174 protein-coding genes, 3 tRNA genes and 5 pseudogenes (1 of these 182 cut by a window edge) are annotated in these 188,555 nt (G+C 72.7%); 99 read left to right on the forward strand and 83 right to left on the reverse strand.

Annotated features, from left to right (window positions below; translation table 11 throughout):
- A protein-coding gene (locus tag ACFOX0_RS04920; RefSeq protein WP_377542294.1) for a trypsin-like peptidase domain-containing protein crosses the window boundary here: on the reverse strand, nt 1-511 show its beginning. Its footprint begins 941 nt before the window's first position; only the first 511 of its 1,452 coding nucleotides appear in the window; its start codon is at nt 509-511; its stop codon lies beyond the left edge, outside the window.
- 231 nt (nt 512-742) lie between these two features.
- Here ACFOX0_RS04920 and ACFOX0_RS04925 point away from each other — a divergent pair, with 231 nt between their 5' ends.
- The 3 genes from ACFOX0_RS04925 (at nt 743) to ACFOX0_RS04935 (ending at nt 2,967) form a co-directional block, all read left to right on the forward strand.
- Entirely contained in the window at nt 743-1,024 is a 282-nt protein-coding gene (locus ACFOX0_RS04925) for a DUF5522 domain-containing protein (RefSeq protein WP_377542296.1), read from the forward strand.
- 11 nt (nt 1,025-1,035) lie between these two features.
- Nucleotides 1,036-2,223, forward strand: coding sequence for an L-2-hydroxyglutarate oxidase (gene lhgO, locus ACFOX0_RS04930; protein WP_377542297.1), 1,188 nt, complete (start codon nt 1,036-1,038; stop codon nt 2,221-2,223).
- Nucleotides 2,224-2,412: 189 nt separating this feature from the next.
- Nucleotides 2,413-2,967 carry a hypothetical protein gene (locus ACFOX0_RS04935; RefSeq protein ID WP_377542299.1) on the forward strand — a complete coding sequence of 185 codons (555 nt, stop codon included), beginning with the start codon at nt 2,413-2,415 and terminating at the stop codon, nt 2,965-2,967.
- A gap of 33 nt (nt 2,968-3,000) precedes the next feature.
- On the opposite strand, the gene ACFOX0_RS04940 is transcribed toward ACFOX0_RS04935, so the two are convergent.
- Complete coding sequence (locus ACFOX0_RS04940; protein ID WP_377542301.1) at nt 3,001-3,687, reverse strand: metal-dependent transcriptional regulator; 687 nt, start codon at nt 3,685-3,687, stop codon at nt 3,001-3,003.
- 174 nt (nt 3,688-3,861) lie between these two features.
- Here ACFOX0_RS04940 and ACFOX0_RS04945 point away from each other — a divergent pair, with 174 nt between their 5' ends.
- The 3 genes from ACFOX0_RS04945 to ACFOX0_RS04955 all read left to right on the forward strand — a co-directional run bounded on the left by ACFOX0_RS04945 (nt 3,862) and on the right by ACFOX0_RS04955 (nt 8,765).
- Nucleotides 3,862-4,746, forward strand: coding sequence for a sulfurtransferase (locus ACFOX0_RS04945; protein ID WP_377542303.1), 885 nt, complete (start codon nt 3,862-3,864; stop codon nt 4,744-4,746).
- Between the two features lie 39 nt (nt 4,747-4,785).
- Nucleotides 4,786-5,967 (forward strand): acetoin utilization protein AcuC, encoded by a 1,182-nt coding sequence (locus tag ACFOX0_RS04950; RefSeq protein ID WP_377542304.1) that lies wholly within the window; start codon nt 4,786-4,788, stop codon nt 5,965-5,967.
- A 134-nt stretch (nt 5,968-6,101) separates the two neighbouring features.
- Nucleotides 6,102-8,765: a bifunctional acetate--CoA ligase family protein/GNAT family N-acetyltransferase gene (locus tag ACFOX0_RS04955; protein WP_377542530.1), complete on the forward strand. Its 2,664-nt coding sequence runs from the start codon at nt 6,102-6,104 to the stop codon at nt 8,763-8,765.
- Between the two features lie 25 nt (nt 8,766-8,790).
- Here the strand turns inward: ACFOX0_RS04955 and ACFOX0_RS04960 are convergent.
- Nucleotides 8,791-8,952, reverse strand: a pseudogene (locus ACFOX0_RS04960) (hypothetical protein); the annotation flags it as partial.
- Nucleotides 8,953-8,994: 42 nt separating this feature from the next.
- Nucleotides 8,995-10,020: an RNA polymerase sigma factor SigB gene (gene sigB / locus ACFOX0_RS04965; protein ID WP_377542306.1), complete on the reverse strand. Its 1,026-nt coding sequence runs from the start codon at nt 10,018-10,020 to the stop codon at nt 8,995-8,997.
- Nucleotides 10,021-10,295: 275 nt separating this feature from the next.
- On the opposite strand from sigB, the gene ACFOX0_RS04970 reads away from it, so the two are divergent.
- Nucleotides 10,296-11,081, forward strand: a complete 786-nt coding sequence (locus ACFOX0_RS04970; RefSeq protein WP_377542307.1) for a sporulation protein — start codon at nt 10,296-10,298, stop codon at nt 11,079-11,081.
- Nucleotides 11,082-11,113: 32 nt separating this feature from the next.
- Here ACFOX0_RS04970 and dtd read toward each other — a convergent pair whose 3' ends face one another.
- Nucleotides 11,114-11,536, reverse strand: a complete 423-nt coding sequence (dtd, locus tag ACFOX0_RS04975) for a D-aminoacyl-tRNA deacylase (RefSeq protein WP_377542309.1) — start codon at nt 11,534-11,536, stop codon at nt 11,114-11,116.
- A gap of 7 nt (nt 11,537-11,543) precedes the next feature.
- Nucleotides 11,544-13,028, reverse strand: a complete 1,485-nt coding sequence (locus tag ACFOX0_RS04980) for a DUF7782 domain-containing protein (RefSeq protein ID WP_377542311.1) — start codon at nt 13,026-13,028, stop codon at nt 11,544-11,546.
- A gap of 678 nt (nt 13,029-13,706) precedes the next feature.
- Between ACFOX0_RS04980 and ACFOX0_RS04985 the strand changes: the two genes are divergently transcribed.
- Entirely contained in the window at nt 13,707-14,279 is a 573-nt protein-coding gene (locus ACFOX0_RS04985; protein ID WP_377542312.1) for an HhH-GPD-type base excision DNA repair protein, read from the forward strand.
- A gap of 9 nt (nt 14,280-14,288) precedes the next feature.
- On the opposite strand, the gene ACFOX0_RS04990 is transcribed toward ACFOX0_RS04985, so the two are convergent.
- The gene (locus ACFOX0_RS04990; protein WP_377542314.1) at nt 14,289-14,603 is read right to left on the reverse strand and encodes a hypothetical protein; all 315 of its coding nucleotides are present in this window, start codon (nt 14,601-14,603) and stop codon (nt 14,289-14,291) included.
- A 10-nt stretch (nt 14,604-14,613) separates the two neighbouring features.
- Nucleotides 14,614-14,901, reverse strand: coding sequence for a hypothetical protein (locus ACFOX0_RS04995; protein ID WP_377542316.1), 288 nt, complete (start codon nt 14,899-14,901; stop codon nt 14,614-14,616).
- Nucleotides 14,902-15,013: 112 nt separating this feature from the next.
- Here ACFOX0_RS04995 and ACFOX0_RS05000 point away from each other — a divergent pair, with 112 nt between their 5' ends.
- Nucleotides 15,014-15,382, forward strand: a complete 369-nt coding sequence (locus ACFOX0_RS05000; RefSeq protein WP_377542318.1) for a DUF3099 domain-containing protein — start codon at nt 15,014-15,016, stop codon at nt 15,380-15,382.
- A gap of 85 nt (nt 15,383-15,467) precedes the next feature.
- Here ACFOX0_RS05000 and ACFOX0_RS05005 read toward each other — a convergent pair whose 3' ends face one another.
- Both ACFOX0_RS05005 and ACFOX0_RS05010 read right to left on the reverse strand, forming a co-directional pair.
- Complete coding sequence (locus tag ACFOX0_RS05005; RefSeq protein ID WP_377542319.1) at nt 15,468-16,421, reverse strand: carbohydrate kinase family protein; 954 nt, start codon at nt 16,419-16,421, stop codon at nt 15,468-15,470.
- Complete coding sequence (locus tag ACFOX0_RS05010; protein ID WP_377542321.1) at nt 16,418-17,389, reverse strand: pseudouridine-5'-phosphate glycosidase; 972 nt, start codon at nt 17,387-17,389, stop codon at nt 16,418-16,420. The genes ACFOX0_RS05005 and ACFOX0_RS05010 overlap by 4 nt, the downstream gene beginning before the upstream one ends.
- 101 nt (nt 17,390-17,490) lie before the next feature.
- Here ACFOX0_RS05010 and ACFOX0_RS05015 point away from each other — a divergent pair, with 101 nt between their 5' ends.
- The 3 genes from ACFOX0_RS05015 to ACFOX0_RS05025 all read left to right on the forward strand — a co-directional run bounded on the left by ACFOX0_RS05015 (nt 17,491) and on the right by ACFOX0_RS05025 (nt 20,438).
- Complete coding sequence (locus ACFOX0_RS05015; RefSeq protein WP_377542322.1) at nt 17,491-17,709, forward strand: DUF3039 domain-containing protein; 219 nt, start codon at nt 17,491-17,493, stop codon at nt 17,707-17,709.
- Nucleotides 17,710-17,748: 39 nt separating this feature from the next.
- Nucleotides 17,749-18,474, forward strand: coding sequence for a trimeric intracellular cation channel family protein (locus ACFOX0_RS05020; RefSeq protein WP_377542324.1), 726 nt, complete (start codon nt 17,749-17,751; stop codon nt 18,472-18,474).
- A 242-nt stretch (nt 18,475-18,716) separates the two neighbouring features.
- On the forward strand, nt 18,717-20,438 hold the full coding sequence (locus ACFOX0_RS05025) for a DEAD/DEAH box helicase (RefSeq protein WP_377542531.1): 1,722 nt from the start codon (nt 18,717-18,719) through the stop codon (nt 20,436-20,438).
- Nucleotides 20,439-20,517: 79 nt separating this feature from the next.
- Here the strand turns inward: ACFOX0_RS05025 and ACFOX0_RS05030 are convergent, their stop codons facing one another.
- A complete protein-coding gene (locus ACFOX0_RS05030; RefSeq protein ID WP_377542325.1) occupies nt 20,518-20,751 on the reverse strand; it encodes a DUF7455 domain-containing protein in 234 nt (77 codons plus the stop codon).
- Nucleotides 20,752-20,996: 245 nt separating this feature from the next.
- Nucleotides 20,997-22,583: an RNA polymerase sigma factor gene (locus tag ACFOX0_RS05035; protein ID WP_377542327.1), complete on the reverse strand. Its 1,587-nt coding sequence runs from the start codon at nt 22,581-22,583 to the stop codon at nt 20,997-20,999.
- Nucleotides 22,584-22,869: 286 nt separating this feature from the next.
- Here ACFOX0_RS05035 and ACFOX0_RS05040 point away from each other — a divergent pair, with 286 nt between their 5' ends.
- Complete coding sequence (locus ACFOX0_RS05040; protein WP_377542328.1) at nt 22,870-23,688, forward strand: inositol monophosphatase family protein; 819 nt, start codon at nt 22,870-22,872, stop codon at nt 23,686-23,688.
- 17 nt (nt 23,689-23,705) lie between these two features.
- Here the strand turns inward: ACFOX0_RS05040 and ACFOX0_RS05045 are convergent, their stop codons facing one another.
- Entirely contained in the window at nt 23,706-24,236 is a 531-nt protein-coding gene (locus ACFOX0_RS05045; RefSeq protein ID WP_377542329.1) for a LytR C-terminal domain-containing protein, read from the reverse strand.
- A gap of 420 nt (nt 24,237-24,656) precedes the next feature.
- On the opposite strand from ACFOX0_RS05045, the gene ACFOX0_RS05050 reads away from it, so the two are divergent.
- Both ACFOX0_RS05050 and ACFOX0_RS05055 read left to right on the forward strand, forming a co-directional pair.
- Nucleotides 24,657-24,953, forward strand: coding sequence for a DUF4193 domain-containing protein (locus ACFOX0_RS05050; protein ID WP_222953469.1), 297 nt, complete (start codon nt 24,657-24,659; stop codon nt 24,951-24,953).
- A 131-nt stretch (nt 24,954-25,084) separates the two neighbouring features.
- Complete coding sequence (locus ACFOX0_RS05055; RefSeq protein WP_377542331.1) at nt 25,085-25,912, forward strand: hypothetical protein; 828 nt, start codon at nt 25,085-25,087, stop codon at nt 25,910-25,912.
- Nucleotides 25,913-25,951: 39 nt separating this feature from the next.
- Here ACFOX0_RS05055 and ACFOX0_RS05060 read toward each other — a convergent pair whose 3' ends face one another.
- On the reverse strand, nt 25,952-26,452 hold the full coding sequence (locus ACFOX0_RS05060) for a DUF3093 domain-containing protein (protein WP_377542532.1): 501 nt from the start codon (nt 26,450-26,452) through the stop codon (nt 25,952-25,954).
- A 126-nt stretch (nt 26,453-26,578) separates the two neighbouring features.
- Here ACFOX0_RS05060 and dut point away from each other — a divergent pair, with 126 nt between their 5' ends.
- The 4 genes from dut (at nt 26,579) to ACFOX0_RS05080 (ending at nt 29,069) form a co-directional block, all read left to right on the forward strand.
- Nucleotides 26,579-27,085: a dUTP diphosphatase gene (dut, locus tag ACFOX0_RS05065; RefSeq protein WP_377542333.1), complete on the forward strand. Its 507-nt coding sequence runs from the start codon at nt 26,579-26,581 to the stop codon at nt 27,083-27,085.
- Nucleotides 27,082-27,819, forward strand: coding sequence for a DUF3710 domain-containing protein (locus ACFOX0_RS05070; RefSeq protein ID WP_377542334.1), 738 nt, complete (start codon nt 27,082-27,084; stop codon nt 27,817-27,819). Before dut ends, ACFOX0_RS05070 begins: the two co-directional genes overlap by 4 nt.
- Nucleotides 27,820-27,960: 141 nt before the next feature.
- The gene (locus tag ACFOX0_RS05075; RefSeq protein ID WP_377542335.1) at nt 27,961-28,341 is read left to right on the forward strand and encodes an OB-fold nucleic acid binding domain-containing protein; all 381 of its coding nucleotides are present in this window, start codon (nt 27,961-27,963) and stop codon (nt 28,339-28,341) included.
- Nucleotides 28,342-28,385: 44 nt separating this feature from the next.
- Nucleotides 28,386-29,069 carry a DUF3159 domain-containing protein gene (locus ACFOX0_RS05080; RefSeq protein WP_377542336.1) on the forward strand — a complete coding sequence of 228 codons (684 nt, stop codon included), beginning with the start codon at nt 28,386-28,388 and terminating at the stop codon, nt 29,067-29,069.
- Between the two features lie 107 nt (nt 29,070-29,176).
- Here the strand turns inward: ACFOX0_RS05080 and ACFOX0_RS05085 are convergent, their stop codons facing one another.
- Both ACFOX0_RS05085 and ACFOX0_RS05090 read right to left on the reverse strand, forming a co-directional pair.
- The gene (locus ACFOX0_RS05085; protein ID WP_377542338.1) at nt 29,177-29,875 is read right to left on the reverse strand and encodes a potassium channel family protein; all 699 of its coding nucleotides are present in this window, start codon (nt 29,873-29,875) and stop codon (nt 29,177-29,179) included.
- Nucleotides 29,872-30,537 carry a potassium channel family protein gene (locus ACFOX0_RS05090; protein WP_377542340.1) on the reverse strand — a complete coding sequence of 222 codons (666 nt, stop codon included), beginning with the start codon at nt 30,535-30,537 and terminating at the stop codon, nt 29,872-29,874. The genes ACFOX0_RS05085 and ACFOX0_RS05090 overlap by 4 nt, the downstream gene beginning before the upstream one ends.
- A gap of 171 nt (nt 30,538-30,708) precedes the next feature.
- Between ACFOX0_RS05090 and ACFOX0_RS05095 the strand changes: the two genes are divergently transcribed.
- The 3 genes from ACFOX0_RS05095 (at nt 30,709) to dxs (ending at nt 36,324) form a co-directional block, all read left to right on the forward strand.
- Nucleotides 30,709-32,808, forward strand: a complete 2,100-nt coding sequence (locus ACFOX0_RS05095) for an APC family permease (RefSeq protein WP_377542341.1) — start codon at nt 30,709-30,711, stop codon at nt 32,806-32,808.
- A gap of 80 nt (nt 32,809-32,888) precedes the next feature.
- On the forward strand, nt 32,889-34,133 hold the full coding sequence (locus tag ACFOX0_RS05100; protein ID WP_377542343.1) for a class I SAM-dependent RNA methyltransferase: 1,245 nt from the start codon (nt 32,889-32,891) through the stop codon (nt 34,131-34,133).
- 220 nt (nt 34,134-34,353) lie between these two features.
- Nucleotides 34,354-36,324, forward strand: coding sequence for a 1-deoxy-D-xylulose-5-phosphate synthase (gene dxs, locus ACFOX0_RS05105; RefSeq protein ID WP_377542344.1), 1,971 nt, complete (start codon nt 34,354-34,356; stop codon nt 36,322-36,324).
- A gap of 117 nt (nt 36,325-36,441) precedes the next feature.
- On the opposite strand, the gene ACFOX0_RS05110 is transcribed toward dxs, so the two are convergent.
- Nucleotides 36,442-37,632, reverse strand: coding sequence for a hypothetical protein (locus tag ACFOX0_RS05110; RefSeq protein ID WP_377542345.1), 1,191 nt, complete (start codon nt 37,630-37,632; stop codon nt 36,442-36,444).
- A 315-nt stretch (nt 37,633-37,947) separates the two neighbouring features.
- Between ACFOX0_RS05110 and ACFOX0_RS05115 the strand changes: the two genes are divergently transcribed.
- Both ACFOX0_RS05115 and ACFOX0_RS05120 read left to right on the forward strand, forming a co-directional pair.
- On the forward strand, nt 37,948-39,768 hold the full coding sequence (locus tag ACFOX0_RS05115; RefSeq protein ID WP_377542533.1) for a hypothetical protein: 1,821 nt from the start codon (nt 37,948-37,950) through the stop codon (nt 39,766-39,768).
- A complete protein-coding gene (locus ACFOX0_RS05120; protein WP_377542346.1) occupies nt 39,768-41,663 on the forward strand; it encodes a hypothetical protein in 1,896 nt (631 codons plus the stop codon). The genes ACFOX0_RS05115 and ACFOX0_RS05120 overlap by 1 nt, the downstream gene beginning before the upstream one ends.
- Before the next feature lie 20 nt (nt 41,664-41,683).
- On the opposite strand, the gene ACFOX0_RS05125 is transcribed toward ACFOX0_RS05120, so the two are convergent.
- Nucleotides 41,684-43,489 carry a hypothetical protein gene (locus ACFOX0_RS05125; RefSeq protein WP_377542347.1) on the reverse strand — a complete coding sequence of 602 codons (1,806 nt, stop codon included), beginning with the start codon at nt 43,487-43,489 and terminating at the stop codon, nt 41,684-41,686.
- Nucleotides 43,490-43,602: 113 nt separating this feature from the next.
- Between ACFOX0_RS05125 and ACFOX0_RS05130 the strand changes: the two genes are divergently transcribed.
- On the forward strand, nt 43,603-44,922 hold the full coding sequence (locus ACFOX0_RS05130) for an outer membrane protein assembly factor BamB family protein (RefSeq protein ID WP_377542348.1): 1,320 nt from the start codon (nt 43,603-43,605) through the stop codon (nt 44,920-44,922).
- 11 nt (nt 44,923-44,933) lie between these two features.
- Here the strand turns inward: ACFOX0_RS05130 and ACFOX0_RS05135 are convergent, their stop codons facing one another.
- Entirely contained in the window at nt 44,934-46,163 is a 1,230-nt protein-coding gene (locus ACFOX0_RS05135; RefSeq protein WP_377542350.1) for a C39 family peptidase, read from the reverse strand.
- A gap of 170 nt (nt 46,164-46,333) precedes the next feature.
- Between ACFOX0_RS05135 and ACFOX0_RS05140 the strand changes: the two genes are divergently transcribed.
- Together ACFOX0_RS05140 and ACFOX0_RS05145 are read left to right on the forward strand one after the other, a co-directional pair.
- Entirely contained in the window at nt 46,334-47,020 is a 687-nt protein-coding gene (locus ACFOX0_RS05140; RefSeq protein WP_377542351.1) for a response regulator transcription factor, read from the forward strand.
- Nucleotides 47,017-48,171: pseudogene (locus tag ACFOX0_RS05145) on the forward strand (sensor histidine kinase); the annotation flags it as partial. The gene ACFOX0_RS05140 and the pseudogene ACFOX0_RS05145, both read left to right, overlap by 4 nt.
- A 119-nt stretch (nt 48,172-48,290) precedes the next feature.
- Here ACFOX0_RS05145 and ACFOX0_RS05150 read toward each other — a convergent pair.
- Both ACFOX0_RS05150 and ACFOX0_RS05155 read right to left on the reverse strand, forming a co-directional pair.
- Entirely contained in the window at nt 48,291-49,307 is a 1,017-nt protein-coding gene (locus ACFOX0_RS05150; RefSeq protein WP_377542352.1) for a DUF2637 domain-containing protein, read from the reverse strand.
- Between the two features lie 268 nt (nt 49,308-49,575).
- Nucleotides 49,576-49,989 (reverse strand): winged helix-turn-helix transcriptional regulator, encoded by a 414-nt coding sequence (locus tag ACFOX0_RS05155; protein ID WP_377542353.1) that lies wholly within the window; start codon nt 49,987-49,989, stop codon nt 49,576-49,578.
- Between the two features lie 83 nt (nt 49,990-50,072).
- On the opposite strand from ACFOX0_RS05155, the gene ACFOX0_RS05160 reads away from it, so the two are divergent.
- Nucleotides 50,073-50,897 carry an NAD(P)H-binding protein gene (locus ACFOX0_RS05160; RefSeq protein ID WP_377542354.1) on the forward strand — a complete coding sequence of 275 codons (825 nt, stop codon included), beginning with the start codon at nt 50,073-50,075 and terminating at the stop codon, nt 50,895-50,897.
- Between the two features lie 70 nt (nt 50,898-50,967).
- Here the strand turns inward: ACFOX0_RS05160 and ACFOX0_RS05165 are convergent, their stop codons facing one another.
- The 3 genes from ACFOX0_RS05165 to ACFOX0_RS05175 all read right to left on the reverse strand — a co-directional run bounded on the left by ACFOX0_RS05165 (nt 50,968) and on the right by ACFOX0_RS05175 (nt 55,358).
- Nucleotides 50,968-51,906 (reverse strand): hypothetical protein, encoded by a 939-nt coding sequence (locus tag ACFOX0_RS05165; protein WP_377542355.1) that lies wholly within the window; start codon nt 51,904-51,906, stop codon nt 50,968-50,970.
- Nucleotides 51,907-52,050: 144 nt separating this feature from the next.
- Nucleotides 52,051-54,150: a 3-hydroxyacyl-CoA dehydrogenase NAD-binding domain-containing protein gene (locus tag ACFOX0_RS05170; protein ID WP_377542356.1), complete on the reverse strand. Its 2,100-nt coding sequence runs from the start codon at nt 54,148-54,150 to the stop codon at nt 52,051-52,053.
- Nucleotides 54,147-55,358 carry a thiolase family protein gene (locus ACFOX0_RS05175; protein WP_377542358.1) on the reverse strand — a complete coding sequence of 404 codons (1,212 nt, stop codon included), beginning with the start codon at nt 55,356-55,358 and terminating at the stop codon, nt 54,147-54,149. The genes ACFOX0_RS05170 and ACFOX0_RS05175 overlap by 4 nt, the downstream gene beginning before the upstream one ends.
- Before the next feature lie 163 nt (nt 55,359-55,521).
- Here ACFOX0_RS05175 and galE point away from each other — a divergent pair, with 163 nt between their 5' ends.
- Nucleotides 55,522-56,523 carry a UDP-glucose 4-epimerase GalE gene (gene galE / locus ACFOX0_RS05180; protein WP_377542359.1) on the forward strand — a complete coding sequence of 334 codons (1,002 nt, stop codon included), beginning with the start codon at nt 55,522-55,524 and terminating at the stop codon, nt 56,521-56,523.
- Nucleotides 56,524-56,543: 20 nt separating this feature from the next.
- On the opposite strand, the gene ACFOX0_RS05185 is transcribed toward galE, so the two are convergent.
- The gene (locus tag ACFOX0_RS05185) at nt 56,544-57,863 is read right to left on the reverse strand and encodes a ribonuclease D (RefSeq protein ID WP_377542361.1); all 1,320 of its coding nucleotides are present in this window, start codon (nt 57,861-57,863) and stop codon (nt 56,544-56,546) included.
- Nucleotides 57,864-58,688: 825 nt separating this feature from the next.
- On the opposite strand from ACFOX0_RS05185, the gene ACFOX0_RS05190 reads away from it, so the two are divergent.
- Together ACFOX0_RS05190 and ACFOX0_RS05195 are read left to right on the forward strand one after the other, a co-directional pair.
- Nucleotides 58,689-59,450, forward strand: coding sequence for a S1C family serine protease (locus ACFOX0_RS05190; RefSeq protein WP_377542363.1), 762 nt, complete (start codon nt 58,689-58,691; stop codon nt 59,448-59,450).
- A gap of 47 nt (nt 59,451-59,497) precedes the next feature.
- A complete protein-coding gene (locus ACFOX0_RS05195; RefSeq protein WP_377542364.1) occupies nt 59,498-60,061 on the forward strand; it encodes a hypothetical protein in 564 nt (187 codons plus the stop codon).
- Between the two features lie 21 nt (nt 60,062-60,082).
- Here ACFOX0_RS05195 and ACFOX0_RS05200 read toward each other — a convergent pair whose 3' ends face one another.
- Entirely contained in the window at nt 60,083-60,655 is a 573-nt protein-coding gene (locus ACFOX0_RS05200; RefSeq protein WP_377542365.1) for a DUF3000 domain-containing protein, read from the reverse strand.
- Nucleotides 60,656-60,787: 132 nt separating this feature from the next.
- On the opposite strand from ACFOX0_RS05200, the gene hemE reads away from it, so the two are divergent.
- From hemE to hemQ, 3 genes are read left to right on the forward strand one after another with little or no spacing between them, the layout of a single operon-like run.
- Nucleotides 60,788-61,873 carry a uroporphyrinogen decarboxylase gene (gene hemE / locus ACFOX0_RS05205; protein WP_377542367.1) on the forward strand — a complete coding sequence of 362 codons (1,086 nt, stop codon included), beginning with the start codon at nt 60,788-60,790 and terminating at the stop codon, nt 61,871-61,873.
- 2 nt (nt 61,874-61,875) lie between these two features.
- Nucleotides 61,876-63,288: a protoporphyrinogen oxidase gene (hemG, locus tag ACFOX0_RS05210; protein WP_377542368.1), complete on the forward strand. Its 1,413-nt coding sequence runs from the start codon at nt 61,876-61,878 to the stop codon at nt 63,286-63,288.
- Nucleotides 63,285-63,986, forward strand: coding sequence for a hydrogen peroxide-dependent heme synthase (gene hemQ, locus ACFOX0_RS05215; RefSeq protein WP_377542369.1), 702 nt, complete (start codon nt 63,285-63,287; stop codon nt 63,984-63,986). Before hemG ends, hemQ begins: the two co-directional genes overlap by 4 nt.
- 128 nt (nt 63,987-64,114) lie before the next feature.
- Here hemQ and ACFOX0_RS05220 read toward each other — a convergent pair whose 3' ends face one another.
- From ACFOX0_RS05220 to msrB, 3 genes are all read right to left on the reverse strand, one after another.
- Entirely contained in the window at nt 64,115-64,624 is a 510-nt protein-coding gene (locus ACFOX0_RS05220; RefSeq protein ID WP_377542370.1) for a GNAT family N-acetyltransferase, read from the reverse strand.
- A gap of 118 nt (nt 64,625-64,742) precedes the next feature.
- Nucleotides 64,743-65,003 (reverse strand): Prokaryotic metallothionein, encoded by a 261-nt coding sequence (locus tag ACFOX0_RS05225; RefSeq protein ID WP_377542372.1) that lies wholly within the window; start codon nt 65,001-65,003, stop codon nt 64,743-64,745.
- Between the two features lie 114 nt (nt 65,004-65,117).
- A complete protein-coding gene (gene msrB, locus ACFOX0_RS05230; protein WP_377542374.1) occupies nt 65,118-65,531 on the reverse strand; it encodes a peptide-methionine (R)-S-oxide reductase MsrB in 414 nt (137 codons plus the stop codon).
- A gap of 151 nt (nt 65,532-65,682) precedes the next feature.
- Between msrB and ACFOX0_RS05235 the strand changes: the two genes are divergently transcribed.
- The 8 genes from ACFOX0_RS05235 (at nt 65,683) to ACFOX0_RS05270 (ending at nt 77,052) form a co-directional block, all read left to right on the forward strand.
- Complete coding sequence (locus ACFOX0_RS05235) at nt 65,683-66,237, forward strand: hypothetical protein (protein ID WP_377542376.1); 555 nt, start codon at nt 65,683-65,685, stop codon at nt 66,235-66,237.
- Nucleotides 66,238-66,274: 37 nt separating this feature from the next.
- Complete coding sequence (gene ligD, locus ACFOX0_RS05240; protein ID WP_377542378.1) at nt 66,275-67,318, forward strand: non-homologous end-joining DNA ligase; 1,044 nt, start codon at nt 66,275-66,277, stop codon at nt 67,316-67,318.
- An 86-nt stretch (nt 67,319-67,404) separates the two neighbouring features.
- A complete protein-coding gene (locus ACFOX0_RS05245; protein WP_377542379.1) occupies nt 67,405-68,004 on the forward strand; it encodes a SigE family RNA polymerase sigma factor in 600 nt (199 codons plus the stop codon).
- On the forward strand, nt 67,997-69,313 hold the full coding sequence (locus ACFOX0_RS05250) for a hypothetical protein (protein ID WP_377542381.1): 1,317 nt from the start codon (nt 67,997-67,999) through the stop codon (nt 69,311-69,313). Before ACFOX0_RS05245 ends, ACFOX0_RS05250 begins: the two co-directional genes overlap by 8 nt.
- Before the next feature lie 142 nt (nt 69,314-69,455).
- Nucleotides 69,456-72,677 (forward strand): FtsX-like permease family protein, encoded by a 3,222-nt coding sequence (locus ACFOX0_RS05255; protein ID WP_377542383.1) that lies wholly within the window; start codon nt 69,456-69,458, stop codon nt 72,675-72,677.
- Nucleotides 72,674-75,361 (forward strand): hypothetical protein, encoded by a 2,688-nt coding sequence (locus tag ACFOX0_RS05260; RefSeq protein ID WP_377542384.1) that lies wholly within the window; start codon nt 72,674-72,676, stop codon nt 75,359-75,361. Before ACFOX0_RS05255 ends, ACFOX0_RS05260 begins: the two co-directional genes overlap by 4 nt.
- Nucleotide 75,362: 1 nt before the next feature.
- Nucleotides 75,363-76,343, forward strand: coding sequence for an ATP-binding cassette domain-containing protein (locus tag ACFOX0_RS05265; RefSeq protein WP_377542385.1), 981 nt, complete (start codon nt 75,363-75,365; stop codon nt 76,341-76,343).
- The gene (locus ACFOX0_RS05270; protein ID WP_377542386.1) at nt 76,336-77,052 is read left to right on the forward strand and encodes an ABC transporter ATP-binding protein; all 717 of its coding nucleotides are present in this window, start codon (nt 76,336-76,338) and stop codon (nt 77,050-77,052) included. Before ACFOX0_RS05265 ends, ACFOX0_RS05270 begins: the two co-directional genes overlap by 8 nt.
- A gap of 50 nt (nt 77,053-77,102) precedes the next feature.
- Here ACFOX0_RS05270 and ACFOX0_RS05275 read toward each other — a convergent pair whose 3' ends face one another.
- The gene (locus tag ACFOX0_RS05275; RefSeq protein WP_377542388.1) at nt 77,103-77,546 is read right to left on the reverse strand and encodes a GNAT family N-acetyltransferase; all 444 of its coding nucleotides are present in this window, start codon (nt 77,544-77,546) and stop codon (nt 77,103-77,105) included.
- Between the two features lie 23 nt (nt 77,547-77,569).
- Nucleotides 77,570-79,174, reverse strand: coding sequence for an alpha/beta hydrolase (locus ACFOX0_RS05280; protein ID WP_377542389.1), 1,605 nt, complete (start codon nt 79,172-79,174; stop codon nt 77,570-77,572).
- 136 nt (nt 79,175-79,310) lie between these two features.
- On the opposite strand from ACFOX0_RS05280, the gene ACFOX0_RS05285 reads away from it, so the two are divergent.
- Complete coding sequence (locus ACFOX0_RS05285; protein ID WP_377542390.1) at nt 79,311-80,378, forward strand: ATP-dependent DNA ligase; 1,068 nt, start codon at nt 79,311-79,313, stop codon at nt 80,376-80,378.
- 185 nt (nt 80,379-80,563) lie between these two features.
- On the opposite strand, the gene ACFOX0_RS05290 is transcribed toward ACFOX0_RS05285, so the two are convergent.
- From ACFOX0_RS05290 to ACFOX0_RS05340, 11 genes are all read right to left on the reverse strand, one after another.
- Nucleotides 80,564-81,478 (reverse strand): DNA-3-methyladenine glycosylase family protein, encoded by a 915-nt coding sequence (locus ACFOX0_RS05290; protein ID WP_377542392.1) that lies wholly within the window; start codon nt 81,476-81,478, stop codon nt 80,564-80,566.
- Nucleotides 81,479-81,622: 144 nt separating this feature from the next.
- On the reverse strand, nt 81,623-82,849 hold the full coding sequence (locus tag ACFOX0_RS05295) for a hypothetical protein (RefSeq protein WP_377542393.1): 1,227 nt from the start codon (nt 82,847-82,849) through the stop codon (nt 81,623-81,625).
- A 53-nt stretch (nt 82,850-82,902) separates the two neighbouring features.
- Complete coding sequence (locus tag ACFOX0_RS05300) at nt 82,903-83,772, reverse strand: DUF4142 domain-containing protein (RefSeq protein ID WP_377542394.1); 870 nt, start codon at nt 83,770-83,772, stop codon at nt 82,903-82,905.
- 637 nt (nt 83,773-84,409) lie between these two features.
- On the reverse strand, nt 84,410-85,066 hold the full coding sequence (locus ACFOX0_RS05305) for a hypothetical protein (RefSeq protein ID WP_377542395.1): 657 nt from the start codon (nt 85,064-85,066) through the stop codon (nt 84,410-84,412).
- Nucleotides 85,067-85,285: 219 nt separating this feature from the next.
- Complete coding sequence (locus ACFOX0_RS05310) at nt 85,286-86,077, reverse strand: RNA polymerase subunit sigma (RefSeq protein ID WP_377542397.1); 792 nt, start codon at nt 86,075-86,077, stop codon at nt 85,286-85,288.
- Complete coding sequence (locus tag ACFOX0_RS05315) at nt 86,074-86,631, reverse strand: sigma-70 family RNA polymerase sigma factor (RefSeq protein WP_377542398.1); 558 nt, start codon at nt 86,629-86,631, stop codon at nt 86,074-86,076. The genes ACFOX0_RS05310 and ACFOX0_RS05315 overlap by 4 nt, the downstream gene beginning before the upstream one ends.
- A gap of 210 nt (nt 86,632-86,841) precedes the next feature.
- Nucleotides 86,842-87,699, reverse strand: a complete 858-nt coding sequence (locus ACFOX0_RS05320; protein WP_377542399.1) for a spermidine synthase — start codon at nt 87,697-87,699, stop codon at nt 86,842-86,844.
- Between the two features lie 14 nt (nt 87,700-87,713).
- Nucleotides 87,714-88,709 carry a hypothetical protein gene (locus tag ACFOX0_RS05325; protein WP_377542534.1) on the reverse strand — a complete coding sequence of 332 codons (996 nt, stop codon included), beginning with the start codon at nt 88,707-88,709 and terminating at the stop codon, nt 87,714-87,716.
- Between the two features lie 5 nt (nt 88,710-88,714).
- On the reverse strand, nt 88,715-91,204 hold the full coding sequence (locus ACFOX0_RS05330; protein WP_377542400.1) for an AAA family ATPase: 2,490 nt from the start codon (nt 91,202-91,204) through the stop codon (nt 88,715-88,717).
- Nucleotides 91,204-92,349 (reverse strand): exonuclease SbcCD subunit D, encoded by a 1,146-nt coding sequence (locus tag ACFOX0_RS05335; RefSeq protein WP_377542535.1) that lies wholly within the window; start codon nt 92,347-92,349, stop codon nt 91,204-91,206. The genes ACFOX0_RS05330 and ACFOX0_RS05335 overlap by 1 nt, the downstream gene beginning before the upstream one ends.
- 11 nt (nt 92,350-92,360) lie before the next feature.
- Nucleotides 92,361-94,121 carry an ATP-binding protein gene (locus ACFOX0_RS05340; protein WP_377542401.1) on the reverse strand — a complete coding sequence of 587 codons (1,761 nt, stop codon included), beginning with the start codon at nt 94,119-94,121 and terminating at the stop codon, nt 92,361-92,363.
- Between the two features lie 234 nt (nt 94,122-94,355).
- On the opposite strand from ACFOX0_RS05340, the gene ACFOX0_RS05345 reads away from it, so the two are divergent.
- The gene (locus ACFOX0_RS05345) at nt 94,356-94,598 is read left to right on the forward strand and encodes a hypothetical protein (RefSeq protein ID WP_377542402.1); all 243 of its coding nucleotides are present in this window, start codon (nt 94,356-94,358) and stop codon (nt 94,596-94,598) included.
- Complete coding sequence (locus tag ACFOX0_RS05350) at nt 94,595-94,915, forward strand: type II toxin-antitoxin system PemK/MazF family toxin (RefSeq protein WP_377542403.1); 321 nt, start codon at nt 94,595-94,597, stop codon at nt 94,913-94,915. Before ACFOX0_RS05345 ends, ACFOX0_RS05350 begins: the two co-directional genes overlap by 4 nt.
- Nucleotides 94,916-94,994: 79 nt before the next feature.
- Here the strand turns inward: ACFOX0_RS05350 and ACFOX0_RS05355 are convergent, their stop codons facing one another.
- Both ACFOX0_RS05355 and ACFOX0_RS05360 read right to left on the reverse strand, forming a co-directional pair.
- Entirely contained in the window at nt 94,995-96,308 is a 1,314-nt protein-coding gene (locus ACFOX0_RS05355; RefSeq protein ID WP_377542404.1) for a helix-turn-helix domain-containing protein, read from the reverse strand.
- Nucleotides 96,305-96,448, reverse strand: a complete 144-nt coding sequence (locus tag ACFOX0_RS05360; RefSeq protein ID WP_377542405.1) for a hypothetical protein — start codon at nt 96,446-96,448, stop codon at nt 96,305-96,307. Before ACFOX0_RS05360 ends, ACFOX0_RS05355 begins: the two co-directional genes overlap by 4 nt.
- Nucleotides 96,449-96,749: 301 nt before the next feature.
- Here ACFOX0_RS05360 and ACFOX0_RS05365 point away from each other — a divergent pair, with 301 nt between their 5' ends.
- On the forward strand, nt 96,750-99,860 hold the full coding sequence (locus tag ACFOX0_RS05365) for an orotidine 5'-phosphate decarboxylase / HUMPS family protein (protein ID WP_377542406.1): 3,111 nt from the start codon (nt 96,750-96,752) through the stop codon (nt 99,858-99,860).
- Nucleotides 99,857-100,336, forward strand: a complete 480-nt coding sequence (locus tag ACFOX0_RS05370; RefSeq protein ID WP_377542408.1) for a GNAT family N-acetyltransferase — start codon at nt 99,857-99,859, stop codon at nt 100,334-100,336. The genes ACFOX0_RS05365 and ACFOX0_RS05370 overlap by 4 nt, the downstream gene beginning before the upstream one ends.
- Here the strand turns inward: ACFOX0_RS05370 and ACFOX0_RS05375 are convergent.
- The 3 genes and pseudogenes from ACFOX0_RS05375 to ACFOX0_RS05385 form a co-directional block, all read right to left on the reverse strand.
- Nucleotides 100,333-100,596: pseudogene (locus ACFOX0_RS05375) on the reverse strand (helix-turn-helix domain-containing protein); the annotation flags it as partial. The gene ACFOX0_RS05370 and the pseudogene ACFOX0_RS05375 overlap by 4 nt on opposite strands.
- Nucleotides 100,597-100,796: 200 nt before the next feature.
- Nucleotides 100,797-101,738 carry a MerR family transcriptional regulator gene (locus ACFOX0_RS05380; protein WP_377542409.1) on the reverse strand — a complete coding sequence of 314 codons (942 nt, stop codon included), beginning with the start codon at nt 101,736-101,738 and terminating at the stop codon, nt 100,797-100,799.
- Nucleotides 101,739-101,875: 137 nt separating this feature from the next.
- On the reverse strand, nt 101,876-103,024 hold the full coding sequence (locus ACFOX0_RS05385; protein WP_377542410.1) for an epoxide hydrolase family protein: 1,149 nt from the start codon (nt 103,022-103,024) through the stop codon (nt 101,876-101,878).
- 185 nt (nt 103,025-103,209) lie between these two features.
- Here ACFOX0_RS05385 and ACFOX0_RS05390 point away from each other — a divergent pair, with 185 nt between their 5' ends.
- From ACFOX0_RS05390 to ACFOX0_RS05415, 6 genes are all read left to right on the forward strand, one after another.
- The gene (locus tag ACFOX0_RS05390; RefSeq protein WP_377542536.1) at nt 103,210-103,968 is read left to right on the forward strand and encodes a YaaA family protein; all 759 of its coding nucleotides are present in this window, start codon (nt 103,210-103,212) and stop codon (nt 103,966-103,968) included.
- A 106-nt stretch (nt 103,969-104,074) separates the two neighbouring features.
- Entirely contained in the window at nt 104,075-104,473 is a 399-nt protein-coding gene (locus ACFOX0_RS05395) for a GntR family transcriptional regulator (protein WP_377542411.1), read from the forward strand.
- A 28-nt stretch (nt 104,474-104,501) separates the two neighbouring features.
- The gene (locus ACFOX0_RS05400) at nt 104,502-105,395 is read left to right on the forward strand and encodes an ABC transporter ATP-binding protein (protein WP_377542412.1); all 894 of its coding nucleotides are present in this window, start codon (nt 104,502-104,504) and stop codon (nt 105,393-105,395) included.
- On the forward strand, nt 105,392-106,384 hold the full coding sequence (locus tag ACFOX0_RS05405) for a transporter (RefSeq protein ID WP_377542413.1): 993 nt from the start codon (nt 105,392-105,394) through the stop codon (nt 106,382-106,384). Before ACFOX0_RS05400 ends, ACFOX0_RS05405 begins: the two co-directional genes overlap by 4 nt.
- 190 nt (nt 106,385-106,574) lie before the next feature.
- Complete coding sequence (locus ACFOX0_RS05410) at nt 106,575-108,263, forward strand: hypothetical protein (RefSeq protein ID WP_377542414.1); 1,689 nt, start codon at nt 106,575-106,577, stop codon at nt 108,261-108,263.
- Between the two features lie 258 nt (nt 108,264-108,521).
- Nucleotides 108,522-109,868 carry a BtrH N-terminal domain-containing protein gene (locus tag ACFOX0_RS05415; protein WP_377542415.1) on the forward strand — a complete coding sequence of 449 codons (1,347 nt, stop codon included), beginning with the start codon at nt 108,522-108,524 and terminating at the stop codon, nt 109,866-109,868.
- Between the two features lie 6 nt (nt 109,869-109,874).
- Here the strand turns inward: ACFOX0_RS05415 and ACFOX0_RS05420 are convergent, their stop codons facing one another.
- On the reverse strand, nt 109,875-110,648 hold the full coding sequence (locus ACFOX0_RS05420) for a pyrimidine reductase family protein (protein WP_377542416.1): 774 nt from the start codon (nt 110,646-110,648) through the stop codon (nt 109,875-109,877).
- Between the two features lie 147 nt (nt 110,649-110,795).
- On the opposite strand from ACFOX0_RS05420, the gene ACFOX0_RS05425 reads away from it, so the two are divergent.
- The 6 genes from ACFOX0_RS05425 (at nt 110,796) to ACFOX0_RS05450 (ending at nt 117,446) form a co-directional block, all read left to right on the forward strand.
- Complete coding sequence (locus tag ACFOX0_RS05425) at nt 110,796-111,341, forward strand: plasmid pRiA4b ORF-3 family protein (protein ID WP_377542418.1); 546 nt, start codon at nt 110,796-110,798, stop codon at nt 111,339-111,341.
- Nucleotides 111,342-111,583: 242 nt separating this feature from the next.
- Entirely contained in the window at nt 111,584-112,888 is a 1,305-nt protein-coding gene (locus ACFOX0_RS05430; protein ID WP_377542419.1) for an ABC transporter substrate-binding protein, read from the forward strand.
- A 110-nt stretch (nt 112,889-112,998) separates the two neighbouring features.
- A complete protein-coding gene (locus tag ACFOX0_RS05435) occupies nt 112,999-113,979 on the forward strand; it encodes a carbohydrate ABC transporter permease (protein ID WP_377542420.1) in 981 nt (326 codons plus the stop codon).
- A complete protein-coding gene (locus ACFOX0_RS05440; protein ID WP_377542421.1) occupies nt 113,976-114,884 on the forward strand; it encodes a carbohydrate ABC transporter permease in 909 nt (302 codons plus the stop codon). Before ACFOX0_RS05435 ends, ACFOX0_RS05440 begins: the two co-directional genes overlap by 4 nt.
- Entirely contained in the window at nt 114,881-116,314 is a 1,434-nt protein-coding gene (locus tag ACFOX0_RS05445) for a GH1 family beta-glucosidase (protein ID WP_377542422.1), read from the forward strand. The genes ACFOX0_RS05440 and ACFOX0_RS05445 overlap by 4 nt, the downstream gene beginning before the upstream one ends.
- A gap of 85 nt (nt 116,315-116,399) precedes the next feature.
- Nucleotides 116,400-117,446: a LacI family DNA-binding transcriptional regulator gene (locus tag ACFOX0_RS05450; RefSeq protein ID WP_377542423.1), complete on the forward strand. Its 1,047-nt coding sequence runs from the start codon at nt 116,400-116,402 to the stop codon at nt 117,444-117,446.
- A gap of 6 nt (nt 117,447-117,452) precedes the next feature.
- On the opposite strand, the gene ACFOX0_RS05455 is transcribed toward ACFOX0_RS05450, so the two are convergent.
- On the reverse strand, nt 117,453-118,664 hold the full coding sequence (locus ACFOX0_RS05455) for an acyl-CoA dehydrogenase family protein (RefSeq protein ID WP_377542424.1): 1,212 nt from the start codon (nt 118,662-118,664) through the stop codon (nt 117,453-117,455).
- A 15-nt stretch (nt 118,665-118,679) separates the two neighbouring features.
- On the reverse strand, nt 118,680-119,837 hold the full coding sequence (locus ACFOX0_RS05460) for a phosphotransferase family protein (RefSeq protein WP_377542425.1): 1,158 nt from the start codon (nt 119,835-119,837) through the stop codon (nt 118,680-118,682).
- A gap of 202 nt (nt 119,838-120,039) precedes the next feature.
- Here ACFOX0_RS05460 and ACFOX0_RS05465 point away from each other — a divergent pair, with 202 nt between their 5' ends.
- From ACFOX0_RS05465 to ACFOX0_RS05475, 3 genes are all read left to right on the forward strand, one after another.
- The gene (locus ACFOX0_RS05465; RefSeq protein WP_377542426.1) at nt 120,040-120,771 is read left to right on the forward strand and encodes an amino acid-binding protein; all 732 of its coding nucleotides are present in this window, start codon (nt 120,040-120,042) and stop codon (nt 120,769-120,771) included.
- 287 nt (nt 120,772-121,058) lie between these two features.
- Nucleotides 121,059-122,147 (forward strand): GNAT family N-acetyltransferase, encoded by a 1,089-nt coding sequence (locus ACFOX0_RS05470; RefSeq protein WP_377542427.1) that lies wholly within the window; start codon nt 121,059-121,061, stop codon nt 122,145-122,147.
- A gap of 328 nt (nt 122,148-122,475) precedes the next feature.
- Nucleotides 122,476-123,933, forward strand: coding sequence for an HNH endonuclease signature motif containing protein (locus ACFOX0_RS05475; RefSeq protein ID WP_377542428.1), 1,458 nt, complete (start codon nt 122,476-122,478; stop codon nt 123,931-123,933).
- 152 nt (nt 123,934-124,085) lie between these two features.
- Here ACFOX0_RS05475 and ACFOX0_RS05480 read toward each other — a convergent pair whose 3' ends face one another.
- Both ACFOX0_RS05480 and ACFOX0_RS05485 read right to left on the reverse strand, forming a co-directional pair.
- A complete protein-coding gene (locus tag ACFOX0_RS05480; RefSeq protein ID WP_377542429.1) occupies nt 124,086-124,838 on the reverse strand; it encodes an SDR family NAD(P)-dependent oxidoreductase in 753 nt (250 codons plus the stop codon).
- A 125-nt stretch (nt 124,839-124,963) separates the two neighbouring features.
- A complete protein-coding gene (locus ACFOX0_RS05485) occupies nt 124,964-125,413 on the reverse strand; it encodes a VOC family protein (protein ID WP_377542431.1) in 450 nt (149 codons plus the stop codon).
- A 50-nt stretch (nt 125,414-125,463) separates the two neighbouring features.
- Between ACFOX0_RS05485 and ACFOX0_RS05490 the strand changes: the two genes are divergently transcribed.
- Nucleotides 125,464-126,246: an alpha/beta fold hydrolase gene (locus ACFOX0_RS05490; RefSeq protein WP_377542432.1), complete on the forward strand. Its 783-nt coding sequence runs from the start codon at nt 125,464-125,466 to the stop codon at nt 126,244-126,246.
- Nucleotides 126,247-126,324: 78 nt separating this feature from the next.
- The gene (locus ACFOX0_RS05495) at nt 126,325-126,603 is read left to right on the forward strand and encodes a D-Ala-D-Ala carboxypeptidase family metallohydrolase (RefSeq protein ID WP_377542537.1); all 279 of its coding nucleotides are present in this window, start codon (nt 126,325-126,327) and stop codon (nt 126,601-126,603) included.
- A 61-nt stretch (nt 126,604-126,664) separates the two neighbouring features.
- On the opposite strand, the gene ACFOX0_RS05500 is transcribed toward ACFOX0_RS05495, so the two are convergent.
- Complete coding sequence (locus ACFOX0_RS05500; RefSeq protein ID WP_377542433.1) at nt 126,665-126,988, reverse strand: hypothetical protein; 324 nt, start codon at nt 126,986-126,988, stop codon at nt 126,665-126,667.
- Nucleotides 126,989-127,132: 144 nt separating this feature from the next.
- Here ACFOX0_RS05500 and ACFOX0_RS05505 point away from each other — a divergent pair, with 144 nt between their 5' ends.
- Nucleotides 127,133-129,571 carry a glycoside hydrolase family 9 protein gene (locus ACFOX0_RS05505; protein WP_377542435.1) on the forward strand — a complete coding sequence of 813 codons (2,439 nt, stop codon included), beginning with the start codon at nt 127,133-127,135 and terminating at the stop codon, nt 129,569-129,571.
- Nucleotides 129,572-129,641: 70 nt separating this feature from the next.
- On the opposite strand, the gene ACFOX0_RS05510 is transcribed toward ACFOX0_RS05505, so the two are convergent.
- Complete coding sequence (locus ACFOX0_RS05510; RefSeq protein WP_377542436.1) at nt 129,642-130,313, reverse strand: pyridoxamine 5'-phosphate oxidase family protein; 672 nt, start codon at nt 130,311-130,313, stop codon at nt 129,642-129,644.
- Nucleotides 130,314-130,479: 166 nt separating this feature from the next.
- Nucleotides 130,480-132,168, reverse strand: a complete 1,689-nt coding sequence (locus tag ACFOX0_RS05515) for a dienelactone hydrolase family protein (RefSeq protein ID WP_377542437.1) — start codon at nt 132,166-132,168, stop codon at nt 130,480-130,482.
- Nucleotides 132,169-132,491: 323 nt separating this feature from the next.
- Between ACFOX0_RS05515 and ACFOX0_RS05520 the strand changes: the two genes are divergently transcribed.
- On the forward strand, nt 132,492-132,917 hold the full coding sequence (locus ACFOX0_RS05520; protein WP_377542438.1) for a hypothetical protein: 426 nt from the start codon (nt 132,492-132,494) through the stop codon (nt 132,915-132,917).
- Nucleotides 132,918-133,020: 103 nt separating this feature from the next.
- Here the strand turns inward: ACFOX0_RS05520 and bsaP are convergent, their stop codons facing one another.
- The gene (gene bsaP / locus ACFOX0_RS05525; protein ID WP_377542440.1) at nt 133,021-133,248 is read right to left on the reverse strand and encodes a biotin synthase auxiliary protein BsaP; all 228 of its coding nucleotides are present in this window, start codon (nt 133,246-133,248) and stop codon (nt 133,021-133,023) included.
- A 75-nt stretch (nt 133,249-133,323) separates the two neighbouring features.
- The gene (gene bioB, locus ACFOX0_RS05530) at nt 133,324-134,319 is read right to left on the reverse strand and encodes a biotin synthase BioB (protein ID WP_377542441.1); all 996 of its coding nucleotides are present in this window, start codon (nt 134,317-134,319) and stop codon (nt 133,324-133,326) included.
- Between the two features lie 57 nt (nt 134,320-134,376).
- On the opposite strand from bioB, the gene ACFOX0_RS05535 reads away from it, so the two are divergent.
- From ACFOX0_RS05535 to ACFOX0_RS05550, 4 genes are all read left to right on the forward strand, one after another.
- Nucleotides 134,377-135,513 (forward strand): 8-amino-7-oxononanoate synthase, encoded by a 1,137-nt coding sequence (locus ACFOX0_RS05535; protein ID WP_377542538.1) that lies wholly within the window; start codon nt 134,377-134,379, stop codon nt 135,511-135,513.
- Nucleotides 135,514-135,644: 131 nt separating this feature from the next.
- Nucleotides 135,645-136,349, forward strand: coding sequence for a dethiobiotin synthase (gene bioD / locus ACFOX0_RS05540; protein WP_377542539.1), 705 nt, complete (start codon nt 135,645-135,647; stop codon nt 136,347-136,349).
- A 66-nt stretch (nt 136,350-136,415) separates the two neighbouring features.
- Complete coding sequence (locus tag ACFOX0_RS05545; protein ID WP_377542442.1) at nt 136,416-138,188, forward strand: sensor histidine kinase; 1,773 nt, start codon at nt 136,416-136,418, stop codon at nt 138,186-138,188.
- Nucleotides 138,185-138,841 (forward strand): response regulator transcription factor, encoded by a 657-nt coding sequence (locus ACFOX0_RS05550; RefSeq protein WP_377542443.1) that lies wholly within the window; start codon nt 138,185-138,187, stop codon nt 138,839-138,841. The genes ACFOX0_RS05545 and ACFOX0_RS05550 overlap by 4 nt, the downstream gene beginning before the upstream one ends.
- 48 nt (nt 138,842-138,889) lie before the next feature.
- Here the strand turns inward: ACFOX0_RS05550 and ACFOX0_RS05555 are convergent, their stop codons facing one another.
- The 3 genes from ACFOX0_RS05555 to ACFOX0_RS05565 all read right to left on the reverse strand — a co-directional run bounded on the left by ACFOX0_RS05555 (nt 138,890) and on the right by ACFOX0_RS05565 (nt 142,036).
- On the reverse strand, nt 138,890-140,044 hold the full coding sequence (locus ACFOX0_RS05555; protein ID WP_377542444.1) for an alpha/beta hydrolase family protein: 1,155 nt from the start codon (nt 140,042-140,044) through the stop codon (nt 138,890-138,892).
- 104 nt (nt 140,045-140,148) lie between these two features.
- Nucleotides 140,149-141,333, reverse strand: coding sequence for a cytochrome P450 (locus tag ACFOX0_RS05560; protein ID WP_377542445.1), 1,185 nt, complete (start codon nt 141,331-141,333; stop codon nt 140,149-140,151).
- A gap of 10 nt (nt 141,334-141,343) precedes the next feature.
- A complete protein-coding gene (locus tag ACFOX0_RS05565) occupies nt 141,344-142,036 on the reverse strand; it encodes a class I SAM-dependent methyltransferase (RefSeq protein ID WP_377542446.1) in 693 nt (230 codons plus the stop codon).
- Nucleotides 142,037-142,217: 181 nt separating this feature from the next.
- Between ACFOX0_RS05565 and ACFOX0_RS05570 the strand changes: the two genes are divergently transcribed.
- On the forward strand, nt 142,218-143,087 hold the full coding sequence (locus ACFOX0_RS05570; RefSeq protein WP_377542447.1) for a hypothetical protein: 870 nt from the start codon (nt 142,218-142,220) through the stop codon (nt 143,085-143,087).
- 145 nt (nt 143,088-143,232) lie between these two features.
- On the forward strand, nt 143,233-144,396 hold the full coding sequence (locus ACFOX0_RS05575) for an alkane 1-monooxygenase (RefSeq protein WP_377542448.1): 1,164 nt from the start codon (nt 143,233-143,235) through the stop codon (nt 144,394-144,396).
- Here the strand turns inward: ACFOX0_RS05575 and ACFOX0_RS05580 are convergent.
- A complete protein-coding gene (locus ACFOX0_RS05580) occupies nt 144,376-145,020 on the reverse strand; it encodes a TIGR03086 family metal-binding protein (RefSeq protein WP_377542449.1) in 645 nt (214 codons plus the stop codon). The two genes, ACFOX0_RS05575 and ACFOX0_RS05580, sit on opposite strands and share 21 nt — an antisense overlap.
- Nucleotides 145,021-145,104: 84 nt before the next feature.
- A complete protein-coding gene (locus ACFOX0_RS05585; protein ID WP_377542450.1) occupies nt 145,105-145,707 on the reverse strand; it encodes a TetR/AcrR family transcriptional regulator in 603 nt (200 codons plus the stop codon).
- 369 nt (nt 145,708-146,076) lie between these two features.
- Between ACFOX0_RS05585 and ACFOX0_RS05590 the strand changes: the two genes are divergently transcribed.
- From ACFOX0_RS05590 to ACFOX0_RS05600, 3 genes are all read left to right on the forward strand, one after another.
- A tRNA-Gly gene (locus ACFOX0_RS05590) sits at nt 146,077-146,149 on the forward strand.
- Between the two features lie 34 nt (nt 146,150-146,183).
- Nucleotides 146,184-146,254: transfer RNA gene (locus ACFOX0_RS05595), tRNA-Cys, on the forward strand.
- 14 nt (nt 146,255-146,268) lie between these two features.
- Nucleotides 146,269-146,343: transfer RNA gene (locus ACFOX0_RS05600), tRNA-Val, on the forward strand.
- Between the two features lie 511 nt (nt 146,344-146,854).
- On the opposite strand, the gene ACFOX0_RS05605 is transcribed toward ACFOX0_RS05600, so the two are convergent.
- Entirely contained in the window at nt 146,855-147,847 is a 993-nt protein-coding gene (locus tag ACFOX0_RS05605; RefSeq protein WP_377542451.1) for an ABC transporter permease subunit, read from the reverse strand.
- Nucleotides 147,844-148,680, reverse strand: a complete 837-nt coding sequence (locus tag ACFOX0_RS05610; protein WP_377542452.1) for an ABC transporter ATP-binding protein — start codon at nt 148,678-148,680, stop codon at nt 147,844-147,846. The genes ACFOX0_RS05605 and ACFOX0_RS05610 overlap by 4 nt, the downstream gene beginning before the upstream one ends.
- A gap of 114 nt (nt 148,681-148,794) precedes the next feature.
- Here ACFOX0_RS05610 and ACFOX0_RS05615 point away from each other — a divergent pair, with 114 nt between their 5' ends.
- Nucleotides 148,795-149,448 carry a response regulator transcription factor gene (locus ACFOX0_RS05615; RefSeq protein ID WP_377542453.1) on the forward strand — a complete coding sequence of 218 codons (654 nt, stop codon included), beginning with the start codon at nt 148,795-148,797 and terminating at the stop codon, nt 149,446-149,448.
- A 1-nt stretch (nt 149,449) separates the two neighbouring features.
- Nucleotides 149,450-150,547, forward strand: coding sequence for a sensor histidine kinase (locus tag ACFOX0_RS05620; RefSeq protein WP_377542454.1), 1,098 nt, complete (start codon nt 149,450-149,452; stop codon nt 150,545-150,547).
- A 134-nt stretch (nt 150,548-150,681) separates the two neighbouring features.
- Here the strand turns inward: ACFOX0_RS05620 and ACFOX0_RS05625 are convergent, their stop codons facing one another.
- Nucleotides 150,682-151,428, reverse strand: coding sequence for a hypothetical protein (locus ACFOX0_RS05625; RefSeq protein ID WP_377542455.1), 747 nt, complete (start codon nt 151,426-151,428; stop codon nt 150,682-150,684).
- An 878-nt stretch (nt 151,429-152,306) separates the two neighbouring features.
- Here ACFOX0_RS05625 and ACFOX0_RS05630 point away from each other — a divergent pair.
- The 3 genes from ACFOX0_RS05630 to ACFOX0_RS05640 are packed head-to-tail and all read left to right on the forward strand — an operon-like array spanning nt 152,307 to nt 154,722.
- A complete protein-coding gene (locus ACFOX0_RS05630) occupies nt 152,307-153,308 on the forward strand; it encodes an NAD-dependent epimerase/dehydratase family protein (protein ID WP_377542456.1) in 1,002 nt (333 codons plus the stop codon).
- Nucleotides 153,309-153,348: 40 nt separating this feature from the next.
- On the forward strand, nt 153,349-154,107 hold the full coding sequence (locus tag ACFOX0_RS05635) for an enoyl-CoA hydratase/isomerase family protein (RefSeq protein WP_377542457.1): 759 nt from the start codon (nt 153,349-153,351) through the stop codon (nt 154,105-154,107).
- Nucleotides 154,108-154,116: 9 nt separating this feature from the next.
- Nucleotides 154,117-154,722, forward strand: a complete 606-nt coding sequence (locus tag ACFOX0_RS05640) for a TetR/AcrR family transcriptional regulator (RefSeq protein WP_377542458.1) — start codon at nt 154,117-154,119, stop codon at nt 154,720-154,722.
- A gap of 91 nt (nt 154,723-154,813) precedes the next feature.
- Here ACFOX0_RS05640 and ACFOX0_RS05645 read toward each other — a convergent pair whose 3' ends face one another.
- Complete coding sequence (locus tag ACFOX0_RS05645) at nt 154,814-155,965, reverse strand: FAD-dependent oxidoreductase (protein ID WP_377542459.1); 1,152 nt, start codon at nt 155,963-155,965, stop codon at nt 154,814-154,816.
- 216 nt (nt 155,966-156,181) lie between these two features.
- Between ACFOX0_RS05645 and ACFOX0_RS05650 the strand changes: the two are divergent.
- The 6 genes and pseudogenes from ACFOX0_RS05650 to ACFOX0_RS05675 all read left to right on the forward strand — a co-directional run.
- A pseudogene (locus tag ACFOX0_RS05650) lies at nt 156,182-156,316 on the forward strand (LacI family DNA-binding transcriptional regulator); the annotation flags it as partial.
- A 36-nt stretch (nt 156,317-156,352) separates the two neighbouring features.
- On the forward strand, nt 156,353-157,237 hold the full coding sequence (locus ACFOX0_RS05655) for a substrate-binding domain-containing protein (protein WP_377542540.1): 885 nt from the start codon (nt 156,353-156,355) through the stop codon (nt 157,235-157,237).
- A gap of 17 nt (nt 157,238-157,254) precedes the next feature.
- Complete coding sequence (locus ACFOX0_RS05660; RefSeq protein ID WP_377542461.1) at nt 157,255-158,178, forward strand: arylamine N-acetyltransferase family protein; 924 nt, start codon at nt 157,255-157,257, stop codon at nt 158,176-158,178.
- Nucleotides 158,171-158,734: an NADPH-dependent FMN reductase gene (locus ACFOX0_RS05665; RefSeq protein WP_377542462.1), complete on the forward strand. Its 564-nt coding sequence runs from the start codon at nt 158,171-158,173 to the stop codon at nt 158,732-158,734. The genes ACFOX0_RS05660 and ACFOX0_RS05665 overlap by 8 nt, the downstream gene beginning before the upstream one ends.
- A 24-nt stretch (nt 158,735-158,758) precedes the next feature.
- Nucleotides 158,759-159,475, forward strand: coding sequence for a GNAT family N-acetyltransferase (locus ACFOX0_RS05670; RefSeq protein WP_377542463.1), 717 nt, complete (start codon nt 158,759-158,761; stop codon nt 159,473-159,475).
- Nucleotides 159,472-159,588 (forward strand): annotated as a pseudogene (locus ACFOX0_RS05675) (VOC family protein); the annotation flags it as partial. The gene ACFOX0_RS05670 and the pseudogene ACFOX0_RS05675, both read left to right, overlap by 4 nt.
- 132 nt (nt 159,589-159,720) lie before the next feature.
- Here the strand turns inward: ACFOX0_RS05675 and ACFOX0_RS05680 are convergent.
- Nucleotides 159,721-160,731 carry a peptidoglycan-binding domain-containing protein gene (locus ACFOX0_RS05680; protein ID WP_377542464.1) on the reverse strand — a complete coding sequence of 337 codons (1,011 nt, stop codon included), beginning with the start codon at nt 160,729-160,731 and terminating at the stop codon, nt 159,721-159,723.
- Nucleotides 160,732-160,887: 156 nt separating this feature from the next.
- Nucleotides 160,888-161,148: an Imm21 family immunity protein gene (locus tag ACFOX0_RS05685; protein WP_377542465.1), complete on the reverse strand. Its 261-nt coding sequence runs from the start codon at nt 161,146-161,148 to the stop codon at nt 160,888-160,890.
- 30 nt (nt 161,149-161,178) lie between these two features.
- Between ACFOX0_RS05685 and ACFOX0_RS05690 the strand changes: the two genes are divergently transcribed.
- From ACFOX0_RS05690 to ACFOX0_RS05705, 4 genes are read left to right on the forward strand one after another with little or no spacing between them, the layout of a single operon-like run.
- Entirely contained in the window at nt 161,179-161,589 is a 411-nt protein-coding gene (locus tag ACFOX0_RS05690; RefSeq protein WP_377542466.1) for a GntR family transcriptional regulator, read from the forward strand.
- A complete protein-coding gene (locus ACFOX0_RS05695) occupies nt 161,586-162,491 on the forward strand; it encodes an ABC transporter ATP-binding protein (protein ID WP_377542468.1) in 906 nt (301 codons plus the stop codon). Before ACFOX0_RS05690 ends, ACFOX0_RS05695 begins: the two co-directional genes overlap by 4 nt.
- On the forward strand, nt 162,488-163,108 hold the full coding sequence (locus ACFOX0_RS05700; RefSeq protein WP_377542469.1) for an ABC-2 transporter permease: 621 nt from the start codon (nt 162,488-162,490) through the stop codon (nt 163,106-163,108). Before ACFOX0_RS05695 ends, ACFOX0_RS05700 begins: the two co-directional genes overlap by 4 nt.
- A 1-nt stretch (nt 163,109) precedes the next feature.
- Nucleotides 163,110-164,663: a glycosyltransferase family 39 protein gene (locus ACFOX0_RS05705; RefSeq protein ID WP_377542470.1), complete on the forward strand. Its 1,554-nt coding sequence runs from the start codon at nt 163,110-163,112 to the stop codon at nt 164,661-164,663.
- A 293-nt stretch (nt 164,664-164,956) separates the two neighbouring features.
- On the opposite strand, the gene ACFOX0_RS05710 is transcribed toward ACFOX0_RS05705, so the two are convergent.
- Nucleotides 164,957-165,649: a helix-turn-helix transcriptional regulator gene (locus ACFOX0_RS05710; protein WP_377542471.1), complete on the reverse strand. Its 693-nt coding sequence runs from the start codon at nt 165,647-165,649 to the stop codon at nt 164,957-164,959.
- Between the two features lie 99 nt (nt 165,650-165,748).
- Between ACFOX0_RS05710 and ACFOX0_RS05715 the strand changes: the two genes are divergently transcribed.
- Both ACFOX0_RS05715 and tal read left to right on the forward strand, forming a co-directional pair.
- Nucleotides 165,749-166,192, forward strand: coding sequence for a hypothetical protein (locus tag ACFOX0_RS05715; RefSeq protein ID WP_377542472.1), 444 nt, complete (start codon nt 165,749-165,751; stop codon nt 166,190-166,192).
- 124 nt (nt 166,193-166,316) lie between these two features.
- Entirely contained in the window at nt 166,317-167,423 is a 1,107-nt protein-coding gene (gene tal / locus ACFOX0_RS05720; RefSeq protein ID WP_377542474.1) for a transaldolase, read from the forward strand.
- Between the two features lie 322 nt (nt 167,424-167,745).
- Here the strand turns inward: tal and ACFOX0_RS05725 are convergent, their stop codons facing one another.
- Nucleotides 167,746-168,375, reverse strand: coding sequence for a DUF2249 domain-containing protein (locus ACFOX0_RS05725; RefSeq protein ID WP_377542475.1), 630 nt, complete (start codon nt 168,373-168,375; stop codon nt 167,746-167,748).
- A gap of 80 nt (nt 168,376-168,455) precedes the next feature.
- On the opposite strand from ACFOX0_RS05725, the gene ACFOX0_RS05730 reads away from it, so the two are divergent.
- From ACFOX0_RS05730 to ACFOX0_RS05740, 3 genes are read left to right on the forward strand one after another with little or no spacing between them, the layout of a single operon-like run.
- Nucleotides 168,456-169,268 (forward strand): helix-turn-helix transcriptional regulator, encoded by an 813-nt coding sequence (locus tag ACFOX0_RS05730; protein WP_377542477.1) that lies wholly within the window; start codon nt 168,456-168,458, stop codon nt 169,266-169,268.
- On the forward strand, nt 169,268-169,606 hold the full coding sequence (locus ACFOX0_RS05735) for a cupin domain-containing protein (RefSeq protein ID WP_377542479.1): 339 nt from the start codon (nt 169,268-169,270) through the stop codon (nt 169,604-169,606). Before ACFOX0_RS05730 ends, ACFOX0_RS05735 begins: the two co-directional genes overlap by 1 nt.
- Nucleotides 169,603-170,169: a hypothetical protein gene (locus ACFOX0_RS05740; protein WP_377542481.1), complete on the forward strand. Its 567-nt coding sequence runs from the start codon at nt 169,603-169,605 to the stop codon at nt 170,167-170,169. Before ACFOX0_RS05735 ends, ACFOX0_RS05740 begins: the two co-directional genes overlap by 4 nt.
- 157 nt (nt 170,170-170,326) lie before the next feature.
- On the opposite strand, the gene aceE is transcribed toward ACFOX0_RS05740, so the two are convergent.
- The 3 genes from aceE to ACFOX0_RS05755 are packed head-to-tail and all read right to left on the reverse strand — an operon-like array spanning nt 170,327 to nt 174,313.
- The gene (gene aceE, locus ACFOX0_RS05745) at nt 170,327-173,077 is read right to left on the reverse strand and encodes a pyruvate dehydrogenase (acetyl-transferring), homodimeric type (RefSeq protein ID WP_377542482.1); all 2,751 of its coding nucleotides are present in this window, start codon (nt 173,075-173,077) and stop codon (nt 170,327-170,329) included.
- Nucleotides 173,078-173,123: 46 nt separating this feature from the next.
- The gene (locus tag ACFOX0_RS05750; protein ID WP_377542483.1) at nt 173,124-173,555 is read right to left on the reverse strand and encodes a hypothetical protein; all 432 of its coding nucleotides are present in this window, start codon (nt 173,553-173,555) and stop codon (nt 173,124-173,126) included.
- 20 nt (nt 173,556-173,575) lie between these two features.
- A complete protein-coding gene (locus ACFOX0_RS05755; protein WP_377542485.1) occupies nt 173,576-174,313 on the reverse strand; it encodes a helix-turn-helix transcriptional regulator in 738 nt (245 codons plus the stop codon).
- A 76-nt stretch (nt 174,314-174,389) separates the two neighbouring features.
- On the opposite strand from ACFOX0_RS05755, the gene fdxA reads away from it, so the two are divergent.
- On the forward strand, nt 174,390-174,731 hold the full coding sequence (fdxA, locus tag ACFOX0_RS05760; RefSeq protein ID WP_377542486.1) for a ferredoxin: 342 nt from the start codon (nt 174,390-174,392) through the stop codon (nt 174,729-174,731).
- Nucleotides 174,732-174,796: 65 nt separating this feature from the next.
- Here the strand turns inward: fdxA and ACFOX0_RS05765 are convergent, their stop codons facing one another.
- From ACFOX0_RS05765 to ACFOX0_RS05775, 3 genes are all read right to left on the reverse strand, one after another.
- On the reverse strand, nt 174,797-175,663 hold the full coding sequence (locus ACFOX0_RS05765; protein ID WP_377542487.1) for an MHYT domain-containing protein: 867 nt from the start codon (nt 175,661-175,663) through the stop codon (nt 174,797-174,799).
- Between the two features lie 174 nt (nt 175,664-175,837).
- Complete coding sequence (locus ACFOX0_RS05770) at nt 175,838-176,779, reverse strand: TIGR01777 family oxidoreductase (RefSeq protein ID WP_377542489.1); 942 nt, start codon at nt 176,777-176,779, stop codon at nt 175,838-175,840.
- Between the two features lie 151 nt (nt 176,780-176,930).
- Entirely contained in the window at nt 176,931-177,467 is a 537-nt protein-coding gene (locus ACFOX0_RS05775; protein ID WP_377542490.1) for an RICIN domain-containing protein, read from the reverse strand.
- A 199-nt stretch (nt 177,468-177,666) separates the two neighbouring features.
- Here ACFOX0_RS05775 and ACFOX0_RS05780 point away from each other — a divergent pair, with 199 nt between their 5' ends.
- Entirely contained in the window at nt 177,667-178,071 is a 405-nt protein-coding gene (locus ACFOX0_RS05780) for a hypothetical protein (protein WP_377542492.1), read from the forward strand.
- A 23-nt stretch (nt 178,072-178,094) separates the two neighbouring features.
- Here ACFOX0_RS05780 and ACFOX0_RS05785 read toward each other — a convergent pair whose 3' ends face one another.
- Complete coding sequence (locus ACFOX0_RS05785) at nt 178,095-178,718, reverse strand: pyridoxamine 5'-phosphate oxidase family protein (RefSeq protein WP_377542494.1); 624 nt, start codon at nt 178,716-178,718, stop codon at nt 178,095-178,097.
- Between the two features lie 130 nt (nt 178,719-178,848).
- Between ACFOX0_RS05785 and ACFOX0_RS05790 the strand changes: the two genes are divergently transcribed.
- Nucleotides 178,849-180,012 (forward strand): glycoside hydrolase family 3 N-terminal domain-containing protein, encoded by a 1,164-nt coding sequence (locus ACFOX0_RS05790; protein ID WP_377542496.1) that lies wholly within the window; start codon nt 178,849-178,851, stop codon nt 180,010-180,012.
- Between the two features lie 5 nt (nt 180,013-180,017).
- Here the strand turns inward: ACFOX0_RS05790 and ACFOX0_RS05795 are convergent, their stop codons facing one another.
- From ACFOX0_RS05795 to ACFOX0_RS05810, 4 genes are all read right to left on the reverse strand, one after another.
- Nucleotides 180,018-181,358, reverse strand: coding sequence for a vWA domain-containing protein (locus tag ACFOX0_RS05795; protein ID WP_377542497.1), 1,341 nt, complete (start codon nt 181,356-181,358; stop codon nt 180,018-180,020).
- A complete protein-coding gene (locus tag ACFOX0_RS05800; RefSeq protein WP_377542498.1) occupies nt 181,355-182,692 on the reverse strand; it encodes an AAA family ATPase in 1,338 nt (445 codons plus the stop codon). Before ACFOX0_RS05800 ends, ACFOX0_RS05795 begins: the two co-directional genes overlap by 4 nt.
- A 192-nt stretch (nt 182,693-182,884) precedes the next feature.
- Nucleotides 182,885-184,450: a hypothetical protein gene (locus ACFOX0_RS05805; protein ID WP_377542499.1), complete on the reverse strand. Its 1,566-nt coding sequence runs from the start codon at nt 184,448-184,450 to the stop codon at nt 182,885-182,887.
- Between the two features lie 128 nt (nt 184,451-184,578).
- Nucleotides 184,579-185,160 carry a hypothetical protein gene (locus ACFOX0_RS05810; protein ID WP_377542500.1) on the reverse strand — a complete coding sequence of 194 codons (582 nt, stop codon included), beginning with the start codon at nt 185,158-185,160 and terminating at the stop codon, nt 184,579-184,581.
- 135 nt (nt 185,161-185,295) lie between these two features.
- Here ACFOX0_RS05810 and ACFOX0_RS05815 point away from each other — a divergent pair, with 135 nt between their 5' ends.
- Nucleotides 185,296-185,586: a hypothetical protein gene (locus tag ACFOX0_RS05815; RefSeq protein WP_377542501.1), complete on the forward strand. Its 291-nt coding sequence runs from the start codon at nt 185,296-185,298 to the stop codon at nt 185,584-185,586.
- 152 nt (nt 185,587-185,738) lie between these two features.
- Here ACFOX0_RS05815 and ACFOX0_RS05820 read toward each other — a convergent pair whose 3' ends face one another.
- Nucleotides 185,739-188,126 carry a M28 family peptidase gene (locus ACFOX0_RS05820; protein ID WP_377542502.1) on the reverse strand — a complete coding sequence of 796 codons (2,388 nt, stop codon included), beginning with the start codon at nt 188,124-188,126 and terminating at the stop codon, nt 185,739-185,741.
- A gap of 184 nt (nt 188,127-188,310) precedes the next feature.
- Entirely contained in the window at nt 188,311-188,481 is a 171-nt protein-coding gene (locus ACFOX0_RS05825) for a type II toxin-antitoxin system Phd/YefM family antitoxin (RefSeq protein ID WP_377542503.1), read from the reverse strand.
- Nucleotides 188,482-188,555 lie beyond the last annotated feature (74 nt).

The following is a 188,555-nucleotide window of genomic DNA, read 5'->3' on the forward strand; positions in this document are numbered from 1 at the left end:
CGGTCTGGCCGGCCGTCGCGACGTTGAGTTGGCCGCGCAGCGTCGCCTCCGGCTGGGTCCCGGGCTGTTCACCGGTGAAGTCGGCCGTCTTCATCAGGCCGTCGACGAAGCCGTTGAGTTGTCCCTCGGTGAGCTGGCCCTTGTCGACCCTGGCCCGACCGACGCTGTAGAAGGTCATCAGGCGGACGACGTCGTGGGAGGGCTGCACGCACACGCCGGTGGTCAGCACCTGCCCGTCTGGGTTGACGACGAAACCGCTGCACCGCCGGGAGACGACCTTCGTCCCGGCCTCCAACGGCCGCCCGGAGGCCTTGTCGCGGATGACGCCCTTGTAGGTGACCTCGAGGAAGACCAGGGCGGGACTCGCGACTGCCTGCGCCCGTTCGTCCACCCCGTACGTCGGAACGGCGGCCCCGGCGCCGGTCGGGGCCAGCAGGATCGGACCGGGCAGGGTCGCGAGCGCCAGCAGCGACGCGCCGAGTCGACGTCGCAGTGCTCGGCGAAGGGGCATGTCTATCTCCGAGGGGCGACAGGGGTGACGTGAGCAATGTTCGCCCTGCATTGTAGGCGTACGGCGCGAGTCCTCCTCGCCTCCGGTCGTCGGCCGACCGGCGTCGATGGCCGGCCCCACGGTGGTTGTCGGGCCGGTGGTGACGGTCGGTGCCCGGGCGGGGGCGACGTGTCGGATCCACGTCGGCGCCGGACCACGGCCGCGCCGGCAAGAGCGGTAGGGTCGGCCGGGATGGACGAGGAACGCGGGCGACGACTGCCCCTGGCGGACCGCCCGTTGGACCGGCCGGATCCGTCCCGGCTGGCGCCGGACCATCCGGGCCGGGACGGCATCCTGGCCGCCCACGCCGAGGCGTTGGCGGCCGGCCTCGCCGGCTATCCGGACCCGGAGACCGGCCTGTTCGTGTTGACCGCGGGTTTCCTGGCCCGGCGGGGCACCTGCTGCGGCCGCGGCTGCCGGCATTGTCCGTACGTCGACAGCGCGCCGGACGGGGATCGACCGCCGGCCGGGTAGCGTCGGGAGCCATGGCGACGAGGTACGTGGTGGTCGGCGGCGGCATCATCGGGCTGGCCACCGCACAGTGGATCACCGTGACCCGGCCGGACGCCGAGGTGACCGTGCTGGAGAAGGAGTCCCGGCTCGCCGCGCACCAGACCGGCCACAACTCCGGGGTGATCCACGCGGGCGTCTACTACCGGCCGGGCAGCCTGAAGGCGCGGCTCTGCACCGCCGGGAACCGGTCCATGGTGGACTTCTGCACCGAGCACGGCATCCCGGTCGACGTGTGCGGGAAGCTGATCGTGGCCACCGACCAGGCGGAGCTGCCCCGGCTGCGGGCGTTGCACGAGCGGGCGGTCGCCAACGGCCTGCCGGTGCGGATGATCGGCCCCGACGAGACCGCCGGATACGAGCCGGCGGTCGCCTGCGTCGGGGCGCTCCGGGTGGCCTCCACCGCCATCGTGGACTTCACCGCCGTCTGCGCCACCCTGGCCCGACTGGCCGAGCGGGCCGGGGCGCGGATCAGGCTCGGTGTCCGGGTGACCGGGATCCGCGCCACCGGTCGTACCCAGGTGGTCGACACCACGGACGGGGAGGTGCCGGCGGACGTGCTGGTCAACTGTGCCGGGCTGCACGCCGACCGGGTGGCCCGGCTGGCCGGGGTCCGCCCACCGGCGCGGATCGTCCCGTTCCGCGGCGAGTACTACGAGCTGCGCCGCGACCGACGGGACCTGATCAGGGGCCTGGTCTACCCGGTGCCCGACCCACGGTTCCCGTTCCTCGGTGTGCACCTGACCCGGATGATCGACGGGAGCGTGCACGCCGGACCCAACGCGGTGCTGGCGCTGGCCCGGGAGGGCTACTCGTGGGGCCGGATCGACCCGCGGGACGTCGCCGGACTGGTCGGCTACCCCGGACTGTGGCGGCTCGCCGGCCGGCACCTGGGCTACGGACTGACCGAGGTACGCCGTTCGCTGTCGAAGCGGAGGTTCACCGCCTCGCTGGCCCGGCTGGTGCCGGGGCTGACCGAGGACGACCTGGTGCCCACCCACGCCGGCGTCCGGGCGCAGGCGATCGCCCGGGACGGTTCGCTGGTCGACGATTTCCTGATCGTGCGGAACGACCGCCAGGTGCACGTGCTCAACGCCCCGTCGCCGGCGGCCACCAGCTCGCTGGAGATCGCCCGGCACGTGGTCGCCCAGTTGCCGACCTGACGCCGGAGCGGTGGGTCCCCTCGGTCACGGCGAGGCCGCGAGCCGGTCACGGCGAAGCCGCGAGCGGGCCGTGCGAACGGATCCGGTTCCCGGGGGGTTCCGCCGGCGGCGGCGAAGCCGTACGGTTTCCGACGGATTCACCGGCCGACCGGGCCGGGCGACCGGGCCGGGCGACCGGGAGGTGGCGTCGTGCGTGGGCAGCTCTGCCTGATCGGTGCCGGACTGCTGCTGGTGTCGTTGTCCGGATGCGACAAGGACGCCGCCGCCTCCACCCCGATCGCCGACCCGGCGCCGGCCGTCGTCGAGATCCCCGCCCGGGCGGCCGGTGGTGCCTGCCGGCTGCTGGACTTCGCGGTGGTCGAGCAGCACACCGGCACCCGGTTCGACGTGGCGGCGGCCAGCGAGTCGGCCGGTTCGCAGAGTTGCGTACTGCGGACCGAGGACGAGCCGCAGCCGGCGCTCATGCTGGCGGTGACCCGGACCGCGGTGGACGCGTCGATCTACCGGACCAGCGTGGTGCCGAAGGGTGCGACGACCGTCTCCGGGCTCGGCAAGGCGGCCTACCGGACCGTCCCGAAGCCGGCCGCGGGGCGCGGTGTCGGCGTCGAGATCGGTTGGCTGGCCGCCGGCGGGCGAATGGTCTGCCTGCGTTTCACGTTCCCGGCGGGCCGGGACGAGGCGGCCGACGGATTCGCCCCGAAGTTGCTCGCGCTGGCGAAGCAGGTCGACGCGCAGCCGGCCTGAGGGGGTGCGGTGCCGCGCCCCGGGGTGCCGGTGTCAGTGCGTGGCGACGAACACCCGGGAGGCGACCTCGCGGGGCAGGCGGATGCGGTCACCGGACCGGTCGATGGTCACTCCGTCGCGTTCCTGTGCCACGGTGACGGTCGCACCCGGATCCACCCCGGCGGCGTGCAGTTGCCGCAGCACCGCGGCGTCGGTCTGCACGCTCTCGCAGATGCGTCGCACCACGACCTGCCCGGCGAGCCCGGGGAAGGCGAGGTTGCGCTCGCCGTCGCCGGGCGCCTCGGCCGGCGGCCGATCCGGGTCGCCGAACGCCTCCAACCCCGGGATCAGGTTGCCGTAGGGCGAACGGGTGGGCCGGTTGAGCAGGTCGTAGACCTTCTTCTCGACCGCGTCGCTCATCACGTGCTCCCACCGGCAGGCCTCCTCGTGGGCCTCCTCGTACGGCATGCCGATGACATTGACCAGGAGCAGCTCGGCGAGCCGGTGCTTGCGCATCACCGAGACGGCGTGCGCCCGGCCCAGCGCGGTCAGCTGCAGGGACCGGTCGCCCTCGACGGTGAGCAGGCCGTCCCGCTCCATCCGGGCCACCGTCTGACTCACGGTCGGGCCGCTCTGCCGCAACCGCTCGGCGATCCGGGCCCGCAGCGGCGGCACGCCCTCCTCCTCCAACTCGAGGACGGTGCGCAGGTACATCTCGGTGGTGTCAACTAAGTCATTCATCGCTATCTCTGCCTGCGCGCTGGTGGTCGCGTGCTCGGTGATCTTGACGCTGGCGGGCCTCCTGGCTGTCAATGTTACCTTGCGCCACCGACATCGGGTCCGGGCCGGACGCGGACGGCGGGCGCGCACCCGGGAGGGTTCAGGCGGCGGAGGTTCGTGGTGTTGACTGACACCATGTCCGTACCTGGTGATCTGTTGATCTCGGTGTCGGCCCTGGCCGCCCGGCTGGCGGCGCCGGCCGCCGCGTCCGGCGGGGCCGGCGCCGGTGGTACGCCCGCGCCGACGGTGCTCGACGTGCGGTGGCGGCTGGCCGGGCCGCCCGGCCGGGACGACTACCTGGTCGGGCACGTCCCCGGCGCGGTCTTCGTCGACCTGGACACCGACCTCTGCGGCGCACCCGGAGCGGCCGGTCGGCATCCGTTGCCCGAGCCGGCGGCGTTGCAGCGGGCGCTGCGCGCGGCCGGGGTCCGGGACGGGCACCCGGTCGTGGTCTACGACGGCGGTGACGGGACGGCCGCGGCGCGGGCCTGGTGGACGCTGCGCTGGGCCGGCCACCGGGCGGTGTGGGTCCTCGACGGCGGCTTCCCGGCCTGGCGCGACGCCGGGCACCCGATCTCCACCCGGCCGCCGGACCCGGAACCGGGGGACGTCACGGTCCGGCCGGGCGCGCTGCCGGTGCTCGACGCCGCCGCGGCGGCCGCCCTCGCCGCCGGGGACGGCGTCCTGCTCGACGTCCGCGCGGCGCCGCGCTACCGCGGCGAGACCGAGCCGGTCGACCCGGTCGCCGGGCACATCCCGGGCGCGGTCAACCTGCCCGCGCCCGGCCACCTCGACCGCGCGGGCCACTACCTCACCCCGGACGGACTGCGGGCCCGGTTCGCCGAGGCCGGCGTCGCCGACGGGGTACGGGTCGGCGCGTACTGCGGGTCCGGGGTGACGGCCGCCCAGGCGGTGCTGGCGCTGCACCTGGCCGGCCGTCCGGACGCCGCCCTGTACGTCGGCTCGTGGAGCGACTGGATCGCCGACCCCGACCGGCCCACCGAACCCCCGCGCGGCTGAGCCCGGCGTACGGTCGGCCGGTCGTGCGAGGATGGCGCCATGTCGGACGGCACGGTCGTGGTGTGGGACGAGGCACTCCTGGCGTACGACCTGGGTGAGCACCCGCTGGACCCGGTCCGGGTGGAACTCACCCTGGCGCTCGCCCGGGAGCTGGGCGTGCTCGACCGGTCCACGGTGCGGATGGTCACCCCGACCCCGGCCGACGACGCGACCCTGACCCGGGTGCACCGGCCGGACTACCTCGCGGCGGTCCGCGCGGCCGGCACCGACCCCTTCTTCACCGGCCACGGGCTGGGCACCGCGGACAACCCGGTCTTCGTAGGGATGCACGATTCCAGCGCGCTGATCGCCGGCGCCAGCGTGGCGGCCGCCGAGGCGGTCTGGCGGGGCGAGGCGCGGCGGGCCGTCAACGTGGCCGGCGGCCTGCACCACGCGATGCCGGACCGGGCGTCCGGGTTCTGCGTCTACAACGACCCGGCGGTGGCCATCGCCCGGCTGCTGGACCTGGGCGCCGAGCGGGTGGCGTACGTCGACGTCGACGTGCACCACGGCGACGGCGTGCAGCAGGTCTTCTACGACGACCCGCGGGTGCTCACGGTGAGCCTGCACGAGACCCCGCTGGCGCTCTTCCCGGGCACCGGGTTCCCGGACGAGACCGGTGGTCCGGGCGCCGAGGGCAGCGCGGTCAACCTGCCCCTGCCGCCGGGCACCGGCGACGCGGGCTGGCTGCGGGCCTTCCACGCCACCGTGCCGTCGCTGATCCGGGCGTTCCGCCCGCAGATCCTGGTCAGCCAGTGCGGCGCGGACGCCCACCGGCTCGACCCGCTCGCCGACCTGCGGTTGTCCGTCGACTGTCAGCGGGCCGGCTACCTCGCCCTGCGGGCGCTCGCCGACGAGGTGTGCGACGGTCGGTGGGTGGCCACCGGCGGTGGCGGGTACGCGCTGGTGGAGGTCGTGCCGCGGGCCTGGACGCACCTGCTCGCGGTGGCCACCGGTGAGCCGCTGGACCCGGCCACGCTCACCCCGCCCGGGTGGCGTGCCCTGGCCAAGGAACGCCGGCCGGACCGGAACGTGCCGTTGCGGATGACGGACCAGGCCGACGTGACGTACCAGCCGTGGCAGCCGTCCGGCGAGCCGGACGCGGTGGACCGGGCGATCGCGGCGACCCGCAAGGCGGTCTTCCCGATGCACGGCCTCGATCCGCACGATCCCCGCGACTGATCGTGGCCGGCGACGACGGGTCCTCCCCGGACGGCCGTGCCCCGGACGGTCCCGGCCGGTCCGCCGCCGGTGCGCCGGCACCGCCCGGCGGCCCCGGCAGGTCGCCCGCCGGTCCCGACCGGTCGGCGGACGTCCTGCTGAGCGACGGCGGCACGGTCCATCTGCGACAGATCCGGCCGCAGGACGCGCCGGCCATCGTGGCGATGCACTCCCGCTTCTCCGAACGCACCCGCTACCTGCGGTACTTCTCGCCGTACCCGCGGATCCCGGAGCGCGACCTGGCCCGGTTCGTCACCGTCGACCACCACGACCGGGAGGCGTTCGTGGTGCTCTCCGGTGACCGGATCATCGCCGTCGGCCGGTACGAGCGGCTCGGCCCGACCGCACCGGACGCCGAGGTGGCGTTCGTGGTGGAGGACGCGCACCAGGGCCGGGGGATCGGACCGGTGCTGCTGGAGCACCTCGCCGACGCGGCCCGGCAGGAGGGCCTGACCGGTTTCGTGGCCGAGGTACTACCCGCCAACGGCGCGATGCTGCGGGTCTTCGCCGAGTTCGGCTACCAGGTGCAGCGGCAGTACGCCGACGGCGTCGTGCACCTGACCTTCCCGATCGCACCGACCGAGCGGTCGCTGGCCGTGCAGTGGCGCCGGGAGCAGCGCACCGAGGCGCGGTCGATCGCCCGCCTGCTGGCGCCCCGCGCGGTGGCCGTCTACGGTGCCAGCGCGACCGGCCACGGCGTCGGGGCGGCGCTCCTCGGCCACCTGCGCGACGGCGGGTTCACCGGCGGCATCGTGCCGGTGCATCCGAGCGCCGCCTGGGTGGCCGGCCTGCCGGCGTACCCGTCGGCGGGCGACGCCGGACTGCCGGTCGACCTGGCGGTGGTGGCGGTGCCGCCGGACGCGGTGCCGGCGGCGCTGCACGACGCGGCCGGTGCCGGCGCGCACGGCCTGGTGGTGGTGTCGGCCGGATTCGCCGAGACGGGGCCGGCGGGTGCCGCGGCGCAACGGGACCTGGTCCGGGCCGCCCACGCGGCAGGGATGCGGGTGGTCGGGCCGAACTGCCTGGGCATCGCCAACACCGACGGCTCGGTCCGGCTCAACGCGTCGCTGGCGCCGCGGCTGCCCGGTCAGGGGCGGGTCGGCTTCTTCAGCCAGTCCGGCGCCTTCGGGGTGGCCCTGCTCGCCGAGGCGCAGCGGCGCGGGCTCGGGTTGTCCAGTTTCGTCTCGGCCGGGAACCGGGCCGACGTGTCCGGCAACGACCTGCTGCAGTACTGGCAGGACGACCCGGCCACCGACGTGATCCTGCTCTACCTGGAGACCTTCGGTAATCCCCGCAAGTTCGCCCGGCTCGCCCGGCGGATCGGCCGGACCAAGCCGGTGGTGGCGCTCGCCGCACCGAACCGGCCCGGCGATCCGGCTGCCGTCCGACACCATCCGGCCCCGGTCGGCGGACCGGCGCCCGACGGCGCACCCGCCGACGTCGCCGGGGGATTCCCTGGCGCCACCGAGGGAACGCCCGCCCTCGGTGGCGGCGTCGGTGCCGCTGCCGACTGGCCGGCCGGGCCGGACGAGGCGGCGCTGACCGGGTTGTTCGCCCACTCCGGGGTGATCCGGGTGGACACCGTGACCGAACTGTTCGACGTCGGGGTGCTGCTGGCCAACCAGCCGCTGCCGGCCGGACGTCGGGTCGGCGTGGTCGGCAACTCGTCCGCGCTGGTGGGCCTGGCGGCCACCGCCTGCGCCACCCGAGGGCTGACGGTGGCCGAGGGTTACCCGGTGGACGTCGGCAGCGCCGCCACCGCGCACCGGTTCGGCGACGCGCTCGCCGACGCGGCCGTCGACGAGCGGGTGGACGCGCTGGTGGTGGCGGTCACCCCGCCGTTGCCGGGGCAGTTGGTCGCCGAGGACGCCGACTTCACCTCGGCCCTGGCCAGGGTCGCGTTGGCCGGGGACAAGCCGACCGTCGCCACCTTCCCGGCCGGTGGCCTGCCCCCGGGCGTGCCGGCGTACCCGTCGGTGGAGGAGGCGGTCCGCGCGCTCGGCCGGGTGGCCGGGTACGCCGAGTGGCTGCGCCGGCCACCGGGCGACGTCCCGCCGCTGGCCGACGTGGACCCGGCCGCCGCGCGAACGGTGGCCACCGGCACCGGCCCGGAGCCGGCCGGCCGGCTGCTGCGGGCGTACGGCGTACCGGTGTCGCGGTCGGTCCGGGTCGACTCCGTTCCGGCGGCCCTGGCGGCGGCCCGCGAGCTGGGCTTCCCGGTCGCGGTCAAGGCGGCCCGGGAGGGCCTGCGGCACCGCCTCGATCTCGGCGCGGTCCGTCTCGACCTGGCCGACGAGGCGGCCGTGCGCCGGGCGTACACCGAGGTGACCGGGCCGTTCGGCGCGGACGTGCTGGTGCAGTCGATGGTCGCGCCCGGGGTCGCCTGCGTGGTCGAGATGGTGTCGGATCCGACGTTCGGCCCGGTGCTCGGCTTCGGGCTGGGCGGGGTGGCCACCGAACTGCTCGGCGATCGCGCCTGGCGGCCGGTCCCGCTGACCGACCGGGACGCCGCCGCGCTGGTCGACGGTCCACGGGCGGCACCGCTGCTGCACGGGTACCGGGGCGCCGAACCGGTCGACCGGCCTGCCCTGGTCGACCTGCTGCTGCGGGTGAGCCGGCTGGTCGACGAGCATCCCGAGGTGGCGGCGTTGAGCCTGAACCCGGTGCTGGTCCGCCCGCGTGGCCTGTCGGTGCTGCACGCCACGGCGCGGGTGGCCGCCGGTGCCGCCCGCCCGGACACCGGTCCGCGCCGGCTGTAGACCGACCGACCGACCGACCGGCCAGTCAGCCGGTGCCGGTGCCCAGCAGGCGCAGCGCGATCCGGTTACCGGCGGCCAGCAGGGCGAAGACGGCCCCGGCCACCGGGTGTCCGGTGAGCACGAGCGCGGCGGTGGCCGCGCCGAACACCACCACCCACTCGGGCAGCAGCCGCAACGGGCCCCGGCGGCGCGGGTGGCGCCGGCGGGGCCCGGTGACGACCGGTGCGGGTCAGCTCGCGTACGCCTCCAGCCGCTGCGAACGGGTCGGCTGCCGCAGCTTGGTCAGCGTGACCTTCTCGATCTGTCGGATCCGCTCCCGGGACAGGCCGAACTCGCGACCCACCTCGTCCAGGGTGCGCTGCCGGCCGTCGTCGAGGCCGAAGCGCAGCCGGATCACCGCCTGCTCGCGCTGGGAGAGGGTGCTCAGCACGATCTCCACGTCGTTGCGCAGCAGACCGTTCGAGGCGGTGTCGGCGGCCTGCGCGTGCGGGTCCGCCGCGGCGACGAAGTCGCTTAGCGCGCTCTCGCCGTCCTCACCGACGGCCTGGTCCAGGCTCACCGGCTCGCGGTCGTACGAGAGCAGCTCGATGATCTGGAACTCCGGGACGCCGAGCGCCTGCGCCACCTCGCCGACGGTGGGCTCCCGGCCGAGCGTGGTGGCCAGGTCCCGACGGGCCCGGACCATCCGGTTGACCTGCTCGACCACGTGCACCGGGATGCGGATGGTGCGGGCCTGGTCGGCCATGGCCCGGGTGATGGCCTGGCGGATCCACCAGGTGGCGTAGGTGGAGAACTTGTAACCCTTGGCGTAGTCGAACTTCTCGACCGCCCGGATCAGGCCGAGGTTGCCCTCCTGGATCAGGTCCAGGAACGCCATGCCGCGGCCCGTGTAGCGCTTGGCGATGCTGACCACGAGGCGCAGGTTGGCCTCCAGCAGGTGGTCCTTGGCGGCCCGGCCCTGGCCGGCGACGATCTCCAGGTCCCGACGCAGCGCCGGCGGAACCGTCGGGTCGGTGGCGAGCTTCTCCTCGGCGAAGAGGCCGGCCTCGATCTGCTTGGCGAGGACCACCTCCTGCACGGCGGTGAGCAGCTTGGTGCGGCCGATGCCGTTCAGGTACGCGCGGACCAGATCGGCCGAGACCCCCCGCTCGTCGATCGCGTCCAGGTCGGGCGCGTTCTCGCCGGTGCCGGCGAGCGCCTCGTTATCGGATCCGGCCGCGCTGCGACCGGCCGGTTCGTATGCGGTGCGGACCATCTGTACTACCACTTTCAGTCGCCTCCCCGCGTCGACAAGTGGCGCGTCACCAACCGCGCAGGTGCGGCTGATGACAAGAGCTTGCTCGATCGGGCGTTAAGCGGAGGTGAGGCCGGGTTCAACACGGCGTCAAGTCGGCGAATGCCACGTCATTTGCTGCTTATCACCCACAATGTCCTGCAGGCCGGCCCGCCGGTGGCGTCCGGTCCGGGAAGACCGGCGGCGGACGGGCGGAGGAGCCGGCGACGCCGGCCGGCCCGGGAAGGGAGGCGGACGTGGTCTTCAGGCGGATGCTGTGGGCGATGGGCGCCGACGGCCCCGCCGTGGCCACCACCGTCGACGATGCCACCTGCCGGCCAGGTGGCCGGTTGGCCGGTCGGGTCCGGATGGTCGGCGGCGACCACCCGGTCGACATCTCCTACCTCGCGGTTGGCCTGCTGACCCGGGTCGCGGTGGTGACCGGGGACAGCGAGTACGACGCCACCGAGGAGTTCCACCGGGAGCGGGTGGCCGGTCCGCTCCGGCTGGCCGCCGGCGAGCGGCGGGAGTTCGCGTTCGGCCTCGCCGTGCCGCACCAGACGCCGCTGACCCGGATCCGCGACCGGCCGCTGCCCGGCGTGACCCTGGGCCTGCGTACCGAACTGGCGGTGGCCCGGGCGGTGGACGAGAGCGAGCTGGAACCGGTGACCGTGCTGCCGACACCGGAGCAGGAGCAGATCCTCGCCGCCCTGTGGCGGCTCGGCTTCCGGTTCGCCGGGGCGACCGTCGAGCGCGGGCACCTCTACGGCGTACGGCAGGAGGTGCCGTTCCACCAGGAGTTCGAGTTCGTCCCGCCGGACCGGTACGGCCCGGGCGTGCACCGGCTCGACCTGACCTTCGTGGCCGGTCCGGAGCGGCTGGAGCTGTTGCTGGAGATCGACAGGCGGGGTGGCGTCCTCACCGGCGGGCGGGACGGGTTCGACCGGCTCACCGTCGACCGCGCCACCGCGGCCGGGATCGACTGGTCAGCCCGGCTCGACGACTGGGTACGCCGGGCGGTCGACCGCCGCGACCGGTCCTGACCGGGCCCGGTTCACCAGGTCGAGCGACCGGTTCACAGGTCGAGCAGGACGGTCCGGGGGCCCACGTTGACGCTCTCCACCAGCATGTGGGCCCGGAACCGGCCGGTCCGCACCGTCGCGCCACGTGCCCGCAGGGCCTCGGCGAAGGCGGTGACCAGCGGCTCGGCCACCTCGGCCGGGGCGGCCGCGGTCCAACTCGGCCGGCGCCCTTTGCGCGCGTCCCCGTACAGGGTGAACTGGCTGACCACCAGCACCGGCGCGCCGACGTCGGCGGCCGACCGCTCGCCGTCCAGGATGCGCAGCTCGTGCACCTTGCGGGCCATCGTCGCCGCGGTGGCCGGAGTGTCCGCGTGGGTCACCCCGAGCAGCACCAGCAGGCCGTCGGAGATCGCGCCCACCACCTCGTCGTCCACCGTCACGCTGGCCCGCCCGACGGTCTGCACCACGGCCCGCATCTCCGCCTCAGCCCGCCACGGGCGTGATCAGGCCGCGTTCCACCAGGTGCGCGACGATCGGTCCGGCCGCCTCGGCGAGTTCGCTCTCCGGTACGTCGTGGGCCAGCGCGAGTACGGCCAACTGGTCCCGCAGCGGCACCCGCCCGTCGCAACCGCCGACCAGGGCCAGCACCAGCGGGTCCACCTCCTCGGACCAGCGCAGCCCGTGCGGCATCTCCAGGACCTGCCGGTCCACCGCCCAGCCCTCCGCACCCATGGTCGCCTCCTGGCGCAGGCGCAGGTCGTCCGCGGCCCGGTAGCGGGCGCCCAACAGCCCTGCCGGATCCCGGTCACGCAGCCAGTCCTGCCGGTCGAACCAGGCGCCGATCTGCTCGCCCATCGGGTGTTGGACCGACTGCCGAAGGTCCTCCACCCGGACCACCGGGTCGTCGCGTCCGGCCCGGCGCAGGTTGATGACGCCGAACCCGACCGCCTCCACCTTGTGCGCGTCGAACCAGTCCAGCCACGCCTCGACGCGCCCCGGGTCGGTGGCCTCGCTGGCGTCGGCCAGCCACAGGTTGACGTACGCCATCGGGTCGGCCACCTCGCGCTGGACGACCCAGGCGTCCAACCCGGTGCCGGCGAACCAGCCGGCCACCCGCTCGCCCCAGTCCTCGCCCGCGACGTGCAGCCAGTTCGCCAGGTACTGCATGGTGCCGTCCTCGGTCAGCAGGCCGGGCGCGGCGGCGGCCAACTCGGCGGCGATGCCGTCGCCCACCCGGCCGGAGTCCCGGTAGCTGTGCGTGGTGGTGCCCGGCCCGACCACGAACGGCGGGTTGCTCACCACCAGGTCGAACCGGCGCCCGGCGACCGGCGCGACCAGATCACCGCGGAGCAGCTCCCAGCTCTGACCGCTGAGCGCCGCGGTGGTGGCCGCGAACCGCAGCGACCGCTCGGACAGGTCCGTGGCGGTGACCGCGTCGGCGTGGGTGGCCAGGTGCAGCGCCTGTACGCCCGAGCCGGTGCCCAGGTCCAGCGCGGTGCCCACCGGCCGCCGGACGGTGGCGTTGATCAGGGTGCTGGTCGCCCCGCCCACGCCCAGCACGTGGTCGGCCGCCAGCGGCCGGCCGGGCCGGGAGCCGCCCGGTACGTCGGCGAGCACCCACCATTCGTCCCCGTACGGTTCCAGGTCGACGCCCTGGCGCAGGCCGTCACCGTGCCGTTCGACCAGGCCGGCGGCGAGCGCCTCGGCCAGCGGCAGCGGGGCCAACGCGGCGGCGACGGCGGCTTCCGGCTCGGTCTGCTCGCAGATGAACAACCGGATCAACGTGGCCAGCGGGTCGCGGTCCGCGGTGACCCGCAGCGCGGCCCGGTAGTCGTTGCGGGCCACCCCGCCGGTCGCCTGCACACCGAGCCGCGCGGCGATGCCGTTGGAGGTGTAGCCGGCGCCGGTCAGGGCGGCGCGCAGTTGGTCGACCCCGGCGGGGGAGAGCAACATCTCAGGTTGGTCCACCCTGCCATCCTGCCCTGGCCGCCCGGGCCGCCGGCCGGCGCCCGGTGGGATGCCGCACCAACGGGTCAGGCCGGCCGCCGACCGAGCGGTCGGCCGCACCAACCGACGAACCGCTCGCTCACCTCTGGCGGGCCGGTCACCACCGTGGGAAATCGGATGGTGGCAGGGACCGGTCGACCGGCAGGGCGGTGAGTTTCCGACACGGCAGCGGATTTCCGCAGCTGCAGATCCGGCGCAGCTTCAAATTGCGGAAGGTCCATCGCGGGCGATGCGCGATCGCGAGTTCTATCGCGAGTCTTGCGAATTCCGGTCCCCGGTCGCCGGCAGTCACTGTCCACCCTCCCCCATGCGTGTGTGTCCGGTCCGGGCGCGGTTGGCGGTGCCCGGCCCGTGTGGGAGTGGCTGCCTGCCAGGGCCGGCGCCGGCCCGAATACAGAATGCGATGACATAGACCGGCGGCACAATGATATTGCGCTATTCAGTTCGTCGGAATTCTGGCTGAACGAGCCTCTTTCATTTCAACCGTTTTGCATGGTGCAAGATGCGTTCCGCGAAGGGAGAAAAGGGGATTGCGCAATTGGCCCGCGAGCTTGTCGTTCACCGCCGCGCTCCGGTACGCGCCGCACCCGACCGGCCGGTCGCCGACCGGTCGGCCGCCGGTTCGGGCAGGATGGGCCCATGCTCTCGCTGCCCATCGACGCCGAGGCGAACGCCCTGCTGGCCAGGGATCCGCTCGCCGTGCTGATCGGTCTGACCCTGGACCAACAGGTCACCATGGAGAAGGCGTTCACCTCGCCGTACGTGTTGGCGCGGCGGCTCGGCCACGAACCTACCGCCGGTGAACTGGCCGGCTTCGACCTCGACGAGCTGATCGGGATCTTCGCCACCCCGCCCGCGCTGCACCGGTTCCCCAAGGCGATGGCGGCCCGGGTGCGGGACGTGTGCCGGGCGCTCGTCGACGGGTACGGCGGCGATCCGGAAGCGCTCTGGTCCGGTGTCGCCGACGGGTCCGAGCTGCTGAACCGGATCCTGGCGTTGCCCGGATTCGGTCGGCAGAAGGCCCAGATCCTGGTGGCGCTGCTGGGCAAGCGGTACGGCGTGCGACCGCCCGGTTGGCGCGAGGCCGCCGGCGGGTACGGCGACGAGGACGCGTACCGGTCGGTGGCCGACGTCGTCGACGAGGAGTCGTTGGCCCGGGTGCGGGCCTACAAGAAGCAGCTGAAGGCCGAGGCGAAGGCCGCCGGCGGGTAGCTGCGGCGCTCAGGCGGCGGTGGGGTGGGCCAGCGCGGCCAATGCCCGTCGTACGTCCGCCAGCGACACGGTGGCCGACTCGTCCAGGTCGGCGAGTCCCGCCTCGATCCACTGCCGCATGAGCGTGGTCACCCCGATCCCGCGCGCCTCGGCGGCGGCCCGCACCCGGTCGTAGGTGTCCACCGGTAGCCGTACCGAGCGACTCACCATCGGCACGTCGGTGTCCGGCGTGGGCAGCTCGGCCGGCCGGGCGTTGTCGATCAGGTCCGCCAGGTCGTCCCCACCGGAGTGGAACCGCTTCGCCGCGTCGTGTCGGTTCACCATCACCACCGCCTCATCGTCGCCAACCCCGCAGCGCCTCCTCGTAGCGCTTGGACTCGCTGTCGCTGAGATCGCGTGCGGAGAGGATGTCCCAGTCGTTGTCGCCGTGGTCGGCCTCGGCGAGCAGGATCGCCAGCCGGCGGCCCGGTCCGGTCGCCGCGTAGACGACCATCACGTCGTCGCCGAGATGCCGGATGATCCGGCGGCCCGCGTGCAGGGCCTGCCAGACTTCCCCGGGTGTGACGTCGTAGACCCGCAGGTTGCCCAACGCCTCGTCGGTGAAGCTGAACCTGCTGCCCACAGGGGGCAGCGTACCACGTACGTAACACGCAGGCCCGGCGGTCCGCGGGCCGGGGCCCGTCGGTACGTGTCGGAAAAGTGGGAGGATGGACGGGCATCCCCGAGGAGGCTCCGTGGTGAAGCAACCGGCGTACCGGCCCATTCTGATCACCGACGCCGCACGCAGCCAGAACGACCAGTTGCACAGCCGACAGGTGCGTTACGTCGTGATGATGGGCATCCGGGCGGTCTGCCTGATCGCCGGCGCGGTCCTGGTCAGCTTCAAGGCACCGATGCTGTGGCTGTGGCTGCCGTTGTGCCTGATCGGCATGGTCCTCATCCCGTGGCTCGCGGTGCTGCTGGCCAACGACCGGCCGCCCAAGGAGGAGCACCGGTTGGCCAACCGGCTGAAACGGCAGCATCGGGACGACACGCCGGCCCGGACGTTGACCGCCGAGGAACGCCCGCACCCCACGCACCCCACCATCGACGCGGAGCCCTGACCGCGGATCCACCGCCCGGGACGACCGGTCCCGGCACGCCGCCCCACCGCCGCCCACGCGGCGGCCCGCCAGGCCGCGCCGCGACTCACGCGTGCGGCCCGGCAGGCCACGCCACCGGGGCCGCGCCTGCGGCGCCCCGGCCGGTCGGCGGGCGGGCGCCGACCAGGGCGACCGCCGTCGCGCCCAGCTCACCGGCCCGGTCCAGGGCCGCCCGCGGGTCCGCACCGGCGGTCCAGGCCGCCAGCAACCCGGCGGCGAAGGCGTCCCCCGCCCCGGTCACGTCGACCACCGTCCCGGAACGCCCCGGGGCCACGGTCACCGCACCGTCCGGGTCGGCCCAGACCGCACCCTCGGGGCCGCGTTTGACCACCGCGTGCCGCACCCCGCCGGCCAACCGCCGGGCCCGGTCCACCGGGTCCGGCCCGTCGGCCAGCACCTCGGCCTCGTCCGCGTTCGCGACCAGCAGGTCGACGTCGCGTACCCAGTCCAGGAACGCCGCCGGTCCGACCTGCCGCAGCGGCGCCGCGGAGGCCGCGTCGACGCTGGTGGTGAGCCCGCGCCCGCGCGCCACGGCCAGCGCCCGCAGGCCGGCGTCGCGCGACCCGGCGTCCAACAACGTGTACGCGGACAGGTGCAGGTGGGTCGCGTCCGGCGCCCCGGCCACGGCGGCCTCGACGTGCGCCCCGGTCAGCCGGAGGTTCGCACCCCGCTCGCTGATCATCGTCCGCTCGCCGTCGCCGGCGAGCACGATCACCGTGCCGGTGACCGCGGCGGCCACCCGGTGGACCGCGCAGTGCACGCCCGCGGCGGCCAGCTCGGCCACCCGGACCCGGCCGGCCACGTCGTCGCCGACCGCACCGACCAGGGTCACCGGGGCGCCCAGCCGGGCCAGCCAGGCGGCGGTGTTGGCCGCCTGCCCGCCACCGGTCAGCCGGATGTCGGCCCGGGTGTCCGAGCCGGTGACCAGCGGACCGGCCAGCACCGCCAGTACGTCGGTGACGACGTCGCCGACCACGACGATCCGGGACGCCCCGGTCACCCGTCGGCCCGTCCGGTCCGGTGCCGGCCGTGATCCGGGCCGCCCTCGCCGGCGGTGGTGGTGGCGGCCACCGCTATCCGGGCCGCCAGGGCGGCGTTGCGCAGGATGATCCGGACGTTGACCGCGAGGCTGGCGCCCGCGGTGGCGGAGTGGAAGTGGGCGAGCAGGAACGGGGTCACCGCCTTGCCGGTCACCCCCTCGCGGTCCAGCCGGGCCAGCCCGTCGGCCAGGGTGCGGTCGTGCAGTTCCGGGTCGAGCTGCTCGTCCGGCGGCAGCGGGTTGGCCACGATCACCGCGCCGGAGTGCACGCCCTGGCCGGCCCGGGCGGCCAGGGTGGTGGCCACCTGTTCCGGTGAGTCCACCGACCAGTCCAGCTCGAAGCCGCTGTCGGTGATGAAGAAGCCGGGGAACCGGCGGGTGCGGTACCCGACCACGGTGACGCCGAGCGTCTCCAGCCGTTCCAGGGTGGCGCCGGTGTCCAGGATCGACTTCACCCCGGCGCAGACCACCGCGATCGGGGTACGGGCCAGGGTGACCAGGTCGGCGGACTCGTCGAAGGTCTGCGCCGCCTCGCGGTGCACCCCGCCGAGCCCGCCGGTGGCGAACACGCCGATCCCGGCGGCGGCGGCCACCGCGCTGGTCGCCGCCACCGTGGTCGCGCCGTCGGCGCCGCGGGCGGCGGCCACGGCCAGGTCGCGCACCGAGAGCTTGACCACCGTGTCGCTGGTCGCCAGGCGGGTCAACTGATCGTCGTCCAACCCGACGACGATGTCGCCGGCCACCATCCCGATGGTGGCCGGCACCGCTCCGTTGTTCCGGACGGCCCGTTCGATCTCCCGGGCCACCCGCAGGTTGTCCGGGCGGGGCAGCCCGTGCGAGACGATGGTGCTCTCGCAGGCCACCACGGGCCGGCCGGTCCGCAGGGCGGCGGCCACCTCGGCGCCGTACCGGATCTGGAAATCACTCATGATCACCACCGTACGGCCCGGGCGGTCCGGCCTGAAGTGGACCGCTTGCCGGTGACCTGTCAAAATCGGGGTTGCGGGGTCATTTTGGAGGTGTACGACAGGTGAGCACTGAGGTTCTCGAGCGTCCGGAGCTGAAGGATGCCGACACCGGGCCGGAGATGTTCCACTACGTCCGGAAAGAGAAGATCGCCGAGAGTGCGGTCATGGGAACCTTCGTGATCGCGCTCTGCGGCGAGACGTTCCCGGTCACCAAGGCGGCCAAGCCGGGCTCCCCGGTCTGCCCGAAGTGCAAGGAGATCTACGACTCGATGAAGGACTGACCCGGGCCGTCGTACCCGTCGTCCGCATAGCCTTTCCGGGTGCCCACCTCCACCGCCCTGCTCGTGGCCGACCTGACCGGCGTCGCGGTCTTCGCCGCGTCCGGCGCCTCGGCCGGGGTGGCCAAGCGGCTCGACCTGTTCGGTGTGGTCTTCGTCGGGTTCGTCGCCGCGCTCGGCGGCGGCATCTTCCGCGACCTGGTGATCAACGCCGCGCCGCCGCTGGCCTTCGCCGACTGGCGGTACGCGGCCACCGCCGCGGTCACCGCGGCGGCCGTGTTCTGGTTGCACCCGCAGCTCGCCCGGCTCCGTACGACGGTCCTGGTCCTGGACGCGGCCGGGCTCGGCCTGTTCACCGTCACCGGCACGGTCGCCGCGCTGGCGGCCGGGGTCCCGGCGGTCGGCGCCTGCCTGATCGGGATGCTCACCGGCATCGGCGGAGGCCTGGGTCGGGATCTGCTCACCGGCCAGATCCCGGTGGTGCTGCGCAGCGAGATCTACGCGCTGGCGGCGCTGGCCGGCGCGATCGTGGTCGCCGCGCTGGACCGGACCGGTTTCGCCGGGCCGGCCCCGCTGATCGGTGCCGCGGTGCTGGTTTTCGGGATCCGCCTGGTGGCGCTGCGGCGCCGCTGGTCCGCCCCGGTGGCCACCGACCGGCCGCTGCCGGAGCGGACCCAGCGGCAGCGGGCCCGCCGCCGACTGGCCCTGCGCCAGCGGTCGCCGCACCGGCGCGCGTTCACCGGCCGGCCAACGGACCCGACCGGGTGACGGACCAGATCCGGTCGGCGGATCCGGCCGGGGCCGCGGACCAGGGCCGGCCGGCGGTCCAGGCCGGCCGGCGGCAGGAAGTGTGACCAGCGGCGCGGTGGTGTCGCCTGGGGCGGCTGGGGAGTCCTGGTTATGCTGGGACGGCCTTCGCGCTCCACCCGGTCGCGGAGGCGTTTTCGTGGCCGGTGCTTCCCGCCCGGCCGCCCGGCCCACAATCCCCCGTGGCGAGGAGGCGTGACCCGTTGGTTGCCCGGCCGTCCCCGACGGAGTCCTTCCCGCCGCTGCGGGCCTGGCAGCGGCGGGCTCTGGTGGAGTACCTACGCCGCCGGTCCGACGACTTCATGGCGGTCGCCACACCGGGCGCCGGCAAGACGACCTTCGCCCTGCGGATCGCCGCCGAACTGCTCGCCGACGGTACGGTCGACGCGGTCACCGTGGTGGCGCCGACCGAGCACCTGAAGCACCAGTGGGCGACCGCCGCCGCCCGGGTCGGTATCCAGCTGGACGCGGCGTTCCGCAATGCCGACGTGCACTCGTCCGCCGACTTCCACGGCGCGGTGCTCACCTACGCGCAGGTGGGGATGGCGCCGCAGGTGCACCGGCGGCGCACGATGACCCGGCGGACGATGGTGATCCTCGACGAGATCCACCACGCCGGCGACTCGCGGTCCTGGGGCGACGGGGTCAAGGCGGCCTTCGAGCCCGCCGTACGGCGGCTGATGCTGACCGGCACGCCGTTCCGGTCCGACGACAACCCGATCCCGTTCGTCACCTACGAGCGGGGCGGGGACGGCCTGCAACGGTCCCGGGCCGACTCGGTCTACGGGTACGCCGACGCGCTGGCCGACGGGGTGGTCCGCCCGGTGATCTTCCTCGCCTACTCGGGGGAGACCCGGTGGCGGACCCGGGCCGGCGACGAGTTGGCCGCGCGGCTCGGTGAGCCGATGACCCAGGACCTGATCGGCCAGGCCTGGCGTACCGCGCTGGACCCGGCCGGCGACTGGATGCCACAGGTGCTGCGGGCGGCCGACGCGCGGTTGCAGACCAAGCGGGCCGGCGGGATGTCCGACGCCGGTGGGCTGGTGATCGCCAGCGACCAGCAGGCGGCCCGGTCGTACGCCCGCCTGATCGAGCGGCTGACCGGCGAGAAGGCAGTGGTGGTGCTCTCCGACGACGCGGGCGCCTCGGACCGGATCGCCGCGTTCGCCGCCTCCGACCAGCGTTGGCTGGTCGCCGTCCGGATGGTCTCCGAGGGGGTGGACATCCCGCGGCTGGCGGTGGGCGTCTACGCCACCAGCGCCTCGACGCCGCTGTTCTTCGCCCAGGCGATCGGCCGGTTCGTCCGGGCCCGCCGGCCGGGGGAGACCGCCTCGGTGTTCCTGCCCAGCGTTCCGCACCTGCTCGGGCTGGCCAGCGAGATGGAGGCCGAGCGGGACCACGTGCTCGGCGCGCCGAAGAAGGACGACGGCTTCGACGACGAGCTGCTGGAACGCGCCCAGCGCACCGAGGACGCCAGCGGAGAACTGGAGAAGCGGTTCGAGGCCCTGTCGGCCACCGCCGAACTCGACCAGGTGATCTTCGACGGGGCGTCGTTCGGTACCGGCGCTCAGGCCGGCACCCCGGAGGAGGAGGAATACCTGGGGCTGCCCGGTCTGCTCACTGCCGAGCAGGTGGCGGCGCTGCTGAACAAGCGGCAGGCCGAGCAGTTGGCCGCCCAGCGGCGGCGCAGCCAGCGGCCCGAGCAGCCGGCGGTGCCCGCCCAGAGTCGGCCGCTGAGCGCCGCGGAGCGGCGGATCGCCCTGCGCCGGCAGTTGAACGCTCTGGTGGCCGCCCACCACCACCGGACCAACCTGCCGCACGGCAAGATCCACGCCGAGCTGCGCCGGCTCTGCGGCGGTCCGCCCAGTGCGCAGGCCACCATCGAGCAGCTCGAAGAGCGGATCGCGACCATTCAGAGCTTCTGAACCGCGACCGGTCGGCCGATACGCGTCGACCGGGGACACCCGCTGGGTGCCCCCGGTCGATAACGTGGTGGTACGGAGATCAGTTCGCCATCAGTTCGGCGCCCCGCCACTCGAACTCCGGATCGGTCGCGTATCGGACCGTGATCTTGACCAGGTCCTCGGCGTACTTGTTCGCGTGATGTCCACAGAACACCAGCTCGCTCCCACCCGCGAGGGTGATCCGGAGCTTGCCGGCGGCGTTGCAGCGGTCGCACCGTTCATCGGCGGCTGGGGGAGCCACCGTCTCGGGCGGCGGCGTGAGGGTCGGGGTCATCGCCTTCCTCCTCTGGTCGTCACCGATGAACACTCTCTTCGGTCGTTGCTCACCTATCGTGCAACACCCCGGGTGGGTGCGGCCTTCCCAGTGTGCCCTCGGGGGACCGAGGTCACACGTCGTGGAAACAGTGTGCCGTGTCGCCGGGGTGCTCCGTCAATGATCACACCCGAGGAACCCACTGATCAACACCAACTGCTGTACGACCGGTGACGGCGGCAGTACGACCGGTTGAGCGCCGAACCTCAGTCCAGGTAGTCCCGCAGCACCTGGGAGCGGGACGGATGGCGCAACTTGGACATGGTCTTGGACTCGATCTGTCGGATCCGTTCCCTGGTCACGCCGTAGACCTGGCCGATCTCGTCGAGCGTGCGGGGCTGACCGTCGGTCAGGCCGAACCGGAGCCGGACCACGCCGGCCTCCCGCTCCGAGAGGGTCTGCAGGACCTGCTGCAACTGGTCCTGCAGCAGCGAGAACGACACCGCGTCGACCGCCACGACGGCCTCGGAGTCCTCGATGAAGTCGCCGAGCTGGCTGTCCCCTTCGTCACCAATGGTCTGATCAAGCGAAATGGGTTCCCGAGCGTACTGCTGGATCTCCAGCACCTTCTCGGGTGTGATGTCCATCTCCTTGGCCAGTTCCTCCGGGGTGGGCTCACGACCCAGGTCCTGGAGCAGCTCACGCTGTATCCGGCCGAGCTTGTTGATCACTTCGACCATGTGCACCGGGATGCGGATGGTGCGGGCCTGGTCGGCCATGGCCCGGGTGATGGCCTGGCGGATCCACCAGGTGGCGTAGGTGGAGAACTTGTAACCCTTGGTGTAGTCGAACTTTTCGACCGCCCGGATCAGGCCGAGGTTGCCCTCCTGGATCAGGTCCAGGAACGCCATGCCGCGGCCCGTGTAGCGCTTGGCCAGCGAGACCACCAACCGCAGGTTGGCCTCCAGCAGGTGGTTCTTGGCCCGCTCGCCGTCGCGGGAGATCCACAGCAGGTCCCGGACCATGTCCCGGACCAGCTTCTCCTCGCCGTCCTCGGCGGCCCGCAGCCGCTCGGCGGCGTAGAGGCCCGCCTCGATCCGCTTGGCCAGCTCCACCTCCTGCTCGGCGTTGAGCAGCGGGACCTTGCCGATCTGCTTGAGGTACGCCCGGACCGAGTCCGCGGAGGCGGTCAGCTCGGCGTCCCGACGCGCCTGCTTGAGCGCCTCGGACTCCTCGTCGTCCCACTCGAAGTCGTTGTCGGTGGCGGAACTCGCGGCGTCCGCCGCGGCCGCCTGCGCCAGCTCGGCCGGCTCCTCGACGACGACATCCTCGATCTCGTTGGCGAGCTCCTCCGGGTCGATCTCGCCCTCGGCGGCCTTGCCCTTGGCGTCGGGCTTGGCCGGCGCGGCGGCGGCCTTGGCGGCCTTGGTCGCCTTGGCGGGCGCCGGAGCGGTCTTCGCGGCGACGGCACCACCCCCGGCGGCCGCCTTGCGGGCGGGAGCCTTGGGCGCGGCGGCGGGAGTGGCCGGCTCGTCCGCGGCGGCCGCCTGCTTCGGTGCCGGCGGGGCCACCTTCTTGGTCGCCTTGGCGGTGGTCGCCCGGGAGGCGGGGGTGGCCGATCGGGCGGCGGCGACCCGGCGGCGGGTGCTCGCCGAACCGTCGACCACGACCGTGACGCCCGCGTCGGACAGCGCGCGCAAGATCTTCTTGGCCTGGGCCGGGGTCACCTCAGCGGACTCGACGGTGCGCGCGAGCTCGGCCGACGTGAGCTGGCCGCCGGCGTTCTGCGCGTGGGCGATCAGGGTGTCGGTGAGCGAGCGGACGTCGGCGCCGGTGTGGCGGGGTTCTGTCACGAATGACCTTCCGGAGGCGAGGAACGATCAGGCCGGTGCAGCCAGCGCAGCATTCGGCAACGACCCGGTCCGATGTGGTTGAGGCGCCCCCCGCGCTCCGCCCGGCCGGTGTCCGGCGGTAGGTGGCGCAAGGGTAGGGATGAATTGTAACGCCGTCTGCGGCGATCATCCCGCGCCCACGCCAGAAGGGCGGCTGGGGGCCGCCGACTTTTAGCTTATGTGCGTTTTGCAAGGATGGTAGCCGGGCCGGGGCACCCCGGACCGCGGGTGTGGGAAAGGGGACACCATGGGGGCCGGATTTCCGGACGAACTGCTGGCGATCGCCGTCGACCTGGCCCGGCGGGCGGCCGACACCGCCGCCCGGATGCGCGCGGCGGGGGTGTCCGCGGTGGCCACCAAGTCCACCGCCACCGACGTGGTCACCGCGGCGGACCGGGCCGTCGAGCGGGAGATCGTCGAGACCTTGCACCGGATCCGGCCGCAGGACACCGTGCTGGGCGAGGAGTACGGCACCGGGGGCGCCGGGGCCGCGACCGGTCCGGACCCGGTGCGGTGGATCGTCGATCCGATCGACGGCACGGTGAACTACCTCTACGGGCTGCCGCACTACGCGGTCTCGATCGCCGCCGAGGTGGCCGGTGTCGTGGTCGCCGGGGTGGTCCGCAACCCGGCGACCGGGGACGAATGGACGGCCGTCCGCGGCGGCGGGGCGTACCGGGACGGCCGCCGGCTGACCGGCTCCACCGAGACCGACCTGCGCCAGGCGCTGGTCGGCACCGGATTCGGCTACGACCCGGCCCGGCGGGCGCACCAGGCGGCGGTCCTCGCCGGGCTGATCACGCAGGTACGGGACATCCGCCGGTTCGGCGCCGCCGCGATCGACCTCTGCCTGGCCGCGGAGGGCGCCGTCGACGTCTGCTACGAGAAGGGCCTGAACGCCTGGGACCACGCGGCGGGCGGACTGATCGCCAGCGAGGCGGGCCTGCGGGTCGAGGGACTGGACGGGCGGCCGGCCGGTCCGGACCTGTTGATCGCCGCGCCGCCGGCCCTGTTCGGCCCGCTGCACGAGCGGCTGGCCCGGCTGAACGCGGCGGGCGGCCCGTGACGGCCGGCCCACCGGTCTCAGCGCTTGGCGTTGGCCGCGCAGGCGCCGGGCGGCAGCGGCGGGCTGCCCAGCTCGGTCAGCGACTGGTTGACCTCGGTGGAGGTGGCCAGTTGTTGGAACTTCGGCCCGATCACCACGTCGACCACGTCGTCCTTGCGCTGCGGGTTGTACTCGGTCCGCGCGTTGTCGAGGAAGTACGCCCGCATCAGGTGCGCCGCGCCGACCGCCTGAGGGCCGTACCGCAGCACCGCGACGCCCTCGATGCCCTTCTTGTCGACGGCCGTTTTGACCACCTTGAACTTCCGGTTGCCGAAGTTGGTGGCGACGGAGTCCGCGAGCCCCTGGGTCTTCGTCGCGTTGTAGACGGCGATCTTCACGTTCTGCGGCTCGGGCAGGGCGATGTTGGCCCGGACCTCGCCGTTCTGGCATGCCCCCGGGGCCTTGTCGCTGCTCTGCGTATCCCGGACCAGGGCGACGACGATGAACACCAGGGCGAGCACCGTCAGCGCGCCGACGACGACGAGTGCCCGCACCCGCGCAAAGCTCATCTGTTGGCTCCCCCGTGGAAGATGATGGCGACCACCAGCGGGCAGGGGGCGACCGGCTCGCTGGCTACCGAGTATTCCGCTGAGGCTAGCGGTTGTCCGCCACTGTGTGGAAACCGCCGGTCGCTGCGGCGTGCCGGTCGCCTCCGGCGATGCCGGACCCCTATCTTCGTGTCGCCTGAGTCACATTGGGAACAACTTCGGGGGCATGGGCGTACAAGCATGCGGCGAGGGCGGTATACATGCCTCGCCAATAGGGGGGTAAGGTACCGCGCTCGCCGGGGGGTTTGTTTCGCGGCCGCTGCGGCCGGAACGGCGTGCCGGGGTCGGCCAGCGGAAAGAAGACCGGCCAGCGGGAACCGAAACAGCGTCGTCCGGCGTTACAACCGGCAGCGACCATATCGACATGGGAGAGTGAAACCGATGGCCACCGACTACGACGCCCCGCGTCGAGACGAGGTCGACCTCGGCGAGGACAGCCTGGAAGAGCTCAAGGCCCGGCGGGTCGACTCACAGTCGGGCGCCGTGGACGTCGACGAGGCCGAAGTCGCCGAGAGCTTCGAGCTGCCCGGTGCCGACCTGGCCGACGAGGAACTGACCGTCAAGGTGCTACCGATGCAGCAGGACGAGTTCCGCTGCGCCCGTTGCTTCCTGGTGCACCACCGCAGCCAGCTGGCCGCGGAACGCAACGGTGAGCTGATCTGCCGCGAGTGCGTCTGACGGCGGGAATCCGGGTCCGGTGACCTCGCTCGCCGAGGTCGCCGGGTTCGACGTGCGCGGGCGGCGGACAGCTGCTTGACTCGATCCGGTTCGCTGTGGCAGAGGGAGCGGACCTGGTTGGAGGAGCCGACATGAGTCACCCTGACCGCGCACCGGACGATTCGTCCATCCGCCCGGAACCGGCCGGGGACCGACCCGACCCGGCCGCCACCGTGGCACCCGTCGGCGACGACCTGGCCGCCACCGTCGCCGCCCTGTCCGCCGACGAGATCGTGCCGGCGCAGCGCCGGCGACTGCTCGGCAAGCTGGTCGGTGAGCTGCGCACCCGAGGTACGGGTGACCTGTTCAAGCCCCGGGCGGCACTGCGCTGGCTCACCGAGGCGGTGAGCGACATCGCCCCGTACGTACCCATCCGCGACCACGAGACGCTGCGCCGGCACCACGGCGGCCTCGACGGCGACGCGTTGGCCGAGCGGCTGATCCGGAACGCGGCCCGGGCCACCGCGGGGATCGGCGCGGCGGGTGGCGGGGTGGCCGCCGTCGAGTGGACGGTGACCCCCACCCTGCTGACCGCGCCGGTGCTGCTGGCCGCCGAGACGGTGGCGGTGGTCGCCATCGAGCTGAAGCTGCTCGGCGAGCTGCACGAGGTGTACGACACGCCGGTGCCGGGCATCGGCGGACAACGGGCGATGGCCCTGATCCATGTCTGGTCCAGCCAGCGGGGGGTCAACCCGATGCTGCCCGGGGCCGGGGTGGGTGCGGTGCTCGGCACCGCGGCCCGCCGCGAGTTGCGGGAGCGGCTGCTGCGCCGGTTCGGTCGCAACCTGACCACCCTGGGGCCGTTCCTCACCGGCGCCGCGGTGGCCAGTTTTCTCAACCGGCGGGTGACCCGCAGCCTCGGCGAACGGGTCTGCGAGGACCTGCGCGCCGCCCGGCGCAGGGCGATCAGCGACGACTGACCGGTCGATCGGGCCGGGCCGGTCGACCGGGACCGCGACTCAGGCCCGGTGCGCCGGACCGGCACCGTCCCGGGCGGCCAGGATCGCCGCCGCCAGCCGGACCGGGTGCCGGGTGCTGACCACCCAGTACGGTGTCGGGTCGGCCGGGTCGTCGAGCACCACCTGCACCGCGCCGGCCACCCAGGGCCGCTGGACCACGAACGCCAACGGGTCGGCGCCCACGCCGAGCACCTCGCGCCGGCCGGACGCGTCGAGCGCGACGGCGTCCGCGACGAACCGGACCGGGAGCCGGGCGTCGTCGACCAGCAACTCGCCGTCCCGGACCGCGAGCCGGATCCGGCCCAGCCACCACAGCGCGACGACCGCGAGCGGGAACAGCACCGCGTACGGCAGCCAGGCGCGCAGGCCGGTCGCGCCCAACCACACCTCGGTCGCCAGCAGACCGGCCGTCCCGACCCCGGCCAGCCACAGCCACCAGGGCAGGGTCAGCCGTTCGGTGTAGCCCGGATCGGGCCGGGTGACCACGGATTCGGATCGTATCGGCGCCACGGTGCGAGGGTACGGCCCGATCGGCCGCCGCCACCCGGCAGGATGGGAGGGTGCCGTGCGATGCCCGGCCGGTGCGCGCTGCCCGGCCGGCGTGGTGCGCCAGTCCCGACGGAAGGCATGAGCGTGAACCAGTCCGTACCCGTACCCGTGCGTCAGCTCGACCCGGACCTGCCGCCGCCCGCGTACGCCCACCCGGGTGACGCCGGGGCGGACCTGGTCGCCGCCGAGGAGGTGGAGATCCCGCCGGGCGGCCGGGCGCTGGTCCGTACCGGGGTGGCGCTCGCCCTGCCGGACGGGTACGTCGGTCTGGTCCACCCCCGGTCCGGTCTCGCCGCCAGGCTGGGTGTGACGGTGCTCAACGCGCCCGGTACGGTCGACGCCGGCTACCGTGGCGAAATTCTGGTCAATTTGATCAACCACGACGGGTCGAGCCCGGCGAAGATCTCCCGTGGGGACCGGATCGCTCAGCTCGTCGTGCAGCGGGTGGAACGGGCCCGGTTCCACCTCGTCACCGAGCTGCCGGCATCCCCGCGCGGGGCCGGCGGCCACGGGTCGACGGGCGGCCACGCGGGGCTTGTCCCGCGGCACGGTGCGAGCGACGAGAGCGAAGAGGTGGCAAAGTGATCTTCAAGGGACGTCGTAGTTCCGGGCGGCACGCCCGCGACGGGCGCCCGGTCGACGGTGCGACCGGGGACCTCGACGCGTCGTCCGAGGCGGACACGCCCGAGCGCGGTCCGTACGACATCTCCGCGGCGCCCGACGGCGTGCAGCGGCTCGACCTGGGCAGCCTGCACATCCCGGCGGTGGACGGGGTCGAGGTCCGGGTGCAGGCGGACCCGGACGGGACGATCCAGCAGGTCGTCCTGGTCCACGGCGAGAACGCGCTGCAGCTCGGCGCCTTCGCCGCGCCCCGCACCGAGGGCATCTGGGGTGAGGTCCGCGACGAGATCCGCGCCTCGCTGGTCGAGCAGGGCGCCACCGCCCGGGAGACCGACGGTGACTACGGCACCGAGCTGTGGGCCCGGGTGAACACCCCGGACGGTCCGGCCGACCTGCGCTTCGTCGGCGTCGACGGGCCGCGGTGGATGGTCCGCGCCCTGTACCAGGGGCGGGCCGCGACCGACCCGGCCGCAGCCGGGCCGCTCGCCGAGGTGCTCGACGGTCTGGTGGTCGACCGGGGCCAGGAGGCCAAGCCGGTCCGCGAGGCGCTGCCACTGCGGCTGCCCCGCGAGGTGGCCGAGCAGGCGGTCCGGGACAACGCCGACGGTGACGGCGGGGGAGCGGTCAACGGGACGCCCCCGGGTCAGCAGCACCCGTACCGCGCCCAGCCGGCGCCCGGCCAGGGCGGCCGGGGCTGAGCTGGCCGGGCGCCGGCTGGGCGCCGGCTGGGCGTGCCGCCGTCGATGCCCTCGGCGGCGTACGCTGTGGGGACGACCGCGGGGGTTCGGGCCGAACGGTCGCGGCGTGGACGCCGCGTCGAGGAGGGTGACACGGAGGTCATGGCGACCGACGAGAGCCGGGTGTCGGTCCGCCGCTTCCTGAAGCGGCTGACCGCCAGCGAGGCCGAGATCGAGGCGCAGGAGCTGCGCCGGGAGAGCGACGAGGCCGGTGGCACCCCGGCCGGCATGTGCCTGCGGGGGGAGTTGGTGTCGATCTCCGGCCGGCTGCGCACGGTGGTCTACACGCCGCGCACCAACCTGCCGACGCTGGAGGCCGACCTGTACGACGGCAGCGACGTGGTGACGCTGGTCTGGCTCGGCCGCCGGCACATCACCGGAGTCGAGCCGGGCCGGCAGCTGACCGTCCGGGGCCGGTTGGCGGTCCGGGACGCCCGCAAGGTCATCTACAACCCGTACTACGAGTTGGAGCCGCCCCGGTGACGGCGGGGACGGCCGACCGGGATCGCCGAACGGAAGACGTGCCGATGACGCCTGGACAACCGCCGACGGTCGAGACGGGCAGCACGCCCGACGACGAGGCGCCGCTGCCCACCCTGGCCGAGCAGATGGCCGAGCAACTCGGCGGCTGGCGCGGGATGCTCGAGTCGAGCATCCCGGTCCTGGTCTTCGTGGTGGTGAACGTCGTCACCGAGCTGCGGCCCGCGGTGCTGGCGTCGGTCGGCGTGGCGGTGGCGATCGCCGTCGGCCGCCTGGTCCAGCGCCGACCGGTCCGGCACGCGGTGAACGGCCTGGTCGGCGTGGGCATCGGCGCGTTCATCGCCTGGCGGTCCGGCGACGACCGGGACTTCTACCTGCCGGGCATCCTGTACGGCATCGGCTACGGCCTGGTGCTGCTGCTGTCCGCGCTGGTCCGGCAGCCACTGGTGGGTTGGATCTGGTCGGTGATCGTGGCCGGCGGCCGCGCCGAGTGGCGGCACGACCCGCGACTGGTCCGCACCTTCACCTGGCTCACCGTGCTGTGGGGAGTGGTCTGGCTGGCCAAGGTGGGTGTGCAGGCCGCGCTCTACCTCGCCGACATGGGCACCGCGCTGGGCATCGCCCGACTGGCACTGGGCTACCCGCCGTACGCGCTGCTGTTGCTGATCACCGTGTGGACGGTGCGCCGGGTCACCCGGTCGCCGGACGTCGCCGATCCGGCGATCGGCTGAGGCAACCGCCCGACCCGGCGGGTCGGGTGACCCGCCGCGCCGAAGCCGAGGCCGGCCGGGGAAACCGGTGACCCGCCGGCCGGACGGACCGGCTCCGCGATGGGTCGTCAGCCCCGGGTCCGGTCCTGCTGCCCGGTGTTCTTCGCGCCGAGGATGACCTCCCGCACCGACTCCTCCACGTCGGTCGTGCAGACGAAGATCAGCTCGTCGCCGGCCTCCAGCGGGTCGTCCGGACTCGGCGCCAGCACCCGCTTGCCGCGCAGGATCGCCACCAGGGCCGAGTCGCGCGGCAACGGCACCGCCCGGACCGGCTGTCCGACGTACGGGGCGGACGGCGGCAGGGTGATCTCGACCAGGTTGGCCTCGCCCTGCCGGAACGTCATCAGCCGGACCAGGTCGCCGACCGTGACCGCCTCCTCGACCAGGGCCGCCATCACCCGCGGCTTGCTGACCGCCACGTCGACGCCCCACTGGTCGTTGAACAGCCACTCGTTCTCGGCCCGGTTGACCCGGGCCACCACCCGGCCCACCGCGAACTCGGTCTTGGCCAGCAGCGACACCACCAGGTTGACCTTGTCGTCCCCGGTCGCGGCCACCACCACGTCGCAGCTGGCGACGTCGGCCTCCTCCAGGCTGGTCAGCTCGCAGGCGTCGGCGAGGACCCAGTCCGCGGCGGGCACCCGCTCCGGGCGCAGCATCTTCGGCTGCCGTTCGATCAGCATCACCTGGTGGCCGTTCTCGATCAGCTCCTGGGCGATCGACCGGCCGACGTTGCCGGCTCCGGCGATGGCGATCCGCATCGTCACTCCCCACCTTCCGGTGACGTGCCGGCGACCCGGGTCACCGCGTCCGCGATGTCGTCGGTGACCAGCATGAACAGTTGGTCACCCTCCTGCAGTACGGCGCCGGCGGTGGGCAGCGTCCCGATGCCGAACCGGGTCAGGTAGGCGGCCCGGGCCCCGGCCGCGTCCTCCAACGCGCGCAGCGGACGGCCGATCCAGCCGTCGTGCACCGGCACCTCGATGATCGACACGGTGCTGGTCGGGTCGCGGAAGATCTCCAGGTTCCCCTCCGGCACCAGGTGCCGGACGATCCGGTCGGCGGTCCACCGCACGGTGGCCACGGTCGGGATGCCCAACCGTTCGTAGACCTGCGCCCGGCGCGGGTCGTAGATGCGGGCCGCGACCCGGGAGACGCCGAACGTCTCCCGGGCCAGCCGGGCCGAGATGATGTTGGAGTTGTCCCCGCTGGAGACCGCGGCGAAGGCGTCCGCCCGTTCGATGCCGGCCTGGCGCAGCACGTCGCCGTCGAAGCCGGCGCCGGTGACGGTGATCCCGCCGAAGTCGGGACCGAGGCGCCGGAAGGCGTCCGCGTCCTGGTCGACGACCGCGACCGAGTGCCCGCGGGACTCGAGGTTGTGTGCCAGGGTCGAGCCGACCCGGCCACATCCCATGATCACGATGTGCACGGAGGTTCCTTCCGGAGGGACCGCTGACCCCCGGGCGCCGGGTGGTCGTCACCTAGAGCCTGCCATGCGCGGGCCCCCCGGTGCCGCCCGACGGTACCGCGCCGGTCGCCCTCGGGAGTGATCAGCCTCCCGGCCGCGCGGCCGGGCGACCCGGCCGTACCCTTGGCGCTTGTGGCAAGTCCCACCTCACTGCTGAAGCGATTGCTGGTCGGTCGTCCGTTCCGGTCCGATCGCCTTCAGCACACCCTGCTGTCGAAGCGGATCGCGCTGCCGGTGTTCGCCTCCGACGCGCTCTCCAGTGTCGCGTACGCGCCGGACGAGATTCTGCTGACCCTCTCCATCGCGGGTGCCTCGGCGTTCCTGTTCTCGCCCTGGGTGGCGCTCGCCGTGGTGGTGGTGATGCTCACCGTGGTCGCCAGCTACCGACAGAACGTGCACGCCTACCCGTCCGGCGGTGGCGACTACGAGGTGGCGACGGTCAACCTCGGTCCGCGGTTCGGGGTGGGGGTGGCCAGCGCGCTGCTGGTCGACTACATCCTCACCGTGGCGGTCTCCACCAGTTCCGGGGTGGCCAACCTGGGTTCGGTGCTGCCCTGGGTGGCCGAGCACAAGGTCGGGGTGGCGCTCACGGCGGTGGCCCTGCTGACCGCCGCCAACCTGCGTGGCCTGCGGGAGTCGGGTACGGCCTTCGCCATCCCCACCTACGGGTTCATGATCGTGATCCTCGGGATGATCGTCACCGGGCTGATCCGGATCTTCGTGCTCGGCGACCACCTGTTGGCACCGAGCGCCGGCCTGGAGATCCGCGCCGAGCACAACGTCACCGGCGCCGCCCTGGTGTTCCTGCTACTACGGACGTTCTCGTCCGGGTGCGCCGCGCTGACCGGCGTGGAGGCGATCTCGAACGGGGTGCCGGCCTTCAAGCCGCCGAAGAGCCGCAACGCCGCCACCACCCTGCTGCTGCTCGGCGTCGTCGCGATCAGCATGCTGGTCGGCATCGTCACGCTGGCCCGGCTCACCCACCTGCAGTTCGTGGAGAGCAGCGCCCAGATCGTCGACGGACCGGCGGGCTACGTCCAGAAGACGGTCACGACCCAGCTCGGCGAGACCGTCTTCGGCTCCGGTTCGGTGCTGCTCTACGTGGTCGCCGGTATGACGGCGCTGATCCTGTTCCTCGCCGCGAACACGGCGTTCAACGGTTTCCCGGTGCTCGGGTCGATCCTCGCCCAGGACCGCTACCTGCCTCGGCAACTGCACACCCGCGGCGACCGGTTGGCCTTCTCGAACGGAATCGTCGCGCTGGCCGTCTTCGCCGGCGTGCTGATCGTGGCCTACCAGGCCGAGGTGACCCGGCTGGTGAACCTCTACATCGTCGGCGTCTTCGTCTCGTTCACCCTGTCCCAGGCGGGCATGATCCGGCACTGGAACCGGCTGCTGCGGTCCGAGCGGGACGCCGGGACGCGCAGCCGAATGATCCGGTCCCGGGCGATCAACGCGTTCGGCATGGTGCTCACCGGGGTGGTGCTGGTGATCGTGCTGATCACCAAGTTCGCGCTGGGTGCCTGGATCGCGATCGTCGCCATGGGCATCGCGTACGCGCTGATGCTGGGCATCCGCCGGCACTACGACACGGTGGCCCGGGAACTCGCCCCGGCCGACGAGGGCCGGCCCGTGCTGCCCGCCCGTAACCACGCGATCGTGCTGGTCAGCAAGGTGCACCAGCCGACCATGCGGGCCATCGCGTACGCCACGGCGACCCGGCCGGACACGCTGACCGCGGTGACCGTGAACGTGGACGAGAAGGACACCCGCAAGCTGCAGCAGGAATGGGAACGGCGGGGGATCCCGGTGCCGCTGACCGTGGTCGACTCGCCGTACCGGGAGATCACCCGGCCGATCCTGGACTTCGTGGCCTCGGCCCGCCGGAACTCGCCCCGGGACGTGGTCACGGTCTTCATCCCCGAGTACGTGGTCGGCAAGTGGTGGGAGAACCTGTTGCACAACCAGAGCGCGCTGCGGCTGAAGGGACGGCTGCTGTTCGAGCCGGGGGTGATGGTCACCAGCGTGCCCTGGCAGCTCGAGTCGACCGCCACCAAGAACCTGGACCGGTTCGACGCCACGCTGACCCGCGGCCCGGCCCGCGGCCCGCGCGGCGCCATGCTCGGCGGCCTGCTCGCGCCGCCGCCGCCGACGCCGGAGCAGATCCGGAAGCAGGCCGGCGTGGACGCCGCCACCGGCGACGCCGACGACCAGCCGGCGTCGGACCGATGAGCCGCCCGGAACCGGCCGGCGCCGGGTCGACGAGCGCCGGGTTGCCGAGCGCCGGGTCGACGAGCGCCAGGTCGGCGAGCGTGGCGGAGACCGCCGCGGGCGCGATCCCCGGCGAGGCGGACCGGGTCGAGCTGACCGTGGGAGCGGTGGCGCACGGCGGGCACTGCGTCGCCCGGCTGGACGGCCAGGTGGTGTTCGTCCGGCACGCGCTGCCCGGCGAACGGGTGGTGGCCGAGATCACCGAGGTGCACCGGGGCTTCCTGCGGGCCGACGCGATCGAGATCGTCGAACCGGCCGCCGACCGGGTCACCCCGCCCTGCCCGTACGCCGGCCCGGACCGGTGCGGCGGGTGCGACCTGCAGCACGTCGCGCCGGCCGCCCAGCTGGACTGGAAGACCGCCGTGCTGCGCGAGCAGTTGCTCCGGCTCGGCGGGCTCATCGCCGAGGAGGTCGACCGGCTCGACGTACGGGTGACGGCCCTGCCCGGCGGGCCGCTGGGCTGGCGGTCCCGGGTCCGCTACGCGGTCGACGCGGCCGGCCGGCCCGGGCTGCTCAAGCACCGGTCGCACGAGGTGGTGCCGATCGACCGCTGCCTGATCGCCGTCCCGGCCCTCCAGGAGCTGCCGGTGCTGCCGCCGGCCGGCCCGCGCTGGCCGGAGGCCGACGCGGTGGAGACGGTCGCCTCGACCGGCGGCGACGTCACCGTACGGACCGTCACCGGTGCGGGGACGACGACCGTACGGGGTCCGGAAACCGTCCGTGAGGTGGCCGCCGGCCGACAGTGGCGGCTGCCCGCCGACACCTTCTGGCAGGTGCACCCGGCGGCCGCGGACGCCCTGGTCCGGACGGTGCTGGAGCTGCTCGAACCGGCCCCGGGGGAGTCCGCCTGGGACCTGTACGGCGGGGCCGGCCTGTTCGCGGCGGCGCTGGCCGCCCGGGTCGGCACCGGCAGCCGGATCACCCTCGTCGAGTCGGCGCCGGCGGGCGTGGCCGCGGCCCGGGACAACCTGCGCGACCTGCCCCAGGTGGAGGTGGTGGCGGCCCGGGTGGAGACCGCCCTGGCCCGCCGGCGGATCACCGGTCCGGTCGACCTGGTGGTGCTGGACCCGCCGCGTACCGGCGCCGGCCGGGACGTCACCCGGGCGGTGGCCGGCTCCGGCGCCCGGGCGGTCGGGTACGTGGCCTGCGACCCGGCGGCCTTCGCCCGGGACGTGCGGACCTTCCGCGAGTGCGGCTGGCGGCTGGCGGCCGTCCGCGGGCACGACCTGTTCCCGATGACCCAGCACGTGGAGTGCGTCGGCCTGCTGGTCCCGTCGGCCCGGTGAAGCCGGTGCGCCGGGCCCCGCGACGGCGTCCGGCGGCCCGGTGAAGCCGGTGCGCCGGGCACCGCGACGGGGGCCGGCGGGTGGGCGCCGGGAACCCGCCCGCCGGCCGGCCCGGCCGCCGGTTCCCTGGCCGGACGGCCTGCCGAGGGTTGTGCGAGGTTGGTGAAGATCGGCCGAGCCCCGGCTGCGGGCGCGGGCAACCCGGATAGACTCTGCGGTCATGAGTGTTGAAGAGGATTCGGCTATCGACGGTCCGCTGCTCGGTACGGTCCGCGGCCCCCGGGACGTCAAGCGGATGAACGCCGGGCAACTGCAGATCCTCGGCGCGGAGATCCGCGACTTCCTGGTCGCGAAGGTCTCCCGCACCGGCGGCCACCTCGGGCCCAACCTCGGAGTCGTCGAACTCACACTGGCCATGCACCGGGTGTTCGACTCCCCCCGGGACCGGTTCCTGTTCGACACCGGGCACCAGGCGTACGTGCACAAGATGATCACCGGTCGGCAGGAGGGCTTCGACTCGCTGCGCCAGCGCGGCGGCCTGTCCGGCTACCCCAGCCAGGCCGAGAGCGAGCACGACCTGATCGAGAACTCGCACGCCTCGACCGCGCTCTCCTACGCCGACGGCCTGGCCAAGGCGTACGCCCTGCGCGGCGAGCAGCGCAGCGTGGTGGCGGTCGTCGGTGACGGCGCGCTCACCGGGGGGATGTGCTGGGAGGCGCTCAACAACATCGCCACCGCCGGCAACCCGCTGGTCATCGTGGTCAACGACAACGGCCGGTCGTACGCGCCGACCATCGGCGGGCTGGCCGACCACCTCTCCTCGCTGCGGCTCAATCCCGGCTACGAGAAGGTCCTCGACGTGGTCAAGGACGCCCTCGGGTCGACCCCGCTGGTCGGCCGGCCGATGTACGAGGTGCTGCACGCGGTCAAGAAGGGCATCAAGGACGCGGTCGCCCCGCAGGCCATGTTCGAGGACCTGGGCATCAAGTACGTCGGCCCGGTCGACGGGCACGACCTGGAGGCCGTCGAGTCCGCCCTGCGCGCCGCCAAGAACTTCGGCGGCCCGGTGATCGTGCACGCGGTCACCCGGAAGGGCTACGGCTACCGGCCGGCCGAGGAGGACGAGGCCGACTGCCTGCACGGACCGGGCGGTGCGTTCGACGCCGAGACCGGCAAGCTGCTGGCCGCCCCCTCGGTGAAGTGGACGCACGTCTTCTCCGACGAGCTGGTCAAGATCGCCGACGAGCGGCCGGACGTGGTCGGGATCACCGCCGCGATGGCCGAGCCCACCGGCATCGCCGCGCTGGCCCGTAAGCATCCGAAGCGGGTCTACGACGTCGGCATCGCCGAGCAGCACGCCGCGACCTCGGCCGCCGGCCTGGCGCTCGGCGGGCTGCACCCGGTGGTGGCGGTCTACGCGACGTTCCTCAACCGCGCCTTCGACCAGGTGCTGCTCGACGTGGCCATGCACAAGCTGCCGGTCACCTTCGTGCTGGACCGGGCCGGCGTCACCGGACCGGACGGACCGAGCCACTACGGCATCTGGGACATGTCCGTCTTCGGCGCCGTACCCGGTCTGCGGATCGCGGCGCCCCGGGACGCCGCCACCCTGCGCGAGGAGTTGCGCGAGGCGATCGCGGTCGACGACGGGCCGACCATCGTCCGGTTCCCGACCGGCTCGGTGGCCGCCGACCTGCCGGCGGTCCGTCGGGTCGGCCCGGTGGACGTGCTGGCCGAGTCGGCGCGGACCGACGTGCTGCTGGTGGCGGTCGGCGCGTTCGGGCAGCTCGGCATGGAGGTGGCCAACCGGGTCGCCGAGCAGGGCTACGGCGTGACCGTGGTCGACCCGCGCTGGGTCCGGCCGGTCCCGGCCGAACTGGTCGAACTCGCCGCCGAGCACCGGCTGGTGGTCACCGTCGAGGACGGCGTACGCACCGGCGGGGTCGGTGACGCGGTGGCCAAGGCGATCCGCGACGCGGACCTGCGGGTCCCGCTGCGCGACCTCGGCGTGCCGGCGGCCTGGCACCCGCACGGCACCCGGGCGCAGATCCTGGCCGACCTGGGACTGACCGCGCAGGACGTGGCCCGGGACATCACCGGCTGGGTCTCCCGGCTCGACGAGGAGCCGATCGAGCAGGTCCGGCTGACCGTCGACGACGACCGCGCCCGGCGCGGCTCCCGACAGAGCTGAACCCGCGAACCTGTCGACGCCCGCGCCGGGCCACCCCTGGAGGGGGGTACGCCCGGCACGGGCGTCGTGTCGGTGGGCCGGCGTGGTCCGGTCGGCGCCGGGCCGGCGTGGTCCGCCTCAGCGCTCCTGGTCGACCGAGCGGAAGTACGTCTTGTCCGGCGTGGCCAGGCTGATCGTCTGAGTGGGGTCCGGCTTGTGGATCACCACGAGGCCGGGCCGGTCGATCACCGGCGTGGTGCCGGGCGGCAGCGACAGGTCGCTGTCCGGTGCGGGCCGCCAGACCAGCACCGCGTACGCCTGGCCGCCGACCGTCAGCTGGTAGACCTGGAGCATGTTGACCCGGTCCGTCCGGGACATCAGCGGGGCCGCCCCGGGTGCCCGCAGCACCACCGCGGTCATCACCCCGGACTCGGTGCGCCAGGTGAGCTCGCTCAGCTCGGCCGCCGGTGCCGCGCCCAGCGTCACCGTGCCCAGTTCCCGGGCGGCGACCCGGTCGATGGGCCAGGACGCGGGCGGCATGCCCGGCGCGAGCTTGCCGACGATGCGCCGGTCGATGCTGCCGAACGGCCCGTCGTCGCCGGCCAGCGCGCAGGTGTCCAGCCCGGCCAGCGCCTTCGTGGCGGTGTTGGCGTCGTCGCCGACCAGCGGGTAGCGCGGATCCCGGGTGCCGGTGCCGAGGTCGACCACCCGCTGCGCCGGCACGCCCTGTGGCAGCGACGTGGTGGCCCGCAGCGACGCGGTCAGCGTGACGGGCGAGCAGGCCGGTACGGCCACCGGCCCGGTCAGCCCGTCGGTGACCGGCAACGGCTGCCCGGTCGGGCCGAGCAGCCGGTCCACCCGGGCCGAGGTCAGGTAGTGCCGCCCGTCGGCCAGTTGGACCGGCAGCACGTCGGAGTAGACGAGGTAACCCGGGTCGGTGTACTCGGTCGCGTGGACGACCCGCAGGTCAGTGCCCTGACCGGCGAGTTGCAGCAGCCAGGACGCCCCGTTGCCGGGCACGTCGGCGGCGACCAGGGCCAGCCGGGAACCACCCGCCTCACCGAGCCAGAGGATCCCGGAGGCCGGCAGGTAGGCCCGGTCGTCGACCGGGGTGCGCCACTGCCCGACGACCCGGCCGACCGCCGCGGTCGCTTGTGGATCCGCCGCCAGCCCGCCCCGCGCCGGCCAGACCCTCAGTTGGCCGTCCAGGGTGTCGTACCCGGCCCGGATCGTCGCCGGCTGCTGCTGGGGGATCTTGCCGCAGCCGCCGACGAGCACCGCCAGCACCAGCGCCGCGCCGAGCAGGCCACGACGGCCGTTCGAACCCACGTCTGTGCCCCCTGCTCTCTGCCCGGCTCCTCGCCGCCCGGCGCTGCGGAAGCCACATCGTACGCAATTCGCGCCGGATGGCGGGCGGCGCCTCGGTAAGCTCCCGGTATGGTGCGACCGCACGACCACGCGCGGAGCGGTGATTCCGGCCCCCGACCGGTGCTCGGGTAGACTCCGCCGACTGTGACGCCTGCCGAGCCCCGTCTCGAAACCACGTCGGACCCGAAGGAACCCGGGTCCCGCGGGTCCGTGGCCATCGACGGAAGGACGACGCAGGTGTCGGTGGCCGAGCCGGCCGACGAGCCGACCGGGCGGATCCTCGACGAGCCGGCCGAGCCGGACCGCCGACCCGCCGAGCCGGCCACCGCGGCCGACGGGCCGGCGCCGCGTCCCCGCCGCTGGCCCACCCGACGCCGGGACCTGACCGTCCTCGGCTGCTTCCTGCTCGCCGCCGTCTGGGTGACCAGCCAGATCTGGCTGAACCCGGCCGGCCGGGTGGCCCGGCTCTACAGCAGCGACCCGGCCCAGGTGCAGTACTTCCTGGCGCACTCGGTGCGGGTGGTGCTGCACGGGGAGTTCCCGTTCTTCACCGACCGGTTGAACTACCCGGACGGCGTCAACCTGATGGCGAACACCGCGATCCTCGGGCTGGGCATCCCGATGGTGCCGGTGACCCTGCTGTTCGGGCCGGCCGTCTCGTTCGTGCTGCTGGTGACGCTGGCCCTGGCGGGGACCGCGTTCGCCTGGTACTGGGTGCTGTCCCGGCACGTGGTCCGGACCCCGTTCGCCGCCGTGGTGGGCGGCTGGTTCCTCGGCTTCTCACCGGCGATGCTGTCGCACGCCAACTGGCACCCGAACATCATTTCGCAGTTCCTCCTGCCGTTCATCGTCTGGCGGGTGATCATGTTGACCCGCTCCACCCGGCCGGTACGGGACGGCCTGGTGCTCGCCCTGCTGGTCACCTACCAGGCGTTCATCAACGAGGAGATCCTGCTGTTCACCGCGCTCGCCTGCGGTGTCTTCCTGATCGCCGTACTGGTCCAGGAGCCCGGCCGGTGGTCGGCGGCCTGGCGACCGGTGGGCGTCGGGGTGCTGGTCTGCGGGGTCGTCACGGCGGCGCTGCTGGCGTACCCGCTGTACACCCAGTTCGTCGGGCCGGGCGCCTACCACGGCCTGAGCGACACGGTGCGGAACTACGGCAACGACGTGGCCGCCTTCTTCAACCCCGGATCGGCGACGCTGGGTGGCAACGAGCGCGGCAACGCCGACCTGGCCCCGAACTACTCCGAGGAGAACGCGTTCTTCGGCTGGGGACTGATGCTGCTGTCCATCGGCATCGTCTGGTGGCTGCGCCGGGACCTGGTCGTCCGCGCGCTGGCCGCCACCGGGCTGTTCTTCGCCGTGCTGTCCCTCGGCGAGCAGGTGTCGTACTGGAACCGCGGCGCGGTCTGGGGTCCGTGGGACCTGCTGGTCCGGGCGCCGCTGCTGGACGCGGTGGTGCCGACCCGGTTCGGCCTGATCACGACCGTGACGATCGGTCTGCTGCTGGCCAAGGCCGTGGACCGGGCCTGGACCCTGCCGGTGGCCCGGCCGCGGACGGTCCGCCGGCTGGTCGCGGCCGGGCTGGCGGTCGCCCTGATCCCGATCTTCCCGGTCCCGCTGCGGGTGGGCTACCGGCCGGCGCCGCCGAAGTTCATCACCTCCGGCCAGTGGGAGCGCTACGTCCACGACGGCCAGACCGTGGTGCCGATCCCGGTGCCCGACATGGGACACACCAACGGGATGCGCTGGGCCGCGGTGACCGAGCTGAGCTTCCGGATCCCGGGCGGATACTTCCTGGCCCCGCGCAACGGCAACACCGGCGACCCGGGCCGGTTCGGCGGCCGGCCCAGCGGCGTGGGCGATCTGCTCGCCGACGTCGCGAGCACCGGCCGCAGCGGCACCCTGACCGATCGGGAACGCCGCCGCGCCCTGGACGAGCTGCGCTACTGGCGGGCGGCGATCCTGGTGCTGCCGCTCAAGGAACACAACGCCGAGGCGCTGCGGCGTACCGTCGAGCAGTTCGCCGGTCCGCCGCAACGGGTCTCCGACGTGTGGGTGTGGGACGTCCGGGCCCTCACCGGCGGCACGAGCTGATGGACGGGTCGGCCGCCGCCGACGCGCCGGCCACTCCGGTCGTACCCGGGAAGGCGCCCGCGCCGGACGACGCCCCGCCCGCGTCCGACGCCCCGCGCGGACCGACCGGGCCCGACGGGACCGACGGGACCGACGGGGTGTCCGACGGCGCCGGGGCGGGGCGGCGCCGGTGGGGCCGACCCGGGCCGGTCGACGTGCTGGTGCCGGCCGGGTACCTGCTGTTCGCCGTGCTGCTCAGCCACCGGCTCTGGTGGCAGCCGAACCGGATGGTCTACGCCGACAACGACCAGATGCTCTTCCAGTGGATGCTGGCCCGCGCGGCGCGGGCGGTCACCCACCTGGAGAATCCGCTCTACAGCGACCACCTGGGCGCGCCCGACGGGCTCAACCTGATGGCGAACACCTCGGTGCTCGGCCTGGGCATCCCGCTCGCGCCGGTCACCCTGGCCTTCGGGCCGCAGGTCACGTTCCTGGTGATCCTGGTCGGCTCGCTGGCCGGCACCGCGACCGCGTGGTACCTGTTCCTCGCCCGCCGGCTGGTCCGCTCCCGGGTCGCCGCCGCCCTCGGCGGGCTGTTCTGCGGGTTCGCGCCCGGCATGATCGCCCAGGCCTGCGGCCACCTGCACATGATCGCCCAGTTCCTGGTGCCGGTCATCCTCGCGGTGGTTTTCACCCCCGCCGCCGGGCGGCCGGTCCGCCGCGGCGTCCTGCTCGGCGTGCTGGTCGCCTACCAGGTGTTCATCGGCGAGGAGGTGCTGGTCTTCCTGGTGCTGGCGGCCGGCCTGTTCACCGTGGCGTACGCGGTCGCGGACCGGGCCGCCGCCCGTCGGTTGGCGGTGCCGTTCCTGGGCCGGCTCGGGGTCGGCGCGCTGACCGCGGGCGCGCTGTTGGCGTACCCGGTGTGGTTCCAGTTTTTCGGCCCGGGCCACTACCGCGGGCTGCCGTTCGAACCCAGCTCGTACGTGCTGGACCTCTCCTCGTTCAGCGCGATGGCCCGGATGTCGATCACCGGGCACGACGCCGTGCCGGGGCACCTGTCGCCGAACATGACCGAGGAGAACTCCTTCTTCGGGCTCGGCCTGCTCGTGCTCTGCGCGGTGGTGACGGTCTGGCTGTGGCGCCGGCCGATGGTCCGGGCGCTGGCGGTGTGCGGCGTGGTGTTCGCGGTGCTCTCGCTCGGCCCGCGGATCCGGTTCAACGGCCGGCTGACCGACTTGCCCGGCCCGTACCGGTTGGTGGCTGACCTGCCGCTGATCGACCTGGCGGTGCCGGCCCGGTTCCCGCTGGTCTGCGTCCCGGTCATCGCCGTCCTGTTGGCCCTGGCCACCGACCGGGTGGTGGCCCAGCCGCGCGGCGGGCCGGCGCCGGTCCGACTGCTCTGGACCGGGGCGCTGCTGGCCGCCCTGCTGCCGCTGCTGCCGACCCCCATCCGGGCGAAGCCGGTCTGGCCGGTGCCGGACTTCGTGGCCACCGGCGAGTGGCGGTCGTACGTCCCACCGGGCCGGACCCTGGTGCCGGTGCCGCCGATCTCCGGCAGTGAGGCCACCGTCGGGATGTACTGGTCGGCGCAGACCGGGCTGGCCTTCACCGCGCCCGGCGGTTACTTCATCGGCCCCCGGGGCGAGCGGGACCTCGCCGCCCGCTGGAGCTCGCCGGACCGGCCGACCTCGCTGCTGCTGGAACGGGCGGCCGGTACGGGCACCACCCAACCGGTCACCGACGCCGACCGCCGGCAGGCCGTCGAGGACCTGCGCCACTGGCGGGCCGCCATCGTCGTGCAGGGCGGCCTGACCTACGGCACCGCCGTCAAGGAGACCCTGGACGCGCTGCTCGGACCCGGTCGGATGATCTCCGGGGCCTGGGTCTGGGACGTCCGCCCGCTGGTCGACGGCTAGCCCACCAGCGTGGTCGACGGCTAGCTGACCAGCGAACGGACGTCCCAGAGCCAGACGTCGTCGACCCGCTGCGGCTGGCCCAGCAGACCGGTCACGGTGTCCCGCAGCAGCGCCTCCTGCGGGTGGGCGCCCAGCACCACCACCGAGGCCCGCCAGTACCTGAGGTCCTCCACCGCCTGCCGGCGGTTCTCGTCCGTGATCCGCGGCACCTGGTTCTTGTCCATCGCCGCGTAGACCAGGCCGCTGGTCGGTCGGGGGGCCGCGCCGAAGATCCCCTCGCCGGTCGGGCTGGGGCCGATGAAGTAGCCGCCCGGGACGGGGAACTCCTGCAGCGTCAGCGCGCTCCAGCGCAGCGTCGGCAGGCCGTGCACGTTGCTGGGGGTCGGCACCGGGACGAGGGTCCGACCGGCCGGCACGTACGGGCGCCAGCCGCCGGACATGATGAAGTGCGGCGGCAGGTCGACGTGCTCGGCGGGCAGCGGCCGGGGGAACAGCGGCAGCAGCGCGAGCGCGATCAGCGCGTACGCCGGGAACCGGAGCGCGGGCCGCGTCTCCGCGCGCAGCCTGGCCTGTTCCCAGGCCAGGGCGACCAGCACGCCGACCGCGCCGACCACGATCAGGCTGAGTCGGGTGGGCATCATCATCTCGACCAGCGGCAGGTCGTCCGAGAGGTAGTGCCACACGCCGTGCGCCCCGGTGTCCTCGGCGTTCAGCCGCACCTGCGGGCCGAGCGCGGCGAGGGTGAAGACCACCGCCAGCACCGTCGCGATCCGCGCGGCCAGCGACACCCGCCACAGCAGTACGGCCACCAGCAGCACCAGGATCACCAGTGGCCAGCCGAACCAGGTGTTCTGCTCGGTGAGCCCGATGGTCTTCTCCACCTCCGGGCTGCCCGCGACGGTGTCCCGGGCGAACGTGACGAAGGCGGCCAGGTCCTCGCCCCAGTTGTGGAACACCCCACCCTGCAGGCCGCGGTACGACTGCGGACCGTCGAACTGGAACCAGATCGGGTACGCCGCGAGCACCCCGGTCAGCGCGCCGCCCACCCCGAGGGAGAGCAGGAACCGGCGCGACCGGGCCACCGCGTCCGACCACCGCTGCACCGCGTACGCCAGCACCAGCACCAGGCAGGCCAGCGCGGTGAGCAGCAGCATCTCCTCGTTGATGAAGATCTGGTACGTCACCAGCAGGCCCAGCACCACGCCGTCGCGCCACCAACGCCGGTCGGGCAGGCCCAGCCGGGTCACCCGGGCCACGATCAGCGGCAGCAGGAAGTTGGAGGCGAAGTTGGGCTGACCGTTGGCGTGGTGGATGATCCCCGGCGCGAAGCCGAGGAACGCCCCGCCGACGAAGGCGGCCCCCCGCGAGCGGACCAGGTACCGGGACAGCACCCAGTACGAGGTGCCGGCGGTGGCCGCCAGCGCGGCACCCAGGTACAGCGTGTAGGACACCTGCGGGCCGAACAGCATGGTGATCGGCGCCATCGGCAGGGTGACACCCAACAGCGACGTGTTGGCGATCATGTTCACGCCGTTCGGCACGTTCTGCCGCAGGGTGAAGAGCGGGTTCTCCAGGTGGCGTACCGAGTAGGCGCCGTGCGCGAACAGCCACTCGAACCAGCTGTGGTCGGTCGGCAGGTGCGAGGAGACCCGGTGCTGGACGTCGACCCAGTAATTGGCGCACACGAAAACGCCCAACAGGACGTACGCTCCGATGGCCAGGAGGTCGGCGCGTGGGGGCGGGCGGAACCGCCCCCGGGTCCCGGGCTCGTCGGCGCCGGGGTCGGGGTCGGCGTCGGACTGATTTGTTACGACCGGTACAGCCACGACGCGCCATCGTACAGGCGGGCCGTTTCCGGCTTCCCGTACCGGGTGACCCGTCCCCTGCGGGGCTGACCCGGCCGCCAACCACACCGGCGCCGCGGGTCAGGAGGTGCGTGGTGACGATCATCGAGCTCGGCGAGGCGTACGGTGCGGAGCCGGTCGAGCCACCGCCGCCGGCGGTCCGCCGGCGTGGGCTGCGCCGGTGGGGCTCGGCCGCGGTGCTGGCGCTGCTGCTCGGCACCGTCGCGGGGGCGGCCCCCGCGCCCCGGCCGGTGCCGCTGGCCGGGATCGACGCTGCCCCCGGCGCGGCGATCGCGCTGGCCGAGGGCCGGCTGCTGGTGGTCGAGCCGCCCGGAGTCTCCGCCGAGCGGTCGACGACGGTGGCGGCCTACCGGCTGCCGGACGCCGCCCCGTTGTGGCGGACCACCCTCAGCCGCCCGTTGCCCGGCACCGTCCGGCTGGTCGGCATCACCCACGAGGTGGTGTTGGTCACCGCGGACCCACCGGTCAACTCGCCGTCGGGGGAGGCCGACGCGGTGGCGTTGACCGTCGGGACCGGTACGGAGACCTGGTGGGGGCCGCTGGGGGACGCGGCCTTCACCGCCGGTGGTGACCTCCTGCTGATGGACGGGGCGGACGGCGGTCTGCGGTTCCGGTCGGTGGCGGCACGGACCGGGGCCGAGCGGTGGTCGTACCGACTTCCGCCCGAGGCGATCTGGTCCGTGGGCGTCCGGCGCGATCGGGCCGTGGACCTGGTGGTGGGGCTGCCGTCCGGGCGGGTCGAGCGACGGTCGACCGACACCGGGGCGGTGCTGGCCGCCGCCGACCTGCCCCGGCCGGCGAGGGGGGAATCCGGGCCGAGCTGGGGGATCGAGGTGCTCGGGGACCTGCTGCTGGTGTCCGACGGCCGGGGCGGCCAGGCCGCGTACGGACTGGACCGGCTCGACCGGCGGTGGGAGCTCGACCTGTCGGGCAACGCCGGCGGGGGATGGCCGTCGGACTGCGGGCCGGTCATCTGCCTGGGGAGCCCGCCGCCGATCACGATCCGCGCCGTCGACCGGCGGACCGGTCGGCCGCTGTGGGAACTCGCGGACTGGCAGCCGTACTGGTCGGTGGGCGGCTACCTGATCGCCGCCCAGGAGACGCCCGGAGCGGGCGAACGGGGATCGAAGGCGGCGGTGGACGCCGGTTCGGGCCGGGTCACCAGCCGGCTGGACGGCTGGGACCTGCCGCAGCCCCCGGAGGGCGATTCCCGGCTGCTCGGCGTCCGCTACCTGCCGGACGGTGCCTGGCTGGCCGAGCTGGACCCGGCCACCGGCGCGAGCCGGCCGTTCGGCCTGCTGCGCGGCGCCTCCCGGGACTGCGTCCGCGGCCCGGGTGTGGTGGTCTGCCGCCGCTACGACGGCTCGATCGGCGTGTGGCGCCAACCCGCCTGACCGGGCCCGACCTACCAGTTGGCCTGTGCCGGGGCTGGCGGCAGCGGGGTGGTGCCGGGCCGGATCACGTACGCCAGGCCGCCCCGGGAGGACAGCCACACCGACTCGAACCGGGCCCGGTCCACCGCCTTGCGCACCGCCGCGTCGGCCGGCGACTTCGGGTCGTTCAGCACCGGATCGCCGGCCGGGGTGAAACCGACGAGCACCATCAGGTGCCCGGTGGTGTCGTAGTCCAGCCCCGGCACCTGACCCCTGCGGTAGGAGGCGGACACCACCAGCGGGATGCCGGCCGCGATGAACCGTTCCGCCTCGGCCAGCGAGCGCAGCCGGGTGACGAACGCGTCCAGCCCGTACCGGCCGGCGTAGGCGGTGTTGAACGACCAGTTGCCGGCTCCCGCGTAGGCGTAGTCGAAGCACTGCCGGGCGGCGTGGTCGACGCACGGGCGCGGGTCGTCCGGGCCGACCCAGGCGCACTCGTCGGGGCCCGGCCCGGTGCCCCAGTAGGCCAGCACCATCGCCGTCGAGGTCGGGCTGCACCAGGACCGGCCGCCGCCGTCCCAGCGCGGGTGGTGCCCGTCGTGCACGTCCTGGGAGAACGCCGGCACCGCCAGCGTCACCCCCCGCCCGGGGCGCGGGCCCCCGGTGCCGCCGTCGGGGCGGGTCCGCGCCGGCCCGGCCGGCGCCGCGCCGGGCGCCGCCGCGTCGCGGGAGGCCACCGCACCGATCGACCGCAACACCGGTACGTCCGCGCTGCCGACCGGCCGGTGCAGGGTGCACCGCAGCCACCACCCGCTCCACGGGCGGTCGGGTCGGGCGGTGAGGGTGTCGGCGTCCACCGAACCGTCGGCGTCGGCCTGCGCCGGCACCGTGGTACGCCGGATCACCGCGTCGTCGCCCGCCCACCGGGCCAGGGTGTACCACCCGGTCAGCGCGCCGGCCCCGGTACGCCCGCGCAGCTCGATCTCCACCCAACTGCCGCCCGGGGTGTCCGCCGTCCAGGACGGGATGACCTCGGTGGCGGCGAAGCCGGGGCGGACCTCGGGCGAGGTCCAGCTCGCCGACTCGTACCGGCCGGCCCGGCCGGTGTGCGGGTCGGTGTACATCCGCTCGGCGGTCGGCGCCGACATGGCCAGGCCGGCGGCGGTCGGCGCGCCGCCGCGCGTCGAGCCGGTGCCGAACTGCGCCGCCGTCCGGAAACCCCGGTAGGCGATGTCCGGTCCGGTCCGGGGATCGGCTCGCACGGCGGCTCCCTTCCGCGGGACGGGACGAGGGATGGCGGCGAGCTTTCCGTACCGGAAGGGTTTGCGCAACCGGCGGCCGGCCGGCCGGGGACCGGCGTTTGGCGGTCGCGACTAGGTTGTTCGTCAGGCACGGACGGTTGGCCGGCCGGCACGGACGCAGGGAGGCCGCGGTGCGGGTACTGGTGGTCGAGGACGAACGCAACCTGGCCGACGCGATCGCGCGCGGCCTGCGCCGGCGGGGGATGGCGGTGGACGTCGCCTACGACGGGTCCACCGGCCACGAGATGGCCTTCGTGACCCGGTACGACGTGGTGGTGCTGGACCGGGACCTGCCCGGCGTGCACGGTGACCAGATCTGCGCCGACCTGGTCTCCTCCGGAACCCTGACCCGGGTGCTGATGCTGACGGCGAGTGTCACGGTCGCCGACCGGGTGGAGGGGCTGCAGCTCGGCGCCGACGACTACCTGCCCAAGCCGTTCGCCTTCGACGAGCTGGTGGCCCGGGTGCAGGCCCTCGGCCGGCGGGCCACCCCGGCCGCGCCGCCGGTGCTGGCCGTGGCCGACCTGGTGGTGGACCCGGCCAAGCGCGTCGCCACCCGGGCGGCCGTGCCGCTGGACCTGACCCGCAAGGAGTTCGGCGTGCTGGAGGAGCTGCTCAAGGCCCGCGGCGCGGTGGTGTCCAGTGAGGAACTGCTGGAACGGGTCTGGGACGCCAACACCGACCCGTTCACGACCATCGTCCGGGTGACCCTGGTGACCCTGCGGCGGAAGCTGGGCGATCCGCCGCTGATCGAGACCGTGGTGGGCGCCGGCTACCGCATCCCGGACCCGTACCTGGCCGGTGAGGTGTCGGCGTGACCGTCTACCTGAGCAACCGGCGACCCCGGGTACGACCGACCCTGCGGTTGCGCCTCACCCTGCTCAACGGGGTGCTGCTGGTCGGCGCCGGCGCGATCCTGATCATGCTGGCCTGGCTGCTGGTCGACGACGCGCTGCGACCGGCCGACCAGTTGCGGGTCGGCACCACTGTGGAGTTGCAGGACGGCCGGACCCTGGACGCCCACCAGTGGCAGCGCCAGGTGGTCGACGCGGCCTCCCGGGAACTGCTGGCCAAGGGCATGGTGGCGCTGCTGGCGATCAGCGTGGTCGGGGTGGCCGGGGCGTACGCGGTGGCCGGCCGGGCGCTGCGCCCGCTGCACCAGGTGACGGCGACCGCCCGGCGGCTCGGCGAGGCCACCCTCGACCAGCGGATCCGCTACGCCGGCGCGGACGACGAGGTCGCCGAGCTGGCCGGCACGTTCGACGCCATGCTGGACCGGTTGGGCGAGGCCTTCGAGGCGCAGAAGCGGTTCGTCGCGAACGCGTCGCACGAGTTGCGTACCCCGCTGGCCGTGATGCGCACCGAGATCGACGTGACGATGGCCGACGACGAGGCGGACGTGACCGAGTACCGACGGATGGCCATCGTGGTGCGGGACGCCTCCGAGCGGGCCAACGGGCTGGTGGACGCCCTGCTGGTGCTGGCCCGCAGCGAGGCGCAGTCGGGCCGCCGGCTGAGCCGCAAGGTCCCGGTCGACCTGGCCGACTGCGCCACCACCGCGTTGTCCGCGATGGGCGGCGAGGTGAAGCGGCTCACCCTGAACGTCGACGATGCGCTGGATCCGGCACCGGTGGTGGGCGACCCGGGACTGCTGGAGCGACTGGCCGGCAATCTGGTGGAGAACGCGGTCCGTTACAACCACGGACACGGCCGGCTCTGGATACGCACCGGGTCCGGCCCGGACCACGCCTGGCTCACCGTCGGCAACACCGGCTTCGAGGTGGACCAGGCCGACGTACCGGGATTGTTCGAGCCGTTCCGCCGGGGCGGCCGGGAGCGGACCGGGGCCCGCGGTTCCGGGCTGGGGCTGTCCATCGTCCGGGCGGTCTGCGACGCGCACGGCGGCACGGTCAGCGCACTCGCCCAGCCGGGCGGCGGCCTGGAGGTCACCGTCACGCTGCCCGCCGCGCAGACCACCCCGGTCGCCGCGGGCACCGCCGCGGTGGCCGTCGTCGGCCCGGACCGGTCCACCGCGACCACGGACGCCGGTACGCCTTCCAGCCCCGGCTGACGAACCGGCGGGTGTCGTCAGGTGGTCAGCTGCGGCTGCTGGGCCTGGCGGCGGACCGCGCGGAGCCGGGAGATGGTGATGCCCAGTTCCTCGGCCACCTCCGCGTCGCTGGCGTGTGGCCGAGCCGCCTCGATGGCCGCCGCCAGCGCCGCCGTCTCGGCGACCGGCCGGCGTGGCCGGGCACCGGAAGGCTTGCCGCCACCGGTGACGACCGGCCGGCGGCCGATGGCGCCGGTGGGCCTGGCGGCGGGTTTGCGGCCGGCGGTGGCCGGCTTGCCCGCACGGGCGTCGGCGGATTTCCGGTCGGTGGCCGTCGCCCGTGGCGGCATCCGGTCCGAGTCGTCGTCGGACTCGGTGCCGGTGCCACCCTCCGCGGGGATGCCGGCACCGGTGGCGGCACCGGGCCCGGCGGGGACGTCGGCGCCGGTGGGGACGTCGGCGCCGGTGGGGACGTCGGCGCCGGTGGGGACGTCGGCGCCGGTGGGGACGTCGGCGCCGGCGGGGACGTCGGCGCCGGCGGGGACGTCGGCGCCGGTGGGGGTGCCTGCCGCCGTGGTGACCTCGGCGGGGAGGCCGGCCGCGGTGGCAGCGCCGGCGGCTCTGGCGTCGCGGGCGGCGCTGGCCTCGCGGGCGGCGGATTCGGCGGTGGAGATCCGGCCGCCCAACTCGACCAGGCAGATGCTGGCCACCACGATCAGCCCGTCGACCGACAGCGGGAGCAGGTAGGGGGAGGCACCGGTCTCACCGTACCGGGCCGCGACGCCGACCATGTGCCAGTAGGAGACCCAGGCGGCGATGCCGGCGATGGTCGCGGTGGCGGCCAGCCGGGTGAAGGCCAGCGACCGGCGGTGCACCGGCACCCGGGAGATCAGCTCGACGGTGAGCAGCAGGGCCAGCGGCGGCCAGGCCGCGATCGCCTGGCTGATCGGATTCTCCCGGGCGTGCAGGATGTTGGCGACCACCGACGCGGCGACCCCGAGAGCCAGGGTGAGGCGGACGGCCCAGCGGACACGTCGAAGCTGAGGGAGGTGCACCGGTCGCTCCTTGCGGTCGGTCGTTCCTTTCGGTCCCACGGGCCGGTCGGCCCGACAGTCGTCCGCCGCACGGCGGTGAGGCGGACCCGGCGACGTTACCAGGCATCGACCGGGCGGTATCCGTGCTCGTACCGTGCGTGACGGTCCGGCGACGTCCACCGTCCACGGACGGTTCACTGTCGACACCCGGCGGCGTGCGCACCGGCCGGAGGTCCGCCGGCAGCGGCGGATCGCAGGGGAGCACCGGGCCGGAAGCCGCTCCGTCCGGTCAGCGGATGCCGGCGCCGGGATGTTCCGCGTCCCATTCCCGACGTGCCCGGGCGATGACATCGCGGTGTTCGGCCGACCAGTCGGCGAGAGCCTTCACCAGGTGGGTGAGGCTGTGACCCACCGCCGTGAGCTCGTACTCGACCTGCGGCGGCACCGTCGGGTGCACGGTCCGGGTGACGATCCCGTCCCGCTCCAACCGACGCACGGTGAGCGTCAACATGCGCTGCGAGATACCCGGCGTGGCGCGCTGCAGTTGCCGGAAACGGCGTACGCCCCGGGCCAGTTCGACCACCACCAGGACCGACCACTTGTCCCCGATCCGGTCCAGCACCTCGCGGATCCCGCAGTCCTCGGTCGCGTCGCCGCACCTGACGACGGGTTCGGTGGTTACCGCCGTGTGCCCCACTGACATTGAAGTGCCTCCTTACCCCGTCCGGCGCGAACCCGCACGATGGTCCTGGTTACCGAAGAGAACCTACCGGAACGGATGACCTCATGATCCTGGTTACCGGGGCCGCGGGCGGCCTGGGCACGCTGATCGCCGAGCGGCTGGCCGACCGTGACGACACCGTCCTCGGGACGCGCGAACCATCGCGACTCGAGACCCCACTACCTGTCCGCCGGATCGACTTCGACGATCCCGACACGTTGGTCACCGGCTTTCAGGGCGTGGCCGTGCTGTTGATGATCTCGGCTGGCTACGGCGAGGACGACACCGTCATAGCCCGGCACGGGACCGCCCTCGACGCGGCCGAGCAGGCCGGTGTCAGGCATGTCGTCTACACGAGCCTGACCGCCGACGGCGATCACCTTCCCTATGCGCTGCCGCACCGCTGGACCGAGAGACGCCTGCGGCGCAGCGCCATGGACTGGACGATCCTGCGCAACGGTCTCTACGCCGAGTTGTTGGCCCGGCTGGCGGCGCCGTCCGAGGACGGGCGGATCACCGCTCCGCTCGGCGAGGGTCGGCTGGCGGCGGTGGCCCGCGCGGATCTGGCCGACGCCGCGGCGCGGGTGGTGGTGGACGCCGGCGCTCACGCGGGGCAGGTCTACGAACTCGTCGGTGAACAGGCCGTCGGGGGCGCCGACCTGGCCCGGGCCCACGGGCCGCACATCGCCTACGAGCCGGAGACACTCGCCCGGGTCCGTTCCCGCCTGGCCGCCACCGGCATCGAGCCGTTCCAGGTGCCGATGCTGGTAGGCACCTACTCCGCCATCGCCGCAGGATTCATGTCCCACACCGGTGGTGACCTGCGTCAATTACTGGACCGCGCCCCGCGCCCCACCCACCCGGTGCCCGACACCCTTGGTCGATCATGAAGTTGTTGTCGCGCCGCATCGTGACGGGCGACAAACAACTTCATGATCGACAGGGCTGGGTGGGAGCCGGTCAGGAGCGTTGTTCGACCTGGGCGCGGATCTGGTTGAACTCGGCCTGGGTCTGGTCGGCGGACCGGTAGTAGATGGCCACCACGCCGAGGCTGCCCTTGTCGGCCCAGATGCAGATGCCGACCTTGATGGATAACTCGACCTTGGCGTCACCGCACTTGGCCGTGCCGCCCAGCGGCCCGGGGTCGACCGTGGACATGGTGCCGATGACCAGCTTGGCGTTGCGCATGCCGGTGACGGCGTTGTCGATCTCCTTCGCCTCGTCGGCCACCGGGGCCGCCGCGGCTGCGATCATGACCAGGTCCTTGTCCGCCGGGTTGCCGTAGAAGGCGCCCACCGCGCTGTTGGCGCTGGGCACACTGCTCTTGATGCCGGCCGCCATCGCGTCGGCCGCCTCCTTCAGCCGCGCCTCGGTCACCTTGGGTCGGCTGCCCAGCTTTTCCGGCTCCACCACCCGGGTGTTCGCCGCGGCGTCCACGGCCGCCGCGTCGTCGCGCAGGACGAAGTAGGCGGTGGTGCCGCCTCCGGCGCAGAGCAGCAGCACCACCGCGAGCACGATCAGGACGACCTTGCCGGCGCCCGACTTCTTCGGCGGTGCCGGCACCGGGGCGCCCGGGTAGCCGGGATACGCCGCGCCGGGGGCGGGCTGCTGACCGTACGGCTGCTGACCGGGGGGAGCCTGGCCGGCGTACTGCGGCTGGCCGTACGGGTTCTGTTGGCCGTACGCCGGTTGGCCGGGGGTGGGCTGCTGCCCGTACTGCGGCTGGGCGTACGGGTCCTGGCCGTAGGGAGGCTGACCGCCGTACGCGGGTTGCTGACCGTACGGGTCCTGGCCGTAGCCGGGCTGGCCCGAGGTGGGCCCGCCGTACGGCTGACCCGGGTGGGGCGGTCCCGAGGGTTGCTGGCCGTAGGGCGGCCCGGAGTAAGGCGGCTGGGACATGACGACTCCAGAAATCGGGGTGATCGGGCGATCCTAGTGCGGCGGTACGTCACCCGTGATCCCGCCGGTCGACACCGCAAAGGGCTCCCGGTACACCTCGATCGGTGTACCGGGAGCCCTTCTCGATCAGAACCGGGGCGGTGGTCAGCCGGGCAGGCTGGCCGCGCCGCGGGGCAGGAAACGCCGGCCGGTGACCCGCTCGGCGGTGCCGGTGCGATCCAGGTACGGGGTCACCCCGCCCAGGTGGAACGGCCAACCGGCGCCGAGGATCATGCACAGGTCGATGTCCTGCGCCTCGGCCACCACGCCCTCGTCCAGCATCAGCCGGATCTCCTGCGCCAGTGCGTCCAGCGCGTTCTGGCGTACCTGTTCGGCGGTCAGCGGCCGGTCACCGACCACCAGCAGCTTGGCCACCTCGGGGTTGACCTGGTCGTCCACCACGATCGGCTGGCCGGCCTCGGCGATCCGCCGCAGGTTGTCGCTGACCGCGAAGCGGTCCGGGAAGGCGGCGTGCAGGGTGCCGCCGACGTGGTGCGCCACCGCCGGTCCGACCAGCTGGAGCAGGGCGAGCGGACGCATCGGCAGACCCAGCGGGTCGAGCGCGCTGTCGGCCACCTCCAGCGGGGTGCCGGCGTCCACCGCGGCGAAGATCTCGCCGAGGAACCGGGTGAGCAACCGGTTGACCACGAACGCCGGGGCGTCCTTCACCAGTACGCAGGACTTGCGCAGCTGCTTGCCGACCGCGAAGGCGGTGGCCAGCGTGGCGTCGTCGGTGCGCTCGCCGCGGACGATCTCCAGCAGCGGCAGCACCGCGACCGGGTTGAAGAAGTGGAAGCCGACCACCCGTTCCGGGTGTTCCAGGTCGGCCGCCATCGCGGTGACCGACAGCGACGAGGTGTTCGTCGCCAGCACCGCCTCCGGGGAGACGATCTTCTCCAGCTCGGCCCAGACCTGCTTCTTGACGTCCAGGTCCTCGAAGACCGCCTCGATGACGAAGTCGGCATCCGCGAACGAAGTGAGCTGGCCCGAATTCTCTGTGGCGAAAGCGTCTGCGGTTGTCGAGCCGGAGATCAGGCCGTACAGCTTGGCGGCCGTGCCCTTGTCCATCCGGCCCTTGGAGACGGCCTTCTCGATCTCGGTGTGCACGTAACCGACGCCCTTGTCGACCCGCGCCTGGTCCAGGTCGGTCATGACGACCGGGACCTGCAACCGGCGGGCGAACAGCAGGGCGAGCTGGCTGGCCATCAGGCCGGCGCCGACGATGCCCACCTTGGTGACGTCCCGGGCCAGGCCGGCGTTCGGCGCGCCGGCCGGCCGCTTGGCCCGCCGCTGCACCAGGTCGAAGGCGTACAGGCCGCTGCGCAGCTCCTCGCTGAACACCAGGTCGGCCAGGGCCTCGTCCTCGGCCGCGGTGCCGGTGGCGAAGTCCGCGTCCTTGGCCGTCTCCAGCAGGTCCAACGCCTTGTACGCCGCCGGTACCGCGCCGTGCAGCCGCTGGTCGAGGGTGGTCCGGGCGAAGTACAGCACGCCGGCCCACATGTCCTTGTCCACCTCGGGACGGGTCACGGTGATCTGGCCGCGGACCACGCCGGCCGCCCATTCCAGCGACCGTTCCAGGAAGTCCGCCGGCTCCAGCAGGACGTCCGCGATGCCCATCTCGGCGGCCTGCTTCGGCTTGAGCATCTTGTTCTGCATCAGCGGGTTCTGGATGATCACCTGGGTGGCCGCCGGGATGCCGATCAGGTTCGGCAGCAGCTGGGTGCCGCCCCAGCCGGGTACCAGGCCCAGCGACACCTCGGGCAGCGCCAGCGCCGCCGCGCCACCGGAGAGCGTCCGGTAGTGGCAGTGCAGCGCCAGTTCCAGGCCGCCACCCATGGCCGCGCCGTTGACGAACGCGAAGGTCGGCACCGCGCTGTCCTTGAGCCGGGCGAAGACCCGGTGGCCGAGCCGTCCGATCTCGACCGCCTGCGCGCGGTCCGGCAGCAGCGGCAGGCCGGTGATGTCCGCGCCGACGCAGAAGATGTACGGCTTGCCGGTCACCGCGACGAACGCCGGGTCGGCGGCGAGCGCCTCGGTGATCGCGGCGTCCAGGCTGGCCAGGCCCGCCGGGCCGAAGGTGTTCGGCTTCTTGTGGTCGAAGCCGTTGTCCAGCGTGATCAGCGCCGCCGGCCGGTCCAGTCCGGGTACGTCCACCATGCGCAGCAGCGCCCTGGTGACCACCTCGTTGGGGTTCGTGACGCTCACTTGTCGCCCTCCTGAGTGGTCGCGCCGCTCCAGTTGGGGTTCTCCCAGATGACGGTGCCGCCCATGCCGATGCCGATGCACATCGCGGTGATCCCGTAGCGCACCTCGGGGTGCTCGGCGAACTGGCGGGACAGCTGGGTCATCAGCCGTACGCCGGAGGAGGCGAGCGGGTGGCCGATGGCGATCGCGCCGCCCCACTGGTTGACCCGGGGGTCGTCGTCGGCGATGCCGAAGTGGTCGAGGAAGGCGAGCACCTGGACCGCGAACGCCTCGTTCAGCTCGAACAGGCCGATGTCGTCGATGGTCAGACCGGCGATCTTCAACGCCTTCTCGGTGGACGGGATCGGGCCGATCCCCATCACCTCCGGCTCGACGCCGACGAAGCCGTACGAGACCAGCCGCATGCCGATCGGCAGGCCCAGCTCGCGGGCGACGTCCTCGGCGGCCAGCAGGCTGGCGGTGGCACCGTCGTTCAGGCCGGCCGCGTTGCCCGCGGTCACCTTGCCGTGCGGGCGGAACGGGGTCTTCAGGGTGGCCAGCTTCTCCAGCGAGGTGTCCCGGGGCGCCTCGTCCACGGTGGCCAGACCCCAGCCGGTCTCCGGGTCGCGGACGGCCACCGGCACCAGGTCCGGCTGGAGCTTGCCGTTGGCGTACGCCTTGGCGGTCTTCTGCTGGGAGGCCAGCGCGAACGCGTCGGTGCGCTGCTTGCTGATGTGCGGCACCCGGTCGTGCAGGTTCTCCGCGGTGGCGCCCATCACCAGGGCCGACGGGTCGACCAGCTTCTCGGCCAGGATCCGCGGGTTCGGGTCGACGCCCTCGCCCATCGGGTGCCGGCCCATGTGCTCGACCCCGCCCGCGATGGCCACGTCGTAGGCGCCCATCGCGATGCCACCGGCGACCGAGGTGACGGCGGTCATCGCGCCGGCGCACATCCGGTCGATCGAGTAGCCGGGCACGGTCTTGGGCAGCCCGGCGAGCAGCGCCGCGGTCCGGCCGATGGTCAGGCCCTGGTCACCGATCTGGGTGGTGGCGGCGACGGCGACCTCGTCCACCCGCTCCGGTGGCAGCTGCGGGTTGCGTCGCAGCAGTTCACGGATGCAGCGGATGACCAGGTCGTCGGCGCGGGTGTTGGCGTACATGCCGCCCGCCTTGCCGAACGGGGTGCGGACGCCGTCGACGAAGACGACATCGCGTACTTCACGGGGCACTTGTGAGCCTCCTTGCCAGCTGGGCCGTCCCTCGGATGCTACTCGCCGGTAACTACCGATGGCGGCGCCGGGTGTGTGGTCCGGCCCACACCTGGCGGGCCGGGCGGTTCACCCCGGTCCGGTACGTTGAGCGCGGCGACAGTCGTACGGCGTGGAGGCGGGCGTGAAGGTACTGGTTGCGGGGGGCGCGGGCTTCATCGGGAGCACCGTGGTGTCGGCCTGCCTGGACGACGGGCTGGTCCCGGTGGTGCTGGACAACCTGTGCACCGGACGGGTCGAGTTCACCCGGGACCGGATCTTCTACCGCGGCGACATCGCCGACGGCGCGCTGCTCGACCGGATCTTCGCCGAGCACCCGGACATCGCCGCCGTGGTGCACGCCGCCGCGCTGATCGTGGTGCCCGACTCGGTGGCCGAACCGCTGCGGTACTACCGGGAGAACGTGGCCAAGTCGATCGACTTCATCGACCACGTGGTCCGCAACGGCTGCCGGCGCTACCTGTTCAGCTCCTCGGCCGCGATCTACCGGCCGGGCGAGGACTTCTCCGTCGACGAGACCTCCCCGGTCGAGCCGACCAGCCCGTACGCGCACACCAAGGCGATGCTGGAGCAGATCCTCGCCGACGCGAGCGTGGCCACCGGCCTGCGGGCGCTGTCGCTGCGCTACTTCAACCCGATCGGCGCCGACCCGCGGCTGCGCACCGGCCTGCAACTGCGCCGGCCCAGCCACGCCCTGGGCAAGATGATCAACGCCTACGTCGACGGCGAGGAGTTCCTGATCACCGGCGTGGACTGGCCGACCCGGGACGGCTCCGGCATCCGCGACTACGTGCACGTCTGGGACCTGGCCCGGGCGCACGTACAGGCCCTGCGCCGGTTCGACCGGATACTGCCGCCGGACGGCGACCGGACCCACCTGGCGGTCAACATCGGCACCGGCGACGGCACCACCGTGCGCGAGCTGGTCGCCGCGTTCAACACCGTCGCCGACCGGCCCCTGCGGGTACGCGAGACCGCGGCCCGCCCCGGCGACCAGGCCGGCAGCTACACCCGTACCGGCCGGTCGCGGGAACTGTTGGACTGGAAGCCGGAGCTGACCGTCGCCGACGGCATCCGCGACTCGCTGCGCTGGGCGGCCCGCCGCGACAGCGTGCTGACCGACTGACCGGCGGTCGGGCGGCCCGATCACTCCGGGGCGGGCAGCGCGGTGGCGAGTTCGGTCGCGATCAGACCGACCTGCCAGTCGCGGGCGCCGAGACCGCGCAGCGTCTCGGCCACCGTCTCCGGCGTGATCTCGTCCGGCGGCGTCCAGGCCAACCGGCGTACCGAGTCCGGGGTGATCAGGTTCTCCGGCGGCAGCGTGTGCGCCGCCGCGAGCCGGGTCACCACCTCCCGGCACCGGGCCAGCCGGGCCGCCGCCACCGGGTCGCGTTCCGCCCACCGGTGCGGCGGCGGCGGTCCCTCGACGGTCGGGCTCACCGGCAACGCGTCGTCCGGCAACTGCCGGGCCGCGTCCAGCGCCTCCAACCAGGTACGCGCGAGCCGGCGCACCGACCGGCCGCCGAAGCCGGGCAGGGTCAGCAGCGTCCGCTCGTCCTTCGGATCGAGTTCGGCGGCGGCCACGATAGCCGCGTCCGGCAGCACCCGGCCCGGGGCGGAGTCGCGGCGGGCGGCGATCGCGTCCCGCGCGTACCACAGGGCCCGGACCCGGGACTGCGCCCGCGCGCCGCGGACCCGGTGGATCCCGGAGGTACGCCGCCACGGATCGGGTCGCTGCCGGGGTGGCCGGGTGCCCCAGGCGATAAGGGCGGCGAACTCCTCGGCCGCCCACTCCTGCTTGCCCTGCCGTTCGAGCTCGGCGGCGAGCGAGTCCCGCAGCTGGTCGAGCAGCTCGACGTCCAACGCCGCGTAGGTCAGCCAGGACTCCGGCAGGGGTCGGCTGGACCAGTCGGCGGCCGAGTGATGCTTCTCCAGGGTGTAACCGAGTAGCTGTTCGGTCAGCGCGGCCAGGCCGACCCGTTCGAAACCGGCCAGCCGGGCGGCCAGTTCGGTGTCGAACAGCCGGCGCGGTCGTAGGCCCAGTTCGGCCAGGCAGGGCAGGTCCTGACTGGCCGCGTGCAGGACCCACTCGGCGTCGGCGATCGCCTCGTTCAGGGTGCTCAGGTCGGGCAGCGGCAGCGGGTCGATCAACGCCGTGCCGGCACCGGCCCGGCGTAGCTGCACCAGGTAGGCGCGCTGGCTGTAGCGGTAGCCGGAGGCCCGTTCGGCATCGATGGCCACGGGTCCGGTGCCCGCGGCGAAACGCGCCACGACCTCGGCGAGTCCGGCGGCGGTGGCGACGGGCTCGGGAGTGCCGTCGCGGGGGGCGAGGAGCGGAACGGGCCCGCCGGCAGTTGGGTCGGGCCCCACGTTCTCGGGCTCCGGCGCGGGCGCCGCAGCGGTGGATGGCTCGGCCCCTGCTCGGCGTTGCGCGGCCCGACGGCGCAGGGGTGGTTCGTCGGTCACCTGGGCAACCCTAGTTGTTCAACCAGCCGTAGCTCACACAGCCGGGGGTCGACGCGTCCATTCCGTTACCTGGTTGCCGCAATGGCGGGCTTCTGGGTCAATGTCCCCGTAGCCACCCCGGGGGCGACGAAAGTCCGGCCCAGCCGGTACCGTCCCTGCGGCTCGGCACCCGCGACCGGCGGTTGCCCGGTGGTGCGACGCTGAGTCGTACGTCTCACGGGGAGGGCGTTCGTCATGTCTTCGGGTTACCCGCCGCATCCCGGCCAGCCGTCCGGTCCGCCGGCGCCCCGGGCGCCCTGGGACGAGCCGACCGGCGTCGCGCAGCCGGCACCGCCGGCACCATCGGGCGGACCACGGCACAGTCAGGAGCCGGACGCCGGGCGGAGCGAACCGGCCGCCCCGCCGCCGGGTCCGATGCCGCCCCGCTTCGAGCCGCGACCGGCGCAACCCTGGCCGCCGGCCGAGCCCCAGCCGGCGCAGCCCCAAGCCCAGCCGGCGCAGCCCCAAACCCAGCCGGCGCCGTCCTGGTCCGGGCCGCAGCCTCAGCCGGCGCGTTCCTGGGCCGACGCGCAGCCCCAACCGGTGCCGCAGCCCCAGCCGGTGCCGTCGTGGCCCGGCGCGCAGCCCCAGCCTGTCCCGTCCTGGCCCGGCGGGCAGCCTCGGCCGGAGCAGCCTCCGCCCGGGCAGCACGCCCGGCCCGGGGCGCAGCCCTCGCCGGAACAGCCCGCGCCGGTTCCGACCGGCTCCGGTCTCCCGCAGGCGGGTCCGGTCGGACCCGGTTTCCCGCCGGCCGGGCCGGCCCGGACCGGCCGGCCCGGTTGGCCGGTGCTGACCGCGCTGGCGCTGGTCGGCGTCCTGTTGTTGGTCGCCGTGGTGCAGACGATCCAGCTCAACCGGTTGTCCGACCGGCTGGACCGGGCCGAGCGGCAGGTGGCGCAGGGCCAGCAGCGGGACGGCGAACGACTCGACGGGCTGACCGAGCGGGCCACCGCCCTGGAGAAGCAGGCCGGCACCGTGTTCAACCCCGAGGCGGTCGCCGCGGCGGTACTGCCCAGCGTGTTCCGGGTCCGGGCCGGCCAGTTCACCGGCACGGCCTTCGCCATCGGCAAGCCGGCCGACGGGGGCGGCACCAACCTGTTCACCAACTTCCACGTGGTCGAGTCGGTGTGGCAGGCCGGTGGTCGTCAGGTCGACCTGGAACGCACCGGCCAGCGGTTTCCGGCCACCATCGTCAAGGTCGACAAGGACAACGACGTGGCGCAGCTGCGGGCCACCGGCCGGTTCACCGGGCTCACCGCCGCCCCCACGGCCGTCAAGGCCGGTCAGCAGATCGTCGTGGTGGGCGCTCCGCTCGGCCTCGAGGACACCGTCACCACCGGTGTGGTCAGCGCCCTGCGCAAACCCGAGAAGGGATCCGGGCCGGCCGTGCAGTTCGACGCCCCGATCAACCCGGGCAACTCCGGCGGCCCGGTGATCAACGGCGCGAAGCAGGTGGTCGGCATCGCCACCGCCAAGGCCCGGGACGCCGAGGGCATCGGCCTGGCCGTACCGATCGGCGTCGCCTGCGACGGTTTCAAGATCTGCTGACCGGCACTCACCACACGACCGTCAACACCGTTCCACCTGGAGGAAGCGTGTCCTACCCACCCGCCGGGCCGCCCATTGGTCAGCCGGCACCGGCCTCCGCCCCGCCGTACCCGGCCCAGTACCCGACGGCACCCATGTCCGGCCCGCCGATGTCCGGCCCGTCGATGTCCGGACCGCCGATGTCCGGCCTGCCGTACGGCGGACCGTCGCCGGCTCCGGGCGGCGGCCGGAAGCTGCTGGTGCTGGCCCTGGTCGCCGGCCTGCTCCTGCTGGTCAGCGGCGTGATGACCACGCTCTACATCGGCACGGCGGGTGACCTGGAGCGGGCCGAGAAGGTGGCCTCCGAGCGGGCAGCCAAGATCGAAGTCAACGGTAAGGAGATCGACAGCCTCAAGCGGGACCTGGAGCAGGCCAACGACAAGCTGAAGGCGACCGAGCAGGACCTGACCGGCACGCAGAACGCCCGGGACGAGCAGCAGCGCCAGAAGGAGGTCATCGGCAAGTGCCTCGACCTGCTGACCAAGGCGCTCACCGCCAAGTCGAAGGCCGAGTTCGACAAGCTCGCCAAGGAGGGGGAGAAGGTCTGCGACGAGGCCGAGAAGTACGTCTGACCGGCGTCGGCCGGTGCCGCGTCAGGCGGCGCCGGCCGGTCGGTGCCGCGGCAGCGCGGTGACCCCGGGCGGGGGCAGGCCCGCCGTCGAGGCCAGCAGCGCGCACCAGGCCATCAGGTGCGGCGTCAGCTCGTCGGCCAGCGGGGTCCACGAGGCGCGCAGCTCGATGTCGCCGGCCGCCGGTGGTCCGGCCAGGTCGCCGAACCGGGTGGACATCGTCTGGGTCACCGTGCCGCCCAACGCCCGGTAGGTCGCGTCCTGGGCCTCCAGCGCGTCGGTCAGCCAGGTCCAGCCGACCCCGGGCAGCAGCGGATCGGCGGCCAGGTCGGCCTCCAACTCGGCGGTCACGTAGGTGACCAGCCGCAGTGTTCCCTCCCATGCCTCGTGCCCGTCCGGGTCGTGCAGCAGGATCAGCCGTCCGGTGGCGACGTCGTCACCGTCCCGCCACACGGTCGCGCTCAGCGCGAAGGCGTACGGGGCGAGCCGCTGCGGGGCGCCGACCTCCTCGAGTTGGATCTCGTCCCGGGGCGTCGCCGCGCGCAACCCGGCCACCGCGCGGGCGAAGGTCTCGGGTGGCGCGATCGGCGGAACCATGTCGGCAGCCTAAGCCGATCGGCGGGCGTGCGGCCGATCGGCGCGCCGGGGCGGGCCGTCCGGCTACCCGCCGGTTCACAAATCCCGACGGTGCCCGCCCGGGGACCGGCGCCGCGTGGCACGATGGCGCCGATGAGCACCACGACTACGGGCGGCGCAGCCCGCGACGCGAGCCCCGCACCGGACGGCGGGCCGGCCGATTCGCCGTTCGTCCGGGCCTGCCGGCGTGAGCCGGTGCCGCACACCCCGGTCTGGTTCATGCGCCAGGCCGGCCGGTCGCTGCCGGAGTACCGGGAACTCCGGGCCGGTGTGCCGATGCTGGAATCCTGCCGCCGCCCGGACCTGGTGACCGAGATCACCCTGCAACCGGTCCGCCGGCACGGCGTGGACGCCGCGATCCTGTTCAGCGACATCGTCGTCCCGGTCGCCGCGGCCGGCATCGACCTGGACATCGTGCCGGGAACCGGGCCGGTGGTCGCCGAGCCGATCAGGTCCGCCGCCGACGTCGAACGGCTGCGCCCGATCACCGTCGACGATGTCTCCTATGTGGACGAGGCGGTCCGGTCGTTGGTCGTCGAGCTGGGCGACACCCCGCTGATCGGGTTCGCCGGTGCCCCGTTCACGCTGGCCAGCTACCTGGTCGAGGGCGGCCCGTCCCGGACGCACGCCCGCACCAAGGCGCTGATGTACGGCGAGCCGGAGCTCTGGCACGCGCTCTGCGCCAGGCTGGCCGACATCGCCGGCGAGTTCCTCCGGGTGCAGGCGCGGGCCGGCGTGTCCGCGGTGCAGCTCTTCGACTCCTGGGCCGGCACGCTCTCCGAGGCCGACTACCGGCGGTACGTCCTGCCGCACTCGCTGGCCGTCCTGGAGGGGTTGGCCGACGCCGGAATCCCGCGGATCCACTTCGGGGTGGGCACCGCGGAACTGCTCGGCGTGCTCGGCGAGGCCGGCGCCGACGTGGTCGGCGTCGACTGGCGTACCCCGCTGGACGCGGCCACCGTCCGGATCGGGCCGGGCAAGGCGGTGCAGGGCAACCTGGACCCGTGCGTGCTGTTCGCGCCGTGGCCGGCGGTCGAGAAGGAGGTACGCCGGGTGCTGGCCGAGGGACTGGCCGCCCCGGGACACGTGTTCAACCTCGGGCACGGCGTGTTGCCGGAGACCGACCCGGAGGTGTTGACCCGGGTGGTCGAGCTGATCCACCAGGCGTCCGCCCGCTGACCATGCGGACCGGAGCGCGGATCGCCGTACTGGGTGGGGGCATCGCCGGCCTGGCCGCCGCCGTCCGGCTGGCCGACCGGGCGCCGGCCGGCACCTCGGTCACCGTCTACGAGCAGTCCGGTGCGCTCGGCGGCAAGCTGCGCACCGGCGAGGTGGCCGGCTCCCCGGTGGAGTTCGGCGCCGAGTCGTTCCTGGTCCGCGACCCGTCCGGCGGCGACTCCGCGGCCGTCGGGCTGGCCCGTCGGGTCGGGCTCGGCGACGCCCTGGCGCACCCGAGCACCGGCCAGGCCGCGATAGCGGTGGCCGGCGGGCTCCGGCCGATCCCCGGCGGGACGCTGGTGGGCGTACCCGGGGATCTGGACCGGGTGGCGACGGTGGCCACGCCTGCGCGCGACCGGGACACCGACGGCGGCCGGCCGTTGCTCGGCCCGGACGAGGACGTGGCGGTCGGCGCGCTGGTCCGGCGGCGGTTCGGCGACCAGGTCGTCGACCGGCTGGTCGACCCGATGCTCGGCGGCGTCTACGCCGGGCGGGCCGACCGGCTCTCGCTGGCCGCGACCATGCCGGCGCTGCACCGCGCGGCCCGCGTCGAACACACGCTGACCGGCGCGGTCCGGGCCGCGCAGGCCGCCGCCGCGCCGCGGACCCCCGGCGCGCCCGTGTTCGCCACCCCGGCCGGCGGGATGACCCGGCTGGTCGAGGCCGCGGCCCGGGCCAGCGGCGCGACGGTCCGGCTCGGCGCGACGGTACGCGAGATCGCGCCCACCCCGACCGGCTGGCGGCTGGTGGTCGGCCCGACCCGGGATCCGGAACTGGTCGAGGTCGACGCCGTGCTGCTGGCGGTGCCGGCCCGCCCGGCGGCCCGGCTGCTCGCCGGCGTGCACGCCGGTGTGGCCGACCGGGTCGGCGCGCTCGACTACGCCAGCGTCGCGCTGGTCACCCTCGCCCTGCCGGCGCCCGCCCTGCCGGCGCTCTCCGGTTTCCTGGTGCCGGCCGAGGCGGGCACCCTGGTCAAGGCGTCGACCTTCTTCACCACCAAGTGGGGTCACCTGCGCCGGGACGACGGCGTGGCGCTGGTCCGCGCCTCGGTCGGCCGGTACGGCGAGGAGCACCTGCTGCAGCGCCCCGACGAGGAGCTGACCGAGACCGTGCACCGGGAGTTGTCCGGCCTGCTCGGCGCGCGGCTGCCCGCCCCGCTGGCCGGTCACGTGCAGCGCTGGGGCGGCGCGCTGCCGCAGTACCCACCCGGTCACCTGGACCGGGTGGCCGCGGTGCGGGCCGCGCTGCGGGCCGCGCACCCGACGCTGGCCCTGGCCGGCGCCGGCTACGACGGGGTCGGCATCCCGGCCTGTGTCCGGTCCGGCGAGACGGCCGCCGAAGAGATCATCGAGAGTCTGGGAGGATCCGGGGCATGACGGAGCAGACCAACGCCGCGCGGCTGCGCGAGCTGAACGACACGATCCGGTACACCATGTGGTCGGTGTTCCGGGCGTGCAACGGGCTGCCCGCGCTGCGCGACGGCATCGCCGCCGAGGTCGAGTCGCTGTTCGAGGAGCTGTCCGGCAAGGACGTCACGGTGCGCGGCACGTACGACGTGTCCGGGCTGCGGGCCGACGCGGACATCATGATCTGGTGGCACTCGTCGTCCAGCGACGCGCTGCAGGAGGCGTACGGGCGGCTGCGCCGGACCCAGTTCGGCCGCAACCTCGCGCCGGTCTGGTCGCAGTTGGCGCTGCACCGGCCGGCCGAGTTCAACAAGAGCCACATCCCGGCCTTCCTGGCCGGCGAGCAGGCCCGCGACTACCTGTGCGTCTACCCGTTCGTCCGGTCCTACGAGTGGTACCTGCTGCCGGACGCCGAACGCCGGGAGATGCTGGCCGAACACGGCCGGCTGGCCCGTGGCTACCCGGACGTGCGGGCCAACACGGTGGCCTCGTTCGCGCTCGGCGACTACGAGTGGATGCTCGCGTTCGAGGCCGACGAGCTGCACCGGATCGTCGACCTGATGCGCGACCTGCGCGCCTCCGGGGCACGCCGGCACGTCCGCGAGGAGGTCCCCTTCTACACCGGCCGCCGCCGCTCGGTCGCCGAACTGATCAACGCCCTGCCGTGACCCGCTGACCCGCCCCGGCGGCATCCCGACCGCCGCCTCGCGGTTCCGGTCGGGGGCTGGGGAAACCCGGTGCTGCTGGGACGACACTGAGTTTCCCCAGCCCGCCGACCCGGCGGCGCGCGCCGTCGCTACCGGGCCGGTGGCCGGGGGTCGCGGCGCATGGGACGGTGCGGGATGCCGTCGTCGAGGTACTCGGCGCCGGTGACGACGAAGCCGTACCGGGCATAGAGGTCGACCAGGTGCGACTGCGCGTCGAGCACCACCGTCCGGTCGCCGACCAGGGTCAGCGCCTCGGTCAGCAACCGGTCGGCCAGTCCCGCGCCGCGCGCCGCGCTGGCGACCACCACCCGCCCGATCCGCGCCACACCCGGGTCCCCGTCCCCGAAGCCGGCGGCGCCGGCGTCTCCGGCACCGGGTGGATCGGTCAGGATGCGCAGGTAGCCGACCGGCTCACCGGCCCGGGCCAGCCACACGTGCCGGGTGCCCGGTTCCAGGTCCCGACCGTCGAGTTCCGGGTACGCGCACGCCTGCTCGACCACGAACACGTCGATCCGGAGCCGGATCAGGTCGTGCAGCGTACGGGTGTCCAGCTCGGCGAACGACGCGACGTGCAGGTCCAGCGGCGGGGGTGGCGGCATCCCGCGATGGTAGGGCCGCCCGGGTCGGGAAGATCCGTCGGGCGGCTCCCACCGGACGGCCGACCAGGGCGCCTTGCGGCGCAGGACCCGGTAGCTGGGCCCGGTGCCGGACGGCATCTCAGGCGGGGCGGGCGCCGACCGCGTCCCGGACCGCGGCGCCCTGCTCGCTGTCGGCGGAGCGGGCGCAGTGCGCGCAGCAGAAGAAGCGCCCGGACACCTCGACACCGTGCCCGACGATCCGGCACTGGCAGTGCTCGCAAATCGGGGCGAGCTTGTGGATCGCGCACTCGAACGAGTCGAAGACGTGCGTCTGGCCGCCGACGGTGTGCACCTCGAACGCCATCCAGTAGTCGTTACCGCAGACCTCACAGGTCGCCATCACAATCCCCCCGATCACCGATTCCTGTTGCCAGCTTGCCGGCATCGGGGGGACGGGACAACCGAAATGCCGGAAATGACGCCATTGGTGGTCAAAGCCGGCAGACCAGCGCGGTCAGCCGGCCTCGCGCGGGTCCAGCCGCAGGGAGACCGAGTTGACGCAGTGCCGGGTGTCCTTCGGAGTGAAGCCCTCGCCGTGGAAGACGTGCCCGAGGTGGCTGTCGCACCGGGCGCAGCGGATCTCGGTGCGGGCCATGCCCAGGCTGCGGTCCTCGATCTCGCGGACCGCGCCCGGGATCGCGTCGTCGAACGAGGGCCACCCGCAGTGGGATTGGAATTTGGTGTCGCTGCTGAACAGTTCGGCCCCGCAGGCCCGGCAGCGGTACGTACCGGGCGTCTTCGTGTCCACGTACTCGCCGGTGAACGGGCGCTCGGTGCCGGCCTCGCGGAGCACCCGGAACTCCTCCGGACTCAGCCGTACCCGCCACTCGTCCTCGGTGCGGGGCAGGTCGTTCGTCTCGTCAGCCACCCGCCCAGCCTACGTCGGCAGCGCCGACCGCCGGCCCGTTGTCGGCAGGCCGAGCCGGATCCGTTGTCGGCAGGCCGAGCCGGATCCGTTGTCGGCGGCGCCGACCGGCATGACGATGATTACCAATCGGCGACGGCGTCGTTGACAGGACATGCGGGCGGCCACCCGGCCGGAGGGTGAGTATCTCGGCAAACACCACACCGCGGTGCTGGCCAGCTACCGGCTGACCTGGGGACAGGCGCTGATCCGCGGGCTCGGCCCGGGGGTCGGCGCGGCGGTCGGTTCGCTGTCGGTGCTCGGCGTGCTGTGGCTGCTGCCGGGCCCGGTGGACGCGGTCGCCGGGACGACGTTCCGGCAGCATCCACCGTCCCCGCTCGCCTGGCTGGCGGTCGCCGTGCCGCTGGCGGCGGGGGCCGCGCTGACCGGGTTCGCCCGCTGGCACCGCAGCGCGGTGATCGACGAGATGGGCGTGCACGTCCGCCGCGGGCCGGACGGCTTCGCCCCGTGGCGCCAGGTCGTCGACGTCCGCGCCGAGCGCCGTCGCCGCCGTACCGTCGTGATGATCTATCTCGACGGCGACGCGGCGCTGCGGATGCGGGCGCCGTTCGACGGCGAGCTGCTCGGCCGCGATCCCCGGTTCGAGCAGAAGCTGTTCATGATCCGGCAGCTCTGGGAGACCCACCGGGACTGGAGCGTGCACGAGTAGGACACCGGGCCGGGGCCCGGTGCAATAGGGTCGCGGGATGGGTGGCAGCACGAAGGCCGGCGCCGTCGAGGTCGAGGTGGCCGGACACGCCGTACGACTGAGCAGCCCGGACCGGGTCATCTTCCCCGGTCGCGGCTTCACCAAGAAGGACGTCTTCGACTACTACCTGGCGGTCGGGGACGGCATCTTCCGGGCGCTGCGCGACCGGCCCACCACCCTGCAACGGTTCCCGGAGGGGATCGAGGGCGAGGCGTTCTTCCAGAAGCGGGTGCCGGCCCGGGGCGTACCGCCGTGGATCAGGACCGCGGAGATCAAGTTTCCGAGCGGCCGGACCGCCGACGAACTCTGCCCGGCGGACCTGGCGCACGTGGCCTGGGCCGCCCAGATGGGCACCATCGTCTTCCACCCCTGGCCGGTCCGCGGCGGCGACGTCGACCGCCCCGACGAGCTGCGGATCGACCTGGACCCGCAGCCGGGCACCGACTTCCACGACGCGGTGGCGGCGGCCGGCGAGGTACGGACCCTGCTGGACGAACTGGGCGCGACCGGCTGGCCGAAGACCTCCGGCGGTCGGGGCGTGCACGTCTACGTGCGGATCCACCCGAACTGGACGTTCACCGAGGTGCGCCGGTCGGCGATCGCCCTGGCCCGCGAGCTGGAGCGGCGCCGCCCCGACCTGGTCACCACCGCCTGGTGGAAGGAGGAACGCGGCCGGCACGTCTTCGTCGACTACAACCAGATGGCCCGGGACCGGACCATCGCCTGCGCCTACTCGCTGCGGGCCAACGGCCGGGCCACCGTCTCCACCCCGGTCACCTGGGACGAGTTGCCGGACGTGGAACCGGACGACTTCGACCTGCGTACCGTCCCGGCCCGGCTGGCCGAGCTCGGCGACCCGCACGCCGGGATCGACGACGCCCCCTGGGACATCACGCCGCTGCTGGAATGGGCCGACCGGGACGACCGGGCCGGCGCCGGTGGCGACCTGCCGTACCCGCCCGACCATCCCAAGATGCCCGGCGAGCCGAAGCGGGTGCAGCCGTCCAAGGACCGCGACCGCAAGGGCCGCGACACCGGGTAGGACCAACCCCCGTACCCCGCAATCTCCCGGCGTCCTCGTGCGTGGTCCATGACGTCCCCGTCCGGACGACGACGTCAGGAGCACCGATGCCCGAAGACCCGAGCCCGAGCGGTGACCCGCTCGACAGCGCGACCGGACCGCCCGGCATCGCCCGGCGGCCGCTCACCCCGGACACCTTCGCCGCCTTCTACCAGGCCAGCTACGGCCGGCTGTGCGGCCAGCTCTACGCCTACCTGGGCGACCCGGCCGAGGCCGAGGACATCGCCCAGGAGGCGCTGCTGCGCACCTGGCAGCGCTGGCGCCGGGTCAGCGCGTACGACGATCCGCTGTCCTGGGTCCGCCGGGTCGCGGTGAACCTGGCCAACAGCCGGTGGCGGCGGATCCAGGCCGGCGCCCGGGCGCTGCACCGGCACGGGCCCCGGGCGGCCCCGGTGCTGCTCGGGCCCGACCACGTGGCGCTGGTCGACGCGCTGCGTACCCTGCCCGAGCGGCAGCGCCTGGTGCTGGTGCTGCACTACCTGGCCGACCAGCCGGTGGCGGCCATCGCGGCCGAGCTGCGGGTGCCGAAGAACACCGTGCTGTCCTGGCTCAGCCGGGGTCGCGCCACGCTCGCCGACCGGCTGCGCGACGACGAACCGGAGCACGCCCGTACCGGCCCTACCGAGGGAGTGAACCGCCATGTCTGACCTGTCGCCCGACCCGGACCGGGACGAACTCGGCGGCCGCTTCGACGCGTACGCCTCGGCGGCCGTGCCGCAGTTCGCCGCGCCGCCGGTGGCCGACGTCGAACGGACCGGCCGGCGCCGCCGCCGGCGGCTGGCGACCCTGGGTACGGCGGGCGCGGTGACCGCGGTGCTGGTCGTCGCCGGGGTGGCCGGTCAGGGCCTGCTGCGCGGCCGACCGCAGGACGCCACCCCGGGTGCCCGCCCGTCGGCCACCGCCGCCCCGTCGCCGTCGTTCACGCCGTCGGACAGCGCGCTGGCTCGTACCGACCTGCGGAACGTGCTGGTCGACCTGCCGGCCTGGCCGACGGACCCGCCCCCGGCGGACCGGTGCCCGGCCGCCGGCGAGGTCCGGTTCGCCGGCGGCACCGCCACCGCCGGTGGCCTGCGGTACGGCGTCTCCGACGGGTTCGGCAAGGTCGGCGTGCCCCGCGACCAGCCGCTCACCGGCCGCCTGGCCGGCCTGCCCGACGAGGTGCGGGTGGTCCGCGTCTTCTGCCAGCCGGCCGCCCGGGAGGACATCGTGGTCGGTTCCGCCCTGCTGGCGGTGACCGCGCGGCCGGGCGGCGGCCTGCGCGGCCTGGCCTACCTGACCACCGAGCCGTTCGGCCGGCTCACCGGCACCGTCGTCAGCTTCGCGGACGGGCGACTGGTGCTCGACCTGCAACGGCTGGTGGGGTCCGTCCCGTACGCCCAGCGTCGCGAGTTCGGCTGGACCGCGGGCCGGCTCGGTCAGGTCGCCGGCCCGACCGCGCTGCCGAAGCGGCTGACCGTCGCGGACGCCGCCCCGCGCGACTGGGTCTACGACCTCACCGGGCTGGAACCCTCCACCGACCAGATCGCCTGCTACCCGTCGGACTCGGTGCGGCTGCGCGACGGGGTGGGCGACGTCCCCGGCTCGGCCGTCGGGCCGATCATCGACGGGCCGACCAGCACCGAATGCTCGGCCGGCACCGCCCGGCTGCTGCTGGACAGCTCCGGCACGGTGCCCGGGGCGGGTCCGGTCCGGTTCGTCACGGTCGCCGTCGAGATCGACGGCCGACTGCCGATGGTGGCCGCCTACGCCATGTACGACCGCGCCGGCAGCCTGGTCGTGCAACTGCTGGAGAACCGCCGGGTGGAGTCGGTCCGGCCGCCCACCGTCCAGCGGGTCACCGGCGATCAGCTGGAACTGTCGCTGACGACGGTGCGGGGCGAGCTGGGTTTCCGGTTCCGGTGGTCGACCGCGCCGGACGCCGGGCAACCGGCCCGGTCGTTCGTGAAGGTCTCCTGACGCGGTCGGCGGGTCGGGCCGACCCGACCCGCCGACCGCCGGACCCCCGCTGGTAACGATCAAGTAACGGGTGGCAACCTTTCTCCGCCCGGTCCGGGTTTCCTTGAGCGTTCGTCCCGACCGGGGCAGGGAGAGGTAGGTCATGAGGCTGGTCCTGAGAAGGGCGCGACAGGCGCGGGGCCTGCTGCTCGCCGCCGCGGTCGCCACCCTGGTGGCCACCGGCCTGGTGACCGGCCTGGCCCTGTACAACCGGCAGGCGGTCGCGGCCGGCCAGCGGGCCTTCGTGTCCTCGGCCCCGCCCGAGGAGCGCAGCCTGCTGGTCAGTGGTTCGGCCGGGCGTACCGAGGCGGACTTCGCCGGCCGGGACCGGGCGGTCCGGGACCGGTTCGCCGCCGGGCTGGGCGGCGTACCGGCCACCACCTCGGTCGCCCGGTACGGCACCGGCCGGCAGTTGACCGGCGACCTCGGTTCCGTCCCGGCCGGTACGGACGGCGTGTTCGCCGAGATGACCAGCCTGGCGGACCTGCCGGCGTACGCCGACCTGGTCGACGGCGCCTGGGCCACCCCGGGCGGCAGCCCGCTGCGGGTCACCCTGCCGGAGAAGGTCGCCACCATGCTGAAGGTCGCCGTCGGGGACCGGATCCCGATGCGGGACCGGGCCGCCCGACGCGACGGCGAGGTCGAGGTCACCGGCATCTGGCGCCCCCGGGACGTCGACGAGCCGTACTGGCGGCTGGCCCCGGGCGTCGGTGCCGTCGGCGGAAGCACCACCTCGTACGGGCCGTTCGTGTTGGCCGGGGCCGACTTCAGCCGTACCTTCGCCGGCACCGGAACCTCGGCGGCCTGGCTGGTCACGCCGGACCTGTCCGCCGCCGACTCGTCCCGACTGGGCCCGGTGCGGCAGGCCGCCGCGGACGCGGCGGCGCAGTTGCCGGAGGCGGCCGGCCTGGGCAGTTCGGCCACTGTCGTCTCGGGCATCGACCGGTTGACCGACCGGATGATCCGCGCCGACCTGGTCGGCCGGTCGGCGCTGCTCACCCCGATCCTGCTGGTCATCGTCCTCGGCGGGTACGCGCTGGTGCTGGTCGCGGCGCTGCTCAACGAGGACCGCCGGGCACAGACCGCGCTGCTGCGGGCCCGGGGGGCGGCCCGGGCGCAGATCGCCGGCCTGGCCGCCCGGGAGGCCGCCCTGGTCGTCGTGCCCAGCGTGGCGCTGGCCCCGCTGCTGGCCGGTCAGGCGCTGCGGCTGGTGGACGACGACGCGGGCAGCGGATCCGGGCTCGGCTGGCTGGTGGCCGGCGCCACCGCACTCGGTTGCCTGCTGGCCCTGCTCGGACCGGCGCTGCGCCGCGGCGGCACCTACGTGGCCGACCTGGCCGCCCGGTCCCGGCCGAACCGGTGGGCGGCGGCCCAGCGGGCCAGCGTCGACGTGGTGCTGGTCGGGCTGGCCGTGCTCGCCTGGACCCAGCTGCGCCAGTACTCCTCGCCGCTGTCCGGTGCCAACGGCGCGCTCGGCATCGACCCGCTGCTGGCCGCGGCGCCAACCCTGGGCGTACTGGCCGGCGCGGTGATCGCGCTGCGGGTGCTGCCGCCGGCCACCCGGTTCGTCGAGCGGTTCGTCGACCGCAAGCCCTGGACCGCCACCATGTTCGGGATGTGGCAGGCCGGCCGGCGCCCGCACGCCGGACCGGTGCTGCTGCTCGCGCTGGCCGTCGGCGCCGGCTCGCTGGCCTGGTCGCTGGTGGCCAGCTGGGAACGGTCGCACGTGGACCAGGCCAACCACCAGGTCGGCGCCGACCTGCGCCTGCGGGACACCGCCACGCCACCGGACCGGGCCACCCAGCTCGCCGCGCTGCCCGGGGTCCGGACCGTGCTGCCCGGCTGGCGGGACGACATCCGGCTCGGCACCGACAACCTGGAGGTCGGCGTGCTCGCGGTCGACGCCGCGGCCGGGGCCGACGTCCTGCGAATCGATCCCCGGCTGACCGACGGACCGCCCCGTGCACTGCTGGACCGGATGGTGGCCGCCCGCCCCGCTCCGGCCGGCGTGGAACTGCCGGCGGGCGTTCGCCGGCTCACCGGTTCGGTCCGTACCCCGGTGAGCGGCGCCAACGGGCCCCGGCCGGTCACCACGACCGCGCTGCTGGACCGGCCCGACGGGCACGTCCTGCGGGTTCCGCTGGCCACCACCGGCAACGACGGTGTCGCCCGGCGGTTCGCCGTCGACCTGCCGGACACCGCCGGGCGTCGGCTGCGGCTGATCGGCGTCGAGGTCGACGGCGGCGAGTCCAACCCGGCGTCGGGGAGCCCGATGACGTACCAGATCGAGCTGGCCGACCTGACGGCGACGCGGGCCGACGGCGCGGGCGAGCCGGTCGACCTCGGCTCCACCGACGCGTGGACGGCGCGGGCCGCCGTCGCGCAGGAGGACCGGTACGACCAGCGGCCGGCGGATCCGACCTCCGAGGTCACCGGCGGGGTGCTGCGGGCCAGCTTCTCGCTGCCGCCGATGCTGCCGGTCACCTACTTCGGGTACGCGCCGGCCACCGGCCGGTTCACCGCCCTGCGCAAGGCCTCGACCGAGCCGGTACCGGCGGTGGCCACCCCGCAGGTGCTGGCCGCGCTCGGCGCGCACGTCGGCGACACCACGCGACTGCAACTGTCCGGCGTGGCGATCGAGGTCAGACTGGTCGGCGAGTTGGCCTCGGTGCCGGGTAGCGACGACACGCCCGCGGCGGTGTTGCTGGACCTGCCCCCGGCCGCCGAGCAGGTGCTGCGGGACACCGGCACGGTCCGACCGGTGAACCAGTGGTGGCTGGCCACCGATCCGGACCGGCACGCCGAGGCGGCGGACGCCGCGACCCGGCTGTCCGGGGTGACGGTGCTCGACCGGCGGGCGGTCGCCGCGGCGGCCGCCCGGGACCCGTACTGGCTGGGGGCCCGGACCGGGCTCTTCGCCGCCACCGCCGGAGCGGTGCTGCTGGCCCTGGTCGGCCTCGGGGTGGACGTCTGGGCCACGGCCCGGCGGCGGGTCGGTGAGCTGGCCGTGCTGCACACCCTCGGCGCGTCGCCCCGGCTGCTGGCCCGGGCGCTGCTGGCCGAGCAGGCGTTCCTGGCCGGCCTCGGGGTGCTGGTCGGCCTGCTGGTGGGCGCCGGGGTCGGCGCCACCATGGCGCCGTTGGTGATCCTCACCCCGTCGGCGGACCGGCCGGTGCCGGCGCCGGACTTCGAACTGCCCTGGCTACCGGTCGGCGGGATCGCGGCCGGGTTGCTGCTGGTGGCGCTGATCCTCGGCGGCCTGGTGGCGACCACCATCCGACAACGGGTCGCCGTGGCCCAGCTGCGCATGGGCGGGGACCAATGAGCGCGATGAGCGGCGCGGTGCGCCGGATCCGGGCCTTCGCCGGCCAGTTCGCCCTGCTCGGCCTGCTGGCCCTGGTGGCCGCGCTGCTGCTGTCCGCCGCGCCCCGGCTGGCCTTCGGGTCGGCCGACCGCGGCCTGCGCGGCCAGATCGCCGCCCAGCCACCGGCGGTCCGGGACCTCAGCTACGAGGAGACGCCGACCCAGGTCCCCGGCTTCCCCTGGGTGGTCCGGCCCCAGCACCTCGACGGGCTGCTGGACGCGATGCCGTCGGCGGTGCGCGACGTGATCGGGGACGGCTGGTACGCGGCGCAGACCGGCACGGGCCGCGCCACCGGTGCCGGTCGGCCCGCGAACCCGCCGCTGGACCTGGTGCTGCGGGCGAGCACCGAGACCCGGGAGGCGGTCACCATGGTCGACGGCCGGTGGCCGTCCGACCAGGGTGCGCCGGACGGCTCGATCGAGGTGGCCGTGGCCGCCGACGTGGCGACGTCGGCCGGAGTACGCACCGGCATGCTGATGAACGTCAAGCCCAACGGATCGAGCCTGCCCTCGCGACGGGTGACGATCGTCGGGACGTTCCGCGCGGTGGACCCCGGCAACGGCGTCTGGGACTCGCTGCCGTCGGTGCTGCGGATCACCCCGGGCTCCCCGCAGTCCGAATCCTCGGTGGCCACCGCCGTCGCGTTGACCAACCAGGCCGGCCTGGACTCGCTGGCCGAGGCGCACTGGCCGGTGAGCTTCAGCTGGCGGTACCGGATCGCGGCCGACCGGTTGACCGCGGACAACGCCACCCCGGTGCTGGACGCCCTGCGCCAGGTCCAGCAACAGGCGCACCGGGAGGTGCAGTTCAACCAGGGCCTGGCCACGCCGCTGGCTGTCTTCCTGGACCGGTACCACGCCGCGCTGACGGTCCTGTCGGTCGTCTCGACCGGCGTACTGGCCACCCTGGGCGGGCTGGTGATCCTGGCGGCCGGGCTGGCGGTGCGCCGTCGGGCGGCCGAGTTCGCCCTGATCCGGGCGCGCGGCGGCGCGGTCGTCGACGTCGGGTGGCGCGCCCTGCTCGAATCGCTGCTGGTGATCCCGCCGGCCGCGGCGGTCGGCTGGCTGGCCGGCCTGACCGTGCCCGGCCGCGGTGCCGACACCGGCTGGCTGGTCGTGGCCGCCGCGCTGCTGATCACGCTGGCGCTGCCGGTGACGGCCGTGGTGGTCCGCTCGTCGGTGGCGGCCCGCGCCGACCTGACCGGCCGGTTCCGGTCCGCCCGCCGGCTCACCGTCGAGGTGGCGCTGCTGGCGGTCGCCGTACTCGGCACGGTCCTGCTGCGCCGGCGCGGGCTGCCGCCCGGCGGCGGGATCGACCCGCTGCTGGCCGCCGTGCCGGTGCTGCTCGCCGCCGGCGCCGCGATCCTGGTGCTGCGCGGCTACCCGCTGCCGCTGCGCCTGGCGGGCCGGCTCGCCGGCCGCAGCCGCGGTGTCGTCGGATTCCTCGGCCTGGCCCGGGCCGGCCGGTCCGCGGTGACCGGTCCGCTGATCGTGGTCGTCATGGCGGTCGCCACCGCGGGTTTCTGCGCCGTGGTGGCCAGCGGCGTCACCGACAGCCGCGACCGGGCCGCCGACCTGGCGGTGCCGGCCGACCTGCTGCTCATCGGCGACCATTTCGCCGCCGACACCGCCGACGAGCTGGCCGGCCAACCCGGCGTACGGGCGGTCGCGCCGCTGCTGGCGGTGCCCGCCACCGAACTGGTGCGGAGCAGCACCGAGATGCGCAACACCATGTCGACCTACCTGTTGCTGGTGGACGCGCCGGCGCTGACCCGGGTGGCCGAGCTCTCCGGTACCCGGATCGACCTGCCGGACCCGCTGCGTACGGCCACGCCCGGCGTCGATCCGGTGCCGGCGCTGGTCTCCCCGGCGGTCGCCGCCGACCTGGCCGGCGGGGGAGTGGTCACCGCCCAAGGCGGCCGGTACGCCTTCCGGACCGACCGGGTGGTGTCGTCGTTCCCCACCGTCCCGGCCGGGACCGACCGGTTCGTCGTGCTGCCCTGGCAGGCGTTGCGGGCCGCTCCGGCCACCCCGTTGACCCCGACCGGTTTCCTGCTCTCCGCGTCCGGAGCCGATCCGGTGGCGTTGCGCGAGACCGGCGAGCGGGGGCAGACCCGCTGGTTCACCGAGGGTCTGGTGACGGCCCTGCCGACAACCCGCCCGCCGGTGCTCACCAGCCGGGCGACCGCGCACGCCGACCTGGACTCCGGCGGCGCCAACGGGGTGCTGCTGTTCGGCATCGTGCTGGGAGTGGCCGGTGGTGCGGTGCTCGGCCTGCTGGCCATCGCGTTCGCGGTGCTCGCCGGGGCGCAGACCCGCGGCCGGGTGCTGTCCCGGCTGCGCACCATGGGGCTGTCCCGGCCGCAGTGGCGGGGACTGCTGCTGGTCGAGTTGGCGCCGCTGATCGGGGTCGCCATGCTCACCGGCGCGGTCACCGGGGTGCTGAGCCCGCTGCTGCTCACCCCGGTGCTGGGATTGGACACGTTCACCGCCGGCGTACCGGTGCTGGTCCGGTTCGACGTCACCGTGTTCGGTGGCGCGCTGGCCCTGGGTGCCGTCGCGCTGGCCGTCGCCATCGCGGTCGAGGCCATCGTCAACCGCCGGCTGCGCCTCGGTGAGGTGCTCCGGCTCGGAGAGGAGATCTGAGGTGACGACCACGACGGACCCGGCCCCGGTGCCGGACCTCGCGGCGCTGCAACGCCGCGCGGCGGCCCGCGCGGCCGAACGGGCCGGCGGGACCGACCGGCTGCGCGGACACATCGTCTGCGAAGGGCTGGTGCGGATCTTCAAGACCGAAGGGGTCGAGGTGTTCGCCCTGCAAGGGCTGGAGCTGTCGGTGGACCGGGGCGAGCTGCTGGCCATCGTCGGCGCCTCGGGCTCCGGCAAGTCGACCCTGCTGAACATCCTCTCCGGCCTGGACACCCCGACCGCCGGGGTGGCCCGGGTGGCCGGGCAGGATCTGCTCGGCATGTCGGCGCGGGACCGGCTGAACTACCGGCGGCGGGTGGTCGGCTTCGTCTGGCAGCAGACCGGCCGCAACCTGCTGCCGTACCTGACCGCGCTGGAGAACGTCGAGCTGCCGATGCGGTTGGCCGGCCGGCGCCGGGGCCGGCTGGCCCGGGACCGGGCCCGGGAGCTGTTGGACCTGGTCGGCGTCGGTTACTGCGCCGACCGGCGGCCGGCCCAGCTCAGCGGCGGCGAGCAGCAGCGCTGCGCGGTGGCGGTGGCGGTGGCCAACGACCCCGAGGTGCTGTTCGCCGACGAGCCGACCGGCGAGCTGGACGAGTCCACCGCCGCCGAGGTGTTCGGCGCGCTGCGCACCATCAACGCCGAGCTGGGCGTCACCGTCGTCGTGGTCACCCACGACCACGCCGTGGCCGACCAGGTCCGCCGTACCGTGGCGATCCGCGACGGCCGGACCGCCTCCGAGGTACGCCGGACCGCCCGGACCGCCTCGGACGGCAGCACCGAGACGGTGAGCGAGGAGTACGCGGTGCTGGACCGGTCCGGCCGGATGCAGTTGCCGGCCGCGTTCGTCGACGCGCTCTCGCTGCGCGACCGGGTACGACTGAACCTCGAACCCGACCATGTCGAAGTCCGACCCGGCCAGGAGGCGTCCGGTGAGTAGTCCGACCGTCGAGCGGACCACCCCGCTCGACACCGAGGAGTTGGTGCGGGTCGAGGCGGTCAGCCGCGTCTTCGGCACCGGCGAACGGGCCGTGCCCGCCGTACGGGAGGTGTCCTTCACCGCCCGCCGGGGTGAGCTGGTGGCCGTCCGGGGTCGTTCCGGCGCCGGCAAGACCACGCTGCTGAATCTGGTCGGCGGGCTGGACCGGCCGACCTCGGGCCGGGTCACCGTGGCCGGGCACGACGTCACCGCCGCCGACGAGCGCGAACTGCTCGACCTGCGGCGCGGCACCATCGCGTTCATCTTCCAGACCTTCGGGCTGGTGCCGATCCTGTCGGCGGCCGAGAACGTCGGTGTGCCGCTGCGGCTGGCCCGGGTGCCGGCGGCCGAACGCGAGGAGCGGGTGGCGGTGCTGCTGGAACTGGTCGGCCTGGGCGGGCAGGCGGCCCAGCGGCCGTACGAGTTGTCCGGCGGCCAGCAGCAGCGGGTGGCGGTGGCCCGGGCGTTGGCGAACGAGCCGCAACTGCTGATCGCCGACGAGCCGACCGGCCAGCTGGACTCGCAGACCGGGCGGTCCATCATGGACCTGATCCGGGCGGTGGTGCACGCCCGGCAGATGACCGCCCTGGTGGCCACCCACGACCCGGCCCTGATCGACCTGGCCGACCGCACCATCACCCTCCGCGACGGCCACCTGGTCGACGACTGACCCCCACCCGGGCGGGGTGCGGGCGCGCGGGTGGGCCGGCGTGGTCGGGATCAGAGCTGGAGCTTCATGCCCTCGTGGGTGGCGACGAAGCCGAGTCGGGCGTAGAAGCGGTGCGCGTCGGTGCGGGACTTGTCGGTGGTCAGCTGCACCATCGCGCAGCCGCGCCGCCTGGCCTGGTCGATCGCCCACTCCATCATGTCCCGCCCCAGGCCGGCGCCACGCCGGTCGGCCCGGACCCGGACCGCCTCGATCAGCGCCCGTTCCGCGCCGTGCCGGCCCAGGCCCGGGATGTAGGTGAGCTGCATGCAGCCCACCACCTCGCCGTCGTCGTCGGCGACGATCTCGTGGTTGCGCGGGTCGTCGGTGATGGCCCGGAAGGCCCGCTCGTACGCCTCGTCCACCTCGGTGAAGTCCCGGCCCTTGCCCAGCACGTCGTCGGCGAGCAGGGCAACGATGGCCGGCAGGTCGGCCCGAACGGCCTCGCGGAAGATCATCAAGCGATCATATCCGGCCCGGGTCAGCGGCCGGGGCACCGCTTGCCGGCCGGCGGCACCGTCAGGTCGACCAGGTACGCGTCGACCGCGTCGGCGATGCAGACGGTCTGCGGATAGGCGGTGTGCCCCTCGCCCTCCCAGGTCAGCACCGTGCCGACGCCGAGCATGTCGGCCAGCCGCTGGGTCTGCTCGTACGGGGTGGCCGGGTCGCCGGTGGTGCCGACCACCAGGATCGGCGGCGCGCCGACCGCCTTGCCGGTCGGGTACGGATCCGGCTTGCCCGGCCAGTACGTGCAGCTGAGCAGGCCGACCGCGAGCGGCGGCCCGAACAGCGGGTACTTCGCCCGCCACTTCGTCTGCAGCTCGCGGGCCTGCTCCGGGCTCGGCCGTTCCCGCTGGTCGGCGCAGTTGACCGCCAGGTTCGCGTCGAACTGGTTGGAGTAGTGCCCGTTCGGGTCGCGCTCGGCGTACTGGTCGGCGAGCTTGAACACCCCGGTCGGGTTGCCCCCCTCCAACTGCTCGACGGCGCCGGCCAACTGCTCCCAACCGGACTCGGTGTACAGCGACGACACGATCGCGTAGAAGATCCACCCGGCGGTGGCCTCGCGGCCGCCGGACCCGCGGACCGGGGAGACCCGGGCCTTGTTCAGCACGTCGGTGACCGCGGCCCGGGCGTCCGGCGCGATCGGGCACTTGGCCGGCGTCCTCGCGCACCACCGGCCGAAGTTGTCGAAGGCCTTTTCGAAGCCCTTCGCCTGGCTCTCCGAGCCGGCCACCGCGTCCTGCTTCGGGTCCACCGCCCCGTCGAGCACCATCGCCCGGACGTTGCGGGGAAACAGCTGCGCGTAGGTCGCGCCGAGCAGGGTGCCGTACGAGTAGCCGAGGTAGGTCAGCTTCTGGTCGCCGACGGCGGACCGGATCGCGTCGATGTCCCGGGCCGCCTGCTCGGTGGAGAACAACCCCAACTGGTCGGGGTACTTGGCGCCGCAGGCCGCGCCGATCTTCTTGTCCAGCGCCACCAGGCCGTCGAACTCGGCGCCCGGCTCCGGGTCCGGTTCGTAACCGAAGTTGGCGTCCAGTTCGGCGTCCGACAGGCACTTGACCGGGCTGGACCGCTTCACCCCGCGCGGGTCGAACCCGACGATGTCGAAACGCTGGGTGACCGCGTCCGGCAACCCGCCGAACGCGGTACCGAAGGACAGATAGACGGCGGTGTCGACGCCGGAGCCGCCCGGTCCGCCCGGGTTGATCAGCAGCGAGCCGATCCGGTCGTGCTGCTTCGTCGACCGGATCCGGACCAGGCTGATCTCGAAGGTGCCGGCCGGTCCGGGCGCCGTCGCGCCGGTGGCCGGCGCCGTCCCGGAACCGGAGGCGCCGCCGGTGGCGCCCGGCTGCCAGTCCCGCGGTACGGCGATGGTGGCGCACTCGAACCGCATGTTCGGTGGTGTCCGGCCGACCAGGTCCTTCGCCGTCTCCGGGCAGTCGCGCCAGTTCGGCGCGGCGCCGGGCTTTCCCGCGCCGGCCGGTTCGCGCGGTCCGGTCTTGGCGCCGAACGGCGTGGTGCAGCCGGCCAGGACGAGCACGGCGGCGGCGACGGCGGCCAGCGGTGGGCGGGACAAGCGACTCACGAGGGTCCTTCCGTGATCTTCTACCCGACCAGGCTACGCCGCCCGGACACCCGCCCGGGTCGCTGCCCACGGATCGTGACCGGCCACGCCGGAAGATCCGTGGACACGGGCCCCGGCCGACGGGGACGATGGCGGGATGGAGTTGCCCGTCATGCCGCCCGTCGCGCCCATGCTCGCCAAGCCGGTGGGGGAGATCCCCACCGGGCAGTGCTACGAGCCCAAGTGGGACGGTTTCCGCTCGATCATCTTCCGGGACGGCGACGAGGTCGAGATCGGCAGCCGCAACGAGAAGCCGATGACCCGCTACTTCCCCGAGGTCGTCGCGGCGGTGCTGGCCAACTTCCCGGACCGGGCGGTGGTCGACGGCGAGATCGTCGTGGCCGACACCGGTCGCAACACCCTCGACTTCGAGGCGCTCCAGCAGCGGATCCACCCGGCGGCCAGCCGGGTACGGCTGCTGGCCGAGCAGACCCCGGCCAGCTTCGTCGCCTTCGACCTGCTGGCCCTCGGCGCCGACGACCTGACCGGGCGGCCCTTCGCCGAGCGCCGGGAGATCCTCGAACGCGCCCTGGCCGACGCCAAGCCCCCGGTGCACCTCACGCCGCTGACCCGGGACGAGGACACCGCCCGGCGCTGGTTCGCCGAGTTCGAGGGCGCCGGCCTGGACGGCCTGATCGCCAAGGACCCGGCGCTGACCTACCAGCCGGACAAGCGGGTCATGACCAAGGTCAAGCACAAGCGCACCGCGGACTGCGTGCTGGCCGGATACCGGGTGCACAAGTCCGGCGACGACCGGGTCGGCTCGCTCCTGCTCGGCCTCTACGACGAGCGCGGCACGCTGGTCTCGGTGGGCGTGGTGGGCGCCTTCTCGATGGCCCGGCGCGCGGAGTTGTTCACCGAGTTGCAGCCGCTGGTCACCACCCTGGACGGGCACCCGTGGAACGACGCCGCCCACGAGCAGGGTGAGCGCACCCCGCGCCGCAACGAGCAGAGCCGCTGGAGCCACGGCAAGGACCTGAGCTTCGTCCCGCTGCGCCCGGAACGCGTGGTCGAGGTCCGCTACGACTACATGGAGGGGGTCCGGTTCCGGCACACCACCCAGTTCGAACGCTGGCGCCCCGACCGTACGCCGCGCTCGTGCACGTACGAGCAGCTCGAACGACCGGTCCGGTTCAACCTCGCGGACGTGCTGGCGGGCGGCTGAACCGGGGCACTACCCTCCGGAATGTCGATGCGCCGCTACCTCGACTTCGAGGCCGACGGGCTGAAGCGTCGGTGCGAGCGTCCGGAACCGGCATGACCCACCCACCGGCGGCCGGCACGGCGTCGCGGCGGCTGACTCGCGCCTGATGGCCCGGCACCGCGCCGGGTCGCCCGTGCGCCGGCGCCCTAGAAGCGGGCGAACGAGCGGATCGGCGTCCGCGGACCGAATCGCGGCGCGTGCAGGCCGGCGGCCGCCAGCAGGCCGCAGACCCGGCCGCGATGACCGCGGAACGGTTCCAGCAGGGCGAGCATCCGGGCGTCGTCGGCCCGCGCCTCGCCGGCCAGCGCCCAAGCCACGGTGTTCGGGATGTGGTAGTCCCCGACGCTGACCACGTCCGGGTCGCCGAACGCGATCCGGACCACCTCGGCCGCCGTCCACGGCCCGATGCCGGGGATCGCGGTCAACCGGCGGGTCGCCTCGACCGCGTCGGCGCAGCGTTCCAGCCGGTCGGCGAGCGCGGCGGCCCGGCGTACCGTGTCGGCCCGGCGCTGCTCGACGCCGAACGGGTGGAACACCCAGTACGGCGCGGCCGCCAGCTCGGCGGGTTCGGGCGGCACCCACAGGGCCCGTACCGGTCCGGGCGCCGGCGTGCCGAACCGCCGGACGGTGGCCGCGTATCCCCGGTACGCCTCCGTGCCGGTGACCTTCTGTTCGAGGATCGCCCGTAGCAGCCGGGGGAAGATCTGCCCGGTGGCCGGCATCCGCAGGCCGTGGTGCGCCTCGGTGAGCCGCGCCACCACCGGATGCCCGGCGGCCAGCTCGGCGAACCCGGTCAGATCGTCGCGGAGTCCGGCGACCGCGTCGGCCCGCTCCAGCACCCAGTCCGCCCCGGGGCCGTGGCCGGTGGCCAACACATCGTCGCCGACGTGGCGCAGCGCCAGCGTCGCCGGTCCGGCCGGGGTGCGGGTGGCCCACCAGAACGTGTCGTCGACGAACCGGGCGCACGGGTCGTGCCGGCCCATCGCCAGCGTCGCCACCGTGCCGGCCAGGTGGTAACCCGCCGGTGGGCGCAGCGTCCGGGTGGTCGTGGTACCGCTCACCGGCACACTGTGCCATGCCGGGTGCGGACCGGTCACCCACCCCCGAGGGGTGGCTGACCGGTCCGCACCCGGCGACGGCACCGGGACGTGAGCGTCCCGGTGCCGTCATCGCGACAAGGAGGGCGGGCCTCCTGCGGCGGCCGATTACCGTACGGTGATCCGGACCACGTCGAACGCGGGGATCTGGTTGGCCCGCTCCATCATCGGAATCCGGTGCGAACCGTCACCGGCCCAGACCGCGCACTGGGCCTCGCCCTGCTGCGGCAGGCCCGGGATGGTGATGGTCACCTCGTCCGGCTGCGCGCCGCCCTTGCCGTCCTCGGTCGCCACGAAGAACGCCGGCACCGGGTCCGAGGCCTGCGCCTGGTTGCCGTTCAGCATCCGGCACGCGGTGTGGAAGTGACCCCGGGTCAGGCCCTGGTCGTTCAGCAGCGAGCTCTCCTTGTAGTAGCCACCCGCGGCGGCGCCCAGGAACCGGTCCCGGATCAGGTTGCGGGTGCTGACCCGGAGGGTGAACTGCTGGTTGGTCCGCACCTGGCGGGGCGCCTGGCTGATCAGCAGCGACGGGTTCTTCGCGGCGGCGCCGACCTCACCGAACGCCGTGCTCACGCACCGGTTGCCGTTCTGGAAGCCGTCGTGCGCCTGCAGCTTGCTGTTGTTGCAGTTGTTGGCCAGCACATCGAGGCCGCCGTTGTTCCCGCCGTTGTTGTTCCCGCCGTTGTTGTTTCCACCGGCGTTGGCGTTGTTCTTGGTGCAGGTGGCGAGGTCCTTCAGGCCGGCCGGAGCCGTGCCGCCGACCCGGGTGATGTTCAGGTTGATCCGGTCGATCACGGCACCCCGCTTGCCGGCCAGGTCCGCCAGCAGGCTGTCCACGAGCTGCGGCTCCTTGGCCAACCGGTTGTTCACGTTGGTGATCTGGGACTCCAGATTGCGCAGCTCGGCGTCCACGCCGGCCCGGGCGGCCGCCGGAATGTTGCCGATCTTCTCGGCCACGTTCGGGCAACTCACCGACACGGCGGCGGTGTTGTTGTTGGTGCAGTTGCCGGCGCGGGTCCGGAGCGCCCCGTCGTTCGGCGCCTGTCCGTCACCCGGGTGCTGCCAGGCGCCGTTGTCCTTGTACGGCTGCCCCTTCGCCTTGGTGCCGTTCTGCGGGCCGCCACCGGTGGAGTTGGTGGGCGCGGGCGCGTCCGCCGCTGGCTGGCACGGCGCGCTCTGGTGTCGCCTGCCGTTGGTGCCCGCGAGCGACACCTGGGTGATGGCGACCAGAGCACCGAACACGCCCAGCGTTGCGACCACGGCGAGGATGCGCTTCTTGCGGGGGTTGCCGGTCGACCGGCGGGGCCGGGCGGACCGCTTGGCGGTGTTGTTCACCGGGGGGCACCTCTTCCTGAGGGAACGGTCGATTCAAGGGGTGGTACGGGAAATCAGCGCGATCGGATCAAACGGACCAGGCTGTAGGCGCCGGCGATCAGCGCGGCCGCCAACACCATCCAGATGACGACGGGGCTCACCCCGCCGACACCGCCGCCGGCCTGCGCGCCGGTGAGCAGCGAACCGTTGCGGGCCGCGTCGGCCGCGATCGCCGCCGCCTGCGCGGGTGCCGGTGGAGGGGCCTGCGGGAGGGATTCGTAGTCCACCAGCCCGGTGCTCTCCAGCAGGGTCAGGTGGGTCAGGACGAAGGAGTTGGCCTGCGCCGCGAGTTCCCGGACCACGTCGTTGCGGGTGCTGGCCCGGACGGTGGCGATGGCCGGGAAGATCTTGCCGTGCGCCGCCCGCAACCGGTCCACGTAGACCCGGTCGAACTCGGGTCCGGTGGCCCGCTGCATCTCGGCGAGCCAGCCCTTCTGCTCGGCGCTCGGTTCGGTCGGCAGTGGAACGCCCAGCCTGGCCGCGGCGGCGGTGGCGAACTCGTCCAGTCGGTGGTGCTGCGGGCCGATCTCGTTGCCCACCTGGCGTACCCGCTCCGAGGCACCCTTCTTGATCGCCATGTCGCTGGCGGGTCCCTCCCAGGAACCGGCCAGCTTGACCTTGTAGACCAGGTCCCGGTCGGCCGCGCTGAGCGGGCCGTTGGCGTTGATGTTCTTGGGCAGGTACGTGATCGGGTTCGGCACCCCGACGCCGGATCCGCCCGGCGCCCGCACGGCCACCGCGGCCGCGCCGTGCGCGTCCGTCGGCCCGTGCGCCGCGGCCTGGGCCGGTACGCCGAAGAGGCCGCCGAGCACCACACCGGCGACCCCGGTCACCAACGTGGCGGTCCAGCTCCTGCGAGCCGACCGACGTCGTGCCGTCACCATGCTTACAGCCTCCTGAAAAATCGCCATCGTTCGGCGTCTCCCGCGAAACGCTATTGAGCCGTTCGGCGCTCAGTCAATAAGAGGACCGGGAGATACGGAATACTTAGGTCAAGCTTAAAAAGAACTTATGGATCGGAGGTTCAACCGCCGACATCCCCCGAACGGGTGATGTCGGCGGTTCAAGGATTCGCGAAGAACCTGGTCGGGAACTCTCTTGCGGAGGGCGCCGACAACGTCACTCACGGTCAATTTCGTTCTCGTCGAATCCGGCCCGACAATTCGCGGACAAAAACGTTCGGGTAGCGCGGTCGGTTGCCGGTAACGATTCAACCACGTCATCGGCGGTTTTCCGGACCGTCGACGGCCGGGCTCGGCGCGCGATCCGGCCGCGCAACGAGATGTGACGCCGACCCCGGGCGGGGGGTCGGCGTCACATCGGTCGGCGTCCACCGGTCGGTGCTGGACCGCCGCGGCTCGCCGGCGACGGCCGGTCACGCCCTCCCCGGCGGCGACCGGCCGTCACGTCGGTGGTGTCGCGCTGCGCTCAGTGAACCTTTTTCAACCTCCCCTTGCGCTCCGGCGTCGGCCGAGGTCGAAGACGCGGCTTGCGCACCGCGCGGTTCAGGTTGAAAAAGGTTCAGTAGGTGGAGCTGCCCGACTCTCCGGCGGAACCACCGTCGGCCGGCGGCGCGACCGCCTTCGGCGTGCCCGTCGGCAGGCAGGTCAGGTTCTTCTTGCCGTCCGGCGCCACCACGAACCAGGTTCCGCCGACGCCCTGGCCCTTCCACTGGCCCGGCTCCTTGTCGCCGATGTAGCGGTAGACGGGCCAGCCGCCGATGGTCAGCTGCCGGGTGCCGTCCGGGCGGTTCACCGTGCCGACCTTGTCGTCGGCCACGCCCCGGATCTGCGGGTTACCGTCGGTCAACGCCGGCGGCCAGACCTTCGCGCAGGTGTCCACGCAGTTCGACGTGGGCGGCTTGGCGGAGTCCTTGTCGAAGCGGTAGAGGATCCAACCCTTCTCGTCCGTGACCACCTGCCCCATCCGGGGCAGCTTCTTGCTCACCAGTTGGGTGGTCAGCTTGACGTCCTTGGGCGGTGCCGGCGCATCCGAAGCGGCCGGGGCGTCTGCGGGCGGCGCGGCACCGTCGGGAGTCGCCTCGCCGCTTGGTTCCGCGGCTGCGTTCGCCACCGGCTGGGTGTCGTTCGAACCGTTCTGGCTGTAGCCCGCGGGGGCGCAGGCCGTGAGCGCGGCCAGCGCGCTGGCGGCGATGACGGTTCGCTTTATCAGTGCCACGTGCCCTCCTCTGTCTGGGTGGTCATTGATAAGTACGGGAGAAGCCCCCGGTCGGATTGCCAATCGAAAGTGCACAACTTCACAGGAAATTTCTGAACCCGATCGTCCGCCGCTGCGTGCGGGGGTTACGGCGTACGCCTCGGAAAAGCGCGACGGGCCTGGTGGAATGCCCGGTCGAGGCATTCCACCAGACCCGTTCCGCCTGGTCTCGGCGCGTTTCTACAGCCGTACGGTGACCAGTGGCGTCCCGACTCCCTTGTCCACCGACTGCACCTGCACCGAGGCGATGTCCGCGCGCGGGGCGGACGTCGTCGCCTGCAGCGTCAACGGCTGCGGCTGACTCGCCGTCCCGTAGCCGACCACCGGCACCGTCCAGGTGGACACCACCTCGGACGTGCCGCTCTTGCGCAACACCACCAGTCGACAGGTACGCGGGCCGGGCAGCCGGGTGAGCGCGAAGTTCACCTCGGTGCCGTACGGCTTGGCGACCAGGGCCAGCTCGGCGTGTACGCCGGTGCTGTCGTCGGTGGCCGCGGCCTTCTCACCCTCCGGCGCGTCCGGACCACCGATGCCCGGCTCCGCCCCCTGGGTGCCGGTCGGGATCGGCACGGTCGGCGTCGGCCCGGTCCGGGTGGGCGGCGGCTCGGCGAGCACGTCCGGCTGCTTGCCCATCCACTGGCCGCCGGCGAACAGCGCGCCGACGGTCAGCATGACCAGCAGCACCACCCCGGCGGCGAGGCTGAGGAACTGGTTACGCCGGGTGCGCTTGCGGTCGCGGGCGACCGTGGCGATCATCCGGTCCAGCACGACACCCTCCGAGGTGGACTGCTCCACCGTCGGCAGCACGTTCGGGTCGACGTCGGCCAGCAGGTCGACGACCGGCAGCATCGACTCCAGTTCGGACGCGCAGACCCAGCAGGTGGCCAGGTGCTCCTCGAACCGTTCGATGTCGGGCTGGTCGAGCACGCCCAGCGCGTACGCCGCCACGTCCCAGTGATCGGACCGGCTCATTCTGTCACCCCCCGTTCCTGCAGTGCCGACCGTAGCGCGCGCAGCGCGTAGTAGACCCGGGACTTGGCGGTGCCCAACGGCAGCCCCAACTCCTCCGCGGCCTCCGGTACGGTCCGTCCTCTGAAGTATGTCGCGATCAGGATCTCCCGGTGCGGGTGGCTCAACGTCCGTAACGCGTCGGTGACGGTCATCGTGCGCAGCACCCGTTCGGTGTCGTCCGCCTGGGCGAACGCCTCCAGGTCCCGATCGTAGGTCTCCGCCGGACGGGCCTGTTCACTGCGGTGGTCGTCGATGGCGATCCGGCGGGCCACGGTCACCAACCATGGCCGCAACGAGGTCTGTCCCTGGGCACCGAGCCGGTGCGCGTTGCGCCACGCACGCAGCAGAGTCTCCTGCACGATGTCCTCGGCGCGCTGCCGGTCCCCACCGACCAGGCGCAGCACGAACATCAGCAGCGGTCCCGCGTGCTCGTCGTAGAGCCGTCGGACCAGATCCTCGGAATGGTTCGCCTCGGCGGGTCCGGCATGGTGTCGGCCGGTAGCCGATCGTGGCATCACCGGCCCATCATGGCCGCCCGCGGGCCGCCCGTCGAGAGCCTTCCACTCGTTGATCGACTTGTGTTGAGAAGTCGCGTACATCTTGACGCTGTCGCGTTGCCAACCGAGGGCTAACGCATGCATCACGGCCCCACTTTCCCTGAAACCGGTCACCTGGAGCCCGCTACCAGGCGCCGCACCAAGGTACGGATGGCGGAGCGGTTCGGATCAACGGCCGACGTCGAAAGTTCCGGCAGGTGGTGGCGTGGATGGTCGGGCCGTGTCGGCGCGGACCACCCGGGCGCCGCCGACGAACCGGTCCAACTCGGCAGGCGGCACCACCCGGCCCGGGAACCAGTCGCCGGCCACCCGCCGGGTGAGTTCGGCCACCGGCGGCTCGGTGCGGCCGGCGACCAGCACCAGATTGCCGTACCGCCGGCCGCGCAGCACGGCGGCGTCCGCGATCAGGCAGGCTCGGGGCAGCACCGACCGTACGGTGGCCACCTGTCCCCGGGCGTAGCGCAGCGGCGGCCCGTCGGCGATGTTGACCAGATAGCTGCCGTCCGGGCGGAGCACCCGGGCCACCTCGGCGACGAACTCCACACCGGACAGGTGGGCCGGCGTCCGGGCGCCGGCGAAGACGTCGCCCACCACCACGTCGTACGCCGCGTCCCGGGTCGCGGTCACGGCGTCCCGGGCGTCGGCCACCCGGACCCGCAACCGCGGGTCGGGACGCCAGGGCAACTCCCGGCGGACCAGCTCCACCAGCGCGCCGTCCACCTCGGCGACCCGCTGGCCGGACCCGGGACGGGTGGCGGCGACGTACCGGGGCAGGGTCAACGCCCCACCGCCCAGGTGCAGCACCCGCAGCGGCCGGCCGGCCGGGGCCAGCAGGTCGACGACGGCGGCCAACCGCCGGACGTACTCGAACTCCAGGTGGGTCGGATCGTCCAGGTCGACGTGCGACTGCGCGGCGCCGTCCAGCAGCAGCGTGAACGACCGCTGCCGGTCCGGATCCGGCAGGATCTCCGCCCGGCCCGTGTCGACCTGTGCGACCACGTGTCCGGCCCGCCGGCCCCGGGGCATCGGGTGGGCCCGGCTCAACCGCGCGGCCGGGAACCGGCCGCGGAGATGGTCAACGCCCGGTGCAGCAGCCGGGCGTCGCCCAACAGGCCACGCAGCCGCCGTTCCAGGCCGGCGATCGGGATCAGGTTCTGCGGCGCGCGGGGATCCTTGTACGACGTGGAGGCGAACCGGGGCAGGGTGACCAGGGACAGGTCGGCGAGCCGGACCGCCTCGGCCGGCGGCAGGTCGGTGGAGCACTCGACCCGGACGATGCCGCTCCACGGCGCGCCGGCCGGCCCGGGCAGGCGCAGATACCAGGAGAAGCCGCCCCAGGCCGTGCCGACCCGGAACACCGGGCAGCGCTGACCCGGCGCCAGCGAGGTGACCACGGCGGACAGCGCGGCGGACAGGTATCTGCCCTGCTGCGTCTTGACGTAGCCCAGGGTGCGGGCCAGGTGCCGGCGCTTGCGCAACGGCCCGTCCACCACCAGCAGGTCGTCGTCGTCCGCCGTGTGTTCCTGCCGGACCTGCGCCGACACCGCCACCTCCAGTTCGGTGAGCGGGCCCTGCACGGTCTGGCTCAGCTTGGCCACGTCGCTGGTGCCGACCCGGTGCACCCGGTAGCGGACCGTGCCGGCCACCAGGTCCGGCGCCTCCTGGCTGGCCGTGAACAGACCCCGGTCCACCCGCCGGCTGACCATCTCGGCCGCCCCCCGGCGCAGGTCGCAGCGGACCACCCCGGCGGCGTACGAGGCCGCGATGCCCGGGTACGAGCTGCCGTCCGACTCCCGGGTCCACAGTCCCGCGTCGATCCGGCGTACCCCGTCGACCAGCAGCACCACCGACGGTGGCCGCACGGTCGGCGGCGCGGCGAGCGGGCGCCAGGTGGCGGCCGGCAGCTCCACGTCGGTGTCCACCTGCGCGCTGCTCTCGGTGGTCGGCCCGTCGCCACCGCTCTCCGCCTGCTCGAACGACGTGCCGTAGCTGGGACTCCACGCGTCGACGTGCCAGCCGGCGGCGGCCCCGCTCACCCCGGTCACAGGCCGGTCCGTTCGACCCGGGCGGTGCGGGCGTTCTTGCGGACCTCGAACCGGACCGGCACCCGTTCGGCCAGCGCCGGCACGTGGGTCACCACGCCCACCATCCGGTCGCCCCGGGCGGCCAGCCCCTCCAGGGTGGCCGCCACGGTGTCCAGGGTGGCCACGTCCAGCGTGCCGAAGCCCTCGTCGAGCACGATCGACTCCAGGCTGGCCGCGGTCGTGGAAAGGCCGGCGAGTTGTTCGGACAGCGCCAGGGCCAGGGCCAGCGACGCCTGGAAGGTCTCACCGCCGGACAGCGTCCGCACCCCGCGCCGCAGCCCGGCGTCGTGGTGGTCGACCACGAAGAACTCGCCCTTGTCGTGCACCAGGTCGTACTGCCCGGACGACAACTCCCGCAGGATCCGGGACGCCCCGTCGACCAGCATGTCCAGCGCCTCGGCCAGCAGCCAGCGTTCGAAGTTGTTGGCCCGCAGGTGACCGGCGAGCGCCTTGGCCACCCGGGCGGCGCGTTCGTGCTCGGTCCGCTGCCCGGTGAGCTGCCGGGCCTGTTCGTACCGCTCGACCAGCCGGCGGTGTTCGGCCTCGGCCCGTTCCACGGCCACCGCCGCGGTCCGGCCGTGGTCGTCGCCGGCCGGACCGGCGCCCGGGGCCACCTCGGCGGCGGTGAACAGCGCGCGGATCCGCGCGTCCACCGCGGCGACGGTCTCGTGTGCGCCGGTCACCGTCTCGGCCACCGCGACCCGGGCGGCCCGCCGCCGGTCGGCCTGCGCGCCGGCCCAGTCGCACAACCCGGCCCAGGCCCGGGCCACGTCGTCCCGGTCCGCGGCCGGCGGGCCGAGCCGGGCCAGCCCGTCCCGGGTGGTGTCGAAGTCGCGCCAGGCGACCCGGATCCGTTCCTCGGCCGCGTCCACCGCGCCGCGGGCCCGGCGGGCCGCCTCCCGGGCCGCCCGTACCGCGCCGCCGGCCTCGTCCAGCTCCCGGCGCAGCGCGCCCACCGCGTCGAGTTCCCGGCGCAGCGCGGCCGGGCCGGGCGAGTCGGCGAGCTGGTCGGCCAGCTCGGCCAGCCGGGTCCGCAACTGGTCGTGCTGGGCCCGGGCCCGGTCCAGGGTGCGTTCCAGGTCGCGGGCGGCCCGCTCGCGCTGGGTGACCACCGTCGTGGCGGCGTCGGCGGCGGTCCGGGCCACCTTGCCGGCGGCCTCCGCGGCGGCCACCGCCGACCCGGCCGGCAACGCCGGCACGTCGTGCACCGGCTGGGCGCACACCGGGCAGGGCTCGCCGGCGGTGAGCTGGGACCGCAGCGCGGCGGCCCGGTCGGCGGCCTGCGCGTCCTGGTACGCCCGGCGGGCCGCCTCCAACTCGGCGGCCGCCCGCTCGGCCTCGCCCCGGGCCGCGTCGAGCGCCCGCGCCGCGGCGGTGTGATCGGCCTGCGCGGCGGTCAGCGCCCCGCCCAGCGACTCGGCCTCGGCGGCCACCCGGTCCCGTTCGGCGTGCGCCTTGAGCAGGAGTTCCAGGGCGGTCGGGTCACCGGCGGCGGCCACCTGTCCGCGTACCTTGTCCTCGCGTTCCTCGGCCACCGCGACGGCCGCGCCGGCGTCGGTGGCGGCGGTGCGGGCCTGCGCGACAGTGCGGGCCACGGCGGCGGCGTCCCGGGGTGCCCGGACCCGGCCCAGTTCGGTGATCTCGGCGTCCACGGTGGCCAGCTCGGCCTCGACGGCTGCGGCCGCCCGGCGGGCCCGGTCCAGCTCTGGCAGCGCCGACTCGACCCGCTCGGCCAGCTCGCGCATCGCGGTGACCCGCTCGGCGGCGCCGGCCACCGACGCCTCGTCGGCCCCGTCCAGCCCGGCCAGCACCTGGTCGACGGCGGCCAACTGGGCCTCGGCCCGGTTGGCCCGGTCGGCGGCCCGCTTCTGGATCGACTCGTAGACGCCCAGGCCGAGCAGGTTGACCAGGATCTGCTGCCGGGTCGCCGGCTTGGCGTGCAGGAAGTCGGCGAACTGCCCCTGCGGCAGCACCACGCAGGTGGTGAACTGCTCGTACGGCAGGCCCACCGCGGCCAGCACCGCGTCGTCCATCTCGGCCGGGGTGCCGGCCACCACCTCACCGAGGTCGTCCGGGGACATCCCGGTGTCCAGTTTGGTCACGTCGAACCCGGGCGGCATCAACTGCAGCCCGGCGTTGCCGGTCTTGACGTTGCCCCGGCCGTCGCGGCGGACCACCCGGGTCGCCACGTACCGGTCGCCGGCCGACTCGAAGACCAGCCGGACCCGTGCCTCGGTGGCCGACGGCGCGAGCGCGTTGCCGATGCCCCGGCTGCTGCCCCAGCGCGGCACCTGGCCGTAGAGGGCGAAGCAGATCGCGTCCAGCACCGTCGACTTGCCCGAACCGGTCGGCCCGACCAGGGCGAAGAAGTCGGCGTCGGTGAAGTCGATGGTGGTCTCGTCCCGGAAGACGGTGAACCCGGCCAGGTCCAGGCGCAACGGACGCACTACTTCGCCACCTCCTCGTACAGCTCGTTGAACAGGTCCCGGACGCCGTCGTCGCCCTGCCCCCGGCTGTCCAGGTATTCGCCGAACAACTCCATCGGGGACCGGCCGGCCCGCTGCGCGGTGCGGGTGCCGGACACCGTGGGCACCAGGTCCGGGTCGATCCGTACCTCCAGCGCGCGGGGCAGCAGCTCCTGCACCTCCTCGCGCAACCCGGCCCGCGGCGCCTCCCGGACGTACACCCGCAACCAGGCGTCCTGGTCGGTCAGCTCGGCCAACTCGGCCAACGTGCCCCGGACGGTACGCAGCGGCGTGGCGGCGGTGATCGGCACCTCGCGTACCTTGGCGGCGGTGCCGGCGGTCACCTCGACCACGGTCACCGACGGGGTGTTCTCCTCCTCGCCGAAGTCGACCGCGAGCGGGCTGCCGCTGTAGCGGACCGGGCACGGGCCGAGCACCTGCTGCGCCCGGTGCAGGTGCCCCAGCGCCACGTAGTGCGCCGAGGTCGGGAACACCGTCGCCGGTACGGCGTAGCCGAGCACGGTGTGCGCCTCCCGCTCCCCGCCGCCGGTGCTCGCGCCCACCACGGTCAGGTGGGCGGTGACCAGGTGCACCCGGTCCGGCTCGTCGAAGCCCTCGGTGAGCCGGGCCAGCAGCCGGCCCATGTGGTCCGCGTACGTCTGGGTGGCCTCGGCGGCGGTCAACTCGTACATCTCGACGGCGCGGACCGCGTACCGCTGGGACAGGAACGGCAGGGCGGCTACTCGCCAGCGCTCGCCGGCCGCGGTGCTGCCGTCCACGACGTGGTCGGCCGCGGTGTCCCGGACGCTGCCGCGCAGGGTGATCCCGGCCGCCTCGGCCCACGGCCGCAGCGCGTCCAGGGCCGGACCGTTGTCGTGGTTGCCGCCGATCGCCACCACCTGCGCCCCGGTCCGGCGCAGCGCCGTCAGCGCCCGGGTGACCAGCCGGGTCGCGTCCGGGGTGGGCGCCGCCGTGTCGTACAGGTCGCCGGCGACGAGCACCAGGTCGGGCTGCTCGTCCCGGGCGATCTCGACCAGTTGGGCCAGCACCCGCTTGTGCTCGTCGTACCGGGACTGTCCCTTGAGGACCTTGCCGACGTGCCAGTCGGAGGTGTGCAGGACCTTGATGGCGCTCCTCCTCAGAACGGGATGTCGTCGTCGCTGATCGACCCGCTGCCGCCCGAGCCGACCACCACGAACGGGTCGGCCGCCTGGGTGATCGACCGCAGCGTCCCGGACGGCGCCGTACCGGCCTCGGAGACCCGGGTCGCCCAGGCCGGGAACGGGAACTCCAGGCACAGCGGCACCGGGATGTCCGGCTGGTTGACGAACATCGTGCCGGGCTTGGCCAGCAGCGCCCGCTGCCGCTGGGCGGGCGGCAGGAAGCCGTACTCCGGGCGGGACGCCTCGGCCGGGTCGAGCCGGCCGACCACCCGGATCGCCGAGTTGGTGACGATCCGGCGCTCCACCTCGCTGGCGGTCTGCTGCGCCCCGACCAGGATCACGCCGAGCGACCGGCCGCGCTCGGCGATGTCCAGCAGCACCTCCTTGATCGGCGACGAGCCCTCCCGCGGGGCGTACTTGTTCAACTCGTCGAGGACCACGAACAGCAGCGGCTTGGCGGTGCCGGCCTTCTCCTTGCGCTCGAACTCGGTCTTCAGCGTCACGCCGACCACGAACCGCTGCGCCCGGTCCGGCAGGTTGTGCAGGTCGACCACGGTGACCTGGGCGCTCTCCGCGGTGTTGATGGCGTGCGGCCGGCGACTGGCCAGATCGCCGCGGATCAGCCGGGACAGGTCCCGCTTGCTGTTGATCAGTCGCCGGGCGAACGCGTTGACGGTGCCCAGCCCGACCGCGCTGCCGGCCCAGTCGGACCGGGTCTCGTCGTCGCTGAGCTGCTCGACGACGTGGTCGACCAGGTCCGGGTAGGAGCCGATCCGGGTGCCGTCGATGCTGATCCCGCCGTCCGCCGGCTGCGCGTACCGGGCCAGGTGGGCGGCGACCGAGTGCACCACCATCGTGTACTGCTGGCGTTCGTCGTCCGCGTCGGCGAAGACGTACGGCAGCAGCCGGTCGGCGCAGAACTCGGTGAGCGTCCAGTAGAAGCTGTCCACCCCGGCCAGCCGGCTGCTCACGTCCGGCGTGCCGGACGAGTCGCCGGCCCGCGGCGGCGCGTAGACCCGGACGTCCGGGAACGCCCCCGCCGACAACCCGAGCTTCGCGTACGCCTCGGTGGTCGCCGCGTCGAGCCGGTTGTTCGGATGGTCGAGGAAGAGCAGGTCCTCGCCCTTGACGTTGAAGATCAGCGCCTTGGCGTTGACCGCGTCCCCGCCCAGCACGCCGGAGCGGAACACCGAGTAGAGCAGGAAGGTGGCGAAGCTGGTCTTGGTGGCCACCCCGGAGATGCCGGAGATCGACACGTGTGCGCCGCGGCTGCCGTCCAGGAAGTCGGCGTTCAGATAGACCGGTACGCCGTCCCGGCCCATCCCCATCGGCACCCGCCGTTCCATCCGGTCGAAGTGCAGCGCCCGGGCCCGCGCGTCGCCCTCGGCCCGGTGCACCACCGCACCCGGGGCCGGCGGCACGTACAGCTCCGGGTCGACCCGGGTGGTGGTGATCTCGGCCGCCTCCTGCACCATCGCCGGCAACGTGCCGTCGGCGATGGCGAACACGTCCGAGTCGAACTGCGCGCCCTCGTGCCGGGCCCGGACCTGGGTGACCACCCCGGCGATGGTGACCGGCTCCCGGTCCGGCAGCTCGCGGCGGGTCACCACCACGTCGTCGAGCTGCAGGTAGTTGCCGGGGGTCACCGCGGTCCAGAACTGCAACGGCGTGGCGTCGGCGGTGCCCAGCACCAGACCGACCGGCTGGCCGGGGCTCTCCGGCACGTCGTCGGTCATCGCTGCGGTCCGGTCAGGGTCGGTGGTCCGGTCAGCGTCGGTCTCGGGTCACGGCACACGCCCTGCATCCTGCCCGACCGGTACGACGATCTGCCACGCGACGCGACGGACGGCACCCGATCGCCGCCCGACCGCCGCACACCCGGTGCCGCTGGGTGACCCGCCGACGACGGTACGGGTTCGGTGCGTTTCGTGATGCGGCAATACCACCGCCTGGTGGTAGCCTCTGGTGGTATGACGCAGGCGATCAAACGCACCCTGTCCATGCGCCCCGAGGTCGACCGGATGCTGACCGCCCATGTCCAGCGCACGCCCGGGACCACGATGTCCGCCACCGTCAATGCCGCACTGGCCGAGTACCTGGAGGCCGCGGCCCTGGAGGCGTACCGGCGCTGGGACGCCGAAGCCGACGAGGATGAGCGAGCGGCCCTGGACGAGTTCGCCGCCCACCATGACGAGCCCTGGCCCGCCGGGTGAGGCGGGGAAGCATCCTGCAGTACACGGTGGGCAGCCACCGGCTGCGCGTCGTCGTCGTCACGGCGGATCGATACAACCCGGACCACGGTCTGGTGGCTCCGCTTCGCGAACGAGCCGCACCCGACCTCGCACCCGCGTTCCTCGTGCCGCTCAGCCGGCAGGACTGGCCGACCGCCGCCGTCATCGATCTCTCCCGGATGCGGGCGCTGGACCCGGGATCAGTCGCCGGGCCGGCCGGCCAGCTCACCCACACCACCCTCACAGCTTTGGCGACCGCCGTCCGCAGCTACCTCGGCGCGACGGACCGCGTTCCGTAGTAGACAGCACGGATGTTGGCTACGCCTTCCGCTGCCTCGGTCGGTCGTTCTGTATTCGCCCGGCATCCGACTCCCGGTGTCACGGCCGGGCCAGCCCGACGGTCGCGGCGAGGCCGGCGACGTCCGCGCGGGGCGGACCCGCATTCAGTACGGCCGTCAGGGCGGCACGCGCGGCGGGGCGGAGACGGGTCTCGGCGGGGGCGACGCGGTCGGCGGTGACGAGGGCGTGACCGGCGGCGCGGTGGTCGCCGCCGTTCAGGTACGCCCGGCTGATGTCGATCAGGTGCGCGGCCCGATGCTCGGCGGGCAACCGTGACCACGCGCCACCGGTCGTGACCCGTAGATGCGCGGCGATGGCCGCCTCGTTGTCGCCGAGTCGGGCGGCCACCAGCGCGCAGGCGAGGTGAACCACGTCGATCCCGAAGACGAGTTCGTCATCGCCGGTGCCGCGACCAGGCTGCTCAGCCTGGGTGACCCCGAGGGCGTGGCTGTCGTGACCAGGCTGTGCGGCGTGGGCGATCCCGGCGGCGCGGCTGTCGTGACCAGGCTGCTCAGCGTGGGCGACGTCGCCGGCGCGGGCCACGAGTTCGTGCGCGGCGCTGACGTCGCCGCAGTCCGCGGCGGCGAGAGCGGCCTGGACCAACAGCGTCCCGACCAGCGCGGGATCGGCGGGCAAAGACCCGTCCGACGGTGCCGGGCAGAGCCGGTGCGCCGTGGTGATGGTGACGGACATCGCCAGCCTCCCTCGGTCGAGGGCGCGGAGCGTCTGCGCGAGCGGGACCACCGCCAGCGCGGCACCGCGCGGATCGGCGGCGGTGCTGATCGCCCGGTCCGCGGCCAACCAGGCGAGTTCCATCTCACCGAGTTTCACCAGCACCTGCGCGGTGAGCCGGTACGCCCGCGCCAGCGGCCCGGCGGCCGGCCCCGAGCCGGTCGCTCCCCGGGCGTGCCGCGCGTCGGTGAGCAGGTCCGGCAGCATCCCGAGCACCTGCGGATACTGGGCATGCCGGTAGGCCGCCCACCCGTAGCCCACCCGTTTGACGAGATCGGCGCCGGCCGGAGACGCCGCGTCGCGTGCGGTGCCGGCCGGGTCGTAGCAGACCAGGGCGGCCCGTACGCGTTCGACAGCGACGCCGACCCCGGCGACCGGCTCGCGCGTGTCGTCCCGGTCGAGCAGGACCTCCGGGGTGACCCCGAGGGTTGCGGCGACCGCCTCGATGACCGAGAGCCGGTCGAGTCTCCGCACGCCACGCTCGACCTTGTCGACCCAGCTCACCGACCGGCCCATTCGGTCGGCGAAGACCTGCTGACTCATCCCCAGCCGGGTCCGTAACCGGGCGACCCGCCGCCCGATCGGCAGCTCGACGCGGTCCGCCCTGCCGGGCGCGGTCATCGCCGTACCGCCCGGTGCAGGGCGTCGGTGGTCGCGCCGCAGCGCGGACACCACCGAGACTTGACCCTGAACGCGAAGAGTCCGAGCAGGAATCCGGGCACCAGGCTGACCAGCACGATCAGCATGACTCGGAGGACCACGGGCGTTCTCACCTTCCGGCGTGGCCGGAGGCCGGGGCGTTGCCGCGCCCACGACCTCCGGCTGTACCTCATCACCGCCGCTCGCAAACGCGGCGCCTGACCACAGTGGTAGGGCGGCGAGGTTCGATTCGCCTATTCACCACCGTGGTTGTCTACGACCAGACTGCCGGCCTGTGGCGTGCCACGACGACGCGTAGACGTTCTAGTGTTGTCCTAGTTTCAGCTCGTCTGGGCAGGCCATCGTCGACTACGCTCCCGACTGCGACAATGACGCTGAGTGCATGGCCGGGGGGAATGACCCATGGAAACGGTGCGACGGTGGACCGGTCGCGAGGCCAAAGCGCTGCGCCTTGCTCTTCGCATGAGCGTGCGCGGCTTCGCGGAGCACTTGGGTGTAAATTCGGCGGCCGTCTCCAACTGGGAGAAGCGCGGCGCCGCAACCCGCATGCGCTACGAGACCCAGCAGATGCTCGATGTCGATCTGGCGCGGTCGCCAACGGAGGTCAAGCAGCGGTTCGCCCAGTCCATTGGCACACCAGTTGTCACCGGTTTGGGCACAGCACCGGCACCTGCCGATGGCGCTCGAACCGCGAAACAGGATCTTGGTACCCGTTCCAGGGAGCGGACGGCCGCGGTCCTCGCGGCGGTCAACGGCCAACAGCACGACGATCTCGTATACCTGCCTCCGACCGATGTTCGGCAGTTGGTCGCGAACTATATAGGCTCGACCGCTCGGGTATGCCTGGTTACCGGTCCTCCTGGCTGCGGCAAGACGAGATTGAGTCGCTACCTGGCGACGCGAGCCGCAGGAGTGGACGTGCAACTGCTGGCTTCGGACTCGTGGGCGGAGGACTTCGACCTCGCGCGGGAGGTCCTTCGCTACGGCTCCCAGTCGGCCGGTGATGACCCTCTGCTAACCCTGGAAGATGAGGGCGAGAAGCTGTCCAGACCACTGCTCGTCGTCATCGACAGTCCGCAGTCCCACGCCGTCATGGAGAGGATCTGCCACCAGCTCGACGGCATGCTGCGACAGGTGCTATCCGGCAACCTGAGATTCCTCCTCGTGCTGCGCACGCCACCGGATATGGAGCTCGCCCCTTACCCTGTCCTATCGGCAGCAGTCATGCCTGGTCGAGGTCATCCCGCCGGCCCGTCACTGAAACTGGACCGCTGGGATGTCGGCACGGCCCGAGAAGTGTGGAACGGGCAGCGGCGTCCCAATCAACCTCCCTTCGACGCCCTGCCTCCAAAAATCCGAAATCTGGCTCGTTTGCCGCTGTACATGAGTCTTATCCGGGCTGCTGAGTCCACTGAGCCCATTTGGGAGACTAATGCCTATCGGCTCGTGGAGTTCTGCGTCGCCTCGATCTTGAAGGCGGCAGGATTGGAAGTCGAACGCGCAATGGCGGAGTTGACGGCGCTCGCGCGCAGGCAGCTCGCCGCGACATGGCCGCACCACCTGCTCCCCAAGATTGAAGCTGACCCGCCGGGGACTGGTGACCTCGCGGTGTCGCCGATCGCGAGACTCGTGCGGTCTGGTCAGTTCGGCGGCCTGACATTTCATCACGATGTCATTCGTGATTTCCTCTTCGCGCGCTGGCTCGCTCAGCTCATCGAGTCCCACGGACGCTCAGCTGTCACCATCGAGCTACTCAATGATCTGACCGCTCGGACGCACCTGTCGGGCGATCTGCGAGGCGTCCTGGAATTCCTGTTGCAGGGCTTGGATGCGGCCGCACCGGAGCTTCTTGCCGCTGTCGCCCAGTCGCCATCGATCAGCGTCACTGAATCGCTGCCTTTGATGCTCGAACTCACCGGTGAAAGCCCGGCCTTCGCCACGGCCGAGGTGCTGCGTGGGTGTGCCTCTCGGTGTCTACATGGCAACGGTCTGCCGCTTGCGAGGGCACTTCTGCGTACCAGTGCTGCGGTTGGAGCGTTGGGCGCGGAGCACCCCCGATGGATGCTGCGGGTATTGCGCCGCTTTGGCCCAGCCGTCTGGTCCGACATCGCGGCGTGCGTCGAGACGCGGCTTTCCGTCGCGGCCGTCCACAACTTCGTCCGTCTGGCGGACTTCGCTACCGTGGAGGATGCGGTATTTCTCGCTCGGCACTTCGACGTCCTCCTCGCCGATGATGAGGGCAGTTCCCAGGAATTGAACGCGCTCCTGGCCCACTACGACTGGCGAGTTCGCGCCGCTCTTATCGAAAGGATCCGAGAGTGCGGCGTGATTCCGCGCCGATCGATAGATTTGATCTTGAATTCGTTGATTGTCGATCGCGATTACAAAGTTCGCGCCGCCGTCGCCGACGGCGTCGGCCGGTCAAGCCTGCCCGGCCTGGACCACCTCCGCGCCGCTCTTCTCGACGACCGAAACTGGCACGTCCGCGAACGTCTCCTCCAAGGGCTTTCTGCCAAGGCTGCGGTCGACGAGTCAGTCACCGACATGGTCCTCAACAGTCAAAGAGTATGGCGAAACGGCCCTCGGAACGTTCGGGTCGCCGCACAGCGGCTCCTCTTCAAATCTGGCAAGCAACCGCTCCAAGACGAGGAGTCAGCGCGCGCTGCCTTGTTTGGTCTGCTGCGAGAAATTCGCACCGGCGCTACGCAGTTGCCGATGAACGTTCAGTCTGCCTTGGTCCGTCAGGGTGTCGCCTCGGCCGACTGGCTCGTTCGCGCGGAGGCCAATCTACTTGACCAGCAGGATGCAGCCACAAAGGAGGCCACAGTCATTGGCAAGGAGGCATTCCGTCGGCTTCGAGGCGGACGCGCAATTCAAGTCGCGCTCGATGTCCGCGACATCGACCATGCCGTCACGGTCGCGCAGGCCGCCGCCGCCGTTGGCGTGCAGTTCGTCGAGATCGGTGATCCGCTGATAAAAGCCGTCGGCGTTCACGCCATCAGTGCCGTCAAGCAGCAAGTCGCTGGTGTGTCGATCGTTGCCGAGATGATGTCTGCGGACTGGGGACGTGACCAAGTGGTCCTCGCAGCCGAAGCCGGAGCCGACGTCGTACTTCTCATCGGACCCGCCAGTATCGCCAGCGTGTCCGCAGCCGTCGAAGCGAGCAGGCGATTCGCCGTCCCCATCATGATCGATGTGCCGGAGGGTCGATTGGTCCAAGATTGGATCCGGGACATGGAACGCGCGGGGGTCGACGGCTTTGCCGTCACCACGAACATTGACCTGGGCGTAGCGAGCTTCCATCCCCTTGACCAAGCCCAGCTCATCAGGTCGTGGACCAAACTGCCGGTCGCGGTATCCGGTGGGTTCGAACCCGCCGACCGGGAAGCCAGCCGGCGCCGCTCATGGGACATCCTCGTCGTCGGTCGCGGAGTCACGGATTCTTTGGACCCCGCTCTCGCACTGCGGGATCTCACCGCGTCGATTGATCTTACCGAAGGACCCCGTACATGATCATCACTCCGCTCACGGTGGATCGCATCCCCGACCTTGAGAAACTGCTGGCGCTGGGAGGTCCCTATATCAGATTGCGCAGTTCATCGGACTACTGGCTGTACGCGACGCTGTTCGCCGACACCTGTCCGCTCGCCCTCATCGACGGGCAGGTCGTCGGCAGCGTGATCGCGTTTCGAAGTCAGGTCAATCCGTCAGAGATATACCTGCAAGACGTGATGACACACCCCGACCACCGCCGCCAAGGGGTTACGCGGGCACTCGTGGAAGAAGTTCGTCGCCGAGGTTCCCTTTGGGGATGCGGCCGGCTCTTCCTCACATCAGAAGCCGACAACCGCGCCGCGCACACTACGTGGCTCGGGTTGGGCTTCACCAACGTCGCCGGAGACCGCACGGAGCACGGCGTGTCCGTCATGCTCGACTACAAAGGGTTAGGGAAGCATCGCGCTGTCTACGAGCGATTGATCGGCGCCTAACGGGAAGTTGTCAACGGACCCGTGGGTCCCGTGAGCTGTCCGTGGGGCGAAGCTCGACCGGTCAACAGCGGCTCGGTGACCGCTGCCCGCTCGGTGGCTGTCATCGGTTGAACGGAGATGCGCAGGCCGAGAGCCGAGGCGACCGCGGTCAACGTGCTGAGGGTGGGGTTGACGTTGCCGGTGGAGAAGAGGCGGCGAACGGTGGCCGGCTCGGCACCGATTGCACGGGCGATGTCCGCCTTCGACAGGCCTGCCGCTACCCGTGCTCGTTCAGCGCGTTGATGATCGCGTCCGTCGTGGAGATCCGCACCGACTCGACGACGTAGCTACGCAGGAACTCCGGATCTGACAGATCCGCAGCAAGATCTTCCTGAAGCCGCTGCTCATTGGGTGACCTCCCGGGTATGGCGTATCACAAATGATCCGCCATACCCGCTGGGCGCGCGCGAGCGTTGCTGGACTACTTATGGTCGAGGCTGTCGCGTAGGGCAGCCATGAACCAATCGAACACCGGCCTCAGACTCGGCTGGGCCGGCTGGCCGTTGATGACGGCCAGCAGTTGCCAGTACCGCTCGGCACGAGGATCGCCGGCGACCTCAAGCCGGTGCAACACCGTCTCGCGATATCCCCTTGTGTCGGCCTTGCCGAAGGTGGCCGCGTACCGGCCCATGAGCTCGTCAACGACCTGCCGCGCCCGCTCGGACGCGGGATCGACGTCGTCGGAGAGCGCCTCGGTGACCAGCTCGATGATCTTCCTGGTCAACTCGTGGTGCAGACCGCCCGGGTCGCCCTCGGCGCGTTCCGCGGCCTGATGTTCGGCCATGCGCCGGATGCTGGCCTTGAAATCGGGGTCCTGAACGAGTTCGGCCAGTTCCACCCACGCCTCCACCTGCGCGGCGGACGGGTCGTCGGGCAGGTCCGGCGTCGCCGCGCGCAGCATCGCCACGAACTCAGGGTTCGCATCCAGGTCCGCGAACGCGTCGTCGACAAATTCGTGGATGATCCGCCGCCGCTCGACGTCGGACAGCTTCGCCAGTTTGTGCATGAGCTCCATCTCCTCGGGACTTGACCCGCGTTTGGCCACTGCCCGCAACACCGCCCGGCGCAGCCGCAGGATGCTGATCTGCGCATCCAGGGCATCCGCGTGGGCGTGCGCGGCCTGCGGCACCGTGATCTCCCGACCCAGCACCCGCTGGATGGTGGGAATATCGATACCGAGTTCGCGCAGCGTGCGCACCAGCTCCAGCCGGGTCAGCGCCGCGATGTCGTACAGCCGGTGGCCGGCGGGGCTTCGATCGGTCGGCGGCAACACACCGGAGTCGGAGTAGAACCGGATCGTGCGCACCGGCAGTCCGGTACGCCGAGCCAGCTCCCCGATCGTGTACAGCGTGCCGTCGTCCATCGCCCTACGGTCCTACCTCCACCGGATGGAGGTGCAAGCCAGTTTCGCGACTCTCGGGGCCAAGCCTCGGCAGTACCGGCGACGGAAACAGCGGCGGAGCCGGACCGCGGATCGGCCCGGCTCCGCCACCACGTCGGCTACGGGCGCAGGCTGCCGAAGAACTGCCGCAGCTCGCCGGCGAGCAGGTCCGGCTCCTCCAGTGGCATGAAGTGTCCGCCCCGGCCCGGCTCACTCCAGTGCCGGATGTCGGTGCAGGCCCGCTCGGCGATCTCCCGGGGGAAGCCCGCCATCGACGGTTCGGTGCTCACCGTGAACGCGGCCGGCACGGTGATGTCCGGTCGCGGGGTGTTGTGTTCGAAGTCGAGGTACTGCCGGAACGACGAGCCGATCGTGCCGGTGACCCAGTAGAGCGTGACGATGGTGAGCAGGGTGTCTCGGTCGACGCTGTTGGCCAGGTCCCCGCGGTTGTCGGTCCAGTCCCGGTACTTGTCGACGAGCCAGGCGGCCAGCCCGGCCGGGGAGTCGGCCAGCGCCGCCGCGAGGGTGTCCGGCCGGGTGCCCATGATGGCGCTGTAGCCGCCGTCGGTCTCGTCGTACGCCGCGTCGGCGTCCAGGTACGCCTGTTCGGCCGCCGACAGCGGCCGGGCGTCGAAGCTGGCCGGGAACGGCGGGTGGATCATGTGGATGCCGGCGACCCGGTCCGGGTACAGGGCGCCCAGCCAGCCGGTCACCACCCCGCCGACGTCGCCGCCGAACGCGCCGTACCGCTGGTGGCCGAGGACGTCGGTCATCAGCTCGTGCAGCGTCCGGGCCAGGGCCGCCCGGGTCACCGGCCCGGCCGGCACCTCGGAGAAGCCGAAGCCGGGCAGCGAGGGCACCACCACGTCGAACGCGTCCGCGGGGTCGGCCCCGAACCGCGCGGGGTCGGTCAGCCGGTCGACCAGCGGCAGCATCTCGACGAAGCTGCTGGGCCAGCCGTGGCTGAGCAGCAACGGCAGCCGCGCCGGCGCCCCGGCCGGCCGGACCGCGCGGACCAGCAGGAAGTGCAGCTTTCGGCCGCCGATCGTCACCCGGTGCTGCGGGTACGCGTTGAGCCGTGCCTCGGCTGCCCGCCAGTCGAACCCGGTGTGCCAGTAGGCCACCAGCTCCCGCAGGTAGTCCGGGTCGACACCGGCACACCACGGACGGTCGCCGCTGCGGGTGGTGAAACGGGTACCGGCCAACCGGGCCCGCAGGTCGTCGAGGACCGCTTCGGGCACCTCGATGGAAAACGGGGAGTAAGACATCTGTCCTCCGAGAAAGGAGGGCGCTCCCCGACGCGACAGGTCAGCTGAGGGGGACGGCGGAGAAGAGCGCCCAGACGTGACAACGGGTGTTCACCGGGCTCACCTCCTCCGCGTCGCTGACGGAGATCACCGTAGCAGGGGTGCCGGTCGGTCCGGACCGGCGCCCGCCCTGGGAGAATGCCTCGGTGATCATCCTGCTGCACAGCTCCAAGACCATGCGGGTGCCCACGGCCGGGACGCAACCCTCGGGTACGCCGGTGCTCGTCGACCGGGCGGCGGAGCTGATCGACCGGTTGCGCCGGCTCACCCCGGCGGAGCTGGCCGGCGCGATGACGATCTCGCCGGACCTCGCCGAGAAGACCAGGACGCAGTACGTCGACTGGAGCCCCGAGCCGGCCGTCGCGGCGGCCGAGGCGTTCGTCGGGGACATCTACAGCGGCCTGCGGGTCGACTCGTTCGGTCCGGCCGACCGCCGGTACGCCGACACGCACATGCGGATCCTGTCCGGGCTGTACGGGATCCTGCGGCCGTTCGACGGCATAAACCCGTACCGGTTGGAGATGGGTTACCGGCTGCCCGGCCTGAACCTGTACCAGTTCTGGGGCGACGCCATCGCCGAGCAGTTGCCGGCCCGGGGCCGGATCGTCAACCTCGCCGCGGCCGAGTACAGCCGGACCGTCACGAGGTACGTCGATGCCGACCGGGTGGTGACGCCGAAGTTCCTCACCGTCGACCCGAAGACCGGTCAGCCGAAGTTCATCGTCGTGCACGCCAAGATCGCCCGCGGCGCGTTCGCCCGCTGGCTGGTCACCGAGCGGGCCGACGACCTCACCGGCTTCGCGGACATCGGCTACCGGTACGACCCGGCGCTCAGCTCCGACCGGGAGCCGGTCTTCGTCTGCGCCGAGTTCGGCGGCAAGGGCCTGTCCGTCCGCCTCACCTGAGCCGTCGTCTCGACGAATCGCACGACGTTCTTGACAGCGAGCCCGTTCGGCCTCACGCTGTCCTATAGTCCTACGGTCGTAGGACAACAGGGGAGGGAACGCCGGAGTGATCGAGTTCGTGCTGGACAGCCGGTCCAAGGTGAACACCTACGTGCAGCTCGTGCAGCAGGTGAAACAGGCCCTCCGGGTCGGCCTGCTCGCACCGGGGGACCAGCTGCCGAAGGTGCGGGACGTGGCGCAGTCGTTGGCGATCAACCCGAACACGGTGCTGAAGGCGTACCGCGAACTGGAGATCGAGGGGCTGGCCGAGGGCCGGCCGGGGGTCGGCACGTTCGTCCGCGCCACCCTGGCCGGCGCGTCCCTGCCCAACCAGGCCGAGCTGCGGGAGGACCTGGTGGCCTGGCTGCACCGGGCCCAAGCGGCGGGCCTGACCCGCGAGGACGTCACCGCCCTGGTGGAGACGACCATCCGCGCCACGCTCCCGGTCGAACCGGTGCAGCGGTAGCAGTCCGAGCTGAAGGAAGGAACACAGAATGGAACCGGTGCTGGAGACGGACCGGCTGGGCAAGCGGTACGGCAAGACATGGGCGCTGCGGGACTGTTCGCTGCACCTGCCACCGGGGCGGATCGCCGCCCTGGTCGGCCCCAACGGGGCGGGCAAGAGCACGCTGCTGCACCTGGCGGTGGGGCTGCTGCGGCCCGACGCCGGGACGGTCCGGCTGTTCGGCGAGTCGCCGTACGACAACCGGAAGGTGCTGGCCGACGTCGGTTTCGTCGCCCAGGACACCCCGCTGTACCGGGACTTCACCGCCGCCGAACTGGTCACCACGGGCGCCAAGCTGAACCGACAGCGGTGGGACGACGCGCTGGCCCGCGACCGGCTGGCCCAGCTCGGCATCCCGCCGGACAAGCCGGTCGGCAAGCTGTCCGGCGGGCAGCGCGCCCAGGTGGCGCTGGCGCTCGCCCTGGCCAAGCGGCCCCGGCTGCTGCTGCTCGACGAGCCGGTCGCCAGCCTGGACCCGCTGGCCCGACGCGAGTTCCTCCAGTCGCTGATGGGCAGCGTCGCCGACGCGGGCAGCACCGTGCTGCTCTCCTCGCACCTGCTGGCGGACCTGGAACGGGTCTGCGACTACCTGATCGTGCTGAACACGGCCCAGGTGCGGCTCACCGGTCCGGTCGAGGAGATCGCCGCCGGGCACCGGCAGCTGGTCGGCCCCCGGCACGACGGCGGCCCGATCGGCGGGGTCGCGGCGGTGGTCCGGGCCAGTCACACCGACCGGCAGTCCACCCTGCTGGTCCGCACCGACGGCCCGGTCACCGACCCGGCCTGGACGGTCCGCGACGTCTCGTTGGAGGACACCATCCTGGCCTACCTCGCCGAGGGCGAGACGCGGGCCAGCCACACCGAATGGGGGGTGCCGGCATGATCTGGCTGGCCTGGCGGCAACACCGCAAGAAGCTGCTCTTCACGCTCGTCGGGTTCGCCGCGCTGGCCGCCCTGATGGTCCCGATCGGGCTGGCCATGCGGCACACGTATACCGACCTCGGGTTGCCGGAGTGCGCGCGACAGTTGGCCGCCGGCGGCCAGCCGTCCGGCCCGGGGGATTCCTGCGAACAGGCGTTCAACCGGTTCACCAACCGGTACGGCGCCCTGAACCTGGTGGCCGTCCTGCTGCTCATCCTGCCCATGCTGGTCGGCATGTTCTGGGGCGCCCCGCTGGTCGCCCGGGAGGTGGAGCAGGGCACCCACCGGTTCGCCTGGACCCAGGGTGTCGGCCGGCGGCACTGGGCGCTGGTGCAGTTCGGCCTGGCCGGCGGGGTCACGGTGGCGTTCGCGGTCCTCTACGGCCTGGGCATGTCGTGGTGGATCGACCCGCTGATCCACGCCACCCGGGAGGGTCGGCTCGGCGTGGTCACCTTCGACCTGCAGGGCGTCGTGCCGATCGGCTACACCCTCTTCGCGGTGGCCCTGGGGATCTTCGCCGGCACCTTCTGGCGCCGGGTGCTGCCGGCCATGGCGGTCACCCTGCTCGGCTTCGTCGCGGTGCGGCTCGCCCTGACCACCCTGGTCCGACCGCACTACCTTCCGCCGCGTACCTTCACCGCTCCGGTGGTGGACCCGACCGGCGGCCACGGACCGCCGCGCGGCGCCTGGGAGCTCGCCGCGGGTGTCCGGAACGCGGACGGCAGGATGGTGGCGCCGGACAGCTGGGTCGCGTGCCCACCGGGCGGCAAGGGGCCGGAGGGCAGGGCCTGCGGCGCCGACCTGGGCCTCGACCCGGGCGCCTACAACTGGATGCAGTACCAGCCGGCGGACCGGTTCTGGCCGTTCCAGTACATCGAGACCGGCATCTTCGTGGCCCTGGCCGCGCTGCTGCTCTACTTCGCCGTCCGCCGCATCCGCCGGATCGCCTGACCCCATCGGCCCGTGGCGGATCGCCGGCACCGGCGATCCGCCACCCGCCGTACCGACCGGGAGCCGGCCGACGCGCCGCCGGCCGGCCGGGCCCGTGGCGCGGGCGGGGGCCGCCCGGATGGTCTTGGTAGGGTCGGGCCTTCCCGGCGCCGGCGAAGCGCCGGGATCCGGACGACGTGAAGGGCGCGCAGTGTCACTGGTCGACTCGGGGCGGGACGACGCCGGCCACGCGAACGGCGGTACCGCACCGACGAACACACTCCGTGACCAACCGGCCGATCCCGCGCCGCCGGCCCGCCGCGCCGGCCGGCGCCGGCCCTCCGTGCCGACCCTGCTCGCCGTCGCCCTGCTGCTCGCCGGTACGGCCTATCGGGTGTGGCTCGTGATCGCCCACGTACCGCCCGCGAACAGCGACGAGGGCACCGCCGGGCTGGCCGCCCTGCACATCGGCCAGGGGCGGCACCTGCCGATCTTCTTCTACGGCCAGCAGTACATGGGCACGCTGCACTCCTATCTGGCGGCCCCGCTGGTCCAGCTCTTCGGCACCCAGTGGTGGGTGCTGCGCGTCCCGGCGATCGGGATGTACGCGGCCTTCCTCGCCCTGATGTACTGGCTGACCAGGAGGTTGTACACGCCCTGGTTCGCGGTCCTGGTCGTCGGCCTGCTGGCGGTCGGCTCCGACCGGATGGTCAAGAACCAGGTGATCGGCGCGGGCGGCTACTCGGAGATCGCCACGGCGACGGTGGCCGTCATGCTGCTCGCGGTGCTGGTGGTCCTGAACCCGGGCCCGGCGCGACCCGCCCGGTGGGCCCTCTGGGGGCTGATCGCGGGCTTCGTGACCTGGACGCACTGGCTCGGCCTGCCGTACGTGGTGGTCTCGGCCGCCCTGCTGCTGCACCTGCGCCGGGCCGAGTTCCGGGCCCGGATCGTCAGCGTCGTCGCCGGGTTCGTGGTCGGCGGCGCGCCGCTGATCTGGCACAACCTGTTCGGCGCCGGGCGCAACTCGCTGTCGGTGCTCTTCTCGGTCAGCGGTGCCGGCGAGCCCGCACCGTGGCTGGACCGGCTGCACGGCGCCTTCGTGCTGGGCCTGCCGCTGAGTTCGGGACTGTGCGCGCCGAACCGCTGCGCGCCGTGGCAACTGTGGTGGGGGCCGGTCTACGTCGTACTGCTGGTGGCCGCCCTGGTGCTGGCGTGGCGCGGCCTGCGGCCCCCGGCCGGCCCGGCGCGCGACCGGTCCGCCGCCCGGTTCGCCCTGGCCGGCGGCGGGGCGCTGACCCTGCTGGCCTACGCCGTGAGCGCCTCGGCCGCCACCAGCCCGCTGGAGAGCGCCCGCTACCTGCACTACGGGCTGGCGTCGCTGCCGGCGGTGCTGTGGCCGTTATGGGCGACGCTCACGGCCGGCGGCGAACGGATCACCGAGCGGGCGACCCCCGTGCGCCGGCGCGCGCTCGGACTGTGCGCCGCGATCGTGCTGGCCGCCCTCGGCGCGAACACGCTGATCGCCACCGGCCAACTGGTCCGGCACCGGCCGGAGTACGCGCGGCAGGCGGTCGCCGAACGGGACCTGATCCGGCAGCTGCTGGCGCAACGGTTGACCGCCATCTACTCCGAGTACTGGACCTGCAACCGGTTGGCCTACGCCACCGCCGAGCAGATCCGGTGCGCCGTCCTGAAGGACGACCTGAGCACCGGGTTCGACCGGTACCTGCCCTACCGCCGGGTCGTCCGGGAGGCCGACCGGGTGGCGTACGTCTTCCCCGCCGACAGCGCCGCGAACCGGCGGCTGGCGGCCCTGGTGGCGTCGGGCGAGCCGGCCCGGGTCGAGTCGGTCGGCGGCTACGACATCTACACCTTCGGCCCGCACGTCCGCCCGGCCTGACCGACCCGGGCGCGCCGACGGCCGCGGACGCCCCGCCGGCCGGGCGCGGGCGCGCCGCCGGCCGGGAAAGCCGGTACGCTCGGAACCCGGCGGGTCCTTACGCCGTACCTCCTGACCGGGTGCCCACGCCGCCCGGCGACGCGGAGGCGAAGGGGACGAACGAGCCTCGAGGATCGCCCACCGGTCTGTGTTCCGTCCCGACCGGCCGGCGCGGCGTCGACGCGTGGGGTGCCGCCGCGTCGGCGGTGGGAGCGCGCGATGACCAACAAGAAGCAGCTCAAGGACCGGATCCGGGCCCGGATGGCGGCCACCGGCGAGAGCTACTCCACCGCCCGGCGACACGTCCTCGGGCTACGCCCGGACGATGTTCCGGCGCCGGCCCGGGACGCCGGCTACCGGCTGCGCGGCGGCCAGCACCCCGACTCGGCGGTGGTGACCAACCTGCTGGCCCACCACGGCGTACGGCTCGCCGCCACCGGCGCGGCACCCGGCGAGGCCCTGGTCCTGGGCGTCGGCGGTGGCCTCGGCGCCGGGTACGCCCTGTGGGCACACGCCCCGGGCGGCACCCCGACACCGGTGCTCGGCTTCCGCAACGGCTGGCACTACACCGGCCGGTGGATCCGGACGGCGCTGCACCGGTGGGGCGTGCCGTTCGACGAGCAGGCCACCTCGATGGCCCGGCGGGCGGCCGACCGGCTGTCGGCGGCGCTGGACGTGGGCGAGCCGGCGATCGTCTGGCCGGACCGGTTCCGGATCGGCTACCGGCACCTGCCGCCGCACCTGGACGGGCACGGCGGCCACCCGGTGGTCGCGTACGGCACCACCGGCGACCGGGTACGCCTCGACGACCGTAACCTGGCACCGCTGACCGTGCCCCGGGAGCGGCTCGACGTGGCCCGGGCGCGCGTCGCGTCGTACAAGAATCTCCTGCTCGTGCCGCGACCGGACGCGGACCGGGAGGTGTCCGACGGGCAGTTGCGGGCGGCCGTGCGGGCCGGCCTGGTCGACTGCGCCGAGCAGTTGCGGCACACCTCGGAGTCGTTCTCCGTGCCGGCCTGGCGCGCCTGGTCCCGGCTGATGACCGACCGGCGCGACGCGCGCGGCTGGCCGCGGTTGTTCGCCGACCGCCGGGGCGTCACCGGTGCGCTGCTGGCGGCCTGGGAGGGCATCGAGCCGGCCGGCACCAGCGGTGGGAACCTGCGCCGGTTGTACGCCGACTTCCTCACCGAGGCGGCGGCGCTGCTGGACGCGCCGGCGCTGGGCGACGTGGCCGGCGCGTTCGCCGTGGCGGCCCGGGGCTGGCACGAGGTGGCCGAGGCGGCCTTTCCCGCGGGCGTGCCGGCGCTGGCCCGGCTGCGGGAGCTGACCGCCCAGGTCAACGGCGGCATCATCGCGGACGGCGACGCGGGCACCGCCGAGGTGGGGTCGGCGGCCGGACGGCTGTGGGCGCTGCGCGACCGGTGTGACGAGTCGCCGCCGCTCGCCGCGGCCGACCTGGCCGAGCTGTTCGCCGCCACCGGCGAGCGGTTGCGCGAGGTCTACCACCTGGAGGCGGCGGCCGTCCGTCGCCTGCACGCGGCCGTGGCCGACCTGCCGCCGGCCTGACCCGGGTCAGCGGGCCGGTGTCCCGGCGTCCGCCGGGGGGCGGGCGTAGCGCAGCAGCAGGGTGCCGTCGTCGGCGACCAGCACGTGCCGCAGCGGCAGGCCGCGCGGCGGGGCCGGGGGACCGGCGGTGATCCGGCCGGCGCCGGCGCCGGCGAGCATCGGGGTCACCGTGAGGCACACCTCGTCGACCAGGTCCGCCGCGGTGAGGGAGCCGAACAGGTGCGGGCCGCCCTCGCAGAGCACCTCGGTCAGGCCGCGCCGACGCAGGTCGGCCAGGCCGGCCGCCAGGTCGACCCGGTCCGTACCGTGCCGCAGCACGTCGGCGACCCGGTCCAGGCCCGGCGGCGCGACGGCCCGCCGGTGGGTGATCACCACCGGGCGGACCGGCGCCTCGGTGAACATCGCCGCGTCGGGGTCCAGGGCGAGCGCGGCGGAGACCATCACCACCGTGGGCGTCTCCGCCAGGCCGTGGTCGCGGCGCCAGGCCCGGCGGTCGGGGTCCAGCCGGATCGCCCCGTAACCCTCCTGCCGCAGCGTGCCGGCGCCGACCATCAGCGCGTCGCAGAGCATCCGGAGGACGCCGAAGACCTGCTTGTCCGCCGGGCCGGACAGTCCGGCGGAGTAGCCGTCCACCTCGACGGCGCCGTCGACGCTGGTCACGAAGTTCATCCGGACCCGGGGTCGGTCGGCGCGGCCGTACAGCCGCGCCAACGCCGCGGTGTCCGCCGGCTCGGTGTCCGGGTCGGGCCAGAGCCGCCGGATCGTGCCCACGGCGCTCATTCGCCGGCCGGACCGGTGACCGGAGGGGTCGGCTCGGGGGTACGGTGCTGGCAGTCGCACCAGTTGTGGCCCCGGCAGTCGTCGTGTCGCTTCTCCCGGCACGCTCGGCAGATCATGCCGGCAGCCTATGCCAGAGGGTGGCAGCGCATGTCTCGTCAGATCTTCCAGCTCAAGGTGACCCTGTCGGACGTCACACCGCCGGTGTGGCGGCGGGTGCTGGTGCCGGGCGGCTACACGCTGGACCGGTTGCACCGGGTGTTCCAGCTCGCGCTCGGCTGGCAGAACTACCACCTGCACTCCTTCGACGTGGACGGCGTCCAGTACGGCGAGCCGGACCCGGACGGTGAGCTGATCGTCCGGGACGAGCTGGAACACCGGCTGGACGCGGTGCTCGGCAAGGGCACCCGGTTCCGCTACGTCTACGACTTCGGCGACTGGTGGGAGCACGAGGTCACAGTGGAGGACATCTTCGGTGCCGACCCGGACGAGCGGTACCCGGTCTGCGTGGTGGGGGAGCGGGCCTGCCCGCCGGAGGACTGCGGCGGCCCGTTCGGTTACCGGACCATGCTCGCCGCGCTGGCCGACCCGGCGCATCCGGAGCACGACTCGACCCGCCGCTGGCTCGGCCGTCCCTTCGACCCGGAGGAGTTCGATCCGCACCGGGCGAGCACGCTGCTGCGCCGGCTCTGCTGAACCAGGGTGCACACGGAGGGCGCATGTGCCGCCGGGTTGTTACCCATTCACGGTGATGTGCACACCCGGGGCGCGGTAACAAGTTGGGAACGCTCCCAATGGACCGTTGACACCCTCGGAACCTGTCGGCAATCTCATGGGAGCGCTCCCGGCCAGTGGTTCATGTCACTGCCGCTTTGCCTCGGAGCGGCGAACCGGTACCACCACATCCCACATCGATCATTCACCTGAGAGGGGTCAGGATGAGCGTCCTCACCCGCCGGCTGCGCGCGGCCGCGGTGGTTGCGGTGGCCGCGAGCATGGCTCTCGGCACCGCGGCGTGTAGCAAGAAGAACGACAGCGACTCCGGCAGCGGCGGCAAGGTCAAGCTGGTTCTGCAGACCTTCCAGAACTTCGGCTACGACCAGGCCCTGAAGGACTTCGAGGCGGCCAACCCGAACATCACGGTCGAGCACCAGAAGATGGGCGAGCTGAAGGACTTCCAGCCCAAGCTGGTGCAGTGGCTCGCCGCGGGCAGCGGCGCCGGCGACGTCGTCGGGCTGGAAGAGGGCGTCCTCCTGCAGTACGTGCAGAACAACGACAAGTTCCTCAACCTGCTCGACTACGGCGTGGGTGACCTCAAGAGCACCTTCCCCGAGTGGAAGTGGAACATGTCGTTGACCCCGGACGGCAAGAAGCTGATCGGACTCGGCACCGACGTCGGCGGCCTGGCCATGTGCTACCGGACCGACCTGTTCAAGCAGGCCAACCTGCCGACCGACCGGGAAGAGGTCGGCAAGCAGATCGCCACCTGGGAGGACTACGTCAAGCTGGGCAAGAAGTTCAAGGCCAGCGGTGTGAAGGCGGCCTGGCTGGACAGCGCGACCAGCATCATGCAGCCGTACATCATGCAGAACGCCGAAACCTGGTTCTACGACAAGGACAACAAGTTCATCGGCGACACCAACCCCACCGTCAAGAAGGCCTGGGACTTCGGCCTGCAGATGGCGGCCGACGGGCTGACCGCCAAGACCATCCGGTGGAGCACCGACTGGGACGCCGCCTTCACCAAGTCGGCCTTCGCCACCGTGCCGTGTCCGGCCTGGATGACCGAGGGCGTCATCGCGCCGAAGTCCGGCCCGGCCAACTCCGGCAAGTGGGACATCGCCAAGATCCCCGGTGGTTCCGGCAACTGGGGCGGTTCCTACCTGGGCGTTCCGGCGCAGACCAAGCACCCGAAGGAAGCGGTCCTGCTCGCCAAGTACCTGACCAGCAAGGCCGGCCACCTGGCGGCGTTCAAGGAGGCCGGCGCCATGCCGTCCGACCTGGGCGCGCTGGCCGACCCGGCGTTCACCGAGAAGAAGAGCGCCTACTTCAACAACGCACCCACCGGCCAGATCTTCGGTGACAGTGTGAAGGGTCTCAAGCCGATCTACCTCGGCCCGAAGCACCAGCAGCTCTGGGAGACCATCTTCGAGCCGCAGATGCAGGCCGCCGAGAGTGGTAAGGCGACGTCCCAGGCAGCCTGGGACAAGGCGGTGGCCGAGGGCAAGAAGGCGGCCGGCTGAGTCCAGCCCGGCCGTCCCGGGACGCGTCCCGGCCGGCGGCGCCCACACCCGGATCGGGTGTGGGCGCCGCCCGGCCCGCGTCCCCCACCAGTGGAAGGACCTTCACCCCCATGACCTCTGTCGTCGGCCGCGCCGCCCCGCCGCGCCCCGTCCCGCCCCGGTCCAGCCCGGGGCACCGTCAGCGGTCCTACCGGCTCGGTCGGTGGGACCTGAAGTACTCGCCCTATCTCTACATCACCCCGTTCTTTCTGCTGTTCGGGGCGTTCGGGCTGTTCCCGGTGCTCTACACCGTCTACGTCTCGCTGTTCGACTACGACCTGCTGAGCGGGACCAAGAAGTTCATCGGCCTGGAGAACTACCGGTTCGTCCTCGCCGACACGCAGTTCTGGAACGCGGTGTACAACACCGTCGGCATGTTCGTGGTCAGCACCGTGCCGCAGCTCATCGTGGCCCTGATGATCGCCAATCTGCTCAACCGTCAGATGCGGGCGCGAACGCTGCTGCGGATGGGCGTGGTGATTCCCAACATCACCTCGGTGGCCGCGGTCGGCATCATCTTCGGCCTCATCTTCGCCGACAAGTACGGCTTGATCAACTCGCTGCTGGGCGAGATCGGCCTCAACCCCGTCGCCTGGCGGGACAGCCGTTACTCCTCCTGGATCGCCATCGCCACCATGGTCGACTGGCGGTGGACCGGCTACAACGCGCTGATCTACCTGGGTGCCATGCAGGCCATCCCCAAGGATCTGTACGAGTCGGCGTCGCTGGACGGCGCCGGCAACTGGCGGCAGTTCTGGACCATCACCGTCCCGCTGATCCGGCCCACCATCCTCTTCACGATCATCATCTCGACCATCGGCGGCCTGCAACTGTTCACCGAGCCGCTGATGTACGGCTACGGCCTGCCCCGGGGCGGCACGGACCACGAGTACCAGACCCTGGCCATGTACATCTACGAGCGGACCTTCACCGGCAACTTCGAGTACGGCGTCGGCGCGGCGATGTCCTGGCTGCTGTTCCTGATGATCCTCATCTTCGCGCTGGTGAACTTCTTGGCGGTCCGCCGCTCGGTCAAGGGAGCGCAGCAATGACCACCATGTCGACCCTCCCCGCGCCGGCGGCCGCTCCCGGGCCGAAGGTGCCACCCCGGCGCCGCAAGGTCGCCCCCGGCAGCCGGCTGTGGCAGGCGAGCCCGCTCACCTACCTGGCGCTGATCCTGGGCAGTGTCCTGTCGATCTTCCCGATCGTCTGGTCGTTCATCATCGCCTCGCGGGACAACAGCGCCGTCTACGAGCTCTCCCCGGTGCCCGGCGGTCAGTTCGGCGCCAACGTCTCCCGGATGCTCGCGAACGAGGACGCGGCATTCCTGTACGGCCTGGCCAACTCGGTCGTCGTCTCCACCGTCGTCACCATCTCGGTGGTCTTCTTCTCCAGCCTGGCCGGCTTCGCCTTCGCCAAGCTGCGCTTCCGGGGCAACAACATCCTGCTGCTGGCGATCATCATCACCATGATGGTGCCCACCCAGCTCGGCATCATCCCGCTCTACCTGATGATGGTGGAGCTCGGCTGGCGGGGGACGCTGCAGGCGGTGATGGTGCCGTTCCTGGTCCAGGGCTTCGGGGTGTTCATGATGCGCCAGTACGCCGCATCCGCGGTCAGCGACGAGCTGATCGAGGCGGCCCGGCTGGACGGCTGCTCCACCTGGCGGATCTACTGGAACGTGGTGATGCCGGCGCTGCGACCCGCGGCGGCGGTGTTGGGCCTGCTGACCTTCATGCAGACCTGGAACGAGTTTCTCTGGCCGTTCATCGTCCTCGACCCCAACACGCCCACCGTCCAGTACTCGCTGAAGGTGCTCTCCTCCGGCTACTACTCGACCGACTATGTGGCCCTGTTCGCCGGCACCACGCTGGCGACCGTGCCCCTGCTGATCGTGTTCATCGTGTTCGGCCGCCAGATCATCGGCGGCATCATGGAAGGCGCCGTCAAGTCGTGACCAACGCAGCAACCACCCCGCCCGGGAACCCCGCCGAGGCGAACGGACAGCTCCACTTCCCGGACGGCTTCCTCTGGGGCGTGGCCACCGCCGCGTACCAGATCGAGGGCGCGGCGGCCGAGGACGGTCGGGGCCCCTCGATCTGGGACACCTTCAGCCACACCCCGGGCCGGGTGATCGAGGGCCACACCGGGGACGTCGCCTGTGACCACTACCACCGGTCCGCCGACGACGTACGACTGATGGCGGACCTGGGGGTCTCCTCGTACCGGTTCTCGGTGTCCTGGCCCCGGATCCAGCCGGACGGCTCCGGCGCGGTGAACCAGGCGGGCCTGGACTTCTACCGCCGGTTGGTGGACGACCTGCTCGCGCACGACATCGAACCGTGGCTGACGATCTACCACTGGGACCTGCCGCAGGCGCTGGAGGACGCCGGCGGCTGGCCGGCCCGGGACACCGCGGCCCGGTTCGCCGACTACGCCCAGCTGCTCCAGTCCGCGCTCGGCGACCGGGTGCGGTACTGGACCACGCTGAACGAGCCGTGGTGCTCGGCCTTCCTCGGCTACGGCTCCGGGGTGCACGCCCCCGGCCGCCGGGACGCCGCCGCGTCGGTGCGGGCCGGGCATCACCTGATGCTCGGGCACGGCCTGGCCGTGCAGGCCATGCGCGCGATCCGGCCGGAGAACCAGTACGGGGTGACCCTCAACCTGTACGCGGTCTCCCCGCAGTCCGACTCGGCGGCCGACGCCGACGCCGCCCGCCGGATCGACGGGATGGCCAACCGGTTCTTCCTGGACCCGGTCCTGCGCGGCCAGTACCCCGCCGACGTGCTCGGCGACCTGCGCCAGGTGAGCGACTTCGGGCACGTCCGGGACGGCGACCTGGCGGTGATCTCCACCCCGCTGTCCATGTTCGGGATCAACTACTACACCCGGTACGTGGTGGCCGCCGCGGACCCGGACATCGAGCGGGAGCCGTACGGGCGGGACCCCTCGGCCTTCCCGGGCAGCGAGGACGTCCAGTTCGTCAGCCGGGGCGTCCCGGTCACCGACATGGACTGGGAGATTGACGCCCCGGGCCTGCTGGAGACCCTCCAGCGGGTGCACCGGGAGTACACCAAGCTGCCGCTCTACGTGACCGAGAACGGCGCGGCGTTCCCGGACAAGGTGATCGACGGCACGGTGGACGATCAGGACCGGCTGGCGTACTTCGACGAACACCTGCGGGCCTGCCAGGAGGCGATCACCTCCGGCGTGCCGCTGCGCGGGTATTTCGCCTGGTCACTGATGGACAACTACGAATGGGCGTGGGGCTACACCAAGCGGTTCGGGCTGGTCCACGTCGACTACGAGAGCCAGCGTCGTACCCCCAAGAGCAGCGCGAAATGGTATGCCGAGGTGATCCGAAGGAATGCTCTGCCCGCACAATAGAAAAAGCTAGCCAAAAACCGGGGTCCCGGTTCCGGGCTCCCGCGGGGGTCCGGCGCCGGTCCACCCGACGCCGGAGGAGCAGTCCATGACAACCCAGCGCACCCGTTCGCTCGGCCGCCCCACCCTGGACGCGGTCGCCGCGCGGGCCGGGGTGGGCCGGGGCACCGTGTCCCGCGTGGTCAACGGCTCACCGCAGGTGAGCCCGGAGGCCCGGGCCGCGGTGCAGCAGGCCATCGCGGAGTTGGGCTACGTGCCGAACCGGGCCGCCCGGGCCCTGGTCACCCAGCGGACCGACTCGGTGGCCCTGGTGGTCTCCGAGTCGGGTGAGCGACTCTTCGCCGAGCCGTTCTTCGCCGGCATCGTGCGGGGGATCAGCTCGGCGCTGCTGGAGACCCCGATGCAGCTCTGGCTGGCCATGGCCCAGTCACCGGGGGAACGGGAACGGGTCGAGCACCACCTCACCAACCAGCACGTGGACGGGGTGCTGCTGCTGTCGCTGCACGACTCGGACCCGCTGCCCACCCTGCTGGAGCAGCGGGGCCTGCCGACCGTGCTGGGCGGCCGGCCGGCCCGGATGTTGCGGCCGGGCGCCCAGCCGGCGTACTACGTCGACGTCGACAACGCCGGCGGCGCCCGGCAGGGGGTCGAGTACCTGTTCGAGCGCGGCCGGCGGCGGGTGGCCACCATCGCCGGACCGCAGGACATGGGCGCCGGGGTGGGGCGCCTGATCGGCTACCGGGAGGCCGTGCGGGAGTCCGGCCAGCCGCAGGTCGAGGACCTGATCGCGTACGGCGACTTCAGCGAGGAGAGCGGGGCCGCGGCGATGCGCCGGCTGCTGGCGGCCTGCCCGGAACTCGACGCGGTCTTCGTCGCCTCCGACCTGATGGCCTGCGGCGCGCTGCGGGTGCTGCGGGAGAGGGGCCGGCGGGTGCCGGAGGACGTGGCGGTGGTCGGCTTCGAGGACTCGCCGATCGCCACCCAGGCCGACCCGCAGCTGACCACCGTCTTCCAGCCGGTGGAGGAGATGGGCCGGCAGATGGCCCGCCTCCTGGTCGCCCGCATCCGGCACGACGACTCCCAGCCCACCCACGTCCTGCTGAACACCCGCGTCGTCCCGCGCGCCTCGGCGTAGCTGCGCTCAGCTCCAGCGGCGCAGTTCGCGGCGGGCCAGCGAGGCGCGGTGCACCTCGTCCGGGCCGTCGGCCAGGCGTAACGTCCGGGCCTGGGCCCAGAGGGCGGCCAGCGGGGTGTCCTGGCTGACGCCGGCGCCGCCGTACGCCTGGATCGCCTTGTCGATGACCCACTCGGCCATCGCCGGAGTGGCGATCTTGATGGCCTGGATCTCGGTGTGCGCGCCCTTGTTGCCGACGGTGTCCATCAACCAGGCGGTCTTGAGCACCAGCAGCCGGGCCTGCTCGATGCGGACCCGGGACTCGGCGATCCAGTCCCGGACCACGCCCTGCTCGGCCAGCGGCCGGCCGAACGCGACCCGCTCCGAGGTACGCCGGCAGAGCAGTTCGAGGGCCCGTTCGGCCATTCCGATCAGCCGCATGCAGTGGTGGATCCGGCCCGGGCCGAGCCGCGCCTGGGCGATCGCGAAACCGTCGCCCGCGCCCCCGATCAGGTTGGCCGCCGGCACCCGTACCCCGTCGAAACTGATCTCGGCGTGCCCGCCGTGCGGACCGTCGGTGTAGCCGAACACGGTCATCCCGCGGCGCACGGTCACGCCCGGGGTGTCCCGGGGCACCAGCACCATGCTCTGCTGGCGGTGCCGGTCGGCGTCCGGATCGGTCTTGCCCATCACGATGAAGATCTCGCAGCGCCGGTCCATCGCCCCGGACGACCACCACTTCCGGCCGTCCACGACGTACTCGTCGCCGTCCCGGCGGATCCGGGTGGCGATGTTGGTGGCGTCGGACGAGGCCACCTCCGGCTCGGTCATGCAGAACGCCGACCGGATCTCGCCCGCCAGCAGCGGACGCAGCCAGCGCTCCCGTTGCTCCGCCGAGCCGAACTCGGCCAGCAGCTCCATGTTGCCGGTGTCCGGCGCGGCGCAGTTCAGGGCCTCCGGGGCCAGGTGCGGACTGCGGCCGGTCAGCTCCGCGAGGGGGGCGTACTGCAGGTTGGTCAGCCCGGCCCCGTACCGCGGGTCGGGCAGGAACAGGTTCCACAGGCCGCGCCGGCGGGCCTCCGCCTTCAGGTCCGCCAACACCGGGGTACGGGTCCACGGGTCGTCCGCCGCGGCGACCTGCTCGGCGTGCACCGCCTCGGCCGGGTAGACCCGGTCGAGCAGGAAGTCGTTGAGCGTGTCGTACAGCTCGGCGGTACGGGCGTCGAACTCGAAATCCATCGCGGATCTGTCCCCTCAGCTGTCCCTGGTGGCGGTGAGCCCGTGCTCGATCAGCGGTGGCACCATCTCGCCGATCCGGTCGAAGCCCTCGCCCAGGGTCTGCCCGAGGGTGTGCCGGTAGTGGATGCCCTCGCAGATCACGGCGAGCTTGAAGCAGCCCAGCGCGACGTGCCAGTGCAGCGGGCCGACGTCGACGTCGCTGCGGCGGGCGTACCGGTCGATCAGCTCGGCGCCGGACGGGAAGCCGGCGCGCGGCCCCAGCCCGTCCGCGACCGGGTTGTCCACCGCCGAGTCGCTGTCGCCCAGCACGTCCCAGTAGGTCAGCAACAGCCCCAGGTCGGCGAGCGGGTCGCCGAGGGTGGCCATCTCCCAGTCGAGCACCGCCCGCACCCGCGCCCCGCCGGTCCCGGCCTTTGTCGGCGGGGCGGGATCGGCCAGCAGGTTGTCCAGCCGGTAGTCGCCGTGCACGATCCGGCCCGCGTTGGCGCCCTCCGGCGCGGTGGCGGCGAGCCGGTCGCGCAGCTCGTCGATGCCGGGCAACTCCCGGCTGCGGGACCGGTCGAGCTGGCCGCTCCAGCGACGCACCTGCCGGGCCAGGAAACCCTCCGGTCGACCGAAGTCGGCCAGCCCGACCGCCGCCGGCTCGACCGTGTGCAGGGCGGCCAGGGTGTCCATCATCGCCTCGGCCAGCCCGCGACGCTGCCCGTCGGTGAGCGGGTCGGTCTGCGCCCGGCTGCGGAACACCGTCCCGCCGACCCGCTCCATCAGGTAGAACGGCGCTCCGAGCACGGTCTCGTCGGGGCAGTGCAGGATCGCCCCGGGCACCGGTACGTCGGTGGCCGCCAGCGCGGAGATCACCCGGAACTCGCGGGCCATGTCGTGCGCGGTGGCGAGCACGTGCCCCAGCGGCGGGCGGCGCAGCACGAACTCGCGCCCGCCGGAGCGGACCAGGTAGGTCAGGTTCGACCGGCCGCCCGCGATCAACCGGGCCCGCGGCGCCCCGTCCAGCAGCTCGGGCCGGTGGGCGGCGAGGTAGCCGGCCAGCCGGTCGGCGTCCAGGCCGGCGGGCGATTCCCCGGCGGCCTGCCCGCGACCGGCGGCCTGCCCGCGACCGGCGGCCTGCCCGCGACCGGCGGCCTGCCCGCGACCGGCGGCGGCCCGATGATCAGTCATCCGAACAGTTGATGTGAGGTCCGCCGGACTGTCAAGGGGTCAAGGTTTGCCGGAGAGACACTCCCATGAAACGGGGACGAAATGGTCACCGGGCAGGCTTTGCCTGGTACGCCGGTGGTTCACCGGCCGGTACACGCCGGCGGAAGCCACCGGTACACCGCCGGTTGGCTTCCGCCGGTCGGCTCACGGAGGGGGACGACGCATGTTGCTCAGGGTACGGGTGGCGTTGCCCGACCGGCCCGGCACGCTCGGCCAGGTGGCCCGCACGCTGGGCGTGGCCGGGGCGGACATCGTGCAGGTGGTCGTCCTGGAGCGCCTCGGCGGCCGGGCGATCGACGACTTCACCGTGGTCTGGCCGGGCACCGCCCGGGTGGAACGACTGCTCGCCGGGCTCGGCGCGATCCCGGGCGTACAGGTGGAGGGGATGTGGCGGGCGATGGGCGCGCCGAACAGCGGCGGTCAGGACGCCGAGCTGCTCGCCCAGGTCGCGGCCAACCCGCGGGACGGCGTCGGCACGCTGGTGGACGCCGTACCGGGGTTGCTGGCCGCCGACTGGGCCGCGGCCGCCGTCGTACCGGCGGACTGGGCGGCCCGCAGCGCCGCGCGGACCGGCGACGGCGACGGCGGGGGCGGCGAACCCAGAGTGGCGTACGCGAGTTGGCGCGCCCCCGACGCGGTACGACTGCCCGAGGTGACCCCGCTGCGGGCCCGCGCGCTGGACACGCCGGCCGGCGTGCACTACGCGGTCGCCCCGTTCGGCCGGGCCGGGCTGGTGCTGCTGGTGGCCCGCGGTACCGAGACCGAGGAACTGTCACCCGCCGCGTTCCACGTCACCGAGGTGGACCGGGTGGCCCAGTTGGTCCGCGCGGCCGCGGTCATCCTGGGTGACCGGCTCGACCTGGTCGGCGCTCCGCCGCTGAGCGCGACCCCCTGAACCACCCTCGCGGGTCGTGGGGCCCCGCAGGGTGCGGAACCGGTCCGGTCGGGCCGGGCGGAACACTACGGACTCCGCCCGTCCCGACCGGCTGGTAACGCCCGGGCGCCCGTCGGCGCCCCTTTCAGGCGTCCCGTCGGGCGCCTTCTTCGTCGTTGTGGCACAACCCACACGGGTGATCCCGACACGCACGGAAGCTGTGCGGTCACCGCAATCGCTCGGAAACAGCAGCCGGGGAGCCTGGGACAGGCGCAAGCTTGAGCCTGGGGAGAAGTGGAGGGCCCGAGATGGCACTCTGGCGGATCAGAGCGACGGTCGACGACCGGCCCGGATACCTGTCCGTGCTGACCGCGAGCCTCGCCCTGCGGAACGTCAACATCCTGAGCGTGCAGGTGCACACCACCGAGGCGGGCGCGGCGGACGACTTCCTGGTCGACGCGCCCGACTCGCTCGGCGCGGCGGAACTGGTCGCCGCCGTGGAACGCGGTCGGGGCCGCAACTGCTGGGTGGCCCGTAGCGAGGCGAAGGTCCTGGTCGACCAGCCCACCCGGGCGCTCGGCCTGGCGGCCCGGCTGGTCCGCGACCCGGACGCGCTCGGCGAGTCGCTGCGCGCCCTGCTCGGCGCGAGCGCGGTGACCTGGCGTCCCGTACCCGGGCCGCGACGCACCACCGAGGACCCGGCGGCGCCGGGCGGGCGCGGCTACGGCGAGCACACCATGTGGCTGCCCGACCCGAGCGGCGGGTCGTTCGAGGTGGCCCGGACCGAGCCGAGCTTCACGCCGGCCGAGTACGCCCGCGCGCAGGCGCTGGTCGAGGTCGCCGCGGCCGTCGGGCGACGGGTCGCCGAGCGGGTCACCCTGGTCCTGCCCGACGGCGCGGAACTGACCGTACGACCGGCCACCCGGGACGACGTGCCCGCGGTACGGGCGATGCACCGGCGCTGCTCGACGGCCAGCCGGTGGCACCGCTACCTGGATCGGGAGGTCCCGTCCGGGGAACGGCTGGCCCGGCTGCTCGATCCCGCCGACGGGGTCAGCCTGGTGGCGGTGGCCGGCGGCGTGGACGGCGCGCCGGCACACGTGGTGGCGCTGGCGAACCTGGTGGTCGAGGGCGACCTGGCCGAGGCGGCCATCCTGGTCGAGGACGCCTGGCAGCACCGCGGCCTGGGCGGCGCGCTGCTGCGCCGGTTGGCCGCGCACGCCGGCCGGACCGGCCACGCCGCGCTGGTCGTGCACACCGAGGCGGAGAACGCGGCCATGCTGCGGATCCTGCACCGCCTCGGCGCGGCCGGACCGTCCGAACCGGACGGCGGTCTGCTGACCGTTACGGTGCCGCTGACCCCGGTCACCCCACCCACCCAGCCCACCCCGCGCTGACCGGGAGCGGCGGTCCCCGCCGGACCGGGCGTGGTCCGTCGAGTTGGCGTGGGCTCTCGGGCCGAACGTGGCCGGGTCGGGTCGGCCCTGGGTGGCCTTGGGATGGCTTGGGTTGGGTCGGTGTGCCGTGGGCCGGGGGCGTCGGCCGGTACCTCGGCGGGTATCAGGACCGGTCCGTGCGATGGCGGGTTGTTTTCCTACCCAATCTCATGCGGGTGCTCGTTCGGCGGCAAGGGTCGGGAACGGCCCCGGGATCCAGCGGCATTTGTACCCGGATCCGTTCCCCGCATGGGCGAAATTTATCGTACTGGTGTTCTAATCTGGGTCCATGATGGCGGCGCTGGCGCGGGCGGACGAGCAGGTCTCGTCCTGTGTCGACGTTCCGGTGTGGGCGCTGTCCGAGGCCGACCTGGTGGGGTCGTTGGTGGCGGTGCATCGGCTGGAGCAACGGCTGGCCGCCGTGAAACTGGCACTGATCCGCGAGGTGGACGGTCGGGCACTCGGCGGTGGGCACGGCGCGTCGTCCACGGCGGTGTGGTTGCGCGACCGGCTGCGCGTCGACGTCCGCACCGCCCGCCGGACCGTCGCCCTGGCCTCGGCACTGGACGGGCTGCCGAACGTGGTGCGGGTGGCGCTGGGCCGGGGAGTGGTCGGGGTCGAGCAGTCGCAGGCGATCTGCGACGCCCTCGGCCAGCTGCCCGAGACGGTGGGCGCCGAGGTGGTCGACAAGGCCGCCCAGGCCCTGGTCGACGCCGCGGCGGACTTCGAGCCGGCCGTCCTGCGCCGGCTGGGCACCCGGATCCTCACCCACGTCGCCCCCGACGTCGCCGAGGAAGCCGAGCGGGTCGCCCTGGAACGGGCCGAGGCCCGGGCGTACGACCGCCGGCACTTCACCCTGTCGTCGCCGGACGCGTCCGGACAGGTGCGGGTGTCCGGCAGGTTGGACGTGGAGAGCGCCGCCGCGGTGCGTGCGGCCATCGATCCGCTGTGTGCGCCCACCGGTGTGGGAGACGACCGGTCGCCCGGACAACGGCGCGCCGACGCGCTCACCGAGGTCTGCCGCCTCGCCCTCGCCACGGCCGAGCTGCCGGACAACGGCGGCGATCGACCACAGATCGTCGTCACGGTCACCCTGGAGGCACTGCACCAGGCCCTCGCCGCAACCACCCTGGGTGCCAGCCTCGCCGCAACCACCCCTCGGCGGCCTGGCTCGGCACGGAGCCGCACCTCGACCGCCGATCGTGCCGCGGCTGCCTCGGGCGCCGGTCTTGCCTCGACCGCCGGGTCCGCCTCGGGCACCGGGTCCGCCACGACCGCCACGACCGCCGTGACCGCCGGGCCCGCCTCGGCCGCTGGATCCGTCGCTGCCGTGCTGGACACTGGCGAAGCCATCACAGCGGCGGCGGCGCGGCGGCTGGCCTGCGACGCGGGCATCGTGCCGGCTGTCCTGGACGGCGCGGGTCAGGTGCTCGACGTGGGTCGGCAACGGCGGTTGTTCAGCGGACCACTGCGCCGGGCGCTGGTGCTGCGCGACGGTGGGTGCGCGTTCCCCGGCTGTGACCGGCCGCCCCGCTGGACCGACGGGCACCATATCGTCCACTGGGCCGACGGTGGGGAGACCAGCCTGGCCAACGCGGTACTGCTGTGCCGCTACCACCACCGGGTCGTCCACCGCGGCGAGTGGCAGGTGCGGCTCGGGGCCGACGGACTGCCGGAGTTCCTGCCGCCGGCCTGGCTGGACCAGACCCGGCGACCCCGCCGAAACCGGTACCACCGACGATGCTGAGGCTCCTGGAGCGGCAGCACGTCGAACGGGGCGCCCGCCCACCGAACCACCACGCGACACCCCGGTGGTGGTGGAGCCGAATCGCGCCGTCCACGCCGAACGCTGCCTCCGCCGTGCGGGGTTCGCTCCCCGCCAGTTCTGGACGCGTTGACTCATTCGTCCGCGACGGACGAACCATCCCGGGGCCGGTGTTGCTCGAACCGGAACTCTCGGATGAAGCAGTCGCGCGGCTGACCGATCGCGAACAGCGCGCACTCCACCACCGACCGCGCGGTGAGCGGGCCGTCCGCCGCACGCGGCCCGTCCTGGACGAAGTCCGGCGGGAACAGCGAGATGACCCGGATCCCCTCGGGACGCAGCCGATGGGACAGGATCTCGGCGAACCCGGCCTGCGCGTGCTTGGCGGCGTAGTAGGCCGGATGGGCAGCGGACCGGTGATGCCCGACCTCGCCGCAGGCCGAGACCAGGTTGACGATGTCGGGCCGCGCCGATGCCCGGAGCAGCGGCAGCACATGTTTGGTGAGCAGCACCGTACCGGTGGCGGTTGCGCCGATCGTCGCGGCGATCGCGTCGTCGTCGACGCCGTCGAGGTCCGGCACGCTCAGGTACGCCGCCGCGTTGTTCACCAGGACGTCGACCCGGTCGGTGCGGGCCGCCAGCGACGCCGCGAAGCCACGGACGGAAACGTGATCCGCCAGATCGCACCGGAACGGCTCGGCGGTCCCGACGCCGCCCCGCGCGATCGCCTCGGCGGTGCGTTCGGCCGCCGCCGGGTCCCGGGCCGAGACGAACACGTGCGCTCCGCGTTCGGCGAGCGCCGTCGCCAGGGTACGACCGGTGTCCCGGCCCGCGCCGGTGACGACGACCCGTAGGCCGGTCAGATCACGCTCTTCTTCGACGATCATGAACGGACTACAACACATCAACCAGGGTTGAAGTCAACCGCGCCGGCGTGCCACCCCGGGGCGGGCGCGGCACGCCGAACAGCCGGTTGGAGGACGAGAGTGACGAGCTGCTCCCGTCCCGGGAGTCATTGTCCGTGGTGGACGGCCTCCACGTTGTGGCCGTCGGGGTCGCGCAGGAAGACGGCGTAGTAACCCGGGTGGTACTCGGGCCACTCGCGCGGCGCGTGCAGGACCTCGGTGCTGGCGGCCACGGCGGCGGCGTGGACGGCGTCGACGGACTGTCGGTCAGCGGCCCGGAAGGCGACGTGTGCCTCTCGGGTCTCACCGCCGACCGACGGGCTCAGCCAGAAGTCGGGCACGCCGTCGGGCCCGGCGAGGCCGACGACCAGCGACCCGTCGTGCGGGATGCGGACCGCCTCGCGCATCCCGATCGGCCCGAACGTACGCAGATAGAAGGCCAGCGACGCTTCGACGTCGGTGACCTGGATGCCGAGATGATCGCGACAACTCGCGCGGGGGCGGGTTTCGCCGGTGGCGAATTCTCTTGGCGGCGGGGGCGGGCGGTGGTGTCTCATGGCCGGATGGCGACCGGGACGGGCACCACACGCACAGGGGAGAGTCGGGCATGACGCTGGCGGTGGACGACTCGGGGACCGGTGGGCCGGTGGTGGTGTGCCTGCCGATGTTCGGCATGACGCGGGTCGCCACGGCCGTGGCCTTCGCGCCCGCGTTCGCCGGCACCGGCCTGCGGGAGGTGTATCCGGACCTGCCCGGTCACGGCGACAGTCCCGCCGTGTGCCCGGCCCGGTCGGTGGCGGTGCTGGAGACGGTGTGCGGGTGGCTCGACGGGTACGTCGACGGGCCGGTCCTGCTGGCCGGCGGGTCGTACGGCGGCTATCTGGCCGCCGGGATCGCCCGCCGGTACCCCGGACGCGTGGCCGGACTGCTCCTGGTCAACCCCGGGGTACGGATCGCCCCGAGCGACCGGACGCTGCCCGAGGACGCGCCACCGGAGGCGCCCGCGGGGTGGCTCGACGCGGCGCCGGCATCCCTGCGCGAGCACTTCGACGCGGCGCTGGGAAACCGTACGTCGGAGGTCGTCTCGACGGTGCTCGCGGCGTTGGACGCGGGCGGACCGGGCGACGAGGCGTTCCTGACCGAGCTGCGCGGCGGCGCGGGCTACCCGTTGCCCGACGAGGACGCCGAGGTGGGTCATCCCGGACCGGTCAGCGTGGTCGCCGGCCGGCAGGACGGGATCGTCGGCTACGTCGACCAGTTCCGCGCCATGGACCGTTATCCCCGCGGGACCTACACGGTCGTCGACTCCGCCGGGCACTACCTGCCGTACGAACAGCCGGCGCTGCTGCGCGCACTCACCCACGACTGGGTACGCCGGATCCGGGCCTGACCTGATGGCCCTGGCCCTCGCCGTGGCCGCGAGCGTCATCGGAGCGGTGAGCACCGCGGCCCCCGCGCACGCCGACGGCTGCGGCACGCCCTGGGTGACCAGTCGATCCGGGTCACCAGCGGGTTTCGCAGCACGGCGTGCAACAACGCGGCCGGTCACTCGGCGACCAGCCGGCATCTCTACGGCGACGCCGTCGATCTCGGCGTGAGCCCACACTCGCTGTGCACGTTGGCGCAGCGGGCCCGCTACCACGGCTTCAACGAGATCCTCGGTCCCGGTTACCCGGGCCACAGCGACCACACCCACGTGGCGAACAAGTCGAGCCGGTTCTGGTCGGCCAGCAACTGCGGCATCTGAGCCGCCGACCCGCCGGCCGGACCCCGATCGAACCGGGTCCGGCCGGCGGCCGCCGCCGGGCTCACCCGCCGTCCGGGGCGCGGCGCACGGCCAGCACGCCCGGCACCCGCCCGAGTTCCTCCGCCAGCGCCGGGAACGCGCCGGGGCAGGTCAGCCAGACGGTGAAGTACGCCGGCAGCGTCCCCGCCACCGCCCGGGGCACCGCCGCCCCGGCGCAGTACGTCGCCCGGAAGCCGGCCGAGGTCGGGTCGTCGGTGAACCGGAGACCGGTCGACGCGGTGAACCGTTCGACGGCCGCCCGCACCAGGCCGACCTGTTCCGAGGTGGAGTGCGCGGCGACGAACACCCGCGCGGTCCGGGTGAGCCCGCGGCGCCGTCTGGCCAAGCTCGCGGCGCTGCCCGCTTCACAAGGTGGCAACCGAGCCGCTACATTGTGGTTCATCCATGGAAGCGCTCCCAGCGCTGGTCATGTCGCCATCTCCGGGCACTCGCGTAACACGCCCGCAACGCCGTTGACAGGAGCTGCACGATGGTCCGTCCGGTCGGGTCGTACGGCCCGAGCCCCACCCCGCGTCCGGGAAGACGATCCTGGCGGCGGATCTCGCTCGCCGCGCTCGGCGCGTTCGCCCTGGCGGTCGGCCTGACCACCGCCGCCGCGGCCGTCCCGGCCGACGCCGCCGGCCAGACCCCGGCCACCGCCCCCGCCGGTACGACCGCCACCTTCAACTACGGCGAGGCGCTGCAGAAGTCGCTGTTCTTCTACGAGGCGCAGCGGTCCGGCAAACTGCCCGCCGGCAACCGGGTCTCCTGGCGCGGCGACTCCGCGCTCACCGACGGGGCCGGCACGGGCGTCGACCTCACCGGCGGCTGGTACGACGCGGGCGACCACGTGAAGTTCGGCTTCCCGATGGCGTTCAGCGCCACCATGCTGGCCTGGGGCGCGGTCGAGTACCGGGCCGGCTACGCGAACTCCGGCCAACTGCCGTACCTGCTGGACAGCCTGCGCTGGGTCAACGACTACTTCATCAAGGCACACCCCTCGGCGAACGTCCTCTACGGACAGGTCGGCAAGGGCGACGACGACCACAAGTGGTGGGGACCGGCCGAGGTGCTGCCGATGGCGCGGCCGGCGTACAAGATCGACGCGAGCTGTGGCGGATCGGACCTGGCCGGTGAGACGGCGGCCGCGCTGGCCGCCTCGTCGATGGTCTTCCGGCCCACCGACGCGGCCTACGCCGACAAGCTGCTCAGCCACGCCAAGCAGCTCTACAGCTTCGCCGACAGCGTGCGGAAGGTGTACAGCGACTGCATCACCGACGCGCAGGCGTTCTACAAGTCCTGGAGCGGCTACCAGGACGAGCTGGTCTGGGGCGCGATCTGGTTGCACCGGGCCACCGGCGACGCGAGCTACCTCGCCAAGGCCGAGAGCGAGTACGACAAGCTCGGCACCGAACCGCAGACCACCACCCGTTCCTACAAATGGACCCTGGCCTGGGACAACAAGCAGTTCGGGGCGTACGTGCTGCTGGCCAACCTGACCGGCAAGCAGAAGTACGTCGACGACGCGAACCGGTGGCTGGACTGGTGGACCGTCGGGGTGAACGGCGAGAAGGTGCGCTACTCGCCCGGCGGCGAGGCGGTGCTCGACTCGTGGGGCTCGCTGCGCTACGCCGCCAACACCGCGTTCGCCGCGCTGGTCTACGCCGACAAGACCACCGACGCGACCCGTAGGACGCGGTACCACGACTTCGCGGTCCGGCAGATCGGCTACGCGCTCGGCGACAATCCGCGCAAGTCCAGCTACCTGATCGGCTTCGGCGCCAACTCGCCGAAGAACCCGCACCACCGCACCGCGCACGGCTCCTGGTGGGACAACCAGACCGTACCCGCCGAGACCCGGCACGTCCTCTACGGTGCCCTGGTCGGCGGCCCGTCCTCGCCCGACGACGCGTACACCGACGAGCGGTCCAACTACGTGATGAACGAGGTGGCCACCGACTACAACGCCGGCTTCACCTCCGCCCTGGCCCGGCTGCAGACCGAGTACGGCGGCAGCCCGCTCGCCGGCTTCCCGACCGCCGAGAAACCGGACATGGACGAGCTGACCGTGGAGACCACGGTGATGCAGAACGAGACCCGGTCCACCGGACTGAAGGCGATCATCTACAACAAGTCGGCGTTCCCGGCCCGGGCGCTCACCCGTGCCAGCTTCCGCTACTACGTCACCGTGGACGGCTCGGCGGCGCCCGTGGTGACCCCCGGCTACACCCAGGGCTGCCCGTCGCCGAGCACCGCCACCCGGGTCTCCGGCAACCTCTGGTACGTGCAGGTGGACTGCACCGGCTACACCATCGCGCCGGCCGGGCAGTCGCAGCACCGGATGGAGGTGCAGTTCAAGGTCGGCGTCGCCGAGGGCGGCACGTGGAACCCGGCCGACGATCCGTCGTACCAGGCGGCCACCGGTCCGAACCGCAAGGTGCCGCTGTACGAGGCCGGGGTGAAGGTCTGGGGCGACGAGCCGACCGGCATCCCCACGCCCACCCCGACGGCGACCGGGTCGCCCACGCCGACCCCCACCGCCACGTCGAGCCCGACGCCGACCCCGACCCCCACCGTCACCCCGACGGGCGGGCCGACGCCGACGCCCGCCGGGCCCTGCCAGGTGACCTGGACCACCAGCGACTGGAGCAACGGGTTCACCGCGACGGTCACCATCCGGAACACCGGCGGCACCACGTTGACCAGCTGGAACCTGGCCTGGGCCTTCACCGCCGGCCAGCGGGTCACCCAGGCGTGGTCGGCGGAGGTCACCCAGAGCGGCTCGGCGGTCAACGCCCGCAACCTGTCCTACAACGGCACCCTGGCACCCGGCGCGTCGACCAGCTTCGGCTTCCAAGGTACGTCCAACGGCACCAATCCGAGGCCGGCGTCGTTCACGCTGAACGGCGTGGCCTGCACCACCGGTTGATCCACCGGTGGTCCGGCGGTGGGCCCGGTCGCGCCCGGGCCCACCGCCGTCCGCTCTCCACCGTCGGCGTTCACTGCTGCTGGTAGAGGCCCTTGACGTAGTCCGGGCCGTAGCGGCGCTCCAGATCGGCCAGGTCGGTGTCGGGCTGCACCATGTGGGTGAGCCGGGCCCGGGACGGCAGGGCGTCGTCGGCCGGCCAGGTCTCCGGCTGCCACAGCTTCGACCGCAGGAACGCCTTCGAGCAGTGGTAGAAGATCTGCTCGATGTCGACGACCACGGCGAACTGCGGCCGGTGGCCCTTCACCACCATCCGGTCGAAGAACGGCGCGTCCCGGACCAGCCGGGCCCGGCCGTTGATCCGCAGGGTGTCGTCCCGGCCGGGGATCAGGAAGATCAGCCCGACGTGCGGATTGTCCAGGATGTTGTGGAACCCGTCGGCCCGCTTGTTGCCGGGCCGCTCCGGGATGGCGATCGTGGCGTCGTCCAGGACCAGGGCGGAGCCGGGCGGGTCGCCCTTGGGGGAGACGTCGCAACTGCCGTCCGCTCCGGCGGTGGCGATCAGGCACATCGGCGAGGCGGCCAGCCACCGCCGGTCGGCCTCGTGCAACCGGGTCCGTTCCTTGGTGATCGCCAGCCGACTCGGCTGGCCGAGCAACTCCCGCAACTCCTCGTGCGACGTGACCTCGCGCGTCCCGTTCTCGGGTGATCCCGCCGGGTGTGATCCGGCCTCGACCGTTGTCATTCGGTCCACCTCCCCGTGTACTTGCTTCGGCGCGGTCGGTGCGGCGTCGGCGGCGCGGACCGTGCCCGACATCGAGGATACGGACTCCACCGCGAACTGGTGTCCCGCAGTCCTGCCGCGGCCACCCGGCTGTCGGCGGGGTGCGCCGCGGTCCGGGGTGCGCCGCTCAGCCGGTCAGCGGCAGGGTGGTGGCGATCGGCCAGCCGAGCAGCACGGCACCGACCAACGCCACCAACCAGGCCGGGGCGGCCAGCCGGTCCAGCACCAGCGCCCAGCCGAACTGCCACGCCAGCAGCCCTCCGAACAGCGGCACGACCAGCAGGACGAAGCCGGGCGCCACACCGGCCAGGGCCGCCACCGCGAGCATCAGCACCGCCACGGCGTACGGCACCGCGCGCAGCGGTCCGCCGCCGGTGAGCAGTTCCACGCCGAGCATGAACAGCCAGCAGGCCGCCACGACCAGCGGCAGCAGCCACCACCGGGCGCCCGTCGGCACGGCCCGGATGAAGCCGAGGGAGAGCGGTACGGCGACCGCCGCGGCGGCGTACCCGGTCAGCAGCACCCCCGCGAACGCCGGCCGGACCGGTCGGCGCCGGGAACGGTCGGTGTGCGGCGCGGGTCGGCCGTGCAGCAGGCGGGCGGCGGTGGCCAGCAGCAGGCCGGTGACGGTGAGGAACCCGGCGACGTAGCCGCCGACGGCCAGCGGCAGCCGGTCGAACGGCAGCAACCGGGCCAGCATCACGCCGAGCAGCGCCGCCGCGCCCGCCACGCACAACGCGACCGGCCCCCGCCACCGTCGCGCCAGGGCCCGCCAGAAGTCCGCCCCGGGCAGGCCGACGACGTCCGGGTTACCCACCAGGGCCGGCGCCGGGACGCGACCCCGGTAGGCCCGGTCGGCCCGCTCCGCGCCGTCGACTCGTTCGGTTGCGCCGCGTGCTGCCGCGGGGCCGGACCGCTCGGCGGTGTCGGTTCGGTGCGGTCTCCGGCCGAGCAGCGCCAGGGTGAGGGGGTGGAAGAGGAGGAGGAAGCCGAGCAGCAGCAGGCCGGCCGGCAGCAGGTAGCCCAGTGGTCGGGCGGTCCGGTCGCCGGCCACCGGCGGCGGCGTCAGCGCGGTGTCCAACCAGGACACCGTCTCGGCGTGGGCCCGGGCGGCGAACAGGATCGAGATGTGTTCCACGCCCGGTACGACGACCGCCCTGCGGTCGGCGGTCGTGCCGGCCCGGCGTACCGCCTCGTCGGCCGCCTGCCGGAACCCGGCGAACTCCAGACCACCGTAGAGCAGCAGCAACGACCGGGGCCGGTCCGTACCGGTCGGCAGCCCGCCGGCGTCCGGCAACGAGAGCGCCACCGTGGCCCGGATGTCCGGATGCGCGACCGCGTAGGCGGTGACCGCGCCCGCGCCCATCGAGTGTCCCACCAGGCCGATCCGCCCGGGGTCCACGCCCGGCCGGGAGCGCAGGTAGCGGACCGCCGTGTCCAGGTCGGCGGCGAGCCGTGCCGCCCCGGCGTCGCCGTCACCACCGCCGCCGGGCAGCGCCGCCGGGTTGCGGCCGTGCCCGGCGAAGTCCAGCAGCAGGACGACGTACCCGCGCCGGGCCAGCGTGTCGGCGATCGGGGTCATCAACCGACCCGACCCGGCGAAGCCGTGCGCCACGACCACACCGGGTCGCGGTCCGGTCCCGGTCCCGGCGCGGACCTCGGTCACCGGGACCGCGTCGACGACGGCCGACCGGTGCCGCAACCCGTCGCCGGCCCGGACCAGGCCGACCGCGCCGAGCGCCGCGGCGAGCAGGGCCAGCGCGGCGACCATCGCGGGACCGGTCCGTCGGGCGGTGCTGGGTTCCCGGCTACGCATGGCATCACCCTAGTGCCGCGAATCGACGGCCGAAGATCCGTCCGGCGGTGCCGCCCGGGCGGCCGGGAGGTCGCCGGCGGGACCGGCCGGCCGTCAGCTCGTCGCCGACCGGGCGTAGACCGGCATCTTCGAGCCGATCGCCGATCGCCGACCGGCGCGCCGACGCTATCTGATCCTCATCGCGCAGACGAAATCGCAAAGTTTACTCAAGGATGCCCGGGCAACGGCCGGACTGCCCGGCGCATTTGCAAGAGTGTTGCCACCGAACAGGGCAACTCCGATAGGGGCGTTTGATGGATAGGCACTGGAAAAGAATCGGGTCCGTGTTGGTCGCGCTCGTCATGGGTACGATTTTCGCGGGCGTTTCCGAGGCCCCGGCGGCCGCGGCCACCCTCTACTACAAGGTCGGCACACACGTCAGCAAGGACACCGTCTTCGCCTCACCCAGCAACCTGCACTGCTTCGCCCCCGCAGGGCACGGCGCCACCATGTGCGTACGCTATGACAAGCGCGTCATTTACGTCCGCAGCGACGCCAAGAACGGCTATTTCAAGCTTGGCCAGGTCTCGGCCGCCGGTCGCATCTACCTGTGCCAGAACAACTACAAGAACTCGTCCGGCCAGAACACCTGGGTGGCCTGCCAGTGGAACTGGCCGAAGCCGAGCGGCCGGTGCTACGTGCCGCGTACCGGGCACGGGCAGGCGGACTGGTACGAGTTGAGCTTCGGTGGCCCGCTCAAGTGCTACTAGGTAATCCGCGGAATGGGGTTCCGGCACGTGCCGGAACCCCATTCTCAGGCTCGATCCGCCGACGTGTTGATGGGCAGTTGGCCGGTGCGGAGGATGGCGCCGGTCAGGAGCGCAGCTCGCCGTGTTGGACGCAGACCGCGGTCCAGCCGGTCGGAACGACCTGCACCTTCATCCGGCGCCGGCAGTCCGGGCAGAACCGGGGCGGTTCGAGTTGCCGGGCCGCCCCGCAGGCATCGTGCGGACCGGCGGCGGCCGGCTCGCCGCACCGGTCGCACCAGGGTGGTCCGTCGGTGCCGGCCGGTCCGGCGGTTCGCGGTAGGGGTGCGGACACCGTGCCTCCCGAATGGCTCGAATCGTCGTCTGCCGGCGTCCCGGTAGGTCGACGGCGGGACCGGCCGGCCCTCAGTCAGATCGTCGCCGACAGGGCCTTGACCGGCATCTTCAGGTCGTCGAGCAGGTCCAGGTCGGCGGTGGCCGGCCGGCCCAGCGTGGTCAGGTAGTTGCCGACGATGACCGCGTTGATGCCGCCGAGCAGGCCGTCCCGGGTGCCCAGGTCGCCGAGGGTGATCTCCCGACCGCCGGCGTACCGCAGGATGGTGCGCGGCATGGCCAGCCGGAACGCGACGATGGCCCGCAGCGCGTCCTTTCCGTCGACCACCGGCCGGTCGGCGAACGGGGTGCCCGGCCGGGGATTGAGGAAGTTCAGCGGCACCTCGTGCGGGTCCAGCGCGGCGAGTTGGGCGGCGAACTCGGCCCGCTGCTCGACGCTCTCGCCGAGGCCCAGGATGCCGCCGCAGCAGACCTCCATGCCCGACTCGCGGACCATCCGCAGGGTTTCCCAGCGCTCCTCGAACGAGTGCGTGGTGACCACGTTCGGGAAGTACGACCGGCAGGTCTCCAGGTTGTGGTTGTACCGGTGCACACCCATCTCGACCAGCTCGTCCACCTGCGCCTGCGTCAGCATGCCCAGCGACGCGGCGACCTGGATGTCCACCTCCGCCTTGATCGCGGCGACCCCGTCGCGCATCTGCCGCATCAGCCGCTCGTCCGGTCCGCGTACCGCGGCCACGATGCAGAACTCGGTGGCCCCCGTCGCGGCGGTCTGCTTCGCCGCCTCCACCAGCGACGGGATGTCCAACCAGACCGACCGGACGGGCGAGGTGAACAGCCCGGACTGCGAGCAGAAGTGGCAGTCCTCGGGGCAGCCGCCGGTCTTCAGCGAGACGATCCCCTCCACCTCGACCTCCGGCCCGCACCAGCGCAGCCGTACCTCGTGCGCGAGTTGCAGGGCCTCCGGCAGGTGCTCGTCGGGCAGCCGCAGGACCGCCAGCACGCCGGTCTCGTCGAGGCCGACGCCGGCACCCAGCACCTGCTCACGGGCCTGGTCAAGGATTTCTGGCATGGCACGTACCCTACTAGGCGTCCCGGCCCGGATCCGAGCACGGAGGGAGCGCGCGTGGTGGGCGACTGGCTGACGGCACTGGACCGGCGTGCCCGACTGCGCGCCAAGGCGGGGCTCACCCGGACGCTGCGGCCCCGCGCCGCCGAGGACCGGGTGATCGACCTGGCCGGCAACGACTACCTGGGGCTGGCCCGGCACCCCGAGGTCACCGCCGCCGCCGCCGCGGCCCTGCCCGGGTACGGGTTGGGCGCGACCGGCTCCCGGCTGGTGCGTGGCTCCACCGACCTGCACGCCGCGCTGGAGGAGACGCTCGCCGACTGGCTGGGTGTCCGCCGGGCACTGGTCTACTCGTCCGGCTATCTGGCCAACCTCGGTGCGATCCGGGGGCTGGTCGGGCCGCGTACGCTGCTCGTCTCCGACGCGCACAACCACGCCTCGCTGATCGACGGGTGCCGGCTCTCCGGTGCCGAGACGGTGGTCACCCCGCACGCCGACGTGACCGCCGTACGGGCGGCGCTGGCCGCCGCGCCGGGCCGGCCGGCGGTGGTGGTCACCGAGTCGGTCTTCTCGGTCGACGGTGACCTGGCGCCGCTGGCCGACCTGCACGCGGTGGCCCGGGAGCACGGCGCGCTGCTGCTGGTCGACGACGCGCACGCGCTGGGCGTACTCGGTCCGACCGGCGCCGGTGGGGTGGCCGCGGCCGGGCTGGCCGGCGAGCCGGACGTGGTGGTCACCGCCACCCTGTCCAAGGCGCTGGGCGGGGCCGGCGGACTGGTCGCCGGGCCGGCCGAACTGGTCCGGCACCTGGTCGAGACCGGACGTACCTTCATCTTCGACACCGCGCTGCCGCCGGCGGTGGCGGCCGGGGTGCTCGCCGCGGCCGGGCTGGCCCGGTCCGGCGACCGGCTGCGCGCCGAACTGGCGGACCGGACCGCCGCCGTGGTACGCCGGTTCGGTGCGGCCGGACTCGGGGTGTCGACGCCGGACGCGGCGGTGGTCTCGGTGACCGCGCCGGGTCCGGAGACCGCGCTGGCCTGGGCCGCCGACTGTCTGGACCGGGGCGTCGCGGTCGGGTGCTTCCGCCCGCCGTCGACGCCGGACAACCGGTCCCGGCTCCGGCTGACCGTCAACGCCGGGGTGCCCCGCGCCGACTTCGACCGGGCCCTCGGAACCGTCCTGGAGTGTGCGCCATGAGTGTGGAGAGCGAGCGGGTGTCCGCGGTCGTCACGGCGACCGTCGATGAGGTCGGGGACGGCGTCGACGAGGTGACCGCCGTCGACGGGGTCCGGGCCGCGCCGGCGGACCGCGGGGCCTGGCGGGGACCGGTGCTGGTGACCGGGACCGACACCGACGTCGGCAAGACGGTGGCGACCGCCGCGGTGGCCGCCGCGGCGCAGGCCGCCGGGCTGCGGGTGGCGGTGGTCAAACCGGGGCAGACCGGCGTGGCCGACGGTCGGCCGACCGACATCGACGTGGTCACCCGGCTGTCCGCACCCACCACCACCCGGACCCTGGCCAGCTTCCCCGACCCGCTGGCGCCGCTGGCGGCGGCCCGGGTGGCGGCGTTGGAACCGCTGGAGCTGTACGCGGTCGCCGACGCGATCCGGGCCGAGGCGCGCGACCACGACCTGGTGCTCATCGAGGGAGCCGGCGGACTGCTCGTCCCGATGGGGCTGCGCCCGTCCGGCGAGCCGTGGACGGTGGCCGATCTCGCGGTGTCCCTCGGCGCGCCGGCCGTCGTGGTGGCCCGGGCCGGACTGGGCACCCTGAACCACATCGCGCTCACCCTGGAGGCGCTGGACCGGCGCGCGGTGCCGGCCGGGGTGGTCCTCGGGGCCTGGCCCACCGAGCCGGAACTGGTGCACTGGGCCAATCTCACCGACCTGGTGCCCAACCTGGTCGGCGTGGTGCCGGACGGGGCCGGCGGGATGGATCCGGGGGTGTTCCAACGCTCGGCCACCGGCTGGCTCACCCCCGCCCTGTACGGCGTGCTCGACGACTGGCGGGCCTGGGCCGAGGACGTGCACTGAGCCGTACCGGCGGCACCCGACTTTCGTCGGTAACGGTCCGGCCCGACCGTCGGTAGCCTGACCGCCGTGCCAGCCGCGATCGTCCCGGCCGACCCGGGTGCCCGGACAGGGGCCACCCCGGCCGACCACCCCGACCGTCCACCGCGCCGGTGGGTGTTGCGGGACGGGCTGCTCTGGACCGTCCTGGCGGCTCCCGTCGCGTACGGTCGGTCGGGTCCGCCGTGGCAGCCGGTCTCCGTCGTGCTGTTGGTCGGGCTGCTGTCGCTGCTCGCGGCGGCGGTGGTCGGCAGCCGCCGGTGGCCGCTGGCCGGGCTGGTACTGGTGCTGCTGGGCACCTGGTTCGACGGCAACGTCGTTTTCGCCGTCCCGGTGCTCAGCTATCTGGTCGGGCTGCGGCTGACCCGGGCGCGGCCGGCGGTGTCGGTCTTCGCCCTGGTCGCGGCCGCCGGTACGGTGCTCAACCTGGCGCTGGTGGGCGCCAGCCTGGCCACCTGGTACCTGGCCGCGACGATCCTGCTGTTCGGTGGCGTGTTCCCGTGGCTGGTCGGGCGCTACCGGCGGCAGCGGTGGGACCTGGTGCTGGCCGGCTGGCGGCAGGCCGAGGCGTTGGAACGCGAGCGGCGCGGCGCCGACGAACGGGTCCGGCTGCGCGAGCGGGCTCGGATCGCCCGGGACATGCACGACTCGCTGGGGCACGAACTGAGCCTTATCGCGTTGCGCGCCGGCGCGTTGGAGATGGCCGCCGACCTGGATCCCCGGCACCGGGCCGCGGCGACCGAACTGCGCGTCAGCGTGGCAGCCGCCACCGAACGGCTCCGGGAGATCATCGGCGTGCTCCGGGAGACCCCCGAACCGGCGCCCACCCGACCGGTCGCCGGTACGGTGGCCGACCTCGTGGCCGGCGCCCGGGACGCCGGCGTGACCGTCGACCTGTGGTTCGACGGTCACCCGGACACGGACGTACGGCCGCCGGTGGCGGCCCCGGAACATCGCGCGGTGGTCCCCGAGCCGCCGGCAGCGGACCAACCGCCGGTCGTGGATCCGGTGGCCGGGTTGCCGCCGCTGGTGGCTGGGGCGGTGCACCGGGTGGTACGGGAGGGCCTGACCAACGCGGCCCGGTACGCCCCGGGCGCGGCGGTCACCGTGACGGTGACCCGGGTGGGCGGGGAACTCGAGGTGGACGTGACCAACGCCGCGCCGCCGCCGGGCGCGCCGGCCGGGCCGCTGTCCACCGGGTCCGGCCTGATCGCCCTGCGGGAAGGGATCGGCCTGCTCGGTGGTGCGCTGCACGCCGGACCACGTCACGACGGCGGCTTCGCGGTGACCGCCCGCCTGCCGGTAGCCGCCGCGGCACCGGCGGCTGGGGAGGCACCCGTCGACCCGGCCCTGGTCGGCGCTCCGGTCGGCGCCCCGGTCGCCGTGCCGGAAGCGGTCGGCGGCCCGGACGCGATGGTCGGCCCGCTGGGTGGTGGGGCCGCCGACCGGTTGCGCGACGCGCGGCGGCGGGTCCGGCACAGCCTGCTGGTAGCGGTGACCGCGCCGGCGGTGCTGGCCGGTGTGCTCTCGCTGGTCTACTACCCGGCCGCCACCGTCGACGCGGTGCTGGACCGCCCGGCGTACGACGGGATGCGCATCGGCCAGCCCCGGTCCGAGTTGACCGGGCTGCCGCGCCGGCAGGTCGACGAACCGTCGCCCGCGCCGCCGGTGCCGGCGGGAGCCCGCTGCGAGTACTACACCGACGGGAACTTCCCGCTGGCCCGGCCGACCTACCGGTTGTGCTTCGAGACCGGCCGGCTGGTGGCCAAGGACATACTGAACGAGGACGAGGAGCAACCGTGACGATCCCGGTCCTGGTGGCCGACGACGAGATGATGATCCGGGCCGGGGTGCGGGCCATCCTGGCCAGCGACCCGGAGATCGAGGTGGTGGCCGAGGCGGCCGACGGTCGGGCCGCGGTCGACCTGGCCCGGGCGCACCGCCCACGGGTGGCGCTGCTGGACATCCGGATGCCGCGACTGGACGGGCTGACCGCCGCCGCCGAGATCCGCCGGCTGGTGCCGGAGACGGCGGTGCTGATGCTGACGACCTTCGGCGAGGACGACTACATCGGCCGGGCGCTCGGCGACGGGGTGAGCGGATTCCTGCTGAAGTCCGGCGATCCGCGCGAACTCGTCGCCGGGATCCGGGCCGCCGCGTCCGGCGCGGCCTACCTGTCACCCCCGGTGGCCCGACGGGTGATCGACCTGAACGGCGGGCGGATGGCCCGCCGCCCGGCGGCCCGGCTGCGTACCGCCGGGCTCACCGAGCGGGAGCGCGAGGTGCTCGCCCTGGTCGGGGCGGGGCTGTCCAACGCCGAGATCGCCGCCCGGCTGTTCCTCGTCGAGGGCACCGTGAAGAGCTACCTGAGCAGCATCTTCGTCCGGCTGGAGGTACGTAACCGGGTACAGGCCGCGATCGTCGCCCACGAGGCCGGCCTGGTCCCCGGGGCGTGAAGCCGGGAGCGGGCCCGCGTCACGACGAAGGCCCGCTCCCGCTGGTGCTCAGTCGGTGTGGAAAACGACCTCGGGGTAGGCCGCGGCCGGGCCGTCCAGCAGCGGGGCGGGACGGCCGCGCAGGTGCCGATCGAGGAAGGCGGCCAGGTACTCCCGGGTGATCAGCAACTGCCGGTCGGCCGGGATGGCGCCCGGGTCGAGGCCGAGCTGGGCACCGAGCACCGGGCGGTCGGTGAACGACATGTGCCCGCTGCCGGTGACGGTCAGCCACCGCTTCCACCCGGTCAGACCGGCCAGGTCGCGGACCCAACTGGGGTCGTCGGGACGCTGCGAGCCGACCAGCAGGACCGGCTTGGCGATCGGCCCGACCGGCACGAACAGGGTGCCGTCCAGGTCGGCGGCGGCGGCCACCCGGGCGTCGGTGCCGAGGGTGCGCACCGCCGACGCGCCGCCGATCGAGTGGCCGGCCAGGGCGATCCGGCCGCGGTCCAGGAACCGGGCACCGGGCCAGGCCGGCCGCCGCCCGGTCAGCCGGTCCAGCACGAACGACAGGTCGGCCCGCCGGCCCTCCACCACCGCGGCCGCCGTACCGTCGGACCACTTGTCGCAGGCCAGGCAGTCGGCCACCCGACCGTCGGGGAACTGCACCCCGCGCGCCTCGTACGGGTGGTCCACCCCGGCCACCAGGTAGCCCCGGCTGGCCAGGTCCTCGGCCAGCCCGGTCAGCGACTCCCGGCTCAGGCTGAAGCCGGGGGAGAGGACCACCAGCGGCCAGCCGCGCGCCGTGGGTCGTACCGGGGCGTCCCGGCGGGCGTTGGTGCGTACCGTGGTGAGCAGGTCCGGCGGGACCGGCAGACCCTCCGCGGCGACGATCCGCGCGGACACGGCGGCCGTGGTGTAGGGCGCGGCCGGGCCGGAACCCGGCAGCGCCGGGTACCACAGCGACACCATCAGCTCCCGGCGCCGCTCGGGCCGCCACGGGTCGGGCCGGTCGTCGTCGGTCAGGTGCAGCCAGGTGGTGCCCACCGGGTACCGCCCGGTCGGCGCCGGCAGCGACAACCCGGCCGGCGCGGGGGTCGGGGCGCCGACCGGCGCCGCCACCCGGTCGGTGGCCGCGCGCGCCGGCTGTCGTCCGGCCGCCACCGCGCCGCCGGACACCAGCACCGCCAACAACACCGCGAGTACGCGGGATGACGTGAACACGATTGTTCGCCTCCCTGAGGATCCGTCGTCATGTCACCGTGACGGTAGGGATCCGGCCGGGTGCGGCACCTGAGGCGAAAGCGGTGGAAGCGTACTGACTTTCGTCAGGCTGCGGCGCGGGCGGGCGTGGCCGCGCGCAGGACGAAGGCGTCCGGCATCCGGAACGACAGGTTGTCCGGGCACCACGGTGGCCGGACCACGGTCGTGCCGGGCAGCAGCGGCGCCGCCTCGGCCGCCACCACCGCGGCCTCCATCCGGGACAGTTGGGCGCCGACGCAGCGGTGCGCGCCGGCCCCGAAGGCGAGGTGTCGCCGCGAGCCGCGCTGGCCGGGCCGGAAACCGTCCGGGTCGGCGACCACGGCCGGATCGCGGCCGGCCCGGGCCAGCCAGAGCATCACGCTCGTGCCGGCCGGCACCGGCACGCCGCCGAGCACGCCGTCCCGGGCGGCGGTCCGGCGCCAGGTGACGATCGGCGGTTCCAGCCGCAGCCCCTCCTCGACCACGTCGTCCACCGACACCGTGCCGTCGGCCAGCGCGGCCAGCGTCGCGGCCTCGCCGTGCAACCGGTGCAGCAGCAGGGTGAGGAACTGCGAGGTGGTCTCCTGGCCGGCCACCAGCAGGAAGAACAGCGCACCGACCAGCACGTCGGGCGGGTGCCCGGCGGCCCGCAGTTCGGCGGTCAGACCCGCGCCGGTGGCGGTGAACTCCCGCAGTACGCGGTGGAACCGACCGACCGTGTCGGCCAGTTCCCGCTGCCGGTCGGCGTCCACCGGTGCCCAGAACAGCTCCAGTGCCGACCGGGCGAACCGCTTGACCGCGTCGACCCCGGCGGGCGGCAGGTCGACCAGCCGGGCCAGGACCAGCAGCGGCAGGTCGGCGGCGAGGTCGGCGTACAGGTCCACCTCCCGACCGGCGCGCAGCGTCGCGCGCAGCCCGGCCACCCGGTCCCGTACCAGGGCGGTGAGCCACGGTCGTTGCTCGGCCACCCGGTGCGGGTGCAGGGCCGCGGCGACGATCGACCGGATGCCCGGGTGGCTCGGGCCGCCGTTGTTGGCCAGCGTCGGTGGCAACCGGAAACCGTGCCGGGCGAGGATCCGCAGCGCGGCGACCGGGATCGGGGTGACCGCGTCCAGCGCGTTGTCCGGACGCCAGGCGTCCGGGTCGCCGAGCACCTGCCGGACCAGGGCGTGCCGGGTCACCACCAGATGCCGGACGCCGACCTGGTCGCGCACCGGTACGACGTCCGGCCAGGACCGCTCGACCGGCCCCTGCCAACTGCGGAACAACACCTGCGGAACGTTATGCCGTCGACCGGTCCCGATCGGCACGGGGCGGCTGCGCGCGGGGCGGCTTCAGCTCCCACACGGTGGTGCGCTTGACGGTTACGCTCTCCAGCGTCTCCGGCACCGGCACGTCGTACGCGCGCAGCGGGTGGAACCGGTCACGCGGCAGGTACGCCCGGTCCGGGTCACCGACCAGCACCCGCGCCCCGGCCCGGGCACCGCGCAGCAGGAACCGGAGCACCCGGTTCGCCATCTCCCCGCTGTAGAAGACGTCCCCGGCGAGCACCACCTCGGCGGCACCCGGGTCGCCGTCCAGGATGTCGCCCAGGGTCGCCTCGACCACCGCCGAGTTGGCGGCGGCGTTCAGGCCGATCGCGCTGACCGCCCGGGGGTCGACCTCGACGGCGCGTACCTCGGCGGCGCCGGCCCGGACGGCGGCGATCGCCACCAGGCCGGAGCCGGCGGCGAGGTCGAGCACCCGGCGTCCGGCGACCACCTCCGGGTGGTCGAGCAGGTAGCGTGCCAGGGCCTGGCCACCGGCCCAGGCGAAGGCCCAGAACGGCGGCGGCTGTTCGCTGCGGTACTCGCCCTCGGTCAGCTCCCACAGGCCGATCGCGTCGTCGGCCTGGTGCAGTCGGATCTCCGGGACGAACGGCACCGGCGCCAGCCGGGCGTGCAGGCGGACGAAGGCCGCCGAGGTTTCGGACACGTCGCGATTCTGCCCGGTTATTCACACCGGCGTGTCGCGGAGCGGCGGTTACCGGTTCACCACCCTGGGTGAAAGGGCACCCGATCATTGTCGCTGGGTGCGGAGAAAGCACCCTTCCACCCGTTCCGGTGCGGCCATAGCGTTGTGGGTGTTTGTCAATCGGGTGGTGAACGGGGGCGTGATGAGGGCGTGGCGGGTACCGGTACGGCTCGGCGCCGTGCTGATCTGCCTGACCGGTTACGGACTGCTCGCCGCCGCGCCGGCGGTGGCGGCGCCCGGCTTCGACACGGCGCTCACCGAGTTGCCGGGCCGGTTCACGCCCGGCGACCGGCCCGCCACCGTGACGGCGGTGGTGAGCAAGCAGTCCGGCAACGCCAACGACTGTCTCAAGGTCCGCTGGTCGATGGTGGTCCGGGTGGAGGGCCTGCGGTTGGACCAGGTCGGCGTCGACCGGATCGAGGACAGCGGTTCCTTCCCGTTCGAGGTCCGGATTGAGGGGGACGCCGCGCGCCTCACCGACCGGCAGTTCGACCCGGGAACGCTGTGCCGCAACCAGACGGTCACGGCGCGTTACCAGATTGCGGTCGCCAAGGAGGTGACCGACGGCAAGATCACTCTGGAGGTCCAGGCGCTCGACGAACGGTCCCGGGTGCTCGCCCGGCAGAGTGCCAGCCGTGAGGTGATCAGCGAGCGGGCCCAGCCGCCGGCGGCCACGGCCGCTCCGTCCGCCGCGCCGAGCCCCACCGAGTCGGTCGAACCGGCGCCCACCGAGGAACCGAGCGCCGAGGCCACCGTCGGCCCGGCCGCCGGCACCGGCGGCGGTACCGGACGCGCCGACCGGGCGTCGGCCAGCGGCGGGATCGGTGCGGTGCAGATCGCCTTCCTGATCGGTGGCCTGCTGGTCTTCCTCGGCGCCGGCCTGCTGCTCCGGCTGCGCCGGTTGGTCAAGCCGGTGGACGAGGTCGCGGCGGTCGCCGCCGGTGCGCCGCCGAGCTGGATGCAGGCCCCACCCCGCCGCGGGCGGCGCGGGACGGCGCGGATGCGCCGCTGACCCGGGTACGCCGGCCGCCACTCCCCGGCGTCGCGGTGGACAGCATCGGTATCCCGCGTCCGTCAACTTTACAAAAGATCTCTTCTTGTAAATCGCGCGGTGGGGTGCCACAGTCGGTCCGAAGGCGACCGACGGGAGGCCCACGATGGCTGTCAGCACCGAACCGGCGGCCGGCGCCGCGCCCTGGCGGGACGCCCGCAAACCCCTCTGGCCGCTCGCCCTGGTCGTGCCGGTCCTACCGTTCGTGGGATACCTGGTCTGGCGTGCCGGGGGTGGGGCGGTGGGTTGGTTCCTCACCCCGGCCCTGGTCTTCGTCCTGATCCCCGTCGTCGACCTGCTGATCGGCGAGGACCGGCGCAACCCGCCCGACGAGGCGGTGCCCCGGTTGCAGCGGGACGGCTACTACCGGTGGCTGACCTACCTCTACCTGCCGGCGCAGTACGCCGCGCTGATCGTCTGCTGCGCGGTCTGGGCGTCCGGTGACGTCGGTGCGCTCGACCGGGTCGGCCTCGTCGCCACCGTGGGGGTGGTGAACGGCATCGCCATCAACACCGCGCACGAACTGGGCCACAAACGGGAGCGGGCCGAGCGGTGGCTGTCCAAGGTGGCCCTGGCACCGACCGGCTACGGGCACTTCTACGTCGAGCACAACCGGGGCCACCACACCCGGGTCGCCACGCCCGAGGACCCGGCCAGTGCCCGACTCGGCGAGACGTACTGGGGATTCTGGCCGCGTACGGTGCTGGGCAGCCTGCGGTCGGCCTGGCGGTTGGAGACCGGCCGGTTCCGCATCCGCGGCCGCACGCCCTGGACCTGGCGCAACGACATCCTCAACGCCTGGTCGATGACGCTTGTGTTGTCCGTCGCGCTGGTGGGTGTCTTCGGGCCGGGCGTACTGCCGTTCCTGCTGGCCCAGGCGGTGGTCGGCTTCTCCCTGCTGGAGGTGGTCAACTACCTGGAGCACTACGGGCTGGCCCGGCAACGCACCGCAGCCGGTCGCTACGAGAAGGTCGACCCGAGGCACAGCTGGAACAGCGACCGCACGGTCACCAACGTCTTCCTGTTCCAACTGCAGCGGCACAGCGACCACCACGCCAATCCGCTGCGGCGCTACCAGGCCCTGCGCACCTTCGACGTCTCGCCGCAACTGCCGGCCGGGTACGCGACAATGGTGCTGGTCGCGTTGGTCCCGCCGCTGTGGCGGCGGATCATGGACCACCGGGTGCTCGCCCATTACGGCGGCGACCCGGCCCTGGCCAACGTCCATCCGCCGGCCCGCGACCGCCGGTCAGCCCGCCGCCCGGACTGAGGCCGTGGCCCGGGCCGGAGCGGTCGCGCCGGCCGGGGCCGCGGCCCGCGGCGGCCGCCAGCCCGGGTCGCGGCCGAACGAGGCGATCAGCCGGTCCTGCTCCCCGGCCCCCGCCGGTACGTCGATCCCGGGCCGGATCAGGTTGCCCTCCTGGTAGAGGCGCATCCGGTCGACGAACCAGCAACTCGCCTCGTGCACCACCTCGGCGTCCAGCCGCGGATCGGCGCGGATCGCCACCGCCAGGTCCCAGGCGTGCACCAGGTGCTCGGTCATCAGCTGCCGCAGGTACTCGACGGCCGGGGTCGGGCCCGCCGACAGCCGCACCGTACGGTCCAGCGCGCCGGGTTCGCTCATTGCCAGGTCGGCCGCCGCGGCGGCGGCCAGCGCGGCGCCGGCCGGATCCGACCCGACCAGATCACCGTCCAGCTCGTCGCCGACCTCCTCGATGGTGGCGCCGGCGATGAGTCGCGCGGTCCACCGGTCCTCGCTGACCACGTGGCTGATCAGGTCGTAGACGGACCAATCGGTGCACGGGGTCGGCGCCGACCAGAGGTCGGAACTGACCTGGGTGGCGCGTGCGGTGAACTCGTTGAGACTGCGGCGGTAGAGCTCCAGCGGATCCATAAGCCCGATTGTGAGGCATTTGTAACGTTCTGGGGGCGGTTTTGGCGGGGTGCTCGGCTTCGGGGTCCGGCTGCGCCGGCCGGATCAGTCCAGCTGGTCGGGGGTCAGGCCGACCTCCCGGGCGGTGGCCAGGCGTACCCATTCGGTGAGCTGGCGGCGGGTGATCACCCGGTCGTGCACCGCCACCTGGACCGCCAACCCGTCCATCAGGGCATTGATCCGCCAGGCGGCGCCGGCCGGGTCCGCGCAGGTGAAGGTCCCGTCGAGGACGCCGGCCGCGATGATGGTGGTCAGATCCTGCTTCCAGCGCAGGTCCAACCGCCGGGACACCTTTTCCAGCTCCGGAGTGCGCAACGACTCCGCCCAGCCGTCGATCCACATGGCCCACGAGGTGGACCGGCCGGCCGGTGAGTACAACTTGATGATCCGCTTCAGCTTGGTCAGCGGCGGGGCGGCGGAGCGCATGACCGCGTCCAGCCGGGCCAGGTCCTGCTCCGCCGCGTACGCGAAGGCCCGCGCCAGCAGTCGTTCCTTGGTCGCGAAGTGGTAGAAGACGAGGGCCTGACTCACCCCGGCGGCGTTCGCGACGTCCGCCGTACGGGTGTTGGCGAGCCCGCGTTCCACGATGACGTCGCACGCCGTGCGCAGCAGCGAATCAAGGCGGACCTCTGCCGCACGTCTCGTCACGCGGCTACCGTAACGCATGGCCGTGAATACGGGGAGTGACCGTCCGGCATGTTGGTCGATGAACAAGAGTCAACAAGAAGACACCCCGCCGGCCTTGAAGTGAGCAGGCGACAAGGTCCGCGGCCGGCTCGGTGCCGAGCCCGGGGGTGGCGGGATCCTGGCCGGATGATCTCCGATCCAGGCTCCTAGGATGCTTTGGCCGACGTGCGGGGCGTCACCCGGAACATCCCCGGACGCCCAAATCCAAGATCAAAACCAGTGAGCAAAACGTTACTGTCCGGAGCCGACCCGCCAGGGGGACCCCGAGTTGGCATCTGCTGCCGGGCTCGGCTAAAGTTCTCATTCGTCACCGGGAAGCGCCGGAGACAAGCGGACGTAGCGCAGCTGGTAGCGCATCACCTTGCCAAGGTGAGGGTCGCGGGTTCGAATCCCGTCGTCCGCTCGGAGATGCCGCCACGCATGTCGGGGGCAACCTCGGTGGAGTGGCCGAGAGGCGAGGCAACGGCCTGCAAAGCCGTGTACACGGGTTCAAATCCCGTCTCCACCTCGGCACCAAGACGAGGGCGATTGGCGCAGTGGGAGCGCGCTTCCTTGACACGGAAGAGGTCACTGGTTCAAACCCAGTATCGCCCACCAGCTATATGAGCAGCTCAAACGGCTCGTTACCAGAATTCTGGTAACGAGCCGTTGTTTTGTTGCCCCTTACATTGGGAGCACATTGGGAGCACATGATCGTCTACCTCCTCTGAAGGGCCGGGATGGTCACGTGTTGTCGGGCTGGATGCGTATCGGGCCGGGTGAAACGACGCCCCGGGCGGTGCCGGTGTGGCGCCGCCCGGGGCTGGCTGGGTTGTTGGGTTAGACCGTGTTTCGTAAGGGCTTGTGGGATGTGAGGTAGGCCCGGCGTGGCGGTGATCGATAAAGGTTGAGGTCTCCGGTAGATCGGTTAGCGACCAAGCAAACCGAGAACCTTCCGGAGACCTCGTGCCCAGGGTAGCGGCAGCGAGGCGGCACGATCTCACCGACGCTCAGTGCCCGCCACTCGGACTGGGGATGCGAGCCGTTCGGCCCGTCGAGCAAGACCCGCATTTCGGTGTAGCGCAAGCCCTGAGCCCGCCCCCGGGAACCGGGGGCGGGCTCAGACGCGTCAGCTGGAGCGGTGCCGGATCCACCAGAAGCCGAACGCGGCCAGCAGCAGCGTGACCCCGAGGTACATCGAGAGTTCGATCCACTGGAACGGCCAGTAGCGGTCGGCCGGCTGGTAGGTGTAGCTGAAGTGCAGGTTCTGGCGGGCGATACAGGCCATGTTCTCGGCCTGCCGGTCCTTCTCGCACGCCACTGCCTGCTGGTTGGTGTATGGGGTGCCGTCGGCGTTGAGCACCTTGGCCTCCTCGGACAGGGACCAGGCGCCCGCCATGGTGTAGCCCAGGATCACGGCGCCGTGGTCGTTGATGCCGAAGGCGTCCGACCGGCTCATCGCGTCCTCGTCGAACGCCACGGTGGTCGTCACCGGCGTCATGAAGTGCTGGCGGACCACATTGGGCACGACGATCAGCTGGACGACGGTGAACACTGCCAAGGTCAGCGCCATGGCCAGCAGCGTGCGGCGCATGACGAGTCCGATGACGGTGCCGAGGACGAACGCGAAGGCGGCGTAGCCGAGGGGGACGACGTTGCGGGTGGCGAAGTGCAACGCGACGAAGCGGTCTCCGATGAACTGGTCGTAGCGGCTCGCGCTCCAGGTGAGCAGGAGGCTGAACAGGCCGGTGACCGCGACGCTGGCGAGCGCGAGGAATACCAGCTTGGTCGCCAGCCAACGGGTGCGGGTCACGCTCTGGTTCCAGACCAGGCGGTCGGTCCGCTCCTCCAGCTCCCGGGTGATCAGGGGCGCACCCCAGAAGGTACCGATGAGGGAGGGGGTGACCAGGAGCAGCACGCTGATGATTGTGAGCTGGCCGCTGTATGCCTCGTTGAAAGCGTGCCGGGCGGTGGCGCAGTCGCTGGGCTGGCAGCCCACGACTTCGGTGTAGTCGTCGCGGATGCGGAAGCCGAGGTACACCAGGTAGACCGCGACCGCGGCCAGCGCGGCGGCGGCGACCAGGGCCTGGGTCCGAAACTGCCGCCAGGTCAGCCAGATCATGCCGCACCGCCGATCGACGCGACCGCGGCGCGGGTCATATATGCCATGCCCAGGTCCTCGAGGTCGACTGGCTGCGCGCCCGGCACGGCGGCGTCGCAGCGCACGAGGTCCTCATGAATTCGCTCGGCGCTGGGCGGCAGGGGACCGGCCACCCGGTGGTGCACGGCCAGCAAGTCGGCGACGTCGCCCACCAGCTGGACCCGGCCGGCGGCCAGCACGATGAGGTGGTCGCAGACCTGTTCCAGGTCCCCGAGCAAATGCGAGGACAGCACGACGCTGACCCCGAGTTCGGCGACGAAGTCGAGCAGGTCGCGCAGGAACGCCCGGCGGGCCAACGGGTCCAGCGCCGCGACCGGTTCGTCGAGGATGAGCAGCTCGGCGCGCTTGGCGGCGGCGATGGTGAGGGCCAGCTGGGCGCGCTGCCCGCCGGAGAGCCGGCCGGCCTTCTGCGCGGGGTCGAGGCCGAGCCGCTTGACCCGCCGCTCGGCGAGCGGCCGGTCCCAGCGCGGGTTGAGCCGAGCGCCGAGCCGCAGGTGGTCAGCGACCGACAGGCCGCGGTAGACCGGGGCGTCCTGCGCGACGAACCCGACCCTGGCCAACTGGGCTGCGCCGCCCCCCGGGCGGTTGCCGAGCACCTCGATGCTGCCCGTCGTGGGCGCGACTATTCCGCAGGTCAGTCCGAGCAGCGTGGACTTGCCGGCGCCGTTGGGGCCGACCAGGCCGACGATCCGCCCGGGCGGTACGCGCAGGGTGCAGTCGGCCAGGGCGGTCGTGCGGCCGTACCGTTTGCCGAGCCCCCCGGCCTCGATGACCGGTGTCGTTGCTGTCGCCACGGTGCGATCCCCTATCTCGAGTAGATGTGGGGCCAGTTCTAGCCAGCCGGCGGTCACAGCACGGTCCGCGCGGCTGTGACCGCACTGTGACGCCGGCGCGGATACCCTCGGCGGATGAGGGTGCTCGTGGTCGAGGATCAGGTGGCGCTCGCCGACTCGGTGGCGCGGGTGCTGCGCCGCGAGGGGATGGCGGTCGACGTCGCCTACGACGGCGCCGCCGCGCTGGAGCGCACCGCGGTGCTCGGCTACGACGTCGTCGTGCTCGACCGCGACCTGCCCGGCGTGCACGGCGACCAGGTGTGCCGCGCGCTGGTGGCCCGGGAGTCGCTCAGCCGGGTGCTGATGCTGACCGCCTCGGGCACCGTCGCCGAGCGCGTGGAGGGGCTCGGGCTGGGCGCCGACGACTATCTGCCCAAGCCGTTCGCCTACGTCGAGCTGGTGGCCCGGATCCGCGCGGTCGGCCGCCGCTCCCGTCCGGCCGCCCCGCCGGTCCTCGTGCACGGCGACGTGCGGCTCGACCCGGCGCAGCGGATCGCCACCCGGGCCGGGGCGCGGCTGGCGCTGAGCCCGAAGGAGTTCGCCGTGCTCGAGCACCTGCTCACCGCTCAGGGCCGGGTGGTCTCCGCGGAGGAGCTGCTCGACCGGGTGTGGGACGAGGCCGCCGACCCGTTCACCACGACGGTCAAGGCGACGATCAACCGACTCCGGGCGAAGCTCGGCGACCCGCCGCTGATCGTGACGGTCGCCCGCGCCGGCTACCGGATCTGACATGCGGGTCAACCGGCTCAGGTGGCGCCTCACGCTGCTGTACTGCGCGGCGTCGGTCGCCTCCGGCATCGTGCTGCTGCTCATCGTCGTTGGACTGTCCCGCACCCTGCCACCGGCCGACGCGCCCGCGCCGCAGGGTGTCAGCGTCGAACCGGGCCTGCCCTCCGCCGCGGTGGTCCGGCTCAGCGGGTACCAGTCGGAAATCCTGATCCTGCCGGGCATCGCGCTGGCCATCATGGCCGTGCTCTCGCTCGCGGTGGGCTGGGTGATCGCCGGCCGGATTGTTCACCCCGTGCGCACGATGACCGGGCGCCTGCAGCAGATATCGGGCCGCAACGTGCACGAGCGGCTCGCGATGGCGGGTCCCCGCGACGAGCTCAAGGACCTCGCGGACACTGTCGACGGGCTGCTCGGCCGGCTGGAGATCGCGCTGGACGGGCACAAGCGGTTCGTCGCCAACGCCGCGCACGAGCTGCGCACGCCGCTGACCGTCGAGCACGCCCTGCTTGAGGAGCCGCTCATCGACCCTGACGCGACCGTCGAGGCGTACCGGGCCAACTTCGAACGCCTGATCGCGGTCAACCGGGAGCGGGGCCGGCTGCTGGAATCGCTGCTGACACTGGCCGGCAGCGAGCACGGCCGGGGCCGGGCGGAGCCGGTGGACCTCGCCGGGCTGGCCGAGCAGGCGGTACGCGACCGGGCGGCCGAGTTCGACCGACACGGGCTGCGGGTGAAAACGATGATCCGGCCCGCCCGGCTGCTCGGCGATCCGATGCTGATCGGGCGGCTGGTGGCCAACCTGTGCGACAACGCCGCGCACTACAACGTTCCCGGCGGGGTGGCCGAGGTGGCCACCCGCCTCGCCGCCGGCCAGGCGCTCCTGGTCGTCACAAACACGGGTCCGGTGGTACCAGCTGAGGAGATGGACCGACTGTTCGAACCCTTCCAGCGCATGCGGCGGGTGGCCGACGACACCCACCACGGGCTGGGCCTGTCGATCGTGCGGGCGATCGCCGTCGCCCACGGCGCCGTGCTCACGGCCCACGCGCATCCCGAGGGCGGGCTCACCGTCGAGATCAGCTTCCCGGCTATGTCGTGACCCCGGCGGTACGTGCTGCTGCATAAGCGCCGGGCCGAGAGCGGCACAGGTCAACGCGATACAGGCCCAGACCTGGCCACCACACGACACACGCTCATCGGCATGTCCGCATGTCGAGCCGCTGTTACGGGCTGTCACGCCAGGGTAGCGATCGGATCGCGGCTGAACTTCGCCGAGGCGGTCCACGGATGCGAAACTGCGGCGGTGAGTTGGTCGCTCTTCGTGGTGCCGCTGGACGGTCTTTCCCGGGATGGCATGTCCGACTGGATTGCGTCGGCCGAGTTTACGCGAGGCATACCCGAACAGGCTCCACAGGCGCTGCCCCGCCTGCTCAACTTCGCGTCGAAACCCGATCTTTGCTCCGGGATCCGGGTTGACAGAAGAGCATGCCGGCTCTGATGGCGGTGTCCATCGCTGTGACGGTGTTGGGTCCGGTGGTGGTGTCGCCAGCCCTGACGTGGCCTGTCATCTGGTCGAGCAGTTTGAGTACGGAAGGCATGTAGCCGGGGTCGATCTGGACGAGGGCGTTGGGGTTGACTCCTGTCGTCGTCGTCTTCGGTGGGCTCGTCGTTGCGGCGGGCCGCGTGGGCGAGCGACTCCACCCGTCGGGCGAGGGCGGTCGGGTTGAGGACGGCGGCGATGTCGAATGGGAAGGCGACTCCGGGTTCGGGGCGTACCCATTGGCCGGTGATGGCGTGGACCTGTTTGGGTGAGCGGCGGGCCCACCAGTCGGCGTCGCCGCGGACGGCGGAGGTCCCTGCTCTGACGACGAGGTCGGCGCGGCCGCCCAGCGGGTCGGTGATGGTGCCGCTGGCCAGGTTGTCGCCGGTGATGGTGAACTGGCCGTTGATGGTGTGTCCGCCGGCGTCCCGGTAGGTCACGGCGACCTGGACCGCGGGGGCCGAGCGGATCCGATCGGCGGCTCCGCGCAAGGCCGACGCCGGGAGTCGGACATGTACCTGACCACGAACACCACTGCCGCGATCCCGAGCAACAGGACCAATGCTCCCGCGATCCCACCGAACAGCCACCACCGGCGAGATCCTCCCGTCCGTGCCGCGGGTCTCGATGGTGGACTTGCCGGCGGTACCGGCGGCCAGGTCTGCGGCCGGTGAGGATCGACGAGCGGCATGCCTGCGTCCGACGGCTGATGGTCTGGACGGCCAGGCTGCGGTGCCGACCACGGCGAGGCTCCTGCCGGAGAATCAGACGAGGTACCACCAGGCTGGCGCGCCTGCGATGCAGGGAAGGCTGAGACGCCCGGATGCCGTCCCGTCAATGCGCGTACGCCGGACGCCGTGACCGCGCAGCGACGACTGTCGTTACCGCTTACTTCCGGTTGGCGGGCGGATGAGAGTGACCTGGCCGCGCCCGCGCAACAAGAGGTACGACGGCACTGCGCGTATACCCGCCCCCGCGCTCGGTTGAGCGCTCATGCTCCGCGTGTCTCGCACATCGTGTCCGGGGTGCCGGCCGGTGACGGCGGCAGGCTCGAGGTTGCCGCGCCCGTAGGGCCGGGAGTGGGGATGGCTGTGTGTGTTCCGCCGTGATCGTGGCTGAGCCAGGAGGCCCTTGTTGCATCCTCGGTCGATTCCTCGACGGGTTGTTGGCGTTCGAGGAGGCCTGAGTCGGCAACGAGCTACCCGGTGATGACAAAGTCATCCCAAAGCGTTGACGGTGTCATCTCGATTGCCTACGCTGGCTGTGATGACGCCGTCATCTTGCATCGCCGGGGCCACGCAATCGTCGAGGAGTATCGATGAAAATTTTTCTCACGGGCGGATCGGGCTTCGCCGGAGGAGCAATCCTCCGGCGGCTGGTCAACGACGGGCACACGGTGCACGCGCTCGCGCGGTCCGCGGCGGCCGCGGACGCGATCACATCGGCCGGCGGGCTCCCGGTCAGCGGTGACCTGTTGGACCTGGTCAAGTCCGGCAGCGGGCCTGCATGGCTACAGATTCTCAGCGAGGTCGACGCCGTGGTGCACTCGGCGGCCTTCATGGCCTTCTGGGGACCCGACCAGGTTTTCGTCGACCGCAACCTGCTGCCGACCCGCGCCCTCTACCAGGTCGCCGTGGAGGCACGGGTCAAGCGATTCGTCTTGGTGTCCGCGGCCAGTGTCTCCACCGGCACCAATCACGACCACACCGTCGACGAAAACTCTGACACGGGCAAGGCGAACATCGCCTACAGCCGCGTGAAGCTCCGCACCGAGCAGGAACTGCTTGCCCTGCCGCACGGGAACACGTCCCTGGTCGTCATCCGGCCGCCGTTCCTGTGGGGCCAGGGCATGACCCACACCTTGCAGGGATTCATCGACTCCGTCGAAGCCGGCCGATTCGCCTGGATCGACGGAGGGCGGCACATGGTCGACTTCTGCCACGTCGACAACCTCGCCCACATCATCACGCTGGCGCTCGACCGTGGGGATCACGGCTTGATCTGCTACGTCACCGACGGCAGCCCTCGGCCCGCCCGCGACTTCTTCACCCCTCTGCTGGCCACCCGCGGCGTCGACGTCAGCGCGGCCAACAGCGTTCCCCGGGCAGTCGCCTCACCTCTGGCCACGCTCATGCAGACCGCCGCGAAAGCGCGTCGCAGCGCCACCGCACCACCGCTCACCCCTTGGATCATCTCGTTCATGGGCCGCGACCGCGTCTACGACATCACCCGCGCACGACTTCGACTGGGCTATCAGCCGGCGATCACCGTGGAAGAAGGACTCCGGCAAATGGCGCAGCCCCACGCCCTGGGCCGCTGAACCTCGCGTCTACGCCACCCGACCAGCGAAAGGAATCTCCATGAAGCAGTTCACAGTGGATGACCAGACGTCGAAGGCACGTCGAGTCACGTTCGCCAGTCCACCGTTCAACCTGATCGGCGCGGACACTGTGGCTGAACTGTTGGACGTCGTCGACCGTCTGAGCGGCGAGGAACAGGCCAGCGTCGTCATCTTCGACAGCGCAACGCCGGGATTTTTCTTCAACCACGTCGACGGCGACCAGATCCCGGCCATCGCGGACATGGCCGGCAGCGGGCCCTTGCCCGGGTTCGTCGAACTCGGCATGCGCTTGGCTGCCGCACCGTTCGTCAGCATCGCGTCGATCCGGGGACGTACCCGTGGCGGCGGCGCGGAGTACACCGCCGCCTTCGACCTGCGCTACGCCAGCCGGGAACAGGCGGTCTTCTGCCAGCCCGAGGTCGGCCGCGATCCCCGACGCCGAACTCGACGACTTCGTCAACGCTGTGGCCCGGCGTATCGCCAGCTTCGACAAGCAAGCCATCACGGCGGTCAAAACCCAGGTGAACCGCTCCACCTTGCCGCCGGAGGAGAACCTGCTGGCGTCGTTCGTCGAGTCCGCCCGATCCACCACGGGACCTGGCGTCGAGGCTCGAGGGCGGGCCGTCGGCAAACTCATCGCCCAGACCGGGATCGACGACTTCGAACGAAACCTGGGCTACCACCTCGAGTCACTGGCCGAGCAGCCGTAGCAGCCTCAGGGGCTGGTAGCCACAACCCTTCGTCTACGGTCGGCAAAGGCGTCCTAACCCGGCCATAGGATGAACGGATGATCCGCGCTGAAACGGCCGCCGCGACACGCCAGGCCCTGCTCGAAGCGGCGGCCGAGCTGCTTGACCACGGCGGCCTCGAAGCCGTGACCCTCCGTGCCGTTGGAGCGCGGGCAGGGGTCACCCGTGGGGCCCCCTACCGGCACTTCCCGGACAAAGAACACCTCATGATCGCGGTCGGCAGCCATGCCTGGGACGAACTCGGTCAACGAATTGGCGCCATCCACCGAGACCCCAACCTCACACCGGCCGCAAAGCTGCGGGCCCTCCTCGCCGCTTTCATCAACCTCGCCCGCCGCCAACCCCATCTCTATCGTCTGATGTTCAGCAGCCCCGCCAGCGATCCCACCGCGTTCGCCCGGGCTGCCCAGCCCACGCAGGACGAATCCCTGCAAGTAGTCGCCGCCGTGACCGGCGAACACCACGCCCGCCGATACGCCGCCCTACTCCTCGCCAGCGCCGACGGCATCGCCGGCATGGAACTCACCGGCCAGCTCGAAGGCGACAAATGGCACACCACCGCCGAAGAGCTGATCGACACCCTCGTCACCATGGTCGCCGCTCAAAACCGCGGAAGCGCTGCGGAAGCGGCGGGCAGTTCCTGACACATTCTCGACCAGGCGGGGGCGAAGAAGCCACCCGCACGGGCACCCTCGCCTCCGTACTACGGCACGTACCGAATCCGCAAGGAATCAATCAGGTAGGCGGGGCCGTCGCTTCGGCCTTTCGCTGCATCCAGGTCCTGGCCTGGTCGACCAGTTGTTGCGGCGCGTCGGGGGCAAAGCTGGCGACGAGATTGTCCGCCGACGCCCGGCCGGCTGCCTCGGCACGGGAGAACATCGCTGTTTCGTACGCGGTAAGCGCGGATTCCACGTCGGAGTGTTCCGCCAACGCGGCGCCGAGCTCCGCGGCGTCGAGCAGCGCGAGGTTCGCTCCCTGCCCGGCAAACGGGGACATCACATGCGCCGCGTCGCCGAGCAGGGTCACGCCGGCGGTCCGTGCCCACCTCAGCCCCACCGGAAGAGCGTAGATCGGGCGCGGAACCAGGGGCCCTTCGCCCTTGCCGATCAGCGCGCGGAGGCCGGGCGCGAAGTCGTGGAAGATCTCCAGCAGCCGCTGACGAGTGCCGCCCGGGTCGGTGGGATCTACGAGCCTGCGGGCCCAGTTCTCATCGCTCTGGACCGCAAAATACATTCTGATCATGCCGCCACCGTTGCGCTGGGCGATGATCCCGTGGCCTTCCGCGAAGGCGTACATCGACCCCGGCCCGACCAGCTTCGCCGCCTCGCGATGCGTTGCATCGACATCAGACAGAAGATCCTCGACGAAGGACACGCCGGAGTAGAGGGGGACCGCGTCCGTCAGCAGCGAGCGCACCTTCGACCGGGAGCCGTCTGCGCCCACCAGGACCTCGGCCTCCACGATCTCACCGTTACCCATGGTGAGCTCCGTGCGCCCGCCGCCCAGCCGTGTCACCGAGGTCACCCTCGCGTTCCAGCGGATAACACCCTCGGGTAGCGATTCGACCAGCAGGCGCCTCAGGTCGCCGCGGTTCACCTCGGGCCGCACGCCGGCGCCGCCCTCGTACGCCAGATCGAAATGTACGGTCCCGAACCTGTCGACAAGGCGTGTCGTCTCCCCTGCGTCCCGCGAGATCGAGCGAAACTCCTCGAACAGGCCGGCATCGGCGAGCGCCCGCTGACCTGAATCCTCGTTCAGGCCGAGCGTGCCGCCCGCGTCGCGGGCCCCCGACGAAGCGTCAAGCTCGTAAACCGTCGACGGGATCCCGCGTAGGTGCAGGATGCGGGCCAGAGTCAGACCGCCCAGCCCACCTCCGACAATCGTCACGTGTCCCGTGGCCGCCAATTCCCCACCGTCCTTCGTTGCCGGCTGGCTTGCCTGCCAAATCTAGCCGGGTAGTTCCGAAGTCAGGGGTCGATGTCTGGGCATGAAGGGAGGGGTGTCCAAGATCACCTTGTGACGCAAGGCTGCTGCGCCCTGGGCCTCTGCTTGACGTCGCACTTTCCACAATGCACCATGTTAAACGATTAACAGAGGATGGCCATGGGTGCGCGGGTTACATTGCGGTCGGTCGCTGAGGCAGCCGGAGTCTCGACGGCTGCGGTGTCGTACGCCTTCAACCGCCCGGACCGGTTGTCCAGCGAGATGCGGTCGCGGATCCTCGCCGTGGCACGCGAACTCGGTTACTCCGGCCCGGATGCCGCCGCGAGGTCGTTGCGGACCGGGCGGGCCAACGCGATCGGCGTCATCTTCACGACCGGGCTGACGTACGCCTTCAGCGACCCCTACGTCCTTGCCCTGCTCGGCGGCCTCGCCGAGACCCTGGCGCACAGCCGTACGAGTCTGGTGCTCATCCCGTTCGCGCCGGTCGTCGCCGGGCTCAGCGACGCGGAGGTACGTGAGTCGCTCGACGCCGTGCACAGGGCGGTCATCGACGGCGCGGTGGCCGACGGGCTCACCGACGACCATCCGGCCGTCCGTGCCCTGTCCGACCGTTCGCTACCCCTGGTCCGCTCCTCCGACACTGCGGCAGGTCGCTGCGTAATGATCGACGACCGGCAGGCGGGTCGGGAGATCGGACGTCACCTTGCCGACCTCGGCCACCACGAGGTCGCGGTGGTGGTCTCCTCCCCGAGCGAGCCGGGTCGCATTGTCACGCCCGCAGACGAGGCAGCGCTCTACCCGTACTCGCGGCATCGGCTCGCCGGCATCCGCGAGGCGCTGCCCGCTGGTGCCCGAGTGCGCGTCGTCAGTGGCGGAAACAACGCCGACGCCACCGGGCACCTGGCGGCGACAGCTCTCCTCGCGGCCCCCGACCGTCCGACGGCGATTGCCGCGGATAGCGACGTGCTCGCCGCCGCCGTCGTCGAGGTCGCCACGGTTCAGGGGCTTCGCGTCGGACACGACGTGTCGGTCACCGGCTTCGATGACGTGCCCCTGGCGGCCTCGACCGGGTTGACCACCGTCCGTCAGCCCATCCACGAGAAGGGCCGGCTGATGGCACGCATGTTGCTCGACCCGGACAACACACCGAATCGCCTGACCCTGCCGACCGAACTCGTCGTCCGCTCCAGCACCGGCCTCGTTCCGAATCGCTGACGTGAGAGGAATGTGACATGATCCTTCGACAGGCTTCGCCACTGGGAGACACAAGCTCCACGACCCATTGGCGGATCGACGCACTCGATGTCGACGCTTACCTGCGTCGGGTCGGTCACCGCAGGCCCACCGCACCGGACGGTGCGACGCTCCGCAACCTGCATCGGGCCCACATCGCCGCGATCATCTTCGAGAACCTGGACGTGATGCTCGGCCGGGGCGTCGAGGTGGACCTGCCGCGGGTGCAGGACAAACTCGTCCACGCCGGCCGCGGCGGGTACTGCTACGAGCACAACGTGCTCTTCGGCGGGGTACTCCAGCACCTCGGCTATCGGGTGGACCGGCTGCTCGCCCGTACCGGCGACCCGGCCGAGCAGCCGCGCCCACGCTCGCACCTGGTCCTGCGGGTCGACGACGGCGACCAGGTGTGGCTGGCCGACGTGGGCTTCGGCTCCGGCCTGCTCGAACCGGTGCCACTGGTCGAGGACGCCCCGCAGCGACAAGGCGCGTGGGAGTACCAACTCCGGCGCGGCACGGACGGCGCCTGGCGGTTGCAGGAGCGGACCATCGACACCTGGACCACCCTGCTGACCTTCACCGAGGAGCCGCAGTACCCGGTCGACGTCGAGTTCGCCAACCACAACACCGCCACCAGCCCATACTCGCCGTTCACCCAGCAGTGCATCGTCGTCCACAAGGACGACACGACGGTCCGGCGTCTCATCGGCCGCGACTACAGCAAGGAACGCCCCGGTGCCGCGACCCGCACCCGAACGCTGACCGACGAGGAGTACGGCGCCGTCCTCAACGCCGAGTTCGGCCTTGCCCTGAGCCCGCCGGAAATCCAGACCCTCGTCGCCACCCTCGCCCCACCAGGCGTAGACCGCCCCACCGCTCCGGACCTGGAACTCCGACCACCGCCTGGAGATAACGATGCGTGACTCCTATTCCCTCGCCGTCATCACCGGCAGCGTCCGCGCCGACCGCATCGGCCCGAGAGTGACGCGGTGGTTCCTGCGCCACCTCGACCGGCATACCGACGCCGTCGTGGACCACCTCGACCTGGCCGAACTCGATCTCCCCGGCGACCTGGCCGGTGGTGGAGACGCCGAGCGGTTCACCAAGCGAGTCGACCAGGCCGACGGCTTCGTCGTCGTCACGCCCGAATACAACCACGGCTACCCCGGCCCTCTGAAGACGGCCATCGACACGCCCTACGAACAGTGGCGGGCCAAGCCCCTCGGATTCGTCTCCTACGGCGGTGCCTCCGGCGGTCTGCGCGCCGTTGAACAGCTCCGGACCGTCTTCGCCGAACTGCACGTCCCCACCATGCGCACCAACGTCCTGATTCCCAACGTGCACGACGCGTTCGACGACGATGGCGAACTGCGCGATCCCGGGCCCGTTGAAGCCGCCCTCGCCGAGATGGTGCGCCAGCTGAACTGGTGGGCCCACACCCTGGCAGCCGCCCGGGCGGACCGTCCGTACGACTGCTGAACCGAGAGCAACGGGGGCCCAACGATGATCATCCGCCCGTACCAGCCGGACGACCGCGACGCCGTCCACGACATCTGCATCCGCACCGCCGACGCCGGCGAGGACGCCTCGACCTCCTACGCCTACCCGAACATCCTGCCCGAGATCTTCGCCCACCCATACACCCACCTCGAACCCGACCTGGCCTTCGTCCTCGACGACGGTGGCTCGGCCGTCGGATACGTCCTCGGCACCGCAGACACCCGCGCCTTCGCCGCCCGGTTCCGCAACGAGTGGCTGCCGCTGGTCGCCGACCGGTATCCGCGGCCCACCGGCGACTTGAGCACGCCGGACGCCGTCATGGCGCACCTGCTGCACACACCCGAGCGGATGGTGCTGCCGGAACTCGCCGACCACCCTGCCCACCTGCACATCGACCTGCTCGCCGGATACCGACGGTCCGGACACGGCCGGGCTCTCGTCGACCGCTTCACCACCGCAGTACGTGAACGTGGCACACCCGCCCTGCACGTCGGGATGGTCACCGTCAACCGCCAGGCCCGGCTCTTCTACGACCGGCTCGGGTTCCGACCGCTCCCCGTCGCCGATCCCGGACCACTCACGTATCTCGGCCTGGCGATTCCGGACCTGCCGAGCCCAAGGACCTCTGTGCGTACCGGCAGCCCCGCCCAGGGCCGCGCACGGGAGTGCCAGCCAAGACGCAGCGTGCGGCCCTGGACGACGGGCGCGATGGAGGGCTGAAGCTCAACGAGGTGGCGGTGCGGATCGCGCGCCCGTGCACAGATCTCGCGGCTGAGGCACGGTTCTACGTTGACGGCCTCGGCCTCGACCTGCTGCACCGCATCCCTGCTGACGGGGCGCCGCTGCTGCGGTCGGAGAGAGTACCGGTGGGGTCGGTGTTGAGCAGCACGCTCGGGCTGAACAGGTCACCGGTACGCCAGACCGCGCCGGCCGCGGCGATCACGGCCGGCGTACGGGTGCGGTCGTCACCGGGTGCGTTGGTACTCCTCCCAGGTTTGGATCGGGATCCGTGGCCCGTCGTCCGGGGCGTGGTTCGCCAGGCCGTTGCGGCCGAGGTAGTAGTCGCCGGTCTGGTGCTGGGCCGGGCTGGACAGGTCGGTGTCGTTGATCGCCGCGGCGTGGATGTGCCACCGCCAGTCACCCTGGCTCGGGTCGCGTACCCAGGCGGCGAAGCCGACTCGGCGCAGCGCGCGGGCGGCGGCGGTACGGGTGGTGGCGGACATGCCGGCGATGTCGATGTCGACGACGCCGCCCCCGTCGTGGGTGCCGGCCGAGGTCGAGTCACCGCCCGGGTTGTACGAGCCCTGTTCGAGCACGAGGCGGAAGCCGAGCAGGCGCTCGGCCTCGGTGAGCATCGCCTGGGTGCGGGCGTCGACGACGTGGCCGTCGCGCTGGACCCGGCTGCCCGGTCCGATCGCCCGGGTGACCGCGAACCGGTCCTGGCCGAGCCTCGTCAACGAGGTGGTGCCCGGCAGTCCGCTGGCGGCGATCCCGGAGTACCCGAGCGAGCGTTGGTAGGCCGCGTACGCCGAGATGGTCTGCGTACCGAAGTAGCCGTCCACCCAGCGTGCGTCCAGCAGGTTCCGGTCCCGCAGTGCCTGCTCGACCAGCAGGACGGAGGCTTTGGCGCCCGGCGTCAGCGTGTCGTCGGCGCGTCGTGGGTCGATCTGGGCGGCCAGCACGGTGGCCTCCATGTCGACCGCCGGCAGCGCCGCGGCGGTCACGTCGGCCGTGGACCGCGCGGTGGTCGACGGATCGCCGGACGCCGCGGCGACGACGTCGGGCGGTGCGGTGCCGGACGGTGCGCCGATGACGGTCAGCGCCACGGCCGTTCCGCCCGCCAGTCCCGACAAGCCGGCCAGCACCGGCGCGGAGGCCGCGGCGGAGGCCGGGGCCGCGCCCACCAGCAGGCCGCCCAGCACCGCGAGGAGCGCGAAGCCTCTCGTGCTGGACACCCGTTGCGTTGTCGTCCCCATGCCCTGCCTCCTCAGTACGTCCACATGTCCCATCGCCGCCATTGCTACCGGCCGCGTTGATTGATCGACACCCGGTCGGCGGCCGGTCAATCAACGTCTCACGCCGGACGGGCGACGCCAGGGGACTGAGCCGCTCCACGACACCGACGCCAGCGCTCAGAGGTCGTCTTCCTCGTACTCCGCTGCCCACCGCAGGAACAGCCGTTCCGGGGATAGGTACGTCGTCATCGCCGGCTCGTCACCCAGCGCAGGCGCCTGCCGCTGACCGATCGTGACTACGCCGAGGTAACCGACACGCCGTCTTGTCAGGCAACCGCAGCAGTGCCCGGCTTGGCCGATCCCGACATGGCACTCGGCCCGCACTGGACCTGATGGCCCGCTTGTGTAACTACCGTGCTGACTGTATATAGTGTCCATGTACAGGTGAAGGAGGAACGGAGGGCTCTCGTGCGGGTCGTGTTGTCCAATAGCGCTGGCGTGCCGCTCTATCAGCAGATCAAGGAACAGGTCGGTACGGCCATCCTGTCAGGGGAACTCGCTGAGGGCAGCGCTCTGCCCTCCGTGCGGGCACTTGCTCGTGATCTGCGGATCAGCATCATCACCACCACCCGCGCCTACGCGGAGCTGGCCGCCGAGGGGTTCATCGCAACGGTCCCCGGCAAGGGCGCGTACGTCCTGCCGCTGGACTCGGCGCTCGTACGCGAGCAACTGCTGCGCCGGGTGGAGGACGGACTGCAGACCGCCCTGGACGCCGCCCTTCGGGCCGGCCTCGACCGTGAAGATCTCATCCAGATCCTGGACGGATTAATCCAGGACGAGCCTGAGTACGCCTCAGCTCAGAATCGGGTAGGTCGGTGACCAGCGATCTCGCGTTCGCCCTACGTGGCGTGGGCTGCGTGGTGGGCAACGGCTTCGCGTTGCGTGACGTGAGCTTCGAGCTGCCGACCGGCTATGTCATGGGTTTGATCGGTGCGAATGGGGCCGGCAAGACGACGACGATCCGTTGCCTGCTGGGCATGCGGGGGATCGAGACCGGCGATATCGAGCTGCTGGGCCACCGGGTGCCCGGACCGGTCGCGCTCCGCCAGGACGTCGGGGTGGTGCTCGACCACACCTATCTCGTGGGCGACTGGCGGCTTTCCGAGGTCGAACGGACGCTGCGACCCTTCTACGACCGGTGGGACGCCGTCTGCTATCGACAGTTGCTCGAGGAGTTCGGCCTGGATCTGCGGGCGAAGGTCAAGGACCTGTCCCGCGGTATGGCGATGAAGCTGATGATCGCCGTGGCGCTGTCGCATCGGGCGCGGCTGCTCGTCTTCGATGAGCCGACCAGTGGCCTTGACCCCGTGGCTCGCGAAGAGCTCGTCGGTATCATCGGGCACTTCCTGCTCGACGAGGGGCACAGCGTCCTGTTCTCGACGCACATCACCGCCGACCTGGACCGCATCGGCGATTACGTGACGCTCATGCATGGCGGTCGCATCGTCCGAACCGGCAGCAAGGACGAGATCCTGGATGCTTACCGGGTCGTGCGGGGCGGACCCCACGATCTGAGGGACCTTGTCGGCGTCGAGCTGATCGGCGTCAAGGAGTCATCGAGCGGGACGCAGGCTCTCGTCCGCACCGAAGAGGCCGACTTTCTCGGCGGGGGCGTCCTCGTTGAGGTCCCCACACTGGAGGAGATCACGGTCCACATCGGATTGTCGTCAAGAGATCCAGCGGCAGGAGTGCCCAACGGCCGGCACGAGGAGGTCGCATGACCGCCCTCGCCCGCATGACCGTGCTCCACCTGCGCACCGTTGCGCCGTACCGGACGCAGGGCCTACTGGTGTTCGGCGTGATTGTCCTGATCGATTCCCGCAGCCTGGTAGGTCTCGTACCGGCGCTCGCGCTGCTGCTCGCCCCGTTGGTCGCCGCACAGCCGTTCCTGGTCGCCGACAAGGCGGACCTGCAGACGCTGTACGCCGTCCTGCCCTTGTCTCGCCGCACAGTGCTGCTCGGGCATTACGCCTGGGCCCTGATGAGCTTTTTCGTCATCGTCATCACGGGTACAGCCCTGGCCGCTCTCTTCGCGCAGGCCCAGCACATGGCGTTCGGCGGTCGTAGCCTGGCAACGCTGCTGACGCTGTCTTGGGCGCTGTTCGCCGTCAACATCTCGATCCAGCTCCCGTTGCTGATCCGATTCGGATACACCCGCATCAGCGTCGTGGCCACCACCGTGCCGCTGGCGCTGGTCATGCTGGCCGTCACTCGGGTCCACCTGGACCTCGCACCGATCCAGGACTGGCTGCCACTCTTCTGGGCGGCCGGCGCGGCCGCGATAGCGACGTCCGCCGCCCTGGCGTCGTGTGCATCGAGCCAACGACAGCGGTCCTGACATGGCACTGCCGCCGGACGCGCGCATGTCCTCGTTCCAGCATCCACACATCGACATGAGCGTGGTGACGAGCACGCCGGGGGGTTCCCGTTGGTGGGCGGTGCCATGGCCGGTGTGGCTGGTGGCCGGGCTGATGGTCGCCGGGTTGCTCAGCCTGTCACAGGCGTACGGCTTCCATGGCGACGAGATGTACTTCGTGGTGGCCGGGCAGCATCCCGCGTTCGGGTATGTGGATCAGCCGCCGCTGACGCCGTTGCTGTCGGCGGCGTCGGTCGCGGTCTTGGGGGTCTCGCCCACGGCGGTGCGGATCCTGCCGGCGCTGGAGATGGCCCTGGTCGTGATCATCGTGGGGTTCATCGCCCGTGATCTGGGTGGATCGCGCCGGGCGCAGGTGCTGGCCGCGGTGACGGCCGGCGTCTCGGGGTATCTCGCCGCCGGGCATCTCGACACCACCACCGAGCCGGACCTGCTGATCTGGGCGGCGGTGATGTGGTTGCTGGTGCGGGTGCTCGCCGGTGCGGATCGGCGGCTGTGGGTGGCCGTGGGGGTGAGCGCGGGCATCGGGCTGGAGAACAAGGACACGCTGCTGTTCCTCGCCGCAGGGCTCGCCGTCGGGGAACTGCTGTGCCGGCGCTGGGAAGTCGTCCGCTCGTCGTGGGTGTGGGCCGCGGTCGTGATCGCGGCCGTGATGTGGGCGCCGAACCTGGCGTGGCAGGCCGTGCATGGTTGGCCGCAGCTGACGATGGCCTCGCAGATCGCCGGGTACGCGGCGACGAACCGGGCCCAGGCCCTACCGTTCGTGTGGCTGTTCTGCGGTCCATTGCTGTTCCCGGTCTGCATCGCGGGCCTGGTCTGGGTGCTGGGGTCGTGGGCGGCCGCGCCGTGGCGACCGCTCGGGCTCGCCGCCCTCGTGGCCATGGCCCTGGACCTCGTCAGTGGTGGCAAGGCGTACTACGTGATCGGCAGCGTCTCGCTGTTCATGGCGGCTGGCGGGATCGTCCTGGACGGGTGGATTGCCCGGGGCCATCGACGGCTCAAGACCGGGGGGTTCGCCGCGGCGGCCGTCGCCTCCGGCGGGCTGATCTCGGTCCTGACCCTGCCGGTCCTGCCGGTCGCCGATTACGCCAAGACCACCCTGCCGGCAACGGTGCCCGACGTGGCCAACCAGATCGGCTGGCCGCAGTTCGTCGCGACCGTGGGCCAGATCGTGGCCGGACTACCCCCGGCGCAGCGTGACCATGCGGTGATCCTGGGCAATGACTACAGCGAGGCCAGCCCGCTCATCCTCCTCGGCAAGGGACTGCCGCCGGTCTACTCCGGTCACAATTCCTACTGGACCTGGGGACCCCCACCCGCCGAGCGCACTGTCGTGGTCCACGTCGGGGATTGGCGACCGACCGACTGGGCCCGGTACTTCACCGGCTGCCGGGATGTCGCCCGTATCGACAACCGGCTCGGAATCGACAACAGCGAACAGGGCGTCCCGGTCACGGTGTGCACCGGCATCAGCGCCCCATGGACGACGATCTGGCCTGCCCTCCGCACCGTCAGCTGACCCAGCAAGCCCGCGCTCACTACCGCTCGGCAGATCGGCTCGGCAAGGAAAGCGCCTGGTCAGGGCGGCGCGGACCGTTTGTTGACACGGAAGAGGTCACTGGTTCATACCCAGTATCGCCCACCAGCTATATGAGCAGCTCAGACGGCTCGTTACCAGAGTTCTGGTAACGAGCCTGCGCTGCATTCTCGGCGCGCGACAGACTCACACCAGTTGGCTCACCCAGCCCCAGTTCTACGGTTAACCGGCCGACGCCCCCGACCATGACAGCGCCATCTCGTTCTCCACTGCCGTCAGGGGTCGGGTCTCTTCACCGCGCTGCCTGGCCGCAGCCGCACACAGCAGTGGCCGGGGCCCGGGACGAGTTCCGCGATACACCGCGAGTCTCCGGCACCATCGGCGACGCCGCGCAACAGGTGCAGGTTCACCCCGCACACGAGCGCCGTGTACTGCTGGGCGAGCCGGTGGAACGGGCAGTTGCCCAGCACCACGGCGCCGCCGTCATGCTCCGGCCGCCGCGGCTCGTAACCCGCGTCCTCCAGCGCCGCGAGCAGGTTGCCGGCCGCCGCGCCGATGGTCCTGCCGGTGTCGTAGGCCGTGCGGTGCAGCACCTCCCGCACTGCGGCGCCGGTGTCGATCGACTCGGTCACGGCTGCGGCGAGCAGGCCGCCGACCAGGTCGTAGTGCTGCTCGGGCACCGACACCGCCACCTCGCCGTCGGTCCGCCGGTACAGCTTCGCGGGGCGGCCGGCGCCGGGACCGCCGCGCCCTGGCGGCCGGCGGTATTCGACGGCGAGCAGCCCCTGTTCGGCGAGTCGGTCGAGGTGGGAGGCGGCGACCCTGCGGCTGAGGCCGAGGGCTTCCGCGGCCGCGTCACGGCTCACCGCCGCCCCGGCGCGGGCGACCAGGTTGAACACGGCGCGCCGGATCGGGTCGTCGAGGGCGGCCAGGGCGGCGACGCGGTCGGGCAACGGGCGAGGGACCATCACCCGATTGTAAAACACGAACATCTTGACTTTAGAAGACAAGTAGGCCTAGCTTCTAACGTACGGAGATTCCGCTTTTAGAAGATCGGAGTACACGTCATGAGCGTTAACGCACCGGGTTCGGCAACGATCTCTCGGCTGCCCGGCCGAGCCGCCGATCCGGCTCAGCAGGCTTTTCTGCTGCTGCGCACCGTCTTCACGGTGGCGCCGGTCGCCTTCGGCCTGGACAAATTCGCCAATCTGTTGACCGACTGGCCGGGCTACCTGGCACCGTTCATCGACCGGCTCGTCCCGGGCACCGCGCAACAGGCGATGTACGCCGTCGGCGTGATCGAGATCGTGGCCGGGCTCCTCGTGGCGGTCCGGCCGAAGTACGGCGCCCTCGTGGTGACCGCCTGGCTGGCCGGGATCATCGTCAACCTGCTGATCCTGGGCGACTTCTTCGACGTCGCGCTGCGTGACTTCGGCCTGCTCGTCGCCGCTCTCGCGCTGTCGCGGCTGGCCAGCCACCGACCGGCAGACCCGGCCTCGACTCGAAAGTAGACCTACTTCCTGACGATAGGGGCAGCTTCGCGAAGCAAAGCTGCCCGAGACCAGCCCCGCAGGTAGCGGCCGAGGTTCTCGACCAGCACCACTCACGACCCTCGTCCAGCTGAAAGGTAGACCGATGAGCACCCTGGAACGTCTCTACACCGAGTACGGCCAGAACCCGTGGCTCGACAACCTCACCCGCGGCTACCTGCGCAACGGCACCCTGAAGCAACTGGTCGCCGACGGCATCCGGGGCGTCACCGCCAACCCGACCATCTTCGCCAAGGCGATCGTCGGCTCCACGGACTACGACGAGCAGTTCGCCGCGCTGACCGCCGCCGGGCGGCCACTGCAGGACGCGTACTGGCAACTGGTCGTCGACGACGTCACCGCCGCGCTGGCCGTGCTGCGCCCGGTCTTCGACACCAGCGGCGGGACCGACGGATTCGTGTCCGTGGAGGTGGCCCCCGAGCTGGCCCGCGACACCGAGGCCACGCTGGTGGCCGCCCGCGCGCTGCACGAGCGGATCGCCGCGCCCAACCTGTTCGTCAAGATCCCCGCGACCGAGCAGGGCGTCCCCGCCATCCGCGAGATGATCGCCGACGGGCACAGCGTCAACATCACGCTGATCTTCTCCCTCACCCGCTACGAGCAGATCATCGAGGCGTACCTGTCCGGGCTCGAAGCCCTCGTCGAGCGCGGCGGCGACCCGTCGCGGGTGCACAGCGTCGCCTCGTTCTTCGTCAGCCGGGTCGACACCGAGGTCGACCGGCGCCTCGAGACGGCCGGCACCCCGCCAGCCCTGGCCTTGCGCGGTCAGGCGGCGATCGCCCAGGCCAAGCTCGCCTACCGACTGTTTCGGGAACGCTTCACCGGCGAGCGGTGGCAACGGCTGGCCACCCTCGGGGCGCACCCACAACGGCCGCTGTGGGCCTCCACCTCCACCAAGAACCCGGCCTACCCCGACACCCGCTACGTCGACCACCTCATCGGCCCGGACACCGTCAACACCCTGGCCGAGGTCACCATCGCCGCGTTCACCGACCACGGCACCCTGGCCCGCACCATCGACACCGAAGTCGACGAATCCGCCGCGGTGATGCGCCGACTCGCCGCGGCCGGCGTCGACATGGACGACGTCGGAGCGACCCTCGAAGACCAAGGCGTGGCCGGCTTCCACGCCTCTTCCCAGCGGACGCTAGCCGCGCTCAGAACCAAGGCCGAGCAGCTCAGCCACCGCTGAGTGGGAGTGGGCCGGATGGGCGCGGTCCGGGCTCGTTCTTGTGGGTCGCCCTGGGGCGGGCTCGTCCGCCTCGAGTCTGCGGACTTGCCGTTGGGCGCCTCGGTCCACACCGCTCCGTCTCCGTCCGGCCGTGCCCCCGCGCCGACACGATGCTCGGACAGCCGCGGTCCGGCACCGCGTGCCGGACCGCGCAGGCGCCGGTCACTACCGCGTCACCCTCCGCGTCCCGCGACGATAGGCGCCGGGACAGGGGGCAGTGCGCGGCCGCGCCACGGCACCGGCCGTCGTCGCTACCGGCGAAGGGATCCACCGCTGGTACTCATTAAGACGTTTTGGCTCTGCTGGTGTCCAGTAGCAGAGCTTGCCGGCGCTGGTGCACCGTCAGATAGCGCAGACCCTCGACGCCGGCGGTGAACTGTCGGCGCGAGCGGCGCGGCATCCACAGCAGGACACCGGGTGTGAGCTCGATCGTGCCGAGTTCGGTGGTCAGCTGGCCGCTGCCGGCCAGTACGTGGACGAGAACGTCGAGGTCAGGTCCGGTATGGGCGTCGATTGCCTGCCCAGGCGGCAGCGCGATGACGTTGGCGTCGAGGTCGCGCTCGCGGGGCTGGAGTTTCCACACCGCTCCGGTGACATCGGCGGCAGTCGTGTCAGCGGTGATCGTGGTGGTGTCGACCAGCACGCGCGGGAGTGGGGTGCCGGCAAGTTTGGTGATCTGGATGCGCCAGTCGCGCATCTCGCGGTTGAGGTACTCCCAGCGGTAGCTGCCGGCGTGATCGGTCTCGAACTCTTCATGCAGATGCTGCGGATCGTGGTCATTGACCAGCACGAACGCTGCACCGACGGGCAGGGCGGCGTAGGTCGCGAAGATCGTGGGGTGCTTGTCAGGCTTGCGCATCCCGCGCACATCCAGTTCCTGCACGTCGGGGTCGCTTGTGGCCTTCGGTGACATCGCGGTTCTCCTGCTCCGTAATTTCTACAATCCAATATTGTGTAAACTCTAGGCCATGACCTACGTGATCTCCCAGCCGCGTGGACGCGGTGACTTTGCGCGCCGACGAACGCCCGGTGGACCCCGTCTACGAGGGCGGTCAGTCGCGGCAGATCCAGCCCGACGAGTGGGTGGACCGTGAGGTCTACGAGCGGAGAGGTGGAGGGGATGCAATGACGATGCCGCAGCCGGGTCAGTCCGCGCCCCGACGCCGTGGACAGGTGTTGCGGCTCCTGCGGGACGCGGCCGGCCCGATGACTATCGCCGAGATCGCCGAACGGCTCGGAATCCACGTCAACACCGCGCGTTTTCATCTCGAGAGCTTGGCCAGCAACGGTCAGGTCGAACGCACGACTGCCGACCCCGGCAGCCCGGGGCGTCCACCGCAACTGTTCCAAGCGGTACGGGGCATGGACCCGATGGGCGCGCGGCATTTTCGGGTGCTCGCCGAGGTGCTGGCCGAGGCGATCGCCGCCGATCCTGATCCGAGCGGCCGGGCCTTGGCGGCCGGTCGCTTCTGGGGACGTCACCGGGCGTCCCCCGTCGCCGACGCCACCGAACCGGCTGAAGCACGCGAGCCCGGTGAATCCGTCGAGCGGCTGATGCACATGCTCGACGAGTTGGGTTTCGCGCCCGAGCGGGCCCCCGGTGGCGACCGGCCACAGATCGGCCTGCGGCAGTGCCCGTTCCTCGAGCTCGCGGTCAGCCGGTCCGACGTGGTGTGTCCGGTCCACCTCGGCCTGATGCAGGGCGCGATGCAGTCGTGGGGCTCGCCCATCACGGTGGAGCGACTCGACCCCTTTGTTCAACCAGATCTGTGCGTGGCGCACCTCACCTCGATCGGAGCGTCGTGATGGATGTCTTGTCGTTGACCGCCCTGGCCGTTGAGCAGATCGGCGCGGCTCGTTCTTCGTCGGCGGGCCGTAGCGCCCGCACCATCCACGGCCAACACACGGCTGCGCTGCGCCAGACAGTGCTCGCCCTGGTGGCGGGCCGAGCGCTCGGCGAGCACGAAAGCCCCGGTGAGGCAACGCTGCTGGTGCTGGCGGGGCGGGTGCGGCTGAGTGCCGGCGACGACTCCTGGGAAGCGGCCACGGGTGACTATCTGGTCATCCCGCCGGCCCGCCATGACCTGGCCGCGATCGAGGACTCCGCGGTGTTGCTCAGCGTTGTCACGGCCGCCCGAGGATGACGGCATCGTCCGAACCGGCCGACCCGGACGAGGCGCCGACGCAGCAGGGGAGCGCGACGGCGCCGCCCGGCTCGCGGCGCGGTACACATCCGAGTCCGGCAGCCGTCCTGGCCGCGACCGGCGTCTGTTCTGTCGTGCTCGGTGGCCTGGTCGCCGCGGTCACCGGACCCCTCGAGCTGGCTCACGGCAGCTGGCTCGCGGCCTATCTGGTGCTGGTCGGTGGCGTGACACAGTGCGCCATGGGCCAGGCCCGGTTCCGGCGACCCGAGGTGATGCGGGCACGCGGCGGCTGGGTGCAGATCGGTTGCTGGAATCTGGGCAGTGCCGTGGTGATCGGCGCAACCCTGGCCGGTCAACCCGTGGCGGTCGACCTCGGCTCGGCCCTGCTGGTCATCGCGGTGGCGATCGCGTTCCGCGCCATGCGGCCGGGTGCTGGTACGGCTGCTCGCCCGGCCACCGGCGGGATGTCACCGCTGACCGACCTTGCCTACCGGACGCTGCTGCTCGTGCTGGCGCTCAGCATCCCGGTCGGCATGGCGCTGTCACACGTGCGGCACTCCTGAACGAGGCGCCATGGCGAACCCGTTACCTCCCCGCTGGCCCGAAGCCTGGCCGAACACACTGCATGCCAGGCTTGGGCGTGCGTCCGGCCATCGTGCTGATCCGAGCCGCCGCTGGCTCGCGAGACGCTGGTGAACTGCAGGTGGACCGCTCTCCTCTTTACTCGGCGAAGCCTTCGGTGTTGTCAGCGCTGGGAGCCGCGTCGATCTCGTTCAGCCGGTACAGCGCGATTGCCTTGTTCGGCGCGGAGTCGTCGATTTCCGCACGGTCGGCGAGTTGAGTGAGTACCCGTAGCACGATCGAGGGCGCGTCGACGTGGAAGTGGCGGCGCAGTGCCCCGCGGGTGTCGGAGTGCCCGAAGCCGTCGGTGCCCAGGGAGGACCACGGGCCGGGGACGAACGGTGCGATCTGGTCGGGGACGGCCCGCATCCAGTCGGACACGGCGGTGACCGGGCCGGGCGCCGTGGTCAGGCGGTCGGTGACGTACGGGATTCTGCGGGGTTGGCCGGGGTGGGTGAGGTTCCAGGCGTCGGCGGCGAGGGCTTCGCGGCGCAGTTCGGTCCAGGAGGTCACTGACCAGACGTCGGCGGCGACGCCCCAGTCGTCGCGCAGCAGGAGCTGCGCCTGCAGCGCCCACTGCATCGCGATGCCGGAGGCGAGGATCTGCGCGCGTGGCCCGTCAACGTCGTCGGCGGGGCTGTAGCGGTGCATGCCGGCCAGGATGCCGTCGACGTCCACGTCGGCCGGCTCGGCGGGTTGGCTGACCGGTTCGTTGTAGAGGGTGAGGTAGTAGAAGACGTCGGGGTCCTCCCCGTCGCGGGTTTCGCCGTACATGCGGCGCAGTCCGTCGCGGGCGATGTGGCCGAGTTCGAACGCGAAGGCGGCGTCGTAGGCGACACAGGCCGGGTTGGTGGCGGCCAGCAGCAGCGAATGCCCGTCTTCGTGTTGCAGGCCCTCACCGTTGAGGGTGGTCCGGCCGGCGGTGGCGCCGAGCAGGAAGCCGCGGGTCATCTGGTCGGCGGCCGCCCACAGGCCGTCGCCGGTGCGTTGGAACCCGAACATGGAGTAGAAGATGTAGAACGGGATCATCGGCTCGGCGTGGGTGGCATACGAGGTGCCGGCCGCGGTCCAGGACGCCGTGGCGCCGGCTTCGGTGATGCCTTCATGCAACAGGACGCCCTTGGTGTCCTCCTGGTAGCTGAGCATGAGTTCCCGGTCCACAGATAGATAGTGCTGTCCGTGCGGGGAGTAGATCTTCTTGGACCGGAACAGGGCGTCCAAGCCGAACGTGCGGGCCTCGTCCGGGATGATCGGCACCAACCGGTGACCGATGTGCGGGTCTTTCATCAGGTCTTTGAGCAGCCGCACAAACGCCATTGTCGTGGCGACCTGCTGCCGTCCGGAGCCGCGGGCGGCTACCGCGTACGCCGCGGTGGCCGGCAGTGCGAGCGGCCGACTCGGCGCGGTTCGCGCCGGCAGGTATCCGCCGAGGGCGTTACGCCGTTCGTGCAGGTACTCCAGCTCCGGGGACCGCTCGGGCAGCCGCTGGTAGGGCGGCAGGGTCTCGTCGAGAGCTGAATCCGGGATGTCGAGGTGCAGGCGGTCCCGGAAGCCCTTGAGGTCCTCGAGGGTGAGCTTCTTCATCTGGTGGGTGGCGTTGCGTCCCTCGAAGTGCGACCCGAGGGTCCATCCCTTGATCGTTTTGGCGAGGATGACGGTCGGCTGGCCGGTGTGGTGCACGGCGGCCTGGTACGCCGCGTACAGCTTGCGGTAGTCGTGGCCACCGCGGCTGAGCCCCCAGATCTGCTCGTCGGACAGGTCCGCGACCATGGCGGCGGTGCGCGGGTCGCGGCCGAAGAAGTGTTCCCGGATGAACGCCCCAGATTCGGCCTTGTAGGTCTGGTAGTCGCCGTCCGGGGTGACGTTCATCAGGTTGACCAGCGCACCGTCGGTGTCGGCGGCGAGCAGCGGGTCCCACTGCCGGCCCCAGACCACCTTGATGACGTTCCAGCCGGCGCCGCGGAAGAACGCCTCCAACTCCTGGATGATCTTGCCGTTGCCGCGGACCGGGCCGTCGAGGCGCTGCAGGTTGCAGTTGATGACGAAGGTGAGGTTGTCCAACTCCTCGCGGGCGGCCACGCCGATCGCGCCGAGCGCTTCGATCTCGTCCATTTCGCCGTCGCCGAGGAACGCCCACACCCGCTGCGCGCTGGTGTCTTTGATGCCGCGGTGGTGCAGGTAGCGGTTGAAGCGGGCCTGGTAGATGGCGTTGAGCGCGCCGAGGCCCATCGAGACGGTCGGGAACTGCCAGAAGTCGCGCATCAGCCGCGGGTGCGGGTAGGACGGTAGGCCGCCGGGATGCGACAGTTCCTGGCGGAACCCGTCGAGTTGGTGTTCGGTCAGCCGGCCCTCGAGGAAGGCCCGCGCGTAGATGCCCGGGGAGGCGTGGCCCTGGAAGTAGATCTGGTCGTCGCCGCCCTCGGCGCCGCGGCCGTGGAAGAAGTGGTTGAAACCGACCTCGTACAGCGATGCGGCCGAGGCGTAGGTGGAGATGTGTCCGCCGACCCCGATCCCGGGCCGCTGCGCCCGGTGCACCATGATCGCGGCGTTCCATCTGATGTGGGCGCGGATGCGCCGCTCGATGTCCTCGTCGCCGGGAAACGGCGGTTCCAGATCGGGCGGGATGGTGTTGAGGTAGTCGGTGCTGTTCAGGCTGGGCACGCCGACGTGCTGTTCGCGGGCTCGTTGCAGCACGCTGAGCATCAGATACCGGGCCCGGTTGGCTCCGGCGTGCTCCACGACCGCGTCGAGCGACTCCCGCCATTCCTGAGTCTCGGCGGGGTCCACATCGTGCAGTTGGCTGGGCAGTCCGTCGCTGATCAGCGGCTGTCGGTGGGTTTCTGCGGTCATGGCACGGGAGCCTTTCTCACAGCGTTGCGTGCGTCGGGTGGCGGGCTCAGGGCACCAGTCGCAGCGCGAGCACGATCCCGAACGTGGGCAGGAGCAGGACTTTGGCGCACTCGGCGGCGACGTAGGCGAGGTGCAGGTGCGATCGTGGTGGCTCATGCCCTTGGACGAGTTGTCGGGCACGACGGTCCAGGCGGGGACGCACCACCGCTACCTGGACGACCAACAGCGCCCAGAGGGCGATCAGCACCGTCGTCGGGACGCCTTCGACGGTGGATCTTCCGGCCGTGCTCGTGAGCACGGTCAGCGTCAAGATGGCGGCGAGAACGAGTTCCGCGGCGTTGAGTACCCGAAAGACCAGCCGGCCGATGCCGAGCCCGAGCGGCACCGTGATGCCGGGCGCGCGGAACTTCAACGGGGTCTCCAAGAAGGAGATCGCCAGGACCATGCCCAGCCAGACGAACGGGACAGCGATAATCACCACGGCAGCGGGTCGCGCGGTCACGGCTTGCCCCCGACACCCGGCGACGGCGGAGCCTGTAGTCCTTCGACCGGCGCTGTCGCGGGAGAGATCTGGGCCAGGCACAGATGCGGCTGGACGAACGGTCGCAGGCTGACGGCCGCGGGTGGGGCGTCGACGTCGGCCAGAGTCCGCCGAAGCAGACCAAGGTGCACCGAGCAGACGACATCCGGGTGCGTGGCGGCGACCGCGCGAAACGGGCAGGCATGCAGCCGGATCTGGAGGTTGTCACCGTCGCGGGCGAGGTCTGGGTCAAAGCCCAACTCGGCGAACACCGCGTTCACGTGCACCGCGGCCTCATCCAGCGTCGCCGCGGCGGCCGTCGGCCCGGGTTTGCGTTGTCCGCCCCATTCCCAGCCGGCCCGTTCGGCGCGCCGCGCGCGTTGGTCACCTTCCCCGGCGGCCCACTGGGAGGCGAGGATCCAGGACAGCAGCTCGTAACCGGAGGAACCGCCGGCGGCGTGACTGGCCGGCAGGTAGAGCCGACGGGGACGCCCCCGCGTGCCGGACCGGCCGGCCCGGCTGATCACCAGGCCGGCGTCGGTGAGCACATCCAGGTGGAACCGGACCGTCGTGACGTGCAACCCGCACGCCGCGGCGAGTTCGCGCACGTCCAACGGCCGCTCGCTGGCGCGCAAAGCGTCCAGCAGCCGCAGCCGGCTCGCGACGGCAAGCGCTCCGTGCGTCTGGCTGCGCTCACCTGCTCGGTCGTCGTTCACCCCTCCACCATAATAGAAATGATGCTGATAGTCTAAAATCCGGTGAGCGGACACCTGCCAGAGAAGGGAGGCCGACATGACGTACGTGATCGCGGAGCCCTGCATCGACGTCGTCGACCGGGCCTGCGTCGAGGAATGCCCGGTCGACTGCATCTACGAAGGGGACCGGGCGCTGTACATCCACCCGGACGAGTGCGTGGACTGCGGCGCCTGCGAGCCGGTCTGCCCGGTCGAGGCGATCTTCTACGAGGACGACCTGCCCGCCCAATGGTCGGTATTCACCGACGACAACGCCCGGTTCTTCACCGAACCGCTGCCCGGGGCAGCGACGGCCTTGGACTCACCTGGCGGTGCCGCCAAACTCGGCCGGGTGGGAGTAGACACCCCGCTCGTCGCCGGCCACCCGCGTCCCGCCTGACTCCGCTTCCGCCAGCCGGACGTATCCGGTCAAGGCGGCGGGGCGGCGCCCCGCGCCGGACTGCCTCAGCGGGTCGGTCGGTCGCGCCGGTCCGCTCGGGGTGGCGCGGACAGCGTGCTCCGGCCGCGCAGGCCGACCGGGTCGTACGCTGGCTGCTCGGTTGCCCGGGCGGCCTGCCGCGCCTCGAGGTAGGCCGGGCCGGTGAGGTCCTCGGTGGAGGGGGCGAGCATCAGCGCGTACGCCAGTCCGATGCCGACCACGATGACCGCCAGCACGATCGGGACCAGCAGGGTGCTCACGGTGGCGCCCTCGGTGGGGCCCGCGACCGGCCGCAGCCGGACCGACATCGCCGTCATGCCGGTGAAGTGCATGCCGTTCACGGCGATTCCCATCACCAGCGCGGACCCGGCGACGGCCAGCGGGCGGCGGACCGTCATCGCCAACCAGAGCGCGGCGACGGCGGCCACCACGGCGATCAGCACCGACAGCACGACCCGCACCCGGTCGTAGCCGATGTCGCCGCTCAGGCGCATGGCCGCCATGCCGGTGTAGTGCATTCCGGCCACGCCCAGGCCGGTGATCAGACCACCGGTCAGCAGCCGGACGGCGCCGGCCCGCAGCCCGACCACGGCCAGGCCGACGGCCACCGCGGCGACCGCGATGACGGCGCTGGCCAGGGTGAGTCCGACGTCGTACCGCAGGACGGCGCCGTCGACCGCGAAGCCGAGCATCGCCATGAAGTGCATCGACCAGATGGCCGTCCCGCCGAGCGCGAACGAGGCCAGCGCCAGCCACCAGACGCGCTGCCGGGTGGTCGAGGCGGCCCGGAGCCGGATCGCGCAGGTCAGCCCGAGCAGCGAGCCGAAGACGGACAGTGCGTAGCTCAGGACCGGGGTGATCCAGCCGTACGCGAAGTGGTGTACGTGAGCCATGGAGCCTCTCCCGGTCGTGAAGTCGGAACGGGACCGCCCTCGGCGGTCCCGTCGACAGGACCAGTCAAGCCTAACCGATCTTCAGGTTGCCTGGTTGTGGGCTGTGCACCCGTGGGCTGCGGGCCACCGGGTGGCCCGTCGGGCCGGTCGGCGGTCACGAACCTGCCCGGTCCGTCAGCCTCGGCGGCGCCGTGCCGTCAGATCCGCGGCCGCGGTCCCCCATCGCGGATGGAGGAAGGTGAAGCCCGCGTCCGTGAGCCGCCCCGGCGTCACCCGCCGGCTCTTGCGCAGCAGTTCGGTGTCCGACCGGATCACGAAGGCGCCGAGTTCGGCCATCCATCCGGTGGCCGGCAGGCCGAGCGGCATCCGCCAGGCCGAGCGCAACTCCCGCATGAACTCCCGTTGGGGCAACGGGTGGGGTGCGGCCAGGTTCACCGCCCCGGCGACGTCGTCGCGTTCGATCAGAAACCGAATGGCGCGGGTGAAGTCCCGCTCGTGGATCCAGGAGACGTACTGTTCACCACCGGCGACCGGTCCGCCGAGTCCGAGCCGTGCGAGCCAGCTCAGTACGTCGAACACGCCACCACGGTCGGGGCTCATCACCATGGCCGCCCGCAGCGCGACCTTGCGGGTGCCGGGGGTCGCCGCCCGTTCCTGCGCGGCCTCCCAGTTCTTGGCGATCTCGACGCTGTACGCCCAGTACCCGGGAACGCCGTGCTCGCCGCCGCCGATCAGACCGTCGTACTCGTCGTTGGCCGCGTCGAAGCGGTGCGCATAGATCGTCGCGGTGCTCATCTGCAGCCAGACCCTGGGTGGCCGGGCGGCTTCGGCGATGGCCTCGCCGACCACCCTCGCCGACTCGACCCGTGAGCTCATCATGGCTTCGAGGTTCTCCGCGGTGTACCGGCAGCTCACGCTGCGTCCCGCGAGGTTGATGACGACGTCGCTCCCGTCGACGTGCCCGATCCAGTCGCCGAGCGTGCGACCATCCCAGTGAACCTGGCGCTCCCCTCTCGGTGAGCGTGTCAACAGCACCACATCGTGACCCTCCGCTGTCAACGTCCGATCCAGAATTCTGCCGATCTGCCCGGTCCCGCCGGGAATGACGACCTTCACGGTCTCCCTCGTTCGACGCCGTCGCTGAACCTGCTCGATGAGGTGAGCGTACGGCGAGGCGACCGCGGCAAACCCGGGCAACGTCGCGGCGTAGAGCGCGGTTGCGCACCGGCGCGGGGTGGACCAGCCACCCCGCGCCGCCCCCCCCGGGTCAGGACGTCCAGCGCCAGAGCCATTTCTGGCTGGTCAGGTTGTCGTTGCAGCCGTTCAGCCCGACCGGCGTGCCCGCGGCGTACGAGCGCAGGTCCAGGCACATCCGGTTGCCGCTGCCGGCGCTTGCGATCTTGTAGTCGAGGATGGTCCACCGCTGACTGGCCAGCCCCGAGTTGCAGTAGTTGAGGATCACCTGCGAGCCCTGGGCGTACGAGCGCAGGTCCCAGCACTGGGTGTAGCCGCTGGACGCGGACGCGATCGTGCAGTCCGCGTTCGTCCCGGCGCAGTTCCACCACCATGCCTGGCTGGTCGCGGCCCGGTTGCAGTAGTACAGCCCCACGGTCGTGCCCGGCGCGTTCGACCCGATGTCGAGGCACTGGCCCCAGTTGGTCGCCCGCGGGGTCATGTTGTGGTTGCCCGCCGCGGCCCGGGCGGGCCCGGCCGCGAGCGCCACCGACGCCAGCAGGACGACCACCGCGGCGGCGACCCGGACGAGGGCGGGCCGGACCCGGCTCCGCCTGATCCCGTCGTACATCTTCTGCTCCCTGTCTCGACAACGGAGTGCCATGCCGACCGACGGTAGGGAGTGGACCTTTCAGAGCCCTTTCACGCCAGGTCAGGGGCCGCCGCGGCGGTCGACTGCCGCCCCCGTTCTGCGGTGCCGGCCGGCCGTCACTAGGCTTCGATCGACATCGGTCGACCGGATTCCGACGAAGGGACGGCCAGCTTTGATCATGGCTCTGTTGCTCGACCTCGCCAACATCGTGGGCGGTTTCCTGCTCGCGGTGGCGCTGCTGCGCCGGTTGCCGCGGGTGGGGGACGACCTCGGCCGGTTCGCCGGCCGGATCGCGGCGTTCGGCTGGGTGGTCGGCGTCGTCGCGCTGGTGACCGGCGGGTACTACCTGATCGTCCACCTGGTCTCCGGGCCCCGGGTGTTCCACTTCGAGGTGGTCGGGATCGCGGTGGGCGTCGCCCTGCTGTGGGACCGGCTCACCGGACGGGCCGCCCCCCGGGCCGACGACCCGGGTGCGGGTCGGCCGCTCGACCGGGGCGCGACCGGTCCGGCGTTGCTGCTATCGATCTTCGGTCTGATCGCGATCGTGGTGGGCATCCAGGGGCTGTTCACCCCGGACGGGTGAGCCGGCGGGCCGGCCCCGGTCGGTCAGTGCCCGCCGGGGCCGGGCACGGGCACGGGCGTCGGGGTCGGGGTCGGCGGGAGCGGCAGCGGCAGCCCCGGCAGCCCGTCGATGCTGACCGCGATGTGCTCCTTCTTCGCGAAGTACGCGTCCAGCGAGGCGTCGTCCTCGCGCGCGAAGCGCTTGCCGTGCAGGTCCCGGTCCTCGTCGTAGGTCATCAGCGGCACGGCGTAGCCGCAGGTGTCCCGGATCAGCTCGGCGCGGACGACGATGATCGCCCGCAGGCCGTGCCGGTCGGTGTCGATGTCCGGGAAGTGGACGACCAGGTCCGCCCAGCGGGGATCGTCCCGGAACACGGGGGTGCCCCGCCCGTGCACCCGGACGATGTTCGGCGGGCCCCGGAACGCGCACCACATCAGCGTGATCCGGCCGTTCTCCCGCAGGTGGGCGACGGTCTCGGCGTTGCTGCCCGCGAAGTCGAGGTAGGCCACCGTGTGCTCGTCGAGGACGGCCAGGGAGCCGCTCAGTCCCTTGGGTGAGAGGTTGACCGTGCCGTCGGGGGACAGCGGCGCGGTGGCCGTGAAGAAGATCGGCTGTGCCTCGATGAAGTCACGCAGCCGGCCGTCGATACGCTCGTACGTCTTTCCCATGACCCCATCCTCGCCGCCGGCGGTCGGTCGGGTCACCCCGCGTCCCACCGTCCGACCGCCTACCCATGCCGCCGGGACCGGATCGCCGATCCGGCGTACGGCGGGCCCGGTCGTCCGTAACGTGGGCGGGGTGAGCGAGGTTCGCGTACCGCGGCGGCTGTTGCTGGCCGGGGCCGGGTCCGCCGTGGCGGCGGCCCTGACCGGGTGCGGCGCGACCGCCGCCACGAAACGCCCGGCCGGTACGGCGCCGTCGTCCCCGGCCGGTGCGGACGCCGCGCTGCGGCGCAAGATCGCGAGCCTGCTGGTGGTCGGCTTCCGCGGCGAGCGGGTGACCCCGAACGACTGGATCGTCACCGCGCTGCGGGACGGCCTCGGCGGGGTGATCCTCTTCGACCAGGACCTGGAGACGAAGACGGTCCGCAACATCAGCTCGCCGCCGCAGGTGACGGCCCTGGTGAAGTCGCTCCGCGAAGCCTCCAGCCCGCGACTGATCGTCTCCGTCGACCAGGAGGGCGGGCAGACCTCCCGGCTCAATCCCGGCAACGGCTTCCCGGCCACCCGGTCCGAGGCGGAGATCGGCGCGGCGAACTCACCGGCCACCACCCGCGGCTGGGCGCAGGGCCTGGTCCGCGACCTGAACTCGATCGGCATGACGCTCAACTACGCCCCGGTCGTCGACCTCGACGTCGACCCGAACAGTCCCGCCGTCGGCAAGCTCGGCCGCAGCTTCTCGGCCGATCCCGACGTGGTGGTCGGCAACGCGACCGAGGAGATCCAGGCCCATCGGGCCGGCCGGGTCAAGACCGTCATCAAACACTTCCCGGGCCTGGGCAGCGCGACCGGGAACACCGACTTCGACGTCGTCGACGTCAGTTCCACCTGGCAGGCGCGGGAGCTGGAGCCGTTCCAGCGGTTGATCGCGGCCGGGGTGGTCGACTCCGTGATGGTCGCGCACATCCTCAACACCCAGCTCGACCCGAAGCTCCCGACGTCCCTGTCGCCGGCGGTGGTCACCGACCTGCTGCGCGGCCGGTTGGGCTGGAAGGGACCGGTGGTCAGCGACGACATGCAGGCCGCCGCGATCACCCGCCGGTACGGCGTCGACGACGCCGTGGCCCTGGCCCTGGCGGCCGGCGTCGACCTGCTCGTCTTCGCCAACCAGCAGGTGTACGACGACACCGTGTTCACCCGCACCGTGGACAACGTCGTCAACCTGGTCCGGTCGGGCCGGCTCACCGAGGCCCGGATCGACGAGTCCGTCGCCCGGGTCGACACCCTCCGCCCATCCGGCTGAACGGGTCACCGGTCAGGGCCGATGGTGACCACGCGGGCCCAGTCCGGCGGGTGGTCCGGCACGTGGTCCGGGTCGTCCTCGTCCCAGGACGAGGACGACCGGCCCCGGGGGAAGAGGCCCACCACCGTCCGGCACGGCGGACGGCGGTCCGGCCAGGGCGTCTGCCCGTCGGTGAGGACCACCACGACGTCCGGCCGGGTCCGCAGCGCCCGGGCGAAGCCGGTACGCAGGTCCGTGCCACCGCCGCCGACCAACGGGATTCCCTCGGCGCGGCACAGCCGGCGCGCGGCCCCGGCGGCGACGTCGCAGGACAGCACGCTGACCAGGTCCCGCCGGCCGCCCAGGGCCCGGCCGATGGCCGCCACCTCCAGCAGGGCGCTGCCCAACTCGGCGTCGCTGACCGAGCCGGACGTGTCGACGACCACGCAGACCCGCGGCGGCCGCCGGCGCAACGCCGGCAGGACCACCCCGGGCAGCCCGGCGGACCGGCGCGCCGGCCGGCCGTACGTGTAGTCCTCGCCCGCGCCGCCGGTGGTGGCCGCCGACCGGACCGCCGCCCCGAGCAGGTCCCGCCACGGCTGCGGCGGGTGGAACGCCTCCTGGGCCCAGCGTCGCCAGCCCTGCGGTACGTCGCCGGGCCGGCCGGTGATGCCCCGCGCGACCCGGAACCGGACCGCGTCCCGTTCCTGCGGACTGAGCCCGTGCGCGCCGTCCGGACCGAGGTCCCACTCCCGGTCCAGCCCGTCGGCGCCGCTGCCGCAGTCCAGCCAGACGAAGTCCTGGGTGTACGGCCCGAGCTGGAACTGGCGCAGGTAGTCCTCCATCAGCCCGTCCCTCGCCAGGCCGAGTCGTTCCGGGTCGACGCAGCCGTCGGGGCGGGCCAGCCCGTCGCCGTACGCGTCGTCGTTGATCTCGCAGTCGGCGGCGATGTTGATCCGCAGCCGGTCACCCCGGCCGGTCAGGCCGCGCTCCTTGGCCACCCGGTCGCCCCGGCCGTGATGGTCGCGCAGCAGATGGGACACCTCGTGCACCCACACGCCGGCCAACTCCTCGACGGGGGTGCGGTCGACGAACGCGGGGGAGACGTAGCACCGCCAGTGCCGGTCCACGGCCATCGTGGGCACCCGTCGCGACGGCACCGGGTGCAGCGCGAACAGCGCGGTGGCCAGGTAGGGCCGGGCCCGGGCGGCCTGCAGCCGAGCGGTGTAGAGCTTGTCCCGGTCCAACGCCACGGCCGCGGTGGTCGCCGACCTGGCGGTCGGCCGTCGGGTCTCGGGGCAGCCGACCGGCCGGCTCGTGGCCGACTGCGGTGCGATCGGCGTGCCTGCCGGCTGGGGTGCCGTCATCGGGTGGCACCGGCGGCGAGCGCGACCCGGGTGGTCGCCTCGTCGGCCCGCCGGCTCAGCCGCACCGCCCCGGCGAGCTTCTCGATCGCCGGCGGGACGTCCCAGTCGTCCCGGCGCAGCGCGGCCAGGGTGCTGGCCGGCACCACCACCAGATCCGGCGCCCCGGTCTCCGCCGCCCGGGCCAGCAGCGCCCAGGCCGCGTCCCAGCGGGACCGCTCGGGGCGCGCGCGGACCGCCGCCACCACCCCGTCGAGTACGGCCTGGCGCAGGTCGCCCCGCTCGGGCAACTCGGCCGTCGCCGGATCGGCCAGCAGGTCCTCCGGATCGGGCAGGTCCATCCGGTCCAGGCTGGCCAGCAACTCCAACCCCGGCCCGTCGCCCACCGTGCCGCGGACCAGCATGGACAGCACCTCCCGGGAGGTGCCGGCCGCGGTGGCGAAGGCGATCAGCCGCAGCGTCATCTCCCAACTGCGCGGCGACGGCCACGGCCCGCCCCGCCGGGCCTCATTGTCCGGCAACCGGTGCACCAGGGTGGGCCGGGCGGTCAGCAGGCCGCACACGGCCCGGCGGGCGTACGCCACCGCTCCGGTCAACCGGTCCGGAGACAACCGGGGCAGCGCGGCCCGGGGCCAGGTGCCGCCGAGGCCGCGGACCACCACGTCGGGGTCGTGTGTCCAGCGCAGGTGCACGAACCGGTTGGCCAGCGGCGGGCTCAGCTCCCAGCCGTCGGCGGCCGAGGCGCGCGGGTTGGCGGCGGCCACGATCCGTACCCCGGGCGGCAGCCGCAGCGCGCCGACCCGCCGCTCCAGCACCAGCCGCAGCAGGGCGGCCTGCACGGCGGGCGGGGCGGTGGACAGCTCGTCCAGGAAGAGCAGCCCACGGCCGGCCCGGACCAGGCGTACGGCCCAGTCCGGCGGGGCCATCGGCACGCCCTGGTTCGCCGGGTCGTCGCCGACCACGGGCAGGCCGGCGAAGTCGGACGGCTCGTGCACGCTGGCGATCACCGTGGTCAGCGGCAGGTCCAGGGCCGCGGCGAGCTGACCCAGGGCGGCGGTCTTGCCGATCCCCGGCTCGCCCCACAGCAGCACCGGCAGGTCGGCGGCCACCGCCAGGGTCAACGCGGCCAGTTGATCGTCCGGCCGGGGCTCGGTGGTGGTGTCACCGAGCAGGGCCAGCAGGTCGGCGGCCACGTCGAGCCGAGCGGTGGGGCGTGTTCCGTCGCCGGCGGTCGGGCCGGGAAAGGTCGTAGTGATCGGCCGGTCGTCGCCGTCCGGGCGAGGCCGGACGGCGGGCGCGGTCGTGCGGGTGGCGGTGGGCTGGTCGTACGTACGCATGGGCATCACCGTGGGTGTGCGGGGCCGGCGGCGTGCCGGCCGGGACGGGCATGGGGTTGGTGTGGGCCGGCGGCGTGCCGGCTACGACGGGCATGGGTTGGTATGGGGGCCAGCGGCGGGTCGGTCGGGATGGCGAGAGTCCGTGCGTGGGCGTGCTGACCGCTGGATGGTGGATGGGTGCCGGTTCTGACGTCAGAAGTGCGCGTGGCGCGGGCGCTCCCGGTGGCCGCGCGGGCGCGCGGTCCGGCACGACAGGGTCCCGTCCAGGCCCGCGCGGGTCGGGTCGAGGCCGGTCAGGCCGACCTCGGCCAGCCCGGAGCGGAACAGCCCGTGCTGGACCCGGCGGGCCGCCGCCGTCGCCAACTCGTCCCGCAACGCACCGCCGCGCAGCACCGCGTCCGGGCCGAGAAGGCGCTCGACGGCGGCCACCGCCCCGGCGGTGTCGCCGTGGTCGAGCCGGGCGCGGATCTCGGTGAGGCGCTCCGGATGTCGGTGCGCCTCGTCGATCGCCCGCAGGCAGGGCAGCGGGGTGCCGGTCAGCGCGGCCAGCAGCTCCTCGCGACGGATCTCGGCCGGGTCGTGGTCCAGCGGGACCAAAATGCCGTCCACCAGGCCGATCCGGTGCCGGGCGCCCCGGCAGTCGACCAGGCGTGTTCCGGTGCCGCCGACCGGCCGCGGCCCGGTGCCGGGGGTTGCGGGCGGCCCGGTGTCGGGGGTTTGGCGCGGTCCCGGACCGTCGGTCGGGGCCGATCCGGCGCCGGCCGGCGGCCGGTCGGGCGCGAGTGCCGCCGCCACCAGCGGGTGCAACCGGTCGACGGTGAGCAGGCCGGCTCGCAGCAACGCCAGGTCGGGCAGCAACCAGGTGGCCGCGTCCGGCAGCACCGGCAACGACTGTGCCGCCCGCCGACCGGTACGGTCCCGCAGCTCACCGCCGGCGGTCAGCTCCAGCACCAGCCGGCGCCGGCCACCGAGCCGTACGGCGAACCGGCCGGTGTCGCGGCCCTCGGCGCGCAACAGGATCGCCGCCTCGGCCGCCCAGCGGTGCGTCGCGCAGTCGTAGCCGGCCGGCACGACGGCCGGCGACCCGGACGGGTCGCCAGTCGCCGTGGTGAGTCCGTCGGCCGGGTCGGCGCGGACCGGGCCGGCGGTGCAACGGCCGGCCGCGTCCGGGCCCGCCGACAGCCGATCGGCCGCGATGTCGCCGCCGACGGGAAGGTCCGCACCGGCCCGGGCCCGCAGCTCGTGCGTGCGGCGGGCGTCCCAGAGGTGGCGGTGCAGGTCGAGCCGGAACCGCCGGTCGGGGCGCGGGTGCGGATGCGGGCCGGCGTCCGAGCGGGTGCCGTCCCACAGCGCCAGGCTGAACCGCTGCCCGGCGTCCGCCCAGGCCGGCGGGGTGCGGGCCACGAACCACAGTGTCCCGCCGGGGCAGCCCACGTCCGGATAGTGGGCCAGCAGCACGGTCAGGCCCGGTCGCAGCAGCCCGTCCGGTCCGATCCGCGGCAGGTGCCAGCGCAGCAGGTCGGGAGCCAGGTGGCGGAGGTCGTCCCGGAGCCGGCCGGCGAGGTGGTGGCCGTACCGGCGGGCGACGGCGCGCAGGTCCAGGTCGACGTCGACCCGGGCGGCGGCGCACGCACCGGCCCAGTCCCGGACGAGCCGGCGGGCGGTCGCGGCCTTGATCATTTCGGGCGGCACGGCGAACTCGCGCACGCGCAGCCAGCAGGAGAGGCGGGAAGCCCGGTTCGCGGGGGATGGGTGCATCAGCACTCACCTTGCGCGGACGGGACCCCCAATCTGTTACCGGAGGTAATCATCGTCGGGCAGCATACCGCCGTCCCGCCCGGCGGGCCAGCGCGGCGGTGTCCACATCGCACGGACCGGGTCGACGGTCAGGCGCCGATCAGGGCGAGCACCAACCGGATCTGCTCGCCGAGCATCCGGGCCTGGTGGACGCGAAACGGGTACTCGACCGGCCGGTCCCCGCCCTGGTCGGTGATTTCCAGCACCACCGCCGGGTACGCGGGCCGGGCCGTCGGCTGTTCCAGCCACAGCCGCACGATGGTGGACGCGCCGACGGGACTGGCCGGGTACGGCGCCGAGCAGTGGATGTCCTCCACGCGGCAGATGGCGGCGCGGGTGCACCAGTCGGGGTGTTCCGGCTCGACCGGCACGGCCACCGGCGGCACGCCCGGCACCGGGATGTGGTGGGTCAGTTGGGGTGGTTCCGGCAGGCTGGCGGTCTCGAACTCGTAGGAGTTGCCGCAGTGCCGCCGACCCAGCGGGCCGGCCAGCATGTGCAGCGGGGTGAGGCCGGCCCGGACGACCTGGGCGGCCAGGTCGACCAGGTGCTCCCGGCAGGCGTAGCCGTGCCCGACGAGCGACCGGTACGGGTCGGCGGCCGAGGGTTGGTAGATCTCGATCATCTGGTCGGCGGCCTGCTCGCAGCCGAACAGCGCGGGAATGATGGACATTGGCGGGACCTCGCTTCCCGTCAGACCCTGGGTTGGCGCTGGCTTCGCCGACCGGGGCAGTTCCTCAGGTCACCATCGAAGGTATGGCAGCTAGGCCCAGTAAGCAAGACTCAACTGGGCCTAGCAAAGAACAGTGTGCTGGGCATCAAGTATGCCCATGACAGCATGTGCCGCATGGCCAACCTTGATCATGCCGTGAAGGCCTACCGCGCCTCGCTCGCCGCCGTCGAAGCGGCGAAGCAGGAAGCGGAGCGGCGGGTCAAGGAGTCACGGGAGCAGGTCGCCGTGCGGCGGGCCGAACTGGCGGCAGCCATCGTGGAAGCCGCGCGCGACGGCGTGCGGCAGGTCGACATCATCCGGGCGACCGGCTACTCCCGGGAGCGGGTCCGGTCCATCCTTCGCGCGGGTGGCGTCGAGCCGGAGTAGGTCGGAGCGCCCTCCGGAGGCGTCCCGATTTCGGCGCTACATCAAAGATGTAGTAGCTACTACTTTTTTGATGTAGCCCCGAAATTGGGTCCGCTCACCGCCGGGCGTCCCGTCAGCGCATGTCCGGCGGCGACAGGTGGGCGCGCGGCCGGTCAGAACGTGTACGTCCGGGCCACCGCCAGCATCTCCGAGGTGTGCGAGCCGGCCACGCCGACGTCCGCGGGGCGGGGCCGGAAGCCGGGCAGGCCGGTCAGCCCGTCGCTGGCGTCCATCGCCCGCAGCGCCACCTTCTCCGCCTTCGGCGCCAGCACCAGCTCGATCTCCACCCCGCCGGGCGGCGGGGCGTGCAACACGATGCCGTACGACCAGGGGCGGGCCGGGCCGGCGGCGGTGTCCGGAACGGGGTGGCCGGCCACGGTGACCGCGCGGACCTCGGCGGTGCCGGCGTCGACGTGCAGCGAGACCAGCCGGACGCCGGAGCGCTGCGGGACCAGTTCGACCCGCAGGGTGCGTCGGTCACCGGCGCGGGTGTCGGCGAGCACCTGCACGGTCGGCGCGGGCAGGGCGGCGGCCTGCGCCGGTCCGTAGCGCATCGGGCGCGGGCCGAGCGCCGGGAAGTCGGCCTCGACGGAGCCGCGGTCGTGGACGTACTGGGCGGTCCACGGCTGCGGGTCGTCCTCCTGGCTGACCCAGCGGGCCGTGCCGGTGCCGGCGTCCAGCGCGTACATCAGTTGGGTGGGTGCGGGGTGCGCGGCGTCGAACCGGTCGGTGGACAGGCCGAGCGCGGCGAACACCACGGCGGCGAGAGCGGCGACCAGCGGCGGCAGCGTCGCCGCCCGCCGGGCCCGCCAGGCGGCCAGCCCGAGCTGCCCGCCGGCGACCGGGAAGAGCAGCTCCAGCACCGGCAGCGCGGCCAACCCCAGCAGTACGGCGAAGAGCGCGGCCGCCCCGCCCTGGGCCATGCCCAGCGCGGGGAAGAGCAGCGTCACCGTGGGCAGCAGGATGAGCACCGCGACCGCGGCGGCGGCGGTCGGGCCGGCCAGTGCCCACCAGCGGCCCGGCCGGACGGTGAGGGCCAGCAGCCCGCCCAGCGCGCCGGCCAGGGCGGGCAGGGTGGCCAGGTACGCCCCGCCGGGGGCGAGGCCGGCCAGCAACACACCGAGCCCGGCCAGCCAGCCGAGGGCACCGATCGCCAGGGCGGCCGGGCCGGTCCGGCGACGGGTCAACGCGTACCAGGTGAGCAGGACCGCGGCGGCGAGCGCGCCGACCGCGAGCCGGTACCACAGCGGACGGTACGGGTCGAGCAGCTCCCGGTAGCCGGGCCGGACCGTGGTGACGCCCCACCAGAACAGCTGGGCGGCCAGCGGGGCACCGGCGAGCGGCACCAGGGTCAGCGCGAACCCGGCGGCCAGCCGTGGCCAACTGGTCCGGTCCCGGCGGCGGGCCAGCCAGGCCAGCGCCGCGACCGCGACGACGGCCAGCAGCGCCAGCGGCCAGACCAGCCAGGCCGGGTAGCGGACCAGGCCACCCGGCACCGGGAAGTAGGTGGCGTCGCCGCCCGCGGCCAGCGCCGGGATGTCGGTCGCGCCGAACGCGCGGGCCAGCCCGAGGGCGTTGTCGCCGTGTGCCTGCAGGCTGGACCGGTCCATCGCGGCCGGGGTGTCCAGCGGGGTGTGGTAGACCGCGCCACCGTCGATGTAGGCCGAGTTGAGGCCGACGAAACCCTTGGCCTGGAAGGCGGTGAAGTCGGTGTCGTTGGGCAGCAGCCGGTAGACCTCCACGGCGAACGAGGTGCCCACCGGGTGCGGCGCGGCGCCGGCGAAGAGGTCGACCAGCTTCGCGTTGCGCCGGGACGTCTCGAACATGATCACCGGGCCGGTGCTGCCGCGCGCCTCCAGGTTCAGCACCACGCCGCCCTGGGCGGCCAGCGGGTGGCTCGCGGCGAACGCCGACGCGCCACAGAGGCAGGCCTCCTCGGCGTCGGTGAGGACGAAGACGATGTCGTTGCGCGGCCGTGGCCCGGTGGTCAGCGCCCGGGCCACCTCCAGGATCGCCGAGGTGCCCGCGGCGTCGTCGTTGCCACCCGGCCCGGTCTGCACCGAGTCGTAGTGCGCGACCACGAAGACCCGGCCGGTGGGCGCGCTGCCCGGCAGCCGGGCCACCACGTTGCGGACGTGCCCGAGCGTGCTGCCGCCGGCCGCCCCGCTGAGCTGGCCGGCCTCGTCGGCGACGGTGTCCTGCACCTCGGTCTGCAGGCCGAGGCCGCGCAGCGTGTCCACCAGGTAGCCGCGGACCCGGTCGGCGGCCGGGCTGCCGGCGACGTGCGCCTGGGCGGCGATGGTCTGGACGTGCCGGTACGCCCGTCCGGCGCTGAACCGTCCCGGGTCCGCGTCGGCCGCCCGGGGCGCCGGGTTCTGCAGGTTGACCAGGGCCCCGACGGCGACGGCCAGCAGCGCCGCGACCGCCGCGACGGCGGACCACCGGCGGTGCCGGGGACGGATCAGGGCCCGGTCGGCCGGTGGTTCCTCGGGGGTGGCCACGGGTTCCTCCAGCGGGACGCGGGACGGGGGATGGTCATCATCCAGCACCGCGAGCCGGGATGACCAGGGCCCCGCCCGTACCCGTCGCCGGCGGCCGCGGCTACCGGAATGCGGGCCAGTGCTCCGGCCTTCAGGTCGGGGGTGGAGGCCCGCGCTGGGAGGGCCGCTAGGCCCGAGCAGTGCCTTAACCTCGCGCCTGCTCACTCTGCTCGGCCACGGGAACCGGCACGATGGCGGCGATCCGGCGGCCATTGCGGGTCACGTAGAAGGTCTTGCCCTGAACGGCGGCATCGTTCAAGACCTCGGCCAGGTTCTTCCGCAGCTCGGCAACGCTGATCTCGTTCGTGTCGGTCATGGCAGACATCGTACATTTCTGTACACTGTTGTACGTGCAGCTTCGTTATACCTTCCGTGTCTACCCGACGTCCG

The sequence above is a fragment of the Micromonospora zhanjiangensis genome (assembly GCF_042650605.1).
Taxonomy (GTDB): Bacteria; Actinomycetota; Actinomycetes; order Mycobacteriales; family Micromonosporaceae; genus Micromonospora_J; species Micromonospora_J zhanjiangensis.

Excerpts from the sequence above, each read along its gene's own strand:
- ACFOX0_RS05345 (WP_377542402.1), top strand. The coding sequence starts at position 94,356 with ATGACGCAGGCGATCAAACGCACCCTGTCCATGCGCCCCGAGGTCGAC.
- aceE (WP_377542482.1), bottom strand. The coding sequence starts at position 173,077 with ATGACCGCAGAAACCCACCGACAGCCGCTGATCAGCGACGGACTGCCC.
- lhgO (WP_377542297.1), top strand. The coding sequence starts at position 1,036 with ATGGCGACGAGGTACGTGGTGGTCGGCGGCGGCATCATCGGGCTGGCC.
- ACFOX0_RS05575 (WP_377542448.1), top strand. The coding sequence starts at position 143,233 with ATGGCTGTCAGCACCGAACCGGCGGCCGGCGCCGCGCCCTGGCGGGAC.
- ACFOX0_RS05435 (WP_377542420.1), top strand. The coding sequence starts at position 112,999 with ATGACCTCTGTCGTCGGCCGCGCCGCCCCGCCGCGCCCCGTCCCGCCC.
- ACFOX0_RS05420 (WP_377542416.1), bottom strand. The coding sequence starts at position 110,648 with ATGAGCGCCGTGGGCACGATCCGGCGGCTCTGGCCCGACCCGGACACC.
- ACFOX0_RS05080 (WP_377542336.1), top strand. The coding sequence starts at position 28,386 with ATGACGCCTGGACAACCGCCGACGGTCGAGACGGGCAGCACGCCCGAC.
- fdxA (WP_377542486.1), top strand. The coding sequence starts at position 174,390 with ATGACGTACGTGATCGCGGAGCCCTGCATCGACGTCGTCGACCGGGCC.
- ACFOX0_RS05665 (WP_377542462.1), top strand. The coding sequence starts at position 158,171 with ATGCGTGACTCCTATTCCCTCGCCGTCATCACCGGCAGCGTCCGCGCC.
- ACFOX0_RS05255 (WP_377542383.1), top strand. The coding sequence starts at position 69,456 with ATGAGGCTGGTCCTGAGAAGGGCGCGACAGGCGCGGGGCCTGCTGCTC.
- dtd (WP_377542309.1), bottom strand. The coding sequence starts at position 11,536 with ATGCGGGCCGTGGTGCAGACCGTCGGGCGGGCCAGCGTGACGGTGGAC.
- ACFOX0_RS05620 (WP_377542454.1), top strand. The coding sequence starts at position 149,450 with ATGCGGGTCAACCGGCTCAGGTGGCGCCTCACGCTGCTGTACTGCGCG.
- ACFOX0_RS05045 (WP_377542329.1), bottom strand. The coding sequence starts at position 24,236 with ATGAGCTTTGCGCGGGTGCGGGCACTCGTCGTCGTCGGCGCGCTGACG.
- ACFOX0_RS05630 (WP_377542456.1), top strand. The coding sequence starts at position 152,307 with ATGAAAATTTTTCTCACGGGCGGATCGGGCTTCGCCGGAGGAGCAATC.
- ligD (WP_377542378.1), top strand. The coding sequence starts at position 66,275 with ATGGGTGGCAGCACGAAGGCCGGCGCCGTCGAGGTCGAGGTGGCCGGA.
- ACFOX0_RS05725 (WP_377542475.1), bottom strand. The coding sequence starts at position 168,375 with ATGTCACCGAAGGCCACAAGCGACCCCGACGTGCAGGAACTGGATGTG.
- ACFOX0_RS04925 (WP_377542296.1), top strand. The coding sequence starts at position 743 with ATGGACGAGGAACGCGGGCGACGACTGCCCCTGGCGGACCGCCCGTTG.
- ACFOX0_RS05570 (WP_377542447.1), top strand. The coding sequence starts at position 142,218 with ATGAGGGCGTGGCGGGTACCGGTACGGCTCGGCGCCGTGCTGATCTGC.
- ACFOX0_RS05030 (WP_377542325.1), bottom strand. The coding sequence starts at position 20,751 with ATGACCCCGACCCTCACGCCGCCGCCCGAGACGGTGGCTCCCCCAGCC.
- ACFOX0_RS04990 (WP_377542314.1), bottom strand. The coding sequence starts at position 14,603 with ATGGTGAACCGACACGACGCGGCGAAGCGGTTCCACTCCGGTGGGGAC.
- ACFOX0_RS05515 (WP_377542437.1), bottom strand. The coding sequence starts at position 132,168 with ATGCGTAGCCGGGAACCCAGCACCGCCCGACGGACCGGTCCCGCGATG.
- ACFOX0_RS05775 (WP_377542490.1), bottom strand. The coding sequence starts at position 177,467 with ATGTACGACGGGATCAGGCGGAGCCGGGTCCGGCCCGCCCTCGTCCGG.
- ACFOX0_RS05475 (WP_377542428.1), top strand. The coding sequence starts at position 122,476 with ATGATGGCGGCGCTGGCGCGGGCGGACGAGCAGGTCTCGTCCTGTGTC.
- ACFOX0_RS05635 (WP_377542457.1), top strand. The coding sequence starts at position 153,349 with ATGAAGCAGTTCACAGTGGATGACCAGACGTCGAAGGCACGTCGAGTC.
- ACFOX0_RS05220 (WP_377542370.1), bottom strand. The coding sequence starts at position 64,624 with ATGCCGCCACCCCCGCCGCTGGACCTGCACGTCGCGTCGTTCGCCGAG.
- ACFOX0_RS05260 (WP_377542384.1), top strand. The coding sequence starts at position 72,674 with ATGAGCGCGATGAGCGGCGCGGTGCGCCGGATCCGGGCCTTCGCCGGC.
- tal (WP_377542474.1), top strand. The coding sequence starts at position 166,317 with ATGAGCACCCTGGAACGTCTCTACACCGAGTACGGCCAGAACCCGTGG.
- ACFOX0_RS05715 (WP_377542472.1), top strand. The coding sequence starts at position 165,749 with ATGAGCGTTAACGCACCGGGTTCGGCAACGATCTCTCGGCTGCCCGGC.
- ACFOX0_RS05440 (WP_377542421.1), top strand. The coding sequence starts at position 113,976 with ATGACCACCATGTCGACCCTCCCCGCGCCGGCGGCCGCTCCCGGGCCG.
- ACFOX0_RS04950 (WP_377542304.1), top strand. The coding sequence starts at position 4,786 with ATGTCGGACGGCACGGTCGTGGTGTGGGACGAGGCACTCCTGGCGTAC.
- ACFOX0_RS05380 (WP_377542409.1), bottom strand. The coding sequence starts at position 101,738 with ATGGACGACGGCACGCTGTACACGATCGGGGAGCTGGCTCGGCGTACC.
- ACFOX0_RS05735 (WP_377542479.1), top strand. The coding sequence starts at position 169,268 with ATGGATGTCTTGTCGTTGACCGCCCTGGCCGTTGAGCAGATCGGCGCG.
- ACFOX0_RS05340 (WP_377542401.1), bottom strand. The coding sequence starts at position 94,121 with ATGACCGACGACGTGCCGGAGAGCCCCGGCCAGCCGGTCGGTCTGGTG.
- ACFOX0_RS05040 (WP_377542328.1), top strand. The coding sequence starts at position 22,870 with ATGGGGGCCGGATTTCCGGACGAACTGCTGGCGATCGCCGTCGACCTG.
- ACFOX0_RS05370 (WP_377542408.1), top strand. The coding sequence starts at position 99,857 with ATGATCATCACTCCGCTCACGGTGGATCGCATCCCCGACCTTGAGAAA.
- ACFOX0_RS05705 (WP_377542470.1), top strand. The coding sequence starts at position 163,110 with ATGGCACTGCCGCCGGACGCGCGCATGTCCTCGTTCCAGCATCCACAC.
- ACFOX0_RS05055 (WP_377542331.1), top strand. The coding sequence starts at position 25,085 with ATGAGTCACCCTGACCGCGCACCGGACGATTCGTCCATCCGCCCGGAA.
- ACFOX0_RS05780 (WP_377542492.1), top strand. The coding sequence starts at position 177,667 with ATGGCTCTGTTGCTCGACCTCGCCAACATCGTGGGCGGTTTCCTGCTC.
- ACFOX0_RS05490 (WP_377542432.1), top strand. The coding sequence starts at position 125,464 with ATGACGCTGGCGGTGGACGACTCGGGGACCGGTGGGCCGGTGGTGGTG.
- ACFOX0_RS05405 (WP_377542413.1), top strand. The coding sequence starts at position 105,392 with ATGATCTGGCTGGCCTGGCGGCAACACCGCAAGAAGCTGCTCTTCACG.
- ACFOX0_RS05680 (WP_377542464.1), bottom strand. The coding sequence starts at position 160,731 with ATGGGGACGACAACGCAACGGGTGTCCAGCACGAGAGGCTTCGCGCTC.
- ACFOX0_RS05465 (WP_377542426.1), top strand. The coding sequence starts at position 120,040 with ATGTTGCTCAGGGTACGGGTGGCGTTGCCCGACCGGCCCGGCACGCTC.
- ACFOX0_RS05710 (WP_377542471.1), bottom strand. The coding sequence starts at position 165,649 with ATGGTCCCTCGCCCGTTGCCCGACCGCGTCGCCGCCCTGGCCGCCCTC.
- ACFOX0_RS05250 (WP_377542381.1), top strand. The coding sequence starts at position 67,997 with ATGTCTGACCTGTCGCCCGACCCGGACCGGGACGAACTCGGCGGCCGC.
- sigB (WP_377542306.1), bottom strand. The coding sequence starts at position 10,020 with ATGGTCCGCACCGCATACGAACCGGCCGGTCGCAGCGCGGCCGGATCC.
- ACFOX0_RS05320 (WP_377542399.1), bottom strand. The coding sequence starts at position 87,699 with ATGCCCCGGGGCCGGCGGGCCGGACACGTGGTCGCACAGGTCGACACG.
- ACFOX0_RS05285 (WP_377542390.1), top strand. The coding sequence starts at position 79,311 with ATGGAGTTGCCCGTCATGCCGCCCGTCGCGCCCATGCTCGCCAAGCCG.
- ACFOX0_RS05450 (WP_377542423.1), top strand. The coding sequence starts at position 116,400 with ATGACAACCCAGCGCACCCGTTCGCTCGGCCGCCCCACCCTGGACGCG.
- ACFOX0_RS05470 (WP_377542427.1), top strand. The coding sequence starts at position 121,059 with ATGGCACTCTGGCGGATCAGAGCGACGGTCGACGACCGGCCCGGATAC.
- ACFOX0_RS05615 (WP_377542453.1), top strand. The coding sequence starts at position 148,795 with ATGAGGGTGCTCGTGGTCGAGGATCAGGTGGCGCTCGCCGACTCGGTG.
- ACFOX0_RS05455 (WP_377542424.1), bottom strand. The coding sequence starts at position 118,664 with ATGGATTTCGAGTTCGACGCCCGTACCGCCGAGCTGTACGACACGCTC.
- ACFOX0_RS05425 (WP_377542418.1), top strand. The coding sequence starts at position 110,796 with ATGTCTCGTCAGATCTTCCAGCTCAAGGTGACCCTGTCGGACGTCACA.
- ACFOX0_RS05225 (WP_377542372.1), bottom strand. The coding sequence starts at position 65,003 with ATGGCGACCTGTGAGGTCTGCGGTAACGACTACTGGATGGCGTTCGAG.
- hemG (WP_377542368.1), top strand. The coding sequence starts at position 61,876 with ATGCGGACCGGAGCGCGGATCGCCGTACTGGGTGGGGGCATCGCCGGC.
- ACFOX0_RS05355 (WP_377542404.1), bottom strand. The coding sequence starts at position 96,308 with ATGACCGCGCCCGGCAGGGCGGACCGCGTCGAGCTGCCGATCGGGCGG.
- ACFOX0_RS05480 (WP_377542429.1), bottom strand. The coding sequence starts at position 124,838 with ATGATCGTCGAAGAAGAGCGTGATCTGACCGGCCTACGGGTCGTCGTC.
- ACFOX0_RS05605 (WP_377542451.1), bottom strand. The coding sequence starts at position 147,847 with ATGATCTGGCTGACCTGGCGGCAGTTTCGGACCCAGGCCCTGGTCGCC.
- ACFOX0_RS05765 (WP_377542487.1), bottom strand. The coding sequence starts at position 175,663 with ATGGCTCACGTACACCACTTCGCGTACGGCTGGATCACCCCGGTCCTG.
- ACFOX0_RS05795 (WP_377542497.1), bottom strand. The coding sequence starts at position 181,358 with ATGACGGCACCCCAGCCGGCAGGCACGCCGATCGCACCGCAGTCGGCC.
- ACFOX0_RS05050 (WP_222953469.1), top strand. The coding sequence starts at position 24,657 with ATGGCCACCGACTACGACGCCCCGCGTCGAGACGAGGTCGACCTCGGC.
- ACFOX0_RS05800 (WP_377542498.1), bottom strand. The coding sequence starts at position 182,692 with ATGCGTACGTACGACCAGCCCACCGCCACCCGCACGACCGCGCCCGCC.
- ACFOX0_RS05640 (WP_377542458.1), top strand. The coding sequence starts at position 154,117 with ATGATCCGCGCTGAAACGGCCGCCGCGACACGCCAGGCCCTGCTCGAA.
- hemE (WP_377542367.1), top strand. The coding sequence starts at position 60,788 with ATGAGCACCACGACTACGGGCGGCGCAGCCCGCGACGCGAGCCCCGCA.
- dxs (WP_377542344.1), top strand. The coding sequence starts at position 34,354 with ATGAGTGTTGAAGAGGATTCGGCTATCGACGGTCCGCTGCTCGGTACG.
- ACFOX0_RS04945 (WP_377542303.1), top strand. The coding sequence starts at position 3,862 with ATGTCCGTACCTGGTGATCTGTTGATCTCGGTGTCGGCCCTGGCCGCC.
- ACFOX0_RS05460 (WP_377542425.1), bottom strand. The coding sequence starts at position 119,837 with ATGACTGATCATCGGGCCGCCGCCGGTCGCGGGCAGGCCGCCGGTCGC.
- ACFOX0_RS05825 (WP_377542503.1), bottom strand. The coding sequence starts at position 188,481 with ATGACCGACACGAACGAGATCAGCGTTGCCGAGCTGCGGAAGAACCTG.
- ACFOX0_RS05670 (WP_377542463.1), top strand. The coding sequence starts at position 158,759 with ATGATCATCCGCCCGTACCAGCCGGACGACCGCGACGCCGTCCACGAC.
- ACFOX0_RS05685 (WP_377542465.1), bottom strand. The coding sequence starts at position 161,148 with ATGGACACTATATACAGTCAGCACGGTAGTTACACAAGCGGGCCATCA.
- ACFOX0_RS04940 (WP_377542301.1), bottom strand. The coding sequence starts at position 3,687 with ATGAATGACTTAGTTGACACCACCGAGATGTACCTGCGCACCGTCCTC.
- ACFOX0_RS05120 (WP_377542346.1), top strand. The coding sequence starts at position 39,768 with ATGGACGGGTCGGCCGCCGCCGACGCGCCGGCCACTCCGGTCGTACCC.
- ACFOX0_RS05075 (WP_377542335.1), top strand. The coding sequence starts at position 27,961 with ATGGCGACCGACGAGAGCCGGGTGTCGGTCCGCCGCTTCCTGAAGCGG.
- ACFOX0_RS05245 (WP_377542379.1), top strand. The coding sequence starts at position 67,405 with ATGCCCGAAGACCCGAGCCCGAGCGGTGACCCGCTCGACAGCGCGACC.
- dut (WP_377542333.1), top strand. The coding sequence starts at position 26,579 with ATGAGCGTGAACCAGTCCGTACCCGTACCCGTGCGTCAGCTCGACCCG.
- ACFOX0_RS05010 (WP_377542321.1), bottom strand. The coding sequence starts at position 17,389 with ATGAGTGATTTCCAGATCCGGTACGGCGCCGAGGTGGCCGCCGCCCTG.
- ACFOX0_RS05430 (WP_377542419.1), top strand. The coding sequence starts at position 111,584 with ATGAGCGTCCTCACCCGCCGGCTGCGCGCGGCCGCGGTGGTTGCGGTG.
- ACFOX0_RS05400 (WP_377542412.1), top strand. The coding sequence starts at position 104,502 with ATGGAACCGGTGCTGGAGACGGACCGGCTGGGCAAGCGGTACGGCAAG.
- ACFOX0_RS05660 (WP_377542461.1), top strand. The coding sequence starts at position 157,255 with ATGATCCTTCGACAGGCTTCGCCACTGGGAGACACAAGCTCCACGACC.
- ACFOX0_RS05310 (WP_377542397.1), bottom strand. The coding sequence starts at position 86,077 with ATGAGCCGGTCCGATCACTGGGACGTGGCGGCGTACGCGCTGGGCGTG.
- ACFOX0_RS05275 (WP_377542388.1), bottom strand. The coding sequence starts at position 77,546 with ATGATCTTCCGCGAGGCCGTTCGGGCCGACCTGCCGGCCATCGTTGCC.
- bioB (WP_377542441.1), bottom strand. The coding sequence starts at position 134,319 with ATGCCAGAAATCCTTGACCAGGCCCGTGAGCAGGTGCTGGGTGCCGGC.
- ACFOX0_RS05415 (WP_377542415.1), top strand. The coding sequence starts at position 108,522 with ATGACCAACAAGAAGCAGCTCAAGGACCGGATCCGGGCCCGGATGGCG.
- ACFOX0_RS05385 (WP_377542410.1), bottom strand. The coding sequence starts at position 103,024 with ATGTCTTACTCCCCGTTTTCCATCGAGGTGCCCGAAGCGGTCCTCGAC.
- ACFOX0_RS05315 (WP_377542398.1), bottom strand. The coding sequence starts at position 86,631 with ATGCCACGATCGGCTACCGGCCGACACCATGCCGGACCCGCCGAGGCG.
- ACFOX0_RS05485 (WP_377542431.1), bottom strand. The coding sequence starts at position 125,413 with ATGAGACACCACCGCCCGCCCCCGCCGCCAAGAGAATTCGCCACCGGC.
- ACFOX0_RS04985 (WP_377542312.1), top strand. The coding sequence starts at position 13,707 with ATGCTCTCGCTGCCCATCGACGCCGAGGCGAACGCCCTGCTGGCCAGG.
- ACFOX0_RS05235 (WP_377542376.1), top strand. The coding sequence starts at position 65,683 with ATGCGGGCGGCCACCCGGCCGGAGGGTGAGTATCTCGGCAAACACCAC.
- ACFOX0_RS05155 (WP_377542353.1), bottom strand. The coding sequence starts at position 49,989 with ATGTCAGTGGGGCACACGGCGGTAACCACCGAACCCGTCGTCAGGTGC.
- ACFOX0_RS05510 (WP_377542436.1), bottom strand. The coding sequence starts at position 130,313 with ATGACAACGGTCGAGGCCGGATCACACCCGGCGGGATCACCCGAGAAC.
- ACFOX0_RS05165 (WP_377542355.1), bottom strand. The coding sequence starts at position 51,906 with ATGTCCCAGCCGCCTTACTCCGGGCCGCCCTACGGCCAGCAACCCTCG.
- ACFOX0_RS05805 (WP_377542499.1), bottom strand. The coding sequence starts at position 184,450 with ATGCACCCATCCCCCGCGAACCGGGCTTCCCGCCTCTCCTGCTGGCTG.
- ACFOX0_RS05740 (WP_377542481.1), top strand. The coding sequence starts at position 169,603 with ATGACGGCATCGTCCGAACCGGCCGACCCGGACGAGGCGCCGACGCAG.
- ACFOX0_RS05365 (WP_377542406.1), top strand. The coding sequence starts at position 96,750 with ATGGAAACGGTGCGACGGTGGACCGGTCGCGAGGCCAAAGCGCTGCGC.
- ACFOX0_RS05505 (WP_377542435.1), top strand. The coding sequence starts at position 127,133 with ATGGTCCGTCCGGTCGGGTCGTACGGCCCGAGCCCCACCCCGCGTCCG.
- ACFOX0_RS05700 (WP_377542469.1), top strand. The coding sequence starts at position 162,488 with ATGACCGCCCTCGCCCGCATGACCGTGCTCCACCTGCGCACCGTTGCG.
- ACFOX0_RS05200 (WP_377542365.1), bottom strand. The coding sequence starts at position 60,655 with ATGGTTCCGCCGATCGCGCCACCCGAGACCTTCGCCCGCGCGGTGGCC.
- ACFOX0_RS05580 (WP_377542449.1), bottom strand. The coding sequence starts at position 145,020 with ATGGATCCGCTGGAGCTCTACCGCCGCAGTCTCAACGAGTTCACCGCA.
- ACFOX0_RS05300 (WP_377542394.1), bottom strand. The coding sequence starts at position 83,772 with ATGGTGACGGCACGACGTCGGTCGGCTCGCAGGAGCTGGACCGCCACG.
- ACFOX0_RS05785 (WP_377542494.1), bottom strand. The coding sequence starts at position 178,718 with ATGGGAAAGACGTACGAGCGTATCGACGGCCGGCTGCGTGACTTCATC.
- hemQ (WP_377542369.1), top strand. The coding sequence starts at position 63,285 with ATGACGGAGCAGACCAACGCCGCGCGGCTGCGCGAGCTGAACGACACG.
- ACFOX0_RS05160 (WP_377542354.1), top strand. The coding sequence starts at position 50,073 with ATGATCCTGGTTACCGGGGCCGCGGGCGGCCTGGGCACGCTGATCGCC.
- ACFOX0_RS05810 (WP_377542500.1), bottom strand. The coding sequence starts at position 185,160 with ATGTCCATCATTCCCGCGCTGTTCGGCTGCGAGCAGGCCGCCGACCAG.